Source organism: Streptomyces sp. NPDC052396, assembly GCF_044593195.1.
GTDB lineage: Bacteria > Actinomycetota > Actinomycetes > Streptomycetales > Streptomycetaceae > Streptomyces.
Window position 1 is genome coordinate 1 of record NZ_JBIUAW010000005.1, and the last position, 225,208, is coordinate 225,208.

Genomic DNA, 225,208 nt, shown 5'->3' on the forward strand with positions numbered 1-225,208 from the left:
AACGTGCCTTAACACCCCCCAGATATCGTGCAGGCAAGTAGAGATCCACCCTACTTGCCTCACATACCTGAAGGGAATCACTCACCCTAGATAACCACCGTTCCGACCGCGTACTCGGCCGTCGACATGCCCCGCTGTCCGGCGCACCGCAGCGCGACCAGGCGCCGCCCCCACCACCGCATGACCATTTCCGTCTCCCTTCCGGATGTCCCGGCTTCCCGGGTTCTCTTGATGTCGTTCTCGTGATCTCGCGTCATGGCATCCGCCCCGCGACCGCGCCTCGGCCACCGGGCGGAACCGCTTCTCGGGCTTCACAGGCTTCACGGACGCAGCCCGCCGGCCAGCCCGATCACCATGGGCACCACCCCGACCGTCAGGAAGGCCGGGAGGAAGCACAGCCCCAGCGGGGCCGTGGCCAGCACGCCGGCTCGCCGGGCCCGTATGCCCGCCGCCCGGGCCTGTGCGGACCGCAGGCGTCCGGCCAGCCGGGACATGGGCTCCACCGCGGGAACCCCGGTCTCATGTGCCCGTTCCAGGCACAGGGCCAGCCCCCGCGCGCCGGGCAGCTCCGCCAGCCGCCCCCAGGCGGTGGCGGGCTCGCCGCCCAGACGCAGCTCCGCCGCGGCCTGAGCCAGTCGCTCCCCCACCGGGCCGCCCAGCGATCCCCCGGCCTCCTCAGCGGCCGCGCAGGGCGCGGCTCCGGCGGCCAGACAGGCCGCCAGGAGGTCGGCGGCCAGCGGAAGCTGGTCCAGGACCCGCCGTGCGTCCCTCGCTGCCACACGGGCAGCCGGGCGTGCCCGGCGCCGGCGCCACACGGCCCATCCGGCGGCAGCCGCCGCCACAGCCCCCAGAGCACCGCCGAGGACGGCGAAGACGAGGACTCCCGTGCCGGCCGCTTCCACAGCGCCCGGTGCGGCGGCACCCCGCCGGGCCCACTCGCCCAGCCGGCCTGCCGGTGTGGCCGCCGTAGGGCGCCCGAACAGCCGCATCGCCCGGCGGCCGGCCGATCCACGCAGGCGGGCCCCGTGCAATCCGGCCACCGCGCAGGCAGCCGCGACCGTCAGCCCAACGGCGAGGGCCAGGTCCGAGGCGTACTTCCCGCTCATCTCGTGCGCCTCTCTCCGGACGTGCCCGCCGCCTGGACGATCCGCCGTGTCCAGAGGACGCCGGCGCACTCCAGCAGCCCGCCGAGAGCCAGGCAGCCGAGCCCAGCGGGGGTGTGCAGCAGCACCCGCAGCGGATCCGCCCCCAGCGCGCTGCCCATGAGGAGGGCCAGAGCGGGCAGCAGGGCCAGCATCACCGCGGTGGATCTGGTTCCGGCCAACTGGGCGGCCAGCTCCTCCCGTTGATCGCGCTCGGCGCTGAGGGCCGCACCGACGCGCTCCAGCCCGGCTGCCAGCCCCGCACCTCCCTCGACCGCCACCTGCCAGCAGGCGGCCATGGCGTTCAGTCCTTCGGCACCCGGCTCTCCGGCCGCCCTCCGCAGGGCCGCCGGCACCTCGCCGCCAAACCTGGCCGCCGCCGACACCGCGGGCCAGGCCGGGCCGAGCTCCACCGGGCAGACCGCGGCCATCACCTCGCCGGGCTGCCGCCCCGCCCGCAGATCGCCCGCCAGCGTTCCGCACAGCTCGATCACGGCGGCCTCCCGGCCCTCCCGCTCCCGCTGCCGCCGCCGGGCGGCCAGCCACCGGCGCACCAGCGGCAAGGCCGCCAGCGCGCCGAGAAGCGGCAGAGGAGACTCACCCAGCAGAGAGAAGGCGCCACCCACCGGCAGACAGAGCAACTCCCGCCGTTGAGCGGCGATTTGCCACAGCCGGTCCAGCGTTTCCTCGCCCCTCCGCCATGGGGAGGTGCCGGCCATGGGCAGGGATCCGCCCCCGGCGAGGAGCATCCGCAACCGTCGCAACTCCTGCCCCTGGCGGGCCGAGAGCCACACCGCCATGGCCGCACACAGCAGTGCCCCGCACACCAGAAGCGCCTGCGATACATCGGCCGCCGCTCTCATCGCGCACCCCCGGCCCGCCCGCACAGCGCCGCCAGCCGGGCCCAACCTGCCGCCCTGTCAAAGCCCTTGGGGCCCCGGACGGCGGCGGGCACGGTGGTGACCAGGCCGGTCCGGTCGCGCGCCAGCACATGCACCTCTGCGATGCGCCGCCGGCCGCTGCGGTCCCGCACCAGATGGATCACCACGGACAACGCGGCCGCCAACTGGCTGTGCAGCGCCGCCCGGTCTAGCCCGGCGGTGGACCCCAGGGCCTCCAGCCGCGCCGGCACATCCGCCGCGGCATTCGCATGGACCGTCCCACAGCCGCCCTCATGGCCAGTATTGAGCGCTGCCAGCAGGTCCGTGACCTCGGGGCCGCGCACCTCCCCGACGACCAGCCGGTCCGGCCGCATCCGCAGCGCCTGACGCACCAGGTCCCGCAGAGTCACCAGGCCGGTGCCCTCCTGATTGGCCGGCCTGGTCTCCAGCCGCACCACATGGGGGTGGTCCGGGCGCAGTTCGGCCGAATCCTCGGCAAGCACGATCCGCTCGTCCGGCGCCACCAGCCCCAACAGGCTCGACAACAGCGTGGTCTTGCCCGAGCCGGTCCCACCACTGATCACAAAGGAGAGCCGGGCGTCCAGCACCGCACGCAGCAGCCACTGGCCGCCGGGCGGCACCGTGCCCGCCGCGACGAGTTCGTCCAGGGAGAACGCCCTGGGCCGCACCACCCGCAGTGACAGACAGGCCGAGCCGACCGCCACCGGGGGAAGCACCGCGTGCAGCCGGGTGCCGTCGGGCAGCCGGGCGTCCACCCAGGGCCGGGCATCGTCCAGCCGGCGTCCGGCGATCGCCGCCAGCCGCTGGGCGAGCCGGCGGACCGCCGCGGCGTCGGCGAACCGCACCTCCGAACGCTCCAGCCCCGTGCCGCGGTCCACCCATACCTGGTCGGGCGCGGTGACCAGGACGTCGGTCACCTCCGGTTCGGCGAGCAGCGGCTCCAGCGGCCCGGCCCCGACCAGCTCGGACCTCAACCGGGCCACGATGCCCAGCACTTCGGCGTCTCCGAGCAGCCGCCCCTCGCCACGCAGGGCCTCGGCCACCCGGGCGGGCGTCGGCTCCGCGCCGCTCTCCGCCAGCCGCAACCGCACGGCGTCCAACAGGGAGGCATCCAGCAGGGCGGCGCTCATACCGGCACACCCCCCTCGTCCACCAGGGCCTGCTCCCAGAACCCGGCGCAGAACCGGGCGAGCGGACCCTTCTCGTCCGCACCCGGCGGACGTCCGGCGATCAAGGTCTGCGACAGCCCCGGCTCCAGGGGCAGTTCACCGGCGAGGGGCAGCCCCAGCAGCCGGGCCACCTCGCCGCCGTCCAGCCCCGGCCCGCAGGGCCCGCGCACCACCAGCCGCAGATCGCCCAGCATCATCCCGACCACGGCCGCGACCCGGTGTGCGGCCACCACGGCGCGCAGCTCCGAAGGCACCAACAGCAGCCCCAGGTCGAGCTGTTCCAGCGCTTCCGCAGCGGCCCCGTCCAGCCTGCGCGGCAGGTCGACCACCACGATCCCCCCGCGCCTGCGGGCGGCGGCGAGCACCGCCCGCATGGCCTCCGGCGGGACGGCCGCGCAGTCGCCGCGGTCCCAGCTCAGCAGGCGCAGTGCGTGCAGTTCGGGCAGCGACTCCTCCAGGGCGCGGCCGGCCACCCGCCCGCGCGATCCGGCGAACGCCGGCCAGCGCAGCCCCTCCGCCCGTTCGCCGCCGAGCAGCACATCCAGGCCGCCGCCCAGCGGATCGCCGTCGATCAGCATGGTGCGGTGCCCCGCCCGGGCCGCGCAGACGGCCAGTGCGCAGGCCAGGGTGCTGGCGCCGGCGCCGCCCCGGCCGCCGATGACCCCGACGGTGAGTGCCGGGCGTCCGGCGCCCTCCACCGCGTCGGCGATCCGGTCGACCAGCCAGCTCTCTCCGTCGGGCAGCACCACCACCTGTCGGGCGCCGATCTCCACGGCCCGCTGCCAGATGCCGGAGTCATCCGGATCGGTACCGACCAGCACCACGCCCTCGCGGTGTGCCGCGCCGCCCATCCGGGCCGCGCAGTCGTCACCCACCAGGACCAGTGGCGCCGTGGCCCAGCCCCCGCCGCGCCCGGGCGGCCGCTGGGTGACCTCCGGCATGGCGCCGGCCGCGGCGCACAATCGCAGCAGATCGTCCAGAAGCGCTTCGTCCTCGGTGACAATCAACGGTCTTCCCTGCCGCTCCTCGGCGGCGGCAGGCCAATCGGATGTGATGGATCCCGTCACGGCTCTCCCCTCCTCCACGTCTCACGCCGCGCTCGCGCCTCTGCGAACGTCGCGGAACTCGTGCGGAATCACCGTGCAACGAACCGGGAAATCGTGTGGATCTTGGTGAAAAACTGTGGACAACTCGGCGGTTGTGAATATCCCACTCACCTATACCGGTGACTTCCACAGAGCAGCCCGCCGATTACGCTCCGTCACGTGTATCAAGGAGGCAGCGCTGGCGCCGACTGGGTCCAGCGAGGCGAAGGGAGGGCGAGCGAGGTGCTCGAAACGCATCCGGACATGCGACGACCCCCGCCGGGGGGGAGAGCGGGGGTCGTCCCCACGGCCGACTCGGGGGGGGAGGAGTCGGGCCGGGTTAGACACGGTCGCGAACGATCCGTGACTTCCATGGTGTACCCGAGAGCCTTCTCAGGCAAACCCACACGCCTCAGCTTACGCCGAATGGAGGGCCTCTATGCTCGGCGGCGTGGAAAACCACTCCCTGCCTCGAACGGCAGCGTTCTTTGATCTGGACAAGACGGTCATTGCGAAGTCGAGCACGCTCACCTTCAGCAAGTCCTTCTACCAAGGCGGTTTGATCAACAAGCGCGCCGTACTGCGCACCGCGTATGCACAGTTCGTCTTCCTTGCGGGCCGTGCGGACCACGAACAGATGGAGCGGATGCGGGAGTATCTCTCCGAACTCTGCCGGGGCTGGAATGTCCAACAGGTCCGCGAGATCGTCGCCGAGACGCTGCACGAGCTGATCGACCCGATCATCTACGACGAGGCGGCCTCATTGATCGAGGAGCACCACGCCGCCGGCCGCGATGTGGTGATCGTCAGCACCTCCGGCGCCGAAGTCGTCGAACCCATCGGCAGGCTGCTGGGAGCCGACCGGGTGGTGGCCACCAGGATGGCCGTGGAGGACGGCGCCTTCACCGGCGAGGTCGAGTACTACGCCTATGGCCCCACCAAGGCCGAGGCGGTGCGGGAGCTGGCCGAGTCGGAGGGGTACGACCTGGCCGGCTGCTACGCCTACAGCGACTCGGTGACGGACATACCGATGCTGGAGTCCGTGGGCCATCCACACGCCGTCAATCCCGACCGTGCATTGCGCCGGGAGGCCCTGACCCGCGACTGGCCGGTTCTCACCTTCAGCCGCCCGGTCCGGCTCAAGCGCCGGCTGTCGTCCTTGCCCAGGCCGTCCACCTCCACCCTGGTGACGGTCGCGGTCGGCACCGCGGCAGCCACCGCGGGCCTGCTCTGGCTGGCCGGCCGCCGCCGGGGCAACACCCAGAGCCCTGCCCGTATTGCCCGACTTTAAAGACAAAAGTAAAGAACTGGGGCCTAGCCTTCCGCTTGCCTGACGGCGGTAGTAGAAAGGAGTCAACGGCCCGCGAGACCAGGGACATCCGGGAGGACGCCCTCTACGCACCACGGCCCACGGACCGCGCATGAACGTCGGGCACCCACGCGACGCCGACCCGTCGATTACGGGCCAGTCGCACCAGGCAGCGGGCAAAGTACCCGGCCTGATGGGCGAATTTCGTGCACGCTTGGTAACCCGATGGACATGCCAGCGGCGGTGCCAGGACTTGTCCGGCACCGCCGCATTGTGTGTCAGCACACCTCAACACGCCATCGGCGCCGAGGAGTTGACGGCATCGGCCTCATCACTCTTGGAGCCGCTCAGGCCGCGCCCCGCTGGAGCGCCTCACAGACGGCCGCGGTCTCCCGCGCGCCCAGTTCCACCGCCCGGGCGCAGTGGGCGATCCAGGCCGCCACTCCCTCCGGAGTTCCGGAGGCGTAGGCGTCCAGAGCCTCCAGATAGGCGTCCCGCCCCAGTTCCGCATGCCCGACCTCGGCAGGGCAGATCGACTTGGGGTCCAGACCGCTGCCGATCAGCACGATCCGCTGGGCCGCCCTGGCGACCAGCCCGTTGTGGGAGCCGAAGGGGCGCAGGGCCAGCAGTTCACCGTGCACCACAGCCGCCGTCACCAGGGCGGGCGCCTGGCTTCCGGCAATCAACAACTCGGCCAGACCCTCGAGTCGGCCCGACATCTCACCGGCCTCCGGCAGCGCCAGCGCGACCAGCGGCTCATCCACCGGCTCGCCGGGCAACCGGGGCCGCCCGATCCGGTCCTGTACCTCCGTCCCGCCGGCCGCCACCAGGTGCAGCCTGGCGAGCACCCGAAGCGGCGACTGCCGCCACACACTCAGCAGTTGACCCGCCTCGGCGGTCAGCCGCAACGCCCCGCCCACCGTGCGGGGTTCGCCTTCGCCGCTGAAGTCGGTGCGGCGGCGCACTTCTTCCAGGGCCCAGTCGGCACCGGACAGCGCGGCCGAACCCCGCGCCCCGCGCAACGCGGCCTCGGCGGTGACCTCATTGCCGCGGCGGCGCATCACCCGGTGCCCGTACACCCGGTCCACGGCCTTGCGTACGGAGTCCACGGAATCGGCGACGCCTGGGAGCGCCCCCAGGGCGGCCAGCGGATCGGCAGTCGTACTCATGGGTAAGACAGTACGCACTCCAGTCCAACACCCCCCGAAGGAGTGGTCTTATTCACCCACCACTCTCACATGGCGCACCCGTACGCCTACGCTTGGTGAACATGAAGATCGCTTTCGTGGGGAAGGGCGGCAGCGGCAAGACCACGCTGTCCTCGCTCTTCATCCGTCACCTCGCCGGGGACCGCGCGCCCGTCATCGCGGTGGACGCCGACATCAACCAGCACCTGGCCGCCGCGCTCGGGCTGGATGAGGCGGAGGCCGCCGAGCTGCCCGCGATGGGTGCCCAACTGCCCTTGATCAAGGACTATCTGCGAGGCACGAACCCGCGCATCCCCTCCGCCGAGACCATGATCAAGACCACTCCGCCCGGCGAGGGCTCCCGGCTGCTGCGCGTCGACGAGGACAATCCGGTGTACCGGGCCTGCGCCCGCACCGTACGGCTGGACCGGGGCGCCCCGGTCCGGCTGATGGCGACCGGGCCCTTCACCGAGGCCGACCTCGGGGTCGCCTGCTACCACTCCAAGGTGGGTGCGGTCGAGCTGTGCCTGAACCACCTCGTCGACGGCCCCGGGGAGTATGTGGTCGTCGATATGACGGCGGGCAGCGACTCCTTCGCCTCCGGGATGTTCACCCGCTTCGACATGACCTTCCTGGTGGCCGAGCCCACCCGCAAGGGCATCGCCGTCTACCGCCAGTACAAGGCGTACGCAAGGGACTTCGGGATCAGCCTGCGGGTGATCGGCAACAAGGTGCAGGGGCAGGACGACCTGGACTTCCTGCGCGAGGAGGCCGGTGACGACCTGCTCACCACCTTCGGCCACTCCGACTGGGTGCGCGCCATGGAGAAGGGCCGCCCGCCCCTCTTCGAGCTGCTCGAGGAGCCCAACCGGAAGGCGCTGCGCACCCTGCGGGAGACGGCGGACGGCACCTATGAGCGGCGCGACTGGGAGCGGTACACGCGCCAGATGGTGCACTTCCACCTGCGGAACGCGGAGAGTTGGGGCAATGCGAAGACGGGGGCCGACCTGGCGGCTCAGGTCGACCCCGCCTTTGTGCTCGACGAGCGGCTGGCGGCTACTCCCCAGCCCGTCTGACCTTGGGCGGCCTGTTGTCGTCCCCGTCGTCGTCATCGTCCTCGCCGTTGTCCTCCGGCTCCTGCGAGGCGGGCGCGTGCATCGACGGCGCATGGTGCGTCGGCGGGGTGAGCGGCGGATAGGACTGGGTCTCGGCCAGCCGGGCCCAGCCGTTCCTCGGCACCTCGCCTACGTCCAACTTGCGTAGCTTCGCCAGCACTTCGGGGTCCTGGGCATCCAGCCAGTCGGCCAGCTGCTTGAAGGACACACAGCGCACGCCCTCCTTGGTACAGACAGTCTCGATCACGCTCTCCACGGCGCGCATATAGGTACCGCCGTTCCAGGACTCGAAGTGGTCGCCGATGAAGAACGGTGCTCGGTTGCCGTGGTAGGCGCGCTCGAAACCGGCGAGCAGCCCGTCCCTCATCTGCTCGCCCCAGGCCTCCCGCTTGTCGGGATCGCCCTTGGTGGTCCCGGACTGGTTGGCAAGGAAGTTGTAGTCCATGGACAGCGTCTCGAAATGGCGGCCGGGCACCGGCACGTCCTGCAGTGGGAAGTCCCAGATGCCCTTGATCTTGTCCGGCCAGATCTGGCGGCCGCCTGAGGAACTCGCGTCGTAGCGGAAGCCCATGGACTTGGCCGCGGGAATGAGGTTGTGCTGGCCTTCCAGACAGGGCGCCCGGCCGCCGACCAGCTCCTTGTCGTAGTCGAAGGGCAGCGGCGGCAGGTCCTTGAGTCCGGTGTGCGTCTTCCAGCTGCCGACGAACTTCTTGGCCTGCCGGATCTCGCTTCGCCACTCCCCCGGCGACCAGGTTCCCACGCCGTTCTTGGGGCCGCAGAAATGGCCGTTGAAGTGAGTGCCGATCTCATTGCCGTCCAGCCAGGCGCCGCGGAGCTGGGTCACGGTGTCACGGACGCCCTGGACGTCGTTGAAGCCGATGTCCGACGATCCGGGCGAGTGGCGCGGCGGGTCGTATGCCTCTTTCTTCTCCTCGGGGAGCATGTAAACGCCGCTGAGGAAGTACGTCATGGTCGCGTTGTACTTCTTGCCCACTTCCCTGAAGTGGGAGAACAGTCGTTGACTGTCCTCCCCGGCGCCGTCCCAGGAGAAGACGACGAACTGCGGTGGCTTTTCACCGGGTGCCATCCGGCGAGGCTTGGGCTGGTGGGGCTGGGGGCCGGTGTAGGCGGTGGAGCCGTCTCCGAGCAGGAGGGCCGGCCGCTGAAGCGCGTTGGGCGCATCGGCTCCTTGCGGCTGCCCATTGCCCTCACCGTCCCCGGACTTTCCGGAACAGCCCGAGGCGCCTGTCACCAGCGCCAATGCCGCAATTCCCCCCAGCGTCACCCGCCATGTAACCGCCATCAGCCACCTCGTCCTTCGATCGCTCCACCGATCAAGCACTCAAGCTCGGTCAACCTCGCACGGAATAGGAAGGAAGGAAGGTAGGACAAGCTGATAAACATACAAATTCACCCTATAGGCGGAAGCTCGATTTTGCCGCCCTTTGGGACTTCCCTCCGGTCTTTACTCTCCATTACGATCCATTTACTGAGAGTTGAGAAAGCCGCCTAGCAGTCCTCCCGCCGCGGCACGCCGTGACCGCGATCGCGCTTTGCCGGCGATCGCGCCGCCCCGACGAAGACGGGAACGCCCATGCAAGCCGAACCGAACCCAACGCCCCTCTCCCGCCGCCCAGTTGATCCATCCCCTGACCATCCGCGCCGGCGGTGGGAGCTGCCCTTCGCCATCGCCGTCTCCCTGAGCGCCATCGCCCTGTCCCTCGCCGTCGGACTGGCCGTTGCCGCACCTGCGCGGGCCGGTCTGATCGCCGCAATGGCCGGCGGCCTCGCGGCGGCAGCCTTCGGCAGCTCTCCGCTGCGGGCCGGCTGGCCGGCCGTCGCCGGCCTGGTCGTGGTGCTGGCGGAGCTGGTGCTGCACCACGGCTGGCGGGTCGCCTGCGCTGTGACCGCCCTCGCCGGCCTGCTCCAACTGGCCATCGGCGTACGGCGGGTAGGGCAAGCCGCCCTCACCCTCGGCGGATCGGTGGGACCTGGGATACTCGCGGGTCTCGGGCTGACCATCGCGCTGGGGCAACTGCCCGCACTGCTGGGCGGGACGGGCCCCATGGCTCGCCACGAGCAGTGGGAGCGACCGCATATCGCGGCGCTCATGGTCGCTCTGGTCGCCATCGCGGCATGGGTGTCCTGGCCCAAACTTCCCGGACGGTGGGGCCGTTGGGCGCGCATGGTTCCGGCGCCGGTCGCCGCGGTGGCCATCGGCACCGCCGTCGGCGGATGGCTGGAGCTGCCCCGGGAGCCCTGGCCAACGGCCCACTTGACCACGCCGCCGGCCCTTCCTGGCATACCGGTGCTGGGCTCCTTCGCCGCCACCCTGGCCCTCGTCTTGGCCGCGAGCGGACAAACCTTCCTGGCGGCACGGGAGTTGGCTCGGGAGCAGGAGCCGGAACAGGAGCCGGCCGCGGCCGTCGCCGCGCGTCCCGGCCGGCCGTCCTCGCACCGAGTGCTTGGGGGCCTGCTGAGCGTGGGGCTGCTGACCGGCCTGTCCGGGCTGGTTCCGCTGGCCGCGGCGGCCGCGGCGGCCATGATGGCCGGCCTGCGAATGGGGCGGCTCTGGCGGTCCGGGCGCAAGGGGCACATGAGCGAGCTCACGCTGTACGCAACTGCCCTGGCCTCAGTGCTGACGCTCGGAGTTCTGCCGGGAGTCGCGGTGGGCCTGGCCTTGGCCGTGCTCTGCTCACTGGGCTGGCATATCCGCGCAAAGGCCGGCACCGGCCGAGGACGGGCCGGGCGGTCTGCGCGCCAGTCCGCCGGCACCCACGCCCACCGGCCATGGACACCCTGGCGCCACCACCACTTCACCCGGCCCGGCACCTCGGACAGCGAGGACGCACCGAATGGTGGACGCCAACTCCTCGGCGGCGTCAGCACTTTCCAGCGCGACACGGCCCCCCTGGTCCGTGATGAGCTGGCCCGGCTGGCCCGGGAGGGGCAGCGGCCCAGTCAGCTCTTTCTGACCTGTGCCGATTCCCGGCTGGTGACCAGCATGATCACCTCCAGTGGGCCGGGTGACCTGTTTACGGTGCGCAATGTCGGCAACCTGATGCCGCCCCCCGGCCTGGACAGCTCCTGCGACTCGGTCGGAGCGGCCGTGGAGTACGCGGTGGAGGTGCTGAAGGTCGGCAGCATCACGGTCTGCGGGCATTCCGGATGCGGGGCGATGCAGGCACTGCTGGACACCAGCGCACGGCATGACTCGGGACGGCCGGACCAGGACCTTCCGCTCAATGACCCGACTCCCCTGGGCCGTTGGCTGCGGCACGGCCGGCCGAGCCTGGCCCGGATGCAACGGATCGGACGGCTGGGCCGTGGTGAGGTCGCACTGGCCGAGCGGCCCGTGGCGGACGATGTGGAGCGGCTCGCGCTGGTCAATGTGATGCAGCAGCTCGACCATCTGATGGCGTACGGCTGTGTGGCCCGGCGGGTGGCGGAAGGATCGCTCCACCTCCAGGGGATGTACTTCCATGTGGCCGAGGCACAGGCCTATGTGCTTGACCGGAGGTCGTGCACCTTCGCGGCCGTCCGCCCGGGGGTGTTGGACGCCGTGTAGACCGATATCCCCGCGCGGGTCCGGCGCCGGCGGAGCCAGGGGGCGAATCCCGGCCATCCACCCCGTTGACCTCGCACAACCCTTCGCCCACAGGTCTAAACCAATAGTTCTCCATAGCCCTTGTCAGGGTGTGCCCCGGACTGGTGAGCTATGCCCGGGACGTAACGGGCCCCCTGGGAAAGGGAGATGTTGTGAGCAACGAAAGCCTGGCCAACCTTCTGAAGGAGGAGCGCCGCTTTGCACCGCCTGCCGCCCTGGCCGCACAGGCCAATGTCACCGCGGAGGCGTATGAGCAGGCCAAGGCTGACCGGTTGGGCTTCTGGGCCGAGCAGGCCCGGCGCCTGAGCTGGGAGACCGAGCCGACTCAGACGCTGGACTGGTCGAACCCCCCGTTCGCCAAGTGGTTCGCCGATGGGCGGCTCAACGTCGCCTACAACTGTGTGGACCGCCATGTGGAGAACGGGCTGGGCGACCGGGTGGCCCTGCACTTCGAGGGCGAGCCCGGCGATACCCGTTCTCTCACCTACGCCGAGCTCCAGCACGAGGTGTGCAAGACGGCCAACGCCCTGACAGAGCTCGGGGTGCAGGCCGGTGACCGGGTCGCGATCTACCTGCCGATGATCCCCGAGGCAGTGGTGTCGATGCTCGCCTGTGCCCGCATCGGCGCCCCGCACTCGGTGGTCTTCGGCGGCTTCTCGGCGGATGCCCTGGCGACGCGCATCATTGACGCCGACGCCCGTGTGGTCATCACCGCCGACGGCGGTTTCCGGCGCGGCAAGCCTTCCGCGCTCAAGCCGGCCGTGGACGAGGCCCTGACCCGGCCGGGCACCGAGAAGGTGCGCAGCGTTCTGGTGGTCCGCCGCACCGGCCAGGAGGACCTCGCCTGGCAGGAGGGCCGCGACCTGTGGTGGCACGAGCTGGTCGGCCGGCAGTCCGAGCAGCACACGCCGCAGGCATTCGACGCGGAGCACCCACTGTTCATCCTGTACACCTCGGGCACCACCGGGAAGCCCAAGGGCATCCTGCACACCACCGGCGGCTACCTCACCCAGATCTCCTACACCCACCACGCGGTCTTCGACCTCAAGCCCGAGTCGGATGTCTTCTGGTGCACCGCCGACGTCGGCTGGGTGACCGGGCACTCGTACATCGTCTACGGCCCGCTGAGCAACGGCGCCACCGAGGTGCTCTACGAGGGCACCCCGGACACCCCGCACCAGGGCCGCTGGTGGGAGATCGTCCAGAAGTACGGCGTCACCGTGCTCTACACCGCGCCGACCGCCATCCGGGCCGCCATGAAGTGGGGCGACGACATCCCGGCCAAGTTCGACCTCAGCAGCCTGCGGCTGCTGGGCTCGGTCGGCGAGCCCATCAACCCCGAGGCCTGGATCTGGTACCGCAAGCACATCGGCGCCGACCGCACCCCGGTTGTGGACACCTGGTGGCAGACGGAGACCGGCGGCATCATGATCAGCCCGCTGCCCGGCGTCACGTCCGCCAAGCCCGGCTCCGCCCAGGTCCCGCTGCCCGGGGTCGCCGCCACCGTGGTGGATGACGAGGCTCATGAGGTCCCCAACGGCTCCGGCGGCTATCTGGTCCTCACCGAGCCCTGGCCGTCCATGCTGCGCACCATCTGGGGCGACGACCAGCGCTATCTCGACACCTACTGGTCCCGGTTCGAGGGGCGCTACTTCGCCGGCGACGGCGCCAAGAAGGACGAGGACGGCGACATCTGGCTGCTCGGCCGGGTGGACGACGTGATGCTGGTGTCCGGCCACAACATCTCCACCACCGAGGTGGAGTCCGCCCTGGTCTCCCACCCCAAGGTGGCCGAGGCGGCGGTGGTCGGCGCCACGGATCCGCAGACCACGCAGGCCATCTGTGCCTTTGTCATCCTGCGCAAGGACGCTGCGGAAGATGAGGGCCTGGTGGAGGAGCTGCGGGCCCATGTCGCCAAGCAGCTGGGGCCGATCGCCAAGCCCAAGCGCATCCTGCCGGTGGCCGAGCTGCCCAAGACGCGCTCCGGAAAGATCATGCGGCGTCTGCTGCGCGATGTGGCCGAGAACCGGGCCTTGGGCGATGTCACCACCCTGACCGACTCCTCGGTGATGGAGCTGATCCAGTCCAAGCTGCCGACGGCATCCAGCGAGGACTGACCTGGCCTTATCCACAAGGGCGTCCGGTCTCAACCGGGCGCCCTTCACTCGTTCGGGCTAAAGTACATACCCAAAGCGTAGGAATCTCGACAAAAATCAGAGGCGCGCCGGGAAGTCTGGTCGGCAATTCACACACGTGTGCCCACGTGTTCCAGTCGACTTCAGGAGGTCCCTCACCGTGGCCGCGCACAAGAACCGCCGTTCCGTTTTCCTCGGCCGGTTGCCGCTGCCCGAACGCACCTTTATCACCAATGCCCTGCGCACCGAGACGGTCGGCGGCGTCCTCCTCCTGGCGGCCGCGGTGGCGGCGCTGATCTGGGCGAACACCCCGCTGCGCGACAGCTACACCCGGATCCGCGATTTCCACCTGGGCCCCGGCTCGCTGGGCCTGCACCTGTCGGTGCAGCACTGGGCGGCCGAGGGGCTGCTGGCGGTCTTCTTCTTCGTCGCCGGCATCGAGCTCAAGCGCGAGCTGGTAGCGGGCGAACTGCGCGACCCCAAAGCGGCCATCCTGCCGGTGGTCGCCGCGGTCTGCGGCATGGCTACTCCCGCCCTGGTCTACTTCTCCGTCGTCTCCTCCGGCGGCGGCTCACTGCGCGGCTGGGCCGTACCCACTGCTACCGACATCGCCTTCGCCCTGGCCGTGCTGGCGGTCATCGGCACCGCCCTGCCCTCGGCGCTACGGGCCTTCCTGCTGACGCTCGCGGTGGTGGACGACCTCTTCGCGATCCTGATCATCGCCATCTTCTTCACCTCCGGACTCAACTTCGCCGCGCTGGGTTTCGCCGTACTGGGCTTGGGCGTTTTCTGGCTGCTGCTGCGCAAGGGGGTGCGCGGCTGGTACGTCTACGTACCGCTGGCCGTGGTGATCTGGGCGCTGATGTACAACAGCGGCGTCCACTCCACCATCGCGGGTGTGGCTATGGGTCTGATGCTGCGCTGTGTCCGGCGCACCGACGAACGGCGATCCCCCGGCGAGCACATCGAGCACCTGGTGCGCCCGCTGTCCGCGGGCCTGGCGGTGCCGCTGTTCGCCCTGTTCTCCGCGGGCGTCACCATCTCGGGAGGGGCGCTCTCCGACATCTTCCGCAAGCCGGAGACGCTGGGCGTGGTGCTCGGCCTGGTGCTGGGCAAGACGATCGGGGTGTTCGGCGGGACCTGGCTGGCGGCCCGCTTCACCAGGGCCGAGCTAAATCCGGACCTCAAGTGGCCGGATGTGTTCGCGGTCGCCTCGCTGTCCGGCATCGGGTTCACCGTGTCCCTGCTGATCGGTGAACTCGCCTTCGGCGACAACCCCTTGCTCGGTGACGAAATCAAGGCCGCGGTGCTGGTGGGCTCGCTGATCGCCGCGGTCTGCGCGGCCATCCTGCTCAAGCTGCGGGACAACAAGTACAAGAAGCTCTGTGCGGACGAGGACCGGGACGACGACCAGGACGGTATCCCGGACGTCTATGCGCAGAGCGATCCGGAGTACCACCTGCGGATGGCCGCGATCCTGGAGGCGAAGGCGGCCGAGCACCGGCGACTGGCGGAAGTCGCCTCCGGCCGCACCACCGGCGACGATGGTCCGGCATGATCTGAGGGTCGGCCACGGGCCCAGTCCCGGGCCGCGGGCCCGCAGATGAGGAAGCAGATGACAAAGAGGGAGCAGCCGATGAGCGCAGCCGACGACGGCACCGAACGCAGCCTCGGCCAGCTGGTGGCTAAGGCCACCACCGAGATGTCCGCACTGGTGCACGACGAGATCGCGCTGGCCAAGGCCGAACTGCGGGAAGATGCCCGCCGGATCGGCGTGGGCGGTGGCGCCATCGCCGCGGCCGGCACGCTGGCCCTCTTCTCGCTGCCGGTGCTGAGCTTTGCGGCGGCCTACGGCATCCACAACCTCGGCCTGGGCCTGGCCTGGTCCTTCCTGATCACCGGTGGTGCGTTCCTGGCGATCGCGGCGCTGCTGGTCTGGCTGGCCGTGCGCAAGTTCAAGAAGATCAGCAAGCCTGAGAAGAGCATCGCCTCGGCCCGGGAGACGGCCTCGGTGCTGGGCACGGTCAAGCCCCACCCCCGTCCTTCGGCGGAGGCGAGCCAGACGGACGCATCTGTGACACGCTCGTCCGTATGACGGTGCCCGATACTTCCGCAGCGCCCGCGTCCCCCGACCCGGTCCGGTCCGCCACGGCGGCCGTGGCACCGGGGGCCAGCGCGTCGCCGGCCACGGTGGTACGGCCCGAGGGGTCCTGGACCCACCGGGAGGTCGCGGCGAACGGAGCCCGGTTCCATATCGCCGAGATGGGCGAGGGGCCGCTGGTGCTGCTGTTGCACGGCTTTCCGCAGTTCTGGTGGACCTGGCGCCACCAGCTGCCCGCTCTGGCGGACGCGGGGTTCCGGGCGGTGGCCATGGATCTGCGCGGGGTGGGCGGCAGCGACCGTACGCCCCGGGGCTATGATCCGGCCAACCTCGCCCTGGACATCACCGGAGTGGTCCGCTCGCTGGGCGAGCCGGACGCGGCGCTGGTCGGCCATGACCTGGGCGGCTATCTGGCCTGGACGGCCGCGGTGATGCGGCCCAAGCTGGTGCGCCGGCTGGCGGTGTCCTCGATGCCGCATCCGCGCCGCTGGCGGTCGGCGATGCTCACCGATCCGCACCAGTCCACGGCGGCCTCGTACGTCTGGGGCTTCCAGCGGCCATGGCTGCCCGAGCGCAAGCTGGTCGCCGATGACGCGGCACTGGTCGGAAGGCTGCTGCGGGACTGGTCCGGCCCCCGGCTGCCCGACGACGAGGCGGTGGAGACCTACCGGGTGGCGATGTCCATCCCGTCCACCGCGCACTGTTCGATCGAGCCCTACCGGTGGATGGTGCGGTCCATGGCCCGGCCGGACGGCATCCAGTTCAACCGCCGGATGAAGCGTCCGGTGCGGGTGCCCACCCTGCACCTGCACGGTTCGCTCGATCCGGTGATACGGACGCGCAGCGCGGCGGGCTCCGGCGAATATGTGGAGGCACCCTACCGCTGGCGGCTCTTCGACGGACTGGGGCACTTTCCGCATGAGGAGGACCCGGTGGCGTTCTCCAACGAGCTGATCAGCTGGCTGAAGGACCCGGAACCGGACCGGTAGCGGCCCGTCGGCGGTTCACCGGCCGCTCTGTCCGTCGGTTCGTCCGTCGGTTCGTCCGCCAAACGGCCAATTGCCCGGTGCATAAGCCAATTGCCCACCCCCTGGGCGATTACCGACCTTGGCCCCCGGGCACAGACCTCGGTATGGGCTGGACGCACGACCATCGCGACCTGGCTCAGCACCGCGGCGCCGAGGACGACGCCGCGATGGCTGTGGCCGAAGTACCCGCAAGGGCCGGAAGCAACGCCTTCCGGTCGACGGCGGCGGCCGATCCACAGATCGGCATCCCCCGCATCATCCGGCGCCGTGCCCGCTGGGTATCGGCGCGGCTGCGCCACCCGCGCAGCCGCTGAACGCCGGCCCTGCCGCCGCCCACCCGGTTCGTCCGGGTCAGAGTGCGCAGCCCTGGGTCATCACCCGCTCGGTGTCCATGGGGCCGTCCTCGGCGTCCTGGCGGACCTCCTGGGCGGTGAGGGCGTAGCCGGTGTCGGCGTCGTCCAGGGATTTGGCGAAGACCACTCCATAGACCTGGCCGTCCGGGGAGAGCAGCGGGCCGCCGGAATTGCCCTGGCGGACGGTCGCGTACAGCGAGTAGACGTCCCGCCGGACGATGCCGCGGTGGTAGATGTCCGGGCCGTTGGCCTGGACCCGGCTGCGGATGCGGGCCGCGCGCACGTCATAGGCGCCGTTCTCCGGGAAGCCGGCGACGATGGCGTTGTCGCCGCTGCCCGCCTCCTTCCCGGCGAAGGCCAGGGCGGGAGCCCTGAGCGCGGGCACATCCAGCACGGCGATGTCCCGCTTCCAGTCGTAGCGGACCACCTTGGCGTCGTACACCCGCCCCCGGCCGCCGACCTGCACGGTCGGCTCCGAGACTCCGCCGACCACATGGGCGTTGGTCATCACCCGGTGCGGTCCGAAGACAAAGCCGCTGCCCTCCAGCACCTTGCCGCAGCCGGCGGCGTTGCCCACCACCTTGACGATGCTGCGCTCCGCCACCGCGGCCACCCGGCTGCCCGCCAGCGCGGGGTCGGGGGCGGGCACCGAGGTGATGGGCTCATTGGAGAAGGGCGCGAAGACCTGCGGGAGTCCGTTCTGCGCCAGGGCGGTGCTGAAGTCGGCGAACCAGGTGTCGGCTTGCGCCGGAACCACCCGGGCGACGCCCAGCAGCACCTTGGAGCCGCGTACCTGTTTGCCGAGGGTGGGCAGCGAGGTGCCGGCCAGGGCGGAGCCGATCAGCCAGGCGACCAGCAGCATGGCCCCCACGTTGACCAGGGCGCCGCCGGTGGCGTCCAGCGCGCGGGCCGGGGACCAGGTGATGTGGCGGCGCAGCTTGTTGCCCAGGTGGGTGGTGGCGGCCTGGCCCACCGAGGCGCAGACGATGACGATCACCACGGCGCTGATCGCGGCCAGGGTGCCCGGCGCGGCGTCCGTGGTGCGGTACCAGAGGGCGGGCAGTGCGTAGACCGCGGCCAGCCCGCCGCCGAGGAAGCCGGTGACCGAGAGCACCCCGACCACAAAGCCCTGGCGATAGCCGATGACCGCGAACCACACGGCGGCGGTCAACAGCAGGATGTCCAGCACGTTCACCGGGGGTTGCCTCGCATTGCGGTCGTCGGCGGGGGTGGCGCGGGCCTGGGGCGGACCGGTGTCCGTCCTGCGACGGACCGGTGCCCGTCAGACGTGCGGCTCCAGCGAGAGCTGCCGCTGGGTGTCCCAGGGCCGCTCCCAGCCGGCGTGGTGCAGGATGCGGTCGATCACTCCGGCGGTGAAACCCCAGATCAGGCCAGTGCCCAGGGTGAAGGCCGGACCGCGGTGTCCGCTCGGGTGGACGGCCATGGCGCGGTGCGCCGGGTCGGCCAGCTCGGCGATGGGTGCCATGAACACCCGGGCCGTCTCAGCCGGGTCCACCGGGCGCACCTCGCTGGGGCTGTGCCACCAGCCGAGCACCGGCGTGACCACGAAACCGCTCACCGGGATGTAGAGCTGTGGCAGCACCCCGAAGACCTGGACCCCGGACGGATCCAGCCCGGTCTCCTCCTCGGCCTCGCGCAGCGCGGCCCGCACCAGGCCGCCGTCGGCCGGATCACCGTCCTCGGGGTCGAGCGCGCCGCCCGGGAAGGACGCCTGTCCGGCGTGCGAGCGCAGCGTCCCGGCCCGCTCCATGAGCAGCAGTTCGGGGCCCCGGTCCCCTTCGCCGAAGAGCACCAGCACGGCGGACTGGCGGCCGCCGGTCTCCGGTGGCAGAAAGCGGCTCAGCTGCTCGGGTCTGACGACCTCAAGGCCCCGGGCCACCGGTTGAAGCCAGCCGGGCAGTCCTTCGGTGGTCACCGAGATCTCGCGGCCGTAGGTACTCGTCATCCCTCTTCCTCGACTTCCCCGGTTGTCCTCGGGCGGCGCCGGCTCGGTCACCCGGCCTCCAGCGGACCGGCCGGACGGCCCGGATAGTCCGCCGGCGGCTTCAGGCGCTGGCCCGGCAGGCCGCCCTTCTCGTACTTCAGCAGCTTCTTGGCCTTCTCCGGGTCCGTCTCGCCCTCGCCGTAGGACGGGCACAGCGGAGCGATCGGGCAGGCGCCACAGGCCGGTTTGCGGGAGTGGCAGATGCGGCGGCCGTGGAAGATGATCCGGTGCGAGAGCATGGTCCACTCGCTCTTGGGGAAGAGCGCGCCGACCGCGGCCTCGATCCGGTCCGGATCCTTCTCCTCGGTCCACTTCCAGCGGCGGACCAGGCGCTGGAAGTGGGTGTCCACGGTCAGGCCGGGGACGCCGAAGGCGTTGCCGAGCACCACATTGGCGGTCTTGCGGCCCACACCCGGAAGGCTGACCAGGTCCGCTATGCGGCCAGGCACCTCGCCGTCGAAGCGGTCGCGCAGCGCGACGGACAGCCCGATCAGCGATCTGGCCTTGGCCCGGAAGAATCCGGTCGGCCGGATCAGCTGCTCCAGCGTCTCGGGGTCGGCCGCGGCCATGTCCTCCGGCGTGGGGTACGCGGCGAACAGCGCCGGGGTCGTCTGGTTCACCCGCAGGTCCGTGGTCTGCGCGGACAGCACGGTGGCGACCAGCAGTTGGAAGGGGTTCTCGAAGTCGAGCTCCGGGTGGGCATAGGGATATGTCTCGGCCAGCTCCCGGTTGATCCGCCGGGCCCGGCGCACCAAGGCGGTACGGGACTCCGCGGGAGCGGCGGCCGCCTTGGCGGCCCCGGCCTTCTTGGCAACGGCCTTCTTGGCGGTGGTCTTCGTCGCAGTGGCCTTCGTCGCGGCGGCCTTCTTGGCCGTGCTGGTCCGCTTGGCGGCGCTCGTCCCCTTGGCGGCGGCCGCCGTGCCGGCCGTGGTCTTACGGACCTTCTGCGGCACCGCCCCGGCGTCCTCTCTGGAGAGCACACCGCTCGGCGAAGCATCACCATTCGCCGCATTCGCCCGCTTCACCGCGTCGCGTTCGCCCACAGCGGAATCCCGGTTCGTGGTCACCCTCCCGGCCCCCTTGCCCCGTGCTCTCACCGGCCTATTGGACACTCGGCCAGACTAAAGCCCAGCACTGACATCCGCCCCGAGCGCAGGAAAACCGCAGCCCAATCGGACCCCTGCCGTAGGGCTCCGGGCGACGATGCGCCACACTTGTGTTTGATCACACAGTTTTACCGACGGGCATCATGGGGACCACGGTCCCCTGTGCATGTCGACAAGGAGAGAACTCGTGGACGACGTTCTGCGGCGCGCCCCGCTGTTCGCGGCGCTCGATGACGAGCAGGCCGCTGAGCTGCGCGCCTCCATGGGCGAGGTCACGCTCGCGAGGGGCGACGCCCTGTTCCACGAAGGCGACCCGGGCGACCGGCTCTACGTGGTGACCGAGGGCAAGGTCAAGCTGCACCGCACCTCGCCCGACGGCCGCGAGAACATGCTCGCCGTGCTGGGCCCCGGCGAGCTGATCGGTGAGCTGTCCCTGTTCGACCCGGGACCGCGCACCGCCACCGCCACCGCCCTCACCGAGGTCAAGCTGCTCGGTCTGGGCCACGGCGACCTCCAGCCCTGGCTCAACGCCCGCCCCGAGGTGGCCACCGCGCTGCTGCGCGCCGTCGCCCGGCGGCTGCGCCGCACCAACGACTCGATGTCGGACCTGGTCTTCTCGGATGTCCCGGGCCGGGTCGCCAAGGCCCTGCTGGACCTGTCCCGCCGCTTCGGCGTGCAGTCCGAAGAGGGCATCCATGTGGTGCACGACCTCACCCAGGAGGAGCTCGCCCAGCTGGTCGGCGCCTCCCGGGAGACCGTCAACAAGGCCCTGGCGGACTTCGCCGGCCGCGGCTGGCTCCGGCTGGAGGCTCGCGCCGTGATCCTGCTGGACGTCGAGCGGCTCGCCAAGCGCTCGCGCTGACGCCCGGCCCGCCCCAGGCACCTCGAAGGCCCCCGCGACGCGGGGGCCTTCGGCCGTGGCGGACGTTCGCGGACCGTTCGCGGGCCCTGGCGTGCCCTTGGCGAGGCCCCTCAGATCAGCCCGTGCTCGGCCAGGTAGTCCAGCTGTGCCCGTACCGACAGCTCGGCCGCCGGCCACAGCGAGCGGTCCACATCCGCGTAGACACGGGCGACCACCTCGGCCGGGGACCGGTGGCCCTGCTCGACCGCCGTCTCCACCTGGGCCAGCCGGCTGGCCCGGTGCGCCAGGTAGAACTCCACGGCCCCCCGCGCGTCCCGCAGCACCGGCCCATGCGCCGGGAGCACCGTCTCCACCCCGGCGTCCACCGTGAGCGAGCGCAGTCGCCGCAGGGAGTCCAGGTAGTCGCCCAGCCGCCCGTCCGGATGGGCCACCACCGTGGTGCCCCGGCCCAGCACCGTGTCACCGGTGAGCACCGCCCGGTCGGCGGGCAGGTGGAAGCAGACCGAGTCGGCGGTGTGCCCGGGCGTGCGGAGCACCCGCAGCTCCAGTCCGCCCACGGTGATCACCTCGCCCGCCGCCAGACCACGGTCGCCGGTGCGCAGGGCCGGGTCGACGGCCCGTACCTCGGTCCCGGTCAGCTCGGCGAAGCGGGCCGCGCCCGCCGAGTGATCGGGGTGGCCATGGGTGAGCAGGGTGAGGGCGATCCGCTTGCCGGCGGCCTCGGCGGTGGCGATCACGGACCGCAGATGGCCCTCGTCCAGCGGCCCCGGGTCCACCACCACGGCCGCTTCGGAGTCCGGCTCCGCCAGCAGCCAGGTGTTGGTGCCGTCCAGCGTCATCGCGGATGGATTGGGCGCCAGCACACAGGTCGCGCGGGCGGTGGCGACGCCGCCGACCGCGCCCTCGCGCGGGCGGCCGGGCAGCTCGGCTGGGTGGGTCATGCGTCAGCTCCTGAGGCTTCTGAAGCTTCTGAGGCTCCCGGGGTTTCTGCGGTTCCGGCGGGACCGGCGGGGCTGGCGGGACTGGCGGGACTGGCGGGACTGGCGGATTCAGTGGTCCCACCACCCGCGCCCGAGGACACATGCTTGGTGAACTCCTCGTGCCCCGGCCAGCTCAGCACAATCTCGTCCCCCACCAGTCGCGGCCGGGCCAGCACCGGGGCCAGATCCTGCTCCACCGCCGCGGCCAGCACCTCGGGCACCGTCCGGTGCGGGCACAGCGAACGCAGCGTGGCCAGGGTGGGCGGCATCATCAGCAGCTCGCCGCGCTGGTATCCGGCCACCGCCTCGGCCGGGTCCAGCCACACCGAGCGGTCCGCCTCCGTGGAGCCCTCCTGGGCGCGCTGGCCCTCCGGCAGGGCGGCCACAAAGAACCAGGTGTCATAGCGGCGCGGTTCGAACTCGGGGGTGATCCAGCGTGCCCAGGCACCCAGCAGGTCGCTGCGCAGCACCAGCCGGCGGCGGCGCAGGAAGTCGGCGAAGGCCAGCTCATGGCCGACCAGCGCGGCCCGGTCGGCCGCCCACACCGGGCCGGTGGTGTCGGCCACCACGGAGTCCGGGGACGGGCCCGCCAGCAGCACGCCGGTCTCCTCGAAGGTCTCCCGGACGGCGGCGCAGACGATGGCCCGCGCCTCGGCCGGGCCGGTGCCCAGCCGGTCCGCCCACTCCTGGGCGGATGGGCCCGCCCAGGGCACATCGTGCTCGTCCCGGGGGTCCACCGAGCCGCCCGGATATGCGTACGCGCCTCCGGCGAAGGCCATGGAGGCGCGTCTGCGCAGCATGTGCACGGCAAGGCCGGCGGCGCCCGGGCGCAGCAGCAGCACGGTCGCGGCGCGACGGGGCGCCACCGGGGTGAGCTCCCCGCGCGTCAGGGCCCTGATCCGGTCCGGCCACTCCGGTGGATACCACTGGCCGTTGGTCGTCGACATGGCCGGATGCTATGCGCTCACGCGCGATTGTTCGAGAGCACTTCCGGCGCCCCGGACCCCTGACGAGCCGCGTCAGCGGTCAGTCCGCGACCTCGACCTGGATCTCGACCTCGACCGGCGCGTCCAGCGGCAGCACCGCCACACCCACCGCGGAGCGGGCGTGCACGCCCTTGTCGCCGAGGATCTCGCCCAGCAGCTCACTGGTGCCGTTGATCACGCCCGGCTGTCCGGTGAAGTCCGGCGCGGAGGCCACGAAGCCGACCACCTTCACCACCCGGACGATCTTGTCCAGGTCGCCGATCACCGACTTCACGGCGGCCAGCGCATTGAGCGCGCAGATGCCGGCCAGCTCCTTGGCCTGCTCGGCGCTCACCTCGGCGCCGACCTTGCCGGTGGCCGGAACGGCCCCTTCCACCATGGGCAGTTGGCCCGAGGTAAAGACATAGGCACCGCTGCGCACGGCCGGCTGGTAGGCGGCCAGCGGCGGCACCACACCCGGCAGTTTCAGGCCGAGTTCGGCGATCCTGGCCTCGACGGCGCTCATCCCGTCTTCTCCCTCTTGAGGTACGCGACCAGCTGCTCGGGGTTGGGCCCGGGCACCACCTGGACGAGCTCCCAGCCGTCCTCGCCCCAGGTGTCCAGAATCTGCTTGGTCGCGTGTACCAGAAGCGGCACGGTGGAGTATTCCCACTTGGTCATGGGCCCGACTGTAATGCCTCCCACCGACAGCCCCGTGCCTGGACCGCGCGGCGGCCGCTCGTACGACGCCATCCGGCTCCCCGAGGGGCCCTGGCGGGACCGGGAGCCCCTCACCCGGGACGCGGACCGGCCACACCCGGCCGCCGGACACGGCCGCCCCCGCCACCCCGGACGGGAACTGGTCCTCGCCGGCCCGCTGTTGACCCACGGCCCGCTCCCCGCCGAGCGGGCAGACCCGGCGCACGGGACGGTCGAGCGCCCCCCGGCACCACCCGCCGCCCCGTGCCCCGCGCCCACGAATTAGGCTCCGCACCATGAGCAGGCTCCATGTCGTCAGCGGCAAGGGCGGTACCGGCAAGACCACGGTCGCCGCGGCCCTCGCGCTCGCTCTCGCGGCCGAGGGGAAGCGGACGCTGCTGGTCGAGGTCGAGGGCAGACAGGGCATCGCCCAGCTCTTCGAAACCGAACCGCTGCCCTACGAGGAGCGGAAGATCGCCGTGGCCCCGGGCGGCGGCGAGGTGTTCGCGCTGGCCATCGACGCCGAACGCGCCCTGCTGGACTACCTCCAGATGTTCTACAAGCTGGGCACCGCCGGCCGGGCGCTGAAGAAGCTGGGCGCCATCGACTTCGCCACCACCATCGCCCCGGGCCTGCGCGATGTGCTGCTCACCGGCAAGACCTGCGAGGCGGTGCGCCGCAAGGACCGCGGCGGCCGCTTCGTCTACGACCATGTGGTGATGGACGCCCCGCCCACCGGCCGCATCACCCGTTTCCTCAACGTCAACGACGAGGTGGCCGGGCTGGCCCGGATCGGCCCGGTGCACCACCAGGCCCAGGCCGTGATGCAGGTGCTCAAGTCCCCCCAGACGGCAGTGCACTTGGTGACCCTGCTGGAGGAGATGCCGGTCCAGGAGACCCTGGACGGCATCGCCGAGCTGCGCGCGGCCGGGCTGCCGGTGGGCGGTGTGGTCATCAATATGGTGCGACCCGCCGTCCTGGACGCCGCCGCGGTGGAGGCGGCGGCCGGCGAGCGGCGCGAGGCCGTCGCCGAGACCCTGGCGCACGCGCTGGAGCGCACGGCGCCCTCCGGTGTGCGGCGCGCCGGTTCGACCGCGCAACTGGTCGGCCCGCTGCTGGACGAGGCCCGCGAGCACACCGGACGCCTCGGCCTGGAACGCCGGGGCCGCTCCGCGCTCGCCGAGCCGGGCCTGCCCACCAGCGAACTCCAACTCCTGGGTGAGGGCGTGGACTTGGCGGGGCTCTACCGAATGGCACGGGAACTGCGAAGGCAAGGGTGGTCTGAGTGAGTCTGGACCCGGCGGCCCCACTGGACATCGACCCCGTTCTGGACGACCCGCGGACCCGGATCGTGGTGTGCTGCGGTTCGGGCGGCGTCGGCAAGACCACCACCGCGGCGGCACTGGGCCTGCGGGCGGCGGAGCGCGGCCGGCGCGTGGTGGTGCTCACCATCGACCCGGCCCGCCGGCTGGCCCAGTCGATGGGCATCGGCGAACTCGACAACACCCCGCGCCGGGTGCCCGGCGTCGACGGTGCGGCCGGTGGCGAACTGCACGCCATGATGCTGGACATGAAGCGCACCTTCGACGAGATCGTCGAGGCGCACGCCGACCCGGAACGGGCCCGGGCGATCCTGGAGAACCCCTTCTACCAGTCGCTCTCCGCCGGTTTCGCGGGCACCCAGGAGTACATGGCCATGGAGAAACTGGGCCAGCTCCGCTCCCGCGACGAGTGGGACCTGATCGTGGTGGACACCCCGCCCAGCCGCTCCGCGCTGGACTTCCTGGACGCCCCCGGGCGGCTGGGATCCTTCCTGGACGGCAAGCTGATCAAGGTGCTGATGGCCCCGGCGAAGATCGGCGGCCGGGCCGGGATGAAGTTCCTGGGCGTCGGCATGTCGGTGATGAGCGGACCCCTCAACAAACTGATGGGCACCCAACTCCTGCGTGACGTACAGACCTTCGTGGCCGCGATGGACACCATGTTCGGCGGCTTCCGTACCCGGGCCGATGCCACCTACCGGCTGCTGCAGGCGCCGGGCACGGCCTTCCTGGTGGTGGCCGCGCCGGAGCGGGACGCGCTGCGGGAGGCCGCGTACTTCGTGGAACGACTGGCCGCCGAGCGGATGCCGCTGGCCGGGCTGGTGCTCAACCGGGTGCACGGCAGCGGGGCCGCCGGGCTGAGCGCGGAGCGCGCGCTGGCCGCGGCGGAGGCTCTGGCCGGGGAATCGGATGGTGCCGCGCCGGAGGCTCCGGCGTATTACGCAGAAAATCTTGACGGCGTCGGCATTGTCGATCGTGGCAGCGGGCAGGCTGGGTCACGTACCGCTGATGACCCTGGCACCGTCACTCCCGCCGACACATCCCCTCCCGAGAACGGCTTCCCCCAGCCCACGTCCTCAGGAGTCACGGCCTCGGCAGCCACGACGGAACAGGCAGGTTCCACGGCACCGGGTTCCACCACACCCCGGCCTCCGCTCGTAGCGGACCCCACCGTCTCCACCGAGCGGCTGGCCGCGGGGCTGCTGCGGCTGCACGCCGAGCGCATGCGGGTGCTGGCGCGTGAGCGGCGCACCCGCGACCGCTTCACCGCGCTGCACCCCGAAGTGCCGGTGGCCCAGGTGGCCGCGCTGCCCGGCGATGTGCATGATCTGGCGGGGCTGCGCGCCATCGGCGAGGACCTCGCCAACCAGTCGGCGGAGCGGGCGAGTTGCGTTCCCCCGGCCCGGACCGCTGCCGCGGACCGGAGGGGCTAGCCCACCGCCGCGTAGGTGTCGTACTCGTCCTCGTCCAGCGGCAGCAGCCCGGCGCCGCGCTCGTACTCCGTACGCGCGGTCTCCAGCAGCCGTCGCCAGGAGGTGACCGTCGGCCGGCGCCGCAGCAGGGCCCGCCGCTCGCGCTCGGTCATCCCGCCCCACACGCCGAACTCGACGCGGTTGTCCAGCGCGTCGGCCAGGCACTCGGTGCGCACCGGACAGCCGGTGCAGACCGCCTTGGCCCTGTTCTGCGCTGCGCCCTGAACGAATAGTTCATCCGGATCGGTTGTGCGGCAGGCGGCCTGCGCACTCCAGTCGGTTACCCAGCCCATGCTGGCGCCGTCCTCTCCCGAATCGAGGCTCCCCCACGGCGGCAGCGGCATATTCACCGTTGCCAGTTGAGGACGTTACGGAAGGCAGACAGGGGGCAACACCCCCTTCGGGCCCAATCTTGAATGGCCCGAACGGACTATGCGTACGCGGCAGATCACCCAACGGAGTGAGCTGGCGACATCAGCGACTTACCCCTGCAAATAAGGGCAGTTCACCCCTATCGCATCAGGCAGCCACTGACACAAGCGGCAATGTGGACACACCTCATCACCCACAAGAGTGAGGGCGAGGATGAGACTGCGCGATACCGCAGTGACGGGCGTAAAACAGCGTAGGCGAACACACGGGCGTCTGTCCGCAGAATGAGAACGTAGGCTTTCCTTCATGGCTATGAAGCGCTCGGGCGGGGGCTCCTCCAGGGGTCGGCAAGCCGCCAAGTTCCTCGGCGTCAGCGTGCTCTCGGGAGTGGTGCTGGCAGGTCTGGCCCTCCCGGGCGTCGGCGCTTTCGGCCTGGCGGCCAAGGGCACGGTGGAGGAGTTCGACGACCTCCCGGCCAATATGAAGACACCGCCGCTCAGCCAGCGCACGGTGATCCTGGACAACCAGGGCGGTCAGATAGCCACCGTCTACTCGCGGGACCGCACGGTGGTGCCGCTCAGCCAGATCTCCCCCTTTATGCAGAAGGCGCTCGTCTCCATCGAGGACGCCCGGTTCTACGAGCACGGGGCGGTCGACCTCAAGGGCGTGCTGCGCGCGCTCAACCGCAACGCCCAGTCGGGCGGCGTCTCCGAGGGTGCCTCCACCCTCACCCAGCAGTATGTGAAGAACGTCTTCATCGAGGAGGCGGGCGACGACCCGGAGAAGGTCGCCGTCGCCACCCAGCAGACCATGGGTCGCAAGATCAAGGAACTGAAGTACGCGATCAAGGTGGAGAAGGAGCTGGGCAAGGACCGCATCCTGGCCAACTACCTCAACATCACCTTCTTCGGCGAGCAGGCCTATGGCGTGGAGGCCGCCTCCCAGCGCTACTTCAGCAAGCACGCCAAGGACCTCGGCCTGGGCGAGGCCGCCCTGCTGGCCGGCATAGTCCAGTCGCCCACCCGCTTCGACCCGGTGAACTTCCCCAAGGAGGCCACCAAGCGCCGCAACATTGTGCTGCAGCGGATGGCCGAGCTGAAGAACATCACCCCCGCCGAGGCCAAGGCCGAGCAGGCCAAGCCGATCAAGCTCAACGTCAGCCGCCCCAGGAGCGGTTGCATCACCGCGGTGGACGGCGCCGGCTTCTTCTGCGACTACGTCCGCCAGGTCTTCCTGACCGACCCGGCCTTCGGCAAGACCAAGGAGGCCCGGGCCAAGCGGTGGAACGAGGGCGGGATGACCATCCGCACCACCCTGGACCCGCAGACCCAGAAGTCCGTCCAGAAGTCCATCAGCGACCACGTCTACCAGAGCGACAAGGTGGCCACCGCGATCAGCATGGTGGAGCCCGGCACCGGAAAGGTGCTGGGCATGGGGCAGTCCAAGCCCTATGGCTTCGGCCAGAACCAGACGCAGATCAACCTCTCCGCCAACTTCGCCCAGGGCAGCTCCAAGGGCTTCCAGCCCGGCTCCACCTTCAAGCCGATCATCGCGGCGGCAGCGCTGGAGGAGGGCAAGTCGGCCGACCAGTCCTACTCCTCGCCGTACGGCATGCCCTACCCGGACGAGGTGGAGACCTGCGGCAAGCCCTGGAAGAACTACGGGGAGTCGCTGACCAACGAGAACACCAGCGAGTCCGGCCCGTACCGGATGGCGGAGGCCACCGCGAAGTCGGTCAACACCTACTTCGTCCAGCTGATCGGTGACATCGGCCTCTGCCCGGTGGCCAAGATGGCGGACAAGCTGGGCCTCAAGCGGGCCGACGGCAAGGACGTCGAGCAGGTGCCGTCGATCGCCCTCGGCACCCAGAACATGTCCCCGCTGAGCATGGCCGCCGCCTATGCCGCCTTCGCCAACCATGGCGTCTACTGCACCCCGGTGGTCGTCACCTCCGCCACCGGCCCCAACGGCAAGCACATCGGCGTACCCAAGTCACAGTGCTCCCGGGCGATGTCCGAGGACACCGCCAACACCATCAACACCCTGCTCAGGGGCGTGGTGGAGGACGGTACCGGCAAGCAGGCCGGACTGGACGGCCGGGACAGCGCGGGCAAGACCGGCACCACCGACAGCCGCTACGCCGCCTGGTTCGTCGGCTACACCCCCACCCTGGCGGGTGCGGTCTGGGTCGGCGGCGCCACGGAGAACGTCTCCATGCAGGACATCACCATCGGCGGCGTCTACCACGACAAGGTCTACGGCGGTGACACCCCGGGCCCGATCTGGCGCGACGCCATGAACGGAGCCCTGGACGGCAAGCCCGCCTACGGCTTCGACACCGTCCCCGGCATCGACACCGGCAACCCGAGCCCTGGCAACCAGAGCCCTGGCGGCCCGGCCAAGGGCCACCACCGCCCCAAGCACTGACGGCCTGCTCACGGCATGACAAAGGGGCCACCCATCACCGGGCGGCCCCTTTGTCATGCCTGGCAGGCCGAATGCCCTGATACGGCTAACCCGCCAGCTGCCGCTTGACCTCGGCGGCGACCTTGCCGCCCTCGGCCCGGCCAGCCACCTTGGGGTTCACGACCTTCATCACGGCGCCCATGGCCTTCGGCCCCTCGGCACCGCCGGCCCTGGCCTCGGCGACCGCCTCCGCGACCACCGCGGCCAGCTCCTCATCGGTCAGCTGCTGGGGCAGGTAGTCCGCCAGCACCTGGCCCTCGGCACGCTCCCGCTCCGCGGACTCGGCCCGGCCGCCCTTCTCAAAGGCATCCGCGGCCTCCCGGCGCTTCTTCGCCTCGCGGGTGATCACCTTCAGCACCTCGTCGTCGGAGAGCTCACGGGCGGTCTTGCCCGCGGTCTCCTCGTAGGCGATGGCGGAGAGAGTGAGCCGGAGCGTGGCGGAGCGCAGCTCGTCGCGCGCCTTGATGGCGGCGGTGAGGTCGTCATGGAGCTTTGCCTTGAGCGTGGTCATGCCGCAATCTTCGCATCCCGCCTCGATTCCCGCCCCGCATTAACCACCCCGCATGCCCCGCGCGGCCACAACTCCCGCCCGGCACCCGGCCCGTTGAGGCCGCCCCGCGCTGGTCTGCGACCATGGCGGTATGCGCGCGCGTTATGGGATTCCCCTGTCCATCACGGCGGTCACCGCAGCCGGCATCGCCTATGCCGCCGGTTACGAGGTCCGCTCCTTCCGGCTGCGCCGGGTCACCGTCCCCGTCCTGCCGGCCGGCATGCGGCCCCTGCGGGTGCTCCAGGTCTCCGACATCCATATGGTCGGCGGACAGCGCAAGAAGCAGCGCTGGCTGCGCTCGCTGGCCGGCCTCCGCCCCGACCTGGTGATCAACACCGGTGACAACCTCTCCGACCCGGAGGGCATCCCGGAGACGCTGGACGCGCTGGGCCCGCTGATGGAGTTCCCCGGCGCCTATGTCTTCGGCTCCAACGACTACTACGCGCCCAAGCTGCGCAACCCCGGCCGCTATCTGCTGGAGAAGGCCACCGGCCGCCATGGCCTCAACGGCAACGCACCGGTGACCGGCGTGGTCCGCAACCCCTGGGAGGATCTGCGCGACGGCTTCGACAAGGCGGGCTGGCTCAACCTCACCAACACCCGGGGCGCGCTGAAGATCGACGGCCGGGAGATCGCCTTCACCGGCCTGGACGACCCGCACATCAAGCGGGACCGGTACGCCGAGGTGGCCGGCGGCCCGGCGCCGGACGCCGACTTCTCGATGGCCGTGGTCCACGCCCCCTACCTGCGGGTCCTGGATGCCTTCACCGCCGACCGCTACCCGCTGATCCTGGCCGGCCACACCCACGGCGGCCAGCTCTGCATCCCCTTCTACGGGGCCCTGGTCACCAACTGCGACATCGACACCCGCCGGGTGAAGGGCCTGTCCACCCACCTCGCGGGCGGCCACCGGTCCTACCTCCATGTCTCCGCAGGCTGCGGCACCAACCGCTACACCCCGGTCCGCTTCGCCTGCCCCCCCGAGGCCACCCTGCTGACTCTGGTCCCCCGCGACTGACCGGCCGGCTTTCCGCGCCCCGCCCGTACGGTGGGGGGATGCTCGACCCGAATTCCTCCACCGCCACCCGGCCCGGCGCGGCGGGCGTGCCCGCCTCCGCGGTCGTCCCGACAAGCCGCCGCCCCTTCGCGGCGGCTTTCCGCGCGCTGGTCGCGCTGGCCGCGCTCACCGGCATCGTCCTGGACACCGCCGACTCCCATGACCTGGGCCGGCTCTTCAGCTACTTCACCATCCAGTCCAACATCATGGTGGCGGCCGTCTTCGCCTGGTCCGCCCACCGAGCCTGGACCGCCCGCCCCGCCCTCTCCCCGCGGATCACCGGCGGGGCGCTGCTCTATATCTGCATCACCGGCCTGGTCTTCCACTTTGTGCTGTCGAACAGCTCCAGCGGCTTCTCCATGAGCGGCGAGCGCACCCCCCTGGAATCGGCCGCCAGCCAGCTCCTTCACACCGTGACCCCGCTCGCCGCCGCCCTCGACTGGCTGCTGCTCACCGCACCCGCCGGCTTCCTGCTGCGCCACGCCTGGCAGTGGCTGGTCTACCCCCTCCTCTACTTCCCCTTCGCCCTGACCCGCGGCGCCCTCCTCGCCCCCGGCACCGACGGCCGCTACCCCTACCCCTTCCTGGACGTCGATCTCCACGGCTACGCCGGCGTCCTGGGCAACGCCGTCGTCTTCGGCCTGGCCTTCTATGTCCTGGCCCTCGCCCTGTTCCTGCTGGACCGCATACGCCCCCGCCCGGACGGCCTCCGAAACCGGATTTCGCCTACGGTCTCCGGTCCGCTAAAGTAGAGCTCGTTGCGCCGGGAACCTGCGAAAGCGGGTGCACGGGGCACATCGGGGTGTAGCGCAGCTTGGCAGCGCGCTTCGTTCGGGACGAAGAGGTCGTGGGTTCAAATCCCGCCACCCCGACAGCTGTAACACCAGGTCAGGCCCGGTCTCCTTGAAAAAGGAGCCGGGCCTGACCTGTATTTGTGAGTGCCTGGAACCCCTCCGGGGAGTGAGCGGGGAGTGGATCAAGGAATCCGGCTCCCGGCGGCTGTCACCGGTAGGGCTTCAGCAGAGCATCCAGAACCGCCACCGGTGACCTGGGACACATTGCGGCCCGCGCTTCCAGGGACGCCTCCCATAGCTCGGTGAGACCGCGCATCAGCCGCTCCCTCATGCCGCGTGTCACATGCGAGTAGCGGGCCTGCACCGAACCGTCCTCGTGCCCCAGCCGTTCGTCCATGAGCTTGGGCGGTGTCCCCAGCTCCTCCATCATCGCCTTGTGAGAGTGGCGAAGACCGTGGGGAGTCAGCCCTCGAACGACCGGCACCCAGCATGCCTCTGCCCGCTCTGAGGCGTTGCGGCCCCGCGCTGGAATACCGGGCCATGGGGTGGCAAGCAAGGGCACAGGGTGTGCGTCCTGTGGCGCCTTCTTCGGATACCAGCCCGTCGTGGCCGGCTGGAACAGCCAGGTAGCGAACCCGGACCGGCGCCAGTGGGCAGCGGTTTCGCCCGATACCCCGCCTCGGACATAGCCGAGCTCCGCAATGGCGATCTCGACCTTGACCCGAGTCTCTTCCCTCACGGCTTCCGGACGGTTGAGGACGTTGGACACCGTGCCGGTGGAGACTTCCGCGCGGCGAGCGACGTCGGCCAATTTCACTCCCTGATGACGAACAGTCCCGTTCGCTGCCCCGTAGCCGCGGTAGACGTACGTGAGTCCGTGGCACGGGCAGGGCTTGGGCTTGGTCCGAGCGATGTGCTCCGCGACCAATGCCGACAGGAACGCCGGGGAGTCAACTGTCCTGAAGGAGTCGTCCTTGGGCGGACAGCGATGCAGTTCGCCCGTGTCCAGCTCGTAGAGCTGCCACTCCACCCTGAAGGACGTAGGTCGGCAGAACTGCGTTTCCAGGCCGACGAGTTCGCCCCACCGTTTGCCCGTGTAGCCCTTGTGGACAACCGCCACGAACTCGTCGTCACGGCCGGAGAGCAACGCCGCGCGCTCGGCGACCAGCAGCACGCCCAGCGGATCGGTAATCGCCTTCTCAGGACCACGGTTTCGAGAGCGTCCAGCGCGCTTTCCCCGGCCCCGCCGCCTGGCCGCCGGATTGCTGTTGAGGACACCCTCATCGACGGCATCCGCGAAAACGAGGTGCATGGTGCTGCGCCACGTCTTCACGCTGGAAGCCGCGTAGAGGGTCCTCTCCTTCTTCACCCAAGCCTCGATGTCCGCCCGGTCGATCTCCTCCATGACTCGGTGCTCGAACTCGGGAAGCAAGTGCTCCTCGATGTGCCGTTTGTAGTTCTGCATGGTGGAAGCTGCGAGGTCCTGTCCCGCGTACCACCGGTTCACGAAGTCACCGAACGTGACCTGGGCCTTGGCAGGCTTCTTCGCGGGCGTCTCAACCGGCACACCCTGGCGGACCTGTGCCTCACGGTCGTTCGCAGCCTTGGCGGCCTCGCGCTTCGTAGCGAAGCGCACGGTCTTGCCGCTGGCATCAACTACCGTGCGGAGCACACCCGGGCCGATCCAGTACCGGCCTCGGTAATACCCGAGGCGCTTTTCTCCGTATCCCACAGCTCATTCGCCTCCGAGATCACGCCGCAGACAAGACCTGCTCATGCCGAGTCGCCCGGGGTGGACGCTTGGCGCGCAAACGGCCCGTCGCAGCCGCAGCCGGGTTAGGACGGGCAGGGCGCCGACCAGTCGACTGCGGGAGTGCCAGCTCCTGGCCAGCCAGCTGCGGCCGCTCCTCGAAGACGCGGACGATCTCGGCGAAGTGGTCGGCCGTGAACCGGTAGGCACCACCGACCCGCGTGAAGGGGACTCGGCGCTTTCTGGCCTGTTCCTTGACCCACCACTCCGAGCAGCCAAGGGCTTCGGCGATCTCTACGGGGCGGTAGAGACGCGGCAAGGTGACGTCTGTGATGCTGTGACGGCTCATACGGCGGCCTCCTGTCGGTGTTGCGCGGCGGCGAGGTCGGCGCGGGAGGGGTGCGGGGTGATGCGACGAGCGTTGCTGCGGGCGACACCATCCGGTCCAGTGCGGCGGCTGCGGCAGGGTTGGCCCTTGGGCGCCTGACACCAGTCGCACCGGACACTGAGTGGGTCGGGCTGGCCGGCTGCCAGGGCAGCCTCGCGAGCGACGCGGCCAGGCCGGTAGCTGGCGAGTTCGCCGCGGACATGTGGAGGGATGCAAGATCCGATCTCGCTCAGCCGGGCCTCGACGTCGGGGTGGGGATCGCTGGTCAACGCCTTGTGTTCGCTGGGGGGTTGCTGACCATGAGCCACGGCGTACCGGGTGCCGAGCAGCTCGGCGCGCCACGCGGTGACGTCGTCGGGATCGACGGCGGGCAACGGGTCGGTGTGGCGGTTCATGAGCTCGGCGCGGAACGGCGCCCACGCGGCAAGCAGGTCGGCCGGCTCGATCGGCCGGAACTGCGCCGAGCGGTCGCCGTTCGCCTGCTCGTAGTAGCGGCGGGCGGCACGCGAGGCGTCCCAGTCGACGGCCTCGGCCACGGCGGGGATGTGGGCGAGGGCCTCGGCCCACGAACGGATGGTCGCGGCGGCCTGCTCCTGGGTGGCCATGAGGCGCCGGACACGACTGTCGACCGTCGCGGCGTAGTTGAGCAGGGCAGCGACATGCTGGCGGTCCATCAGGCAAGTCCTTCCTGCTCCAGCAGAGCGAGCCCTGCGGCGAGGGTGTCGGTGTGGGTCGGGGACGTGGGAGCGGCGGCGCGGAAGGGAACGACGTTCGAGCCGCAGGCCGGTGTGGTGCGATCGAGGTCGGACCAGACTTTGAGCCAGTAGCGCGCCGGTTTGGGCGGGTCACCGGGAGCGGTGCGGTGGGTGGCGAGCTGGACGAGGGCGGGCACACCATGGCGCTGGACGAGTTGCCAGGCGTCGCGCTGTTCGCCGAGTCCGAGGCTCCAGCGCACGCCGACGCCGGCGGCGTCCAGTGCGGCAGCAAGCGGGCGAAGAGCCTCGGCGACCACGGAGGCGGCCGGGGCATTCGCGCGCGGCTGCTGTTCCTTGCGTTCTCTCTGGTTACTTGCGTTCTGGGGGTCAGAACCCGTACCCCCGGGGGCGGGAATCTGGCCCCCTACCGGGTCGGAATCCGTACCCCCCAGGGTCGGAATCCGACCCGGGTCGGAATCCGTACCGGACCGGGATCCGGCCCCCTCATACCCGGACTCATCGGACGTGGCCCGGGAGTGGCCGACGGCGTGCGGGAGGCGGTATACGGTCTCGCCGCGCGGGCCCCGCGCACCCTCGACAACGGAGAGTTCACCGGACGCGATCAGCCTGTCTACCGCGTCTTTCACCGCGGTACGGGATGCGCGCGTGCGCTGCACAAGCATGGCCGTGCCGGCGTAGGCCGTCGCGTCGGGACGGCACTTGTCAGCGATCACCAGCAGCACCAGCCGCGAGGTGCCTTTGGAGTTGGACTGGGTCCACACCCAGTCCATGACTTCGAGGCTCATCGGCAACACGTCCGTTGCTCGATCGCCGCGAGCACTGCCCGGGGCAGCGGGCGGGGGTGGGTTTGGTGCATGCTGATAGCACCTCCTGTTTCCTGGATGGGATGGGAGAGCCGGGGCAGCGGGCGTCCTTGACCCGTCGGCCGCTGCCCCGGGCGAAATCAGAGGCTCTGCACGCGGCTCCACGCGCGGTACTCATGGCGGACGTACTCGCGGTGGTCATTGCCGTCGATCAACTCCGACCCCTTGAGGCTCAACCTGCCGTGGTCGGCGTCGAACTGGACGAGCTGTTGCGCAGCACCCTCGGCCGTCGTGACCGAATCCTGAGCCAAGTCCGGGGCGTCCACGGCCGATTGCTGAAGTGCAATGCGATCGAAGACGGCCGCCTTGCGGAGCCAGAACTCGCGATTCTGCGAGCCCGAGGGGCGGGTGTGCCGTAGCACCCAGCCAACTTCCTGCAGGATGGACGGCGCCCCGTCGTAGACGGCCCCGGGGTCAACGAACGTCGGCTCGGTCATCACTGCTCCCCCTGTCCTGACTGGGTGAGCAGGTGGTGGAGAGCGGATTCGACCTGTTCGCCGTAGGAGTAGGAACTGTCCGCCAGTCCGGCGGCCAGGCTGCGGAGATCGGCCAGCGCTTCCGCATCGGCCACAGTGAGAGCCTCACACGCAGCCCTGTCACTGATGAGGGCGGCGGCATGTTCGCGAATGAGCACGTCTCCGCGGAGAACCGTCAGGTGCTCGGCTCCGGACCATCCAGCCGTGACTTCCCGGAGATCAGGAAGACTGCCACCGGGGATGACGTATTCGTCACCATCCCAAGGCAGTTCGACGAGTGCCGGCTGTTCTCCTCCGGCCACGGCCAGGACGGCCGCAGTGGTGCCGTAGGCGTAGGCCCTGGCGGTGTTCTCGTAGAGCGCCGCAGTGCGGGCCTCGTAGTCCCGGCATACCTCCCAGATGCTGTACAGGGCGACGTCATGCGGACGGACCTTGTGTTCACCGGCGAACCTGAGATAGCCGTCCAACCGATTCAGACGTCCCGGATGGGCATTCCACTCGGCAGCCTGGGCCGCCCGCTTGGCCATCCGGGTTTCCCGCGCTGCGGCACCGAGGTCGGCAACGCTCGCCGTAAGGCTGTCGTCCCACGCCAGAGAGATAGGCATGTGCCTCCTCCAATGGATGGAGTACGGACCGGACTGTCCGGCCCTCGGCACGGCCCCACTCACAAAGGCGAGTTGGGGCCGCACCGGGGGCCGTCAGGCGACCGCAGGCGCCACGGCGTCGGCTTCTCCGGCCACCTTCAAAAGGAGTGTCCGGAGGTCACTTCCGACCAAGGCAACGAGTCGTTCTTCGATCGCCTGCCAGGAAGCGGAGTCAATGGCCATGAGCGCGGCAATGGCGTCCGGCCCTTTCCCTTCCTGGATGGCAGTGAGGGCATCCCGGAGTTCACCGGAAGCCATGAGGGAAATGCGGTGTGTGGCAGGCGCTTTGGGCTTGGACATGGGTTATGCCTTCCGGGTCACTTGAAGGTGGGAATGTCCTTGCTGAGAGTCGTCATGAACTGATCGATGGGGGCGGAGAAGCCGGTCCGGCTGAGGTAGTAGCCGAAGAGGACGGCCACGAGGGCGCCACCGCCCTTGACGGACCCGGAGCGGACAAGCAGGGCCAGGAGGAGGCCGAAGAGGACGAGCGCGGAGACGGAGAACGACATGGGTACGGCTCCTTCGCGGGGTCAGTTGGCACCTTCGCGGTGCAGGCGAGCGACTGCGTTGTAGAAGCGACGGCCGAGGCGGAGGCGCATGCCGTTTCCACCGCAACGGCGACAGACGCGACCGCGCTTGAGGCGCCCGGTGCGGGTCTGGTGGACCTTGGCGCCCCAGCCGTTGCACTTGCGGCAGGCGCCGAACGGGCTCGCGGCACACACAGCGACGTAACCGAGAGCGATGAGCATGAGACCGGGTATAGCGGCGAGCAAGGAAGACATGAGATCCCCTCTCAGGGGCGGATCAGGGCCTCCCGAGGGAGGGGCCGCTAGGGGCTAGATAGCAGGTCAGAGGCGCATTGAGGTGCTAGCAGGGGTGCTAGACCTAGCGGGGAGCCCCGCTAGGTCTAGCGGCACGATCGGCTATGCGGCGTCGGCTTGGCCGTCACGATCCGCAACTGCTTTGAGGACTGCGTCGCGCTTGATTCCGCGCCGGTTGGCGCCCTTGCCGTCCTCGGTGGTGCCCCAGATCTGGACGGGGCGGATACCGAACGGCCTCAGCGCCACGGCGAGCTGCTCGGCTGTCCACTCGCCGTAGACTTCGGGTCGCAGCTCGGCGAGTCGAGCCACAATGGCCTCGCTCCAGAGCTTGTCCGTGCCGGCGGGGACCACGGCGAGCAGGTCGGCCAGGAGGTCGTAGGACGGGGCAGTCTGAACATCCGGTTGCTCGCCCAGCGCATGGCCGGCCAGCATTCCGAGGCGCTTCCGCGCGGCCCGGGCCCGCAGGGCGATGACTTCCGCATCAACGGCGTTGATCTCAACCGCACGGACGATCCGAGCATCAGCTCCTTCGCCCATGTAGTAGCAGATGCCCTTGTCCTCCCAAGCGAACATCGTCGCCCTGATACCGCGCTTGAAGGCACCGGTGCCGAGTACGAGGTTGTTCTCGATATGACTCATGACCTTCAGGCACCAACGAGCCGAAGCGTTGGCCGAGATGCCCTTGGGCAAGCTGGAATCGTCCGGCCGCTGCGTGGCCAACAGCAGCACAATTCCAGTGGCGGGACCGCGCTTTACGAGGTCCGTGCAAATCGCCTCAAGTTCCTTGCCGTGCTTGGGGTGTTCAAACCATTTCTGGCACTCGTCCACCCCGATCACAATCGGATGCAGCCGCAGGGAACGCTTGGACGCCAGCTCGGTCGTGACCTTTGACTCCGGACAGATGTCGCGCGGCAGTTCGCGGATCACCTTCGTCCTACGCCTCAGCTCCTGCAGCAACTCCCGCATGGAGACGACGGCGTATTCGATGTCTTCTTCTTCGTCGCCCGCTCGGTGTCGGTAGCCGACGGCATTTCCCACGGGATCGAGATCGCCGGTGCCCTTCAGGTCGTAGCTGTGCACCTCGGCGCGAGGGTCGAGAGCGGCCACCAGGAGCAGGAGCCTCAGCAGGTAGGTCTTGCCCATCCGGGGAATGGCGCCAATGACACCCGCGATGTACATGAGAGTGACCTCGACCCAGCGCCCGCGCTGGTCAGTCCCCCAAGCAACGGGCTTGAAGAGATCAACCGTTCCGCACTTCGCGAGCGGCCAATCCGGCTGCTTGCTCTGGGACATGTCCCGATCCCCGACCCACAACCTCAACCGGGCGGTGTGCATGTCGGGGACCGCTTCGGGCCAGACGGTTCCAAGCGGCCGCCGAAGACCGGACGCCAGCCTGTCGCGACGGTCGAGAATGTCCGTAACCGTGACGCCGAAAGGCAGGTCCCCCTCGGCGAGCCAACCGGGACCGTCGCGGGTGATGGGGCTGGTGAAGTCGAAGCCATCACCACCCTTGGCTTGCGCCTGGTTGATCCCCTGAATACCCAAGGAGCCCAACGCGCGGAGCACGATATCGCTGGTGAGCTTGGTGGCCTTGGGGATCTCAACAGCCCTGTGGATGACCGGAGCGTCGGCCGGCTGGCCCAGCCAGCCCAGACCCATGGTCACCATGGCCCCGCAGAATGCCAGGAGCCACGTCGGAGCCAGGACGTACAGCACCAGCGCCGTGGTGAAGCCCGTCACGACCGCAACGGCGGCCACGATCGTCCGCCACCTCACCCGGCGGTCCCGCTGGCGCGAAAGCTTGAGGTACCTATCGATGTCCGCGCGATCCGCGGTCTCCTTGCGGAACGGCTCGCCCTCAGCATCCCTGACCCACCGCATACTGCCGTCGACGAACCGGGCCCCGCCCTGGGGAGCCTGCAGGCCAAGCCGGAGGCAGTACCAAGGGGTGCGCACCGCGTGATACGAGGCGATGTGCCAGGCGTAGGCGCCGAGACCACGGCCAGTTGCCTTGAACTCTCGCCATGACTTGACCCATGGCGGGATGACCGGACGCCTCTTTGCCCCCAGCACTCGATCGAGCAGCCCGGGGCCGGTCGGCCCACCGGGGCGATCAACGTTGATGACCTTCTCGGGATCTGTCTCCCCTTGCTGGATGACGGCAGCCGATTCAGGTGAAGGGCCGTCGCCATGACGATGCTTGCCCATGTCGATCCACGAGCCCTCAGAAGCAGGCTCGTTGCTGTCGGCAGCGGGCCCGCCACCGGCTTCGTGGTTCACTGGCACTTCCTTCCGAGTACTGGAGGGAGCCGGGCCCGGCCCTACCCGCCAAAGCAGCGGCCGGGCCCGGTGTGTGATGGACGCAGTACGGTTTCGAGCGATCAGGGCTTCCCCGAGCCGGCTGCTTCCGGCTCCGGCTCGCCATGGCCGTTGACCAAAGTGAGCTGCCCGGGCGTGGGCCGGGGACCGCGGTCCCTGTCGAGCTTCACGAACAGCCCATGCACATAGCTGGGAGCACGCGTTGCCCGCCGTGCGGTGTCACGGACAGTGAGCCCGTCAGCCCACCCCTTCTCAATGACGGCCTGCGCCTCGGCGGCGGACAGCTTCTCCGCTTCATTGGCCGACTGGCCGTTCACTGCAGGACGTTCAGGTGAACGGTGGTCCTCGTTCACCCCCTGATCAGGGCGGACATCGGCGAAGAGCACCTTGGGATAGCCGCGTTGACGGATGTTGGTAGTCGCATGGCGCATCTGCTCGCGCGCCTGGGAAGTCAGCGCGGACACCACTGGATCCGGACCCGCGGCTCCCCACGGTGCAGGCAGTTCGACCGTGGCCAGCCCCGCGGCATGGCGCCGTGCCGCGAGCTGCTGAAGCAGCCTGTGGCGCTGTCCATGGTCGGTGCCTACCGAAGCTCGGGCCACCGCCGCCGACAGTCGATGGCTGACCCTCCGCCCCTTCCGCTTCTCACGCTGCTCGGCCGTCATATCAGCGAGCCGAGCAGCCAAGGCGACCGCGCGGTCCGTTGCCCGGTCACGCGTGATCTGCGCGGCGTCGCGGTCGCGCTCGGCGATGCCGAGACGCGAGAGGAGACGCTCCCGCAGTTCTCGCCCCAGGACAGCGGCCAGACCGTGGGACTCCGCATCCGGCTTGCGGTGCCGCAGCTCGATGCCCATGGCGAGGTGCCACAGCATGGCGGCCATGACCGGCCCCACCAGAGCGCGAACCGTGCCCCCGACCGGCCCTGACTCGGCATACGCCGGGATGACCTGCACTCCTGTGATGACCCAAACCAGCATCCCCGGCACGCCGGGAGCCCCGCTCGGACCATTGAGGTTCTGCCGGGCCATGAGCGCGGTGGCGAAGAGCGCCAGCTCAGCGGCCGCGAACATCGCCGAACGCTCGGTGGTGCTGTTCATGTGCAAGTAGTCGGCAGCGAAGCGCCAAGACGTATCACCGCTGTACGCGGTGCAGCCGACCGCGGCGAGCGCCGCAACCCGGACCGCCGGGGTTGAAAGGGCCGTACTGCTGCAGAGCTTTCGCATGCCGCGCCAGAGGCACCACACACTCAGCACCGCGGCTGGGATGACGTACGCCGGCTGGGCGAAGCCGTCGGGGATCGCGGGGGCGATCACGCCGCCTTCCCCGCCCAGCACCTCAGCGGAGACGCAGCCTCACTCCTGATCACCACGGCGTTATTGCTGAGTTGCGCCGCATACAGCGCGTTCAGGAACGCGATCTCGTCGGCGTCGCTGTGCTCCTGCAGCTCGGCCAGAATGTCGCGTGCGGCCGCCTTGCGGGCCGCTCGCTCCTCGGCCGACTCGTCCGGCCGGCCAGCGAAGAGTTCCTCGAAGTCCTCGCCGAATCCGAGGGTAAGTTCCTGGCCCTCCGCAGGAGTTGCGGCTTCTCGGGCACCGACATAAGTGCGCATGGATCTCTCCAAGTCCTGGATGGGATGAGAGAGTCCGCGGCGGCAGGCTCCTTTGACCCGTCGGCTGCCACCACTGGACTGACGAACTTTCAGACGCGCACGCGCCGCGATCCCGTGAGACGGATCCACCACCGGTACGCGACCGCGATGACGGTGTAGCCACCGAGGCCGGACAGGAAGGCGAGAGCCCAGTCCGCGCCGAGTTCCCGAGCAGACCGGACCGCGACATACGTCATCAGCAGCGCGATAGCGAAGGCGAAGCCGCCAACGATGCGGCGCCCCCGAGTCATGGGCTGCAGGTGGCGAGCCACAAGGGCAAGCTGCCCCGCTCGCGCGTAACGCAGCATTCCGCCGGCGTCGGTCACGACAACGAAACGGTTGCTGCCGTCACCCGAGAACCCGGTGACGGTACCCAGAGCCATGTCGTCCAACAGCCGAACAACATCGCCTATTGCGAGCTTCATAGGTCCCCCCCAGTGGGATCAGAGGCAGGAGGTGGCGGCGGGGCAGACCCGCCACCGTCACGTCGGGGAGACCACTCAGTCGGAGACGAGTGGTCATCACCTCCGGTGACGCCCGTTCACACGGGCCTCACCGGAGATCAAAAGCACTCGTTCATCCAGGCACTCTGTGCAGTTCTCAAACGACGGACGCTCCCCTCGGCCGGCCCTTAAGCAGGCACTCCAGGCGCGCACCCTCCTAAAGAGGTCTTGTCCTCAAGTCCTCTTTAGGAGTTGCAGAGACTATGGCGTGGATCTCGTCGAGTCGTCAAGTCCTCTTTAGGAGTCGTATGCTGAGGGTCGTCAGTTCAACGGGACGGTGAGCACCCATGGCGAAGGTCTACGAGCGGATCGCTGATGAGATCCGACAGTCCATCCGCGCAGGTCAGCTAGGGCCTGGCGAGCGCCTTCCCGCGGAGACCGTGCTCGCCGAGCGCTACGGCCGGAGCGTCCCGACCGTCCGCGAGGCATTGCGCCTTCTGCGTGACGAAGGGCTAATCGAAAAGCAGCACGGCCGCGGTACGTTCGTCCGCCAGCCCCGTACGCGAGTGGTGCGGACCAACCTCAGGCACCAATGGGAGAAGAGCCGAGCTCGCGAGCCGGAGGAGCAGCGGGCCCGCACCGGTGCGACGGAGCACGACACCGGCCTCCAGGTGAACGACCTGTCCTTCCACGCTGACTACCGCGAGATCGAAGCGAGCGGGGACCTGGCGAAAGCCTTCGGCGTTGCCGAAGGTGAACCCCTCCTCGAGCGGACGTACCGCACCCGTTACACGGCCGAGCGCGCCCCCTTTGCCCTGGTGACCTCGTACCTGGTCCGCAGCACGGTCGCCAAGAACCCGGACCTCCTGGACGAGACGCGGGAGCCATGGCCGGGAGGGACTCAGAACCAGCTCTTCACCATTGGCATCGAGCTGGACCGCATAGAGGAGCACGTGACCGCCCGTCCGCCTACACCGGAAGAGGCGGAGGAGCTGGAGCTGCCACCGGGGACGGCCGTCCTCGTGATTCGCAAGACCTCGTACGACACCAATGACCGCGTTGTTGAGCTGTCCGACATCACGCTGCCTGGCGACCGCACGGAACTGCTCTTCACCACTCCCCTGGAAAGGTGGTGAGTGCCGTGCGCCGGCGCATCATCATCGTCACCGCGGTGCACGCACCGTCCGCTCACTACCTGCAGGATGCCTACAAGTCGATCCGTGAACAGGAGCTCCCGGACGGCTGGGAGTGGCACTGGGTCATACAGGAGGACGGCAAGAGCGAAGACGTCGCTCCGCATGTGCCTCAGGACCCGCAGGTGACCTTCCGCCAGGGGCGGCGCGGCGGCCCCGGCGTCGCCCGGACGATGGCCCTGGCCGTTGCCGATGGCGAGTACGTCAAGATCCTCGACGCGGACGACCAGCTTGCCCCCGGCGCACTGGCACGGGACCTGGCGGTCCTTGAAGGTGACCCGAGCATCGGCTGGACCACCTCTCGGGTCCTGGACCTGCTCCCTGACGGCTCCACCCTCGGCTTCGACCAGGACCCGGAGGACGGACCGATCGAGCGCGGGGCCGTGCTGGAGCACTGGAGGGCGCACAACTACAGGGCCCAGGTGCACCCGGCAACCCTCTGCATCCGGCGAGAACTGCTGCTGGCCCTCGGCGGCTGGATGGCTCTGCCGGCCAGCGAGGACACCGGGCTCCTGCTCGCCCTGGATGCTGTCAGCCGCGGCTGGTTCAGCCGCGAGGTGGGGCTCCTCTACCGCAAGCACCCCGGCCAGGCGACCGCCCAGGGTGCCCACACGGACGCCATGGAACGGGAAACTCGCATGGCGGTCATCGAAGCGCGCGCACGAGCGCTGGCGTTCCACCGCTGGCGCTACCCAGCTACGGCTTGATCGGCACCTCGTACACAACCTCGGTGTGTGCGGTCGGTACGACGATGTCAGCCGTCTCGACCGGCCGCCCGTCATCGCTGAAGTAGGTGCGCCGAATCCGCATGACCAAGGCGCCCCGCTGAATGCCGAGGAGGTTCGCCTCCTCGGCATCGGCATGTCCAGCCTCAGGCCGCTCCTCGGCCCGACTGACCGTGATGCCGATCTCTGCCATACGGCGGACCACGCCCTTGCCCGCCAACGGGCCGCCTTCAGGCAGCACGACAAGTGAGCCGGCCGTGATGCTGTACGGCTCCCAACTCACCATGAGCTGCACCGGCTTGCCGTCCGCCAGGAACTCATACGTGGTGCGTACGCAGTAGTCCCCCTCTGAAATGTCGAGACGCGCGGCGACATCCGGCGGCGCGGGGACCATCCCGTCCGTCCGCGTCTCCGAAGTCGCCCGCTTGCCCAACGCCGCCATGTCAACGTGGAACGGCGATTCCCCCGCCCGCTCACGATCCGGCGAACGCACCAGCCGAACGCGCTGGCGGTATTCCGCAACATAGGTTCCCGAGCCTGCGCGCCCGGTCAGGACGCCCTGCTCGATGAGCGCCTCCTGAGCACGGCGAACGACACCCTCGCTCACGCCGCACTCTTGAGCCAACTGCGCGCGGGACGGCAGGCGTTCACCCGGCATCCACTCCTGGCCCTCAACGCGCTTCCGGAGCACGTCAGCGAATCGAAGGTATGGCGGCTGCTCACGCATATGGAAAATCTAGGCCCCTAGCTCTAGTCTGGGCGCCTAGGTTGCATCTGGGCGCCCAGCTTTTGATCTAGGTGGCCGATGCGTGGCGGTGATCCCGGCGACGGAGGAACGCGTTGTGCCCTCGCCCGCAGAACGAGTCCAGGACATCGCCGCTCGTCTCTCCGCCGCCGGCTTCGCTCCCCAGGTGACCGACCTCGATGACCACACTCGCATCGAGACGGAGGTGCCGGACCAGGTCCCTGCCGAGCCATGGCGCCAGTTCTTAGCGGCACTCGCCCTGGCCGACTGGTGGGGGTTCGCCATTGGCAGCAAGAGCGGCTGCTTCGCATGGGCCGCCGTCAACAAGAACACCCCCGCGGCAGCCAGAACTGCCCGGGGGCACGACCGTCAGCTATGAGGAGCTGATCAGTGTGTTCGACGTTATCCGTCGAGCCGCCGCCTGGGCTAGGCGGCACTTCGCTCATTCCCCGGGGCGTCACCGTTGGTGCACGCCCACAAAGCGCCTGGTTTCCGGGCCAGTTGCCCGGACGGCTTCCCTCCCCCGAAGGCCGTCACAACGAGACCGGCACAGGCCCCTGCCGCCTGAGGGAACGTCGCGCTCGTTGGGTCGCGCGTGCTGGACGACCGGCGGCCGCTTCTCCCACCCCCGCTCATGCCGGCACATCGAGCAGCTGCGGAGGTGCGCTCATGTCGAAACGTGCTGATGCCGCCCTGCCCAGCAGGTCCTTCCCGTGCACGTTAGGGAACCACGCCACGTGCGAGGCGGCGAAGGCTGAGTTCGCCGGCGAATTCCAGCTACTGGGCTGCACCCCGTGCCAGTGCCCCTGCCACCGAAGCAACGGCCAGCACCACGGCCAGGAGGGCTGACCAGCCACCATGCCTAGCTACCACACCATCGCCGACGATCTACGCCGACGTATCACTGAGGGCGAGTGGAGCGTTGGAGACCGACTGACCGCCGAAGCAAGCCTCGCGGCTCATTATCAGGTGAGTACGCCCACGTTGAGGCAGGCATTGCTGGTGCTCCAGTCCGAGGGGCTGATCGAAAAGCTCCACGGCAGTGGAAACTACGTCCGCCAGCCCCGGGAGCGCCTGACATACGACGGCAACCGCTACCTGCTCCGTCAACAGGGCCCTCTGCACCCCAAGTTGAAAGTCGCGGCATACGGCTCAACAACTGAGGCGTCTGACGCCATTGCCTCGCTCCTGCAGATCGACCTGGGCAGTGCGGTATCGGAGTACGTGTTCACCAGTTCAGATGAACGATCGGTGGCGAGCGTGGCCCATGTCTACGTACCCCACCAGGTGGCCCGGTTCGGTCTCCCCTCCGCAGCTCTGCCGTTGCAGGGCCAGGATGCTCCCCAACCGGCGCTGTCTCCCTGGGGTGATGACATTCGACAGATGCTCTCCGACGCCGGAGTGCACGTGGTGTCGACCATAGATCGCATCACCGCCAGGCTGCCCACCACCGAAGAAGCGAAGGCCATGCGCACGACCGCGCCGGTGCTCGCCGTAGAGCGCACTTCCTACGACGACGCCGGCCACATCGTGGAGGGCTCGGTTCTCGTGATGCCCAGCTCTCGTGCGGAGGCCGTCTTCTGCACCCGCGCCCGCACCATGGAGCTGGAGTCTGCCGGATGACCAACTCACCGAACAACAAACGCCGCTTGGCCAGCCGTGAGCTCGACCAATCCGAACTGCGGCTCCTCCCATGGTCGAAGCCTGACGGCGAGCCGTGTTACCTGAGCCAGAGCAACTTCAGCAGCCCGTTGGTCCGCATCGCGGACGAGGTGGAAGCGGCACAGACACGCTGCGGCGCTGATGTGCTCGCAGGCGCGAAAGCCGTACTCGAAGATCCGAACGCCGGCAGTGCACAACTCCGGTACGCCCTTGTGCGGGCCGTCGAATCACTCGGTGAGGTCCTGCGCGTCGCTAAAAGCCGCGGCGCGCGGCTGCGCTCACGGCCTCGGGACGAGGCGAATCCCGATGCTCACGACTCCGCCGGTGATCAACCGCCAGCAGAAGACCCCGGTAACCACTACGGCCAAATCCTCGAAGACATGCCAGGAAATCCAAGCTCCCGCCCGGCGGGGAACACGGAGACCGCAGACATGGCAGATACGCCGCCCATGTACGCCACAGGCGCCCTGGTCGTCGACAAACGAGACGGAAGGGTTGGCAAGGTCATGGACACCTTGGACGGTGTCGTACACCTCCGTCCCCTCAACGGAGGCAGGGAATGGCCCTGCTTGCCGAACGACATCCGGATTGCAACCGACGACGAAGTCCGACGGGCTCGGCCCTGCGGCGAATGCCGCCGCATCAAGGCTGAGCGCTTGGAAGCACTGGAGCAAGGGGACCACAGCGCGGCGGAAGCGCTCACCACGCTCATGGGCAGGCATCTGCGGGAAGTCCACCCGTAGCCGTTACGTAGCCAGGACGACAGGCCCGGGCAGCATCTGATCAGAAACGGTGAGGCCCCGCACCAGCGCTCCTGCGCTGGCGCGGGGCCTCATAAATTCATCGTTGATCACCAGGCTGTACGCCTTGACGACAGACCGGCGCACGAGAAGAACAGGACGCCGATGCGGAGGGTCAGCCGAAAGAGGGGACCAGGGTGTGCTCCGTGCCGAGGTATTCGGCACCGGTGTCCTCGTAGAGGGAGGTTTCGCCGTCGGACCAGCGGATGACGAGGTCGTCGGTGCGGCCGTTGCCGGTGAAGTTACCGGTGGTCATGACGGTGCTGTGGGTCCAGGTGCTGAAGTTGCCCCCATGGACGGTGTGCGTGGCGCCCAGGCCGTTGACGGTGGTGCCCACGTAGCTGTTGATCGAGCCGTCCTTCCAGCGCACCAGCAGGTCCCACTTGCTGTTTCCGCTGTACTCGCCCGCGGTCAGCAAGGTCGCGTCCTCCCAGGCCTTGTTGGAGTCCTTGAGCTTGTGCTCCTCCGCGAACTTCTTCTCAGCCCCGACGTTGGTGTAGAGCGTCAGCTCGCCGTCGGACCAGCGCACCATCAGGTCGGTGACGTACTTGTCGGCGTTGAAGCGGCCCGCGGTGATCTGGGTGGCATGCTTCCAGGTCTCGGCCGCGGCCTTGTCCGTTTTCGGGTTGACCATCGAGGTGCCGTCCCAGTTCAGGCCCCTGGAGCCGACATCACCGTAGAGCGAGACCTCGCCATCGGACCAGCGCACGATCAGGTCGAACTGGGAGGAGCCGGTGAAGTCACCGGCGGTGATTCCTTCGGCGTGTGTCCAGATGCTGTCCTTGGCCACGAGCTGCCGCTCGCCGTTGAAACCGCCGTGGCCGTCGCTGTTGTAGAGGGTGACTTCACCGTCGGTCCACACCACGATCATGTCACTGCGCCCGCGGCCATTGAAGTCGCCGGAGGCCATCAGCTTGGCGTGCTTCCAGGTGCTGGCGACGCCCATGGTGTAGGGGACGCTGGGCTGTTGGTAGTTGCCGTAGTTGGGGTGGCGGCCGTGCTGGGCGTCGTCGTAGAGGCGGAAGAAGTAGTCCTGGTGCATCGGGCTGTAGGTGATGCGGTCATACATCGGGCTTTTTTTGTCCAGGATGCCGCCCCCGTTGAAGCCGCCGACGTTCCCGATGATCACACCGGTCCCGTCGTCGTGGATCTCGGAGAACCAGGGCCCTCCCGACACGCCGCCCCACATGCCAGCGCAGTCGATCAGCATTTGGTTGTACCCGGATAGCGGCCATGTCTTGGTGTTGCACTTGACCGGCATGTCGTTCGGGTTGTGACGGCCAGCATCGGGATAGCCAACGATCGTGACGTTATTTTTGAAACTATTGGTCCGCGCGAGGGTATTACCACCCACCACGTCCTGCACGTTCTTGCCTTTGACCGACTTCAGGCTTGCGAACGAAAAATCCAGGTCAGAGACGACGGTTTGATCGTTATGCTTGTATTGCCGATAGATGAACCAGTCTTTCACCGGCCAGATTCCGTACGGCAGGGAATGGACGTCCACACCATTATAGTTGGGCACGAAACCCACTTTTCCACTCAGTTTGCAGTGGCCTGCGGTCAGGATGAGGTTGCGTCCTGGGCTTTTCACCACGCTGGCCGAGCAGTAATGTTCCTTTTTCTTCTCATCAAGGCCGAAGAGCGTGCCGACGGACTTCATGCCGCCGAAGTGATCAGCCTTGTCGCCTGCAGCCACGCCCGGACCCGTAGGGCCCGGGGTCGATTCCTCGGTCGGCGGCACGGGTGGCCGTCCGGAGGGGTCGGTGGCGGAGGCGATGCGCTCCGGTGTCCAGAACCGGCTCAGATCCTCCGCCTCCGCGTCACCGTCCGTGCCGTCCTGCGCAGGATCCGTCGGGGCAGCAGAAGCGTCCTGCGTAGGGGACGCCGATGACGCGGAGTTCGGGGCAGAGGATGCGGCAGCCCTGGTGGCGTCACCCGGAAGCGGGGCAGCCTTGGACGACGGCGGGCTCGATATCTCGCGCGGGGATGACGTGGGTGTGCCTGCGGCTGCTGCCGGGCCGGCGGCCAGGACAAGGAGACCTGTTGCGGCCATGACGGCACGCCGGAGGCGCGCTCCGTGCAATGACATAGGTTTCACTCTTCGTTGGAATTACGCCTTCTCTGTTTTCAGGGAAGGCTCAGAAAGCGAGCACCTACAAGGAATTCGGGCTCGTCAAAAATGGCTTGCGGGCCGGGAGCTTCCGGTCCGCAAGGCACGGGGAAAGAGGGTTCAGGCCGCAGGGCCCCTGCGCCGACGGGCGCGGGCCGCGCGGATGGCGGCTGCCACCAAGCCAGCGGAGACGACGGCGAGGCCAGTCCATAGCCAGGGGACATACCAGCTGGACGCCGATGGCTCGGACGAGCCGGAAGACGAAGGCGGCGGATCTTCGGCTTTCGCAGAGACGATCAGGTTCTGCGTCACGCTCTGCCGTCCTCCGTGCGAGGACACCGTCACCGGATAGACACCCTCGGGAAGGTTCTGTCGCAACTGGATATGCCCCGCATACACGTGGGGCCCATTCTCCGCGTCCTCCCGGAGATCTGGGTCATCACTGGTGTGCATGCGCAGGGCCAGCGGGTGCTCGAAAGCCGGCGACCGTGCCTGCAGGGTTCCGGCCTCGTCGTTGCGGACGGCAAGGGAGACGGCTGCCTGTGCACCTGGACGCACCCAATGCGCTTTTTCCACTGAGTCGACGGGGTCACGCGTATAGCGGGGGTAGATGTCGAAGCGACGGACGTAGCTGGAATACGGTCTGCCTTTTACCGTCACCTCAGTGCTGGCGATGTCCCGTCCGTGATAGATCGCGACAACCACATATCGGCCCGGATAATCGGTCGTATAGTGACCGTAGTCGTTTGCGCTCTCCGTCGTTTGGCTATCGCGCGGCACAACTTCATAGTTGGGAAAGAAATATGACAGGTGATCGTTGGGGTCGGCGGGCCGGGCTTCAATGGTGGCTTTGTCCCAGCCGGGGGGCATTCCACTGAGGTGGACGGCGGCGATACCGCCGGCCTGCACCGGCGTGTGCCCGTGAGGTCCCAGGCCGAACACTTCAAGCCGTGGCCGCGAAGGAGCGGTCGGCGAAGCGGGAGCTGAGGGTGTGGGCGTCTCCGCATGGGCCGGCGTCAGGGAGAGGAGCAGCGCGGATGCCACAGCAGTAGCGGACGCGGGCAGACGGCCGGGACGGTACATCAGAGCCTCCCGGCCCGGGGAAGGGCAAAGAGATTGCCCACTTCGATTTCCTGACGGTCCCCGAAACGAGAAGGACGAGGGGCTCCCTTGGCTGTTCCGGCAGCGGCCGGCGCCGATCGGTCCGCCACCTGCGTCGCCTGGCCCCTGGCGGATAACCCACGTGCGATAGCGGAATCCCCAGCGGTCTGAAGACCGGCTGACACCGCCACCAAGCAAATTCCGGTTGCAGGGCGCTGGTTAGATGCCTTGCAAGGCACATCCCGGCGTTTCCTACTGGTGCTCACAGTCGTTCCCCCCGACTCCCCAGCCCCCGTGCCGAATTGCGCTACCTCAGACCATGCTGAAGCCGCGACGAGTCGAAATGATCATGCCATGTCCGCGCCTGGCCGTACAGACCTTTCACGGATCCAGCCCGCCCTGAGTTACTTGAACTTTGCACTGCCCAAATACCGCTGATGTCCCGCCCTGGCCGCCTCCACGTGCCTGACCGACACAGGCGGCTGAAGACATCAGGACAACGGCGATGTCAATCCAGCCGATCTTGGCTGGCACGCCCCGCGAGGGTTCCAAGCCCGCTGCCCTCTCTCGCATGATCACTACCGTCCAACGGCGTCCCACTCGACCAGCGTGACGTCGCACAGAGCCCGGGTTCACCAGCCAGGGCTACAGCAGCGGGAGAAGATCGTGAGAATCGCCAGACTGACCACGGTGACGGCTGCCATAGCCACGGCGGCAATCTTCAGCACCGGACTCTCCTCTGCCGCCACGGCGGCCGAACACAACACCCGAGAACGGTCGGTGGCTGCTGCCCCCGCCGACCCGGCCGCAGCCATGGCGGCCCAGGACGAACTCGACTCGGCTGACGGGCAACGATTCGTGGCCGCGCTGGACGTGATCAACGAGATGCCCGACAGCGTCGCGGAACAGGGAGAGGCGGCAGTCCAGGCCTACCTGGCCGAACACCTCCCTGCCGACAAGGACGGCTCGGTGGCCTCCGGCTGGTGGCAGACCACCAAGTGCGTGGCCGCCATCACCGCCGCCGTCGCCGGCGGCTCGGTTCCCGTCGTCAAGGTCCTCAAGCTCAAGAAGTTCATCAGCAAGGCCGGAGGCGTGAAGAAGGCTGCCTACCTGCTGATCCGCGTCGCCAGGGGCGAGGAGAAGATCAGCGAACTGGGCTCTACCCTTGGCGGTTTGGCATCGGCCGTGCTCGGTGTTGACTCGATAAGGAAGCAGTGCCGCTGACCGGGAGCCCCCATCTCATGACGAGTACCAAGACACGCACGACAGCTCTGATCACACCGGTCGCACAGGAAGCACAGGACGAGGCGAAGGCTCTAGCGGGTCAAGGCCGCACGGCCCAGGCTGTCCGCCGACTGCGCAAGGAGTCCAGCCTCGGCCTCCATGTGGCTCCCGTCGCTGTGGACTTGCTCGTCAAGGGCCACAGGCTGCCCACCAACTACCAGCAGGCAGTTGATGCACTGCGCCAGTGCGACGCCCGCCTGATCGGCGAGATGACGAACCTGCTGCACAACAAAGACCAGGACTCGGCCATCAAACTGCTCCGAGAGCGGACCGACATCGACCTGGCCGGGGGATACCACCTCGTCATGGCATTGGCAGCGGAATCCGACGCGCGCTGAACACAGTGGCCAGCGCTTCGGCACAAAGGGAGGGTCCACGTAGCAGACAACGGGTTCAGGCCCTCCCTTCACCTGCCCCGGACCGGATGTTGGTCACGCCATGGCCGTCCCCTGCTCGGCTACTGAGTCAACACGGTGTGCCGTATCGGCACCGCTACGACAGCCGATCGGCATCAATGCGGGAGAACAGCACCTCAGTCTCGGCCGTGATCGGCCCGCGCAGTCGCTCCGGCCACGGTAGTGGGCAACGCAGTGCGACCGGGTAGCTGGCCGGAGAGTAATCATTGACGAGTCGGTAGGGGTGGAAACCGTATTCGCTGAATGTGCTCAGCAACTCATCGACTGAGTCCCCCAACTTGGCCATGCGCTGTGGATCCACCTCAACGGCGATCTCCGCATCGTCCCGCAGCTCGCCAATCATCGACGACATACCTCGAACGACCGCTCCCTCTGCACCCTCGACATCGATCTTGATCAGGCGAGCAGTTACGATCTCGGCCAGCGTCAGAACATCAGGCAGTGGACTGGCGTCAATGGAGAAGCTGGACTCAATCGCCCCGTCGTACGGCACGATGCTGTTTGCGCCAAGGTTGTGGGAGCTGGCAAGAGTGAAGGTCAGCTCCTTCTGAACGTCGGCCACTGCGGCGTTCACGGCCCGGACATTTCTGAAACCGTTGAGCTCCAGCTGCTCAAGCATCCGCCTGTGGAATAACGGTGAAGCCTCGACGGCCGCTATCTGCCCGTCCGCCCCTACGAGTCGTGCGGCGAGCAGGCTGAAGTACCCGACGTTGGCGCCAACGTCAACGAAAGTGTCGCCGGGCTGCAGCCTGCGCCGAAGCCAGCAGGTCAAGTGGGGTTCCCACACGCCGAACATGTAGATATAGCGCTGGATGAGATCTCGGGTGTCAACGAGGTATTTGACTCCGTCGGCGGACCGGACGATCTCTTGACGAGGAAAATCCCTCAGTAACGGGTTCAGGATTCGGGCAGCCAGTGGCGCCTTCGCCAACGAGCCGGGAGCGTAGCGGATATACCGTCGACCGGCAGATATCAGAGCCTCCACCACGAGGTTGCTCATATACGGCTACCTTTCGCGATCAACGTCGGGGCGCCCCGGGAGACCACGCCGGACGACACGCTACTCAGCCAATGCTTTGCGGCACAGGGGTGACAGATCAGGACATTCCCCCGATTGGCGAGCACAGCAGGGGAACTCGATCTAGCCTCGTTGGCTCGCAATCACTGGGGGTAATACATGCTGGATGAAGAGCAAAGACTGGCATTAACGATCGCAGGACTACTGCTCGTCGGCGGTGTGCTGTTGGGCCAAGCACTGATCGGCACATGGGTCACATTCGCCCTCTCGGCAGGAACCATTGTCGGCTACTACCTCACGCCCTGGATCTGCGAAGAGGTGACCGTGCGGCGGTTCACCCGGCAGCTACGGCGGTGGCCAACGCCTCCGCAGGCTCCGTGAATCCGTCCGAAAGTGACCGGTCCACCCGCCCTGATCGACTCGTAGGATCCTCTGGTCATCTTTAGGACTTCGTCCGTTGGGGGACCGGGGTGGGGGCCGCCGAACAACTCGTAACGATCTCTGCGGTGTTACTCGGCGGTCTTACGACGCACCTGACCAACGCCCTGTCGGAGCGGAGCCGCAAGCGGCACGAGCTCCTGACGCGGTGGGACGAGAAGAAGCTCGACGCCTACGCGAACTACGTCGACCGCATGCGAGCCAGCATTTTCCTCGCCGTGGAGCTGTACGAGCACCGCGAAGGGCTCCGGCAGAGCCGACGCGGCGAGCCGGAGATCAGGGCCGACATGGCGGAAGCCGGCCACGTCCGCGGACGCGCTTTCGAACGGGTGATGCTGCTGGGCGGCGACGGCGTGGTTGAGGCCGCTCACGAGCTGAATGCGGCCGCACTGGACGTCGACTGGCAGGCGATGGGCAAGACCACGGGGACCTTGGAGGAGTGGCGCCAACGGAATCGCGCAACGTTCCGCGCCATCAACACCTTCCACGACGCGGCCCGGGCAGACCTCGGAGTCCACGGCAACGTCACGGGCGAGCACCATCCCGAGAGGGACCTTCTGCTTCCCCCCACCCAGACCGGCGCCGGCGGCGCGGCGGCGAGCGGCTGAAGCATGGGGGCGTCACCGCAGTCACTCCGTCGCAGCCACCGCTCCCCCGATGCTTCACCCGCTCGCCGCTCTGCAGAATCAGGCCCCCGTAATAGAACACAACTAGGTGTCGGCCGCGTTGGGCCCGTGCGCGCCTGGGTGGCCCGGTCCACCGTCCGGCCCGGTACGCCTGCAACCCGTCCGGCCCAGGCACGCCTGAACGGTCCGTGGTGTTTTCGACAGGTAGAGCCACTGCGGCAGCTCGAACCGGAGCCACTGGTGAACTTGTGAAAGCTGTCGTGGATTCAGTTGAATTCACTCGAACGTGCGTGAGGTACGGCTCGGTCGATGGGCAGGCGGCAATAGCGCATGGCGAGTCTACGTAGCAGCATCAGCGCCCAGCCGCGGCCCTGTCGCTCGGTCAGCGATACCGCCGACCGGCTACTGCGGAAGAGATTCAAGCCAGGCAGCCACTCTCAACGAGCGTTGTAGGGAGGCTTTGAACAGTTCGGGATATTTCGTCTCAGTGAGTGCGCGGCGGATGCGCACGGCTTCCTGGACCGCGGCCAGGCCCTCCTCTCGCCGCCCCACCTCACCCAACCGGACGGAGAGGTTGTTCAAGGCACCGGCGAGGTCGGGCAGGTAAGCGTCCGGGTTCGCCTCGGCCAGCGCGCGGCGCATGCGCACGGCTTCCCGGATCGCGGCCAGGCCCTCCTCCCGCCGCCCCACCTCACCCAGATCGACGGAGAGGTTGTTCAAGGACATGGCGAGGTCGGGCAGGTAGGCCTCCGGGTTCGCCTCGGCCAGCGCGCGGTAGTGGTCGGCGGCTTCCCGGATCGCGGCCAGGCCCTCCTCCCGCCGCCCCACCTCACCCAACCGGACGGAGAGGTTGTTCAAGGACATGGCGAGGTCGGGCAGGTAGGCCTCCGGGTTCGCCTCGGCCAGCACGCGGTAGTGGTTGGTGATGGTCTGGGTGAGGCAAGCGGCCGAGTTGGCAAGGCGCCGACTGGACTGCGGGAAACTGCCGTCCAGGGTGGTGAGATCGTCGAGGGCGACGGTGGAGTCGGTAGCGATGGCGTCGAGGGCGGTGATGAGAGGAGCTGGGTGGTCGGTCTGGACGGCCGTGGTGATGATCTGGCCGGCGAGTTGGCGGCGGTGGCGTTTGCACAGGCCGGTCAGGTGTGCAGCGAGGCGCCCTTGGAAGACGGGGTGGGCGGCGGCGCGGCTGTAGGTGGTCAGCAGCTGGGCTGTCTGGGCGTGGTCGGCGTCGTTGAGGAGGCGCCCGGCGAGGGCGGGGTCGGTGTCGAGGATGCGTCCGATGTGGCGTTCGGCGAGGCGGTCGGGCTGGAGGATCCCCCAGAGCTGGCCTTGGATGGTTGCGGGGTAGAGGGCGGCGATCCAGGCGGTGACCGCGTCGCGGCGGTCCCGGCTCTGGTCGGCCAGCGCCGGGAGCCTGCGCCAGGTCTGGTCGGCTTGTTCGCGGTCGGCTGCGCCGACCAGGTGGGCCGCGGCCAGCGCCGCCTTGAGCGTGTCGAGGGTGAGTGCGGGCAGAAGGCCGCGGAGGGTGGCGGTCTGCTCCCAGTAGCGGTGCTCGTGGCCGAGCAGCCTGTCCTCGACCCCCTGCGCCGCTTGCCGCACCGCATCATCCGCGGCCGCCACGGCCGGCTCGGTGGTGTCGAGGAGGTCGGCGAGGGCGGTCATGTGGAGGGTGAGCGCGTTGCCGTACGCCTCCTGGTCGAGCCGGGGTACGGGCAGGGTGCAAGCCGCGGCCGGCCAGTCGTGCCCGGCGTATCCGTGGACGCGGGGCAGGACGGTGGCGAGGGCACGGACGGCCCGGCGGTAGGCCTCAGGCCGGTGGGCTGGGTTGCCCTCCAGCGGGGGCAGGGGGTGGACGGGGGCGGTGTCGAGGTAGTCCTGGGTGAGGCGTGTGCTGTTCTTCGCGCGGGTCCACCAGTCGCCGTCGGTGCGGGCCAGCAGCAGGAGCTTGAGCGGCGTCGTGCCAGGGTGCTCGACGGCCGCCTCAATCAAGGCGGTGAGCTGCCCGGTGCGGGTCTCGGCGTAGTCCAGGACGACCAGCAGCGGTTTGGCCGCATGCCGGATCTCCCGCAGCTGGTCGGCGGTGGCGTCCGGGCGCGGCCACAGCACGGCCCACCGGTCGGCGGCCAGCAGGTCGGCGAGGTGGTGGGCGAGGCGGGTCTTGCCCTGCCCACCAGGCCCGTGCAACAGCCACGCCCCGAACCCGCCCAGCGCACACCACGCCCGCAGCCGCTCGATCAGGTCTTCGCGGCCGTGGAAGGGAACGGCCTGCCGTCCGGCCTGCAGCAGCGCCGCGGCCGAGCGCAGTGCGCCCCCGGGCGTGGGGGGAGCTGGGTCGGCGAGGTGCTGGAACTCCACCGCCTCCAGGCCGCTGGCGGCGCCGGCGTGCTCGGCGAGGGCAGTGCGGAAGTCCGGGTTGTGGTGGAGGACGTAGGCGGGCACAACGTTGAGCTGCCCGTGGCCAAAGTAGGCACGGTCGGAGGCGACGACACCGGTGAGCAGGCGATCGCAGAACACCGCGGCCCCCGACAGGCCACCCCACGGAGAGGAGCCAGCCTGCGGCCACTGCGGGGGGTGCTGGAGCAGATCCATCACATACTGGTTGCCGACGAACCCGCTGCCGGGGTTCACCCGCCCCTTCAACTGGACGGCCTCCACTGCGGCCCCGGACCGCTGGGCCACCTCCGGCACACCCCAGCCCTCGCATGAGGTGCCGGGCCGGTCCGTCACCATGCGCCCCCAGCGCACCGCCCCCGCGGCCGGCTGCCACCACTGGTCTGCGTCGACGACAACCAGCGCGGCGTCATCCCGACCGCCCGGCGTGCCACACCACACCGCCACCCCGCTCACCGCGTGCTCCCCGCCGGGGCGGAATACCTCCACCCGCTCACCCGCCTGGGCAACGACGTGCGCGCAGGTCAGCACCAGCCGCCCGCCCACCGCATACCCCGACCCGGGACCACCGGGCCCGGTTACTCCCGTCAGACGCGCCCGCTCCACCTCAACCCCCGAGACATGCCGGAAACCGCCCGTCCCGACCCGGGGACGGCCTGTCAGGGATGCCCAGTTTTAGTCCGGGATGCGGCTCGAATTGTCCCCGGGGCCGGACGGCCGGTCGGGCGCTCCGCTGACCAGCAGGTCACCGCCGTGGACGTTTTTCGGCGTGAGCGTGAACGACACCCGGTGCGTGCGGCCGCGCGAGGCCCCGGCCTCCGTCTCCGCGCCCACCGCCCACAACCTGAACCCGGCCTTCGCCTTCGCGTCTGCCCGCACCTCGACCTCGAACTCCATCTCCACCGGTCCCACCGCGAACACCACATCCAGATGGTCCCCGCCCACTGCTGCCGCCGCGATCAACTCATCCCGCACCGCTGCCACCGCATCCACCAGTGGAATATCCACCATGCCCACCCCACTTCGACGCATAGTCACATCAACACGGCCACCGTAGGACGACCACCCCGCCACCCGCAGCCAAACCCGCCAACCCCTGCCCCAGGTCCGCACCCCGCCCCCGGACACTCGGCCAGCAGCACCTCGTGCAGCCGCTGCTGGAAGCGGTCCCGCCCATCCGCGGCAAACGCGGCCGGCCCCGCAAGCGACCGAAGGAGGTCTACGCCGACCGCGGCTACGACCACGACTGCTACCGCCGCCAGGTCTGGGCGAAGGGCATCAAGCCGGTCATCGCCCGGCGCGGCACCGGCCACGGCTCAGGGCTGGGAACCAAGCGGTGGGTCGTGGAACAGACGATCGCGCTGCTGCACTGGTTCGGCCGCCTGCGCATCCGCTGGGAAACCCGGGATGACATCCACGAAGCCTTCCTCAAACTCGTCTGCTCGCTGATCTGCTGGCGACGCCTGCGAACGGCGTTGCGTTAGGAGCTCTTAGCGGCAGCGAGCCACTGGCCAATTCTGCGTACCGTTTCTTCCTCGACCGTTTCGGCAAGCTGCTCCATAGCCCGCAGGTCGGCGTCACCAAGCCCGGTGCGCATGGTTTGAGCGAGCGCCGATGCCAGTAACTGATATCGGCGATCCCTCAACCGCTCGGCCTGTGCACTCGTTCTTCTCGATTGCTGTGCTAGCTCCGTGGACTCCTGAGTGGCGACCGCACCCGAGGGTGCCGTGATGCCCTGAAGCCGCTCCCAGCCCTGGCCGGCTTCATCCGGCCCCCATAGCTCCATCACCGGCGCCTCGCCATGGAACTGCATGGTCTGAATCATCAACGCCACTGCGTAGTCGACAGGTTCACGGTACGGAGACTCGGCTACCGCCTTCCAGCCGCTGACGGATCTATAGACAAACGCAACGAAACGTGGTTTTCCCGGAGGGGGTTGAGGCACTGGAGCTGCGACCATGACAGCACTCCTGTTCTCAGGGAAGTACCTCCAGACTAGCCGTCCTCCTGACGCATAGTCAGATGTTGTTACGGACTCATCAGGGCAGGGCCCGGCGGGGAGTGCGCAGGGAGTGGATCAAGGGCACCTATCCACTCCACGCCAAGCAGAACCAACGCATACCAACACCCCGACCTGCATCGACGCCAAACCAACCAGCTCAGCCCCTTGCCCGAACTTCGTTCGGGACGAAGAGGTCGTGGGTTCAAATCCCGCCACCCCGACAGCTGTAACAGCAGGTCAGGGCCACCTACTAGGTAACTAGTAGGTGGCCCTGACTCGTTTCCGGAGGCTTCTGGGAGAAGATCTTGGAACCCCGCTCCCTGGCGCCGTCTACCGTGCCCTCAGCCGCTCCTGCAGGAGCTGGTTGAGGACGGCCACCGGCGATGCCGGGCACCTCGCCAACCGGGCGGCGATCGCCGCCCACCACACCGCGCACGGCCTCCCGACCGTGCCCGGCCAGGTGCTGGTGACCACCGGCGCCACCCAGGCCGTCGCCCTGAGCGCCCGGCTGTACCTCGGACGCGGGTCGACCACGGTCGTGAAACCCCCCGGGTGGCCGGGCTGCCTGGATGTCCTCAGAGCGGCCGGCTCACGGCCGGCCGGCGTCGAACTCGACTCCGACGGCACCAGGATCGACCGGCTCGCCACCGCGCTCGCCGAACACCGGCCCACGCTGCTCTGCCTCATGCCGGCCCACCACAAGCCCACCGGCACCCTGATGTCCGCCGGACGCCGTCGACTGGGGGCCGAGATCGCCGCCGAACACGGCGTCACCATCCTTGAGGACAGCGCGCATGCGGCGGCCCTCGCCCCCGAGCGGAACCGCATCCTCCGCGAACGGCCCCACCATGACCCGGCTGCCGGCCGAGCGGCTTCCGGGCCGGCGCCGGCAGGCACCGTACGGAGGCTCCGTTCTATGGGTCCGGTTGCCTCGGGGCACGGACGCCCGGATCCACGCACAGGTAGCGCTGCGCCATGGCGCGGAGGTCATCCCGGGCGCCACAACGGATGCGACCGGAGCCCATGACAACTACCTCCGCCTCCCCTACTCCTTCGCCTGGAGCAGCGGCCGCTGAAGCGGCTGGTTCAGGGCGTCTGTGGAGGCAGCCGGCTTCCCGGTCGTCATCGGGTGCAGGAGGACTCGGACACCGCCGGCTTCGTCCTCTTCGCACCGAGCCAGACCACATCCTTTACGGTAAAGGTGCTGGCACTGGTCTTGGTGAATGTGACGCGAGAGGGAATGGAACTGCCATCCGGCTGGGACAGCGTTCCCTTTATGACGAACGAGTTCCCGGACCAGGCGGGCGCCGTTTGCACGGCATGGTGCCCAAAGCTGTCAATTGAATCCACCGTAAATCTGTGATGCCGGGCGTCCCAGCCCCAGGTGTACTCGGCCGTGCCGACCGGGGTGCCGGCAATGGAGCTCACCTCCTGCCAGCGCTGGAAATTTCCGCCGTAGATGAAATCGACAGTCACCGAAGTCTTGAACTCGGTTCTGGAACCATCCGGACCGGTTGCGGCCCCGGAACAGTTCCAGGCGCCGGAGAACATGCTCAGCGGCTTGAGCGCGGGGGCGGGCGGCACATCCGCGGCGTGCGCGGCCGGGGTGCCCAGCGCCGCCCCGGCGAGCATCGCGGCACCCATGACGGCCAGCCTCATCAACTTGCCTTTTATCGGCATTGAATGTTCCTCCTCAGCGCTCCGCATTGAGCGGTCGCTTTCCGGTCAGGCATATTCAAGACATCGACGCGCACCGGACGGTAACACGTCGTGCCTCTCATGGATATACGGGTGGACGCCATTTCGTTGTCCCGGCCGGCCGGGCGGGAATTACTGCCAGGACTTTCCGGTGTCCTGTCGACCGGACATCACTGTTGTGCGGAGAGCGTCCGGCGATATATTCGGCGGCCGGTCACCCCGTCGGCCCCGGATGGCGTTCCCGCCAGCGGGCATAGGGCCCGGTGACCGCGCCCAGGTAGCCCTGTGCCACCTCCCGCAGAATGGTCTCGCCGTGCGGGGCCAGCGGGCCGTCCTGGGGCCAGGCCAGGAGGTGGCGGTACCAGAGGGGGTTGCCGGCCAGCGGACGGACGGTGGTGCCGGGGGCTTCGATAAAGGTGGCCTGGCAAAGGGTGACGGCCAGGCCGGCCCGGATCAGCTCGATCAGCTGGCGGCCCCCGGCCTCATAGGGGGTGTGCGGCTGACGCCCCATCAACGCGAACACGGTGGACCAGTACTCGCGGGTGCGGTCGCTGTCGGGACGGGGTACCGCCCAGTCCTCGTCGATGAGTGCGCTCAGCCGAACGCTCTCCCGGGCCGCCAGCGGGTGCCCGGCGGGGAGCAGGGCGAAGACCGGCTCGGTGACCAGGGGGCATAGCAACACTCCGGGCGGCGCGGTCAGTTCATGGCCGGGATGGTCGCCGACCACGGCCGCCTCCAGTCGGCCCGCGGCCAGGTCGGCCAGCAACGGCGCGGGAGCGTACCGGCAGCGGGCCGTCACCTGGGCGCCGGGCAGGATCCGGCGGACGGCCAGGACCAGGTCGGCCAGCAGGGGCGCGCCCACCGAGCCGATGCGGATGCGTTCGGGGGTGGAGCGGCGGGTGAGGCGGGCGGTGTCGGCCAGCAGGGCGTCCACACCGGGCAGGATGGCGCGGGCCCGGGCGAGCACCAGCTCGCCGAAGGCGGTGGGTACGGCGCCGGTGTGGCACCGGTCGAAGATGAGGCCGCCCAACCGGCGCTCAATGCGCCGGAGTTGGGCGCTGAGCCCCGGCTGGGTCATCCGCAGCGAGGCCGCGGCCCGGGTGATGCTCCCGGCCTCCGCTATCGCGCAGATCACCCTCAGATGCCGTACCTCCAGATCCATGCGCGGATGTTATGGAGCACCGGGGGCTTCCTGACAGGCTCAGAACACGCCGATCCTATGTGAAATGTCACACGTGATTCATGGGAGGGTGTATGAGACCACGACCGATGGCTCCGGCGGTACGGCGCATGGTCGTCCTGCTGGCGGCCGCCCTGGCCCTGCTGCTGCCCGGCGCGCCCACCGCCGGCGCCCGCCCCCGGGCCGAGGACGCCTCGGCCTGCGCCCTGGCCGGCACCACCGGCTGGACGGACGAGGGGCATGACACCGACTACTCCGTCTTCCAGCGCCCCACCGGCACCAAGAAGATCGCCATGATCTTCGTGGACTTCCCGGACGCCCCGGCCACCGAGTCCCCCTCCGAGGACGCCGCCCAGCTGACGCCCGGCGCCGACTGGGTGTGGCAGGCCTCCTACGGCCGGACCTGGCTGGACATCACCCCGTACCAGCGCTGGGTGCGCATGCCCAGGAACTCCACCGACTATGGATACGCCCGCGGTCTGAGCCATGAGCAGCACGAGGCCTATGTGGCGGACGCGGTCCGGGCCGCCGATCCCTATGTGGACTTCTCCGGCTATGACATGGTCTATGTGGTGGCCACCAGGAACGCCCCGGCCATCTCCTTCACCCCCACCTATGTCTATGACCCCGGCACCCCTGGGGTGGTGGCCGACGGCACCCGGATCCGGTACGCGGTCACCTTCGGCCAGGACATGTGGCACTGGGGCCCCAAGCTGCTCGGCCATGAGACCGCGCATACCTTCGGGCTGCCGGACCTCTATGCCTTCGACACCCGCGACGACGGCCACCGTTTCACCGGCGGCTGGGATGTGATGGGCCTGATCAGCGGGGCCGCCCCGCAGTACTTCGGCTGGCAGTCCTGGAAGCTGGGCTGGACCGATGACGACCAGGTCGTCTGCCGGACCACCGCCGGCAGCGACACCGTGGAGCTCAGCGCCGTGGAGTACCAGGGCGGCACCAAGCTCGCCGTGGTGCGCACCGGCCCCACCAGTGCCTATGTGGTGGAGTCACGGCGGGCGGTACGCAATGACCAAGACGCCTGCGCCACCGGGGCGTTGATCTACAAGGTGGACTCCTCGGTGAAGACCGGCGAGGGTCCCATCCGGGTGGTGAACGCCCAGCCGGGCGCGGCCCCGGAGGGCAACTGCCGCACCCTGGACCACGCGCCCTGGACCGCCGGCCAGTCGTTCTCCGATGACGAGGCCGGGGTGCGCATCGAGGTGCTGGACGATGGCGGCTATGGGGACACCGTGCGGGTCACCAAGGTCTGACCGTCCTCCACTTCGGGGAAGTGGCAGGCGACCTGCCGCCCGTCGGCGCCGGTCCGCAGGGCCGGCGCCTCGGCGCGGCAGCGCTGCTGTGCCTTGGCACAGCGGGGGTGGAAGGTGCAGCCGGGCGGGGGCGCCGCCGGGCTGGGCGGATCACCGAGCAGGGTGATCCGCTCCCGGGCCCGCTCGGCGGCCGGGTCGGGCAGCGGCACCGCGGACAGCAGGGCCCTGGTGTAGGGGTGGGCCGGGGCCGCGTACACCCGCTCCTTGGGGCCGGTCTCCACGATCCGTCCCAGGTACATCACCGCCACCCGGTCGCAGACCCGCTTGACCACCGAGAGGTCATGGGCGATGAAGAGGTAGGCCAGTCCCAGCTCCCGCTGCAGCCGCTCCATCAGGTTGACGATCTGGGCCTGCACCGAGACATCCAGCGCGGAGACCGGCTCGTCGGCGATCACCAGGCGGGGGCCGGTGGCCAGGGCGCGGGCGATGCCGATGCGCTGGGCCTGGCCGCCGGAGAACTCATGCGGATAGCGGTCGAGGTGTTCGGGGATCAGCCCCACCAACTCCATCAGCTCGGCCGCCCGTTGGCGCGCCCCGGCCGCCGAACCGCCCTGGACCAGCAGCGGATCGGAGATGATGCGGGCCACCGTCTGGCGGGGGTTGAGCGAGGAGTGCGGATCCTGGAAGACCATCTGCAACTGGCGGCGCAGCGGCTTGAGTTCGCGCTGTGACAGATGGCCGATCTCCCGGCCGTCATAGCGGATGGAACCGCCGGTGGGTTCCAGCAGCCGGACGATCATCCGGCCGGTGGTGGACTTGCCGCAGCCCGACTCCCCGACCAGGCCCAGGGTTTCGCCCTCGGCCAGGTCGAAGCCGATCCCGTCCACGGCCCGTACCGTGCCGCGCCGGGTCCGGAAGGTCATGCTCAGATCGCGTACGGACAGCAGGGGTGCGGCGGTCATCGGACGCCTCCGGTGGTGTGGTGCAGGGAGAGGTGGCAGGCGACCAGGTGCCGCTGGGACCGTTCGAGCCGCGGCCGGTCCTCGCCGCACCGGGCCCGCTGCGGCTCCGGGGCGGCGGCGGCCACCGCGCAGCGGGGGGCGAAGGCGCAGCCGGCGATGGGGGTGAGCAGTGAGGGCGGGCTGCCCGGGATGGCGGGCAGCGGCTGGTCGTCGGTTGCGTCCAGCCGGGGCAGGGAGTCCAGCAGGCCGCGGGTGTAGGGGTGGGCGGGGGCGGCGAACAGGTCGTCCACCGGGGCCTGTTCGGCGGCCCGGCCGCCGTACATCACCAGTACCTCATGGGCCACCCTGGCCACCACGCCCAGGTCATGGGTGATCAGCAGCACGGCCAGGCCGCGGTCCTGCTGGAGGCGGGCGATCAGTTCCAGGATCTGGGCCTGCACGGTGACATCGAGGGCGGTGGTGGGTTCATCGGCGATCAGCAGCTCGGGTTCGCAGGCCAGCGCCATGGCGATCATCACTCGTTGCCGCATGCCGCCGGAGAACTGGTGCGGGTACTCGCGTACCCGGCGGGCGGGTTCGGGAATGCCGACCTCGCCGAGCATCTCCACCGCCCGCCTGCGGGCGGCCGCCCGGCCGGACTTGAAGTGCACCCGGTGATGTTCGGCGATCTGCTCGCCGACCGTGTAATAGGGGTGCAGGCTGGACAGCGGGTCCTGGAAGATCATCGCCATCCGGCGGCCGCGCAGCCGGCCCAGCTCGGCCTCGGACAGACCGACCAGCTCCCGGCCGTCCAGCCGGATGGAGCCGGTCACCCGGGCCGAGGTGTGCAGGCCCATCACCGCCATCGAGGTCACGGTCTTGCCGGAGCCGGATTCGCCCACGATGCCCAGGGTCCGTCCGCGTTCCACCGAGAAGCCGAGCGAGTCCACGGCCCGTACCTCGCCGCCCCGGGTGGTGAAGTCGACGCTCAGGTCACTGACCGACAGTAGGGGTTGGGACATCAGTACCTCACTCGCGGGTCGATGACCGCATAGAGCAGGTCGACGACCAGGTTGGCGATGACGATAAAGGCGGCGGCGAGCAGGGTGACGCCCATGATGACCGGCTGGTCGCCGCCGGCCAGGGCCCCGTAGAACAACCGCCCGATGCCGGGGAGTCCAAAGATGGACTCGGTGATCACCGCGCCGGCCAGCAGGCCGCCCAGGTCCATGCCGAAGATGGTGAGGATGGGCGTCATCCCGGCACGCAGCCCGTGTTTGACCACCACGGTGCGGCGCGGCAGTCCCTTGGCGCGGGCGGTGCGGATATACGGCTCCGCCATCGCCTCGATCATCGAACTGCGGCTCTGCCGGGCGTACATGGCCGCATAGAGGATGGCCAGCGCGATCCAGGGCAGCAGCAGATTGGACGCCCAGTGCAGCGGATCATGGCCGAAGGGGACGTACTCGGGGTAGGGCAGCAGCCCGGCCGTCCGGATCAGTCCATAGATCAGCATCATCGAGGTGAAGTAGACCGGCAGCGAGGCGGCGGCCACCGCGCCGACCATCAGCACCCGGTCGGTGAGGGTGTCCTTGCGCAGCGCGGCGGCCACCCCGGCGCTCAGTCCCAGCAGCAGCCAGAGCACCGCGGCGCCCAGCGCGAGCGAGGCGGACACCGGGAGGCGGTCCATCAGCAGGTTCCACACCGACTCGCTGTTCTCATAGGAGTAGCCGAGGCAGGGGAAGTGGCAGTGCAGGGTGTACTGGCCGCTGCCCATGGTGCGGCCGGTGAAGATGCCGGTGACGAAATCGCCGAACTGCCGCCACAACGGCTGGTCCAGACCCATGTGTTCACGGATCGCCGCCAGCCGTTCGGCGCTGCAGGACTTGCCGCAGGCGGCGGCCGCCGGATCGGAGGGCAGCACATAGAAGATGGTGAAGGTGACGGCGGCGATGGCGATCAGCACCCCGATCACCCCCAGCAGCCGGCGCCCGATGTAGAGGATCACTGGCGGCCGCTCCTCGGGTCGAGTACGTCCCGCAGCGCGTCTCCGAGCAGGGTGAAGGCGAGCACGGTGAGGAAGAGGCAACTGCTGGGGATGATGAAGTACATGGGGTCGGTGTCATAGAAGGCCACGCTCTCGGCGATCATCTGGCCCCAGGAGGGGGTGGGCGGACGTACGCCCACGCCCAGGTAGCTCAGGGCGGCCTCGGTGGCGATCATGCCGGGGATGATCAGCGTGGTGTAGGCGATGACGGGGCCCGAGACCCCGGGGAGGATGTCCCGGGTGAGGATCCGCCAGGGGCCGGAGCCGCCGACCCGGGCGGCGTCCACATACTCGCGGTGTTTCAGGGAGAGGGTCTGGCCGCGCACGATCCGGGCCACTCCGGGCCAGCCGAACAGCCCGATGACGGCGGTCATCAGCAGGATCCGGTTGACGTCCTTGGCCACCGACATCATCGCGATCATAAAGATCAGCGAGGGGAAGGACATGGTGAGGTCCATCAGCCGGGAGAGCACGGCGTCGACGCGCCCGCCGAAGTATCCGGCGGCGATGCCGGCCGCGGTGCCGGCGATCACCACGATGGCGGTGGCGGTCAGAGCGATCAGCAGCGAGACCTGTGCGCCGTGCACCGTGCGCGCGAACAGGTCGCGTCCGGTGACCGGTTCCACGCCCAGCCAGTGCTCAGCGGAGATCCCGCCGAGCGGGCCGATGGGCTGGCCGCCGAGATAGGGGTCCACCGCGGACTTGTCGAACTCTCCGGGCGACCAGCCGCTCAGCCGGGTGAGCAGCGGGGCGCCCAGGGCCATGACGGCGAACAGCGCGATGACGATCAGGGAGAGCCGGACGGCCAGGCGGCCGCGCAGTTCGCGGAAGGCCGCCCGGGCGGGCGAGACGGCGATGGTACCGACGAGGGCCATGGCGCTCAGCCCCGCGCCTTGGACGGGTCCTTGAGCCCCACCGAGGCATAGTCCAGCTGGCCGCCGAACGAGGTCTGACCGTACGCTCCGGCGATATTGGTGCCCAGCACCAGCGGCCAGCGGCGCACCAGCACCGGAACGGCCGGGGCCTTGGCCAGGATCCTGCCGTCCAGCTCCTGCCAGGCGGCGTTGGCCTGTTTGGCATCGGTCATGGCGGCGATCTCGTCCATCCGCTTCATGGTGTCCTGGTCACGGAAGAGCGAGTGGTTGCCGGAGTTGCCCTTCTCCTTGATGTAGCGCCCGTCGAACACAAAGGGCAGGAAGGTCGATCCGGACGGGTAGTCGGGGCACCAGCCCGTGTAGACCAGGTCGGTGCGGTTCTTGGTGTCACCGATGGTGGCGTAGAAGGCCGAGGGGTCGACGGTCTCGATGGTGACCTTGATCCCCGCCTTGCCCAGCGACTCCTGGATGGCCTCGGCGCGGCCCTTGTCCCCCATCGACACCGTCATCTTGGTGCTGAAGCCGTCCGGCTTGCCGGCCTCCTTGAGCAGTTCCCTGGCCTTGGCCACATCGCCGGCCGCCGGGATCCGCAGGGTGTCCGGCTGTTTGCCGCCGAAGAGGGAGGCCGGCATATAGGCGGTGGACAGGTCGTTGAAGGCGGGGCCGCCGGAGGCGGTGAGCATGGTGTCCCGGTCCAGCGCGTACTGCACCGCCTGGCGCACCTTGACCTGGTCGAAGGGGGCGCGCCCGGTGTGCATCTGCAGCATGTCGGTGCAGTTGGTGGACTCGGACAGCATCCGCTTCCGTACCTCGGGCCTGGGCAGCACCTTGGCGGCGCTCTCCGGGCGCAGGGCGTACCAGGGGACGGCGGAGGCGTCCGCGCCCTGACTGGCGATCATCCGGTCGTCGATCTCATTGGGCTTCAGGCCCATCACCATCACCAGCTTGTCCGGGTATGCCTTGCGGACCTGATCGGTCTTGCGGTCCCAGTGCTCATTGCGGACCAGCACCAGCTTCTTGCCCCGGGCGTACGACTCGATCTTGTACGGGCCGGAGGAGAACGGCCGGTTGTCGTACTGCGGGCCCTTGTCCTGGGACTTGGGCACCGGGGCGAAGGTGGGCATCACGGTGGCATTGGCAAACTCCGCGAAGGGCTTGCGGAGTTGGAAGACGATGGTGTGGTCGTCCGGGGTCCTGATGGAGTCCAGGTGCTTGCCCTGGGCGGGCCCCTGGTAGCCCTCGGCGCCGGCCAGATAGCGGGCCGCGTAGTCGGCACCGCCGGGCAGGTCCGGGGAGAAGGACCGTTCCACGTTGTACTTGACGTCCTGCGCGGTGACTTCCGAGCCGTCCTCGTACTTCACCCCCGGTTTGAGGTGGAAGGTCCAGGTCTTGGTGCCGTCGGAGGGAGTGCCCAGATCGGTGGCCAGGTCGGGGACCAGCTTGCCGCCCTCGGCCCCCGGACCGGCCTGGTAGGTCACCAGGGTGCGGTAGAGCAGCCGGGTGCCGAAGTCCATGTCGTTCATCACCCAGTTGCGGGCCGGGTCGAGATGGGTGAAGTCCTGGTTGGACAGCACGGTGAGGGTGCCGCCCTGCTGCGGCGTACCGCCGATCACCGCGCCCGCGTTGGCGTTGGCACCGGCCGAACCATGGTGAGCGCTCCGGGACTTGTCCGCCGAGCAGCCGGCCGTACCGAGGGCGAGGGTGGCCACCATGGCGGCGGCCAGGGCGGTACAGGTGCGCTTGTTCATCAGTGGTCACTCCGTGAACAGTCGGGCAGCAGCCTGTGAAGCATGGCTGGAATGTGACCTGTAAAATAGTAATGTGAAATTTCACTGACAAGATGTCGGTCGCTCCGTTACCCACCTGTGTCCCAGGAGGCGTTCCATGGCAGAGCCCGCAACTCACCGGCAGAGCAGCGCGATTACCCGGTCGAGCAGCACGACTCCCCAGCTGAACAGCTCGGCTTCCCAGCTGAACACCGGAAGTCATGACCTTCCGGTCACCGGGGAACTGGCCGCCTTTATGGCGTCCGGCTGGGCCGCGACCCCGCTGCCCCAGGACATCCGGCTCCCCGCCGCCGACTTCACCACCGCCCGCCGGGCCAGGCTCTCCGCCCGCTTCCCCGGCGAGCGACTGATCGTCCCCGCCGGGGAGTTGCGGGTCCGCTCCAATGACTGCGACCACCGCTTCCGCCCGCACAGCGCCTACGCCTGGCTGACCGGTCTGACCGGCGAGGACCAGGCGGGCCATGTGCTGGTGCTGGAGCCGGACGGCCCGCATCACCACCAGCCGGTGCTCTACCTCCGGCCCCGTTCCCCGCGCCGGGGCGAGGGGTTCTACCGCGACCGGCGCTATGGCGAGTTCTGGGTGGGCCGCCGGCCCGACCTGGCCGAGGCCGCCCGGATGACCGGCCTGAGCTGTGTACACCTCGACGGACTCGACCGGCTGCCGCCGGGCCGGAACGCCGCCGGGGACACCGCCGAAGACGCCGAACTTCGCTCGGTGCTCAGCGAGTTGCGCCTGGTCAAGGACGCCTGGGAGGTCGGCCAGCTCCAGCTGGCGGTGGACCACACCACCGCCGGATTCCAGGATGTGGTGCGGGCGCTGCCGCAAGCCCTGGCCCATCCGCGTGGCGAGCGCTGGATCGAGGGCGTCTTCGGGCTGCGCGCCCGCGCCGAGGGCAATGGCACCGGCTACGAGACCATCGCCGCCTCCGGCGCCCACGCCTGCGTACTGCACTGGATACGCAATGACGGACGGCTCGACCCCAACCAACTGCTGTTGCTGGACGCGGGCGTGGAGACCGACACCCTCTACACCGCCGACATCACCCGCACCCTGCCGCTGTCCGGACGCTTCTCCCCCGTCCAGCGGCAGGTCTATGAACTGGTGCTGGCCGCCCAGGAGGCGGGGATGGCCGCGCTCAAACCGGGGGCGAGCTTCCGGGACTTCCACCGGGCCGGAATGCGGGTGATCGCCGAGGGGCTGACCGAGTGGGGCGTTCTGCAGAGCCCGGAGGGCGATCTGCACCGCCGCTACACCCTGTGCAGCAGCGGGCACATGCTCGGCCTGGACGTCCATGACTGCGCCCAGGCCCGCGCGGACACCTATCTGGACGGGGTACTGGAGGAGGGCCAGGTGCTGACCGTGGAGCCCGGGCTCTATCTCCAGCCGGACGACCGGACGCTGCCCGCCCAACTGCGCGGCATCGGGGTCCGGATCGAGGACGACCTGGTGATCACCGCGGACGGGGCACGGCTGCTGTCCGGGGCGCTGCCGCGCACCCCGGACGCCATCGAGGAGTGGATGGGAGAGCTCTTGGCAGGCTGAGTGCCATGTGAAATATTACTGAGGTGTCCACCAGAGACTCCTCGGATGTCATCGTCATCGGGGCGGGAGTGGTCGGCGCGGCCTGCGCCTACTACGCCACCCGCCATGGCCTGACCGTCACCGTGCTCGACCGCGGCCCCGTGGCCGGCGGCACCACCGGGGCGGGCGAGGGCAACCTGCTGGTCTCCGACAAGGAACCGGGCCCGGAGCTGGAACTCGCCCTGTGCTCCGTCGGGTTGTGGCGGGAGCTGAGCGCCGCGCTCCCGCCGGGAATCGAGTACGAGCCCAAGGGCGGCCTGGTGGTTGCCTCCGGCGACAAGGAACTGACCGCCCTGCGCGAGCTGGCCGCCGTACAGCGGGCGGCGGGCGTCAAGGCGGAGGAGATTCCGGCCGGCCGGCTGCCCGAACTGGAGCCGCACCTGGCCCCCGGGCTGGCCGGCGGCGTCCATTACCCCCAGGACGCCCAGGTCCAGCCCGCCCTGGCCGCCGCCCACCTGCTGCGCGCCAGTGGCGCCCGGCTGTGTCTGGGCGAGGAGGTCACCGGCTTCCTCAAGGGCGCGGACGGCGCGCTCCAGGGCGTACGGACCACCCGGGGCGCCGTGCACGCCCCCCGGGTGGTGAACGCGGCCGGCACCTGGGGCGGCGACCTGGCCCGCCTGGCGGGCGCCACCCTGCCGCTGCTGCCCCGCCGTGGCTTTGTCCTGGTGACCGAGCCGCTGCCCCAACTGGTGCGGCACAAGGTCTACTCGGCTGACTATGTGGCGGACGTGGCCAGCGGTTCGGCCGCCCTGCAGACCTCCGCCGTGATCGAGGGCACCCCGGCCGGCCCGGTACTGATCGGCGCCAGCCGGGAACGGGTGGGCTTCGACCGCTCCCTGTCCACCGCGGCACTGCACCGGCTGAGCGTGCAGGCCGTGGCGCTCTTCCCGGTGCTGGCACAGGTGCGGGCGATGCGGACCTATGCCGGGTTCCGCCCCTATCTGCCCGACCATCTGCCCGCCATCGGACACGACCCGGCCGTCCCGGGCCTGCTGCACGCCTGCGGCCACGAGGGCGCGGGGATAGGACTGGCCCCGGCCACCGGCCTGGTCATTGCCCGGCTGCTGAGCGGGGGGCAACTACCGCTGGATGTCGGGGGATTCGACCCGGGGCGGTTCCGCTTGACCGGCCAGGGCCTGTTGACCGGCTAGGACATGGGTGATGGGTCTGGGGGCCACTTGGCGGGGCACGTGGCGGAGGCACGTACCGGAGGCCACGAGGCATGTGCACCTGGGTGGTGGAGCGGGCCCTGTGGCCCCCCGGGCCACCCGGCAATGCTTCAGGATCCTCCCGAAGTTCGGGGACTCTGCCGGCGTCCGGGGCCCGCCGGTGTCGGGAGGTTCCCGGTGTCGGGCCAGCCGGTGTCGGAGCCTTCCAACACCGAGTTCCTGCCGCTTCCAGCCCCTTCCGACACCGAGTTCCTGCCGCTTCCAGCCCCTTCCGACACCGAGCCCCGACGCCCAAAGCCTGCCGAACACCAAGCCCCCGGCACCCAACCCCGCCCAACGTCCAAGCTCCACTCAACGACCCGAGAGGAGGCCGCAGTGGCCCGTAATCCCGCCAAGTCCGCCAGGCCCACCAAACCCGTCACCCCTGTCAGTCCTGTCAGCCCCGTCCAGCCCGTCAATCCCATTGAGCTGGCCGGGGCCCAGCCCGGTCCGCCGTTCGAGATCAGCGTCGACGGTCGTACCGTCATCGCCCTGCCCGGCCAGTCGGTGGCCGCCGCCCTCTGGGGTGCGGGCATCCTCGCCTGGCGGACCACCCGCCGGGGCGGGCGGCCGCGCGGGGCCTTCTGTGGCATCGGGCAGTGCTACGACTGCCTGGCCACAGTCAATGGCCGGCCCAACAGGCGGGCCTGCCTGGTACCGGCCCAGCCCGGCGATGCCATCACCACCCAGCGGGGAGACGGCCATGAGCGCTGAACCCTATGACCTGGCGGTCATCGGCGCGGGGTCGGCCGGTCTCGCGGGGGCCGTCCACGCGGCCCGGCGGGGACTCAGGGTGGCTCTGCTGGATGACGCCGCCCAGGCCGGCGGCCAGTTCTTCCGGCACCCCGCACCGGCCCTGAAGGCCACCCGCCCCCAGGCGCTGCACCATCACTGGTCCGCCTTCCGGAAGTTGCGCACCGAGCTGGCGGCCGGTGCGGTCGACCATCTGACCGGCCACCACGTCTGGACGGTGACCCGGGAGGGCGACCAGCCCTGGGCGGTACGGGCCCTCACCGGCGCCGACGGCGACGAGCAGCAGCCGGTGTGCGTACGCGCCCATGCCCTGCTGCTGGCCACCGGTGCCTATGAGCGCCAACTCCCCTTCCCCGGCTGGACACTGCCGGGCGTGGTCAGCGCCGGCGGTGTCCAGGCGATGCTCAAGTCCGGCCTGGTGCTGCCCGGCCGGCGGATCGTGGTCGCGGGCAGCGGGCCGCTGCTGCTGGCCGTGGCCTCCTCACTGGCCACGGCCGGGGCAGACGTGCCCCTGGTGGCGGAGGCCGCCGGCTACCTGGGCTACGCCCGGCATCCGCGCGCGCTGGCCGCCAATCCGGGCAAGGCGCTGGAAGCCGCTTCCCACGGACGGGTGTTGGCCCGCCACCGCGTGCGGCTGAGCACCCGCAGCGCGGTCACCGAGGTGCACGGCACCGACCGGGTGGAGGCGGTCACGGTCCAGCGGCTGGACCGTGACTGGCGCCCCCTGCCGGGCACCGGCCGCAGGATCGACTGCGACGCCCTGGCCACCGGTCATGGGCTGGTCCCGCGCATCGAACTGGCCACCTCGCTGGGCTGCGCGACCCGGCGCGCACCGGACGGCACCCTTGCCCTGATGCTGGACGACCGGCAGCGGACCTCCGTCCCCGGCCTCTGGGCCGCGGGTGAGACCGGCGGCATCGGCGGCTGGCAACTGGCCGCCGTGGAAGGGGAACTGGCAGCTCTGGCGATCGTCCACCAGTTGCGCGAGCGAGCGGCGCCCGCCCGGCTTCGGGACCTGCGCCGCCGCCGGGACCGGATGCGCTCCTTCGCCGACGCCATGAGCGCCACCCACTGCCCCGGCCCCGGCTGGCAGCACTGGCTGGCCGAGGACACCGAGGTCTGCCGCTGCGAGGAGGTGACCGCCGGCAGCATCCGCGAGGCGGTCGCCGAACTGGGGGCCAGGGACGCCCGTTCGGTCAAGCTGCTCACCCGGGCCGGGATGGGCTGGTGCCAAGGCCGGATGTGCGGTCCGGCGGTGGCCTGCCTGGCGGCGGGCGGCGGCCCAGCGGCCTCCGAGGAACGGCGGCCCTTCGCGGCACCGGTCCCTCTGGGTGCCCTCGCCGCCCTGGACGACACCAACTGACCTCTGTTACACGCCTCTTGTGGCCACCGGCCCCCTTGTCGGGCCCTACGCCCATCAATAAAATGTCACACGATATAGAAGGGTCAATGGCATGCCCGAGATCACCTGGACCGCCGACCGCCCCTGGCGCGGCATCATGGTCGCCACCGCGCTCCCGCTGCGCGAGGACCTCTCCATCGACTACGACGCCTATGGTGAACACGTCCGCTGGCTGATCGCCTCCGGCTGCGACGGGGTGGTGCCCAATGGTTCGCTGGGCGAATACCAGACCCTCACCGCCGAGGAACGCGCCCAGGTGGTGCGCACCGCCGTGGAAGCGGCGGGCGACGCGGCCCGGGTGATGCCCGGGGTCGCCGCCTATGGCAGCGCCGAGGCGCGCCACTGGGCGGAACAGGCGGGCGAGTTGGGCTGCGGCTCGGTGCTGCTGCTGCCGCCCAATGCCTACCGCGCCGACCACCGGGCGGTCTTCGCCCACTACGCCGAGGTCGCCAAGGCCGGCCTGCCGGTGGTGGCGTACAACAACCCGATCGACACCAAGACCGACCTCACCCCGGAACTGCTCGCCCGGCTACACGGCGGAGGCACCATCGTCGCCGTCAAGGAATTCAGCGGCGATGTGCGCCGCGCCTACGAACTCGCCGAACTCGCCCCGGATCTCGACCTGTTGATAGGCGCCGACGACGTACTGCTGGAGCTGGCGCTGGCTGGCGCGGTCGGCTGGGTGGCCGGCTACCCCAATGCCTTCCCGGTCAGCTGCGCCGAGCTGTACCGCGCCGCCGTCGCCAAGGACCTGCACACCGCGCTGCCGCTCTACCAGTCGCTCCACCCGCTGCTGCGCTGGGACTCCAAGACCGAGTTTGTGCAGGCCATCAAGGTGTCCATGGACCTCGTCGACCGCCACGGCGGCCCCACCCGGCCGCCGCGCTTCCCGCTCACCGGGGACAGCGAGGCCCAGGTGCGGGCCGCCACCGAGAAGGCCATGGCCGCCGGCCACCGCTGAGCCCCCGAGCCCCCGAGCCTTTCGAAAGGGACACCCGTGCGCACCCGTCATGTCTTCCATGCCGTCGACTCCCACACCGAGGGCATGCCGACCCGCGTGATCACCGGCGGAGTGGGGGTGATTCCCGGCGCCACCATGGCCGAACGCCGGCTGCACTTCATGGAGCACCTGGACCACCTGCGCACCCTGCTGATGTACGAGCCGCGCGGCCACGCCTCGATGAGCGGCGCCATCCTGCAGCCGCCGACCCGGCCGGACGCCGACTACGGCGTGCTCTATATCGAGGTCTCCGGCCTGCTGCCGATGTGCGGGCACGGCACCATCGGGGTGGCCACCGTGCTGGTGGAGACCGGGATGGTGCCGGTGGTGGAGCCGGTCACCACCGTGCGGCTGGACACCCCCGCCGGACTGGTCTCGGTCGAGGTACGCGTGGTGGACGGCGCGGCGAAGGCCGTCACCTTCACCAATGTGCCCGCCTTCAGCATGGGCCTGGACCGCAAGGTGACAGTGCCCGGCCATGGCACGGTCACCTACGACCTGGCCTTCGGCGGCAACTTCTACGCCTTTGTCGAACTCGACGCCCTGGGCCTGCCCTTCGACCGGGCCCGGCGGGACGATCTGCTCACCGCCGGACTGGCCGTCATGGACGCCATCAACGCCTCCCCGGACCGGCCCGTCCACCCCGAACAACCGGAGATCAACGGCCTCAAGCACGTCTACCTCGCCGCCCCCGGCTCCAACGCCCAGCGCTCCCGGCACGCCATGGCCATCCACCCCGGCTGGTTCGACCGCTCGCCCTGCGGCACCGGCACCTCGGCCCGGATGGCCCAGCTGCACGCCCGCGGCGAGCTGCCACTGGACCGGGACTTCGTCAATGAGTCCTTCCTCGGCACCGAGTTCACCGGACGGCTGACCGGACGGACCGAGGTGGGCGGCATCCCCGCCGTGATCCCCACCATCACCGGCCGCGCCTGGATCACCGGCACCGCCCAGTACTTCCTCGACCCGGACGACCCCTTCCCCGGAGGCTTCCTCCTGTGACCGCCACATCCTCCCTGCTCCTTTCGCACAATCCGGCCGATCCCTCCGACGTCCTGCTCCGGCACCCGCTGCCCGGCGCCGCGGCCGCCGCCGAGGCCGTGCACCGCTCATCTGCCGCCCAGCCCGGCTGGCTGGCCGGCGGCGCGACCGCCCGCTCGGCCGCCCTCACCGCCATCGCCACGGCCATCGAGACGGCCGCCGGCGAACTGGCCGCCCTCGCGGTACGCGAAGTCGGCAAACCGGTCACCGAGGCCCGGGCCGAAGTGGCCCGCACCGTGGCCATCTGGCGCTACTACGCCCAGGCGCCCTATGAACCCGCCGGCGCCGTCCATGAACCGGCCGCCGGACCGGGCCTGCTGCTCACCCGCCGCCGCCCGCACGGTGTGGCCGGCCTGATCACCCCCTGGAACTTCCCTTTCGCCATTCCCAGTTGGAAGGCGGCCCCGGCCCTGGCGGCCGGGAACACCGTGGTCCTCAAACCGGCGCCGGAGGCCACCGCCTGCGCCCTGCGCCTGGCCGAGCTGATCCAAACCGCCCTGCCGGACGGTGTGTTCACGGTGGTGCCGGGCGGCCCCGCCGAGGGTGAGGCCATCACCGGGACCGCCGATGTGCTCTCCTTCACCGGCTCCACTGCCGCCGGCCGGTCGGTGGTCCAGGCCGCCACCGCCCGGGGCGTGCCGGTGCAGGCAGAGATGGGCGGACTCAATGCCGCCATCGTCCTGCCCGACGCCGACATCGGCCGGGCCGCCCTGGAGATCGCCTCCGCCATCGCCGGTTACGCGGGCCAGAAGTGCACAGCTACCAGCAGGGTGATCGCCGTCGGCACCGCCCTCGACCCGCTGCGCGAAGCCCTGGCCGAGGCACTGCGCACCCTCCCGGTCGGCGACCCGGCCCAGCCGGCCACCGTCTGCGGACCGCTGATCTCCGAGCAGGCCCGTGACCGGGCCGCCGATGCCGTCGACGGCCTCTCCCTGCTGGCCGGCGGCGACTCCCCCGCCGGACCCGGCTGGTACACCGCCCCGGCCCTGGCCGAGAAGGTGCCCTCGGACCACCCCCTGCTCCACGAGGAAGTGTTCGGCCCCGTGGCCGTGCTACTGCCCGCAAACGACCTGGGGCAGGCGGTACGGCTCACCAACTCCGTGCCCTACGGCCTGGTGACCTCGGTGCACACCGGTGACCTGGACACCGCCCTGTACGGCCTCGACCGGCTGGACACCGGCCTGATCCGCGTCAACGCCCCATCCACCGGGGTCGACTTCCACCTTCCCTTCGGGGGAGCCAAGTCCTCCGGCCACGGCCCCCGCGAACAGGGCCGCGCGGCACTGGAGTTCTACACCGCCGGCCGGACCTATACATTGGTACCGACCAAAGCAACGTGACATTGTACGCTGGGGGTCCGCTCGGCCACTGGAAGGAACGTCATGGGGCACCTGAGTGCGCGGAACCTCATCACCACCAGGGAACGGCTGCGCGACCAGGTCGCCCATGCCCTGCGCGCCGCCCTGATCTCCGGTGAACTCCGCCCGGGCCAGGTCTACTCGGCCCCGGTGCTCGCCGACGACTTCGGTATCTCCGCCACCCCCGTCCGGGAGGCGATGCTCGACCTGGCCCGCGAGGGTCTGGTCGAGCCGGTCCGCAACAAGGGCTTCCGGGTCACCGAGGTCAATGAGCGCGACCTCGACCAGTACACCGAGATCCGCACCCTGATCGAGGTGCCCATGGTCGGCCGGGTCACCAAGACCGCCACCCGCGAGGACCTGGAGGCACTGCGCCCGGTCGCCGAGGAGATCGTGCGCGCCGCACAACAGCATGACCTCATCGGTTACCTGGAGGCCGACCGCCAGTTCCACCTCACCCTGCTGGCGCTCTCCGGCAATGAGCGCCTGGTGGAGACGGTCAGCGACCTGCGCAAGCGCTCCCGGCTCTATGGGCTGACGGCCCTGGACGAGCGCGGCGAACTGATCCCCTCGGCCGAGGAACACCTGGAGCTGCTGGACCTGATGCTGGCCGGCGACGCCAAGGGTGCCGAGAAGTGCATGGCCCGGCACCTCGGCCATGTCCGCTCGCTCTGGGCCAAGGGCGGGGGCAACGCGGAACCGGCTGCTCAGCGCCCCAAGCGGGCCCTGGGCACGGCTCGCTGACCCGCAGCCGCAACGCACCTCATTCCTGCGGCTCTTGACCCAGCACGCCTTGGGTCCAGCGCACCCTAGGCCCGGCGAGCACGGCACCCGCACCCACACCCACGGGTCCGCACCCGGACGCGACTTCCACCCCGCACCACGAGTCCGTACCCACACACGATTGCCAGGTTCAACACCAAGCGCCGCGTCCGGGCTGGGCTCCACGCCCCTACGGCGGACATCGAGCCGTACCCACCGCTGAGCCGCCCACCCAGGCCGAGGCTCCGGTGGGCGAGCCCACCGCGGCGAGCCCAGGAGGCCGCCTCTGGCGTGCTCTCCACCCCGCGCATGCCAACTGATACCGGTATAGGCCGGCTGACCGCGAAAGCGACCCATGAATCCCGCGTATGCGATCACCGATCATGTCTTCACCGTCCCGCTGAACCACTTCTCCCACCTCTCCCACTCCTCTGCTGCCGCCACTCCAGCCGGACCCACCATCCAGGTGTTCGCCCGGGAGGTGGCCGACCCTGCCCGGGCCGGTGAGGAACTGCCCTGGCTGCTGTATCTCCAGGGCGGCCCGGGCGGTAAGTCGCCCCGCCCGACCGCCGATTCACCCGGCTGGCTGGCCCACGCGCTGAAGACCCACCGGGTACTGCTGCTCGACCAGCGCGGCACCGGCCGCTCCACTCCGGTCACCGCCCGCTCCGCCGGGCGCTTTTCCTCTGCCGAGCAACTCGCCAGCTATCTCGGCCACTTCCGCGCCGACTCAATCGTTGCCGACGCCGAACTGATCCGCCGCGAGCTCTGCGGTGATCACCCCTGGGAGACGCTCGGCCAGAGCTATGGCGGCTTCGTCACGCTGACCTATCTCTCCCAGGCGCTGGAAGGACTGCGCGCTTGCTATGTCGCGGGTGGCCTGCCCGGCCTGACGGCCACCGCCGACGCCGTCTACGCCCGCACCTATCCCCGGGTCCGGGACCGGGTCCTGGCGCACTACGACCGATATCCGCAGGACGCGCCCCTGCTGCGCCGGATAGCCGACCTGCTGGCGGCCACCGATGTCCGGCTGCCCAATGGTGACCTGCTGACCCCGCGCCGGCTGCGCACCCTGGGTCTGGCGCTCGGCATGGGCGATGGCTTTGAGCGCATCCACTGGCTGCTTGATGAAGCCCTGGACGCCCAGGGGGAATTGACCGACTCCTTCCTGCACCAGGTGATGGGGCTGACCGGCTTTGTGGACAACCCCCTCTTCGCCGTCCTGCACGAATCCATATACGCCCAGGGAACGGCGCCAACCGGCTGGGCGGCCGACCGGGCCCTGGCCGAACACCCCGCCTTCGCCGAGAACGCCGAACCGCTGCTGCTCACCGGCGAGATGATCTATCCCTGGATGTTCGAGGAGATCAAGGGCCTGCGCCCCTTCGCCGATGCCGCCGAACTGCTGGCCCAACGGGCCGACTGGCAACCGCTGTATGACCCCCAGCGGCTGGCCGCCAACTCGGTGCCGCTGGCGGCAATCGTCTATCACGACGACATGTATGTGGACGCGGGGCTCTCGCTCTCCACCGCCCGGGCGGTCGGCTCCAGCCGGGTCTGGATCACCAATGAGTGGGAGCACGACGGGATCAGCGCATCGGGCGACCGGGTGCTCTCCCGGCTGATGGACCTGGCCGCCGGGCGTGCGTGAGGCCGCCTGATTTCGGGGATATCCCGGTGGTGCCCCAACCGGCTTGCCATTGCCCGGTGATCTGCAGCCGTTCCCCGTCGAAGACGGTGGCACCGGCCACGGGTGCGGCCCGGCTGTGGCATAGCTCTCGTCGAGCAGGTGCTGGAGTGCGTTGATGTCCGCAGGCGTCTCGTACATGTCTCCGAGTGTGCGGACCGGATGCACCAACTCGCCACTGTTCCAAGGGAGATCAGTCGGTCGGGTGAGCAAGTTATCCACAAGCGGTGAACTCTCCACAGAATGGCCACTCCGGGCCGCGTTGTCAGTGGTTCGGCGCAGAATGGGGGCATGACTGAGAGCAACGGATCCCCGCGGGGCGACGCGTCCATGCCCGACTGGGAGAAGCGCTTCCGGGCGCCGCGGGTGGGCCTGCCCGGCTGGGCGGAGTACGCGCCGGACCGGTCGCTGTTCACCTCCAACGCCACCGGCACCTTCGAGATCTACGCCTGGGACCGGTCGAGCGGCCGGCAGCGGCAGGTGACCGACCGTCCCAACGGCACCACGGGCGGGGTGCTGTCCCCGGACGGCAAGTGGATCTGGTGGTTCTCGGACACCGACGGTGACGAGTTCGGCACCTGGATGCGCCAGCCCTTCCACGGCGGCGCGGACGAGCCGGCCACGCCCGGCCTGGAGCCCGCCTACCCGGCCGGTCTGGCCCTGGGCCGGGACGGCACCGCGGTCATCGGCAGCTCCACCGACAAGGGCGGCTCCACGGTCCATGTGCTGCGGCCGGGCACGGTCCCGGTGGAGATCTACCGGCATGAGCAGTCGGCGGGCGTGGGCGACCTCTCGCACGACGGCACACTGATCGCGGTCGAGCACACCGAGCACGGCGACGCCATGCACTCGGCGATCCGCGTGGTGCGCATGGACGGCAGCACCGTCGCGGAGCTGGACGACACCCGGGGCGCCACCGAGGAGCTGGGGCTGTCGGTGATGGGCTTCGCCCCGGTGGACGGCGACAGCCGGCTGCTCGTCGGCCATCAGCGGCGAGGCCGCTGGGAGCCCATGCTGTGGGACGCGCTGACCGGTGAGGAGACCCCGCTGCCCATCGAGCTCCCCGGCGACCTGGACGCCGACTGGTACCCGGACGGCTCGGCACTGCTGATCGAGCACAGCTACCGGGCCCGCAGCGAGCTGTGGCGCTATGAGCTGGCCGGCGGCTCGCTGACCCGGCTGGACACCCCGCCCGGCACCGTCTCCGGAGCGCTGCCGCGGCCCGACGGGACGGTGGAGTTCCTCTGGTCGTCGGCGGCGAAGCCACCGGTCATCCGGTCCACGGCCGGTCATATAGTGCTGGATCCGCCGGCCGGCCCGGACGGCATCGGCCAGGCCCCCGACTCCGTCCCGGTGGAGGACGTCTGGGTGGAGGGCCCGGGCGGCAAGGTGCACGCCCTGGTGCAGAAGCCGGCGGGCGAGGGCCCGTTCCCGGCCGTCTTCGACATCCACGGCGGCCCGACCTGGCACGACAGCGATGCCTTCGCCGCCGGTCCGGCAGCCTGGGTGGATCACGGATTCGCGGTCATCCGGGTCAACTACCGCGGCTCGACCGGCTACGGCCGGGCGTGGACGGACGCTCTCAAGCACCGAGTGGGGCTGATCGAGCTGGAGGACATCGCGGCGGTCCGCGAGTGGGCCATATCCTCCGGGCTCGCCGACCCCGGGCGCCTGGTCCTGGCCGGAGGTTCCTGGGGCGGCTATCTGACGCTGCTGGGCATGGGCACCCAGCCGGGCTCCTGGGCGCTGGGTCTGGCCGCGGTCCCGGTCGCCGACTATGTGACCGCCTATCACGACGAGATGGAGGCGCTGAAGGCCCTGGACCGCACCCTGCTGGGCGGCGCTCCCGAGGAGGTGCCGGAGCGGTTCGCCGCCTCCTCACCGCTGACCTATGTGGACGAGGTCCGGGCGCCGGTCTATATCTCGGCGGGGATGAACGACCCCCGCTGCCCGATCCGACAGATCGAGAACTATGTGCGGCGCCTGGTGGAGCGCGGGCACCCGCATGAGGTCTACCGCTATGACGCCGGTCATGGCTCGCTGGTGGTGGAGGAGCGGATCAAGCAGCTCCGGCTTGAGATCGCGTTTGCCGAGCGTCATCTGGGCCGTCCGGACCATCCGGCCGACCGTCCGGCTCCTGCTGACCGTCCGGCTGATCAGGGGTGATGCCCAGTGCCAGATCGCGGGCGGCCTCGGCCTCCCGGCGGAAGAGGCGGAACCACATAAAGACAACAAACCCCGCGAAGACGAACCACTCTCCGGTGTAGCCGAGGTTCTGGAACGCCTTGAGGTCCAGGCCGGTGTTGGGCGCCGCGGCCGGGGGCACCGGGGTCAGCGCTCCGGTGGCCTTGGGCTCGGTGATCCAGGCGTCATACACCTGGTAGGGCACCAGATTGACCAGCGAAGCGGCGCTGATCACGCCGAGCTGGCCCTTGGGCAGGCCGCCGGAGGCGTCAGCGCCCTTGGATGTCGCGCTCTCGGACGCCTGGAGGGCGCCGGACACGGTGACTCGCCCGGCCGGCGGGGTAGGCACCTTGGCGGTGTCGGTCCTGGAGTTCGCATCGCCGGGCAGCCAGCCGCGCACCACCGGAAGCGCCTTGCCGCCGTCGGTGCGCAGCAGGGTCAGCACATAGAAGCCCTTGCGGTCGTCCAGATCCCGGTTCGGTACCAGCAGTTGGTGCTCGGTGTCATAGCTGCCGGTCGCCGATGCCTGGCGGCCCGAGGTCTCGGTGGTCACCGGCAGCAGGTCGCCCAGCGGCCGGGCGACGGCCGTTCGCGCCGTGGCGGCCTCGGTCTGCTGTTCCCGGTGCGAGTCGACGCGCGTCTCGAAGCGGCCCAGCTGCCAGCTGCCCATGAACAGACAGAAGGGGATGGCCACCAGTGCGAAGACATTGATCCCCCACCAGCGGGGAGTCAGCAGGAACCGATACACACCTCAACGGTACGGGCCCGCCCAGGTGCCATGGCACCGGCCCCCGGCGCGCTAGGTCGCCGGCGGGGGCGCCAGGGGGCCGGTGCGGTAGACCGTCCCGGTGCAGGCGTCGGGGATCTGGGCCTGTGCCGCCACCGGCTCCCCGGCGTCGGGGGTGTGGCTGACCAGCAGGCTCGCCGCCGGACTGGGCGGGCTGCTCTGGGGGGTGTCCGGCCCGGTGCCGGTGGTCGGCTGGACGGCTGCCGGAGAAGCACTGGCCGTGGGGGTGGGACTGGCGCCATCGGTGCCGGCGCAGCTGTGCTGCCCGTTTCCGGGGGCGGCGGGGACCCAGGCGAACTTGACCTCATAGGCCTGGCCCGGCTTCAGCAGCACCTGGGTGTCGCCGCCGGGGTCGGGCAGGCCGGTGGCCGGGTCGCCCGGAGTGTGGTCGACGACGGTGACCCGCGCGTCCTTGGCGGCGGTACGGGCGGAGACCAGTCCAGGGCCGGCCACGGTACAGCTGGCCTGGGAGACATTGACCACCCGGAATGCCCCATAGACCCGGCCGGCCTTGTCGGCGGGGCCTACCGTGCCGGTGCCATTGCCCAGCTGGTCGCGGGCACAGACCGGGGCCACCGCCTCCAGGCTGCTGCGGGGGTCGGCACCAGGGGTGCCGGCCGGGGTGGCCCGGTTGCTGCCGCGGTCCTTGTGCGGGTCGTCCTTGCGCGACTCGTCCCGGGCGCCGTCCCGGCCGGTGGCTCCTGGCACGGGGCCGGTGGCCGGGCCGCTGTTGCCCTGCGGCTGGCCCTGCTCGGCGGCGCCGGACTGCTGACGGGTGGTGGCCGCGCTGGCGGAACGGCTGTCGGCGGTGTGGTCGGCCACGTCCGCGACCCGCATCAGGGTGGGCAGCGCCGCGCCCACCAGCACCGCGGCCGCCACCGCTCCGCCCATGGCCTGGCGGCGGCGGGCCCGGCGGGCGGGTACGGCGCGTCGCAGCCGCTCCAGCGCGTCCTCGGCGGGTTCGATCCCCTCGACCGCGCCCTGCAGCAGCCGACGCAGCGCGCCCTCCCGCGCGTCCGGCATACCACTGTCCATCCCGGCGGTGCCGTGCGCGCCGTCGTGGATGCGCTCCCGCCGGGCGGTCAGGTCGAGGAGGGAGTCCGGGTCAGGGCGGAAGTCCGGGCCGAGGGACCCGGCGGGCCGGTTCGGGTTGTCCGCATCCCGTCGATCAAGACGGCCCAGCTCATCGGGACCCTGTTCATCGGGGCCCAGCTCATCGGGGCCCTGCCGCCCGTACTGATCTGGGTGGTTCATGCCGGGGCCTCCATCGCGATGCGCAGTGCCGCTATGCCCCGCGAGCCATATGCCTTGACCGAGCCGATCGACAGGCCCAGCACCTCCGCCACCTGTGCCTCGGTCATATCGGCGAAGTAGCGCAGGACCAGCACCTCACGCTGGCGGCGCTGCAGCCCGCGCATCGCCTTGATCAATTGGTCGCGCTCCAGCTGTTCATAGGCCCCCTCCTCCGCGCTGGCCATGTCGGGCATCGGCTTGGACAGCAGCTTGAGTCCGAGGATGCGGCGGCGCAGTGCGGAACGGGACAGATTGACCACGGTCTGCCGCAGGTAGGCCAGGGTCTTCTCCGGGTCACGGACCCGGTTCCGCGCGGAGTGCACCCGGATGAAAGCTTCCTGCACCACGTCCTCGCAGGAGGCGGTGTCATCCAGGAGCAGCGCGGCCAGCCCGAGCAGCGACCGGTAGTGGGCTCGGTAGGTCTCGGTGAGGTGGTCGACTGTGGTGCCCGCAGCCATCGCCTGGTCAGCATCCCCCGGCTGCGGGGACGCCTGGGCGGGGATGCGCGGCGAGGCTGGGGCGGACCAGGGAGCGATCACCGGCATGCCGCCCGCCGCACGGGGCCGCCGGGCGTATGGAGGCGCCGCCGCGGCACCACGGCCCGGGGCTGTCGCGATGCTGATGACCTCTGCCACGCCTGTTGGACACCCGTCCCCCCGTCAGGGTTGTACGCGGGCGCCATGGCCGACGTCGCGAGGCGTCGCGGCGCGTCACCTGCCCTCATGCGTACCCGCTCTTCCCTCATGCCCCAACCCCCCGAGTTCACCGCCCCGTTGAGACGGAGAACGGCGGAAACCGCCGTCTCCTCGGCCGGATGCCGTGGGCCGGGAACGCATCCTCGAACAGGCTGTGCGCGCTGCTCAAGAGTTCCGCACCAACGCCTTGATCACAGAACCTTCACACGTGCCCAGTATTGCCGAGGGGCTCGGCCCGGCGCCATGAGTCGGCCGGGCCGAGCGGTGGCCGAGCATGCTGCGGGCCGGGGGCCCGGTGGTGTCAGCGGCCGGTGCCTCCGTAGACGACCGCCTCGTCGTTCTCGCTGTCCAGGCCGAAGGCCGTGTGCACGGCCCGGACCGCCTCATTGACGTCGTCGGCGCGGGTGACCACCGAGATGCGGATCTCCGAGGTGGAGATCAGCTCGATGTTCACGCCCGCGTTGGACAGCGCCTCGAAGAACATGGCGGTGACGCCCGGGTTGGTCTTCATTCCGGCGCCGACCAGCGAGATCTTGGCGATCTGGTCGTCATAGCGCAGGATGTCGAAACCGACCCGGGAGCGCGTCTTCTCCAGTGCCTCAACCGCCTTGCGGCCCTCGGTCTTGGGCAGAGTGAAGGAGATGTCGGTCAGCCCGGTGGACGCGGCGGAGACGTTCTGCACCACCATGTCGATGTTGATCTCGGCGTCCGCGATCGCGCGGAAGATCGTCGCGGCCTCGCCCGGCTTGTCCGGCACCCCGACGACCGTGACCTTCGCCTCGGAGGTGTCGTGCGCGACACCCGAGATGATCGCCTGCTCCATCGGCTCGCTCCCTTGAGGCTCGTTGCTGACCCAGGTGCCCTTGAGCCCCGAGAAGGAGGACCGCACATGGATCGGGATGTTGTAACGGCGTGCGTACTCGACGCAGCGGTGCAGCAGCACCTTGGAGCCGGAGCTGGCCAGCTCCAGCATGTCCTCGAACGAGATCCAGTCGATCTTGCGGGCCTTCTTCACCACCCGGGGGTCGGCGGTGAAGACGCCGTCGACGTCCGTGTAGATCTCACAGACCTCGGCGTCCAGCGCGGCCGCCAGCGCGACGGCGGTGGTGTCACTGCCGCCCCGGCCCAGCGTGGTGATGTCCTTGCTGTCCTGGGACACGCCCTGGAAGCCCGCCACGATCGCGATGTTGCCCGCGTCCACGGACTGCTGGATACGGCCTGGGGTGACGTCGATGATCCGCGCTTTGTTGTGCACCGAGTCGGTGATCACTCCGGCCTGGCTGCCGGTGAATGACTGCGCCTCGTGACCGAGGTTTTTGATCGCCATCGCCAGCAGCGCCATGGAGATCCGCTCTCCGGCGGTCAGCAGCATGTCGAACTCTCGCCCCGCAGGAATCGGCGATACCTGCTCGGCGAGGTCGATCAACTCATCCGTCGTGTCACCCATCGCGGAAACCACCACGACGACCTGATGGCCGTTCTTCTTGGCTTCCACGATTCGCTTGGCGACCCGCTTGATGCCCTCGGCATCGGCAACGGAGGAGCCTCCGTACTTCTGCACGACAAGGCCCACGTGCGCTCCTCGCAGCTTTTGTGTATTGCGGACGATTCAGAGTCTATCGATCGGCGCGAATCGGCCATCGGGGCTCCGCATCCTGAGATACGTCGTCCGGCACCCGGCGAGGCTCCGGGCGGCGGGCGACCAGGCTCGGACCGGACTCAGGCCGGGTTCAGACCGAGCGCAGCCCCGTCTGCCCGCCGATCTCCGCCGCCATCACCTGGCCGGCCTCCTCGGCCAGCTGCTCCTCCGTGCCGATGGCGTCGGTATCCAGTCCGTTCAGTTCGACCAGCGGCTGGTCCAGGCGCACATGGGCGACCAGGGACTGGAGCGCGCGCAGGGCGGCGGAGGCGGTGGGCCCCCAGTTGGACAGGTAGGAGAACTGCCACCACCACAGGGCCTCGCTGACCCGGCCGTCACGGTAGTGGGCCATGCCATGCCGCAGGTCGGTGATGATGTCGGCGAGATCGTCGGAGATCCGGCTGGCGACCGGGGCGGTGCGCGGTACATACGGGTCGAAGACCTCGGAGTAGACGTCGACCGGGTCCAGCAGCCGGGCGAACCGCTCGCGCAGTTCGTCCACGTCCGGCTCCGGGCCGACGTCCGGCTCGTAGCGCTCGTCCGGAACGAAGTCCTCGTGCGCGCCCAGCCGGCCTCCGGTCAGCAGCAGCTGGGAGACCTCCAGCAGCAGGAAGGGCACGGCGCTGTCCGGCTCGTCGCCTCGGGACACCTCGGTGACAGCCACGATAAAGCTCTCGATCGAGTCCGCGATGGAGACGGCGAAATCGCCGGGATCGCGTTTGGCGTCATGGAGCGTTGCGTCAGACATCGAGAAGTCGTCTCCCTTCGAAGGCACGTCCGAGCGTGACCTCGTCGGCGTATTCCAAGTCTCCGCCCACTGGCAGCCCGCTCGCCAGCCTGGTGACCTTCAGCCCCATGGGTTTCACCATGCGTGCCAGGTAGGTGGCCGTGGCCTCGCCCTCCAGATTGGGGTCGGTGGCCAGGATCAGCTCGGTGACCGAACCGTCCGCGAGCCGGGCCAGCAGCTCACGGATCCGCAGGTCGTCCGGGCCGACGCCCTCGATGGGGCTGATCGCCCCGCCGAGCACGTGGTAGCGGCCGCGGAACTCGCGGGTCCGCTCGATCGCCACCACATCCTTGGGCTCCTCGACCACACAGATGACGGTGAGGTCGCGGCGCGGATCCTGGCAGACCCGGCACCGCTCCTCCTGGGCCACATTGCCGCACAGGGCGCAGAACCGGACCTTGGCCTTGACCTCGGTCAGCGCGTGCGCGAGCCGGCGGACGTCGGCCGGCTCGGCCTGCAGGATGTGGAACGCGATCCGCTGGGCGCTCTTGGGACCGACGCCGGGCAGCCTGCCCAGCTCGTCGATCAGATCCTGGACCACGCCTTCATACACGGATCGGGTTCTCCTGGTTCTTCCTGTGTCTTCGGTTGTGCCGCTGCGATGAGGTTGCCCGGTGCCGTGCCTGGACGGCTAGAAGGGCAGACCCGGGAGGCCGCCACCCAGACCCTGGGCGAGTGGGCCGAGCTTCTGCTGCTGAAGCTGCTGAGCGGAGGCGTTGGCGTCCCGTACGGCGGCCAGGATCAGGTCGGCCAGCGTCTCGGTGTCCTCGGGGTCGACCGCCTTGGGGTCGATGACCAGGCCCTGGAGCTCACCGGCACCGCTGACGGTGGCCGTCACCAGGCCGCCGCCGGCCGAACCCTCGACGGGCGTGCGCGCCAGCTCCTCCTGGGCCTCGGCAAGTTGCTGCTGCATCTTCTGGGCCTGCTGAAGCAGCTGCTGCATATTGGGCTGACCACCACCGGGAATCACGGGTTGCTCCTGTGCTGTCGCGACAACGGGTCGGTAGTGCGAGCCTACGTGTTCGCCGGGAACGGTGTGCCATGCCGGGGGAAAGCTTCCCGCCCCTGTTGGTCAGCGATCCCCCGCTATTCGTTGGCGATCTCCTCGACAACGGTGGCGCCCAGCTCGCGGACGATGAGGTCATGGCCGGTCAGGGCGGTGTCGTCGAGGTCCGGGTCGTCCTCGGCGGGCATGTCGTCCTCGGGCGCCACCGGGGGCGGCTCGGGGGCCGCCTGCGGAGCGGGCACCGGCGCGGGCCGCGCCGGGGCGGCGGCGGGGGCCGACGGCTGGGGATGCGGCTGCGGGGGCGCGGCCGGGGCGGGCGCGCTGTACGCACCGGCGGAGGCGCCGGAGGGAGCGCCGGCCGGGGCCCCATACGAACCGGAGGCAACCGCTCCGCCGCCGCTCGGGTCGACGACCAGCTCGATCTTCCACTGCACCCCGAGCGCATCGCCGAGCGCCTGACGGAGCACATCCTCACTGCCGCTGTTGGCGAAGCTGTCACGGGCGCCGGCATTGGAGAAGCCGACCTGGAGCGTGCTGCCGTCGAAGCCGGTGATCTGGGCGTTCTGGCTGAGCAGGATCCAGGTGAAGCGGCGGCGGTTCTTCACGGCCTCCAGGACCTGCGGCCACATCTGACGGATCTGGCCGGCGTCACCACGGGGCTGAACCGGCGGCTGCGCAGACGGCTGCGTCGGCGGCTGGGGCTGCTGAGGCTGCTGGTACGAGGCCGCGGGGGCACTCGGCGCTGCCGGGCCACCTGCCGAAGGCCGGCCGCCGGGCTGCTGCCCCGCCGTACCGCCGCCCTGACCGGGGGCGGCCGCCGTGGGCCAGGCACCCGGACGCTGGGCGGACGTGGGCGAAGGGGCGCCCTGGCCCGGGGCGGCCGCGGCCGGCCAGGCGCCGGGACGGCCACCGCCGCCCTGCGCGGGCTCGGGCTGCGCGGGCGCGGCCGGGGGTGCGGCGGGCGCGGCCGGGGGTGCGGCGGGCGCAACGGCAGCGGCAGGCACCTCGGCAGGCGTATCGGGGGCAGGCGAACTGGGAGCGGGAGTGCCGGCCACGGGCGCACCGGCCACCGACGCGCCGGACGGCTGCCCGCCCTGCGCCCCCTGCGCCACCGCCGCGCGGGCGGCCGCCGGCCCGGACAGCCCGGGAGTGGCCCTCGGATCGTGCCCCTGCGGCCCCGGCACATATCCGATACCGCCGCCCACACCGCCGCCCGCGGCAGCACCCACGGCACCGCCCGCCGACGCGGCCCCGCGCTCCAGCCGGTCCAGCCGGGCCCGTACCGACCGCTCGTCGTCGAACGCGGCGGGCAGCAGCACCCGGGCGCAGATCAGCTCCAGCTGAAGCCGCGGCGAGGTGGCCCCTCGCATCTCGGTCAGCCCTTCGTTGACCAGGTCGGCGGCCCGGCTGAGTTCGCCCGCGCCAAAGACGGAGGCCTGGGCCTGCATCCGCTCCACCACATCGGCCGGGGCGTCGATCAGCCCCTTCTCCGCCGCGTCCGGCACCGCGGCCAGGATCACCAGATCGCGCAGCCGCTCCAGCAGGTCCGCGACAAAGCGGCGCGGATCGTTGCCGCCTTCGATGACCCGGTCGACGACCTCGAACGCGGCGCTGCCGTCGCCCGCCGCGAAGGCGTCCACCACGGAGTCCAGCAGCGAACCGTCGGTGTAGCCGAGCAGGGAGGTGGCCATGGCGTATGTCACACCGGCCTCGTCCGCCCCGGCGAGCAGCTGGTCCATCACGGACATCGAGTCACGCACCGACCCGGCCCCGGCCCGTACCACCAGCGGCAGCACGCCGTCCTCGACCGGGATCGCCTCCCGCTCGCACACCTCGCCCAGGTACTCCCGCAGGGTGCCGGGCGGCACCAGGCGGAACGGGTAGTGGTGGGTACGCGACCGGATGGTGCCGATGACCTTCTCCGGCTCGGTGGTCGCGAAGATGAACTTCAGGTGCTCCGGCGGCTCCTCGACCACCTTCAGCAGGGCGTTGAAGCCCGCCGAGGTGACCATGTGGGCCTCGTCGATGATGTAGATCTTGTACCGGCTGGAGGCGGGCCCGAAGAAGGCCTTCTCCCGCAGCTCACGGGCGTCGTCCACACCACCGTGCGAGGCGGCGTCGATCTCGATCACATCGATCGAACCGCGTCCGTTGCGGGCCAGGTCACGGCAGGACTGACACTCTCCGCAGGGCGTGGGCGTAGGGCCCTGCTCACAGTTCAGACAGCGGGCCAGGATGCGCGCGCTGGTCGTCTTGCCGCAGCCGCGCGGCCCGCTGAACAGGTACGCGTGATTGACCCGGTTGTTCCGCAGCGCCTGCTGCAGCGGGGCGGTTACATGCTCCTGCCCGATGACCTCGGCGAAGGACTCGGGACGGTAGCGGCGATAGAGCGCGAGGGACGACACACCTACGACGATATCGGGCCCCACCGACAAGTGGCCTCGGTCACAATCCCCCGCCCGCCCCATGCAAAGGGCCCCCCACGCACCCGCCAGAGCTCACTTACCCTTGCTGCCTTCCGGCCCTGGGGGAGTTCGGTGAGATAGCGCCACGTGAGGGGCTTGTCTCCCACCCTAGCGGATCCGGGAGGGTGCTCGGCCCCCCATGACCGATGTGATCAAGGCCCTTGGGAACGGGTTCGCGAGCAGTCCCCCGCGTCTTGTATTGTTTGCGGCGGAGGATTCGCCTAGAGGCCTAGGGCGCACGCTTGGAAAGCGTGTTGGGGGCAACCCCTCACGAGTTCGAATCTCGTATCCTCCGCACTGACCGGCCTGACCTGCGACAACGCAGGTTGGGCCGGTTCTCGTTTGGACGGCGACTCTCTATCCAGTCGCCGTTGGGCAAGACGCTTGGGCAACAAGAACTTGTCTAGCGGCTCCACCTAGGGAGCCTCCATGGGCCGCAGCCCACTCCGCTCGCAGCAGCGAGCCAGCAACCACAGCATCACAGCCACAGGCGTAGGCGCCCCGGTACCGACGGTCACGACCGACGAGGGCGGCCGGGAGGCCGTGATCGCGGAGCTTGAGCTGCACCTGTCCACGACCACGAACAAGCACGGTCGGCCCTACCAGCGCCGGACCGTCAACGCCTACAAGTACGCAGCCACCCAGCTCCACCACTGGCTGACTGATCAGCGCGTGCCCGGAGACTTCACCGCAGTGGACACAGCGCTCTTGAACCGGTTCTTCCGCTGGTACTACCGAACCCACGACGTGCCCAAGTCCCAGGACGGCAAGGGGGGTTACACCGGCGGGACCAACACCATCCAACGTAACCTCCGTGCTCTCTTCGGTTACTTGGCGGAGGAGTACGACCACGCCAACCCCTACAACGACCCCAAGCTCCAGCGGTACGCGGCTCCGCAGCAGGGGAAGCCGAAGACGCTTAGCGAGGACTTCATACGGGACATGCTCGGCGTCACCGGGGGCGGTAGCCCCAGAGTGAAGGACTTCCACACAGTTCGGGACCATGCCCTGTTGCGGGTGCTGACTGAGGGGCTGCGCAGTGACGAGATCCTGAACCTTCGCGTACAGGACTTGGATCTTGCCAGCGGGGCGCTTGTCGTCGTCCCGCTCAAGATGGACCGGAACTCTCGGGACGCCCGCGTCATCCCCCTTCAGCCCAAGACGGTCAAGGCTCTGTCGCGCTACCTGCGGGCGCGGGCCACGCACAAGTTGGCCGAGCGTACGGACTGGCTCTGGCTGGGCACACGGAACCGCTCACGACTTCTGTACGCGGGTCTTCACCGGATGGTGAAAGCACGGGCGGAGGAGGCCGGATACGACCCTTCCCTTGTGGCCCCTCACTCGTTTTGCCACACCTGGTGCGATGACCTCAAAGCAGCGGGGGTCCCGGGCGAACACATCATGACCATCCGAGGATGGAAGTCACCGGCCATGCTCCGCCGCTACGGGGCCGACATGGCAACACAGCGAGCCGTCCAGGCCGTTCAACGCCTGGGGGATCGCTACTGACCTGAGCAGCCTTCAGAGGCCCCGGCATCGTCCGGGGCCTCTTGCTGTGTCGGCACAGCGTGCCGTCCCCGCTGGGCACCTACTAGTCACTAGTAGGTGGGCAATCGAACTCTCTTGCGTGACCCGAGCGCGCGTCGTACGGTCGTGATCAACGGCCCCGCCAAGGGGCCTGTGAGGCTCTGGCATGCCAGCCAGTAGCCAACCCTTGCCAGGGGTGCCGAACGTCCCGCATGCGGGCACACAGGCACGCTGTGCCATGGGTGCACACCCAGCCCGTAGAGGCCATTCACGGGCAGCCTTCGGACCTTCAGGTCCCGACACTCTCTGGAGTCGCGTCGGGGCCTTTTTTGATGCCTAAAAGAGGAGAGGACGATTCTTGACCAGAGGGCTTGACTTCCCGGCCGGAACACCGTTTCTCGCTTTGTCGCAGGTGGAATTGAATCGGCTTGCGGCCGAAAACATAACTGCACCTCTATGGCTAAGAGTTTGGCTTCTTGCTCTGGCCGACAGCAATCGAATAGGTCATGCGGAATTTGGGCCTAGTGAGCTGAGGGATCGCCTGGGGGCGAAAGTACATGAAGAGACGGGGGCGATTATGCCGGTAGAGGGTTCAGCGGTAAGCAACGCCATAAGGACCTGCAAACGGCTTGGGCTCATAACTCCGGAGTCAAAGGCAAGGTGTCTGGTACTGTCGCACCATTTGGCTAAGAAGGCTGGCCTAGGGACTGGGTCATGCCGTACTCACAGAGTCAACACCAAGCGTCCTCACGGGCTCAGCGAGCGTTGATTTCACCGAGGTGGACACCTAGTTCACTCCCTCGTTAACCTCGGTGGCTCTATCGCTGGGCTGTCGCGTGTTGCTCTCTCTATCTTTAATGAGCCCCCGCTGGGCGAAAGGAGCCGGGGCAGGAGTCCAGGGCAGGCAGGGGGCCTGCCTAACCTTTGAAGTCGCTTATGGGTGCACCCAAGTGCGCCTGCCTATCCTCTGTCACTGCCCCGGCTCGTCGAAGGCCGGGGCATGTAATCCGCTGGTCGATCGAAGGCCAGCCAAATAGATCAGTAGCGCGCATCCCTGCGCGCAGGATGAGCAATAACTACGCTGGCCACTGGCAGGCCAGCGATACAAGAATGGAATACATAATCCTTAAGAGCATGTGCTGCGGGCAGTCCGATGCCCGCTTCATAACCGGGCCCATAAGGCCCGCAGAACCGCCCGAAAGGGCGGAAGTAAGGAGAAGCCCATCGCTCACGCGTGAGGCTACGGCAGCGCTTATAGGCGCCGCATGGCTGGCCGTTCTAGCGGCTCAGTCCTGATGCTCTATTTGTCGCCATACCGGCGACCCAACGAATCCGCTTACAGCGGATCACATCACATCTCGCCGAAGGGCGGAAGCAACGAGACGATTGATCGGCCCAACGCCACTCAGCAGTGCATAACCTCTGCATATTCATGCCGAATAAATGCAGCATGATTATGCTTCCCTAATGTCCACTTTGGGGTAATAGGGGGTCGAAAAGTATAACGCTTCCTTAGGAACCCCCCCGTTCCTTCCCCCCGTGGCATGCGTGCGGAAAAAAGAAAAATGGGCACGACGGTGCCCTTGGGTAATCTGGCCGCTTTCCCTGCATCTTTATGCGGGCCGCTATACAGTCGCCTTGCATGCTTATTCGCTTCGCGCTTCTGAAGGGATTCAGTTGTCCAGCGCAGTCTAGCGTCTCCGGCGCGGCTGTCAATGATGGGAGGAGAATTGCCTAAAGGCATCATGGATATTTTCGAGTGCCGCATATGCGGCGCACAGTGGTCTCACGTGGTCCGCCGTGGCCGACCGTCGGCCTACTGCGGGGAGGCTTGCCGCCGGGCAGGTCGGACTAAGCAAAGGCGCGTACAGCGCTCCCATAACCCCGAGGAGCGCACAGCTTGTGCCCAACGCCGAATTCCCCACGGGCGCCTTCCTGAGCGCCCTACACGGGCGCATGCAGCCTCAGTTGACGCGCTTATCGAGATGCTTGGAAGTGGCTTCGGGGTGGAGGCGGGGCGGCCAAGCCGTAAGCCTGAGAGCCTGCCTGAGCGGCTGCGCTACCCGGCCCTTAAGGCTGGGCCGTTCGAGGGCCGTACGTCGCGTAGGCACTTGCGCGTCATCGGGTCGGATCGCCCGTGGCACGAGTGCTGAGCGCTGGTCGCCGAAATAGTAAGGAGTGAGGCCGGTTCCCTTCGCTGGCTCAATGAATGACACTCACTCCACATTTAGGGCGGGTTGCCCGGCAAGCGGCCCGCCCTTTCTCATGCCTACTCGCAGAAATGGATTACCAAGATGGATGATCTTACTTACGCTCTTGTCGGCCTGCCCCTGGCTCAGGTCGAGAAGATTCACTATCAGGCCCTCATGAAGTTCAACGAGGTTTGCGACTCTTCCCCTGACTCTCTTGAACACGCCTGGGCGGGCATCTGGGCCGCCCTCGTTCACGTTGCTGATGACGCAAAGAGCTTTAAGGCTCACGCGGCAAGCTAGCTATTGACCGGCATTTATCACCCTCATGCCGGCAGCCGGTTATCCCTTCCTTTTGAATTGAGGTTAAGCATTGAGTTTTATTGATCTGGCTAAGAAGTCCCTTGAGGCGCGGCAGCGCCTCTTTGAGGAGTACAAAAGCGTTGACGCCGATACGTCGCTCAACGCTTCCGAGAAGCGCACCAAGCTTGAGGCCATTAATTCCGCCCTTGACGAGAGGGGCGAAGAAGTCAGGGACTATACGGAAAAGGCCGAACGAGCGGCTGAGGATCGCAAGCTCGGGAACAAGCTTGCGGCGCTCTTCAAGAACGGCACTGAGAGCCCTTACGACGTGGAAGATCGAGGCTGGGCTACCGGTAACGGCTTCATTCTGCCCAGCGAATCCGAGTACCGCAGCATTTCAACGCTTCCCTCTTCCGCCGGGGCCGCTGTCCCACCCGGCGTCTTTCAAGATTTTGTGATCTCGATGAGGCAGCAGGCCACCTTCCTAAAGGGCAAGGTTAATCTGCTGCCCATGAGCGAGGGTTATATGCATGTTCCAGTGGTTGCGGGTGACGGCACCTCGTCTGTAGTACCCGAGGGCGCACAGATTCCTGTATCTGACCTCAGCTTTGGGGATGCGGGTTTCGCCTCGTACAAGGTGGCACAATTGGCCGCCATTACCAGTGAGGTACTTCAGGATGCAGCCGTAGACGTCCGTAAGGCCGTGTCGGACGCAATGATGCGTAACGTTGCTGCGACAGTTGATAGCCTCTTCTACAACGGCACGGGAACCAGTCAGCCCATGGGAATTCTTAACGTACCCGGCTTGACGAGTAGCGCACTCAGTGCGAGTGTGACCCTGGATAATATCGCCGATCAAATGGCGCAGATTGAGGCTTACGGCGGTAAGGTCACAGAAATTCACACGGACCCAGCGACCTACAATCTGATTCGGAAGCTCAAGGCCAACACTGCTGGTCTTTACTTCTCGTCTCCATACTCTGGAACCGACGGTCCCCAGCAAGTCTGGGGCGCTGATTTGATCCCTGCTCCGCACCTTCCAGCAGGTACCGTCATCGTGATGGATGGACGACATGTGTATACCGGTCTTCGCCGGGAAATTGAGCTGCAATTCTCGTGGGAGTTCTTTTTCGATACCGACCGGCTTGGGGCACGTGTCACATCCCGTTGGGCCGGTGTGGGCGTGGCAGATACGCGCGCAGTCAGAATCCTCACTAAGACTCTCGGCACCTAACAGAAGCCCTACACTCTACCCACTTCACTACATTAGTGCATTTTAAATTCACCCAACTGCCGGCAAGCCCCATATCCGAGGAATTGAGATCCAATAGAAAAGCCCCGCTCCCAAGACTACGGGGGCGGGGCCTATTCGCTTATCAGGCTGCTGCCGTTGGCGCCGGGAATGGCGCCCCCGGGTACGTATACGGGTGATCTCTTCCCTCGCACGCCGCTTCAACGGCTTCGCGCCGTTCCAGTACGCGCTCCCAGTAGCGCACGTACTCAGGAACCAGCGGTCGGGGGAACCAGATCACATCATCGGGCGTCTCATCGGCTGCCCCGTCGAGGTCCGGCCGTGCGGCCGGGGTTGGCGCCAACTCCCATACGTTGCCGACCTGTTCGGCACACACGCGCCTGTGGGCCGGTCTCCGGCGCCCGGCGGGGCGCACTGCGGCGTGACGGCCGTGGGCAGGCAACAGAAGGGCCAGTGCCCACATGAGGGCACGCAAGATAGAGTGCATGCGTCGTCAGCTCCTATACAGCTGTCGGCATCGGCCCCGGCAACCGGTGCAACGGTTGCCGGGGCGCTTTCTTTGGTTGTGGTCTCCCCGGAGCTGCCCGTTTCTACGGGCAGGAGGACTACCTAGCCGTCCCCGCGCAGCTTTCGCAGGTATGCGGCTACTGCTTTACGGAACTCTTCGCGTGCTTTCTTGAACTCATACCAGTCCGGGTTCTTGCCGCCATCTTTGTGCATGGCCTGAAGCCGTTCCAGGACTGAGCGGGCTTCTTTGATCGGGCCGACATCTTCAACGTCAATCACGTTGAACTTAGCCCTTGTCTTGGCGTATGCCGCGTCCACTGCTTCAACGGCTGCCGCCTCGTCCTTGTACCGTCCTTCACTCCGGAACCAGGCAACTTGAGATTCTGCGTCGGCAGCGGAAAGGAATTCGGCGTACGCGTCACGGCGGGCGAGATACAGCTCGACGGGGGGTGCATCGGTCATGCTCTTTCTCCATGGTCGCTGTGCTAGACGGGCCCTTGTCTGGCTTGGGCACCGTCACGCTACCGGTGCGCCATCCTTGATCGCCGTGGAATGGGCGGATCTTCCCCCTGCCGCGTTGTACCTCGCTCAGGGGCTCCTAACAGTCGGTCCCGGAGATGGCGGGGTTGGCATAACGCACCGATCGACGGGGCGACATGCGTAGCTGGCTCTTGCTGCCGCTGTTGCTGCTGTCGTCGTCTCCGCCATCACCTGTGGGTCCGCAGGCGGCATCCGGGGCGCAGGCCAGTTGAGGCGAGCACGTCTCGAACGAGGGGCTACAGTCCGGCAGGCAGGACGGGGTGCTACTGACCACCGTGTGTGGGAACGCCTCCTCAAGCTCGCTGCGAACTAGCCTGTTGGGAAGGCCGTAGTAGATCGCTTCTACGCTCTGTTCGTGCACGTTCCCGATGCTCATCCAGCGAGCGAACACGCATGGCCACACATCTCCGTTGGGGCCGATGGCAACTTTTCCCCTGCCGCATCGTCCGCAGAGTCTCTTAATCTGTGGAGGTTTACCGTCTGCTCCCCGTCCGAACGGCCGTAGTGTGTCTGTCCGCACGTCACGTATGCCGAGTTGGAGCAATTGCGTTTCGGCTGGCTGGCTGCGCTGATCCTTCAGGACGCGGATAACGCTGCCCCTCATGGAGATGCCGAGCCGCTTGGCCTTTTCGACGTTGGAGCGCGTCCGCTCGTTGGACCCCTTCGACTGTGTTACGTCGTCGTGATCCTGATCCCAGTCTGAGTAATAGCTGAAGGCGAGCCGCACACCCGGGAGTTGAAGCGCTTCCCACACCTCATCGCGGATATGGGTCATGTTGGAGAAGACTTCGACCCGCATCCCTTGGGAGCAGGCATGCCGGATGTATTCGGGGAGCCCGGGGTGGAGTGTCGGTTCCCCTCCAATGAATTGAATGTCACGGACCCCGGTACCGGCGAGTTCGTCCATGACACGGCGCCAATCGGCGTCATCCATGTTGCCGTGGTCACCTTCCGGTGACGAATTGGCGTAACAGTGCACACACTTCAGATTGCAGAGCCCAGTAATTTCTAACCAGGCGAACGTCAGACGGAGAGGGAGCGCGGGCATAGATCCTCCTCAACGAGAGGTCGTATGTGCTCTGGCTTCCGTGCTTGCGTGATTTGCCATTTTGGCCCGCCCGGCCGTCAACGGCCACGAGGACGACCGGGCGGGGGTCCGGTGCCTGCCTCTCTGCTGGGGAGAAGAGACCCACAGCGCGGGAGGGTGCGCCATGGCGTGGGGCAGAGAGGCAGGGGTCATGTGCGCCGTGACAGTGGGGAGTGGTGACGCATCCAGTGCGCCTTGGCGATTCGGCCGATCTCGTCAGCCTTCGCCGTGTTGCCCCGGAGGGCAGCCGCCATCTTGGATGCCGCCAGCATGGCGCAGGACTCGCAACTCAGCTTGGTGTCACCGGAGTTGGCGCCCTCCGGTTGTTCCTCGGTGGGCGTCAAGAGTGCGCCTCCCGCAGGTGCCGACCCATGAGCACGATGCAATCACTTGCCTTGCTCCGGTCGCCCCGCTCAGCGGCAGCCGCACGCTCAGCCTTGATCCGGGCACACTCCGTGCAGCGCCGGGTCTCAGTGGTCACCCAGGCCCCCAGACAGGGCGGCGAGCGACCGATCCGGCTCGTGGCGCTCCCTGCACCGGGGGCAAATGCAGGGCGGGAAGAGGCTCCGCACAGCCGGTTCCTTGCCGTGCTGTACGTACGTCGTCGGTCCCCACGTGCGCCCACTGTCCAGGGACACCCGCATCGTCATCTTCGCGGCCGATCGGTCGCCGTCACGCTGTCTAGTCACTGTGTTCGAACCTCCGCGTGTCCCGCCCATCCCGGGCGGGCAACTCCCTTGAGTAGGCTCAGAGTTACGTGCTCAGCGCACGGTGACCAGAGCTTTCAGGTTTCCAACCGTCCTTGGAAAGGTGGTGATCGCACGCATGCACGAAGGTCCAGAAGGGGCACAAGACGGCCCGGAGTTCTACGGATCGGAGGTGCGGTTTGCCCGGGAGCACGCAGGCAAGACGCAGCCTCAACTAGCTGAGGCAACGGGGTACAAAGTCCCGTACGTGTCCAAGGTCGAAAACGGTCACACCCTGGGAAGCGAGCACTTCGCTGAAGGGTGTGATCGTTTCTTTGGGACGTCCGGCTATTTTCTGCGACTGCATCGCCGCATCTCAGACGCCGGACATCCCGAATGGTTCGTTCCGTACGTCAAGCTTGAGCGCCAAGCCAGCATCATTGAGGACTACTCGACCACGTTCATCATGGGCATGCTTCAAACCCCCGCCTATGCCGAAGCCACCTTCCGGGCAGCAAACCCGCAGGCAAGCGGGGTGAAGATCAAAGCCTGGGTTGAGTCTCGGCTGGCCCGTCACAGCGTGATAGAGCGCGATGCGCCCCCACGTCTGTGGGTGATCCTTCATGAGGCCACGCTACGTATGATCGTCGGCGACACGGCCACGATGGGGGAGCAACTTGAGTACCTACTGACCGAGGTGCAGCGCCCGAACGTCACGCTTCAGGTGCTCCCCTTTGCAGCCAAGACTCCCGCGTCGCACCTGCCGTTGACGCTGTTGACGTCTGCGGACGGGACGACTGCCCTCTATGAAGAGATCCGCCACCATGCGCGGGTTGACGAGTCAGCGGCGGCCGTTGCTGAGGCTCAGGACGTGTACAACAGGCTTCGCGCGTGTGCCCTGTCTCCTGAGCTTTCCATGGCACTGATCAGCACCACGCTAAAGGAGTTGACCCATGAGCAAGACCCCAGACCTCTCCCACGCGATATGGGAGAAGTCGAGTCACAGCGGCGGCACCGGCGGACAGTGCTTGGAGTTCACCCGCGTGTTCGCGGCTTCCGGCGTCATCCCCGTCCGTGACAGCAAGGCTCCCAACGGCCCCTCCCTGGCCTTTCCTGCGGCTTCCTGGCAGTCGTTCACGACCACTGTGAAGGCTGGCACCTCCCCGGCCGTCTAACGGCCGTCCGAGTGTCCTGGCGCTTGACCGAGGGCCCCGCTACGGCGGGGGCCCTTTGCTCGCCTCACTCGCTCTGAGGCGGGCCGTCGCCGACGCCTCAGCGTCGGTACTGGCCCATGCAGGGGCCAGCTACGCAAGACGCCTGTCTCTCCTTCGCCCCTCTTGACTCGTGCTTCGTCACTGGTCACAGTGTTGGTGTCGCAGTCTTTGGTGGATGCGCTTGGAAAGCGTGTTGGGGGCAACCCCTCACGAGTTCGAATCTCGTATCCTCCGCCACCGCTGAACAGCGGAAACGAAGCCCCCGACCGGGATCCGGTCGGGGGCTTCGTCGTTGCGTGGCTCGCGGCCGACGGTCCCGGGCACACGGCGGCGACGCATCTGAGCGCCGGGCCCGCTCCGGGATGTGGCCCGCAGCACACATGTCAGGTGGCAGCCGGCCGTACGGGGCTGGAGCGATCTGGTCGCTGGTATGTACGGGGGCAGGGGAACCCGGTATGGGTGGCGCAAGAAGGCCCCGGCCGCCTTCATCCACCACGGGCCGGTCGTCGGCCCTGATCACGCGAGCTCTAGTCTCGCCCCCCATGACCGACCTCTCCCCCTCCTCGTACCTCCGCGCCACAGCGGATGCCTACGACGGCATCGCCATCCGCTATGCGAATTTCGTCCGCGATGGACTCGCCCCGCTTCACCTGGACCGATCCATGCTCGCCGCCTTCGCCGAGTTTGTACGGGCCGCCGGGGCCGGAGCCGGGGCCGTCGCCGAGCTGGGATGCGGCCCTGGCCAAGTGACGGCGCACCTGCGGGACCTGGGGCTGGACGCCTTCGGTGTCGACCTGTCGCCGGTGATGATCGACCTGGCTCGCGAGGCCTACCCGGACCTGCGGTTCGAGGTCGGTTCCATGGACGCTCTGGACCTGACCGACGGCGAGCTGAGCGGCATCGTCTCCTGGTATTCGGTCATCCACACCCCGCCGGAGGAACTGCCCGCGTACTTCGCCGAGTTCGGTCGCGTACTGGCTTCGGGCGGGCACCTGCTGCTGGCCTTCTTCGAGTCCGAGGGCGATCCGGTGACGGCCTTCGACCACAAGGTGGCGACGGCCTACCGGTGGCCGATCGACGATCTCGCCACGCTGGCCCGCGAGGCCGGGTTCACCGAAGTCGGCCGGATGCTGCGCGAACCCCGCGAGGAGGAGCGGCACCGACGGGGCCACCTGTTCATGCGACGGCGGTAACCGGCGGGGTGCGCGGCGGCGGAGGGCATGCGAGCGGCCGTGGCCGGGGCTCATCGGCGCCGCCGGCAACGGAGTTCGCCCGTCATCTGCACAAGGACGAACACCGGCAGCCGGGGGCGACAGCACTACGATCGCCCGTCATGGACTGGCTGGAGCGCGCCGCGAAGCTGAGGCAGTGGACCAGAAGCGGGGCACGCGCGCCGCACAAGCCGCTGCTGTTCCTGTACGCCCTGGGCCGGTTCCAGCAGGACGCCGATGACGAACTGCGCTACAGCGCGGTGGAGGAGGACCTGCGGCGACTGCTGGCCGAGTACGGTCCGCCGCACCGGACCACTCCTGCCTACCCGTTTCACCACCTGGTGAGCGACGGGGTGTGGGAGGTGCGCACCGACCACGGACCCGGCAGCCCCGGCACCGGGATACGGGAGTTACGGGCGGCCGGAGCCGCGGGGCGGCTGGCGCCGGAGCTGCGGGCGGCGCTGCGGCGGGAGCCGTCGCTGCTCGGCCGGATGGCACGAATCCTGCTCGACCTGCACTTCCCGCCCTCGCTCCACGGCGAGTTGTGCGACTCCGTCGGCCTGGAACCGGAGCCGGCGGAGGGCGAACGGCTCAGCACCACGCGGCGGCAGCGGGACCGGCGGATGCGCGAGCTGGTACTGACCGCTTATGAGTACCGATGCGCCTTCTGCGGTTACGACGGGAGAATCGGCTCGCTCTCCGTCGGGCTGGAGGCCGCCCATGTGCGCTGGTGGGCCTATGACGGCCCGGACGAGGTCGACAACGGACTGTGCCTGTGCTCGCTGCACCACAAGCTCTTCGACAAGGGCGTCCTGGGCATCGGCGACAGCAATCGCATCCTGGTCTCGCAGCGGTTCACCGGCCATAGTGCCGCCGCCCGCGAGCACGTCACAGCCCTCTCGGGCCGCACGCTCATCGGCCCTCAGCCCGGCGTCCGCCCCGTCGCCGCGGCCCACCGCTCCTGGCACACCAGCCAGGTCTTCCATGGTGCACCGCGCCCGGCCGGGTGAGCGACGGCGCCCGTGGTCATGGGCTCCTCGGAGCAGCGGCAGGCGCTCCTTCGCCACCGCCACCAGGGGGCGGCCCGGACAGCGCGGCGACGGCCGGACAGCCGGGCAACGAGCCGCGCTCACCCCGGGCCCGGCTGGCAGTGCGGGCACCACACCGTGCCCCGGCCCGCCACCCGGGTCCGGCGCAGTGGATAACCGCAGCGTGGGCAGGCCGGGTCGGGGGCGTCGCGGTGGCCGGTGAGCCAGGAGTCACGGGGCGGGACACAGCCGGCGGCCACCGCCGAGCGCAGGGTCCGGCGCAGTTGGGTGTACAGGCGGCGGCGCTCGGCCTCGGTGAGGTCGCCGGTCCGGGCGGTGGGCCGCAGCCCCGCGCGCCACAGGATCTCGTCGGCGAGCAGATTGCCGAGGCCGGCCAGGACGGACTGGTCGGTGAGGGCGGTCTTGACGCCGCCCCGGCGCGAGGCGAGCGCGGCCTCGAACTCCGCGCGGTCCACCGCCAGCGCGTCCGGGCCCTGCCGGTCCAGCAGCCGTGCGACCAGGGCCTCGTCCTGGGCCAGCCAGAGGCCCTGGAGTTTGCGCTGGTCGCGGAAGCGAAGCTGATGGCCGCCGGTCAGGGTGAACAAGACGCGGTCATGGGCCCCGGCCGCCTCCTCGGGCCCGGCGCAGACCACCCGGCCGGTCATACCGAAGTGCAGCAGCAGGGTGGGACCGTCGCCGGTGCGGGCGAGCAGCCACTTTCCGTGCCGCTCCGGGGTGGTGAACCGCCGGCCTTCCAGCGCGCTGCGCAGCCCGCGGGCGCTCACCCCGTGCAGGACGCCCGTGTCGCGCACCTCGATGCGCTGGATGACCCGGCCCTTGGCGCAGGACTCCAGCACCTTCCGGAACCCCTCGACATCCGGCAGCTCTGGCATGGCGGGACGGCCTCCTCGCGGAACCGGCACCGGCACCGGACTCGGACTCGGACGCGCGAGCTCGGAGCTGCATGTCCGTTCCGTATGGATATGCTACTTATGTGATCACGCCTGGCCGCCCGCGGCTCCGCCGGCGTCCCTACGGTCGCTGGTCCCCCGCCCTGCTCTCGCCGGTACTCCTGACCGTGGTGATCGGCAGCCTGGCGTATGCCACGCCCCGGAGCGTCGCCGTCAGCCGTCTGCTGCCCGCGGCGCCGGCCCTGGCCGCCTCCATGTGGCCGGTGCTGCCCACGGTCCTGCTGGGGACGCTCTGTCTGCTGCTGATGATCGGGCTGGGGATGGAGTTCCCCGACCTGGGGACGCCGTACACCTCGGCGGGGATCGTCGCGGTCACCGTGGCGGCGGCCTATGGCAGTCATGTGCGGCTGCAACGGGAGCAGACCCTGTTCCAGGTCCGGCTGGTCGCCGACGCGGCACAGCAGGTGGTGCTGAGCCCGATGCCGCGCAGCTTTGGAGCGGTGGAGATCGAGGCGCTGTATCTGGCGGCCGCGGCGGAAGCCCGGATCGGCGGTGACTTCTACGAGGTGGTCACCACGCCATACGGCATCCGGCTGCTCATCGGCGATGTCCGGGGCAAGGGGCTGCCGGCGGTGGGGGCGGCCGCGGCGGTGGTCAACTCCTTCCGGGAGGCCGCCTATGACGAGCCCGGCCTGGACGGCATCGCGCGCCGTCTGGAGGCCAGCAGCACCCGCTATCGCGCCGCCTTCCGCGCCGATGACGAGATGGAGAGCTTTGTCACCACCCTCCTCGTCGAGATCCCGATCGGAAACGGCCGGCTGAGGGTGCTCAACTGCGGGCATCCCCCGCCGCTGCTGCTGAGCCGCGGGGAACTGCGCACCCTGACCGCCACCGCTCCCTCACCGCTGCTCAACCTCGCGGAGCTGATGGGCGGCCAGTACAGCGTGGACACCTTCGAGGCCGCCCCCGGCGATCTGCTGCTGCTCTTCACCGACGGTGTCACCGAGGCCCGTAACCGCGAGGGCGCGTTCTTCCCGCTGGCGGACTGGATGCGTGGTCAGGCCCCGGGCGGGCCCCGGGACCTGCTCGACGCGCTGCACCGCGACCTGCTCCGCTACAGCGGCGGCCGGCTCGACGACGACATCGCCGCCCTGGCCGTACACCTGGGCTGAGCCGTACGCCTGGGCTGACCGGCCCCGCCCGGCCGCACCGCCGGCCGGGTGAGCGTCCGGAACCTCGCCACCCCGCCCCCGTTACCCAGGTCGTCGCTCCTCGGCGGCGAACCCCTCGCGGACTCACAGTGGAAAGGCACGGGACGTGCTCAAGCAGGTGTGTACGGCGGTCTCACTGACCGCCTCGACGGCCGGGGTGCTGGCCGGACCGGCCATGGCGGATGTGATCAGCGGCCAGGACGCCCGGACCACCTACGGACACACCGAGGTCGGCGGCCAGGGCAGCCCGCAGATCAGCGCGGTGCAGGGCACGCTCAACCGGCTGTGTCTGGGAGTGGGCAAGCTGGGCATCCAGTCGGTGCTGACGCTGATCAACATCGGGGTGCAGGACGTCCCGGTGCTCTCCTCGGAGCAGCAGCAGGAGTGCACCGAGCACTCGGTCCTCGGCAATGGCGACAACCCGCTCTCGCACCTGGTCAGCGACATCCCGGTGGTGGCGGACAACGGCACCGGCAACGAGTGATCCACGGCCGGTCAGGGTGCGGTGGCCTGCCGCCGCACCCGCAGCCGCAGCTGGATGGCGTGCACCACCTCGACCAGGCCCAGGACGATCAGCAGCACTCCGCTCCACAGGGCGAGCAGCGCGAGCGAACCAAAGGGCGTGGTGATCAGCACGATGCCGGCGAGCAGGGTGAGCACCCCGAGGAAGACCTGCCAGCCCCGGGCCGGCAGCTCGGGTGTGGAGAGCGCCACCGCGGTGAGCATCACACCGCGCAGCAGCCAGCCGAAGCCGATCCACAGCGCCAGCAGCAGGAGTGACTCGGTGGGGCCGCGGAAGCACAGCAGCCCCAGCAGTACACACAGGGCGCCGCTGACAAAACCCAGGGCCCGCAGGTGGCCGGGGACATGGTGGCCGAAGGCCCCGGCCAGCTGGAAGGCGCCAAAGGCCAGCAGATAGATGCCGAACAGCACGCCCACCGCGGTCAGCGTGGCCTTGGGCCAGGCCAGCACCACCACGCCCAGCGCCACGGAGGCCACTCCGGCGGCGAGCAGTACCTGCCACCCGGCGTGCGCCAGCAGGCCGACGCGGCCGATGGGGGTCTGGGCGGGGGTGCCGGTGGGGTCGGAGGGGAGAGTCATGGCGTTTGCCTCCTGAGCTCTCGAGGGGAGTACGCCCTTCACTCCTTTCACCCAGGCTTGCATGGATTCCAGGGGCACGCAGCCTGCGCCGTATGCCCCCGGAACCGGTCCTCTCCCCCGCTACTTCCGCAGCGCGCAGGTGGCCGTGGCCACCTTGCCAGGGTCGCTCTCCGAGCGGGCCAGCAGCCTGATGGTGCCGTCCCGGGCGGCGCCCGGGCGGGCGGTGACGGCCAGGTCCACCGTGGTGGTGCCGCCGGGGGCGGCGGTGGCCAGGCGGTTGGGCAGCCAGGCGGACCAGCCATGGCTGGTGGTGGCGGCCGCCAGGCGGTAGATGTCCTGGCCGGCGCCGGAGCTGCGCAGCGGGAAGGTGCAGCGGGCCCGCCCGTCGGCGGGCTTGCCATGGGCGGTGCCGGCGCCGAGGGCGAGGCCGTACGGCCGGGAGCCCGCCCCGTCCAGGGAACGCACGCCTATGTCGTAGGAGAGGACGCCGGCGGCATCGCGGTGCACATTCAGCACATAGAAGTGCAGCCGGTTGGCCTGGTCCACATACTCGTACGCGCTGCCGGAGTCCGCTCCGGCGTGGAACAGCGCATCGCTGAGCTGCCGGTAGTCGCCCATGGTGATCTTCTGCGGGGTGCCGTCGGGGCGGATGAAGTCCACCAGGCCGATGTCCTCGGGGTGGGCATCGATCACCCAGGCGAAGGGGGCGTCGTCGGCGTTCTTGGTCTTGCTGAGCAGCACTCCGCTGTCGGGGGTGAAGGAGTCCATGCCCATCCGGTCGACGACCTCAAGGGTGTAGTTGTCATAACCACCGCCGTCGCACCGGGGGTTGGTGTCACGGTCGCAGGCGGCCGAACGGTCGCCGCTCAGGGTGATGTTGACGCCGGACAGCCCGCCCGTCCCGGGAGGCGCGGCGCGGGCGGTGACCCGGGCGACGACCGGACCGGAGCCGGCGAGGGCGTCCCGGTCCAGGCGCAGCACATTCTTCTCGTCGACGATGCCCAGTTTGAGCTTGTCGCGCAGCACATGCTGGGCGCCCATCGAGCCGCCGGCGGTGGCCGGTATCCGCCACCGGGTGTGCGGGCCGCCGGGGCCGTTGAAGGAGCCCCGGGAGAGCATGCCCCAGATGCCGGTGTAGGAGCGGCTCAGTGGTGTCCCGTAGGGGTTGTTGTAGTTGTCGCCGATGCCCAGGATATGGCTGAACTCATGGGCGTAGGTGGCCATTCCGGAGCTCTCGGCCTGGATGGACGAGCCGTCCGCGGCATTGGGCCAGATCCTGGCCGCCGACCGCCAGGAGGTCCAGGGGACATAGCGGGTACGGGCCGCGTTGCCGCCGCCCGTAAGGGGGGACGGCGGCCCCCAGGCGGCCGGGATGTCCCCGGGGCCGTTGAACCTCATCGGGCCGAACTCCTGCCAGGTGGAGGACTCGTCGACGCCGGCGGTGAGATAGAAGACGAAGTCGAACTGCCCGGTGCGCCCGGCGCCGGCGTCCGCGACCCAGGCGCGTCTGCCATCGGCCCGGATGTCCTTGCCGCAGGTGTCGCCGCTGGGACAGGCCCCCGGGTTCATATCCGGCTCTATCCCGTACTGGTAGGACTTCCAGGGCATCCGGTACACCCCGAAGGCGGTCAGCTCGACGCCCAGCCGGCCGCCGGAGTCCTCCATCCAGTACTCGTTGATGGTGTGGCCATGGTTGAGTACGCCCGGCTTGTTGAGGAAGTCACGGTAGAAGGCGGGCACTTGGCCGCGCGGGATACTGGCCGCGACGGGCTGGGGGTTGCCGAAGCCGGCGGTGCCGGCGGCTCTGGTGACCGAGAACTCCTCATCGGGATAGTCCAGGAGCACCAGCGCGCCCTTGAACATCCGCCGGGTGGGCTTGACTTGGGGATCGGCCCAGTGGGTGCCGGGGACCGGGCGGTACTCGCCCCAGGTCATGTCATCGGGGTTGCGCCAGTGCTGGGGGTCGATCGGCTGGACCAGCGGCGGCGGACGGTGCGTGGCTCCGGCGGGGCCGGCGGGCCCGGTGGTCAGGGCGGCCAGCAGGCCCAGCAGCAGGACGGCGAGACCTGACCCGCGGAGGGGGCCGGGTGCGCGAAGGGCGCGTCTTCGAGGGAAAGCCAAGACTCACTCACCTCTTTCGACGGGAGTGTTCATCCGGGCCAAAGTAGGGCGCGAGGCTGCCCACCACCAGTGCGAAGCAGGTCGGTTGGCGGGGCGCCGGGGGCAGCGGCCAGGAGTGGCGACCCGGCGGCACCTCCCGGCCCCGCGCCCACGGTCACCGACAGCACCGCGCTGCATCTGCCCATCGAGCGCTATCTGCCGACCGCCGACGACCGGGCCCGGATCAGCAAGGCATCCGGCGTGCTCCTCCAGGAGTGCATGCGGCGGCATGGGCACTCCTGGTCCCCGCAGGCCGCCGGCGCCCGCAGCGGCCCGGTGACCATGACGGAGATGCGGTACGGGGTGAACAACCCGCGCCAGGCCCAGCTCACCGGCTACCACTTCGGCCCCGCCAACCCCGGCTACCACGCCCCGTCCCCGGCACCCTCGGCCCCGCCGTCGCCCGAGGCGGAGCCCGACCGCGGCTGTTCCGACGAGGTGCGGCAGAAGCTCTCCGCCGGCGCCCCCTTCCTCGGGGCCGCCCCGCTGGCACAGCGGATCAACACCGACGGCTTCGCCGCCTCGCTGCGGGATCCCTCGGTCCAGGCGGTGTTCCGGCAGTGGGCCGGGTGCATGCGCGGCCAGGGGTTCCGCTACACGACGCCGATGGACGCCGTGAACGACCCTTCCTTCACCGGACCTTCGCCCGCCGCCGAGGAGACCCGCACGGCCACGGCGGACCTGCGGTGCAAGGAGCGGTACAACGTGGTGGGCACCTGGTTCGCCGCGGAGTCCGGCAACGAGCGGTCCGCGATACGGGCCCACGCGTCGGAACTCGCCAACGTCCAGCGCCAGATGCGGGCGCAGCGGAGCACGGCCGACTCAGTGGTGAGCCACTGACGCCCGTCGCGGAGCCCGCCCAGGGTGGCCCGGCGCCCCGTAAGGGGCGCGGGGAACTGCGCAAGTGGCCACAAAACTGAGCAACCAGCCACAAACCATCCACAGCCGGAAATCCCCGCCCCCGGCGAAGCCCCCACCCCGAACGGGCACCCGAACGCGGCCCGCCCGCGAAGCGGTGACCCGGCGCGTTCCGGCGAACCCCCCGCCACCCGATTGGTGATCACGATTGGTATCAACCTATGGTGGGTGCGCACCGGCCTCGCACTCCGGTGAACCCCCCGTCGTGGTAAGGAAGTTGACCCGAAGGGCCGCCGTCCCCGCCGCACAGCGCCCCCTCACCGCGCCCTTACCCGAAAACCGCATACCGTGCGGCCTGCCCCCGCCCCCGACCCCGAGAGGACCATGGACGCTCCCCAGGCCAGCCTGCTGGTCGTCGATGACGAGCCCACCATCAGGGAGCTGCTCGCCGCCTCCCTGCGCTTCGCCGGATTCGAGGTGGACCTGGCCGGCAGCGGGGCGCAGGCACTGGAACGGATCGAACGCAAGCGGCCCGACCTGGTGGTCCTCGATGTGATGCTGCCCGATATCGACGGCTTCACGGTGGTCCGCCGGCTGCGCCGGCAGCGGGAACGGGACCGGCTGCCGGTGCTCTTCCTCACCGCCCGCAACGGGGTCGGGGACAAGGTCGGCGGGCTCAGCGCGGGCGGCGACGACTACCTCACCAAGCCCTTCAGCCTGGAGGAGCTGATCGCCCGGATCGACGCCGTGCTGCGCCGCACCGGCGGATACCCGGACGACGGCCGCCTGGTGGTGGGCGATCTGGAACTGGACCCGGTGGCCCACCGGGTGTGGCGGGACGGACGCCCGGTCGCCCTGTCCCCCACCGAATTCCGGCTGCTGGCCCATCTGATGACCAACGCCGGCCGGGTGCAGCCCAAGGCGCTGATCGCCGAGGAGGTCTGGAACCATGACTTCGGCGGCGATTTCAGCATCGTCGAGTCCTATGTCTCCTATCTGCGCCGCAAGGTGGACCCAGGCCCGCGCAAACTGATCCACACCGTGCGCGGCGTCGGCTACGTACTGCGCCACCCCCAGGGCTGAGGCCATGTCACTGCGCACCCGGCTGGTACTGCTCGCCGCCGCCCTGGTGGCCCTGGGCCTGACCGTCAGCGACACGGTCGTCCTGGGCGTGGTCCGCGGGCAGCTGGTGCAGCGGGTGGACCAGCGGCTGACCCGCCTCGGCGACACCGCGGCCCGCCGGCTGGCCACCGAGGGCGCCCCCCGGACCTCCCACGGCGGCCGCGGCTCCTGGCTGCCCAGCCAGTATGTGGTGGCCTTCGCCGGCCCCGACGGCACCGTCTCGGACAAGTTCCGCCGCCCGATGGCCGACGGCGACCCCCGCCCGCACTGGCCCGCCATGACCGCCGGGCAGCTGCACGCCCGGCTCGGCCGGCCCTTCGAGGCTTTCAGCGACCACGGCCCGGGCCGCTGGCGGGTGCTGATCGTGCCGGTGGACCGGGCCAAGGACCCCTCACTGCCCGCCGGAGTGGTGGTGGCGCTGCCGCTGGAGGAGGTCTCCGCCACCCTGGGCCAGCTGCGCACCGCCTTCCTGGCCATCGGCGGCGGCACCCTGGCGCTGCTCACCCTGGCCGGCTGGTTCGCCATCCGGGCCGGACTGCGCCCGCTGCGCCGCATCGAGGCCACCGCGGCCGAGATCGCCGCCGGCCGCCCGCTCTCCCACCGGATGCCCCAGTCCTCCCCGCGTACCGAGGTCGGCCGGCTGTCCAGCGCCCTCAACGGGATGCTGGCCCAGCTGGAGTCGGCCTTCGCGGCCCGGGCCGAGTCCGAGCGGCGGATGCGCCGCTTTATGTCCGACGCCGGGCATGAACTGCGCACCCCGCTGGCCGGCATCCGCGGCTTCGCCGAACTGCACCGGATGGGCGCGCTGTCCGGCGAGGCGGAGGTGGCCCGCACCATGGACCGGATCGAGAGCGAGGCGATCCGGCTGGGCGGCCTGGTCGAGGACCTGCTCACCCTGGTCCGGCTGAATGAACAACGCCCCCTGGAACCGGCCCCCATGGACCTGCGCACCCTGGCGGTGGACGCCCTGCACGACGCCCGCGCCCTGGACCCCGCCCGCACCGTCACCCTCACCGGCCCCGACGGCGACGGCCCGCCCGGCCCGGCACCGGTGCACGGCGACGAGGCCCGGCTGCGCCAGGTGGTCACCAATCTGGTGGGCAACGCGGTGGCCCACACCCCGCCCGGCACCCCGGTGCGCATCGGCGTAGGCAGCGACGGCGGCGAGGGCCTCCTCGAAGTCGCCGACCAGGGGCCGGGGTTGGCCCCCGAGCAGGCGGCCCGGGTCTTCGAGCGCTTCTACCGGGCCGATGCCTCCCGCTGCCGCGGCCGGGGCGGCGGCAGCGGACTGGGCCTGGCCATCGTCTCCGCCCTGGTGGAGGCGCACCAGGGCCGGGTGGAGCTCAGGACCGCGCCCGGACAAGGGGCGTTGTTCCGAGTGCGGATCCCGCTGGCCCGGGCATCAGGTACTGTTTCCGCGTCCCGCGATCAACGGCCCAGGAGGTGAGACCCATTACCGCAGTTGCAGGCCGGGTGCTCCCGCCCGTGGTCACGCGGTCCCGCCGGGGATGAGGTGACCGCCGGGAGCGCCCTTCGGTTTCCCCCGGAAGGCTTCTGATGTCCCTTTCCTCCATCATCACCCAACTCCGTACCGCCGGCTGTGTCTTCGCCGAGGACGAGGCCGAGCTGCTCGCCTCCGCCGCCGGCTCCCCCGCCGAACTGGCCGCCCTGGCCGACCGCCGGGCCGCCGGGTTCCCACTGGAACAGGTGCTGGGCTGGGCCGAGTTCGGCGGCCGACGGATCGCCGTCGACCCCGGGGTGTTCGTCCCCCGCCGCCGCACCGAGTTCCTCGTCGAACAGGCCGCCGGGCTGCTCGCCCCCGGCGCCGTGCTCCTCGACCTGTGCTGCGGCACCGGCGCCCTGGGCGCCGCGCTGGCCGCCGGCCGGACGGACCTGGAGCTGTACGCCGCCGACATCGACCCGGCGGCGGTGCGCTGCGCCCGGCGCAACCTGGCCCCGCTGGGCGGCCGGGTGTACCAGGGCGACCTCTTCGGCCCGCTGCCCGGCACCCTGCGCGGCCGGGTGGACGTCCTGCTGGCCAATGTCCCCTATGTCCCCACCGCCGACATCGCCTTCCTGCCCGCCGAGGCCCGGGACCACGAGGCCCGGGTGGCCCTGGACGGCGGCGCCGACGGCCTGGATGTGCTGCGCCGGGTGGCCGCCGGGGCCCCGCACTGGCTGGCCCCCGGCGGCCGGCTGCTGTTTGAAACCAGCCGCCGTCAGCGCGAAACAGCCATCACCGTCATCACCTCCGCCGGCCTGACGGCCACCGTCGCCACCTGCGAGGACCGGGACGCCACCGTCGTTCTGGCCCGCTGGGCGCCCGCAAGCTGACCGCCTGCTTACCGGCCCGTCGCATAGGGTGGCCCCCTTCGGAGGATTCGCAAGGATACGAGCTTCAGACGGGCTGAGGAGTGGACATGGGGGACCTGGCGGTCGGCGCACGGCCCGAGCAGGACGGGCCGGACGAACAGCCCGCGAGCCCGGCGAAGGAGAAGAAGAAGCAGCCGCGGCCGTTCTGGAAGGAACTGCCGCTGCTGATCGGTGTGGCCCTGGTGCTGGCCCTGCTGATCAAGACCTTCCTGGTGCAGGCCTTCTCCATCCCCTCGGACTCCATGCAGAACACCCTGCAGCAGGGCGACCGGGTGCTGGTCGACAAGCTCACCCCCTGGTTCGGCTCCAAGCCGGAGCGCGGTGAGGTGGTGGTCTTCCACGACCCGGACAACTGGCTGGCCAACGAGCCCACCGCGCAGCCCAATTCGGTGCAGAAGGTGCTCAGCTTTATCGGCCTGATGCCCTCGGCCAATGAGAAGGACCTCATCAAGCGGGTCATCGGTGTGGCCGGCGACACCATCGAGTGCAAGGGCACCGGCCCGGTGAAGGTCAATGGCAAGGCGCTGAACGAGCCCTATGTCTACCCGGGCAACACCCCCTGCAGCACCGACCCCGAGGGACAGTTCAAGGTCAAGGTGCCCAAGAACCGCATCTGGGTGATGGGCGATCACCGCCAGAACTCGGCCGACTCCCGGTACCACCAGGAGGACAGCAACGGCGGCTTCGTCCCGGTGAACAACGTGGTGGGCCGCGCCGTGGTGGTGGCCTGGCCGGTCAACCGCTGGAACACGCTGCCCATTCCGTCCACCTTCGACCAGTCCGGCATCAACACCACCGCGGCCGCCGCCCCCGGCGCCGTGGCACTGGTCGGCGCGGTGCCGCTGGTGTGGCTGCGCCGCCGCAAGCGCGCCGGCAAGGGTTCCGGGACCATCGGGGCCTGACTGTCGCGCCATGGCTGCGCCGGGAGCCACCGGCCCGGTAGGCTTTCCGTGTGATCTTCAAGCGCATCGGAAACGGTCGGCCGTACCCCGACCACGGCCGGGAAAGCACCCGCCAGTGGGCGGATGTCGCCCCACGCCCGGTACGCCTGGACCAGCTGGTGACCACCAAGCAGCAGCTCGACCTGGAGACGCTGCTCGCCGAGGACTCCACCTTCTACGGCGACCTCTTCGCCCATGTGGTGAAGTGGCAGGGCGACCTCTACCTGGAGGACGGCCTGCACCGCGCCGTGCGCGCCGCGCTCCAGCAGCGCCAGGTGCTGCACGCGCGCGTGCTCGAACTGGACTGAGCCGGCGCACCCCGCCAGGCCATTGGCCCTTTCGGGTTGGGGTGCCCGCAACCCTCTGATCATCTGGTAGGCAGCGCCCGCCGCCCGCACTACGCTGCGCCCATGAGCATGCTCACCCCTCCTGGCATGGGCGGCAAATACCGGATCACGGGCCAACGCTTCCCGCATATGCGGCGTTCCAGGAGCCCCCGCCGGGTCGCGCTCGCCGCGACCGCCGCGGTGGCCGTGCTGGGGCTGGGCGCCTGGGGCACGGCCCAGCTCGTCGAGGTCTTCTCCGGCGGCCCGGGCAGCACCGAGCAGACCGCCCGGCAGGTGGGCGACTGCGCCAGGGCGTCGGCCAACGCCAAGGACACCCGCGCCGGGCACCCCGCTCCTCGTGAGGAACCGCTGCCCAAGCCGGGTGACATCACCGTCAATGTCTACAACGCCACCGCCCGCAGCCGGCTGGCCCAGACCACGGCCGATGAGCTCAAACAGCGCGGCTTCAAGATCGGCAAGGTGGGCAACGCCCCGGAGCAGTACGACAAGAAGGTGCCCGGCACCGCGCTGCTGCTGGGCTCCCCGGACGCCGCCGACGGCCCCATGAAGGTGCTGGGCGAGCAGCTCGGCGGGGCCGAGGTGAAGAGCGATGTGCGCAAGGGCGAGGACATCGACCTGATCATCGGTGATGCCTTCAAGGAACTGCCGGCCAAGCCCGGTGCCGCCACCAGCGCGCCGCCCAGCAGCAGCCCACGGCCGACGCCCTCGCCCTCCGCCTCCAAGTGCTGAATGACCGGGCTCAGCCCGCGGTGCCGTACATCCGGTCGCCCGCGTCGCCCAGGCCGGGGACGATATAGCCGTTCTCGTTGAGCCGCTCGTCCACCGAGGCGGTGACCACGGTCACCGGGGTGCCGGCCAGCTCGCGCTCCATGACCTCGACGCCCTCGGGCGCGGCCAGCAGGCAAATCGCCGTCACATCGTCGGCGCCACGGGCGATCAGCTCCTGGATCGCGGCGACCAGGGTGCCGCCGGTGGCCAGCATCGGGTCCAGGACGTAGACCTGACGGCCGGAGAGGTCGTCCGGCATGCGGGTGGCATAGGTCTCCGCCTTGAGGGTCTCCTCATTGCGGATCATGCCCAGGAAGCCGACCTCGGCGGTGGGCAGCAGCCGGACCATGCCGTCCAGCATGCCCAGTCCGGCCCGCAGGATCGGCACCACCAGCGGGCGCGGGTGGGAGAGCTTGACCCCGGTGGTCGCGGTGACCGGGGTGTCGATGTCGACCTGCTCGGTGCGCACATCGCGCGTGGCCTCATAGGCGAGCAGGGTGACCAGCTCGTCGGCGAGCCGCCGGAAGGTGGGGGAATCGGTGCGCTTGTCGCGCAGCGTGGTGAGTTTGTGCGCCACCAGCGGGTGGTCGACGACATGGATCCGCATGACATCGACATTAACCGAGCTTTCGGGCACCGGCGCCCGCGCCGTCGGCCCGGACCTTCTGCCGCACGCTGGCATCAAACCCCCCGGTGGGGGGAGAGTGGTCAGGGACGCCCGGTGCGTTCCGCCGGGCGAGGACCTCGGCACGAGGTGGTGCTGCCCATGGCCGACCGTGATCGACGACAGCCCGACAGCCGGCCGGACCCGCCGGCCGGCCGGACACAAGCCAGGACCGATCCCGCCCGCGAAGCGCCCGAGACCGACGCCGAGCGCAGACACCGGCGGGCCCAGTTCCTCCGTGAGCTGAACGAGGCGAGGGAGCTGCGGGACCGGGTGCAGCCGCGCCGGGCCCGGGCGGCCCGGATGCGCCAGCAACTGCGGATGCGGACATTCCGCTGGTGAGCCACGGCTGACCGGGAAGGCCCCGCGGCCAACCCGGATGGCGGTGGCCGGGCCGGAAAGTGAGCGGCATCTCTTCGGACTCCTGCACGACGCAGCGCGGAAGACCTCTCGCAACGGCGAGGTTTCTGCCACGATTCCGAGTGGGCGGGGTGCTGTCCCCGTCCGGCCCGGCACCGCCTATGACCAGTGGGAGAGTCACGGTGTACTTCGCCGCACTGCTCGCGCGCACCGAAGACGGGTGGCAAGCGAGCGACACAGACCTCGACAACGTGGAAACCGTGTCCGACTTCGCCGACCTGGCCCGCGAGGCGGCCGTCGACGACGACACGGTCCTGGTGTACATCGAGCAGGAGGACTCCTGGTTCGGCATTGTCCGGGTGGACGGCGAGGAGGATCCCCGTATCTACCTCTCGGACGCCGCCGCCGCCAACCGCAGCTCCTACGGGGCCCTGCTGGTGGACGAGCTCCTCGGCCGGGACGACAGCGAGGACGACGACCTGGACACCCTCGACCTGGACGGCACCGAGGACGGTGAGCCCGAGGCCGGTGAGGACGAGGGCGAGGACGACGGCGCGGCCGCCGCCGAGCGGGTCCCGGCCGGGCCGCTGGGCGACCAGGGCGTGCTGGCCGACCTCGGCATCGCCGAGAAGGAGCTGGGCGCGCTCGGCGAGGACGCGCTTGGGGAGATCGCCGACTGCCTCGGCTGCACGGACGTCCTGGAGGCCGTCCGCTGACCGTCGGCGCCCTCGCTCACACTGGTGCCATGAACCATGCCGTCCCCGACCCGGTCCGCGCCCCCTGGCGCGCCCCCATGCAAGAAGCCCTGGCCGAGGCGGAACGCGCCCCGGCCACCGGTGATGTCCCGGTGGGCGCGGTGGTCCTGGGCCCGGACGGCACGGTGATCGGCCGGGGCCGCAATGAGCGGGAGGCCACCGGCGATCCCACCGGCCATGCCGAGGTGCTCGCGATCCGGGAGGCCGCCCGGGCCGTGGGCGAGTGGCGGCTGACCGGCTGCACCCTGGTGGTGACCCTGGAGCCATGCACCATGTGCGCGGGCGCCATCGTGCTCTCCCGCCTGGACCGGGTGGTCTACGGCGCGGCCGACGAGAAGGCCGGCGCGGCCGGCTCGCTGTGGGACGTGGTACGTGACCGACGTCTCAACCACCGCCCGGAAGTGGTCTCCGGCGTGCTGGCCGACCGGTGTTCGGCCCTGCTGACCGAGTTCTTCCGGGGCCGCTGAGCCAAACCGATTTCGGCGCACGGCCGAACGTCCGCTAAGCTCTCTCTCGGTAGCGTGTCCGAGCGGCCGAAGGAGCTCGCCTCGAAAGCGAGTGTGGGGGCAACTCCACCGAGGGTTCAAATCCCTCCGCTACCGCAGATGAGGAACCGCTCCCGGCAACGGGGGCGGTTCCTTTCTTTGTTCACCCCGAAGTTCACCCCTGGGCTCACCCCGGGGTTCCGGGCGCGTGCCGCAGATAGGCCAGCACCGCGCTCACCCGGCGGTGCAGCTGGGGCTCCTCGGCCAGGCCCAGCTTGGCGAAGGTGGAGTTGACGTGCTTCTCGATGGTGGACTCGGACAGGGCCAGCGACTCGGCGATGGACCGGTTGGTCTTGCCCTGGGCCATATGCCGCAGCACATCCAGCTCCCGGCGGGTCAGCGCGGCCAGCGGGGCGTCGGCGGTGCGGGCGTGGCTGCCCATCAGGACCTCCACGATGCGCGGGTCCACCACCGAGCGGCCGGCCACCACCTCGCGCAACGCCCGTAGCAGTTCGTCGAGTTCACCGATGCGCTCCTTGAGCAGATAGGCCAGCCCGTCGGTGCCCCGCCGGAACAGGTCGAAGGCGTAGTGCTCATTGGCGTGCTGGGAGAGCATCACCACGCCGATGCCGGGGTGGGCGGCCCGGATGGCGTGGGCGGCGGTGATGCCCTCGGTGTGGTGGCCGGGCGGCATCCGGATGTCGGCGATCACCACATCGGGGCGCAGCCTGTCGACCGCGTCCAGGAGTTCCCCGGCGGTGCCGACGGCGGCCAGCACCTGGACATCTCCGGTGTCCTCCAGCAGCCGGCGGGTGCCCTCGCGGACCAGGTAGTGGTCTTCGGCGATCACCACGCGCAGGGGGTCAGGCACTGGCTTCCTCCCGTACCGGGGCCGGCAGCCGGGCGTGCACGGTGGTGCCCGCGCCCGCCCGGCTGATGATCCGCAGGGTGCCGCCGGCGGCCTCGGTGCGGTCCCGCATCCCGGTGAGCCCCAGGCCGCCGGCGGTGGTGTTCCCGGTGGCGAAGCCGACGCCGTCGTCGGCCACCTCCACCGACAGCAGGCCGCCGTCCAGCGCCAGCCGGACGGTCACCCGGCCGGCCGCGGCATGCTTGATGACATTGGTGAGCGCCTCGGAAACCAGGTAGAAGGCGGACTCCTCCACATCCAGCGGCAGCCGCACCCGCTCCAGCGGGGCCGCGCTGTGCACCGTCACCGGGATGGGCATCCGGCGGGCGCAGGAGGCGACCGCGGCCACCAGGCCCTGGTCGGTGAGGACCGGCGGGTGGATGCCGTGCGCCACCTCGCGCAGTTCGTCGATCACCCGGTAGGCGTCGTCCTGTACCTCGGTCAGCTCGGCCAGGACGTCCCCGCCCCGGCCCAACCGGTTGCGGGCCAGCCGGAGTTTGGCCACCAGGGCGACCAGTTCCTGCTGGATGCCGTCGTGCAGCCGACGCTCGATACGGCGCCGCTCGGTGTCCTGGGCGTGCACGATCCGGGCCCGGGAGGCGGCCAGTTGGCGGGCCTGACGCTGTACCTCCTCCACCCGCAGCGCCAGTTCGCCGGCCAGCCGGACGTTGTGCACGGCCAGCGCGGCCTGCCGGGCCAGGGTCTCCACCACATCGTGGTCCTCGGGGGTGAACCGCCGGTCGCCCCGCGGCCCGAACTCGATGACGCCCAGCACCTCGTCCCCGTACCACAGCGGGAACTCACCGCGCGGGCCCGGCACTTGCTCGCCGGCGGTGCCCAGCGCGGCGGGCAGCCCGCGGCCGCCCAGCCGTACCCGCACCCAGCGCAGATTGAGCCCCTCCTGGAGGCTGAGGGCCAGTTGCGGGGCCAGCCGCGGCAGGTCGTAGGCGTGTTCCAGGACGGTGCCGAACTGCACCAGCAGCTCGAAGCTGCTCAGCCGTCTGCCGAACACCCGGCGTTCGGCCAGCCGGTTCAGCCGGGCCCGCAGCGGCTGGAACAGCGCGGTGGCGGTGACCGCGATCAGCACCGCCAGCCCGATCGGCAGATACTGCCCGGCGGTCAGCCCCAGCGTCATCGCCATGCCCAGGTACCAGCTGTTGATGATCAGCCAGAGGGTGCCATGGACCACCGAGGGTCGCAACACGATGTCCACGCCCAGCAGCCGGTAGCGGAACGCGGCATAGACCACACAGAGCGAGATCACCACATAGGGCAGTGCGCCCAACACGGTGCCCAGCAGGTAGAAGAAGCCGTCCTCGCCCTGCCAGGTGCGGAACAGCCGGGCCGAGGCGCGGCCCAGGAACAGCGCGGCCGCCACCGCGGCGACGGGCAGCAGACAGGCGGCGTCCCGCTGCCCGGCGGCCCGGGCGCGCAGCGCGCGGACGGTCAGCAGCAGGGCGCCCAGGCCGGGGAACCAGGCCTCGGGGTAGTAGAAGACCACATAGCCGACGGTCCCGGCCCGCACCCCGCACAGCGGCAGCACCGCCGGCAGCGCCAGCAGGGCCCACATCGAGCGCAGCAGCAGCCGCTCGCCGGGGAAGCGGTAGTGGCCGTCCGGCAGCAGCGCCAGCAGCCGGACCACCAGGATGCTCACCGCGAGATCCATGGTCTCGCCGGCCATCAGCACAAACAGGTCGCCGGCCGGCGGCAGGATGGCCTCCAGATCCTCCCGCTGCCAGCCCACGCCCAGCGACAGCAGCATCGCCGTGTAGCGCAGCGCCATGCTCACCGACAGCCAGCTGCCGATCAGCAGCAGCCGGCGGGCCACCGGGTGCGCCGGGGCGTACCACCAGCCGAACAGGCCCGCGAAGTAGCAGGGCACCACCGCGCCCAGGGTCCACGGCAGGGTGTACCTGCTGTCCAGGTGGATCGAACCGACCAGCCCCGCCCAGGCCAGACACAACCCGCCGGACACCGCGGCGATCCGCATGGGCCAGCCCCTGCTCTCCACCCGGGTCATTATCGAAGCGGCCGGCACCGGGCGTCCAGAAGGGGATCCTCCAGGCGCATATGGCGGAAAACCTCCAGGGCCGGCTGGGGGCGTACCGGGCTCCGCCGCCGCCCTCCGGCGGCCCATACTGGCGGCGTTCGCAACGGGGGGCCGCAGTTTGACGGCAGGCCATGGGCCGGCGCACGGGGGTCGTCGGACTGCGGCGCGAACCGCGCCCGGGCGCCCGCCCGCCGACCAGCCGGAACCCTGTTCCGGTCCATAAGCCGGAACGGCGTTCCGGAGCCGAAACGAAAGCCGGGCCGGATTCCGTGCGAACCGCGGACTCGCGGACTCATAAACCGCGGAATCGCGGAATCACGGCCCGGAGCCGAGGGGATCCATGAGACTTCCAGCCGGCCCCGACGTCGTGGTCTGGGACACCACCTACGCCTGCCCGCTGCGCTGTTCCCACTGCTATTCGGAGTCCGGCCGCCGGCCGGCCCGGCAGCTGGACCCGGCGGACCTGCTGCGGGTCACCGACGGCATCATCGCGCTGCGCCCCCGCCTGGTCGGCCTGTCCGGCGGTGAACCGCTGGCGGTGAAGGGCCTCTTCGAGGCCGGGGAGCGGCTGGCGGCGGCCGGCATCCGCACCGCCGTGTACACCAGCGGCTGGCGCACCGCGCCCTGGATGCCCGGCGAACTGGCCCGGGTCTTCGACGAGGTGCTGGTGAGCGTGGACGGTGCCACGGCCCGGGTGCACGACCGGATCCGGGGCCGCTCCGGCTCCTTCGAGCGCGCCATGGCCACCCTGGCGCTCTTCGACGACCTGGCCCGCCGGCGCCGGGCGGACGGCCGCCGGCCCTTCGCCTTCGGCATCGAGTGCACGGTGATGCACAGCAACGCCGGCCAACTCCACCGGTTCTGCACCGAGATCGCGCCCCGGTTCCCCGAACTGCGTTCGCTGGCCTTCAATATCGCCGTGCCGGCCGGGCTGGCCAGCCGGCCGGAGTTCGAACTGGCGGAGCTGCTGGACGATGCCCGGGTGGCTCAACTGACCCATCCGGCACGGGTGACCCGGCTCGCCGAGCTCGCCCCGCCCTCGGTGCGGGTCTCCTTCACCGACAACCGGGAGCTGATGATGCACCCGGACCGGGCCGCGCCCGCCGTGATCCATGTGGAGCCGGACGGGGCGGTCCGCGCCATGCCGGTCTACGAGGGCACGGTGGGCAATCTGCTCCAGGACCCGCCGCTGGAGCTGTGGGAGCGGGCCCTGGAGCGGCGCCGCGACCCCTTTGTGGTGGAGACGCTGCGGCCGGTGCGCACCATGCGGGACTGGGCCCGGGCCATCCGGCACATCGACCTGCACTTCGGCTCGCCCGAGGTAAGGGCGCGCATCGCCGCCCGGCCCGGCCTGGCCCGTTGAACCCGGCGCCGGGAGCGGCCCGTTGAGCCCCGCGCCCCGGCCGCCGGGAGCGCGGCAGCCACACCGTCCGTCCCGAGGGAGGTGAACACCATGCCGGACATCCTCGAACTGCAGGAGCTGGAGGAGGAGACCACCAGCCTGTGGCCGACGACCAACCTGGACGCCGCGGACTGAGGCCGGGCCACCGGGCCCGCCGGCATCCTCCGGCGGGCTCACCGGGAGACGCCGATGCTCGATGAGAGCCTGCTCGCCGCGGACCCGCTGTTCGCGGACACCCCCGAACGCGTCGCCGACCAGGACACCCGCTTCGCCGCCGCCGGCCGGCCGGCCCCGCCCGGCTGGCGGCGCACCGAGGGCGGCGGCTGGGTCCGGCTGCGGCCGGAGGGGGCCCGGCTGCCCACCCATGGCTGGAAGATCCATGTCTCGGCGGTGGCCGGACAGGCGGCCCGGGCCGTCGACATGGTCTGGGAGCACTGCACCGCGCGGGCCACCGCCTTCAAGTTCCTGCGCAGCCGGACCCTGGCGGCGCTGGCCGGCGCCAAGCGGGCGCCCCGCTCGGCCAGCGGCAAGCTGATCACCATCTACCCGGCGGACGAAGGCCAGTTGAGAGCCGCGCTGACGGAGCTGTCCCGGCGGCTGGCCGGAGTGCCGGGCCCCTACATACTCAGCGATCTGCGCTGGGGGGACGGTCCGCTGTACCTGCGCTACGGGGCCTTCCAGCCGTGCTACTGCTTCGCCCCCGACGGAAGCTATGTCCCCGCGCTGCCCGGCCCGGGCGGCGCGCCGGTCCCCGACCTCAGGGGCACCGTCTTCCGGGTGCCGCCCTGGGCCGAGGTGCCGGACCCGCTGGCCGGGGCGCTGGCGGCCGCCGGGGCCCGCTCCGGTGCCCTGCCCTACCGGGTGCTGGGCGCCCTGCGCTTCTCCAACGCGGGCGGCGTCTACCGGGCGCTGGATCCGGCCACCGGCCGCACTCTGGTGCTGCGCGAGGCCCGCCCGCACGCCGGGACCGACCGGACGGGCCGGGACGCGGTGGCCCGGCTCCGGCACGAGTTCGCCATGCTGCGCCGGCTGGACGGGCTCGACTGTGTGCCCCGGGCCTTCGCCCTCACCCGGCACTGGGAACACCTCTTCCTGGCCGAGGAGTTCATCGAGGGCGAGACCCTGGAGGACGCGGTGCGCCGCCGCCATCCACTGCTGCGGCCGGCGGCCGGCGCCAAGGCACGGGCCGCCTACACCGACTGGGCCCACGCGGTCTTCGGCCGCGTGGCGGCGGCCCTGGACCGGCTGCACGCCCGGGGCGTCTGCTTCGGTGACCTCCAGCCCGGCAATGTCCTGCTGCGCCCGGACGGCAGCGTCTGCCTGGTGGACTTCGAGACCGCCCGCCCCCTGGACCAGGGCGGCCAACCCGCCCTGGGCACCGCCGGTTTCACGGCGCCATGGGCCCGCTCGGGTGCCGACGCCGACCGCTATGCCCTGGCCTGCCTGGGCCTTTCCCTGTTCGTTCCGCTCACCCCGCTGCTCCGGCTGGACCCCGCCAAGCACCGTCACCTGCTGGACTTCGCCACCGGGCGCTTTCCGCTGCCGCCGGAGTTCAGCGGGCGGCTGAGCACCGCGCTGCGGCCGCCCGGGGGCGTCCGGCGCGCCGCCGGGCATGGGCCCGCGCCGGGCTGGCCGGTGGGCGGGGACTGGGAGCGGACCATGGACGCGCTCCGGGACACCCTGCTGCTGAGCGCCACTCCGGAGCGCCGGGACCGGCTCTTCCCGGGCGATCCCCGGCAGTTCGAGCACCAGTCGGCCGGCCTGGCCCATGGCGCCGCCGGGGTGCTGTACGCCCTGTGGGCGACCGGACGCCATGACCATCCCGCCTGGTCCGCCCAGCTGGACTGGCTGGAACGGGCCGCCGGGCGTACCGCCTGGCCCCGGCCGGGCCTCTATGACGGACTCGCCGGGACCGCCTGGGCTCTGGACCTGCTGGGCCGCCCGGCGGCGGCCCGGGCCGCGCTGGACCGGCTGGCCGCCTTCGACCTGCGCGGCTGCGGTCCGGGGCTGTTCGGCGGGCTGGCCGGGATCGGCCTGGTCCAGCTGCACTTCGGCGAGGTGGAACGGGCGATGGCCACGGCGGAGCGGCTGGCCGGGGCGGGGGACGGTGCGGGGTCCGGGCTGATGTACGGCTGGTCCGGGGCGGCCTTGCTGTTCACCCGGCTCTACGCATGCACCGGCGATTTCCGTCAACTGGACCGCGCGCTCGGGGCGTTGCGCCGGGATCTGGCGCGACTCCCCGACACCACATCCCTGGCCCGGGGCACGGCGGGCATCGCCCTGGCCCTGCACGACTGCCTGCGGCACCGGGAGGATGCGGGGCTGTCCCGGGCACTGACCGGGCTCCGGCGCGGACTGACGACCGAACTGACGCTGTCCAGCGGACTGTTGGACGGGCGGGCCGGGCTGCTGTACGCCGCCTCCCGGCTGGGCGGGCCCGCACGGACGGTGGCGCTGCATCGCCGTCGGCTGGCCCTGCACGCCGTTCCGTACCGGGGGCGGCCGGCCTTTCCGCTGCCGGGGCTGCAGCGGCTGTCGATGGACCTCGCCACGGGTACGGCCGGGGTATTGCTGGCGCTGCACGGCGAGGCACAGCTGCCACTGCCGGGCACACCCCGAACGGGTATGCCACCGACCGTTTCCGGTCGTCATGACGGACCGTCCGGACCACCCACCAGCAACACCCCAAATGGTTAACCCAGTTCCGGACATTTACGCAACCTGCCATCTTGTGAAGCGCAGTTGGCCAACCGGACGATCGGTCCGCCCTGATCAGCGGCCCACCGACCGGGAGGACCTCATGTCCGATCGCCTCAGTCTCACCACCGACGCCGCCCGGCAACTCGCGACCACCACCAAGACCACCCCGCAGATGCGCGGCATCACCCCCCGCTATCTGCTGCGCGCCCTGCCCTGGGTGGATGTCGACTCCGGCGTCTACCGCGTCAACCGGCGGCGTACCTTCATCCTGGGCGACGACCGGATCAGCACCTTCGAGGAGGAGGGCACGGCCCGTGTCATCCCGGAGGACCTGCGTGAGATCCCCTTCCTGCGCGAGGCGGACCCGGCCCTGCTGAAGCGGCTGGCCGGCTCGTTCACCCAGACCTCCTTCGAGGCCGGGGAGTTGCTGGCCGACGAGGACGAGCCCGCCGGCCGGCTGTGGGTCCTGGTGGTGGGCCGCGCCGAGAAGCGGACCACCGGCCGGTACGGCGCGGACGCCCTGCTGGAGGTGCTGGGCGACGGCCAGTTCTTCGACCTCGCCGCCTGGACCCGTGGCGAGCGGATGCCCTACCGGGTCACCGCCGTCACCCCGGGCACCGCGCTCACCCTGGAGCGCTCCGCGCTCGCCGGGCTCTGCTCCCAGGACCAGGGCCTGGCCGCGGCCGTGGCGGAGTACCTCGCCGGGCACTCCCCGGTCCCGGGCTCCGAGGTGCCGGTCGACCTGGCCGCCGGCCACACCGGTGAGCCCGAACTCCCGGGCACCTATGTGGAGTACGAGGACGCGCCGCGCGAGTACCACATGAGCCTGGCCCAGACCGTGCTGCGGGTGCACACCCGGGTCTCCGACCTCTACAACGGGCCCATCGACCAGACCAGGGCCCAGGCCGGCCTGACCATCCAGGCGCTGCGCGAGCGCCAGGAGGCCATGATGCTCAACCACCCGGAGTTCGGGCTGCTGAACAACATCGCCCCGGGCCAGCGGGTGGAGACCCGCACCGGCGCCCCCACCCCCGACGACATGGACGAGCTGCTGTCCAGGGTCTGGAAGCAGCCGGGCTACTTTGTGGCCCACCCCAGGGCCATCGCCGCCTTCGGCCGGGAATGTACCCGCCGGGGTGTGCCCCCGGTGATCGACACCAGCTTCGGCAGCCCGCTGCTCACCTGGCGGGGCGTGCCGCTGCTGCCCTCCGACAAGGTGCGCTTCACCGGCGGCGTCACCGAGATCCTGCTGATGCGGGTCGGCGAGGCGGACCAGGGCGTGGTCGGGCTGCGCCCGTCCAAAGTCCCGGACGAGGTGGAACCCGGCCTGGCCATGCGGAACATGGGCACCGACCAGAAGGCCATCACCTCCTATCTGATGACGGCCTACTTCAACACCGCGATCCTGGTGGAGGACGCCGCCGCCGTCCTGCGGAACGTCGAGGTGTCCAAGTACCATGACTACAGCTGACCTTGACGCACGGCCCCGGACCGCCGGCGCCTTCTCCCCGGAGGACGCGCGCCGGGACGTACCGGTACTGCACCGCACCGTCAACGGCCGTCCGCTGGTCTGGCTGGACAACGGGGCCACCACCCAGAAGCCGCGCCAGGTGATCGAGGCGCTGGCCGCCTACTACGCCGGCGCCAACTCCAATATCCACCGCGGCGCCCACACCATGGCCCGGGAGGCCACCGAGGCGTACGAGGCCGGACGGGCGGCGGTGGCCCGCTTTCTGGGCGCCCCCTCCCCGGAGACCGTCTGCTTTGTCCGCGGCACCACCGAGGCGATCAACCTGGTCGCCCAGAGCTGGGGCCGGGCCAATCTGGGGCCCGGGGACGAGATCCTGGTGGGCGCCCTGGAGCACCACTCCAATATCGTCCCCTGGCAGCTGGTGGCCAGGGAGACCCGGGCCCGTCTGGTGCCCGTCCCGCTCCTGGCCGACGGCAGCATCGACCGGCGCGCCTTCGAGGGCCTGCTCTCCTACCGCACCCGGCTGGTCGCCATCAGCCATGCCTCCAACACCCTGGGCACCGTGCCACCGGTGCGGGAGATGACCGCGCTGGCCCATCGCTACGGGGCCCGGGTGCTGGTGGACGGCGCCCAGGCGGTGGCCCACTTCCCGGTGGACGTCGGCGAGTTGGACGCCGACTTCTACGCGTTCTCCGGCCACAAGCTCTACGGGCCCACCGGCATCGGCGCGCTCTACGGCAAGCCGGAGGTGCTGGCGGCCATGCCGCCCTGGCAGGGCGGCGGCAACATGATCGAGCAGGTGGACTTCACCGGCAGCAGCTACGCCCCGGTACCGCACTGCTTCGAGGCGGGTACCGGGAACATCGCCGGAGTGGTCGGCCTGCACGCCGCCATCGACTGGCTGACTTCCTTCGGCCGTGCCGAGGTCGCCGCCTATGAGGAGTCCCTGCTGGAGTACGCCCAGCAGGCCCTGGCCTCGGTACCGGGCCTGGAGGTCCTGGGCTCGGCGCCGGGGAAGATCGCGGTGCTGACCTTCACCCTGGCCGGGTCCGACCCGGGCGAGGTCGCCCAGTGGCTGGACCGGGACGGCATCGCCATCCGGGCCGGCCACCACTGCGCCCAGCCCTCCCTGCGCCACTACGGCCTGGACAGCGCGGCCCGCGCCTCACTGGCCCTCTACAACACCCCTGAGGAGGTGGACCGGTTGACCGACTCCCTGCTGCGGCTGCGGCGGTCGGCCGGCTGAGTCCATGGGCCGTCCGCGGCCGGTGCGCCGCGGGCGGCCTCCTCAGGCGGGCACGCCCCCGTCCTGGAAAGAGCACTCCTGCGCCATGGGCGCCTCAGCCATGGGCGTCCCCTCCAGCCACTCGAAGGCCGTGCGCAGCCCGGCGATCCGGATCACCCTGCTCACCCGGGGGCCACCCGGCACCACCCGCAGCCGGCCGCCCCGGCGGGCCAGCTGGTTGCGCGTCCGCAGCAGCAGCCGCAACCCGCTGGCGTCCAGAAACGTCACCGCACTCAGGTCGACCACCAGGTCCGGGCAGCAGGCCGCCAGCGCCTCCAGCCGGGGTCCCAGCTCCTGGTCGGCCAATATGTCGATCTCTCCCCGCAGTTCCACCATGACCGCTCCCCCCGCCACACGCTCCCGCATGGTGAAGGCGAGCTCGTACCCGCCCATGCGAACCTCACCGTTCTCCTCACCCGGTCCGCCACGGCGCTGGATCACGCCCTCGGACTGCCGTGTGCCTTTCTGGTGCCCCGGCGGTGGGCGGTTCTCACCTCTGTCGCAGGGCCAACTGGCGCCTGTCGACAAGAGGTTGGCTCCCCTTTACCGGGGCGTGGGGAAACGCGGAAGCCCCGGCCGCCGGGCCGGGGCTTCGCGAAGCGGGAGAGGGGAAGCGGCATCGGGGGGACAAGCCGCTTCCCCTCACGAGGAGACGGCCGCCAGGCCCGGGCCGCGCTCGGGGGGAAGCTCGCGGCCGGGCCCCGCAGCGGGGCCGTCATCCCGGCCGCCGGATTCCTGCCAGGTCCGTCGGCCGCTGCTTCCATCCTCCGTCCTTGGACCCCGCCCCCGAGTGGGCGAAGGACCCCGCTTTCCGGGCCTTAAGTCCTTAAAGACGGCGTGAGGGAAGCGACGCACCGCCCCCCAGGGGACCAACTTCGCCCATATGTACGGTTAGACTCTCGCCCACCTTGGGGGACGGACGACAGGCGGCCGGCAGGGAGGCAGGGGAGGCATGGCGACGATGGCGCAAGCGAAGCGGGTCACGCTCTGGGCCGTGGGCATCTTTGTGGCCTACACCATCATCCATTCCCCCGCCCGGGCCGCCGAACTGGTCCAGATAGGGTTCGAGGGGATCTCGGACGCCGCCAAGAGCGTCGGCGAGTTTATGACCCAGCTGATCAAGTGAGCCCGTACCCCCGGAAGGCGGCAGCCCCGTGATTCGTCACCTGGTCCTCTTCAAGCTCAATGAGGGCGTCGAGCGCGACGACCCGCGGGTGGCGGCCGGTGTGCGGGCCTTCGAGAAGCTGGGCGGGGAGATCCCCGAGCTGCGGGTGTGGGAGTGCGGCTGGAACATCTCCGACCGGCCCATCGCCTATGACTTCGCCATCAACTCCGCCGTGGACGACCAGCCGGCCCTCCGGCTCTATCTGGAGCACCCGGCCCATCAGGCGGGCGTGGCGCTGTGGCGGGAGTTCGCCACGTGGGTGATCGCCGACTACCCCTGCTGAGCCCGGCTCCCCGCACCGGCCCCGCACCACCTGGTGAGGGGCCGTCTTTCATGCCCGTTTCCCCGGCCAACACGGAGTGATCCGGTGCTTGCACACAGTGGACATGTCTTGTGATGCTATGACCGCTTTTGACGACCCTTGTTGGTAGATGCTCCTCCTTAGTGGCCCAACTGCCCAAGTGCTGACCGTGAAGGGGTGTTGTGTGACCGTGCCGGCCCGAACAGCGCCCGAAGTCCCGCCACGCCGCCCCGAGCCGACCGGGCCGACGACCGAGCCGGCCGGGCCGGGCGATCCGGCGGCCACCCCCGAGGAGACCGGCGCACCGGAGTACGCCGAGGGCTCCCGGCCCCGGGAGAGCCGGGGAGCGGACGCCAGGGCACTGACCCAGGTGCTCTTCAAGGAGTTCGCCACCCTGGAGCCCGGCACTCCGGAGCACGCCCGCGTGCGCGCCGCGCTGATCGAGGCCAATCTGCCGCTGGTGCGGTACGCGGCGGCGCGCTTTCGCAGCCGCAACGAGCCCATGGAGGACGTGATCCAGGTCGGCACCATCGGCCTGATCAACGCCATCGACCGCTTCGACCCGGACCGGGGGGTGCAGTTCCCCACCTTCGCCATGCCCACCGTGGTCGGTGAGATCAAGCGCTACTTCCGGGACAACGTGCGCACCGTGCATGTCCCGCGCCGACTGCATGAGCTGTGGGTGCAGGTCAACGGCGCCACCGAGGACCTGACCGTGCTGCACGGCCGGTCCCCCACCACGGCGGAGATCGCCGAGCGGCTGAAGATCGGCGAGGACGAGGTGCTGGCCTGCATCGAGGCCGGCCGCTCCTACCACGCCACCTCGCTGGAGGCGGCCCAGGAGGGTGACGGGCTGCCCGGCCTGCTGGACCGGCTCGGCTACGAGGATCCGGCGCTGGCCGGGGTGGAGCACCGGGACCTGGTACGGCATCTGCTGGTCCAACTGCCGGAGCGGGAACAGCGCATTCTGCTGCTGCGCTACTACAGCAATCTGACCCAGTCGCAGATCAGCGCGGAGCTGGGGGTCTCCCAGATGCATGTGTCCCGGCTGCTCTCCCGAAGCTTCGCCAGACTGCGCTCCGCAAATCGAATCGACGCCTAACCCTCACGGGGGACCCCCACTGCGATGTCATGCGGCAGATATGTCGACTTGACGCTACAGCGTGTTGCCGACATGTGACATTCTGCAGGAACTGCGTTTGCCACAGCGCAGCCTCCGGTATTCAGGTGGAGGCTGAACCCCTCTCGCCGGAGGGGGTTGCTGTGATCCGTCCGCGACCTCAAGGGGGTGGCATGTCCGTAGACCTGGGCAGCGCTAAGGTGCTCGCCAATGACGCACCGCCAGCCGTGCTCGACGACTGCGAAGCCATCGACACCCGCACCCTCTCCCGCACCCTCTTCCTGCGTCTGGCGACGCTGGAACGGGACAGCGCCGAGCGCACATATGTCCGCGACACCCTCATCGAGCTCAACCTCCCCCTTGTGCGCTATGCCGCGGCCCGGTTCCGCAGCCGCAACGAACCGATGGAGGACATCGTCCAGGTCGGCACCATCGGCCTGATCAAGGCGATCGACCGGTTCGACTGCGAACGGGGCGTGGAATTCCCGACGTTCGCCATGCCCACCGTGGTGGGTGAGATCAAACGCTTTTTCCGGGACACCAGTTGGTCGGTGCGGGTGCCGCGCCGGCTGCAGGAGCTGCGGCTGGCGCTGACCAAGGCCAGCGATGAACTGGCCCAGAAGCTGGACCGCTCGCCCACCGTCCCGGAACTGGCCCTGTGTCTGGGGGTCTCCGAGGAGGATGTGGTCGACGGGCTCGCGGTGGGCAACGCCTACACGGCCAGTTCGCTGGACTCCCCCTCCCCGGAGGACGACGGCGGCGAGGGCTCGCTGGCCGACCGGCTGGGCTATGAGGACTCGGCGCTGGAGGGCGTGGAGTACCGGGAGTCGCTCAAGCCGCTGCTGGCCAAACTGCCGCCCCGGGAGCGGCAGATCATCATGCTGAGGTTCTTCGCCAATATGACGCAGTCGCAGATCGGCGAGGAGGTGGGCATCTCCCAGATGCATGTCTCCCGGCTGCTGACCCGGACACTGTCCCAGCTCCGGGAGGGGCTGATCGCCGACTGAGCCACTCGGCAGACCCCTAGGCCGCTGACGGTCCGTCAGCCACACTGGGGTGATGCGACCGAGGACGCATCACCGGATACCGGCACTGGTGTCAACTGCCGCGCTCTGTCTGGGCCTTGTCGCCACGGGGTGCGGCAGTGGCGAGCCGGAGAGCCGGGTGCTGCTGGGGGATGCCGGGCCCACCGGGCCGGTACCGCCCACCGGCGGGGTAAGGCTCTTCCCGCTGCCTGCCCCGGACACCGCAGCCACGCCCCCGCCGACCGCCCGCCCCACCGGGCGTGGTGGCGGCCGGATTCATCTTTCGCTGCCCGGCCCAGGCGCCGCACCGGGCCCGAGCGCGGCGGTTCGCACCGCACCCACGGCCCCCCGCCGGCCGTCTCCCCGCCCGCCGTCCTCCCCGTCGGCCGCGCCCCGGCCGGCCGCGAGCGCGGCCCTGACCGTCACCGAGCCGCGCCGGGCGCCGGGCGGGCCGCGATGGTGCGAGCAGGTGTCACTGGTGTTCGCCAACGCCGGACCCGCGCCGGTGGCCCAGGGCACCGTGATCTTCGGCGCCCATGTGATCGCGGCGGGCGGCGCGGAGCTGGCGGCCCTGCCGGCCACCCGGCCGCTGCCGGTGCCGATCGGCCCGGGGCGGGTCAGGAAACAGGGCTGGCGGGTGTGTGTGGACGCCCGGCGAGTGCCGCCGGACGCCCATCTGGAGACCCGGGACGTATGGGTCCAGTGGAACTGAAGTCCATAGAACGGGTGGAACCGAAGTCCGGGGAGCCGGATCAGCCCAGCGCCAGCCAGGCCACCGCAGCGACCGCCACCAGCGCGACGATCACGCCGACGATCACTCCGGTCTTCGGGCCGCCGGAGCGGGCCGGGGCGGCCGGCGCGGAGGCCCGGCTGCCGGGTGCGCCCTCGTCGACGAAGGCGCGGAACATCTGGGTGCTGCCCGCCGGGTCGTAGTTGCCCTCGGGGCTCTGCTGATGGGGGTTGGCCATGGGTCAGGACCCTAGCGAAGAGCGGCGGCGGCCCGCGCGGCCGGGCCCGGCTTGACCCCACCCGAGTGAATCCTTGGCCATCCCTTTACTGCCCGTGGCGCCATTTCACTTGCCTTCAGCAACCAAACTTTCCTATGGTTGCCCTAAGCAACCTATCTGGAGGATCCATGGCCGCCTTCGAGCAGTACCAGGAGCTCTCCCGGCAGCTCGGCGCCATCGGCGTGATCAAGCGCGGCCTCAGCCGGACCCTCCCCCCGGAGTGCTCGCCCACCTCCGCCATCGTGCTGTCGCTGCTCAAGCAGTACGGCGAGCTGCGGATGAGCAAGCTCGCCGAGCTGATGGTGATCGATATGTCGGTGACCAGCCGCCATGTCGCCCATGCCGCCGAGCGCGGCTGGCTGGAGCGCAATTGCGACCCGCTGGACAAGCGGTCCCGGCTGCTGCGCATCACCCCCAGCGGAGAGGCGCTGCTGGACCAGGTCTCGGCCCGCTATGCCGAGGCGCTGGCCGGCTGTCTGCACGACTGGTCGAACGACGATGTGGCCCGTGTCATCGGGCTGCTCGCCCGGCTCCGCGAGGGCTTCGGCGAATGCCGGCCGCGCGGGCCACAGCCCTGGGCGGCCGATCCCACCCTCACCCGTACACCCGCGTAACCACCCTCACCAGGAGAGGAAACCCATGGCCAAGACCACACCGCCAGGTGTGCGGGACAGCCACACCGAACCCCAGGGCGCCGCCGCCCCGATGACCCACGCCCAGATCATGCGCGCCCTGTCCGGGCTGCTGCTGGGCATGTTTGTGGCGATCCTGTCGTCCACCATCGTCTCCAACGCGCTGCCGAAGATCATGCACGATCTGCATGGCAGCCAGTCCGCCTACACCTGGACGGTCACCGCGGCCCTGCTGTCAATGACCGCGACCACCCCGCTGTGGGGCAAGCTCTCCGACCTGTTCAGCAAGAAGCTGCTGGTCCAGGCGTCGCTGGTGATCTATGTCAGCGGTTCGGTGGTGGCCGGCCTGTCGCAGAACACCGGCATGCTGATCGCCTGCCGGGTGGTACAGGGCATCGGCGTGGGCGGTCTGTCGGCGCTGGCCCAGATCGTGATGGCCGCGATGATCACGCCGCGGGAGCGTGGCCGCTACAGCGGCTATCTCGGCGCCACCTACGCCGTGGCGACCGTGGGCGGTCCGCTGCTCGGCGGCGTCATCACCGACACCAGCTGGCTGGGCTGGCGCTGGTGCTTCTACGTCGGTGTGCCCTTCGCGGTGATCGCGCTGATCGTGCTGCAGCGCACCCTGCACCTGCCGACCGTCAAGCGGGACGTCAAGGTCGACTGGCTGGGCGCCTTCTTCATCTCCGCCGCCGCGACCCTGCTGCTGATCTGGGTCACCCTGGCGGGCAAGAACTACGACTGGCTCTCCTGGCAGACCGCGGTGATGGTGAGCGGCTCGGTGGTGCTGGGCGCCATCTTCGTCCTGGTCGAGTCCAAGGCCGCCGAACCGATCATTCCGCTGCGGCTGTTCCGCAACAAGACCATCGCGCTGTCCTCCGCCGCCAGCCTCTTCGTCGGCGTCGCCATGTTCTCCGGCACGGTCTTCTTCTCCCAGTACTTCCAGCTGGCGCGGGGCAAGACCCCCACCATGTCGGGCGTGATGACCATCCCGATGATCACCGGGCTGTTCCTCTCCTCCACCGTCTCCGGCCAGATCATCACCAAGACCGGCCGCTGGAAGGGCTGGCTGGTCGCCGGTGGCGTGCTGCTCACCGGCGGCCTGGGCCTGCTCGGCACCATGCGGGCGGACACCCCGTACTGGCAGCTGGCCTGCTATATGGCGCTGATGGGCATGGGCATGGGCATGATGATGCAGAACCTGGTGCTGGCCGCCCAGAACCAGGTGGCCCCCCAGGACCTGGGCGCGGCCAGCTCGGTGGTCACCTTCTTCCGCACCCTGGGCGGTGCGGTGGGCGTCTCGGCGCTGGGCGCGGTGCTGGGCACCAAGGTCAAGGACTATGTGGTGGACGGCCTGACCGCGCTGGGCCCGCAGGGCGCGGCGCTGGCCAGGCACGGTGCCGGCGGCGGTGACATCCCCGACCCGTCGCAGCTGCCCGCCCCGCTGCGGACGATCATGGAGTCCTCCTACGGCCATGGCATCGGCGATGTCTTCGCCTATGCCGCGCCCTGTGCCCTGGCCGCCCTCCTGCTGACGCTGTTCATCAAGGAGGTCGCCCTGAAGTCCCGGCACCACGGTTCCCCGGCGTCCACCGAGGCCGAACCGGCCACCGAGCCCGCCGCCCAGGCGGGCTGACCGACCCCGTCGGCGGGGCGTTTTCGAGCGGACCTCCGCCCCGCCGGCGGCCCGGGAACCCGAACGGCATGGATACGGTTCCCGGCACCGCGGCCCCGGCGATTCGCACACCGGCAAGGGACGGCCGGCACGATCGCCGGGGCCGGCTGCTTTTCCGGCCGGGCCGGTTCTACTCCGCTTTCCGGCCGGGCCGGTCCTGCTCCGCCGGCTCCGGCGCCCGGTCGCGCAGCGCCTCGATACCGGCGATGACCGTCTCCATGGCGACCGAGAAGTCCCTGCGGCGCATCTCCTCGACGGACACCCCGTCCTGCTGGTCCACCGCCCGGGCCACCTCGTCATAGGCGTCCGGGCCCTGCAACTGGCGGGAGAAGACCTCCACCACACTGGCGAAGTACTCGTCCTGGCTCATCCCCGCCGCCCGGCACTTCTCGTGGTAGACGGACTCGATGGCGGCATAGCCGTAGACGAACTGGAACAGCGCCGCCAGGGCGCCGTTGCGCTTCTCCTCCGGAATGCCGCTGCGCCGCATCACCAGCAGGGCGGCGTTGGAGAGCGCCAGCGCGGACGGCCCGAGGTTGAGATACCGGGCCACCAGCTGGGTCACCCAGGGATGGGCGACCAGCGAGTCCCGGTACTCGGTGGCCAGCTGGCGCAGCTGCTCGCGCCAGTCCGCGCTCTCGTCCGAGGCGTCCGGCAGCCGCATCCCGCCGCTGACCGCGTCCAGCGCCAGTTCCAGCAGGTGGTCCTTGGTGTCCACGTACCAGTAGACGGACATGGCGGTCACCTTGAGCTCGGCCGCCAGCCGGCGCATGGAGAACTTGGCCAGCCCCTCGGCGTCCAGCAGCCGGATGGTGGCCTCGACGATGCGGTCGAGGTCCAGGGCTCCGGTGGCCCCCGACGCCTGACGGGGCTTCTTCTCGGAGAGCCAGACGCTGGTCTGTGGGAGGCGTCCTCCGGTGGCCATATGCGGCTTTCCTCTCGGCTGCGCCGGTGGTGGTACGAGTCGAATGCTAGGGCCTGCCCGCCGGCCCCGGCCCTGCCGCCCGGCCGGCTGCCTCCGGCACCGAAGTGACGGCCGGCCCGCGAGCGGCGGCTCTCACGCGGGCAGCCGCACCCATGCGACCCGCGCCAGGAGCCGCCGGCCCTCGCTAGGCGGCCTGCTTGGCGTCGGTCCGCTCGGCCCGGCGCAGCAGCACCGCCGCCAGCAGGCCGCCGGCCAGCACCGCCGCCGCGCCCACCAGTTGTGCGGTGTGCACCCCGGAGGCGAAGGCATGGGACACCTCGGCGCGTTGGGCGCCACCGTGGGCCCGGCCCAGCGCATCGGGCAGCGAGGCCGCACCGGCCGCCACGGCCGGGAGCAGCGCGGCGAAGCGGGAGTTGAGCACCGCGCCCAGCACGGCCACGCCCAGGCCGTTGCCGAACTCCGCCAGGGTGCCGTTGACTCCGGCCCCCACGCCCGCCTTCTCCGGCGGGATCGCGGACATGATGGCGGTGGCCATGGCGGGGGAGGCGAGGGCCAGGCCGGTGCCCATCAGGACCAGGCCGAAGCACATCCCCGGGTAGTGGTGCGCTCCCAGCACCGCCACCGCGGCCAGGCCGGCGGCCAGCAGCCCCATGCCCAGGGCGATGCTCACCGGGGTGCCGACCTTGCCCAGCAGCCGGGCGCCGACACCGGTGAGGTTGAGCACCACCACCATCAGCGCCAGCGGCGTCATCCGCAGACCGGTGGCCAACGGCCCGTAGCCGAGCACCAGTTGCAGATGCTGGGTGAGCAGGAAGATGGAGCCGCCCAGCCCGAAGGCCACCAGGATGCCCCCGGTCACCGCGCCCACAAAGCGCCGGTCACCGAAGAAGTGCATATCCAGCATGGGATACGGAACGCGGCGCTCCCACAGGGCGAACAGCGCCAGCACCACCAGGCCGATGGGCGCCGAGACCAGCACCCAGCCCGAGGTCCAGCCGTGCTGGGGGCCGTTGATGATGGCGAAGACCACACCGGTCATGCCGATGGTGGAGAGCACCGCGCCCACCACATCGGGCCGTTCCCCGGCCGGGTTCTTGGACTCCGGCACCAGCCGGACCACCGCCACCAGGGCCAGCGCCGCCACCGGCAGGTTGACCAGGAAGATCGAGCCCCACCAGAAGCGGGCCAGCAGCGCACCGCCGATCAGCGGCCCGGCCGCGAAGCCCAGCGAGGCCACCGCACCCCAGATGCCAATGGCCTTGGTGCGCTCCTCGGCGTCGAAGACCTGCATCACCACGGCGAGGGTGGTGGTCATCAGCAGCGCGCCGCCGACGCCCATCCCGGCCCGGACGGCGATCAGTTCACCGGTGGTCTGCGACAGGGCCGCGGCCAGCGAGCCGAGCCCGAACAGCACCAGCCCGGTGGCCAGCATCTTCTTGCGCCCATAACGGTCGGCGGCGTTCCCGGCCGTCAGCAGCAGACCCGACTGCACCAGCGAATAGGCGTTGATCATCCACTGGATGTCGGAGGTCGCGGCGCCCATCTCCCGGGTGAGGGAGGGGATCGCCACAGTGAGCACGGTGTTGTCCAGCAGGACGGTGAGCTGCGCCAGGCAGATCGCACCGAGGATCACCCAGCGCGCGGCATGACGTTGCGGCGGGGCGACGGCAGCGGCGGTGGACGCCGACATGAAAACTCCTTGTACGGTGTACGAGCAGTGGGCGTCGTACACCGTACAAGCCTCGCCATACGGCGTACAAGAGATTTTCGGCGAGCCTCAGGCGGCCGTCAGGCGGGCTTCAGCAGATACCCCACCCCACGCCTGGTGTGGATCATCGGCGGGCGTCCGGCGTCGATCTTCTTCCGCAGATAGGAGATATAGAGCTCGACCACATTGGCCCGGGCTCCCGGGCAGAAGCCGTGGTCCCACACCCGTTCCAGGATCTGCGCCTTGCCGAGCACCCGGCCCGGGTTGCGCATCAGAAAGCGCAGCAGCGCGAACTCGGTACCGGTGAGCCGGACCGGAACACCGCCCCGGGAACACTCGCGGCTCTCCTCGTCGAGCACCAGATCCCCCACGACCAGCACCCGCGCGTCAGTAGCTGTAAGGGTCATGCGCCACAGCCTGGCGGCGGCCGGTGAGAGGGGTCTTTCCGCCGTCTTGGAATCGGCTGAGAAAACGGTGACATCCCGGCGGCGGGCAGGAGCGGCGGGCAGGAAAAACACCCAGGGCCCGGCACTTTGAGTACCGGGCCCTGGGCTTCAGTAGCGGGGACAGGATTTGAACCTGCGACCTCTGGGTTATGAGCCCAGCGAGCTACCGAGCTGCTCCACCCCGCGACGGTCGAGACCACCGAAACCAGTTTCCTGGTCCCAGCCTCTCGGCTGTGCGCTCGGCAGGATTCGAACCTGCAACCTCTTGATCCGTAGTCAAGTGCTCTATCCGTTAAGCTACGAGCGCTTGGCTTCCCGGCCGTTTTCCCGGCCGGTCGGCGTTGCGGGAACAACATTACATGAACCCCGCCGAGAGACGAAATCCGTTAAGCGCACCCCGATTGACCTGCGAAAACGCCATACAGCGCGCTACCGCGACCCCCTGCCGGCCCTACGACAAGAGCCCCGGTCGTCCAGGACGACCGGGGCTCTTCCGGCTGCGGAGGCGGAGGGATTTGAACCCTCGATCAGCTTTAAAGCCGAAACCGCATTAGCAGTGCGGCGCCATAGACCGGACTAGGCGACGCCTCCAGCACACCCGCGCGAGCGCGGGTGTTGCGTTGCAGATGATGACACAGCCTGCTGGCTCGCCACCAATCGCACTCTACGGTACCGGGCGTCGCACCCATGGGGCAAAGCACTTCCGGAGCACGCAACGCGCGCGGGCCCGGCGCGTTAGAGGTGCGAGGCCCGACCCTCGGCCGCCCCCGCACCACTTCTGCCCGTCCCTCGTTCTGGAGCCCCGATGCCCCTGCGCCGTCTGCTGCTCGGCACCCTCGCCCTGGCCCCCGCCCTGCTGGCCCCCGCGGTACTGCCGGCCGCGGCCACCGCCGCCCCGGTCCCGCTGCCGGCGCCCGAGGCGATGGACCACCTCACGGTCACCCTCAAGGACACCAGCCACGACGGCAGCTACGACCTCTACTGCCACCCCGCCGGCGGCACCCTGCCCGATCCCGCCGCGGCCTGCCGCCAGCTGGACCAGCAGACCCGGTGGGGCACCGACCCGTTCGCCCCGGTGCCGGCCGGCAGCGACTGCACGATGATCTACGGCGGGCCGCAGCGCGCCCATGTCACCGGCGTCTGGGCCGGGCGCCGGGTCAACGCCGATTTCAACCGGCTCAACGGCTGCGAGATCGCCCGCTGGAACAAGTTCTCGCACCTGCTGGGCAGTTCGCGCTGACCGGCCCGGACAGCCGGTGACCGCGACCCGGCCGACACGCGGCAGGTCCCGCACACCCCTCATCCGCCGTCGCACCGGACTCCGCAGCCCGTAGACTTCCCTCCGACAACACGCCGCGGGACGGCGGCAGTCCCCCAGCCGGTCGCTGGGGCACCGGCCCGGCGGTGGCACGTGCGGTAACCAGGGAGGATGCGTCGCAGTGAGCAGCAGGCCATCCCGAGGCGCTGCTCGCCTCGCAGCCATACTCGACGCCCTTCCGGACGCGCTGTTGCTGGTCAACTGCAACGGCACGGTCGTCAACGCCAACCACATCGCGCTGGGAACCTTCGAGGTGCCGGGCACCGGCCTGGTCGGGCGCGGACTGCTGGACCTGCTGCCCTCCTTCGACTCCCGCCGCATCCCCGGTTCCATGCGGCTGCCGGAGGAGGAGAAGAACGCCGGGCGCACCAGGCCCACCCGGATGATCGCCCGCCGCACCGACGGCACCGAGTTCCCGGTCGAGGTGACCAGCGCCAACCTGGAGGACGGCCGCACCCCCTACGCCGACGCGCACTCCGGGTACACCGGCGACGAGCTGCTGATGATCGTCGTACGGGACCTCACCGGCACCCTGGACACCGAGGCCGAACTCGCCCGCCAGCAGCGGCAGACGGAGATGATCCTGCGCGCCGCGGCCGAGGGCGTGGTGGGCGTGGACACCGCCGGCAAGGTGGTGCTGGTCAACCCCTCCGCCGCGCAGATCCTCGGCTACCGCGCCAGCGACCTGGGCGGCCGCGAGCTGCATCCGCTGATCCACCACTCCCGCGCGGACGGCTCGCCCTTCCCGTACGAGGAGTCGCCGATCGCCGACACCCTGCGCTCCGGGCGCAAGCACCGGGTGCGCGGGCAGGTGCTGTGGGCCAAGGACGGCCGCTCGGTGCCGGTCGACCTGACCACCGCCCCGGTGCGCGACGGCGACCAGCTGGTCGGCGCGGTGATGACCTTCACCGACCGCCGCCCCTATGACGCGCTGGCCGCCCGTCACCAGCAGCTGGTGGACCTGCTGGACGGCTCGGTGCGCGGCCCGCTCAAGGAGCTGCGGGCCGAGCTGGGCTCGCTGGCCGACGATCCGGCCGGCCAGCTGTGGCCGGAGGCCAACCAGATCCTGCACCACCTGGCCGCCGGGTACGGGCGGATGGCCAAGCTGGTCGACAACGTCCTGGCCCACCAGCAGCTGGAGACCGGCGAAAGCAAGCTGGTGCGCCGGCCGGCCGCGCTGGACGAGGTGGTGGCGGCCGGTGTGGAGGGCGCCGTCGAGCTGATCGGGCCGGGCCGCGCCCAGTTCGCGGTGCACGCGCCTGAACTCGAGGTCGAGGTGGACCCCGAGTGGTTCGCCCGGGCCCTCGCCCATCTGATCGCGGATGTGGCCGGGGTGGACGCCACCGGCAACGCCCCCGCCGGGGGCACCCCGTCCGACTCCACCATCGTGGTGGCCGCCGCCAAGCGGGACGCGGTGGTGCGCATCGAGGTCCGCGGCCCGTACGCCGGGGGGGACCCGGTGCACCAGCCGATTGTGCGCGGGGTGGTCCGCCGGCACGGCGGAGTGCTGCAGACCCATGAGGTGCCGGGGGCCGCGGGCGGTCAGGCGTACGTCCTGGAGGTGCCGCTGAGCTCGGCGGCCGGGCCGGTGGCCGCCGCGCCGGACCGCCCCGAGTCGCCCCCCAGCATCGGCAGCGGCACGACGATAATGCCGATGCCCGCGCCCCGGGCCCCCGAGGCCCCGGCCGTCGAGCCGGGCAGCGGACGGCGCGCCAAGCGCCCCGTGGAGCCGGCCGAAGGTGAGGCGGAACGGCCGGAGGCGGCCACCGCCCAGCCGACCGGGCGGCGCCGCGCACCGGCCGCCGAGGAGTCGTCCACGGGTGCCGGCCGGGTGCCCGCGCAGCCGGGTGGCGGCCGCCGGGCCCGCCGCGAGAACAGCGAACCCGAGGCGCCCCGGGCCGCGTTCGCGCTGCCGCCGGCGGCGGCCGACCGCGCCCCGGGTGACGGCGGCGCCGCGGAGCCGGTCGCCGCGCCCTCCGGCCGGCGCGCCCGGCGCGCGGTCGCCGAGGCCCCCGAACTCCCGATCCCGGTCCAGGCGGACGCCGAACGGCCCGCCGCCGCCCGGCCGGGGCCCGGACCGGAGGCCGGGCGACCGGCCTTCGCCCTGCCTCCCGCACCCGACCCGGCGGTCCCCGCCCAGCCGGCCCGCGCCGGCAACGGCGGTCCCGCCCCGGACGGGGCCGAGGGGAGCGGTGGCAGGCCGGGCGCTCCCGGGGACGGCGCCGCGCCCACGGCGGGTGGCCCGGCTGCCCCCGCCGGCCAGGCCGTACCCATCGACGGGGCCGCGCCGGCCGGCCCGGCCGCACCCAACGCCCCTGCCGCAGGCGGCGGTTCGGCCGCCCACGACCGGCCGTCCGCTCAGGGGGATCCGGCCGTCCATGAAGGGCCGGCGGCGTACGCGGACCCCTTGGCCACCGGCCCCGCCAAGCACCATGGCCCGGCCGCGCACAACGCTCCTGCCGCGCACCATGGTTCGGCCGCGTCCGGAAGTCCGGCCGCTCATGAGGGACCGGCGGCATACGCCGGCCCCGACGGCCCCGCCCGAGCCGGTGATGCCAAGCCGCTCGCCGGAACCCGGACGCTCAACGCCCCTGCCGCGCAGGACGGTCCAAAGCCCCCGGCGGCTCCCGGTGACTCCGCCGCGCCGGGCGGGTACCCCGGCGCCGCCGAGCACGGCGCTCCGGCCGTGTCCGCGGGTCCCGACGCGCCCGAGAACGGCAAGGCGTCCGGCGCCCATCGCGGGCGGAGCGATGACGGTGGTTCGGGGGCGGCGGGCCACCCGGTCCCGGCGAGCCACCCGGTCCCGGCGGGCCCTCCCGCCACCGACGGCGCCCCGGCCGTACCCGGCACCGCCGCCGACTCCGCGCCCTCCGGCCGTCGCCGGGCGCGCCGGCCGCTGGCCGAGGAGCCGGGCGGCGGCCAGCAGGCCAAGCCCGAGGCCACCGCACGGCCGATCAGTGTGCGCACCCTGGGGCAGGGCGCCCCGTTCGCCATGGCCGCCGATGCCACCCCGCCCGGCGGCACCGGCGTCGGCTCGGGCCGGCGGCGCAAGCTCGCCAATCCGGCGGAGGGCGAACGCGAGGCCAAGACCGCCCCGCGCCCGGCCCCGGCCCCGGCACCCGCACCCGCACCCGAAGGCCGTGCCTTCGCCATCGGCGCGCCCGACGAGGGCGCCGAGGGCCCGGAACCGCTGGACGGGCCGAACGGCGCGGTGGAGATCCTGGGCGGCACCGAGCCCGGCACCGTCACCAGGCCGGCGGCCCCCCGCCCGCCGGTGGACGACGAGCTGCCGCCCGAGCCGCTGGACAACCCGCGCCGGCTGCTGGTGTGGCCCGCGCCGGACGCCTCCACCGAGCAGGCGCTCACCACCCGCGGCTACCGCCCGGTGATCGTGCACTCCCGTGAGGAGGTGGACGCGCAGATCTCGGCCTACCCGGCGGCGTTGTTCGTCGACCCGCTGACCGGCCCGATCACCCGTACCGCGCTCCAGTCGCTGCGTCAGGCGGCGGTGGCCAATGAGGTGCCGGTGCTGGTGACGGCGGGCCTGGGCCAGGCCACCCGGGAGGCCGCCTATGGCGCCGACCCGGCCGTGCTGCTCAAGGCGCTGGCCCCCCGGGACAGCGAGATGCACCCTGCCCGGGTGCTGCTGATCGAGGAGCATGAGCCGATCGCCAACGCGCTGACCGCCACCCTGGAGCGGCGCGGGATCCAGGTTGCCTGTGCCGCCACCGACAGCGAGGCGGTCACCCTGGCCGGGCAGATCCGCCCCAACCTGGTGGTGATGGACCTGATGCAGGTGCGCCGCCGGCGGGCCGGGATCATCGACTGGCTGCGCGGCAACGGCATGCTCAGCCGGACACCGCTGGTCGTCTACACCTCGGCCGGTATCGACCCGGCCCAGCTGCCGGGGCTGGCTTCCGGGGAGACGGTGCTGTTCCTGGCCGAGCGGTCCACCAGCGCCGAGGTTCAGGGCCGGATCGTGGACCTGCTGGGCAAGATCGGCGCCGACGCCGGCTGATCCAGGGCTGCTCCAGGGCTGACCCGGAAGCGGGTCGGCGCCTGGTCACGGGTCAGCGCCTGGTCATCCGGTGCGCGGCCATCCGCACCGAGGAGCGCAGCCGTTCGCGGTCCTCCTCGGTGTCTCCGGTCACCACCCGCCGCATATGCGGCTGCACGGTCGGCCAGGAGACCAGGGCGAGCAGCATAAAGAGCAGGTCGGCCGGGGGAATGTCGGAGCTGATGGCGCCCTTCTGCTGCGCCTCGGCGAAGGCCGCCACCTTCCGGTCGTAGTGCTTTCTGCGCTCCTCCTCGTGCGGGAAGGCGCCGGCGCCGTACTCCAGGCCCTCCCAGTACATCAGCCGGATCAGCTCGGGGTTGGCCCGGTGGTAGTCCATCAGCCGGTCGAGCCAGCCGTCCAGGTCGTCCGCGTCGACCGGGATGTCCACCGCCAGCTGGGTCAGCCGCTTCTCCAGGACCTGGGAGAACAGCTCCGCCTTGTTCCCGAAGTAGGCGTAGATCAGCTGCTTGTTGGCCTTGGCCTCGCGTGCGATGCGGTCGATACGGGCGCCGGCGATGCCGTGCGCGGCGAACTCTGCGGTGGCCGCGGCGAAGATGCGGGCCTTGGTCGCTTCGGGATCCCGGGGTGCTGCCATGGCGGCATGGTAGCCAACCAACTATTTGGTTGACAGCAGGGGCGGAAAGATCACAAGATCTCAACCAACCAGTTGGTTAGGAGCCGCCTTCCATGACTTCCCCGTCCGCGACGCGTGTGCCGCGCAGCACCACGCCCTCGTCCGCAGCCGAGCGGCCGGAGCCGTCCGCCGGTGTGCCGCTGGGCATCATCGCCCTGTGCACGGCGGTCACCGCCGCCAATATCTATCTGGCCATCCCGCTGCTCACCCTGATCGCCCGCGGCTTCGGCATACCCGCCTCCGGCGCGGGCTGGGTGGCCTCGGTGGCGCAGCTCGGCTATGCGCTGGGGCTGCTGTTCTTCGCCCCGCTGGGCGACACCGCCAACCGGCGGCGACTGGTGGCCGTGCTCTCGGTGGTGACCGGGGTGGCGCTGGTGGCGGCCGCGCTGGCACCCGGGCTGCCGGCGCTGGCGGCGGCCGTTCTGGTGGCCTGTGCCGCCACCGTGGTGCCCCAGCTGCTGGTGCCGCTGGTCGCCGAGCGCGCCCCGGCCGAGCGGCGGGCGCGCCATGTCTCCGCGGTGGTGGCCGGGCTGTTCACCGGCGGGGTGGCGGCCCGGGTGCTGGGCGGGCTGGCCGGCCAGGCCTTCGGCTGGCGCGCGGTCTTCTGGGGCGCGGCCGTGCTGACGGTCGGGGTGGGCCTGCTGACCACCGCGCTGCTGCCGCCGGAGACCCGGCCGCGCCGCGCCTCCCACCCGCTGCGGGCGGTCGCCGCGCTGCCCGGTCTGCTGCTCTCCTCACCCGTGCTGCGCGCCGCCTGCCTACGGCAGGGCGGGCTGTTCGGCGCCTGGAGCGCGCTGTGGACGGCGGTGACGCTGCTGCTGACCGCGCCGTCCGGCCCGTACCACCTGTCCACCGGCACCGCCGGGCTGTTCGGCCTGTTCGGGCTGGCCTCCACGGTGGCGGCGCCGGTCTGCGGGGTGTTCATCGACCGCTTCGGGACGGGGCGGGTGCTGGCCGCGGGGTATGTGCTGGTGATGGTGTCGGTGCCGCTGTTCTGGCTGGGCGGGCGGCAGTTGTGGGCGCTGTGCGTGGCCGCGGTGCTCATCCACGCCGGCTTCGTGGCCGGTCAAGTGGCCAATCAGACGCGGGCGTTGGCGGCGACGGACACCCCGTCCACGGCCAACACGGCCTATGTGGGCTCGGCCTTTGTGTTCGGGGCCGGCGCCTCGGCGCTGGCCGGGCCGGCGTTCGCCGCCTGGGGCTGGGACGGGGTGTGTGCCATCGCGTGCGTATGTGTGGGGGTCGGGCTGCTGGGGTGGCTGCGGCCGGTCGCGGGCGCGCGGGGCTGAGCGCGGCCGGGTGCGGCGCCGTTGCCGCCCGTCCGCGTCCACGGACGGACGGACGCCAACGGCGCCGCACCCGGCAACTCAACGAGCGAGCACCACAACCTCCAACTCGCCCTCGGCGTACCGCCTCCGCAGTACCTTCTTATCGAACTTCCCCACCGACGTCTTCGGTACCACCGGCATCCGCACCCACCGCTCCGGCAGCTGCCAGCGCGCCACCCGCGAGCCCAGGAAGGCGTGCAGCTCCTGGCAGGTCAGCTCGGAGCCGTCCCGCAACACCACGGCGGCCAGCGGGCGTTCGCCCCACTTCTCGTCGGGGACAGCCACCACCGCCGCCTCCGCCACCTCGGGGTGGGCCATCAGATGGTTCTCCAGCTCCACCGAGGAGATCCACTCACCACCGGACTTGATGACGTCCTTGGCCCGGTCGGTGATGGTCAGATAGCCGTCGGGGCTGATGGTGCCCACATCGCCGGTGCGCAGCCAGCCATCGGGGCTGAACTTGTCCTCGGGGCGGACCGGTTCATGGTCCGCGCCACCGTAATACGCGGCGGCGATCCAGGGGCCGCGCACCTCCAGCTCGCCCGCCGACTTCCCGTCCCAGGGCAGGAGTTGGCCGTCCGGGCCGGACAGCCGGGCCTCCACCGAGGCCGGCAGGCGGCCCTGGCTGACCCGGTACGGCCAGGCCTCCGCCGCGTCCAGCCCGGGCGGCGGGAAGGCCAGTGCGCCCAGCGGGGAGGTCTCGGTCATCCCCCAGGCCTGCACCACCCGCAGCCCGTGCCGGTCCTCGAAGTCCTTCATCAGCGAGGGCGGGCAGGCGGAGCCCCCGCTGACCACCACCTGGAGCGAGGAGACATCCCGGGGCCGGGCGTCCAGCTCGGCCAGCAGCCCCTGCCAGATGGTCGGCACCCCGGCCGTGAAGGTGGGGCGCTCCTGTTCGATCATGTCGGCCAGCGGCGCCGGCTGCAGAAAGCGGTCCGGCATCAGCAGCGAGGCGCCGGACATAAAGGCCGCGTGCGGCAGCCCCCAGGCGTTGACATGGAACATCGGCACCACGGGCATACAGATCTCGCCCGGCTTCAGGCCGAAGGAGGTCGCCGAGTTGACCTCCATGGAGTGCAGATAGATCGAACGGTGGCTGTAGACCACGCCCTTGGGGTCACCCGTGGTCCCGGAGGTGTAGCAGAGGGCGGCCGCCTGCCGCTCGTCCACCTCCGGCCAGGGGTAGCGCTCGGCGGTCTGGGCCGCCAGCAGCTCCTCGTACTCGTGCACCTCGGGACGGCAGCCGGCCAGCAGCGAGCGGTCGCCCGGGCCGGAGACGATCACATGCCGCACCGGGTCCAGGTGCGGCAGCAGCGGTGCCAGCAGCGGCAGCAGCGAGCCATTGACCACGATCACCCGGTCCCCGGCGTGCCCGATGATCCAGGCCAGCTGCTCCGGGGGCAGCCGGAGGTTGAGGGTGTGCAGCACGGCGCCCATCGCCGGGATGGCGAAGTACGCCTCCAGGTGCTCGGCGTTGTTCCACATCAGGGTGCCGACCGGCTCCCCCTCGCCGACTCCCAGCCCGCGCAGCGCGTGCGCCAGCCGGACGGCGCGCGCCCCGGCCTCGGCGAAGGAGCGCCGCTGCGGGGCACCCTCGCCGGTCCAGGTGACGATCTGCGAACGCCCGTGCACCACCGCCCCATGGGCCAGCAGACGGGTAACCGTCAGCGGTACGTCCTGCATCGTGCTCTGCACCAGGGGCCTCCCCATCCGGCATTCATTACGCGAAGGTCGCTCGTTGCGCGAGGTCGCTCCCAGGTGATTCTGGTGCCGTTTCCGCTGGTAAGTCACTACCTCTACCGCGATGGAGGTGGCGAACCGGCCGTGAGCGCAGGCCATTTCACAATGACTCGCAAGCATGTACGATCATGAACGTTTCTTGATCAACTTTTTCTGATCGTTTTCTTCCCAGGGGGGAACACCCATGCGCAAGCGCACCCTCGGCACGGCCGTGGCCTCCGGCGCCCTGGCCCTCGCCGGCGTCCTCGGCACCGGCGGCCAGGCCTTCGCCGGCAACAACGGCCAGCAGATCTTCATCGAGGACTTCACCGGCAAGGTCAACTCGGTGAAGATCATCGGCCAGGACCAGAAGGGCGCGCCCGCGACCTACTGCCTGGCCACTCCCCACCGGGTGACCTACCTCAACGGCTGGTGGTGGCGGGACTACACCCGCCTCGCCAAGTGGGCCGACTCCAACTGCGGCGCCTCCGGCGGCAAGTTCCTCGGCAGCCAGGACGAGTGGGTGAACTCCATCCAGAACGGCGACTGGACGGGCCTCAACATCTACTCGAACACCTACTGATCCCATGGGTGCGGGCGGCCCCCGCCGCCGTCCGCACTCCGCCGGTCAGGCCGCCGGAGCCAGCTCCGGGTCCTCGCGCAGCTTGCCGAGCGCCCGGGAGACCGCGCTCTTGACGGTGCCGATGGACACCCCCATCAGCTCCGCGGTCTGCGCCTCGGAGAGGTCCTCGTAATACCTGAGGACGACCATGGCCCGCTGCCGGTCCGGCAGCCGGTGGACCGCGCGCCACATGGCGTCCCGCAGCGCCTGGGTCTCCGCCGGGTCCGCGACCGGGCTGTCCTCCCGCTCCGGCAACTCCTCGTAGGGGTACTCCTCGACCCGGCGCTTGCGCCACTGCGAGGTCCGGGTGTTGACCAGCGCCCGGCGGACATAGCCGTCCAGGGCCCGGTGGTCCTCGATCCGCTCCCAGGCCAGGTAGGTCTTGGTGAGCGCGGTCTGCAGCAGGTCCTCGGCATCACACGGGTTGGCGGTGAGCGAGCGGGCGGTGCGCTGCAGCACCGGGCCCCGTGCCCGTACATAGCTGGCGAACGACGGGTACACGGCAGTGGATGCGCTGGGGCACACGGTCGTGGTCATGCCTTCAACGCTAGGAGCGGCCCGGTGCCCCGCGGATCGGCCGGAGGTGCCGAAGAGCGGTCCCCCTCAGGTCGTAGTGGTCGGGCTGTCCCCACCTCCTGGAGGGGTAGCCCCTCTCATCCGCCGGGCGCGAAGGCCCGCCCGGTCACCATGGCTCACTCGATCACGGCGACCGGGGCGTCGATCAGATTGCGGTCAATGGTCAGCTTCCGCCCGCCATGGGTCTCGCTGACGTCCCCCGCGTACTGGTGGATCCGGCGGTGCGGCTGCCAGGCGCCGGTGGACAGGCTGCGCTCCTTGTCCGTGGAGGGGCTCACCTTCCAGCGGGCGAACCACATGATCTCCGGCAGCGAGTCCGCGCCGGCCCGGCGGGCCAGCTCCATATGCCGTACGCCGGACTCGGCGCTGCTGTAGAAGCCGGGGACATAGCCGCGCCGGTAGACCGTGTCGCTCCAGGACTGGACGAAGGCCAGGGTGGTGCCGGCGCAGTTGTCGTCCTTGATGTCGTACGCCTCCATGTCCAGGTAGATCGCGCTGCCCTGGGCGATGCCCAGCGCACTCGCCTTGCGCACCGCTTCGTCCCCCTCGTCCTCACCCTGGTCCTCGGGAAAGGAACCGATGGTGAAGCCCCGCTTGTTGGCCGCCTTCACACAGGGCGACTGGGAGCCGACGAACAGTGGCAGCACCTTCCAGCCCAGGTCGCGGGCGCCGGTCAGCCAGTCGTAGCTCAGATAGCGCTGACGGGTGCAGGCGCGGGCGCGGCCGCCGAAGTAGACGCCGACGGCCCGGTACTGCGAGCTGCCCCAGGCGCGCAGGGTGGTCAGCGGCGGCGCCTCACAGGTGTCGAATCCCCGGCCCTTGAAGACGGTGGCCCGCACCGCCCGCGGCCCGGGCGCGGCCGCCGTGGCCGGTGCGTATGCCGCGGGGAGCTGGGCCAGGGCCGCCATCAGGGCGACGAGATATCCGATGATCTTTCTCCGTCGGTCCATACCGCGAAGTCAAGGGGGCCCGGGCCGCTTTCCCGCCGATGACACGCCCTCGGTTCATCCGTCTGCGCCGAGAAGCAGCCCGGACGTGGGAACTCCGGTTCCTGCGGTGACCAGCACATTCGCCGCTCCAGCAACTTGGTTCACCGCAGTACCGCGCAACTGCCGTACCGCTTCGGCGATCCCGTTCATCCCATGCAGATATGCCTCGCCCAGCTGACCGCCATGGGTGTTCAGCGGCAGGGCGTCCGCGGCCATGAACTCCGGGCCCTCGCCCGGCCCGCAGAAGCCCAGCTCCTCCAACTGCATCAGAACAAATGGTGTGAAGTGGTCATAAAGGATGGCGACCTGGATATCCTGTGGCCCCAGTCCGGCGCCCCGCCACAACTGCCTCCCCACCACCCCCAGTTCGGGCAGCGAGGCGATGTCCTCCCGGTAGAAGCCGGTCATCATCTCCTGGGCCCGCCCGGCGCCTTGGGCCGCGGCCCGGATCACCGCCGGGGGATGCGGCAGGTCACGGGCCCGCTCCGGCGAGGTGACCACCAACGCCAGCCCGCCGTCGGTCTCCTGGCAGCAGTCCAGCAGCCGCAGCGGCTCGGCGATCCACCGGGAGGCGGCGTGCTCGGCCAGGGTGAGCGGCCGGCCGTGGAAGTACGCGGCCGGATTGGTGGCCGCGTACCGGCGGCAGCCGACCGCGACCTGCCCGAAGACCTCCGGCCCCAGGCCGTGGACATGCAGATAGCGACGGGCGGTCATGGCCACCCAGGAGGCCGGGGTGAGCAGCCCGAAGGGCAGCACCCAGCCCAGCGCCACCCCCTCCGCCGAGGGCTGGTGCCGCTGGGCGCCCGCGCCGAAGCGGCGGCCGGAGCGCTCATTGAAGGCCCGGTAGCAGACCACCACCTCGGCGATCCCGGTGGCCACCGCCAGCGCGGCCTGCTGGACCACCGCGCAGGCGGCCCCACCGCCGTAGTGCACCCGGGAGAAGAAGGACAGCTCACCGATGCCCACGGCCTGGGCCAGGGTGATCTCCGGGCTGGTGTCCATGGTGAAGGTGACCAGGCCGTCCACGTCCCCGGGCGCCAGCCCGGCGTCCGCCAGCGCGGCCCGTACCGCCTCGGCCGCCAGGGCCAGTTCGCTGCGCCCCGAGTCCTTGGAGAACTCGGTGGCGCCGATCCCGGCGATGGCCGCCCGCCCGCCCAGCCGGTCGCGCCCATGGATGCTCATCGGCCGGCCTCCCGGAGGGTGACCGTCCCCATGACATGGCGGCCCAGCGCATTGACCCCGGTGACGGCCACCTCGCTCAGCTCCCCCCGGTCCGCCACCGAGCCGGTCAACGTCAGGACATCACCGGGGTAGTTGGGCACGCCCAGCCGGATCGCCATCCTCTCGATGACCGCCCCGGGCCCGAAGTTCTCCGCCACATAGCGGCCCACCAGGCCATAGGTGGTCAGGATGTTCATAAAGATGTCGGGGGCGCCCTTGGCCCGGGCGGCCTCCGGGTCATGGTGGACGTCCTGGTAGTCCCGGCAGGCCAGCGCGCCCGCGATGATCAAGGTGCGGGTGACGGGCACCACCAGCGGCGGCAGCAGCCGGCGGCCCGGCTCCACCGCCCGGAACACCGGCAGCAGTTGGCCCTCTCCGGCATCGAGGAATTCCAGCCGCACCGGCATGCCCACGGTGATCCGGCCGGGTTCCACCCCCACCACATTGCTGATCATCCGCACCCCTTCGGCGAGTTCGATCAGCCCCACCGCATAGGGCGGATCAAAGGCCGGGAAAGGCGGGTGGTGCATCACCACAAAGGAGTGGACGGTGCCGGTGCCGGCCGAGTCCACCGTGGTCCACCGCGGCGAACCGCAGCCGGCGCAGCCCGGCAGCCAGGGAAAGCGCAGCCGCTCGCAGTCCGTACAGCGCTGGATCAGCAGCCGCCGCTCGGCGACGCCGTCCCAGAACCCGGCGTTGTCCCGGTTGACCACCGGGCGCGGCCGCTCCGGCCGGGGCGCGGCCGGCTTCGCGGGCGGGGCCCCGGGCGTGTACCGCAGCACCCGGAAGCGGTGCCGCCCGGCCGGCACACCGTCCGCCCGGATCTCCATCACGGTGGTGACAAAGTGACCGGCGCCCAGCCTGGTCCGCTTGCGCGGCGAGACCGACTCGATCACCGACTCAAAGGTGATCACCTCACCGGGGCGCAGCGGCCGCAGATACTCCTGCTCGCAGTCGGTGGCCACCACGGCCGTACAGCCCGACTCGGCCAGCAGCGCGGTCAGTTCCGCATAGGCGCCGGTGCCGCCCGGGCCGCCGGACAGCCCGGCCATCGTCCACACCTGGAGCATGGCGGGCGGGGCGAGCGGCTCCTTGCCCGCGCAGACGGGGTTGCGGTCGCCGATGACCTCGCACCAGTGCCTGATCATGGGCGCGTTGACCGGGTCCTTGCCGGTGCCACCGCCGGCCGCCCTGCCCTGGTAGGCCCTGAGCCGCCGGTCGAGGTCGCTGCTCGCGGTTTCCGACACGGTTTCTGACTGTGCGTCAACTCCGAGGTCGCGTCAAGGGAAACGACCGCGCGACGGCACCGGGGTGCCGCCGCGCGGTCGTTCTTCAGACCCTGTCCATCACCGAATCGGTGTCACCGTCCCCCCGGCCGCCACAGACCCCCCGGGCGGCCGCCGCGCTCAGCGGTAGTCGTGCGCGTTGTAGAAGCGGTTGTCGTGCTCGTCGTGGATGCTGGTGAAGACGATCTTCACATTCTCCTGGTAGATCGCCGTGCGGCCGTACCCGTAGGGGTCGTTGACGTTGGCGGTGTTGGCCTGGTTGGTGGCGCTGCTGCCGGTGGCCACCTGCTCCGTGGTGCTGGCGTTGCCGTGGTTGCTGCCGCCGACGCCGCTCCCCACGACCTCCGCGACGGCCGCGTTGGAGCCGTGGGACGCCCGCTGGCCGTGGTGGCCGTCGTCGGCCTGGGCCACACCCGTGAGGAGCACGGCCGCCACCGGGACGGCGGCTGCGGCGGCGAGTACACGGGCGGCAGTGCGGGTGCTTGCCATGTCTTTCCTCCAGGAACGTGAACTACTCGTCTGTGCCGGGTGGTTGGCCGACCGACCGGCGTTGGATCGACGTCGCGAGTCCAGATTTGCCCACCGAATCTCCACCGAACCCCCAGCTACTCCCCATTCGCTCGCAAGCATGACCATCACTGGATAAACCTTGATATACCCCCATCACTCACTGAGCACCGCCACCGGGCCCCCCACACCACCCCCGAACCCCATGCGCCCCGCCTCATGAATCGTTTCAGCATGAACTCCCGGCACCAGCCGTCCCATTGGCGAGCACAACCGGCCGGCCACCGCCGATGCCATGGGATTTCCCACGCCCCACCACCGCTGACCTGGCGGTGATTCGGGGGACCTCCTGCATTGACCGCCCGGATTCCGGGCCCGGTCGCGCGGCCGAACACCCCTGCGGCACGCGAGAACACGACCGGCCGCCGCGGTACGGGCCGCGACCCACCCCTGCACGGCGATCGCACAGGAAGGTCCCGATGAACCTCATACTCCAGGCTCTGCCCATCGCCGCTCCGACCGTCGGCTGGGCCACCCACGCCCTCGTCCTGGCCCGCCGGCTGCGTGCCGCCCGCACCGACCCGCTGACCGGGCTGATGGGCCGCGAGGAGTTCACCACCCGGGCGCTGCGCGGCATCCGGCATCCGCATGCGGCGGTGCTGCTCCTGGACCTCAATGGCTTCAAGCAGATCAATGACACCCATGGCCATGCGGCCGGGGACCGGGTACTGGCCGCCGTCGGCCGCCGGCTGGCCGCCTGGTGCGGGACGCACGGCGGTTTCGCCGCCCGGCTGGGCGGCGACGAGTTCTCCGCCCTGGTGCGGCTGGCCCCGGACACCGATCTGGACGCCGAACTGACCTATGGGCTCTCCGCCTTCCTCTCCGCCCCGCTGGACGCCGGGGGCGTGACCCTGGCGCCCCGCGCCTCCATCGGCCTGTGCCGCTCGGCGCAGCGGCCCGGGGCGAGCCTGTCCGACCTGCTGCGCGGGGCGGACGAGGCCATGTACGCCGCCAAGCGGCACGGCCACCACTGGCGGCCCGCCGACCCGGAGCTGGCCCAGGGCGCGGCCGCCGTCCGGCGGGCGCATCTGACCCTGCTGCCGTCGGTGCGGCGGAGCGCGTCATAGGTGCCGGGCACGGCCGGACCGCCGGCGGGCCGGAGCCACCACCGCTCGCGGTTCCGGCCCGCCGCGCCTACGCTCACCGCTGTGGACCCGTCACCCGTCAATCCCCTGATCCGGTACGCCACTTCGGCGGACGCGCCCGTGCTGGCCCGCATCCATCTGGCCTCCCGCCGGGCGGCCATGCCCTATCTGCCGCCGCAGACCCGGCCGTTGGAGCAGGTGATCCGCTGGTTCCGCACCATAGTGCTGCGGGAGTGCCGGACCTGGGTGGTGGAGTGCGGCGGCGAGATCGCCGGCTATGCGGCCCTGGCCGGCGACGTCCTCGAACAGCTCTATCTCGGCCCCGAGTTCCGCCGCCGCGGCCTGGGCACGCTGCTCCTGGACGAGGCCAAGCGGGCCAGTCCGGACGGGCTCACGCTCCATGTCTTCGCCCGGAACACGGAGGCGCGGGCGTTCTACGCCCACCATGGATTCATGGTGCTCGACATGGATGACGGCAGCCGCAACATGGAGAGGCTGCCGGATCTCCGGCTGGGGTGGACGCCCCGTCAGGGGCGCTGAACCACCGGCCGGCGCGACATCAGCGTTTGGCGTGGAGGACCTCGCGGGCCTGGTCCGCGGCGCGGGTGATGCTCTCGGTGACGAAGTCCAGGAAGCGGGCGACATTCTCCAGGCGGACGGCGGCCGGGGTGTCGGGGCCGAGGACGCCGACGCCCTGGCGTGCGGTTTCGGCGAGGTGGGCGGTGCCGCGGGCGCTGGCGATCATGGACTGGTACCAGACGTCGTCGTCGATGACATAGCGCTCGCGGCGGCGTTCGTCGCGTTCCCGGCGGACCAGGCCCTGACTCTCCAGGAACGCGACCGCCTTGGAAATGGACGCCGGGCTGACCTGGAGACGCTGGACGAGTTCGGACGCGGTGAGACTGCCGGTATCACTGATCATGAGGCAAGCCATCACCCGGGACATCATCTTGGGCGTACCCGTCTGCATCAGGACGGTGGTGAACGTCTCCTCGTACTCCTGCACCGCCGCGGCATCGCGGCCGTGCAGCTGCGAGGGCGCCGTCGGGTCCTGGGGCGCGGCCTGCTTGCGGCGGTGGGCGCGGCGTTCGGTGGCGCGGTGGGCGAGGTCGGCGCGGTAGGCGGTGGGGCCGCCGTTGCGCATCACCTCGCGGGTGATGGTCGAGGTCGGGCGGTCGAGGCGCCTGGCGATCTCGGCGTAGGCAAGGCCGTCGGCCAGCCCCAGCGCGATCTGCTGGCGTTCCTGCTGGGTGAGTCTGCCTCCCGGCATTGCGGTCTCCTTTGCGGTCCTTCGCGGCTCCCGATGTCTCCAGAATAGCGTTCACCGCCAGTCCATTGCAACGATGCCCGGGACCCTTGTTGCATTACCTTCCAATCCGTTGCAACGATTTCCTTGCTTTGACCTGCGTAAACAGCAATTCCACGCAACGAACTTGTTGCCGGATCCCTGAACGCAACGTAGCTTTTCCTTCATCGGAAACGACGAGCCCAAGGAGCCCGCGATGCAGAAGACCCAGAACACCGCGCAGAAGTTCGACACCACCGCCCCGATCTCCGTGGTCCTGGACATCCCCGCCGGACGCATCCAGCTGATCGCCGCCGACCGCGCCGACACCACCGTCGAGGTCCTGCCGGCCAACGCCGGCAAGCGCCGCGATGTCCAGGCCGCTGAGCAGACCACCGTCTCCTACGCCGACGGCGTCCTGCGGATCCACAACCCCGAGCCCAAGAACCAGCTCTTCGGCTCCTCCGGCTCCCTGGAGATCACCGTCCAGCTGCCCGCCGGCTCCCGCCTCGACGCCAGGACCGCCTGCTGCGAGCTCCGCGGCGTCGGCCGCCTCGGCGACATCACCTTCGAAGGCGCCTACCGCCAGATCAAGATCGACGAGGCCGAGAGCGTCCGCCTCACCGCGATCGACGGCGCCGTCGAGATCGGCCGGCTCAACGGCCCCGCGGAGATCAGCACCGCACGGGGCGACATCCGGATCACCGAGGCCGTGCGCGGCGCGGTCGTGCTCAGCACCCACTCCGGCGACATCGAGATCGGTGCCGCCGCCGGCGCCTCGGCCACCCTGGACGCCGGCACCGCCTGCGGCCGCATCAGCAACGCCCTCAAGAACGACGGCACCGCCGGACTCAACATCCGCGCCACCACCCCCAACGGCGACATCACCGCCCGCAGCCTGTAACCCGCAGCCGGCAGAAGAAGGAGTACCTCTCATGACCAACCTGGCCATCGCGGCGGACGGGCTGCGCAAGTCCTACGGCGACAAGACCGTCCTCGACGGCGTCGACCTGGCCGTGCCGGAAGGGACGATCTTCTCCCTGCTCGGCCCGAACGGCGCCGGCAAGACCACCGCCGTGAAGATCCTCTCCACCCTTGTCTCCCCCGACCCCGCCAGCGGCCGGATCCACATCGGCGGCCATGACCTCGCCACCGACCCACAGGCCGTGCGCGCCGCGATTGGCGTCACCGGGCAGTTCTCCGCCGTCGACGGCCTGATCACCGGCGAGGAGAACATGCTCCTCATGGCCGACCTGCACCACCTCGCCAAGCGCGAGCGGCGGCAGGTCACCGCCGAACTGCTGGAGCGCTTCGACCTCACCGAGGCCGCGAAGAAGCCCGCCTCCACCTACTCCGGCGGTATGAAGCGCCGCCTGGACATCGCCATGACCCTGGTCGGCAACCCACGGATCATCTTCCTCGACGAGCCGACCACCGGCCTCGACCCGCGCTCCCGCCACAACATGTGGCAGATCATCCGCGAGCTGGTCTCCGACGGTGTCACCGTCTTCCTCACCACCCAGTACCTGGAGGAAGCCGACCAACTGGCCGACCGCATCGCCGTGCTCAATGACGGCAAGATCGCCGCGGAAGGAAGCGCCGAGGAACTCAAGCGGCTCATCCCCGGCGGACACATCCGGCTCCGCTTCACCGACCCGGCCGCCTACCGGAACGCCGCCGCCGCGCTGCGCGAGGTCACCCGGGACGACGAGGCGCTGGCGCTGCAGATCCCCAGCGACGGCAGCCAGCGCGAGCTGCGCTCCATCCTCGACTGGCTGGACTCGGCCGGCATCGAGGCCGACGAGCTGACCGTGCACACCCCCGACCTCGACGACGTCTTCTTCGCCCTGACCGGCGGCGCCGGCGTCCCCAACCAGCCCAAGGAGACCGTCCGATGAGCTCCCTCGCCCTCGCCGTCCGCGACTCCCGCACCATGCTGCGCCGCAACCTCCTGCACGCCCGGCGCTACCCGTCGATGACGCTGAACCTGCTGCTCACGCCGATCATGATGTTGCTGCTCTTCGTCTATGTCTTCGGCGACACCATGAGCGCGGGCATCGGCGGCGGCCACCCGGACCGCGCCAAGTACATCGCCTATATCGTCCCGGGACTCCTGCTGATGACCATCGGCAGCACGGTGGTCGGCACCGCGGTCTCCGTCTGCAATGACATGACCGAGGGCATCATGGCCCGCTTCCGCACCCTGGCGATCCACCGTGGCTCGGTGCTCATCGGACATGTCATCAGCAGCGTGCTGCAGTCGATCGCCAGCGTGGTCCTGGTCGGCGCCGTCGGCGTGGCCATCGGCTTCCGGTCCCACAACGCCACGGCCCTGGACTGGCTGGCGGCATTCGGACTGCTGGTGCTCTTCGCCCTGGCGCTCACCTGGATCGCGGTCGGCATGGGCCTGGTCAGCCCGAACGCCGAGGCCGCCGGCAACAACGCCATGCCCCTGATCCTGCTGCCGCTGCTCTCCAGCGCCTTCGTCCCCCTCGACGCGATGCCGGGCTGGTTCCGGCCGATCGCCGAGTACCAGCCGTTCACCCCGGCCATCGAGACCCTGCGCGGCCTGCTGCTCGGCACCCACATCGGCAACAACGGCTGGCTCGCGGTCGCCTGGTGCGTCGGCCTCGCGGTGCTCGGCTACTTCTGGACGACCTCGAAGTTCAGCAACGACCCGAAGTGAGGGCCGTGACAGCGCGGGCTGCCTCCCGCAACTCGTCCCGCTTCAGGGCGGCGTACCCCGGTACGCCGCCCTGCCGGCGCTCTCGGGACCCGGGCCGCAGGCGGAAACGACGCCGCATCCCCAGGGCACCGCCGGCGCCAAGGGCGATCAGCCGACGCGCTTGTCATACGCGGGGCTCAGATCGCGCACCTCCACCGACACGTGCACCACCGCACCGTCCGCCGCCGCAGCATGCTTGTGCGTCAACTCAACTACCGCGGCCGCCACTTGCGCCTTCAGCTCCGCGCTGCGCCCGGCCAGGATGGCCACCTCGACATGTATCAGCTCGTTCCCGGGCGCGCCGTCGGCGATCACCGCCTCCTCCACCCGCCGGAAGCGCGTCTTGCAGGAACTGGCGGACGTGCTGATCAGCTCGGCGAGCAGCGGATGCAGCTCCTGGGCGAAGGCCCGGCGATCGAGGGTGCCGGCGACGGCGTCGGAGTAGTCCACGGTGATGTGCGGCATCAAAGCCTCCGGTTGCGGATTACGGACTGCGGATTGCGGTTCGTTTTCGCCGCCATCCTTCCTCCCCCGCCCCACATGTGTCACCGCTGTCACGACGGTCACGATCGGGCCGCAAGGCCACAGGAGGCCGGGACAGGCACCCCGGACACCCGGACACTCCTGCAATGATCATGACACTCAACGATCACGGCTGATCGTTGCGCACCACCAACGGGAGAACCCTCGTGTCACTTCGCAAGACCCCGGTCATCGCCCTGATGGCCTGCGCCGCCGCGCTTTCCCTCACCGCCTGCGGACCTGACAAATCCTCCGCCGACACGGACCACGCCACCAAGTCCGCCGCACCCGCGCGGACCGGCTCGGCCCAGGACTGCCCCACCGCGCGGCCGGGCCACAAGCTGGTCATCGTGGATTCCCGGAGTGCCGAGAGCGGTGAGATCGAGTACCACGGGGCGAAGCCGGTCTGCGGCGCCAACGGGATCACGTGGCAGGGCACCTCCGAGAAGGGCCGCTCCCATCTGGCGCACGAGGGCTCGCCCAGGATCCGGCTGCTCAACAACCAGGGTGACCTCACCGAGTCCGATGTGAACTCCGGGAACGCCAAGCTGTCCGAGTGCTGGCACCACGCCAAGACCACGCCGCACGGCCCCTGTTACGCCAACGCCTATGACATCGTCGACAAGGGCTGGAACACCGGCATCACCGAGATGACCCAGCTGCCGGGCAACTGACCTGGTCTCACGCGTCGTCGGACGCGTCCGGCGAGGACTCGTCGGCGTCCCGGCGACGCAGGCCCGTCTCCACCGCGCCGACCACCACCCGGGCGGCCACCCCGAGGAACAGAAGGTCGGCCACCATCTGCACCATGGTGGCGATCCGGGCGGTGTCCGAGTGCGGAACGATGTCGCCGAAGCCGACCGTGCTGAACACGGTGAGGGTGAAGTACAGCGCGGAGGTACGGCTGAGCGCGCTGTTGAAGCTGCCGGGCTCATTGCGGTCCAGCAGGAAGTAGACGGCGCCGAACAGCAGCAGGAACAGCGGCACCACGGTGGCGAGCGCCTCCACCGCCCGCAGCCGGGGCGTCTCGGAGTAGCCGATCGAATGGCACTGCCGGAGGAAGAGCAGCAGCACCCCGAGGAGCCCGAGGACCAGGCTGACGGCCGTACCGCCCCGGAACCGCTCGTCGAGGGGCAGCAGATAGTAGGCCAGCACCAGTCCGGTCACGGTGAACAGCGGGCGCAGCGCCGCCCGTAGCCCCGTACCGCGCCGCCCGGCTTCGGCCGCCCACCGCCGCCGCTCCCGTTGCCACCGCTCCCGTGCCCGCCGCTCCCGTGCCCGCCGCTCCCGTGCCCGCTGCCGTCTCACGGCGGCTCCCGGCCGGCCATGGGGTGCCGGCGTTCCAGATAGCGGCAGCCGACGACCGAGCCCAGGTGGATGACCACCCCCACCGCCACCACCCAGGACAGGATGACCATGACCACGCCGATGGGGCCGTACCGCCGTTCATTGGTCACGATCGCCGCGGAGAAGTAGAGCGCGGAGAAGACGCCCAGCCCCATCCAGCACACCGCCGTGACCAGCGCCGCCGGGAAGAGCCGCCGCCCGGGCACCGTCCCCGCCAGCAGCACCGTCATGCTCCACCACCAGAACAGCGTGGCCAGCACCAGACCGGCGAGGAACTGGAGCACCGGGCCACCGGCCTTGCTCAGCGCCCGGCCGGCGACGGCGTGCGCGACGCTGTAGGCGAGGAGCGAGGCCAGCCAGACCAGCCGTACCGCCAGCAGCCGCCAGCCGTGCACCGAGACCGCGAACACCTTCTGGTACCAGCCCTGCAGGGTCCCGGCGACGGTCATGGCCGCGAACACCAGCATCACCACGCTCACCGCCGTGAGCCCACTGGAGTTGTGGCCCGAGTTGAAGAGGGTCGCCACGGCCTTGGCCGCCTGGTGGTCCAGGCCCAGCCAGCCGGCGATCACGGTGGCGGTGCTGCGGTCCGCGGCGGTGCTGATCACGATGAGCAACGGGAAGAAGCAGAGGATCGCCAGGGCCGCCAGCTGGAAGGAGTTGCCGAAGAAGTCGACCGCGGTGAGCCGGGTCCACAGGGTGTTGGCCTCGCCCGCCCGGAAGTGTTCGACGGCCGTGCGCCGCTTGTGGTCCAGGGCGGTCAGCCGGGGGTGCTCACGCTGCCGCCAGCGGTGGGCGGGGTGCGGACGGTGCCCGGGGCGCTGGAAGCGCCGGGGGCCGTGGTCTGTCATGGCACCTGCTCCGTGGTGCCGCGTGCCGCCGTCATGGGCCGTGACCCGGCGCGGCTCCGCCACCCGCTCCCGCTCCCCGTTCCGGGCCCGGGGCGAGGAACTCGCGGATGCCGAACGCCCCCAGCACGACCACCACGAACCAGAACACCACCATCGCGGTCGGGTGCGCCCAGAACGCGAACACCAACGCGGCGACCAGCAGGATCGCCACCCCGATCGGGCGCCGGAACCGCCGGGTGAACCGCTCGGCCGGGCCGGCCCGGAAACCGGCCGACTCCGCGACACCCCGCACCGCGACGATCCCGCTGCGGCACGCGGTGCGCAGTGTCACCGCCACCCGCGAGGGCCCGATGAGGAAGGCCCCGATCGCCACCGCCGCCGCCAGCACCCCCACCGCCCGTACCGCCTCCCGCAGAAAGCGCACCAGTGCGTCATAGACCGCGGCGGCCGCCCCGGACGAGACACCGGTCGGGAGATGGTCCAGGTAGAAGGTGCGGAAGACGGCCAGCGCGACCCCGAGCACCAGCATGGCCGCCACCACGCCCAGCGCCGCCCCGATCAGCGCCCTGCGCCGGCCGGTGGACAGCAGCACGCCGATCGCGGCGATCACCACCGTGATCAGCGGCAGCCAGTCACCGGCCAGCCCCAGCAGCCGGAACCACGTCTTGTATTTGGCCAGGTCCGGGGAGTCGAAGACGACGAAGTCCGTGTGCACCTGGGGGATGCGGCCCGCGACGTCCAGCCCGGCGTCCACCAGCCGTTGCTTGACCTTCTCCACCGCCGGCGCCAGGTCCACGGTCACCTGGTCGCCATGGATCGCCAAGGGACCGCCGCCCCGGCCGCTCAGCGCCTTCTCGAAGGCGTTGTGGGCGGCGCGGTTGACCGCGACCCAGATGGTGGCGAACTGCTTGCCGGCCACCACCCGGTGCGCCGCCTCACGCACCAGGCTGGTCAGGCCCTTCTCGATCGGCCCGCCGAGCCGGTGGATCAGGTCGGCGGCCCGGGGCGGCACCCCCTGTTCGGAGGCCGCCTTGGACAGCTGGCCCACCAGCGCCGGAACGTCGGCCTTGGCCACCACGGTGCCGGCGATCCGGTTGGCCGCGGCGTCCTGTACGGCGGGGTTGCCGGCCAGCGGCGCCACCGTGGCCACATAGCGGTCGGTGTTCGCCACCTGGTCATGCGCCCACACCGCCAGCACGGCGGGCATGGCCAGCACCGAGGCGATGACGATCAGCACCACCGCGGCGGCGTTGCGCAGCGCCCGGTGGTGGGCGCCCGGTGCCGCACCAGCCGTGCCGGACGTACCGACTCCACCGCCCGGACCGCCCGAAGCGGCCTCCAGCCGGGCCAACCGCTCGCTCAGCCTTCGCAGTTCATCGGGGGTCCCGCCTTCGGGGGGCCCGCCTTCGGGGGTCCCGCCTTCGGGGGGCCCGCCTCCCTTGTCTCCCTCGTCACTGGACGACATGTCGTCCTCTCCGCGTCGTCCCGTCCGCGCCTCGCCATCACAGGGTGAGGTGGCTCGACTGTCCGTCAGCCGTCAGTCAAACCCGCGCGCCGCCCGAAGGCGAGCTGGGCTGCGCCGACCGGGCGGTGGCGGGACACCGCGCCGCACGCCATGCCGCGGCGCGCCGAGCCTCAACGGGGTTACGCGCGAGGGACGTTGGCACCCTCGCCCGGGCGTCAGCCGCCGACCGGCACGGCCACCGCGCCGGAACCCCGGGCGGTGTCGGCGAGCAGGCCGGCCGAGACGGTCTCGATGGCCTCCTCCAGCACCACCCGGGACCGCACCAGGTCGGCGATCAACGCGTTGATGCGGTCCCGTTCCGAGACCAGCTCATCGACCAGCCGGAAGGTGGTGGCCGCATTGGGCCCGCCGTCCTCGTCCCGCATACAGGGCAGCAGCTCGGCGATCTTCTTGCTGTTCAGCCCGGCCGCGTAGAGCGCCTGGACCCGGATGACCCGGTCCACCGCCCACTCCTCATAGGTACGGTGGCCACCGGACGTGCGCTCGGAACGCAGCAGCCCCTGCTGTTCGTAGTAGCGCAGCGAACGCTCGCTCACTCCACTGCGCTGCGCCAGTTCACCGATCCGCATCCCCCACCCCGCCTCTGCCGTACGGCACTTGAATCTGACATCGGTGTCAACTTCTACCGTACCGGCATGACGAACGCATCCAAGGAATCCCGCCTCCTCCACCCCGCCCGCCTCGGCCCGCTCTCCCTGCCCAATGGGCTGGTGATGGCCCCGCTGACCCGCAACCGCGCCGGGGCCGACGGCGTCCCCGGACCGATGATGGCCACCTACTACGCCCAGCGGGCCTCCGCGGGCCTGATCATCGCCGAGGGCACCACACCGAACGCCGTGGGGCAGACCTACCCCAACATCCCCGGTGTCCATAACCCGGCCCAGGTGGCCGGCTGGCGCCGGGTAACCGACGCGGTACGCGCGGCCGGTGGCCGGATGTTCCTCCAGCTGCAGCACGGAGGCCGGGTCGGGCACCCGGACAACAGCGGGCTGGTGCCCGTCGCCCCGTCGGCCATCCCGCTGCCGGAGACGATCCACACCCCCAGCGGGCGCCAAGCCTCCGTGGTACCACGGGAGATGACGCCCGACGACATCCACACCACGGTGGCCGACTTCGCCACGGCCGCCCGCAACGCGGTGGCGGCGGGCTTCGAGGGCGTGGAGGTGCATTCGGCCAATGGGCATCTGCTCCACCAGTTCCTCGCCCCGAACACCAACCACCGCACCGACGCCTATGGCGGCCCCGTCGCCCACCGCATCCGCTTTGTGGTCGAGGTGGTCCGGGCGGTGGCGGAGGCCATCGGCCCGGAGCGGGTCGGACTGCGGATATCCCCCGGAAACACCGTCAACGGCATCCAGGAGGGCGACGACACCGCGCGCATCTACCCCGCCCTCATCGAGGCCCTGGCCGACACCGGCCTGGCCTACCTCCACCTGGTGTTCGCCGACCCGGACCAGCCCCTCTTCCAGGAGCTCCGCAAAAGCTGGCCGGGCACCCTGATCGCCAACCCGGCACTGGGCCAGGACGGCCCGCTGCCCGCCGACGGCGGCCGCGGGGCGGGCGAACGCCTGCTGACCGCCGGCGCCGACCTGATCGCGCTCGGCCGCGCCTTTATCGCCAACCCCGACCTGGTGGAACGGCTGCGGATCGGGGCCCCGCTCAACCCGGTGCGGAACAAGTACGCCATGTACGTCGGCGGCGCGACCGGCTACACCGACTACCCCACCCTGGACGCGGCATAGCCCGTCTCACCGAGTCACTCAGGGGGCCCGCCAGATGTTGTCGAACGCCTCCCGCTCAATGGTCCGCCGCTGCCGTACGCCCTCCAGCTCCACCAGCGCGCCATTGACCGCCGCCAGCACCGCCTCCACCGCGTCATCACCCACACCCGGAGCATCTCCCGCCCCTTGGGCCCGGACCCCGACGGCCGTCGCCAGGGCGACCAGGACGGGCTCCTCCGCCGCCCACCGGTCCGCCGCCCTGCGCCGGCCCGGCGAATCGGCCGGCTCCGCCGGTCCGTCCCGGAACGGCATCCACCCATGCCCCTGCCGGGTCAGCTGCCCGTCCTCCGCCAAGGCGGCCAGATAGGCGGCGGCCAGATCGTGGCCCCGGCGCCAGAGCCAGTCCTCGACCGACTCATACGGCTCCTCCCGGACGAGCGAGGCCGCGGCCTGAGCCAGCAGCCGATCCTCGGGTGCAGCCCCATGGCCGGGCACGATCCGATCCTCGTCCAGCGTGACGGCCTCGGCGGCCAGCAGGTCGATCAGCTCCGCACCGGCCAGCGCGAGCGAGATCTCGCCCCGCTCCAGGGGGCGGCTGGGCGTCACATCCAAGGTGGTGATCAACAGGTCCCGGGGTGTGGTCATGGCGGGCTCGCTCCACGTCGGGGACGGCCGGGGACGGCCGGAAGAGGACTCCTCTCGTACCCGAGCCTAAGGAGCGAGCAGGTCCGCTGCACCCTGTACGGGCACATTGTGGCCACGCTGATCGAAAAGTTGACGGGCAACCCATATCCCAAGGCGATCGGCCGGCGAACGCTACGGCTACAACTCGGCCGTGGTCGCAACGCGCGACCTCCGGCGCAAGGCGGTCTGCTCATGGACACCCACACCAAGCCGGCACCCGGCTTCGGCTCGGGGCACCGACTCATTTCAGCCAGCTCCGCCAAGCCTTTTCCTCGAACGCCCGGCCCGAGGAAGGCCCGCCAAAACCCGCTGAACCATCCTCCCCGGCAGCCCACCCCAACCACCCACAACGGCCACACACACTCACCCCAACCACCCAACCACCACATACCCCCTGGTCAGCCACCATCCATCCACCGCGCAGCGACAGCCACCAGGCAGCAGGGAGCACGACCCCTGCCTCACCGAGGTGATCTCCACCACAGAGGAAAGCGAAGACCACTAAGAGGTCGCTTTTGCGCCATCCATCCCCCCATCAACTCCCGGTACTGTCCCCAGGCAATTCAACGATCAACAGCAACGGGGACAGCACACAATGAACGCCATCAGCACGGCCAAGACCGTCCGGAGACTGAGCGGGCTGGTGGCCGTCGGCGCCCTCGCCCTCACCGGCTGCGGCCCCGAGGACAAGCCGGCCCAGCCCGCTTCGTCCTCCTCCGCCTCCACCAACGCGAGTGCACCCACCGGCGCGAACGCCAACCCGTCGAGCGCCGCCGGCGCCAACACGGGCACCACCGGCGGCGAAGCGCAGCCCGGGCAGACCTTCAAGCTCGGGCAGGCGGCCAACGTCCCGTTCACCTACGGCAAGTCGAAGGGCACCATCGACCTGACCGTCACCTCGATCGACCAGGGCGACCCGGCTGACCTGGCTTCGCTGAACCTCGGCGACCAGGTGAAGGGCAAGGTTCCCTTCTACATCCGCTACTCGGTCAAGAACACCGGTTCCTCCGACCTGTCCTTCACCACCGTGGACCACATCAAGGGCCAGCTGCCGGACGGCACCGGCGCCCAGGACCTCCTGGTGATCGGCGACTTCGCCAAGTGCAAGACCGCCGAGCTCCCGAGCGGCTTCACCACGGGCAAGGTCGCCCAGGGCTGCGCGGTGTCCCTGGCCCCGTCGGCCTCGGTGAAGGTCACATCGGCCGAGTACTGGGGGGACCCCTTCACCCTGGACAAGGGCCTGATCTGGAAGTGATCCGCGCATAGGCGCGAATGCCGCGGCCCCCGACCAAGTTGCCCGGTCGGGGGCCGTTTCAGTGCGGAGGCTGTGGGATTTGAACCCACGGTGACATCGCTGCCACGACGGTTTTCAAGAGGGTTGTGGGGGCAGCGTGCTACAGCCGTTTTACCTGCGGATACGGCCGTCACGACGACCTACCGCCGGAACGGTGGTCCACACCTGGTCCACTGGCTCCGGGGCGCCCCTCCTGTGCCACGGAGGAACCCCCGAGTCCGTCATCACACCGGCCAAGGGAGCCTAGTCCTCATGGTGCTCGTAGTGCCCGCCTTCGTGGTGCTCCCCTCGGAACTCCGACTCGCCGAACTCATCGTGTCGGGCGTTGCCCCGCTCCCTTTCCTTTCGAGCGAAGAACTTACCGTGGGTTTCCGTTGCCGTGGAGGACATGCCAGCTGGCAGGTTGATGTTGATGGTGCAGTTCGTGGTGATGGGGCCGGTGGCATTCCCGATACCACCGGCTCCCGTGCCACCCGCTCCGCCGTTGCCGATGTTCGCCGGTGGGCATGTGGTCGCGGGCAGGGGCACGACAGCGAGGGGGGTAGGAATACTTGCTTGGTCGTACTTCTCTCCCTCTACGTGACGAATCTTTTCAAAGTGCCGGGCTGCCCCGGCATGGGCCCTACCCTCCCCGGAATCGCCACCTACGGCATGAGCGCTACCTGCGCCGGAGATAGCCAGTGCGCTGATCGCCGCGCTGAGCAGAGTAGCCTTCGCACCAAGATGCATGGAATCCTCCAGCGTAATCACGTATGCCCAAGGCATATCCTTGGACGCTGGGATCAACGAAGCATTGGCCATGGGGTTCCGGTCGCTCACCCATTCAAACCATTCGAGCGTCTTCCTGATCGTCGGATCCCACCTGTGCGAAGAGCGCCTTCTCAAAGCCAAGCAGGCCGACCATCCGCACCCGCCACGGCACTGCAACTCTGCGCACACTGTCGCTGAACTACAAAATGATCTACACCCCGCCTCTACCGGCCGCCCCCTGGTAGCGGGCGCCGGTTCTGAGCGCCACGCCATGCCGTCAAACAACCACAACCTCACGCGAGAGACCCCGCCCGCACATCGCGGTGGGGCGAGGTTTCTCCGGTCTCGGGCCACTACGGAGAATCGGTGTCCCGTACGAGGTGGTCCGGAGTGTCCAGCCACGGCCATTCGCCGTCCTGGTACACGGTCAGTCCGAAGCGGTGGAACCCCGGTCGTCCCTGATCGACCCACCAACGGTGTGCCGCTTCGGCCTCATTCCAGAGGCGCCGGGGGCCGGACTGGTAGACCTTGGCCTGCTCCTGGTCGTCCCGGAAGACGGCCACCGCCCAGGACTTGTCGGAGAGCCCGTAGAACCACACAGCCCTCTTGCCGTCCCGCTTGCGGTCGGCAGTCTGAGCCACGTCCGGCACTCGAAGGCCCAGCGCGAACGGGACGACATCGAACCCGCCTGCCCCACCGCACAGCTCTTCCTCGGTCAAGGAGGTGTACGAGATGTCGGCGGCATCCATGGCGCCCGCCGGCACGTACTCGTCGTGCCGGGGCCACACGGACCGCTGCGACCGCATTCGCATGAACGCCACGGGTCGTGTGAACGGCCCCGACGCGCTGTGGCGGTCCTCGTCGACCACCAGCCGAGCCGTGGCTTCGCCGGGCCCGTAGTACGTGCCCCAAGGGACCAGGATCACCGCTCCGGGGGCGGACTGCTCCACCCATGCAAACGGCACCTTCCGCAGTCCGCACGTGGCGATGATGCGGTCATAGGGGGCCCGCTTCGCGTACCCGAGAAAGCCGTCACCGTGCACCACCTCGACGGGGAGGCCGAAGCGGTCCAGGGACTTCTGTGCCTGGGCGGCAACCGTGCCGTCCACCTCCACGGTGACCACGTTCGCGGCCCCGAGACGGTGAGCGAGGAGTGCGGCGTTCCACCCCGTGCCGCTGCCGATCTCCAACACCCGCTGGCCGGACTGCACGCCGAGATCGGCCAGCATGGAGAAGACCAGACTCGTCATGGACGACGAGGAGCTGAACGACTTCCCCGGCTCGGGGCCGTCGTGCCGACCGTCGTCCCACTGGGTGACGATCGGGTCGTTGGAGTCGGCGTACTCCTGCCACCTCTCGGGGTCCTGTCGTTTGTCCACCGCCACGTTGCGGCCGGTGGCCATGGAGTGCGGCCACATGAGATCGGGCAGGAAGGCGGCTCGGGGTACGGCGTCGAAGGCCGGCGCCCAGTCGGGTGTCATGGAACCGTCTTCGAGGAGGAGACGGCCCAGCTCCTCACGGCTGGGCCGTCCCGCCTGCTCAGGAGAGCGAGTCACTTCTTGTGCGTCCCGTCGCCGGGAGGCGTGGAGCCGTCCGGGTGGGGCTCGTCGGTCGGCTGCCAGGGCTGGCCGGGGTGGCCGTCGCCCTCGCCCTGGTCCTGGCCGTGTCCGCCGCCCTGGGCGAACTGGGTGCTCCATCGGATGGTCACTGCATCTCCTCCTTAAGAGAGGCTGAGCCTTCATCGTGGTGTCAGGCGTGCTCCTGCGGAACACGGCCTCTACCGGGTGACTCGAACGTGGGACCTCCCCACGCGGTGTTGCGCTTGCTGACCCGACCGGCTGCCGACCGTCACGCAGACAGCCGGTCGGGGGCTCGATGGGCCCGCCCCGGCCACAGGTTGGAGAGCAGCCCACCCGCCTTGCGACGGGGCTTCCTGTGGCTGTTGTGGCCGGGGCGGGAGTTTGCGGCTGGGCACCAAGGGCGTGTCTCCCGGGATACGGGCACGTTCACGGGCCAGACGGTCAGGATGTACCGGCCGGTGTGGTCGGCCGTGGTGAGGCTGAACGGGTCCCCAGCTCGCAGCGCCTCGTAGGCCACCTGACGGGCTTCGTCGCTCTCGGCCCACTGCCGTAACGCCGTGGGGGCGTCACCGAGGGCGTTTAGGGTCGCGCACTCCACTTCCCGTAATGCGCCGCGCCACGGGGTCTCGGGGTCGGGGTCGAGTCCGTCAGCAACGCGTATGGCTTGCTGTCGAACCCATCGGATCGCCCGTCCGAGATGGGGCGTCGCCAGGGTGCCGAGGACGCTGCGCACGTTCGTGTCCGTCCCGTATACCGGGCCTTCTGCGGCCACCTCGGCCCAGTAGGCACGGGTCGTTGTGAGCCGGGTGGTCATAGGAACTCCCCGGGGCGCATCATCCACGGCCGGCACATGACCTGTTCGTAACTGGTGTGCTCAGGCTGGTCCTTGAGGTGCCCGAACGTCCAGCCGCGGGCGTCCTCGAAGGCGGCGTACTCCTGGGACTCGGCGCCGCACGGCTTGCCGTCGTCGTCCTCGCCCAAGCAGCGGAACTTGTGCTTGGTGGGCGGTGCGTCGGGCTCAAGGTCGGGGCTGATCGTCCAGTTGCGGTAGGCGAACCGCGAGCGGGTCACTTCGTCGCTCCCGTGCTCTGCGAAGTAGGCGGCAAGCTCGGCGGTGAACTTGGCCACGGTTTCCGGGTGGATGGAGCCTGGCGGCTGGGGAAAACTGGCCTCTTGCTCGGTGGCGGCTTTCGGACGGCGTGGCTTGGGGGTGAGCCACCATGTGAGCTGAGGGAACCGCTTGCGTAGGCGGACTTCGATGGCGCCGAGGGTGAGGGCCAGGCGCAGCGTGAGCCGGGGCCGGTTCATGTGGCGGCTCCGTGCTGAGCATGCTGGTGGCGACGGAGCAAGACGGCCATGTCGGATGCCTTGCTGTAGTCACCGACCTTCCGGGCGTCCGCCCCCTCTTCGGCGAGGCGGGCGCACTGGCTGCACTGCTGCATTTTCCTGGGAGTCGTCACGGCAGCCTCCGCCTGCGTGCGTTGAGCTTCGCCGCCTCGGCTCGCATGTGTTCGTAAGTGCCTGCTGGCTCGATGCTCTCGGGCTCGGCCTGCCACTCCCCGCCGTTCCCCGGCGCGCGGAGAGTCCATCGCCCGGCCGTCGCGCCCCGGAATTCGCCAACGCGGTCCGTGGTGGTGTCGTGCAGCAGTTCGCCGATCTTGGGCAGGTTCTCGCGCGCCGTCGCGTTCACACCGCATCACCGCCGGGCGGCTGGTTCAGCAGCTCGTCCCACGCGATGGGCGCACCGAATTCCGCCAGCGCGACGGCGAGCGCAAGATCATCAAGCGGCGATATGACACCGGCCGTGGTGTCGTACAGTTCCCGGCGGCGCTGCCGCTCGGCCTCGCTGCGCTTGTTGGTCATCGTGACCCCGCGTTTCATAGCGTGCTCGGGACTCGATGACCGTAGGACTGCCGGGAAATGGCAGCCACGCACGGAGCGTGGGAGTTCGTAGCTCTGTGGAAGGGGGCTCCCACGCTCCGTGGGACCTACTCGACAACGCCCAGGTAGCTCTTCATCTCGCGCATGTCCTGGGTGAGGGTGCGCTTGCGCGACTTCAGGATGTCCGCCATCACACGGCGGGCCATGGGCTGATGCTTGATCCACTCGCCTCGCTCGGACCTGATGCACATCAGTTCGTCGGTGGCGTCCTGGTGTGCGCCGAGGATGGTGTGGGCGCGGGCCACGTCCAGCCGGTGCCGTGCCCAGTTGGCGCCCTGCGGCTTTCCAAGCTTCTTCAGTGCCCCCGAGGACAACACGCCTTCATCGGCTCGTGCGAGGACGGCGCGGGCGTCACTGGGGCTACTGCCGCTGACCAGGCAGTCCTCGACGGCCTTAATGGCTGCGGTGACCGGCCCAAAACCTCCCCATGTCGCGGGGAAAGCCTGGTCCTCCCGGTCCATGCCGGCGGCGGCTCGGGCGACCATCCGGCGAGCGGCCTTGGTGTCGTCGGGCCGGTTGTCCCGGATCGAAGCGGCTGCGGCGCGCATCCATAGTTCGCCCCATAGGCCGACCCGGGAACTGTCGGCGTCGGTCATCCGGGGCTCTACCAACTCGGCTGTGGTGGCTGCGAGGTGGTAGCACTCGGCGAAGCGGTCTTGCCGCAGCAACAGCCAGCACATGCCAACAACTCCCGTCGCCGCGAGCTGGCGCTTTTCTGCTTCGCGCGCGAGCCGGATTCCCTCGGCGAGGGCATGATAGGCCATGTCGTACTGGCGGACCTGGGTTAGGTACTTGCCTGCCACCAACAGGGTCAGCGAGTGAGTAATGGTTGCCTGGTGCCGCTCGTCGCCCTCGGCTGCACTGACTGCTGCGTCCGTCTTCCTCAGCAGAGCGGGAAGCTTCTTCGCCACCGAGTCGAACTCGTCTGCCCGGTACAGCGCATGCGTGTCCATGATTTCTCGCCGCATGTCCGCCAACTGCTCGGCACCGACCGGGCTTTGGACGAGGGCGCCATCAATGCCCATCGGCGGCATCAGCGCCGTCCGGAGCGGTACGAGGCTCTGCCGGGTTGCCTCGTCGCCGACTACCGGCGCCGGGGACCCTGCTGCGAACAGCTCGGACGTTGGCACCCCAAGGCCGCGAGCGATGGCATGGAGCGTTTCCGTGAGGACGTGACCGCCCTGCTCCACCTTCTGAACGGTCTTGACCGACAGCCCCGAAGCGTCGGCCAAGCCCTCCTGGCTCATACCCGCCGCACGCCTGAACTTCTTGACGTTCCAACGGACTTCAGCCGTCTCGGATGTCATGCGACTACCTCCCGCTCTCACGGTACGCCTCGGAGCCGCAGGCGCACGTTGCCCAAGGTGTACCCCTACCAGCTGGCATGAGTGCACGGCTTCCCGAAGCCTGACGACTGGCCGGTTGGCCGTGCTGGTGGCTATGGGGTTTGGACCTCAGCCAACGAAAGTCAGCTACGACGCGCCCGCGCTGTGACGATCACCCGCCACGTGTGTCTCCAGCAACCACCCACCGGCATCAGCCACGCTATCCGTTCCCGTCACGGCGGTTGCCCCGGCCGGCCGTTGCGCTGGGTGGCTGCCTTGGCCTCGTTGCTGGCGCTTGTGGCCGTGTCCGGCGGTGGCCTGGTTGTTGGTGTGGCGTGTCCCGCCCGGCGCCCCATGGGCAGTGGTCGGGGACGGTGATCGGTCTGTCAGCCCTGAGCGTCTGTGTTGGCTTCCCGGCCGCGTTGGCGCTCGGGGTTGTCGGCTGCTTGGCGGGGGAACCGCGGAATTGGTCGGGGCTGGCTGCTGGCCGCGTGCGCATGGTCGTGGTGCCTGCGCGGCCGCCTCCGCCTGCGCCTGCCTTGGGGTGCTGCTGCGGGCTGGTGGGGTTGCTTCGCGGGCCTGGTCGTCGCGGTTGCTGGTATGCGCGCTGAGTGGACGGGGGCCGCCGTGAGCGGGGCGGTAGACAGGAGCGGCGGCGGCCACGGGCCGCCAGCGCGCGGCGGCACGCGTGAGCGGGCCGCCCTTGATCCAGTAAAGAAACTCGTAACAGCTCGTCTGCCGCTCCGCGTTGGCCGTGTCCGGCGGATCATTCCTGCGCTGGCTCCTCGCCCGTTGCGCTCGCGCTCCGGCTCGCCCCGCTCCGCACCGACTTTCGCACGTTGCGTGCAACTAGGCGCCGGTTTGCCATGGTTCGTCCGCTCGGTCGTTGAAAAATATCCACAGGGTCCTTATTGGAACCTACTTCCATGAAGCAAATTCCACCTTCCGACGTTGTCCGCCGTTTTCAGGTAGGACTGTTTACGGGGCCTCAAATCCCAAGCATTGCAAGGGGTGTATGGAATGCCCTCTATTTCGCGCTGCCTGCATTCGGGGGTCCGCTCGCGACTCGGAGAGTTGTCCACAGGAGTGTTTGCCGTGCGCCCTCGGGCGGTTTCGACGCCATGTCGGCACTCTGGATTTCGCCTTGGGTGTTGTGATGTGCCTCACGAAGTGTCACACCGCCGAGATCACCGGCACCTGTAGCAATTGCCCGGTGCGGTTCAGGGGTGCGGGGGTGTCCGCTTTCGCTGACCTGCTTCCGGTCGTGCCGGAGAGTCCCGGCGTTCCTGACGGAGTGGAGGGCAAGTGACGGACGTCACATTCGCGGGGGGTCACACGAGCCTGATCAACGAGACCTCTATGGGTGAGGCACAGAGATGGGCTGCGGAACATAGCCGACGATCGCCGGTTACCCAAACCGGCGTTTCTCCGGAGCCTTGTGGGTGTGCCGTTGATGAGCGAGAGGAGGTGGCGCGGGCCGTGGGCGGGGTGTGCCGTCTATCAGGAAAGTCCAGCCGGGCCAAACCGGCGAATGCGTGGATTGTGGGCGTCGGCCGTGGGGCGTGTGTCCCGGCTGATCGGGTGAAGGGAGCGGCTGTGATGGCTGCGCGTGGTCTGCGCTCGTGCCTGTTGGGGCCCCGGCGGACGGCGGAACATAGCACGGCTTTGGCGGTTGGCCAAAAGCACGTTTCTCCGGACTCTGGGTGCACCCGGAGCGAAGGAGTGAGGTGCGTGGCAAGCGGTCTGATGGCCAGTCGAGTGCGGAGAACGGCCGTGATGACGGTGCGGGTCCTGGGCTGTGCTGCCGGGATCGGCCGGCGGGGCTGCTGCGGGCGGGGAACGGGGGCGTCCGCGTGGCCGTGGTGCTTGCCCATCTGCTTGCCCTCGCGGGCAGGGCGGGGGTTACCCGGTGTGGGGCAAGCCTTTGGGCAAACCCTGGCCGGTGGGATGGAGCGCGAGGACACGGCACGGAAGTAAGGCGGGGAACAGGAAATGACCGAGCACGAAACGGCAAGCGAGGCAAGCAAGTTGATGGCCGGTAGCAGTGATGTGGCCGAGGTATATGCGGTGGTGCGCGACCTGGCGGCGATGGCCGGTCGCCTGGCTGGGGAAGTGCAGGCGATACGTCAGGATGTCGCCGTGCTCAGGCAGTGCCGTCCTGCTGGTGGCGCTGAGCTTTCAGCTCATCGACTTCCCGCCTGATCTCCTGAATTTCCGCGCTGATAGTGCGGAAGTCGTCGCGGAGGGAACGCAGCGCTTCGAGGAGGGGGGCGACCTGGACGGTTTCCGGGCCCCCTTCGGTCTCGCTGGCCTGACCGGATGCGGTGTGTACTGGCGAGGCGTGCTCTACAGCGTCGGCGACGTAGCTGCCGCGCCCCTGGACGGTGTAGATCAGGCCCTCGTCCCGTAGGACGCGCAGCGCGCTGCGGGCGGTCATGTTCGCGATGTTGAAGCGTTCTTGCAGCTCGCGGTGTGAGGGGAGCTGCTGCCCCGGCTTGAGCCTGCCGGTTTGGATCTCGCGGCGGATGGCGTCGGCGGCCTGCTGGTACGGCGGCCGGTGGTCGTGCTTGGGGGTTGGCATGCCTTCAGGGTAGCCCGCGTTAGCCCACCTATCACAGGTCCCCCGCACCGCCGCACATGGCTAGCCAACGCATCGCGAGAGATCCCACTTGACTTAGCTAGCCTGGGCTAGGTACTACTTGTGTCACGCCGCACCGAGCGGCACCGAACGAAAGGAAGTTCCCTCATGGCGCGTTTCCGCGTTGGCTCCACCGACTCCACCCGGCACATGGTCGGCACGGGGCCGGTGCCGAAGTACACCGACCAGGAGAAGACGACCCTGGCCACCGACCGCGAGACCGGACAGACCCTGTACACACTGACGGTCTTCCTGATGGAGGAGGAGCGGGCGGAGGCTCTGAAGATCACCGTTCCGAAGGACGGCCTGCCCAACGGCCTCATGCCGGGCATGCAGGTGCGGCCGGTGGACCTGTTCGCCACCCCGTGGGCGAACATCTTCAACGGCCAGCTTCAGCAGGGCGTCGCCTACCGCGCGGCCGCGCTGGAACTGGTCACCGCCCCGCCGGTGGCAGTCGAGTCCGGCGACTTGGCCGCATGAGACCCACCCCTGCTTCCCGCACCGCCCGCGCGACCAAGCTCCGTGCTGTTGCGGCGGTGTGGGAACGCGAGGGCCTCGACCCGTCGGAGGCGCTACGCCGCGCAGAGGTCTGCCTGATCATCACCGGACCCGAGGTCTCCTGGAGCGCTCGCGCCGCAGCGATCCGGGCGCGAAGGACGGATGCCCGGTGAGTGAGACCGAAGAGCGTTTGTGTCTGGCGCCCTCGCTGTGCCACTGCTGCCGGGCCTACCCACTGGATCACTCCGGCCCGGATGAGCGGTTCTCGGAGTCTTTGATCCATTCCGTCATTGGCGTTCTCGTCGGCCACGGCTACCCCCGTGTGGAGAACGTCTACGACTGGGCGGAACTGGAAGCGGCCCTTGTGCACTTCCTCTACCGCCCCGACAAGAAAGACCACACCACGTGACACCGAATGAAGTGATGGGCTACGCCCCGGCTGCGGCCGGGGCCGCCCTGGCCCTGATAGCCCTGTGGGCGGTGCTTTGGGTCGTCCGCTACATCCGCGCCGATGCGGACACCCGCGTCAGTATCCGGCAGGCCGTGCGGGTCCGCCGGGGCTGGAAGCGACTCGCGCAGATGGCGGGGCTGTCGGTCACCGACAAGATGCCCACCGCCCTTGCCTCGCTGGCCAACACCGACGGCAAGTCCCCCAAGCCGCGCGTCCTGACCCCTGTGTTGAAGGTGAAGCCGGACCGGTACGGGATCGTCGCGCGGGCGAACTGCCTGCCGAAGGTCAGCCTGGCGGAGTTCCAGAACGCCGCCCCCTACCTGGCGGACGCCTGGGGCTGTGAGCGGGTCTCCGTCACCCCGGACGGTCCGGGCAAGGTCATCATCCGTGGCGTGCGCACGGACCCCCTGCGCCACAAGACGCAGCACGTCCCCACGGGAGAGGCGCCGGTCGATGTGCCGACCTGGCATGTCGGGGTGGACGAGTACGCCCAGCCGGTGACCGTGGACCTGTCGAACGTCCCCGGAATCACGGTGGCCGGCCTTCCCGGCTACGGGAAAACCTCGGTGATCAACCGCCTGGTTTGTGACTGGGCGCCCTCACCCGCGATTCAGTTCGTCACGGTGGACGGCAAGGTGTCCACCGCCCGTGAGGGCGACTACGCCCATCTGTCCAAGCGCATGTTCGCCTTCGCCGGTGACGACCTGGCGGAAGCCAACGCGATCTTCAAGCGGCTGGTGAACCTGCGCAGCGCGCGGTCCACCTCGATTGAGTCCGTACTCGGCGTGACCAACTTCTGGGACGTCGGCCCCACCGAGGAATACCCGCTCGTCGTCGCCATCATCGACGAGGCACACACCTACTTCGCCGATCACAAGGGACCGGACAAGAAGACCAAGGAACTCGCGGCGCTGGCGGCGGAGAACGCCCGCCTGGTGGGTGACCTGGTGAAGAAGGGCCGCTCAGTTGGCATCGTCGTGATCCTGGCCACGCAGAAGGCCACCGGTGACGCCCTGCCCACGGCCATCCGGGACGTATGCCCGGTGGGCCTGTCCTTCGCCCAGAAGACCGCAGAAGCCGCCGTTGCCGCCCTCGGCGACGACATCCGCAACTGGCCTGACGCCAACCCCACCGACCTCCAGAACCCGGCCTACGTCGGTGTTGCCGCCATGAAGCACAACGAACGCCCCGGCTTCCTGCGCGTACGCACCCCCTATGTGTCCGCCGCTGACGCCCGCCGGATCGCCGAGGAAACCGCCCACTTGACCCGGGACCCTGCCGACCTGCTCATGTGCCAGCTCCCCGGCGGAGACGTGCGCCGCGCCCTGCTCATCAAGCCCGACCCCGCCGACGACATCCCCGAAGCGGCCTGACCTCAACGCCCGGAAAACACCAGTCACTTGGAGGGAGGTGAACACTTCATGAGTGAGGACCGGATCACTCAGCGGACCGTGACCGTGGTCATGGGCGTGATCGCCGCGCTCGCGTTCGTCTTCTCCTTCGGCAACGTCTGGGCCCTGGCCCTGCGTCTGGGCGTTCCCGCTCCGATCGCCCCGCTGATAGCCCCCATGGTCGATCTGTCGGTAGTCGGGCTCCTGGTCGCCCTGCGCTACCTCTCCCTGCGCGGCGTCCGGCCGGAACACATGAAGGCGGCCACCCGGCTCATGCACGTCTCCGGCCTGCTGACCCTGGCCCTCAACATCGCCGAACCGATCACCGCCCACCACTACGGCCGCGCCGCCGTAGACGCCGTGGCGCCCCTGCTCCTGCTCGGATGGGGCGCGGTCGGCCCCCAGCTCCTTCGGGCCTTTCACACCGTCACCACCCCCGACACGGCACCCGCCCCGGCCGATGACCTGGCCCCGGCCCTGGCCGACGAGCCCGAACCGGCCCCGTCGCCGACCGCCGAACCGGCCTCGGCTGCGGCCGTGGTCGCCTCGATCCCGAGACAGGACCCGGCTCCCTTCGTTCCGGTCGCCGTACCGGCGCCCACCGTGGCCCCGGTTGAACCGGCCCCGGCTCCGGTGGCTCCCCGACCGGCCGTACCCGATTCCGCGGTTGCCTCCGCGCCTGCGGTCAAGGTCCCTGAGCCCCTGCTCAACGAGGCCCGAGCCATCGCGGACGCCCATCGCGCTGAACACGGCGAGCCCATCACCGTCGCCCAGCTCAAGCGGCGACTCGGCGTCGGCCTTCCCATGGCCACCGCCCTCCACACGGCCCTCACGGCCTGACCCCCGCCGGCCTTTTCCGGCGCCTCCCCTCACCACTGCCCGCGCCTGGGCTCGGTCCGCCATGCCTCCGGGCAGCACCACCCCCTCCTTGGGTGCTGCCCGGAGCCCCACCCCCTTCGAGCGGAAAGGATCACCCCTCTCATGACGCGCCCCCTGAACCTGCGCCACGTGATCAGCCCCGCTCTGCGGGACCTGGTTGAACTGGCCAACCTCCACGACTTCGACCGCGTGGTCGAGCAGATCCGCAACGTGCGCGGCTGCTCCCGCCCGGTCAACCTCACCGGCCACACCGCCACCCTCGACGCCGCCACGAACACCGTGCTGCGCGCCTACACCACCGCCGACGAACCCACCGGCCGCCTGCTGACCACCTGCGGCAACCGCCGCTCCTCGCGCTGTCCGGCCTGCTCCCGCGTCTACGCCGCTGACACCTATCACCTGATCAAGGCCGGACTCTCCGGCGGCAAGAACGTCGCCGAGACCGTCCGCACCCACCCGCGCGCCTTCGTCACCCTCACCGCCCCCTCTTTCGGCCCCGTCCACAACCGCCCCACCACCGACGCGGGCAAGGTCCTCAAATGCCGCTGCGGCACCCAACACCCTGATGGCGATACGGAGTTGGGGACGCCACTGGACCCGAAGACCTACGACTACACCGGCGCCGTGCTGTGGAACGCCCACGCCGGGGACCTGTGGCGGCGCTTCACCATCTACCTCCGCCGCACGCTGGCCGCGCGCTTCGGCATGACACAGAAGGCCCTGAACGCCGCCCTGCGCGTCTCCTTCGCCAAGGTCGCCGAGTACCAAAGGCGCGGCCTGGTCCACTTCCACGCCGTCATCCGCTTCGACGGCCCTGACGGCCACACCACCCCTCCCCCCACCTGGGCCACCCTCGACGCCCTCACCCACGCAGCGAAGGAAGCCGCCCAGCGCGCCCGGGTCACCGTGGAATCCGACGCCATCGGCGAACGCGAACTCACCTGGGGCGACCGCATCGACGTACGGGAGATCACCGCCCTCGGAGACGGTGAACTCACCGACCGGGCCGTTGCCGGATACGTCGCCAAGTACGCCACCAAGAGCGCCGAAGGCACCGGCACCGTGGACCGATCCTTGATCTGCCGACCCTGCGGCGGACGCGGATACGTCCGTGGACCGGACGGCTACCGCGACCTGTGCGCCGACTGCGAAGGCACCGGGCAAGCGGAACTTATTGCAGATCTCAAGGTAGCCCGGCACGTACGCCAGATGATCCGCACCGCCTGGGACCTCGGCCACCTGCCGGAGTTCGCTGACCTCAAGCTCTGGAAGTGGGCCCACATGCTCGGCTTCCGAGGCCACTTCTCCACCAAATCCCGCCGCTACTCCACCACCCTCGGCGCCCTCCGCGGCATACGCCGCACCTGGCGCATCGAACAGGCCCGCGCCCATGCCGGCACCCCGGCTCCCGAGGAAAACACCACCCTCATCTTCGCCCACTGGACCTACCTCGCATCTGGCTACCGCCCCGGCGAAGAACTCATCGCCGCCCAAGTACGCCACGAGATCGCCGAAGCCGAACGCACCAAAACCGAAGGGGAGCCCTGGCAGTGAGCCGCACCCGACCCGACACCCTCACCCTGCCCGAGGTGCTGGCCGAGATACGGATGTCCCGCGCCGCCTTCTACCGCATGCGGGCACGCGGCAAGGCTCCCAAGTGCCTCAAGCTCCCCAACGGACAGATCCGGGTACGCCGTTCCGATCTCGACGCGTGGTTCGACGGCTGCGAGGTCCCCACGTGCTGACCTATGACGTCCAGATATGGGGCATCCGTAAGCGAGCCAATCGCCCCAAGCCGTACATGCTCCGCTGGCGCGTGGGGGCACAGGCGCACTCGAAGAGCTATGCGCTCAAGGCCCAAGCGGACGGCCGACGAGCTGAGTTGCTGGCTGCCCTGCGTAATCGCGAGCAGTTCGACACCACAACCGGCTTGCCGAGTTCAGAACTTCACGAACTCAAGTCCCCCACTTGGTACGAGCACGCTCGTGCCTACGTCGCCATGAAGTGGCCGACTGCATCGGCAAAGCACCGAGCGAGCATCGCCGATGCTTTGGCCACCGTCACGCCCGCCCTGGTGACCGACATGCGTGGTGCCCCAAAGCCCCGTGTTCTCCGGACAGCCTTGTACGCCTGGGCCTTCCGTCTCTGCCTCGATGCCGAGGGCCAGTGGCAGCCGCGCACCCAGGTGGAAGCGGTTCCGGAACACATCGGTGCCGCACTGGACTGGATCGCCCGGAAGTCCACCAAGGTGACCGACCTCAACACACCCTCGGTGGTCCGCTCGGCCCTGCAAGCGCTGTCGTTGAAGATCGACGGCAAAGCCGCCGCCGCGAATACCGTCAACCGGAAAGTGCCCGTATTCAGCAACGCTCTCCGGTACGCGGTCGAGCGCGAACTGTTGGTGAAGGTGCCCCTGGACAAGGTGGATTGGAAGGCCCCGGAAGTGGATGACGAGATCGATTTCCGGTACGTCCCTGGCGCGGGCCTGGCGAAGCGGCTCGTCCTCGGGGTCGCCAAGCAGGGCAACCGGGGCCGCCACCTGAAAGCGTTCTTCGGCTGCCTCTACTACGCCGCCGCGCGCCCGGCCGAGGCAACCGCCCTGGCACTGCCTGATTGCAAGCTCCCCGAAAGCGGCTGGGGAGAACTCGTCCTCGCTAGGAGTACCCCCCGGGTTGGCTCGGCGTGGACCGACACCGGCGAGTCCTTCGACTCGCGGGGCCTGAAACGCCGGGCCCGGAACGCCACTCGCTCCGTGCCCATCCCGCCCGTCCTGGTCAGCATGCTCCGCGAGCACATCGAAGAGTTCGGCGTCGCTGAGGACGGCCGACTGTTCCGTGCCGCCCAGGGCGGACACCTGCTGTCGAAGGAGTACGGAGACGTCTGGAGGGCTGCCCGCCTCGCCGTGGTAACGGAGGCTGAAGCGGCAACGCCTCTCGCCGAGAAGCCCTATTCCCTTCGGCACGCAGGCGTCTCCCTGTGGCTGATGTCCGGCGTCGCCCCCGCCGAGGTCGCCCGCCGCGCGGGCCACAGCATCGCAGTCCTGTTCCGCTTCTACGCCAAGGTGATCCACGGCCTCCAACAACAAGCGAACGAGAAGATCGAGCGGGCCCTGATGGAAGACCGCGAAGACCGGACCGACTAGCGTCGTCCCGGCAAGTCATGACACGGGTGTGGTCCGTAGCCAGCGCTACGGACCACACCCTTATTGCTGCCCATCAGCGGATTGCCCCTGGTCAGGCTCCGAATCCTGGTCCACGCCTGGTCCACACGCGCTGATCAACAGCGGGAAACAGGCGGTACGAGGTGAGACAGGCCCCCATGCGAAAGGGGCGCCCCCGAACCAGGGACACCCCTTCTGACCAGCGCCTACGCTGACCTGGGCGGAGGCTGTGGGATTTGAACCCACGGTGACATCGCTGCCACGACGGTTTTCAAGACCGTTCCCTTCGGCCGCTCGGGCAAGCCTCCCCGCGCCCGGCTGCCCGCCGCTGCGCGGGGACAGCCTACCGGGTCGGGGTCAGAGATGGCTCAGGGGTTGCCACGCCTCGGGGACCAGGGCGAAGACGGCGGTGGGGAGAAAGAGGACAAGCGTGCTGACCGTCCAGTAGCGGCGGGTGGGCAGTCCGGACAGTCTGCGGACCATCAGATTGATGCCGGCCCAGCCGGCCAGGAAGCCGCCGAGTACGCCGGTGAGAAGGACCAGCCAGAGCAGCAGGCCGCCGAAGTCGCCGGGATCGCGTTCGGTCCAACCCAGGGCGGCCAGCGGGTAGTTGCCGAGAAAGGACCAGGCGTAGCCGAAGGGGACCGTACCGAAGTAGCCGAGCACAAGGTTCACGGCGAGGGGCAGGATCCAGCGACGGCGGTCGGCCCGGCGGGCAGGACGGCGTTTACCGGCGGACGCGGGGCGGCGTTTGGCACCCGCTACGGGGCGGCGCTTCCCGCCGGCGCCGGGGCGGCTTCGGCCGTTCGGCGCCGAACGACTCTTGGCGTTCGGCCCGGGGCGCTTCTTGCCGCTCGGTGCCGGACGACCCGTACTGCCCGGCGCGGGACGGCTGTTACCGCTCGCCACAGGGCGGCCACTGCCACCGGCCGCTGGACGGCCCTTCCCGCCCGAGGCAGGACGGCCCTTCCCGCCCGACGCAGGACGACCGTTCCCACTCGGTACGGAACGACCCGTTACCCCCGACACGGGACGTCCCTTGCCACTCGGTACGGGACGACCATTTCCGCTTGATGCGGGACGACTCTTGCCACTCAACACAGCACGACCACTACCACCCGCCACAGGGCGACCACTGCCGCCCGCCCCGGAACGGCCCTTGCCGCCCGATGCCGGACGACCTCTTCCGCTGGGCGCAGGACGGCCCTTGCCGCTCGACACAGCACGACCACCACCACCCGCCACGGGGCGGCCGTTCCCACCCACCCCAGAACGGCCTTTCCCATTCGGCGCGGGGCGCCCCTTAGCGCCCGGCATGGCACTCACCTTTACCGCCCAGCACCGGAAGCCCCCTGCTCCCCCACACAACATCGCTCTTATCGCCAGGCAGGGAACGCCTCTGGCCACCCGGCACGGCGCCCGCACCCGGCGCCGCGCGCCAAGCATGAACTCCCGGCACACGACCGGGAGTTCAGAGCCAACCCGCCCTACTTGTCACCCTTGCGCTCGCCCAGCGTGATCTCCGTCGTCGACTGCTTGCCGTCGCGGACATAGGTCACCGTGACCTTGGTGCCGGGCTGGTGGGTCCAGATCTCACTGATCAGCGTGGGGCCGCTGTCGATCTTTGTGTCGTCGAGCCGGGTGATCACATCGCCGGGCTTGAGGCCCGCCTTGTCGGCCGGGCCGCCGCGGGTGACCGCGGAGTCGCCGTTGCTGCCGCTGGAGGCGATCTTGGCGCCGCCGCCGGCGTCCTTCATATTCACCGTGGCCTCGATGACCGGGTAGACCGGCTGGCCCGTCCTGATCAGCTGGTCGGCGACGTTCTTCGCCTGGTTGATCGGGATGGCGAAGCCCAGGCCGATGCTGCCGGACTGGCCCTGGCTGCCGCCGAGTCCGCCGCCATTGCCCGCGGACTGGATGGCGGAGTTGATGCCGATGACCGCACCCTGCGAATTGAGCAGCGGGCCACCGGAGTTGCCGGGGTTGATCGAGGCATCCGTCTGGAGGGCGCTCATATACGAGGCGTTGCCGCTGCCGCCGCCGTCGGTGGAGGCCACCGGCCGCTTCTTGGCGCTGACGATGCCGGTGGTGACCGTGCCGGAGAGCCCGAAGGGGGCGCCGATGGCGACCGTGGCGTCGCCCACCGCGGCCTTGTCGGAGTCGCCCAGCGGCAGCGGGTTGAGGCTGGCGCCGGAAGGGTTCTTCAGCTTGATGACGGCGACGTCATAGCCCTGGGCCCGGCCGACGACCTCGGCGTCGTACTGCTTGCCGTTGGAGAAGGTCACCGAGAGCTTGCCGCCGTCGGCGGCCGAGGCGACCACATGGTTGTTGGTGAGGATGTGGCCCTGCTTGTCGTAGACGAAGCCGGTGCCGGTGCCACCGTCGCCGCTGTTGCTCTGCGCCTCGATGGTCACCACGCTGGGCAGCGCCTTGCTGGCGATGTCGGCCACCGAACCCGGCGTACGGCTCTGCACCTTGGGATCGCTCGCGGCGGAGACAGTGGTCGAGTTGCCGTCGTCATGGGTGGCGGCCCAGTAGCCGATGCCGCCACCGATGCCGCCCGCGACCAGCGCGGCCGCCACCACGGCGGCGATCAGCCCGCCCACGCCCTTGCGGCGGGGCGCGGGCGCCGGGGCGGGCATGCCCCAGGGAGCGGCCGGACCGCCGGGCGGCGGACCGTACGGCATGGGGGCGCCGGCCGCGTTGTACCAGGTGCCGGTGGGGGCGGCGGGCGCCTCCGGGTGGGCGACGGGCGCGCCGGCCGCCTCCGGGGAGACGGCGGGCTGCTGGGCGGTGGCCTCGACGGGCGGAGCGGCCGGCGGCGCGGCCGGCGCGGCTTGTGTGGCATGCGCTGCGGCCGGTGCGCCCTGCGCCGGGCCGTCCGCGGCATGCTGCGCGGGCGTGTCCTGCGGCGCGGCGTCGGCGCGCGGAGCCTCCGGCACCCCCATGGCCGGAGACTCCGCCTGCGGCCCGGCCGCTGACGTAGCGGCGGCGCCCTCGTTCTCGGTGCTCACGGCTTCTCCTTATCAGGTACACGTCAGTCGGTTCACGCCTATGGGCCACGCCTGCCCCAGCATCTCCCATGGCGCATCAGAGCGTCGTAAACGGAGTCTGTGCGCCTTCGGCGGAAACCGCGCGGGGCTCCGCACGACCGGCCGGATGACCAGCCGGCCGACCGGCCGGACAAAGGGCCCATGCGCGATTGTGCCAGGCGGTGGCACCATAACGCGGTGACCTATGCGCACCCTGCCCGGGACGGACTGCGGCCCGGGCGCCACTCGCTGGCCGTCGTCGCCCACCGCGGAGCCTCCGAGGACGCGCCGGAACACACCCTGGCCGCGTACCGCAAGGCGATCGAGGACGGCGCGGACGCGCTGGAGTGCGATGTCCGGCTGACCGCCGACGGGCATCTGGTCTGTGTGCACGACCGCCGGGTCAACCGCACCTCCAACGGCCGGGGCGCCGTCTCCGCCCTGGAACTGGCCGACCTGGCGACCCTGGACTTCGGCTCCTGGAAGGGCCAGGCCGCCGACCCGGAGGAGCCCGACCAGCAGACCCCCGACCCGGACAGCACCGCGGTGCTCACCCTGGAACGGCTGCTGGAGCTGGTCGCCGACTCGGGACGGCGGATCGAACTGGCCATCGAGACCAAGCACCCCACCCGCTGGGCCGGTCAGGTCGAGGAACGGCTGCTGGCGCTGCTCGGCCGGTTCGGCCTGGCCGAGCCGCCGCCCGGCGAGCCCTCCCCGGTACGGGTGATGAGCTTCTCGGCCCGTTCCCTGCAACGGGTCCGGGCCGCGGCACCGGGCCTGCCGACCGTCTACCTGATGCAGTTCGTCTCGCCGAGACTGCGCGACGGACGGCTGCCGCCGGGCGTGCGGATCGCCGGGCCGAGCATCCGGATCGTCCGCAGCCATCCCGGCTATGTGGCCCGACTGCACCGCGCGGGACACCGGGTGCACGTATGGACCGTCAACGAACCCGAGGACGTCGAACTCTGCCTGCGGCTGGGCGTGGACGCGATCATCACCAACCGGCCCCGGGCGGTGCTCACCCAACTCGGCCGCCGCTAGGGCGGTTTGGCGGGTGTGAGCAGTTCCGCGCGGCCGACGCCCGCCAACGCCCGTACGCGCGTGCCCCATTACCCGGAGTGCACCGGCGCGTTCGGTATGTGTCCGGCACCGGTGAGTGCCCCCGGTGGTTCGCCGTTGGCCGGTTTCCGGTCCAGGCCATTGGGGCATCCATCCCCTGACGTGGGGCAAAGGAGGTCTCGGGGGTGGCGTTGGTGGTGGCACAGGAGGTGCCCACGTCGTCGATCATGGCCGTACCCCATGGTCCCGCCGGTGTGGGTGAAGCAAGACACCGGATGCGCGAGGAGCTGCGCAACAGCGGGGTACCGGATCCGGTCATCGACGACGCCGTACTGATCCTTTCCGAACTGCTCAGCAACGCGTACCGGCATGGGCGCCCGCTGAGCCGGGAGAACGGCACAAGAGCGGGCCAGGGCAGCGGCGGTGTGCTCGCCGCCTGGCGGGTGGACGATCGCGGCCGGCTGACCGTGGAGGTCACCGACGGCGGCGGTCCGACCCGTCCGTTTCCGGCCACTCCCTCGGTCACGGCCCGCGGCGGCCGCGGCCTGAACATCATCAGCGCCCTCTCCCAGAGCTGGGGCGTACGTGACTGCGCGGGCGAGGTGACCGTGTGGGCGGCGCTGTCGGCGCGCGCCGGTTTCGCTACGCGCGTTGAGCTCGACGCCACACTGGACCCCGCGCTGGATCCCGAGCTGGACCCCGAGCTGCGATTCGCCGATCTTGACGAGCTGGCCTGACCACGCGCGTAGATCACATCCGGCCCGGGGCCGGATCGCGCGCGGCGTGCGGGCGGGTCACCGCGGACAACGATGTCCGAGCGTGCCGGGCCGGGCCCCGGCCGAGCGCTAGGCTCGCGCCCGTCAACGCGTGTGCCATCCGGCACACGAGCCGGACGCACGATCGGGAGACCCGCACGCATGGCCAAGAAGCGCCGCCCCCAGACCAAGGCCGCCACCCCTCTGCCCGGCGACGGTGCGATCCCCGTCGTCGGCGCCCGTGAGCCCTGCCCCTGTGGTTCGGGGCGGCGCTACAAGGCCTGCCACGGCCGCCAGGGTTCCCACGCCGTCGCCGAGTTGGTGCAGCGGCCTTTCGAGTCGCTGCCCGGCGAGGCCGACTGGGTGGCCCTGCGCGAGCTGGTGCCCGCCGCCACGGTGGAGCTCACCCTCAAGGGCGGCCTGCCCGAGGGCGTGCCCTCGGTCACCCTGGCCACCGTGCTGCCGATGGCCTGGCCCGCGCTGCGCCGGGACAACGGCGCCGTGCTGCTGGGCCTGCAGAACGACATCGCCTCCGGCGACATCAGCCGCGACCTGGCCGACACCCTCCAGCGGGCGCTGGTCGCCGAGCCCGGCACCCCGGTCGGCTCCGCCCGCCCGGACCTGGACGGGCCCCGGCTGCAGGACCTGCTGGACCCGGACGCGCCCTTCGAGCCGGTGGTGCACACCGGTTTCGAGTTCTGGATCGAGAACGCCGAGAACGCCACCGGCGAGGTGGCCGCCTCCCTGGAGCGGGCCAACGCGGCCGCCATCCCCACCGCCAAGCTGGCCTCCGTCGCGGGCGCGTACTGGTGCCACACGCCGGAGAAGAACCACCTGCGCTGGGTGATGACCCACCCCGAGGAGCAGCTGCTGGACGCGCTGGCCCGGCTGCACGCGGCCGGCGCCTCCTCGCTCGGCGAGGGCACCCGCCTGGTGGGCTCGTTCCGGGCGCACGGCCTGACCGTGCCGGTGTGGGACCTGCCGGTCGACACCGACGCGGCGGAGGTGGAGAAGCCCGCCGCCGCCTTCGCGGAGCGGCTCGCCACCGCGCTCGCCGACTCCTCGCCGCTGACCGCCGAGGAGCGGCGGGCGCGCAGCGGTCTTACGAGCCGTCAGGTCACCCTGAACTAGCGGCAGTAGAGCGGAAGCGGCGGACGGCGGCCGCGGAAGCGGACCCGGAATGCGCGGAACAAAGCATTCCGGGGCGCCAAGAGGCGTCACTTACGTGACTCCTGTCACAACTCCCGCTTTCAGTCCGGAAATCGGCGTCCGGAAATCCACGATCGAATTTGCGAACGGCCGATCTCTTGTTACGGTTTTAAAAGCCCGGTCGCTGGTGCATCCCCCGTCGCCAGCGACCGGGCGCTTCCATGTCCGGGTCCGGCCCGCGCGCTCCCGCCGCCGCCACCCTCACCAGCCCCTTGGCATCCTGGCCGCCTTCGCCCGGCGGCCGCGTCCACGCCCCGCGCCCCCCGCGCCGCTAATCCTCGGCAGGCTCCGGCGAGTTGCTGCCGGAGCGGAGCAACAGCTTCCCCCGAGCGTCGGCGATCTCCGCGACCGCCGTATACGAGCCATGTCCGCGTGGCGTCGCCGAGGGCGGCGTCTCACAGACGTCCGGAGTCTGCGCGGCGGGCATCGGACAGCGCACCTGGAGCGTCTGCCCGCCGGGCGCCATCAGACTCAGCACGGCCGACAGCGGGCCGCCGGTGCCATTGCGGTAGTAGGTGCGCGCCCAGGTGTCCGGGCCGTCCGCCAGCACACAGGTCTGCGCCTGCAGACCCTCGCCGGCGTCGAGTTCGGGGCCGCACTGGGCGCCGTCCCGGGGCGCCGGGGATTCCTCCTGCCCGGAGTCGCCGAGCTGGGTGCGCGGGGCGCTGCCGGAGGCGGACGGGGCGATGGCCGCGCGCTGCCGGGCGCGGGCCGGGTCCTGGCGTTTGCCGGGGCCGGTTTTGACCCGGCCGGACAGGCCGGCCGGGCCGGCGGTGGCGGCCGCCAGCGGCAGCACCACGGCCAGCGTCACCACGCCGGCCAGCACAATCATCCGGACATTCACCGCACGCCGTCGGCATTCGCCGTCGGCGCGGGCGAGCACACGCTCCATGGGACCACCTGCTGCAACTAGCCGCGGACTGGTTCGATTCGATCGCGGGCCTCGGGCGCGTCCCGCCCGACGGCGGTTCCCTGCGCGGCATCCGATGCGGGCCCTCGCCCGAACATAGCGGTCGTTACCCCCCGCGACCGACCGTGATACGCCCGATTCCCGCAGTTCTCGGCGCGGCTTACACCCGTACGAGTGAGAGCGCGTGCGTCTCCCGTCCGTACGCGCTCCCACCCTCGCTCGCGGCGGGTGTCCCGCACGCGCCGCCGGCCGCGGTCGGCCGGCTCAGTGGGCGAGGCGGCTGCCGCCGTCCGGCATGCCGGTGGCCGCGCTCTGCTCGACCAGGACATCCACCACGCTCGCCACATCCGGCAGCCACGGCCGGGCCGGGCCGGACGGGCGGGACGAACGGACCGGCACCGCCGGCAGCTTGGGCGCCACCTCCCAGCGGGCCCGGCCGGAACCGGTCACCGAGGGCGGCAGCACCACATAGCCGCCCTCCCCGTGGAAGCGCAGCGAGCCCGGCACCCACTCCTGGCGGTGCAGCAGCTCGCCCAGCACCTCCAGCGAGTAGGGGGCCACCAGCAGCGTCCACCGGGTGGGGGTGGCCACCACCGGGCCCAGCCGCACCCCGGCCCGGGCGAAGGCGGCCAGCGAGCGCGCCCCGGCCACCGCCGGCAGGCTCACCGCGCAGGCCGCCCGCTCACCGGTGGCCAGCACAATGGGCGCCTCCGGCCGGTTGGTCCACCACCAGCGCACCATGGCGGCGTCGGTGGTGGCCGCCAGCAGTCCAGGGTCGAAGGGGTGGGCACCCGGAGCCGCACAGTCCGGATGTGCGCAGCCGCATTCGCGCACCCGGCCGATGCCGGGCCGCAGTCCCACCCCGGGGAGTACCGGCCAGCGCCACTCGGTGGCGTAGGTCAGGGCCGCGGTGAGCACCGCGGAACGGCCGGTCCGCCGGAGCGAAAGCTTGCGTCGCCTGCCGAGGATCTCGCGCATGAGCGCTCGTTCCTTTCCGTGAACGTCCGTGAACGCCGAAGGCGGTCCCGGTCCGCTGACCAGGGCCGTCCTGCACTGCTTGCTTGCACTGCTCGGAACTGCTGGTGGAGCTGGGGTGGAACTCGCCCGCACCGGTGTCGAACCGCGGGACACCTCGCGCGGACCGCGGGAACTACATGGCACTACGGGCATTGCGGGCGCGGCGCTCAACGCGCCGTGGCCCTCGGGGACCGGCGCACCACATGGATCACGAGCCACTGCGCGTACAACGCAGCGCATCACGCCGGGGGCCGAGCGTGAAACCTGGCGGAGGGTGGCGCGGGTATGGCGCTTTGTGCTGGACCGGTGCGCCCCTCGCCGACGGCATGGGTCGCCCCACACCGCCCGGGGACGGGCGCGGCCGTCGCCGGGTAAGACGCCCGGCACCCGCTACCGGGTTCCGGAGCCCGTCAACTCCCCTTGCCCGTCCTCGAGTACGTACCCACCGCGGTAACGGTGACGCGCTGTCGAACGACGTCAGTCGACAGCAATCGGGCGGCCACAGCACTATTTTCCGGCCAACTTCAAAACCCCTCAGACACCATCATTCCCACTGGTCCAATGCTGGACATCCGCTCACCAGGGCGTGTACATGTGGAGCCACCTATAGCGCGCACCACGACAGGGGGTTTGCGGTGCTATTCCATGAAACACGCAGGTCGGCGAGGAGCCGCAAAGGCCCCGGCGAGCTGCGGCACGTACCGTCCGAAACCCGCCGCACGGCCGGTCCACCCCCGCCCCGCCGGGGCAGACGGCCATGACCGCGCCCCAGCTCCCGAAAGTGGCCGGAATCGATCCTCCGGTCCCCGCTCCCGCTCCCTCTTCTGCTTCCCCGGCCGCCGGTTCCCCTTCCTCCGCGGCCACTTCCGAGGACCATTCCGAGGCCGGTTCCACGGCCGCCTCGCCCACCGCGGGCGCCCTGGTCCAGGACCATCTCGCACGCTGGGTCTCCGATCTCACCACGCTCCAGGAACTGATCGAGCGACTGCTGCGCACCACCACCCTTGACGACGCCCTGCAGGAACTGCTGCGCGCCGGAGCGTCCCTGGTCGGCGCCGGACGCGGCCTGGTCACCCTGCACCCCGAGGGCGGCCCCCCGGTCACCGTGGGCCTCGGCCTGGGCCGGGCGGACCTCGGCCATCTGGAGACCATCCCGCACGAGCACACGGCGCCCCGCACCGGTTCCCCCTATGTGCGCCTGCTGGAGGACCTGCCTCCGGTGGGCACCCGGGACGGCGTCTGCCACCCGGACATCACCGGCGAGGACGGGCTGGACCCCCGCCACCGCGAGGTGGCCGCCCGGCTCGGCTACGCCGCCAGCTATGCCGTCCCCCTGGACGTGGCCACTCCGGTTCCGCACCGGCTCGGCGCGGCCGTCTGGCTCTACCCGGAGCCGGCCGAACCCGCCGAGCGGCGACGGCATCTGGCCGGCCTCTACTGCGGCTATGCCACCGAGCACCTGGCCCGGCTGCTGGAGCTGGACCGGGTCCGGGAGACCCTGACCGTCCTCCACTCCGAACTGCTGCCCAGCCGGCTGCCCCGGGTGCCCGGCATCCGGCTGGCCGTCCGGCACCGCCCCGGCGCGCAGGGCGGCGGCAGCTGGTACGACGCCCTGCCGCTGCCCGAGGGCGCGCTGGGCCTGGCGGTGGGCACGATCACCGGATCCGGGCCCACCGCGATCGCCGCCATGGGCCGGCTGCGGGCCTCGCTGCGCGCCTATGCCGTGATGGAGGGCGAGGATCCGGTCGCCGTCCTCTCCGACCTGGAGCTGCTGCTGCGGCTGACCGAGCCCGCCCGGGCGGCCACCGCCCTGTTCGCCTACTGCGAGCCGGCCCTGCGCAAGGTGGTGGTGGCCGGGGCCGGCCACTGCTCGCCGCTGGTCCTCGGCGACCACCGCACCGAGTATGTGGAGACCAGCCTGTCCGCACCGCTGGGCATGCTGGCCTGCTGGGAGGCGCCCAGCGTGGAGATCGAGCCGGCCCCCGGCGAGACGCTGCTGTTCTACAGCGACGGGCTGCTGCGCGGCACCGGCGCCGCCATGGACCGGGCCTTCGCCCGGCTGCACCTGGCCGCGGCGACCGTGCCCCGGAACTCCCGGCATGACCCGGACGCCATCGCCGACCATGTGCTGCGCACGGTGCTGCCGGACGAGACGGCCGAGATCACCGATGATGTGGTGCTGCTGGTCGCCCATTTCGAATAGTTGCGTTTTGCCGGGATACATCCGATATCGGGCATTTAATCGATGGCTTCCGGCCCTCTCCCCCTCTTTCGGCCACACCTACGATGGATGACGGCCCCGTTCGAGGAGGAGAGCATGACCGAGCAGCCCGCGCCCGAGAACCCCGAAGGCGACGAGCCCATCAAGCAGCGGAAGAACGGCCTCTACCCGGCCGTCTCCGATGAGCTTGCGGAAAACATGAAGAGCGGCTGGGCCGACACCGAGCAGCGCGACCTGCGGCCGATACCCCAGGCCGGGCAGACCGCGCGGCGCCGCGCCGAGCTCTCCGCCCGGTTCCCCGGCGAGCGCCTGGTGATCCCCGCGGGCAACCTCAGGACGCGCTCCAATGACACCGAATACGCCTTCCGCGCCTCGACCGAGTACGCCTACCTCACCGGCGACCAGACCCAGGACGGCGTGCTGGTGCTGGAGCCGGCCGCGGACGGCCACGACGCCACCCTCTACCTGCTGCCCCGCTCCAGCCGCGAGAACGGCGAGTTCTGGCTGGACGGCATGGGCGAGCTGTGGGTCGGCCGCCGCAACAGCCTGGCCGAGGCCGAGCAGCGCTACGGCCTGCCCTGCGCCGATGTGCGCAAGCTGGCCGAGGCGCTGACCGAGGCCACCGGTCCGGTGCGCGCGGTGCGCGGCCATGACGCGGGCATCGAGGCCGCCCTCACCGACAAGGTCACCGCCGAGCGGGACGAGGAGCTGCGGGTCTTCATCAGCGAGCAGCGGCTGGTGAAGGATGAGTTCGAGGTCGGCGAGCTGCAGAAGGCCGTGGACTCCACGGTGCGCGGCTTCGAGGACGTGGTGAAGGTCCTCGACAAGGCCGAGGCCACCTCGGAGCGCTATATCGAGGGCACCTTCTTCCTGCGCGCCCGGGTGGAGGGCAACGACATCGGCTACGGCTCCATCTGCGCCGCCGGCCCGCACGCCACCACCCTGCACTGGGTGCGCAACGACGGCCCGGTCCGCTCCGGCGACCTGCTGCTGCTGGACGCGGGCGTGGAGACGCACACCCTCTACACCGCGGATGTCACCCGCACCCTGCCCGTCAACGGCCGCTACACCGAGCTCCAGCGCAAGATCTACGACGCGGTGTACGAGGCCCAGGAAGCCGGCATCGCGGCCGTCAAGCCGGGCGCCAAGTACAGCGAGTTCCATGACGCCGCCCAGCGGGTGCTGGCCGAGAAGCTGGTCGAGTGGGGCCTGGTGGAGGGCCCGGTGGAGCGGGTGCTGGAGCTGGGCCTGCAGCGCCGCTGGACGCTGCACGGCACCGGCCACATGCTGGGCATGGATGTGCACGACTGCGCGGTCGCCCGCCGGGAGAGCTATGTCGAGGGCGTGCTGGAGCCCGGCATGGTGCTCACCGTGGAGCCCGGCCTGTACTTCCAGGCCGACGACCTGAGCGTGCCGGAGGAGTACCGGGGCATCGGCGTCCGCATCGAGGACGACATCCTGGTCACCGAGGAGGGCAGCCGCAATCTGTCCGCCGCGCTGCCGCGCACCTCCGCCGAGGTGGAGGCGTGGATGGCGGACCTCAAGGGCACCCGGGGCTGAGCCGGCCGGCCGCGCATCCGCGGATGATCGCGGATGCGCGGCCGGGCGGGGGCGGCGGTGAGTTCACGGCACCGTTGGGGTGTGGCCGGCGGCATGCGCTGGAAGGCTGGAGTGACAGCCGTCCCGCCGACCCGCCCGAGGAGCCTTGAACCCTGATGACGAGTTCGCCCGCTACTACCGGCAACGCACCCTGGAGCTCTGGCCCGCCGAGGGCGACCCGCTGGACCGGCTGGCCCGTCACGCCCTGCTGCCCCAGGGCAAGTTGCTGCGCCCCCGGCTGTTCCTGCTGTGCGTGGCGGCGCTCGGCGGCGACCCCGGGCAGGCGGCGGGACTGGCGGTGGCCCTTGAGGGACACCACACCGCCAGCCTGGTCCATGACGACCTGATCGACGGGGACGCCGAGCGCCGGGGCCGCCCCTCGGTACCGGCCGGATTCGGCCCCACCCAGGCGCTGCTGGGCGGGGATGCCATGCTCTGCCGGTACTTCGCGGACCTGGCCGAGCACCGGCTGGAAGGCGTCGGACCACGCCGCCAGCTGGACTTCATCGCCCTGGTGGGCGGCACCGGGGTCGAGGTCTGCCGGGGCCAGCTGCTGGAGGAACGGCTGCGCGGCGACCTGGACTGCGGCACCGACGCCTATCTGGCCATGGTGACCATGAAGACCGCCGCCCTGCTGCGCGGCACCTGCCTGGCCGCCGCCCTGCTCACCGGGGCCGGCCCCACGGCCGGCGAGGCGCTGGCCGGCTATGGCGAGGCGCTGGGCATCGCCTTCCAGATCCGTGACGACCTGCTGCCCTACCAGAACGAGGGCGTCCGGCGGGCCGCGGGCAAGCCGGCCCGCAGCGATCTGCGCAACCACCGGCCCACATTGCCGGTGCTGCTGGCCATGGAGCGGGCGGCACCGCGGCAGGCGCGCCGGCTGCGGCGGCTGGTCCCCCGGGCCGGCCGCGGTCCACGTGCCCTGGGCCGGCTGACCGTACTGCTGCGGGAGCTGGGGGCACTGGACGGGGCCGCGGAGATGCTGCACGGCTATGCGGAGCGGGCCCGCGGCCACCTGGCCGCGCTGCCGGCCGGTGAACACCGGGAGCGGCTGGCGGAGCTGGCGGGGGCGGTGGAGACCGTCTGAAGGCTTCGCTCCGTCTGAGGGCTTCGCTCCGTCTGAGGGCTTCGCTCCTTGTGACGGCCGGGGTTCAGGACGCCCGCAGCAGCGCCGCCGGCGGCGGGCCGCCCTCTCTCCACTTGAGGATCTTGTCAAAGCTGACCACCGCACCTCGGTGGCCGGGGCGGTTGCGGACGCGAACGTTGTCCGTCAGGGACTCGATCAAAAAGAGACCCCGGCCGTGCTCGTCATGGACGGCAGCCGGGGTTCGCTTTCGCCGGTGGGCGGGGCGACGTTCGCAGGGGCGAGGCCGTTTGGTGAAGCCCGGACCGGAGTCGATGACCTCGATCCGGCAGGTGTCTCCTTCGATGCGGGCGGTGACGCGATAGCCGGTGGAGGAGTCACCCCCGTGCTCCACCGCATTGGCACACGCTTCACTGAGGGCCACCGCCAGGTCGTAGGCGGTCTCCGGATCGACTCCCGCCGTCTCCATCGCACCGACCAGCAATCGCCTGGCGAGCGGAACGCTCGCAGCCTCGCGCCGCAAGTGGAGTGACCACCAAATGCTCATGCTCAGCCTCCTGGCTGCGGCTCGACATATCGATACCTATAGCCGCGCGCGACGGGTGGTAAGCCTGCCGGGTGCCTGACACCGCTCATTCGGCGGATGCGACGGGACGGCGCATTGAGGTATGCCGCCCCACCCTGCCGTAAGGAATGGGTGGGTCCGGTGGGATGATGGCGCGGTCATGCCTCACCCCGTCGCGCGCGCCGGCGCCGATCTGCGACTGATCCGGGCCGCGGTGTTCACCGCGGTCTGTGTTCTGCTGTCCGCGGGCGGGCATGCGCTGGCCTCCGGGATGAGCGTGCCGCTGTGGACGCTGGCCGCCGGCGGTCTGGCCGTCTTCGCGCCGGCCGCTTCGCTGGCCGGGCGGGAGCGCTCGCTGCCGGGCATCGCGGCCGCCCTGGCCCTGGGGCAGCTCGCGCTGCACGCGCTGTTCGGCCTGGGGCAGCGGGGCATGGCCCCGCCCGCCCCGCGACCGGACGGCGGCGGTGCCCATGGCCCGCTGGCCGGCTTCGCCGGAAGGCTGCTGTGCAACCAGCACCCACCGCTCTCCCCCGACCAGGCCCGCCGGGTGATCAGCAACGCCGGGCTGGACCCGATGGCCCACCAGGCCGGGACCGCCATGCCCGCACCGGCCGGCCCCTCGGCCGGCCATGACGCGCTGGCCCATCTGCTGCCGCTGTCCCCGCAGATGCTGCTCGGCCACCTGCTCGCCGCGCTCACCCTGGGCTGGCTGCTGCGCCGTGGCGAAGCGGCCCTGTGGCGCCTGGTCCGGCTGTCGGCGCGCGGCATCGCCGAGTTCGCGCCGGTGCGCGCGCTGCGCGCCGCGCTGACCCTGATACGCGCCCTGCTCGGCCGGAGCGCCGAGGAGCCGGCCGCGCCGGTGCGGCGTGGCGAGCGCCGGGAGCGGCGTCCGGCGCGGGAGCCGGAACTCCAGCACTTTGTGATCAGGCGGGGACCGCCGGGCTTCGCCCTCGCGGCCTGATCACGCGACGCGCTCCGGTTCTCCGACGGAGGGCGGTCGCGGTGTGGCCGCATGCGCGCTCACCCTCAACCGCCTCCACAGTCCCTGGAGTGTTTCGTCATGAACGCCTCGATGACCGCCTCGCGTACCCGCTCGTCCCTGCTGCGCCGTCTCCCGGTGGCCGGATCGCTCGCCGCCGCCGGTGTGCTGCTGCTGGCCGGACCCGCCTTCGCGCATGTCAGCGTGCAGCCCGGCACCGCCCAGAAGGGCGGCTACGGCACCATCGCCATCAAGGTCCCCAACGAGAAGGACAACGCCTCCACGGTCAAGCTGGAGCTGGACCTCGACCCCAAGCACCCGCTGGCCTCGGTGATGCCGCAGCCGGTGCCGGGCTGGGACGTCAAGGTCGAGAAGAGCAAGCTGGACCAGCCGGTCAAGACCGACGACGGCACCGTCACCGAGGCGGTCACCAAGGTCACCTGGACCGGCGGCAAGATCGAGCCCGGCCAGTTCCAGCAGTTCCCGCTGTCGGTCGGCCAGTTGCCCACCGACGCCGACCAGCTGGTGTTCAAGGCGCTGCAGACCTACTCGGACAATGACGTGGTGCGCTGGATCGACCCGTCCATGCCGGGCGGCAAGGAGCCCGAGCACCCGGCGCCCGTCCTCAAGCTGGTCGACGCCAAGGCCGCGGACGACGCCAAGCCGGCCGCTCCGGCCAAGGACGGCGGCTCCGGCGGCTCGTCCTCCGACACCACCGCCCGGGTGCTGGGCGTCGCCGGCATCGTGGCCGGCGCGGCCGGCGTCGGCTACGGCGTGTTCGCCGGGCGCCGCCGCAACGCCGCCTGATCAGCGCCTGATCCCGCCTCACCACCGCACGGAACGGGCCGGGTCCGGCGGAGCCGTACCTCCGCCGGACCCGCGCCGCCCAACCCACCCCCTGGAGAAGAAGCTCCATGCGCACCAAGCTCCTGGGCGCGGCCCTGGTCACCGCCGCCGCGCTCGCCCTGACGGCCTGCGGCGGCTCCGGCAGCGGCTCCGACGCCGACAAGCCCGCCGCCGAGGTCTCCGGCCAGTCCGCCAAGCAGATCGCCATCCCCCTGGACACTCCCAAGCCCAAGCCGGACCTGGTGCTGACCGACACCTCCGGCAAGAAGTACGAGCTGGTCAAGGAGACCCAGGGCCATCCGGTCCTGCTCTACTTCGGCTACACCTACTGCCCGGACGTCTGCTCCACCGTGGTCTCCGACATGGCCGCCGCGGCCAAGCAGCTGCCCAAGGACGAGCAGCGGAACCTGCGGATCGTCTTTGTCACCACCGACCCCGACCGGGACACCCCCGAGCGGATGCGCAAGTGGCTGGACGCCCAGGGCGGGCAGGACATCGTCGGTCTGACCGGCGACTTCGACAGCATCCAGGCGGCCGCCAAGGCGCAGGGGATCCTGGTGGAGAAGGCCAAGAAGGAGAAGGACGGCTCGGTGACCGTCAGCCATGGCGCCCAGGTCGTCGGGATCTCCCCCAAGGACGACAAGGCCCACTGGATCTTCACCGCCGACACCACCGCGGACCAGTACGCCAAGGCTCTCCCGAAGATCGTCAAGGGGGAGAACCCGTGATGCGCAGGACCACCGTGGCCGCCGTCGCGGCCCTTCCGCTGCTGCTGGCCGGCGGCCTGGTGCTGGTCACCGGCTGCGGCGCGGACGGCTCGTCCGCCGGCAAGCACGCCGAGCTCTCGGTGAGCGGCGCCTATATGCCCCAGCCGGCCATGGACGACATGGCGGCCGCGTACTTCACGGTGAAGAACGACGGCGGCAAGGCCGACCAGCTCACCGAGGTCACCAGCCCGCTCTCCGGCGACATCACCATGCACACCACCGAGGGCTCCCGGATGCGGCAGGCCGAGCAGCTCCAGGTGCCCGCCAAGGGCGAGCTGACGCTGGCCAAGGGCGGCACCCATCTGATGCTGGGCAAGCTCTCGCACAAGCCCGGGCTGGGCGAGAAGGTGGAGTTCACCCTGCACTTCGCCGACTCGGCCCCGGTGAAGGTCCAGGTTCCGGTGAAGAGCGCGACCTACCGTCCCGAAGGCTGACGGCGCGATGAGGACACCGGCCGCCGGACGGATAGCGGCGCTGCTGGGCACCCTGCTGGCCGCGCTGCTGTGCACCCTGACCGTGGGCGCGGGCACCGCCTCGGCGCACGCCGCGCTCACCGCCACCGATCCCAGGAGCGGATCGGTGCTGCCCAGCGCCCCGAAGCAGGTGCGGCTCACCTTCTCCGAAGGGGTGCTGCTGTCCGCCGACTCGGTGCGGGTGCTGGACCCCCAGGGCAAGCGGGTGGACAACAGCCGGCCCGCCCACCAGGACGGCCGGGCCGACACGGCCGCGGTCACCCTGAACTCCGTTCTGGGCAACGGCACCTACACCGTCGCCTGGCAGGCGGTCTCCGCCGACAGCCACCCGGTGGCCGGTGCCTTCACCTTCTCCATCGGCGCCCCCTCCAGCACCGTGGTGAAGTCCGCGGTCGCCACCACCGACCCGGTGGTGGGAAGCCTGTACGGCATCGGCCGCTACACCGCCTACGGCGGCTTCGCGCTGCTGGCCGGCGCCTGTGTCTTCGCGGGTGTGTGCCGGTCCTCGCGACCGGTGCAGCGGGTGGCGGTCGGCGGCTGGGTGGCGCTGTTCGCCGCCACCGGCGTCCTGTTGCTGCTGCGCGGCGCCTACACCGCGGGCAAGGGCCTGGGCTCGGTGGCCGATCCCGCCCTGCTCTCCGAGGCACTGTCCACCAAGCCAGGCGCGGCCATGCTCTGCCGGCTGGTGCTGCTGAGCGCCGCGGCGGTGTTCCTGGCCGTGCTCTTCGGCGGCCAGGCCCGCGAGGACGCCCCGGTGCCCATGGAGCGCCGGGCCGTGGTCTGGAGCCTGGGCGCCGGCGGCGCGCTGGTGGCGGGCGGGCTGGCGGCCACCTGGTCGCTGGCCGAGCACGCCTCGGTGGGGATCCAGTCGTACCTGGCCATGCCGGTGGACATCCTGCACCTGCTGGCGGTCGCCGTCTGGCTGGGCGGGCTGGTCGCACTGCTGGCCGTGCTCAAGGCGGGCGAACCGATCCCGCGGGCCGCCGTACGGCGCTTCTCCGCCCTGGCCTTCACCTCGGTCTGCGTCCTGGTGGCCACCGGCCTCTACCAGAGCTGGCGCCAGGTCGGCACCCTGGACGCGCTGACCGGCACCGCCTACGGGCGCTGGCTGCTGGTCAAGGTGGGCCTGGTGACCGTGCTGGTCGGCCTGGGCTACTGGTCCCGGCGCTGGACCGCCCGGATCACCGACCGGGCCCCGCTCGGCCGCCCCAGGCCGGCCGGGCCCGCCAAGGCGCCCCGGGCGACCGGCGAACGGGCCGCCCAACTGGCCCGGCAGCAGGCCGCGTTGGCCAAGGCCGCCGGCCGGCGGCAGCGGGACGCCGACGCCGGCCGCAGCGCCCTGCGGCGCTCGGTGCTCGCCGAGACCGCCGTCGCCGTGGTCCTGCTGGCGGTCACCACCGTGCTCACCGGCACCCAGCCCGGCCGCGCCGTCACCGAGCAGCGCCAGGCCGTCGCCGCCCAGGCGCCCACCGGACCGGCCGAGGTGCGCATCGGGTACGACACCGGTGGCACCAACGGCAAGGGCACCGCCCGGATCACCGTGGACCCCGCCCGTACCGGCGGCAACACCGTGGACGTCCGGCTGACCGACCCGGCCGGCCGGCCCATGGACGTCCCCGAGCTGGACGTCTCGTTCACCCAGCAGGACAAACACATCGGACCGCTGCGCGCCCCCCTTGGACACCAGTCCGCCGGGCGCTGGCGGACCACCGGCTTCCAGCTGCCCATGAGCGGGCAGTGGCAGCTCACCCTGACCGTACGGACCTCCGAGATCGACCAGGTCACCGAGATCGAGAACGTGAAGATCGACTAATGGCTGACAAGACCGAACAAGCCGCGCAGCGGCCCCTGCTGACCAGGCGCCGGCTGCTGGGCACCGCCTCCGCCGCGGGCGCGGCCGGACTGGTGGCGGGCGGCGCCGCGGGCGCCCTCGGGGACCGGGCGGTCCGCGACGAGCCCACGGCGCTGACCACGGTGGGCTCCGCCGCGCTGCCCTTCCACGGCAGCCACCAGGCCGGCATCGCGGAACCGGCCCAGGCCCATGGCCATCTGATGGCCTTCGACCTGGCCCCGGGCGCCGACCGCAAGGCCGCCGCCGCCCTGCTGCGCCGCTGGTCGGCCACGGCCGCCGCGCTGATGGCCGGCGAGGTGCCGCAGGATGACCGCACCGGCGTCGCCCTGGACGCCGGCCCGTCCTCGCTGACCGTCACCTTCGGCTTCGGCCGCGGCTTCTTCGACCGCACCGGCCTGGCCGCCAAGCGCCCCGCCGCGCTGGAGCCACTGCCCGCCTTCACCCAGGACGCGCTGGACTCCCGGCGCAGCGATGGCGACCTATGGGTGCAGATCGGCGCCGACGACGCCCTGGTCGCCTTCCACGCCCTGCGCCTGCTCCAGCGGCAGGCCGACGGCGCCGCCCGGCTGCGCTGGCAGATGAACGGCTTCAACCGCACCCCCGGCGCCACCGACCGGCCCAGAACCGCGCGCAATCTGATGGGCCAGGTCGACGGCACCAACAACCCCAAGCCCTCGGACGCCGGCTTCGCCGCCAAGATCTTCGTCCCCGGTGACCACTCCGGCCCGGACGGCTGGATGGCGGGCGGCTCCTACGCGGTGGTGCGCCGCATCCGGATGCTGCTGGACAGCTGGGACGGTCTCTCCCTGGAGCGCCAGGAGAAGGTGATAGGCCGCCGCAAGTCCGACGGCGCCCCGCTGTCCGGCGGCACCGAGACCACCCCGGCCGACCTGGAGAAGGTCCTGCCGGACGGCTCGCTGGCCATCGCCGGGGACGCCCATATCCGGGTGGCGGCCCCGGCCTCCAACCAGGGCGCGGCCATGCTGCGCCGGGCCTTCTCGTACCACGACGGCTTCCGGGAGGACGGCGCGCCCGACGCGGGGCTGCTGTTCGTCGCCTGGCAGGCGGACCCCATGAAGGGCTTTGTCCCGGTGCAGCGCAAGCTGGACCGCGGCGACGGACTGTCCCGCTTCCTGCGGCATGAGGCCAGCGGTCTGTTCGCGGTGCCGGGCGGGTGTGCCAAGGGCGAGTACGTGGGGCAGCGGTTGCTGGAGGGGTGACGGATCCCTTCCGGGGCACCGCTATCGTGACCAGCCTGCCCTCGGATCCCCAGGACGCCCCCACGACCGCAAGGAGACCGCGTGATGTCAGCGACCCGGTACACCTACCTCGGCCCCGAGGGGACCTTCACCGAGGCCGCACTGCGCACCCTGCCGGAGGCGGCCACCAGGGAACTGGTGCCCATGGTCTCGGTGCCGGCGGCGCTGGACGCCGTACGGCAGGGCGAGGCGGCGGCCGCGCTGGTGCCGATCGAGAACTCGGTGGAGGGCGGCGTCACCGCCACCCTGGACGAGCTGGCCACCGGCGCCCCGCTGACCATCTACCGCGAGGTGCTGCTGCCGATCCGCTTCGCACTGCTGGTACGGCCCGGCACCCGGCTGTCCGACATCAAGACGGTCACCGGCCACCCGGTCGCCCAGCCACAGGTGCGCAACTGGCTGGCGGCCCAACTGCCGGACGCGCACTGGGAGTCGGCGGCCTCCAACGCGGACGGCGCGCGGCTGGTGCGGGACGGGCGGTATGACGCGGCCTTCGCCGGGGAGTTCGCGGCGGCCACCTATCAACTGGAGCCGCTGGTCACGGAGATCCACGATGTGCCCAACGCGCAGACCCGCTTCGTCCTGGCCGGCCTGCCCGCCCGGCCCGCCGCGCGCACCGGAGCGGACCGCACCTCGATGGTGGTCTGGCTGCGCGATGACCACCCGGGTGCGCTGATGGAGCTGCTCCAGGAGTTCGCCGCGCGCGGGGTGAACCTGATGCGCATCGAGTCCCGGCCCACCGGCGAGGGCATGGGCCGCTACTGCTTCTCCCTCGACTGCGAGGGACACATCATGGACCGGCGGGTGGCCGAGACCCTGACGGGGCTGAAGCGGATCTGCCCCAAGGTGCGCTTTCTGGGCTCCTATCCCCGGGCGGGCGAGGAGCCGCCGGGCCGGGCGGGAGCGGGTCTGCGGCCGGGCACCTCGGACGAGGACTTCGTGGCGGCGGCAGAGTGGCTGGCCCGCTGCCAGGACGGCCGGATCTGACCGACCCTGTGGAAAACTCGGAAAGTTTTCCACAGGGGGTACCCGGTCTGGGGATAAGTCGATAGAGCGAGACGCTCTACGAGGGTGCAAAACGGTCAACGTCGACAAATCGCTGTAGCCACCCCATCGGACTATCCACAGATCCGGCGCTCGTCAACAGCGGCCATCCATGAGCCGCCCGTCAGCCGAAAAGCCTCGAACAATCCCTTGGGGTGAGTAATCGCCACTCGAAAGAGTGCTGTCGCGAGGTTTACCCCGCCGGAGCCTCGTAAAGAGAGCGGGGCGAATAAATAGAAACGGAAGAACCGCTTCCGAGATCCACAGATTTCACGCACAGCCTGTGGACAGAGAAGCGGAAGAGCCTGATCCTGTGGACAACATCGCCTGCCAAGCCGCCGACCGGGCCGTTGTACGCACCGTTTAGGCACCGTTTGGCCATTTTCCGGCCGCCCTTCCCAAGCTTTCCGGCAACCTGCCCGGCGCTTTCCGGTAAGCGGCCCGGGGGTGAATGACGGAATTTCCCGGTTATCCGGAACACCGATACCCTCTGGATCTTTCCGCCTTTTCCGCAATCCCAGAATGGGACAAACCGCGACGAAAGGGAATATCGCGTCGAGCGATCACAGCACTCGACGGTAGCCTTGAGGGGTGATTGACCTTCGCCTGCTTCGTGAGGACCCCGACCGTGTTCGCGCCTCCCAGCGCGCCCGTGGAGAGGACGTCGAGCTCGTCGACGCGCTGCTCTCCGCCGACGAGCGGCGCAGGTCGTCCAGCGCTCGCTTCGACGAGCTTCGCGCCGAGCAGAAGGCGCTCGGCAAGCTCATCCCCAAGGCCGCCGGCGAGGAGAAGGCCGAGCTGCTGAAGAAGGCCGGCGAGCTGGCCGCCGCGGTCAAGGCGGCCGACGCCGAGCAGGACGAGGCCGCGGCCGAGACGCAGCGCCTGCTGCTCCGGATCGGCAACCTCGTCCACCCGGATGTGCCGCGCGGTGGCGAGGACGACTTTGTCGTCCTGGAGACCGTCGGAGCCCCGCGTGACTTCGCCGCCGAGGGCTTCGAGCCCAAGGACCACCTGGAGCTCGGCCAGGCGCTGGGCGCGATCGACGTCGAGCGCGGCGCCAAGGTGTCCGGCTCGCGCTTCTACTACCTGACGGGCGTCGGCGCCCTGCTGGAGCTGGCCCTGGTCAACGCCGCCATCGCGCAGGCCACCGCGGCCGGCTTCACGCCGATGCTCACCCCCGCCCTGGTCAAGCCGCGCGCCATGGAGGGCACCGGCTTCCTCGGCCAGGCCGCGCAGGACGTCTACCACCTGGAGAAGGACGACTTCTACCTGGTCGGCACGTCCGAGGTGCCCCTCGCGGCGTACCACATGGACGAGATCATCGAGGCGGACAAGCTGCCGCTGCGCTACGCGGGCTTCTCCCCCTGCTTCCGCCGTGAGGCCGGCACCTATGGCAAGGACACCCGGGGCATCTTCCGCGTCCACCAGTTCGACAAGGTCGAGATGTTCTCGTACATCGCGCCGGAGGACGCCGAGGCGGAGCACGCGCGCCTGCTGGAGTGGGAGAAGCAGTGGCTGACCAGCCTTGAGCTGCCCTTCCAGGTGATCGACGTGGCCACCGGCGACCTCGGTGCCTCCGCTTCCCGCAAGTTCGACTGCGAGGCGTGGATCCCCACCCAGGGCAAGTACCGCGAGCTGACGTCCACCTCCAACTGCGACGAGTTCCAGGCCCGCCGCCTGTCGGTGCGCATGCGCGACGGCAAGAACGTCAAGCCGCTGGCCACGCTGAACGGCACGCTGTGCGCCATCCCGCGCACCATCGTGGCCCTGCTGGAGAACCACCAGCAGGCCGACGGCTCGGTCCGGGTGCCCGAGGTGCTGCGGCCCTACCTGGGCGGGCGCGAGGTGCTGGAGCCGGTCGCCAAGTGAGCGTCGCCCGCGTGGCCGCCGGGCCGCGGTTCACCACGATGCCCGCACCTCTGCGCCACGCGGGCGGAGCGGCGAACCGGAGGGCACGGTGAGTCCCGAGCTGCCGTTCCGCCTGGTCGCCACGGATCTCGACGGGACGCTGCTGCGCTCCGACGAGACCGTCTCCGAGCGCACCCGTGCCGCCCTGGCCCTGGCCACGGCGGCGGGGGCCGCGCACATCGTGGTCACCGGACGGTCGGTGGCCTGGTGCCGGCACATCCTGGACGCCCTGGACTACCGGGGTCTGGCGGTGTGCGGGCAGGGAGCGCAGGTCTACCACGCGGGTGAGCACCGGCTGCTCACCGAGGTGACGCTGGACCGGCAGCTGGCCGGGCTGGCGGTCGCCAAGATCGAGGCGGAGACCGGGCCGCTGCACCTGGCCGCCAGCCGGGACGGGCTGGACGGCGAGGTGCTCACCGGCCCCGGCTACCGGGTCAAGGAGGGCCCGGTGGCGGCCGTCCCCATCACCGAGGCGGCCGAGCTGTGGGCGGCCCCGATCACCAAGCTCTACCTCCAGCACCCCACGCTGGACGACGACGCCCTGGTGGCGGTGGCGCGCTCGGTGGCGGGCGGCCTGGTGGGCGTGACCATGGCGGGCGCCGGGATCGTGGAACTGCTGCCGCTGGGCCTGAGCAAGGCCACCGGACTCTCGCTGGCGGCCCGCCGGCTGGGGATGCGGGCGGCGGACACCATCGCCTTCGGTGATATGCCCAATGACATCCCGATGTTCGGCTGGGCGGCCCATGGCGTGGCCATGGCCAACGCCCATCCGGAGCTGCGCGCGGTGGCCGACGAGGTCACCGGCTCCCACGACGAGGACGGCATCGCGACGGTGCTGGAGCGGCTCTTCGGCCGGCGGCACTCCGGCTGAGACCGCCCAGCCGGCGCCGGACGGCGGCGAAGTCCCAGGGCGGCCGGCCACGGGCGAACGGCCGGCAGGCCAGCCCGATCGCCGCCGCGATGGCATGGCCGACATCGGTGAAGGTGGCGCCGGTCAGCAGCGGCACCGCGAAGAACAACACCACCCCGGCCAGGGCGAGCCGGCGCCAGGGCCGGGGGAAGCGGTGGACCAGCAGGCCGGCCGCGGCGGCCAGGCCGTAGGACACCCCGATGTCCACCACATGCCGCATGGCGCGCGGGGCCCGGTGGTCCTCTATCGCCAGCAGTAGCAGCTTCTGGCTGGTCAGGGTGGCGGCGATATGGGCCACGCCCACCGTCCACAGCCAGCGCAGGGTGCCCACCCAGCGCTCCACATTGGCGTGGATCAGCTCGAACAGCACCGCGTAGAGCAGGAACGAGGACGGGTTCTGGATCCAGAACCCGCTGATCAGCAGGGACTGCAGCGGGTGCTGGTTGAGCTCGTGGATGTTGCTGCTGGTGCGGTGCAGCAGAAAGGCCTCCAGACCCTCGCTGGCCGAGGCGATCACCAGGCTGGTGATCCCGATGATCAGCAGCCAGATATGGGTGCCGGGGGAGGAACGCACCCAGGAGGCCAGCCGGGAGCGGAGGTCGTCCACCATTCGACGGTAGCCGAGGGGGCCCGGCTTCGCAGTTGTAGGATGACTGGGCAACCGGGCGAATCAAACGAGGGGTTATGGGCATGGCAGCACTGCGGGCGGCGGGGCGGCAGTCGCTGGTGGACACCGTGGTGGAGCAGCTGCGCACCCAGGTGACCGCCGGTGAGTGGCAGGTGGGCGAGCGCATTCCCACCGAGCACACGCTGGCCGAGCAACTGGGCGTCGGCCGCAACACCGTCCGGGAGGCGGTACGGGTCCTGGTGCACGCCGGAATGCTGCGCTCCAGGCAGGGCGAGGGCACCTTTGTGGTCTCCTCCGCCGACCCCGCCGAGATCATGCGCGGGCTGCGCCGGGCCGGCGTACGGGACGTCCTGGAGCTGCGCATCGCGCTGGAGACCGAGGCCGCCCGGCTGGCCGCCCTGCGTCATGAACCGGCCGACCTGGAGCGGATGCGGGCCGCCCTCGGCGCCCAGACCGCCTTCGAGGACACCGAGGGCCAGCCGGACTCCGGCAGCCTGGAGCTCTACGCCGACCACGATGTGGAGTTCCACCGGGCCGTGGTCGAGGCCGCGCACAACGCCGCGCTCAGCGCCACCTACGCCTGGTTCAGCAGCTCGGTGCGGGAGGCGCTGATCACCGCACTGGGCGACCGGGACATGCCGCGCATTGTGCACGGCGACCACCACGCCCTGATGGAGGCCATCGCCTCCGGCGACCCGGAGGCGGCCGAGCGGGCCGCCCGGGAGCTGCTGGACCGCCCCAAGCAGGCGGTCGAGGCACTGCTCGCCGACCACGACTGAACGCTCGCCGAGTACGGCCGAGCCGGGCAACACCCTGTTCCTGAAAGGTACTTCATGTCGGAGACGAGGACCCGGACACCTCTGACCACCACGGACACCACCGCCACGGACACCACCACCGCGGACGCCACCCCCGCGGCCCCGGCCGTGGCCCGCGCCCACCCCGCCCTGGTGATGCTGGGCGTGGTGCTGGCCTCGCTCAATATGCGGGCCGCGCTGGCCGGGGTCTCGCCGCTGATGGGCGAGATAAGTGACCACTTCCACCTGGCGGCGGCCGTCGGCAGCCTGGTGACCACCATCCCGCTGCTGTTCATGGGTCTGGGCTCGATCGCCGCGCCCCGGCTGGCCCGCCGCTTCGGCACCGAGAGCGTGCTGTGCGGCGCCCTGCTGCTGCTGTGCGGCGGGATCCTGCTGCGGGTGGCTCCGCCGGTGGTGGCACTGTTCGCCGGCTGCGCCCTGGTCGGCACCGCCATCGCCCTGCTCAATGTGCTGATGCCGGGCCTGGTCAAGCGGGACTTCCCGGACCGGGCGGCCGCCATGACCGCCCTGTACTCCACCACCCTGATCCTGGGCGCCACCGGCTCGGCCGCCCTGGCGGTCCCGCTGGAGAACGCGCTGGGCGGCTGGCGGGGCTCGCTGGCCTTCTGGGCGCTGCTGGCCGCGGTGGCTGTGCTGGTCTGGATCCCGCAGGCGGCCATCGCCCGCCGGGCCCGGGCCCAGGGCGCCGGCCCGTCCCCCCGCGCCGCCGCCGGCGAGGAGACCAGTCTGCTGCGCTCCCCGCTGGCCTGGCAGGTCACCCTGCTGATGGGCACCCAGTCGCTGATCGCCTATGTCTGCATCGCCTGGATGCCCACCGTCTTCACCGACCATGGGATGAGCAAGGGCGAGGCCGGTGTGGTCTATGCCTTCTACACCCTGATCCAGATGGTCGGCTCCTTCTGTGTGCCGGTGATCGCGGGCCGGCTGCGTGACCAGCGGCCGCTGGCGGTCGCCGTGGTGACGCTGATGTCCGGCGGCGTGGAGGAGACGCCGCCGTGCCCGCTGCATCATCGCTCACCGTTCCCGCCGAGCTGGCCGCCTTCCATGAACGCTTCAACGCCGCCTCGGGGCGGGAGTGGGTGGCCGCGCTGCCGGGCCTGGCGGCGGAGTTCCTGGACCGCTGGAACCTGCGGCCGGACGGCGCACCCGCCCATGGCATGGTCGCGTTGATCCTGCCGGTGGTCTGCGAGGACGGCACCAGGGCCGCGTTGAAGCTCCAGCCGGTGGACGAGGAGAGCGTGGGTGAGCCGCTGGCCCTGCGCGCCTGGGGCGGCCATGGCGCGGTCCAACTCCTGGGCCATGACCCGGACTCGGGGACCATGCTGCTGGAACGGCTGGACGGTGCACGGTCCCTGGCCACGGTGCCGGACGACCTGGCGGCGCTGCGGCACCTCGCCGAACTGCTGGACCGGCTGCACTCCGCCCCCGCCCCGGCCGGACTGCGGCAACTCTCCGATATCGCCCGAGGGTTGCTGGAGCAGCAGCCGCAGGCCGCCCCGGCGCTGGCGGACCCCGCCGAGCGCCGGCTGCTGGCCGACTGCGCGGCGGCGGTACGGGAGGTGATCGACGAGCCCGGCCGCCGGCTGCTGCACTGGGACCTGCACTATGAGAATGTGCTGGCCACGCTGCCCGGTGCGCGGCGCGAGCCATGGCTGGCCATCGACCCCAAGCCGCTGGTCGGCGACCCGGGGTTCGACCTGCTTCCGGCCCTGGACAACCGCTGGGCGGACATCGCCGCCACCGGCGATCCGGCGCGGGCGGTGCTGCGCCGCTTCGACCTGCTCACCGAGGTGCTGGAGCTGGACCGGCACCGGGCGGTGTGCTGGACGCTGGGCCGGGTGCTGCAGAACGCGCTGTGGGACATCGAGGACGGGGAGACCTCCCTGATCCCCGAGCAGGTCACCATTGTGCGCGCCCTGCTCTCCCGCCCCGGCCGCTGATCGTCCGTAACCGCTACTCCTCGCCGGCCAGCGTCAGCCGGCGCAGCTTCTGCCCGGCGTACCAGGTGGCGGCCACCGTCACCGCGGCCAGCAGCACCAAGGCGGTGGGCAGGGCGACATCGGAGCTGATGGCCCCCGGTGCGCCGATCTTCTCGGCCAGGGCCAGTGCCCACTGCTGGACGCTGAGGGTGCGGGCGCCGGGGACCAGGTTGCCGAAGAGCGATTCCCAGACCAGGGCGTAGACCAGGCCGGCCACCACCGCATGCCGGGTGAGCGTGGCCAGCAGCAGGAACAGGGCGCTGTAGGCGATGGAGGCGACGGCCGCGGCGGCCGCGTAGGCGACCGCGATCTGCTCGCTGTTGCCGTTGAGGACAAAGCCCGCGATCAGGATGGGTATCACTGAGAAGGCCATGGTGACCCCAATGGCCACCACCAGCTTGGTGAGGATGATCGTCGGCCGTTTGACCGGCTTGGCCAGCAGATAGACCACCGAGCCGTCGTCGATCTCCGGGCCGATGGCCCCGGTGCCGGCGATCACTCCGATCAGCGGCACCATGGTGGCCAGCGCGAAGCCGCCCAGCACATCGATGGCGGTCTGGTCGTCGGCGCCGGTCAGGGCGCGGATGGCGATCGAGACAAGCAGCAGCAGGGCGGGCAGGGACACCAGAATGGCGATCCTGCGGCGGCCCAGCAGCCCGCGGTAGGTGAGCCGGGCGACTGTGGGGTGGAACATCATGGCGTCTGGGGCTCCCTTCAGGCCGCGACGAGGTAGGAGAAGACCGATTCCAGGGACTCGTCGGAGGGCGAGACCGCCAGCAGACGGATGCCCTGGGCCCGGGCGACGGCGGGCAGCAGGGTGGTGAAGCGGCCGAAGTCGGCGGCCTGGATGCGCAACGCGCCTTCCTGGAGGTCGACTTCGATGCCCGCCGTGGATGGATCGGCGATCAGCGCGGCGGCCAGCGCCCGGTCGTCACTGGAGCGCACCAGATAGCGGTGCGGGCGGTTGGTCATCAGCCGGCGGATCTTGCGGAAGTCACCGGAGGCGGCATGCCGCCCGGCCACCACCACCTCGATATGGGCGGCGAGTTGCTCCACCTCCTCCAGGATGTGCGAGGAGAACAGCACGGTGCGGCCCTCGGCCCCCATCCGCCGCAGCAGCTCCATCAGTTGCATGCGCTGGCGGGGGTCCATGCCATTGAACGGCTCGTCCAGCAGCAGCACCGAGGGGTCATGGACCAGGGCGGAGGCCATCTTCACCCGCTGCCGCATGCCCTTGCTGTAGGTGGCGATACGCCGGTCCTGGGCGTACTCCATCTCCACGGTGGCCAGGGCCCGTTGGGCCGCGTCGGCGCCCAGGCCGTGCAGCTCGGCGTTGGCGGTCACAAACTCCAGGCCGGTGAGGAAGTCGTACATGGCCTCCCGCTCGGGGACCAGGCCGATGTGCCGGTAGATCTGCTCATGGCCCCAGATGGTGGTCCCGTCCAGGGTGACGGTGCCGCTGGAGGGGGCCAGGAAGCCGGCCATCATATGGATCAGGGTGGACTTTCCGGCGCCATTGGGGCCGAGCAGTCCGGTGACACCCGGGCCCACCCGCATGGTCACGTCATTGACGGCGACCACATTGCCGAACCAGCGGGAGACCTTCTCGATCTCGACGGTTGTCACAGCCCGGCCTTTCGGTAGCGGCGCATCAGCAGCGCATAGGAGCCGGCGATCAGGCCGAGGACGACCAGCAGGTAGACCGCGCCCGCCGCGGCGTCCGGGCCATGGCCGCCGGGGAAGTTGGAGGTGGCCTGGAGGAAGGCGGTCTGTACGCCGTCGATCAGGGTGAGCGGGGAGAACAAACCCAGCCAGCTGATGGCCTGGGTGGTATCCCGGGCCAGGGCGATGGCCTGGATGGTGCTGACCGCGCCATAGGAGATGGTGAGCACCGCGATGATGGCGGCGACACCGAACCCGCGCCGGGGGGTAAGCGCGGCGATCACCAGGCCGATACCGGCGAAGAGCAGCGACAGCAGGGCCACGGAGACCAGTCCTTCGGCAAAGCCCCGGGTCTGACCGGCGACACCCAACTTGGCCAGCAGGGCGCCGAGATAGAGGATCAGCAGGGGCGCGGCGGTGAGGATGAACAGGGCGGAGGCCAGCGCGGCGAACTTGGCCACCACATAGTCGACCCGTTCGATCGGGCGGGAGAAGTACAGCGGCACGGTCTTGAACCGCAGGTCCCGGGAGACCGACTGGGGCGCCTGGGCGGCCAGGAAGAGGCCGATGACCGCCTGCAGATAGGGGGCGTAGGCGGTGTACGCCACCAGGAGTTTGTTCGCCTTGGTGGCCACCGTCACCGCCACGATGATGGCGGCGGGCAGGCACATCACGGCGAACAGGATCATCGGCAGCACCTTGGACTTGGCCGAGCGGCCCAGGCCATAGGTGCCGCGCAGGCTCTGGACGTAGAGCGAGCGCCGGATGTAGCGGCGGCCGAGGCGGGCGCCGGCGTAGTTGCGGTAGCCGATGTTGTGGATGACGTCCTGGGCGGGGGCCAGGGTGGACTCAGGCGGCATCGGGACTGCCCCATTTCTGCGCGGGCTCGGTCGGCGGGACGGCGGTGGCGGTCTGGAAGACCTCCGCGATGCGGTGCCGGCGCTGTTCCATCCTGACCAGGCCCAGGCCGAGTTGGGCCACCGCGTCGCGCACCGTGTCATAGGTCTCCTCGCCGGCCAGGTCGACCAGCAGCACCCGGCCGGAGCCGGGGGCGCCCTGCTCGTCCGAGGGCTGCACCGTCAGCCCCGCCCCGGTCAGCTCCGAGTGCAGCGCCGCGGTGCCGTCGGGGTGGGTGTCGCTGTCGGTGACCTCGACCGCCAGGGAACCGGTGGCCTGGGTGAAGTCGCTGGTGGCGGAGGAGCGCAGCAGCCTGCCGCCGTCGATGACCACCACCTGGTCGCAGGTGCGCTCCAGCTCGCCCAGCAGGTGTGAGGTGACCAGCACCGAGATGCCGAAGTCGGTGTGCACCCGGCGGATCAGGGCCAGCATCTCGTCCCGGCCGACCGGGTCCAGGCCGTTGGTGGGCTCGTCCAGGAACACCAGGAGCGGGTCATGGACCAGCGCCTGGGCCAGCTTGACCCGCTGCTTCATACCGGTCGAGTAGCCGCCGATGGGGCGGTAGCGCTCCTCGTAGAGCCCCACATGGCGCAGGGTGTCGGCGGTGCGCTCCCGGGCGGCGGCCGGCGGCAGCCCGGACATCCGGGCCATATGGACCACGAACTCGGTCGCCGAGACATCCGGCGGCAGACAGTCGTGCTCGGGCATATAGCCCACCCGCTCACGGATCGCCGCGCCCTGGGTGGCGACGTCCATGCCGAGCACCCGGGCGCTGCCCTCGGTGGCCGGGGAGAGCCCCAGCAGGATCTTGATCAGCGTGGACTTGCCGGCCCCGTTGGCACCCACCAGTCCGGTCACACCGGGGGTGATGTCAACGGAGAGCCGCTCAAGCGCGGTCACCTTGGGGAACCGCTTGCTGAGGCTGTCGATGGCGATCACTGTCACGCCTTCGACGGTAGTGGCGTGGCACACAGCGGTCATCAGCCCAGAGCGTGGCTTGTGCGTAGTCCTCGGGGCTGACCCGCCCGTAGGGGATCGGCCGGAAGAACGGGTGGGTGGCCCTGGCAATCACCGGAGCACCGGACCATGACTCTTGACGCAGCCGCCGAACATTGTCACATTCATTGCTGTCAACTTACCGATTCCGCAACGGGGTTCACCCGGTGCGCTCCGGACGGGCGGGTGGCATGACGGCTGGCGGCGGGAACGGCCTCCCCGGGGAGCCCGGGGAGCTCGATGGCTTCCGGGAGGTGCAGCGCCTGGCCTATGCCTGCGCGGAGGCGGTGGCCGGGCGGCTGCGGCCGGGGGTGACCGAGCGGGAGGCCGCGCGGATGCAGCGGGAGTGGCTGCGCGAGCGCGGGGTGCGGGACTGGTTCCACCTGCCCTTCGCCTGGTTCGGCGACCGGACGGCCTTCGCGGGCTTCCGGCTGCCGCACCAGTTCTTTCCCACCGGGCGCCGGCTGGCGCCGGGCATGCCCTTCATCCTGGACATGGCGCCGGTGTACCGGGGGTTCACCGCCGACATCGGCTACTCGGGCTGCCTGGGCCCCAGTCCGCTGCACCGGCGGCTGACCGGGGACCTGCTGGAGCACCGGGCGCTGATCCTGCGCGAGGTGCGCGAGCGGCGGCCGCTGCGCGAGATCTACCGGCATGTGGACGAGCTGATGGCACGCCAGGGCTATGCCAACCGGCACCGCGCCTATCCCTTCGGGGTCATCGCGCACAAGGTGCACCGGGTGCCCCAGCACCGCTGGTCGCCCAGCCTGTTCGGGTTCGGGGCGCACGCCCTGAAGGGGCTGGCCTCGGACGCGCTGCGCGGGCACCGCGAGGGCTGGTCGCCGCTGTGGAGTCCGTACCGGGTCTCCGACCACCCGCCGCAACCCGGGCTGTGGGCGGTGGAGCCGCACCTGGGCTTCCGGGGCACCGGCGCCAAGTTCGAGGAGCTGCTGGTGGTCACCGACTCCCGGGATCCGGTGGAGAGCGCGTTCTGGCTGGACGAGGACCTGCCGCATCTGCGGCACCGAGCCGAAGGGGTGGCGGCGTGAGCGAGGCGGGGATCGAGGGGGCGCGGGAGCGCCGGGTGGTCTCGGGCGGGGTCGAGCTGTGTGTGGCCGAGCTGGGCGAGGCGGCACAGCCGACCGTGGTGCTGGTGCACGGCTATCCGGACAGCAAGGAGGTGTGGTCCGAGGTCGCCCGGCGGCTGGCGGGCCGCTTCCATGTGGTGCTCTACGACGTCCGGGGCCATGGCCGGTCCACCGCGCCCATGCCGCTGCGCGGCGGCTTCACCCTGGAGAAGCTGACCGAGGACTTCCTGGCGGTGGCGGACGCGGTGAGCCCGGGCGCCCCGGTGCATCTGGTGGGCCATGACTGGGGCTCGGTGCAGGGCTGGGAGTTCGCCACCGCCCGGCGGACCGAGGGCCGGGTCGCCTCCTTCACCAGCATCTCCGGCCCCTCGCTGGACCACCTGGGACTGTGGCTGCGGCGCCGGGCCGCCCGGCCCACCCCGCGAGCCGTGGCCCAGCTGCTGGGCCAGGGCCGCAGATCCTGGTATGTCTCCGCGCTGCACCTGCCGGTGCTGCCGGAGGCGGCCTGGCGGGGCCCGCTGGGCCGGCGCTGGCCCGCCCTGCTGGAGCGCCTGGAGCGGCTGCCGGCGGACGGCTACCCCACCTCCTCGCTGCCCCGGGATGCCGCGCACGGCGCCTGGCTGTACCGGGACAATGTCCGGCCCCGGCTGCGCCGGCCGCGCCGGGACGCCTACGCCCACGCACCGGTGCAGCTGATCACGCCCACCGGGGACCCCTATCTCTCCGAGCACCTCTATGACGGCCTGGAGCAGTGGGCGCCGGGCCTGGTGCGCCGCACCCTGCGCGCCAAGCACTGGGTGCCCCGGCACCGGCCCGATCAACTGGCCGCCTGGATCGGCGAGTTCGTGCTGACCCATCAGGACCGCGGGCCGGGCGCCGCCCGGCCGGCGGCGGTGGCGCGGGAGGCGCAAGGGGCCTACGCCCAGCGGTTCGCCGGACAGCTGGTGCTGGTGACCGGGGCGGCCGGCGGCATCGGGCGGGCCACCGCCTTCGCCTTCGCGGAGGCCGGGGCGCGGGTGATCGTGGTGGACCGGGACGCCGAGGGCGCGGCCCGCACCGCCGAGCTGGCCCGGCTGAGCGGGGCGGCCGGGGCCTGGGCCGAGTGCGCGGACGTCTCCGACGAGCCGGCCATGGAGAAGCTGGCCGCCCGGGTGGCCGCCGAGTACGGCGTGGTGGACATCCTGGTGAACAACGCCGGTATCGGGCTGGGCGGTTCCTTCCTGGACACCTCGCCGGAGGACTGGCGCCGGGTGCTGGATGTCAACCTGTGGGGCGTCATCCATGGCTGCCGGCTCTTCGGCCGGCAGATGGCCGAGCGCGGGCAGGGCGGCCATATCGTCAATATCGCCTCGGCGGCGGCCTTCCAGCCGGTGCGGACGCTGTCCGCCTATGGGGCCTCCAAGGCGGCGGTGCTGATGCTCAGCCAGACGCTGCGGGCGGAGCTGGCCGGGCGGGGCATCGGGGTCTCGGCGATCTGCCCCGGGGTGGTGAACACCGGCATCGCGGGTTCGGCGCGCTATGTGGGAGTGCCCGAGGAGGAGCAACGGCGGCTGCGCAAGCGCGCGGTACGGGCGTACCGGCTGCGCAACTACCCGCCGGAGAAGGTGGCGGACGCCGTGCTGCGGACGGTGCTGCGCGACCGGGCGGTGGTGCCGGTGACGCCGGAGGCCCATGGCGCCCTGCTGCTGTCCCGCTTCGCCCCCCGGCTGCTGCGGGCCCTGTCCCGCATCGAACCCCGGCTGTAGCCATGGCCATTGAGGCCACCGAGACCCCCGAAGACCTTGAGGAGCAAGGATGAACTATCACATATCCCCAAGACGGGTGTCCTTCGACTGGCGCCGGACCCCGCTGCACTGGATACCGGGCGAGCCCACCGCCACCCATGTGATCAATGTGCTGCACCTGCTGCTGCCGGCCGGCGAGCGGTGGTTCATCAAGGTCTTCAAGGAGGCCCTCCCGCTGGTGCGGGATCCCCAACTGCTCAAGGAAGTCAAGGGCTTTATGGGGCAGGAGGCCACCCATAGCGTGCAGCACTCCTATGTGCTGGACCATTTGGCCGAGCAGCGGCTGGACACCACCGAGTACACCCGGCTGGTGGACTTCCTCTTCGATGTGCTGCTGGGCGAGAAGCCGCCGTTCGGCCTGCCGGTCCCGGCCGGTGAGTGGCTGCGCTTCAGGCTGTCGGTGATCGCCGCGGTGGAGCAGTTCACCGCGGTGCTGGGCGACTGGGTGCTGCGCACCGACGCGCTGGACCGGGCCGATCCGGACCCGGTGATGCTGGACCTGCTGCGCTGGCATGGCGCGGAGGAGGTCGAGCACCGCTCGGTGGCCTTCGACATGTACCAGCACTGCGGCGGCGAGGATCCCGGCCGCTATGCCCGCCGGGTGTACGGCATGGCGGTCACCGCGCCCGTGCTGTTCTATCTGTGGGGGTACGGCGCCACCTTCCTCATACGCAACGATCCCCGCCTGGCCGGCCGGGTGCGCTACACCCTGCGTTCCCACAACCGGGCCGTCGGCAAGGGGCTGTTGCCCAGCTGGCGGGAGCTGGGCGCGGCCGTGCCGCGCTATCTGCGGCGTTCCTACCACCCTTCTCAGGAAGGCTCATTGCAGGCGGCGGTGGCCTATCTCGCCTCCTCCCCGGCGGCGGCCCGGGCCGCCTCATGACCAGCGCTGCCTACCGGATCGAGGACCTGGCCCGGCACAGCGGCGCCACGGTCCGCACCATCCGCGCCTACCAGGACCGCGGGCTGCTGCCCAAGCCGGAGCGCAGCGGCCGGGCGAATGTCTACCGCGAGGTCCATCTGGCGCGGCTGCGGCAGATCGCCGGGCTGCTGGAGCGCGGCTACACCCTGGCCAGCATCAAGGAGCTGCTGAACGCCTGGGACACCGGCCAGGACCTGGGCGGGGTGCTCGGTCTGGTCGCCGCGGTGGACGGACCGTGGAGCGATGAGCGGGCCGTCCGGATCACCCGCGCCGAGCTGTCCACCCGCTTCGGCGGCCTCCAGGACGAGTCCGCCCTTGAGGAGGCGGTCGAACTGGGCGTGCTGGAGCGGATCCCCGGCTCCCCCGAGGTGTTCCTGGTGCCCAGCCCCCAGGAACTGGCGGTGGCCGCCGAGCTCCATGCGGCCGGGGTGCCGCTGCCCGCCATCACGGGCCATCTGCGCGAGCTCAGGGTGCGGGTGGAGCACATCGCCGGACGGTTCCTGGACTTCACCACCGAGCATGTCTTCCGCCCCTATCTGGACCATCCCCCCTCCGACGCGGAGGCCGCCGAGGCCGCCCAGCTGGTGCGCCGGCTGCGCCCGCTGGCCCAGCAGACCATGGACGCGGAACTGGCCCGGGCGATGCGGACCTTGGCCACCCGCTTCCTCCGCAACCATCTCAGTGAGTCCGCGCCACCGCCGCCCGGCCCCGCAACATGCCCTGTCCACATGGTCGTTGCCGAGCCGTCCACCCCGGTCCCGGCCCCGGCCGGCGAGGCCATGGACGCCGGCCATGCCGGCCCGCCCCTGGACCGCCCCGACGGCGAACCGGTCACCCTGCCCATGGAGACCGTGCGGGCGGTGCGGGAGCTGGTCGGGCAGGCCCGGGCCGGGGAGTTCATCGCCGCGGCCGCGGAACGGGAGGTGCGGGCCCGGGTGATGGACGAGCTCGCCGCCGGGGGTCAGCGGTCCGCCATCCAGTTGCCATGAAAGCCGTAGGGCACCCGCTGCGGCAGGTGGACCATAGCCACCGGCGGCGCGGAGAGCTCCTGGGCGTCCAGGATGACCAGGTCGCTGGTGCCGGTGGCGGCGTCATAAACATAGGCGAGCAGCCAGCCGGGGCCGCCCGGCCGGTCATCGGCCGGGGCGAAGGCCGCCTCGGCCGGTATCCGGCCCGGCCCGAAGTCATGCCGGGCCACCGAGCCGGTGCTCAGGTCATAGCGGAGCAGCGCACCGGGGACGGGCCCGGCGCCCGGCGGCGGGGCGACCGTGGCATGGCCATAGCGGGCGGGCTTCCCGGCCAGCCGGTCATCGATGCGCGGGAACTCGCAGGGCGTGTCGTCGAGTTGCTCCTCGGTGACGGTGCCCCGGGCCAGGTCGATGGTCCACCGCCAGAGCGCGGGAAGGCCACGGCCGAGGCCGGCGCCGACGGCGTGATCCGGATGGCGCACCACATGGAGAACGATGGTCTCGCCCTGCTCATGGGCGTTGAGCGCATGGAAGACATAGCAGGGCTCCACCGGCAGCCAGCGCACCTCACCGAAGGGGTCATCGCGCCGTAGCACGCCCAGCCGGGCCCCGTACCCGGGATCCCAGACGTAGGGCATCCCACCGCCCGGCCTGCGCACCCGGTCCGGGTCGAAGACGACGGGCAGGTCCATGAACACCACATGGCGGGCGGTGAGATGGAAGTCGTGCATCATCGTGTGGGCCGGTACATCGATGACTCTGCTGAGGACCAACTCGCCCCCGGCGTCGGCCCGGTGATAGGTGAGGTAGGGCGGTGTGAGCCCGCCGTAGCCGAAGAAGTGCAGCTCTCCGGTGTCGGGGCAGGTCTTGGGGTGAGCGGTCATCGGTGTGGTCAGGCGCCCGGCGAAGTCATGGACGCCCACCGTCTCCAGCTCATGGCCCGGACGGCAGTCGATCTCATAGGGGAACGCGGATTCCACCAGGGCCAGGGTGCGCCCGGCATGCCGCACCACATGGGTATTGGCATGCCCGGCGGTGAGGTCCACCCCGCCCCTCCCGTCGTAGAGCCGGGCGCCATGGGTGAACTTGCTGGTGCGCACCCAGCGGTTGCGGTAAGCGGTGGCCCGGCCGGCCGTCAGGCGCACGCCATGGATCATGCCGTCGCCGAGGAACCAGTGGCCGGAGGCCGCGTCCCGCGGGTTGGGTCCGTTGCGGAGGTACCAGCCGTTGAGTCCGGGCGGGATCGCTCCGGTGACCGGAAGGTCATGGGAGGTCAACTCCTGTTGGACCGGTGCGTAGTTGCCGGTGAGGTGGGCGGGTGTGGCGGTCATGGGATGTATCTCCCTGGGGTGACTCAGCGGCTCAGGCGGGCGGCGCGCTCCAGCATGCGGCCGCGGTAGCGGTTGGTGAACAGCACCGGCAGGCCGAACCCGGCGATCTGGACGGCGACGGAGGCCCCAGTGCCCAGACCGGCGGCGTAGATCACGGTCATGGCAACGGCGCTCAGGGTGAAGGCGGTCGCCCAGGCGGCGGTGATGACCACATTGGCCCGCCGGAACAGCGGGTGCTGCCACACCTGCGGCGGGGTCTGGCGCTTGGCTATGCCTTCGGTGAAGGGGCGGCCGAGGGCCAGCGTGGCCCAGGCGGTGACCGCCAGCCAGGCCCAGGACAGCGCGCCGGTCCAGGAGCTCAGCGAGCTGTGCGGAAAGGCGAAGGTCCAGGCGGCGAGGGCCGCGAAGTAGGCCACCGAACTGCATTCCAGGATCAGTGAGTCGGCGGGGGTGCCGGTGGCGCGATCCCTGCCGAGCAGCACCAGCCCGACGAGCAGCGCGGCCAGCGCGCCCCACTGACAGCCGGCCGGAGCGACGATCGCGAAGGCGATCCAGGCGATAAATCCGCGCAGGTAGTTCATGGCAGGTCCCCCCTGTTGTCCCGGTTGCCGGCGCCGCGCCGACATTCCAACTTTGACACGTCGAAAGTAGAACCTCAACCCTTGACATGTCAATAGTGGAATGTCAGGCTGTGCTCATGAGTCTGAGACACGCGATGCTGGGCCTGCTGGCCAACCGTCCGGCCAGCGGCTACGACCTGATGAAGGCATTTGAGTCCTCGCTGGCCAACGTCTGGCCGGCCACCCAGAGCCAGGTCTACGGCGAGCTGGGCAAGCTGGCCAAGGCGGGCCTGCTCAAGGTGTCCACCGAGGGCGCCCGGGGCCGCAAGGAGTACGCGATCACCGAGGAGGGGCGTGCGGAGCTGCACCACTGGCTCACCGGGACCGAGCCGGAGCGCAAGATGCGCAGCGAGGCGATGCTGCGGGTCTTCTTCCTCAACGCCCTCACCCGGCTGGAAGCGGTGACCTACCTGGAGTCCGAGGCGCAGCATGCCGCCGGCCGGCACGCGGCCATGCGGGAGCTGGAGTCCAAGGTCGACTGGGATGACGGCCCGCTGTCGGTCAACGGCCGGATAGCCCTGGAGTACGGCCTGCGGCTGACCGCCATGCAGGAGGAGTGGGCCCGGTGGGCGGCCGAGCAGTACGCCGGGCACAAGCCGGACTGAGGCCGGCCCCAACTGCTCATATGGCCAACGCGGTTCCTGGCCAACGCGGTTCCTGGCCAACGCGGTTCCTGGCCAGGAGGTTCACAGACCGGGCGCGCCCCAGACCGGGAACCAGCGGGCCAGGTCGGGCTCGATCCGCAGGTCGCCGCCCAGCAGGGCCCGTACCTGGAGCTCCAGCCCGTTGTCCCGCCTGTCACGCCTGTCCGGCCCGTCCGGCAGCGGCGCGAACGGGTAGAAAGTGCCCCGCTTGTAGAGGTAGACCAGCGCCAGCGGCCGCCCTCCGGCATCGCGGAAGCCCATCAGTGAGCAGAGCAGTTGCGGTCCGAACCCGCCTTCCTGGAGCAGGGTGTTGACCGCGTGCAGGTCGTTGACCAAGCCCGCGGTGTCCTCCGCCGGGTGCCGGGAGAGCAGCCAGGTGTAGCCGTAGTCGTCCCTGCTGAACTCCACCGGCGCACCGGCGTGTTGGGGGTCCTGGCGGAGTCCCGCGTCCAGCAGTTCCCCGACCTCCTGCCGCAGGCCCTCGAAGGCCCCGCCCTCCACGCTGGCGAAGCACACCGAGCCCAGCCCGGTGGGGCGGAACCCGGCTCCCGCCTCCAGGGTGAGCGCGGCGGAGGGCAGGGCGAAGAGCCGGTCGAGGTCCGGGCGGACGGGTTTGCTGCGTCCCAGGATGACGTCGAGGAGACCCACGGGCCCCAGGCTCCCTTCCGGCTTCCGGGCCGGCCGGGCTTCACCAGCGGCCGGACTTCAAGGTATTCGGGCTTCACAGTGTTCGGGCTTCACGGTGTTCGGGCTTCACGGTGTTCGGGCTTCACGGTGTTCGGACTTCACGGTGTTCGGACTTCACGGTGTTCGGACTTCACGGTGTTCGGGCTTCACGGGCGGCCGAGCTGGGCTGCGATCCGGCCGAGCTGGTCCAGCCGCTGCTCCAGCGTCGGGTGCGAGGACAGCAGCCGGTTGACGCTGTCCCCGGAGAAGGCCGGCGCGAAGAAGAAGGCGTTGAAGGGCTCGGCCTGGCGCAGGTCCCGGGTGGGGATCCGGGCCATCTCGCCGGTGACCTTGGTGAGCGCGGCGGCCAGCGCCGAGGGCCGCCCGGTCAGCAGTGCGGCAGCCCGGTCCGCGGACAGTTCCCGGTACCGGGACAGCAGCCGGGTCAGCAGGAAGCTGATGGCATAGACCACCGCGCTGATCAGCGGAATCAGCACCACCAGGATGGCGGTGTTGCTGTCCCGGCCGCCCACCCGCCGGAAGCCGCCCCACAGTCCGACCCGGGTGACGACCCCGGCCAGTACGCCCAGGAAGGAGGCGATGGTCATCACCGCCACATCACGGTGCGCCACATGCGACAGCTCATGCGCCAGCACCCCCTCCAGCTCCTCCGGCTCCAGCCTGCGCAGCAGTCCGGTGGTCGCGCACACCACCGCGTTGTTCCGGTTGCGCCCGGTGGCAAAGGCATTGGGCACATCGGTGTCCGCGATGGCCACCCGCGGCTTGGGCATATCCGCCAGCGCACACAGCCGGTCCACAGCACCGTGCAGCTCCGGGGCCTGCTCGGGGGTGACCTCCCGGGCGCCCATGCCAAAGGCGGCGATCCGGTCGCTGAACCAGAACTGGGCGACAAACAGGCCGCCCGCCAGCACCAGCACCAGCGGCCAGGCCCCGCGCAGGACGACCATCAGCACGCCGACGAAGACCACATAGAGCAGCCCGATGAAGAACATCGTGCTCACCATGCGGGTGGTCAGCCCTCGGTCCGGAGCGAAACGGGTGCCTTGCATGGAGACCTCCAAGGCTCTGCACCACGCCCCCGTAGGTGCCTCTGCCCCGATTCTCCCTCGCCACCGCCGGCCCGCGCGGTAAAGGACTGGGTAAGAGCAGCAGGGCCGGCAGAATCAACCGCCGCCTCAAACGTCACAGGGGAAACGTAGGCTTCAGGAACATGACGACCTCCCTGCGCCTGAGCACCGTGATCCTTCCCGTCCGCCGCTGGCACGAGGGCGGCGAAGCCGAGTGGCGGCGTGCCGAAGAGCTGGGTTTCCACGCCGCCTACACCTATGACCACCTCTCCTGGCGGAGCTTCCGGGACGGCCCCTGGTTCGGTGCCATGCCGACGCTGACCGCCGCCGCCTGCGCCACCTCCCGAATCCGGCTGGGCACCATGGTCACCTCGCCCAACTTCCGGCACCCGGTCACCCTGGCCAAGGACCTGATCTCGCTGGACGACGCCTCCGGCGGCCGGATCACCCTGGGCATCGGGGCCGGCGGCAATGGCTTCGACGCCACGGCCCTGGGCCAGGAGCCCTGGACGCCCCGGGAGCGCGCCAACCGGTTCGCCGAGTTCGTCCCGCTGCTGGACCGGCTGCTGAGCGAACCGGCCGTCTCGCACCAGGGTGAGTTCTACTCCGCCGAGGAGGCCCGCAACATCCCCGGCTGTGTCCAGCGCCCCCGGATCCCGTTCGCGGTGGCCGCCACCGGACCGCGCGGCATGCGGCTGGCCGCCCGGCACGGCCAGGCCTGGGTGACCACCGGCGACCCCAAGCTGTTCGAGACCGGTACTCCCGAGCAGTCGCTGGCGGCCCTGCGCGGCCAGGTCGAGCGGATCGACGAGAAGTGCGCCGAGATCGGCCGCGACCCCCAGGAGCTGGAGAAGATCCTGCTCACCGGCTTCACCCCGGACCGCCCGCTGGACTCCTTCGACGCCTTTGTGGACTTCGCCGGCCGCCATGCCGAGCTGGGCTTCACCGAGATCGTGATCCACTCGCCCATCCCGGACTCGGACTTCGCCGCGGACCCTGAGGTCTTTGAGCGCATCGCCACCGAGGCCCTGGTCAAGCTGGGCTGAGAGCGGGCCGGGACAGGCCGGGGCCGGGCCAGGGCGCTCCCGGTATGTCCGGCCCCGGCCGTCTCCCCGAGAATGGGAGGGTGACTTCCGCTACCGAGCAGCCCGAGACCCCAGCCGCCCGGCGAAGAGCCCCCCGCCCCCGGCTGATCGCCACCGACCTCGACGGCACCCTGCTGCACGACGACAAGTCGGTCTCCGACCGTACGGTCGCCGCCCTCGCCGCCGCCGAGGCCGCGGGCATCGAGGTCTTCTTCGTCACCGGCCGCCCGGCCCGCTGGATGGACGTGGTCAGTGCCCATGTGCACGGCCATGGCCTGGCCATCTGCGCCAATGGCGCCGCGGTGGTCGACCTGCACGACGGCGGCCGCTTCGTGGAGGTGCGGCCGCTGGAGACCGCCGGCGCGCTGGCCATCGTCGAGACCATACGCACGGCCGTGCCCGGTTCCTCCTTCGCCGTGGAACGCACCACCGGAATCCACTACGAGCCGCAGTACCCGCCCTTCCAGGCCGACCCCGGCGCGGTGATCGCCACCGCCGAGGAGACGCTGTCCCAGCAGGGCGAAGGCACCGGTCCCATCCTCAAGCTGCTCGCCCACCACTCCGACCTGGCCCCGGACGAGTTCCTGTCCATCGCCCGCGCGGTGGCCGGCGAACACGGCTCGTTCACCCGCTCCAGCCCCACCGCCCTGCTGGAGATCAGCGGCCCGGGCGTCAGCAAGGCCAGCACCCTGGCCCGGTGCTGCGCCGAGCGCGGCATCTCCCCCGAGGAGGTCGTTGCCTTCGGCGATATGCCCAATGACCTGGAGATGCTGGGCTGGGCCGGGACCTCCTACGCGATGGCCAACGCCCATCCCGATGTGCTGGCCACCACCACCCACCGCACTTCGGCCAACAACGAGGACGGTGTCGCCAAGGTCATCGAACGACTGCTGGCGGGCTGACCCCCCAACTCCGGTACGGCGCCGGCGCGGCCCCGCTCACAACAGCACCCCCCGCCGGCGCAGCCACTCCACCGGATCGACCGCCGATCCGAACTCCGGCGAGGTACGGACCTCGAAGTGCAGGTGCGGGCCGGTGGAGTTGCCCGTGGTGCCGGACAGCCCGATCCACTCCCCCGCCCGCACCGGCCGCCCCGGCGTGACAAAGGGCGCCGCCAGGTGCGCGTACTGCGAGTACCAGCCGCCGGAGTGCCGGATCACCAGGCTGATGCCGAAGGCTCCGCCACAGCCCACCGCCACCACCGTCCCCGGCCCGATGGCCCGGACCGGGGTGCCCACCGGGACCGCGAAGTCCTGCCCGGTGTGGGTGCTGGCCCAGTTGGCGCCGGTGCCGCCGAAGCCGGCGGACAGCTGGTACTCCAGCACCGGGCGCGTCCAGCCCTGGTGCGCCTCGCCCGCCGGATGCGCGGCATCGCCCGCGTCCAGCGCAGCCCGGTCCACCGGCCGGCACCGGCCGCTGCCCACGGCCGCCTCGGCCAGGCCGTTGAGCACGTCACGGGCCTCCGACAGCTGCTCGTCCAGGGCACCCCTGGCCTGGCGCAGCCGCGTCACCTCCTGCTCCAGCTCCTGCCAGGAGCCGACCGCGGACCGCTCCTCCACGGCCAGGGCCCGGCTGCGCTCCTCGGCCTGGGCCAGCCCGACGGCCAGCAGTTCCCGGCGTTCGGACTCCGCCTTCTGCAGGGCCAGCAGCTCCGCCGGGTCATCGGCGGCCGCCAGGCTGCCCGGCGCGGTGAAGCCACCGGTGCGGTACTGGGCGCGGGCCTCCGCCCCGGCCTGTGCGTGCAGTTCCTGGGCGATCCGGCGCTGGCCGCGCAGCCGTTCGGCCGCGCGCCGGGCCCGCTCCCGGCGCTCCCGTACGCCCGCCAGCCCGCGCTGGTAGCGCTCCTTGGCCCGGCCCGCCTCCTGGGCCAGCCGGTACACCTCCAAACCGACCCGGGCGACCTTGGCCGGTGCCCGTACCGCCGCCGAGGGCTCGACGGTCGGCAGGGGCGCCAGCAGTGTGCACAGGGCGCACAGGGTGACGCCGACGCATCGCCGCCCGGTCCCACGCCCCGGGAGAAACGGGCCAGAAAAGCGACAAAGTGATCGCATGAACGCGATCGTGTCCCGGCCGTCGGCACCCCGCCCGCGCAGAGGACCGTTCGGAGCACACCGGCAGCGCACCCGGGCCGGACACGCCGGCGGGCGGCCACGGCCGGGCGGCTACAGCGGTGCCTCCCACACCACCCGGGTCCCGCCGCCGCCCTCGCCCAGACCGGGCCCATAGGAGCTGGAACCGCCCAGTGACTCGGCCCGTTTGGCCAGATTGCGCAGTCCGCTGCGGCGGCCGCCCGCCGGGATGCCCACCCCGTCGTCGGCCACCGTCAGCCGTACCGCCTCCCGGCCATCCGGCAGCTGGGCCGTGGCGTCCACCACCACCTCGATCCGGGACGCCCGGGCGTGCCGGAAGGCATTGGAGAGCGCCTCGCGCAGCGCCGCGATCAGGTTCTTCCCGGTCCGCTCGCCCACCTTGGCGTCCACCGGGCCGATGAAGTGCGCGGAGGGCTGGAAACCCAGCGGCACCGCCGCGGTGCCGATCTCCCGCAGCACCCGGGTGCGCAGCCCGGCCGGGAGTTCATTGGGCTCCTGCTGGAGCGCGAAGATGGCGGTGCGGATCTCCTGGATGGTCCGGTCCAGCTCGTCCACCGCCCGTCCCACCGTCTGCCGCACCTCCTGGTTCACCGCCCGGCGCTGGGCGCTCTCCAGCACCAGCCCGGTGGCGAACAGCCGCTGAATCACCAGGTCGTGCAGGTCCCGGGCGATGCGGTCGCGGTCCTCGTAGACGGCCAGCCGCTCCCGATCGCGCTGGGCCTCGGCCAGCACCAGGGCCAGCGCGGCCTGGGCGGCGAACTGCCCGGCCAGGGTGCGTTCGGCCGCGGTGTAGGTACGGGCGCCGCGCCGCCGGGGGGTGGCCAGGGCGCCCAGCACCCGGTCCCCGCTCTTCAGCGGCAGCAGCATGCTGGGCCCGAAGCGCCGGGCGGCCGCGCTGTGCATCCGGGGGTCGGTGGCCGCGTCGTCCGCGAACACCGGCTGTCCGGCCAGCAGTTGGGAGACCACCGGGGAGTCGGCGGGCAGCACCGTGCCCAGCAGCCCGCCCTTCTCGACGCCCTCCTCGACGGTCTCCTCGGCGCCCTCCCCGGATGTCTCCTCGCCGTCCGCCACCGCGGCCATCTCCAGGCCGCCCTCCCCGTCCGGCAGCAGCACAATGCCCGCGTCCGCGCCCGCCAGCCGGCGCGCCTGCTCGGCGACCACGGCCAGCGCGTCCTCGGCGTCGCCACCGGAGAGCAGGGCGGTGGTGACGGCCACCGAGCCGTCGATCCAGCGCATCCGCTGCAGGCCCTCCTGGTGCACCCGGGCGTTGCCGATGGCGATGCCCGCCTCGGTGGCCAGGATCCGCACCATATGCAGGTCCGCGACGCCGAACGCGCCGCCGTCCCGCTTCCCGGCGAGATAGAGGTTGCCGAAGGTCTCGCCCGCCACCTGGATGGGCACCGCCAGCAGGTCGCGCCCGGGTGACAGGCCCCGGGAGCGCGGATCGGCGGCCAGCCCGGCCAGCCGGCCCTCCTCCGTGCCGCCCCCGCCGGGGCCGCCATGGGTGATGAAGTCGGCCAGCCCCTCACCGGTTTCGTCCAGTACGCCGATGGCCGCGTAGCCGGCGTGGGCGAGCTCGGCGGCGGTCTCCGCGATACGGTCCAGGGTGGTGTGCAGTTCCAGTCCGGTGCCCACCGACCGCATGGCCTCCAGCAGCTGGGGGATCCGTGCGGTCAGTTCGGTGGACATGCCCTGCAGACTGCGGGTGGCCTCGGTGGCCAGGGCCAGGGAGTCCGCGCGGGAGCGGGGGTCGGGGGGCTGAGCGGTGGCTGCCATACGCCGAGCCTAATAAGCACCTTTTGCCAGGGAAAGCGGTAGATGTTCGCCGGCTGCCTCCCGCGCCAGCATCCGCCGGAACGGGCCGTCCGCCACGGCCAGTTGACCGGGCGCACCGCGCTGCACCACGCGCCCCCCGTCCAGCACGATCACCTCGTCCACCGCCTCCAGGCCGGCCAGCCGGTGGGTGATCAGCACGGTGGTACGGCCCTCGGTGGCCGCCAGCAGATCCGCGGTCAGCGCGTCGGCGGTGGCCAGGTCCAGATGCTCGGCCGGCTCGTCCAGCACCAGCACCGGGAAGCCGGCCAGCAGCGCCCGGGCCAGCGCCAGCCGCTGCCGCTGGCCGCCGGACAGCTGGGCGCCATGCTCGCCGACCATGGTGTCCAGCCCCTGGGGCAGGCCGTCCACCCAGCTCAGCAGCCGGGCCCCGGCCAGCGCCCGGCGCAGCTCGGCCTCCTCGGCGCCGGGGCGGGCCAGCCGCAGGTTCTCCCGCAGCGAGCTGTCGAAGACATGGGCGTCCTGGGCGCACAGCCCCACCAGGCGGCGCACCGCGTCCCCGTCCATGGCGGCCGCCGCCCGGCCCGCCAGGGTGTACGAGCCGGCTTCGGCGTCCAGGAAGCGCAGCAGCACCTGGGCCAGGGTGGTCTTGCCCGCGCCGGAGCGGCCCACCACGGCGATCCGGCGGCCCTCGGTCAGTTCCATGGTGAAGCCGTCCAGGGCGGGGGCCGCGGCGCCCGGGTGGCGGGCGGTCAGCCCGGTCAGCCGCAGCGGGAACGGCGTGGCGGGGGCCGCCCCGGTTCCGTCCCGCACCGGTTCGGGCGCGTCCAGCACCTCGTACACCCGCTGGGCGGAGCGGCGGACACGCTGGCGGTACTGGGCGGCGAGCGGCAGCCCGGCCACCGCCTCGAAGGCGGCCGGCGGGACGAGCACCAGCACCGCCAGCCAGGGCCCGCCCAGCCGGCCCTGGTGCACCGCCGGAACACCCGCCCAGGCCATGGCGGCCATCGTCAGGCCGCAGGCCAGGGCGGTCAGCCCGGCGCCCAGCGCGGTGGCGGCGGACGCCCGGCGCGCGATCCGGGTGAGCGCGCCGTCGGTGTGCCGCAGCCGCGCCAGCCGGCCGGGCAGGGCACCGGCCACCGTCAACTCGGCGGTGCCGGCCAGCAGATCCACCACCTGGTCCGACAACGCGCCGCGCACCGGTGCCAGTTGCCGTTCGGCCCGGCGGGCCACCGCCACCGACAGCACCGGCACCGCGGCTCCGGCCAGCAGCAGGCCGACGGCCAGCGCCACCCCCGCCTCCGGCAGCAGCCAGGCCACCGAGGCCACCGAGGCGGCGCCGACGGCCAGCGCCGCGCCCAGCGGCAGCAGCCAGCGCAGGAAGTAGTCCTGGAGCGCGTCCACATCGGCCACCAGACGGGAGAGCAGGTCCCCGCGGCGGGTGGCGCCCAGCCCGGCCGGGGCCAGGCGCTCCAGCCGCCGGTAGACCGAGACCCGCAGCCCGGCCAGGGCGCGCAGCACGGCGTCATGGGAGACCAGGCGTTCGGCATAGCGGAAGACGGACCGGCTGATGCCAAAGGCACGGGTGGCGGTGACGGCCACCATCAGATAGAGCACCGGGGGCTGCTGGGAGGCCCGGGAGATCAGCCAGCCGGAGGTGGCCATCAGGCCCACCGCACTGCCCAGCGCCAGTGTCCCCAGCAGCAGGGCCAGCGCGAACCGGCCCCGGTAGGGCCTGCCTTGGGCGCGCACCCGGGCCAGCGCGCCGGTGCTCCGCACCCGTGCGCCCGGACCGTGGTGGACCGGCGCCTTGTGGACCGGCGTCTCATCGGCGGACCGGCCCGGCGGCGGGGACGCGTCCACCGGCCGGCTGCCTTCGACGGGCCCGGTCAGGGCCTCCGGACGGCCCAGGTCGATCACCCGGTCCGCCACCGCCAGCAGGGCCGGGCGGTGCACGACCAGCAGCACCGTGCGTCCCTCGGCCAGCCGCCGGACCGCCTCGACGATCTCCGCCTCGGTCTCCCCGTCCAGGTTCGCGGTCGGCTCGTCCAGCAGCAGCACCGGCCGGTCGGCGAGGAACGCCCGGGCCAGGGCGAGGCGTTGGCGCTGTCCGGCGGACAGGCCGGCGCCGTTCTCGCCGAGCCGGGTGTCAGTGCCCTGCGGCAGCATGGAGACAAAGTCCAGCGCCCCGGCCGCCCGCAGCGCCTCGCGCAGCTGTGCGTCGGTGGCGTCCGGCCGGGCCAGCCGTACGTTCTCGGCGACCGTACCGGCGAACAGATACGGCCGTTGCGGCACCCAGGCCACCTGGGACCGCCAGCCATCGGGGGAGAGCGATGCCAGGTCCACACCGTCCACCAGTACCCGTCCGCCGCTCGGCCGGGCCAGGCCCAACAGCACATTCAGCACGGTGGACTTGCCGGTTCCGCTGGCCCCGGTCAGCGCCAGCGTCTCCCCGGGCCGCAGCTCGAAGGAGGTCTCCGGCAGAGACGGTGCGTCCCGTCCGGGGTGGCGCACCACCAGGCGGTCCACCCGCACGGTGGCCCGGCGGGCGTCCGGCGCGGGGCGGTCACCGGACGGCTCCGGCTCCCGCTCCAGCACCGCGAAGACCTGGTCGGCGGCGGCCAGGCCCTCCGCCGCCGCATGGTAACGGGCACCCGCCTCACGCAGCGGAAGGTATGCCTCCGGCGCCAGGACCAGCACCAACAGCCCGGTGTAGAGATCGAGTTCACCGCTCACCAGCCGCATGCCGATGCCCACCGCGACCAGGGCCACCGAGAGGGTGGAGAGCAGTTCCAGGGCGAAGGAGGAGAGGAAGGCGATGCGCAGGGTGCGCAGGGTGGCCCGCCGGTAGTCGGCGGTGATCTGCCGGATGGACTCCGCCTGGGCCTTGGCCCGGCCGAAGACCTTGAGCGTGGGCAGCCCGGCCACCACATCCAGGAAGTGGCCGGACAGCCGGGACAGCAGCCGCCACTGCCGGTCCATCCGGGCCTGCGTGGCCCAGCCGATCAGGGCCATGAACAGCGGGATCAGCGGCAGGGTGAGAACGATGACCAGGGCCGAGAGCCAGTCGGCGGTGACGATACGGGCCAGCACCGCCACCGGCACCACGGCGGCCAGGCCGAGCTGGGGGAGGTAGCGGGCGAAGTAGTCGTCCAGCGCGTCCACACCCCGGGTGGCCAGGGTGGTGAGCTCGCCGGTGTTCACCGCGCCCGGCCCCAGCCGGGTGACCTGCGTCAACAGCCGCATGCGCAGCTGGGACTTGACCGCCGCGCCGGCCCGGTGCGCGGCCAGCTCGGTGAGCCAGGCGACCAGCGCCCGACCCGCCGCCACGGCGGCCAGCAACACCAGCGGGCCGGTGAGTTCGGCGGCGGAGCGGCCGTGCCGGAAGGCGCCGGTGACAATCTCGGCGATCAGCATCGCCTGCGCGATCACCAGTCCGGCCCCGGCCAGCCCCAGCAGCACCGAGGCGGCCAGGAAGA

The 225,208-nt window shown here is 70.5% G+C and carries 208 protein-coding genes, 8 tRNA genes, 1 other RNA gene and 4 pseudogenes (1 of these 221 cut by a window edge); 115 read left to right on the forward strand and 106 right to left on the reverse strand.

Annotated elements, in window-relative coordinates:
- Positions 1-320: 320 nt before the first annotated feature.
- The 4 genes from ACIHFE_RS13830 to ssd are packed head-to-tail and all read right to left on the reverse strand — an operon-like array spanning position 321 to position 4,280.
- Positions 321-1,106 carry a type II secretion system F family protein gene (locus tag ACIHFE_RS13830; protein WP_400106084.1) on the reverse strand — a complete coding sequence of 262 codons (786 nt, stop codon included), beginning with the start codon at positions 1,104-1,106 and terminating at the stop codon, positions 321-323.
- Positions 1,103-2,005: a type II secretion system F family protein gene (locus tag ACIHFE_RS13835; RefSeq protein WP_400106085.1), complete on the reverse strand. Its 903-nt coding sequence runs from the start codon at positions 2,003-2,005 to the stop codon at positions 1,103-1,105. Before ACIHFE_RS13835 ends, ACIHFE_RS13830 begins: the two co-directional genes overlap by 4 nt.
- A complete protein-coding gene (locus ACIHFE_RS13840; protein WP_400106086.1) occupies positions 2,002-3,174 on the reverse strand; it encodes a TadA family conjugal transfer-associated ATPase in 1,173 nt (390 codons plus the stop codon). Before ACIHFE_RS13840 ends, ACIHFE_RS13835 begins: the two co-directional genes overlap by 4 nt.
- Positions 3,171-4,280, reverse strand: coding sequence for a septum site-determining protein Ssd (gene ssd, locus ACIHFE_RS13845; protein WP_400106087.1), 1,110 nt, complete (start codon positions 4,278-4,280; stop codon positions 3,171-3,173). The genes ACIHFE_RS13840 and ssd overlap by 4 nt, the downstream gene beginning before the upstream one ends.
- A 457-nt stretch (positions 4,281-4,737) precedes the next feature.
- Between ssd and ACIHFE_RS13850 the strand changes: the two genes are divergently transcribed.
- Positions 4,738-5,589 carry an HAD family hydrolase gene (locus ACIHFE_RS13850; RefSeq protein ID WP_400106088.1) on the forward strand — a complete coding sequence of 284 codons (852 nt, stop codon included), beginning with the start codon at positions 4,738-4,740 and terminating at the stop codon, positions 5,587-5,589.
- 365 nt (positions 5,590-5,954) lie between these two features.
- Here the strand turns inward: ACIHFE_RS13850 and ACIHFE_RS13855 are convergent, their stop codons facing one another.
- Entirely contained in the window at positions 5,955-6,776 is an 822-nt protein-coding gene (locus tag ACIHFE_RS13855; protein ID WP_400106089.1) for an oxidoreductase, read from the reverse strand.
- A 101-nt stretch (positions 6,777-6,877) separates the two neighbouring features.
- On the opposite strand from ACIHFE_RS13855, the gene ACIHFE_RS13860 reads away from it, so the two are divergent.
- Positions 6,878-7,870 carry an ATP-binding protein gene (locus tag ACIHFE_RS13860; RefSeq protein WP_400106090.1) on the forward strand — a complete coding sequence of 331 codons (993 nt, stop codon included), beginning with the start codon at positions 6,878-6,880 and terminating at the stop codon, positions 7,868-7,870.
- On the opposite strand, the gene ACIHFE_RS13865 is transcribed toward ACIHFE_RS13860, so the two are convergent.
- Positions 7,851-9,212: a hypothetical protein gene (locus ACIHFE_RS13865; protein ID WP_400106091.1), complete on the reverse strand. Its 1,362-nt coding sequence runs from the start codon at positions 9,210-9,212 to the stop codon at positions 7,851-7,853. The two genes, ACIHFE_RS13860 and ACIHFE_RS13865, sit on opposite strands and share 20 nt — an antisense overlap.
- Positions 9,213-9,503: 291 nt before the next feature.
- Between ACIHFE_RS13865 and ACIHFE_RS13870 the strand changes: the two genes are divergently transcribed.
- The 6 genes from ACIHFE_RS13870 to ACIHFE_RS13895 all read left to right on the forward strand — a co-directional run bounded on the left by ACIHFE_RS13870 (position 9,504) and on the right by ACIHFE_RS13895 (position 17,094).
- Positions 9,504-11,477 (forward strand): carbonic anhydrase, encoded by a 1,974-nt coding sequence (locus ACIHFE_RS13870; protein ID WP_400106092.1) that lies wholly within the window; start codon positions 9,504-9,506, stop codon positions 11,475-11,477.
- Between the two features lie 191 nt (positions 11,478-11,668).
- On the forward strand, positions 11,669-13,633 hold the full coding sequence (acs, locus tag ACIHFE_RS13875) for an acetate--CoA ligase (protein ID WP_400106093.1): 1,965 nt from the start codon (positions 11,669-11,671) through the stop codon (positions 13,631-13,633).
- Positions 13,634-13,811: 178 nt separating this feature from the next.
- Positions 13,812-15,209 (forward strand): Na+/H+ antiporter NhaA, encoded by a 1,398-nt coding sequence (nhaA, locus tag ACIHFE_RS13880; protein WP_400106094.1) that lies wholly within the window; start codon positions 13,812-13,814, stop codon positions 15,207-15,209.
- A gap of 78 nt (positions 15,210-15,287) precedes the next feature.
- Positions 15,288-15,746 (forward strand): phage holin family protein, encoded by a 459-nt coding sequence (locus ACIHFE_RS13885; RefSeq protein ID WP_400106095.1) that lies wholly within the window; start codon positions 15,288-15,290, stop codon positions 15,744-15,746.
- Positions 15,743-16,741 carry an alpha/beta fold hydrolase gene (locus ACIHFE_RS13890; protein WP_400106096.1) on the forward strand — a complete coding sequence of 333 codons (999 nt, stop codon included), beginning with the start codon at positions 15,743-15,745 and terminating at the stop codon, positions 16,739-16,741. Before ACIHFE_RS13885 ends, ACIHFE_RS13890 begins: the two co-directional genes overlap by 4 nt.
- 143 nt (positions 16,742-16,884) lie before the next feature.
- Entirely contained in the window at positions 16,885-17,094 is a 210-nt protein-coding gene (locus ACIHFE_RS13895; RefSeq protein WP_400106097.1) for a hypothetical protein, read from the forward strand.
- Between the two features lie 37 nt (positions 17,095-17,131).
- Here ACIHFE_RS13895 and ACIHFE_RS13900 read toward each other — a convergent pair whose 3' ends face one another.
- The 3 genes from ACIHFE_RS13900 to nth form a co-directional block, all read right to left on the reverse strand.
- Positions 17,132-18,328, reverse strand: coding sequence for a MarP family serine protease (locus tag ACIHFE_RS13900; protein ID WP_400106098.1), 1,197 nt, complete (start codon positions 18,326-18,328; stop codon positions 17,132-17,134).
- Positions 18,329-18,415: 87 nt separating this feature from the next.
- Positions 18,416-19,099, reverse strand: coding sequence for an NUDIX hydrolase (locus tag ACIHFE_RS13905; RefSeq protein WP_400106099.1), 684 nt, complete (start codon positions 19,097-19,099; stop codon positions 18,416-18,418).
- 47 nt (positions 19,100-19,146) lie between these two features.
- Positions 19,147-20,118, reverse strand: a complete 972-nt coding sequence (gene nth, locus ACIHFE_RS13910) for an endonuclease III (protein WP_400106100.1) — start codon at positions 20,116-20,118, stop codon at positions 19,147-19,149.
- Positions 20,119-20,431: 313 nt separating this feature from the next.
- On the opposite strand from nth, the gene ACIHFE_RS13915 reads away from it, so the two are divergent.
- Complete coding sequence (locus tag ACIHFE_RS13915; RefSeq protein WP_004939715.1) at positions 20,432-21,106, forward strand: Crp/Fnr family transcriptional regulator; 675 nt, start codon at positions 20,432-20,434, stop codon at positions 21,104-21,106.
- 110 nt (positions 21,107-21,216) lie between these two features.
- Here the strand turns inward: ACIHFE_RS13915 and ACIHFE_RS13920 are convergent, their stop codons facing one another.
- From ACIHFE_RS13920 to ACIHFE_RS13935, 4 genes are all read right to left on the reverse strand, one after another.
- Positions 21,217-22,047: an MBL fold metallo-hydrolase gene (locus ACIHFE_RS13920; RefSeq protein ID WP_400106101.1), complete on the reverse strand. Its 831-nt coding sequence runs from the start codon at positions 22,045-22,047 to the stop codon at positions 21,217-21,219.
- Positions 22,044-23,033 (reverse strand): NUDIX hydrolase, encoded by a 990-nt coding sequence (locus ACIHFE_RS13925; protein ID WP_400106102.1) that lies wholly within the window; start codon positions 23,031-23,033, stop codon positions 22,044-22,046. The genes ACIHFE_RS13920 and ACIHFE_RS13925 overlap by 4 nt, the downstream gene beginning before the upstream one ends.
- Before the next feature lie 79 nt (positions 23,034-23,112).
- The gene (locus ACIHFE_RS13930) at positions 23,113-23,577 is read right to left on the reverse strand and encodes a RidA family protein (RefSeq protein ID WP_400106103.1); all 465 of its coding nucleotides are present in this window, start codon (positions 23,575-23,577) and stop codon (positions 23,113-23,115) included.
- Complete coding sequence (locus tag ACIHFE_RS13935; RefSeq protein ID WP_153068749.1) at positions 23,574-23,732, reverse strand: DUF4177 domain-containing protein; 159 nt, start codon at positions 23,730-23,732, stop codon at positions 23,574-23,576. The genes ACIHFE_RS13930 and ACIHFE_RS13935 overlap by 4 nt, the downstream gene beginning before the upstream one ends.
- A gap of 34 nt (positions 23,733-23,766) precedes the next feature.
- Here ACIHFE_RS13935 and ACIHFE_RS13940 point away from each other — a divergent pair, with 34 nt between their 5' ends.
- The 3 genes from ACIHFE_RS13940 to ACIHFE_RS13950 are packed head-to-tail and all read left to right on the forward strand — an operon-like array spanning position 23,767 to position 26,505.
- Positions 23,767-24,036 carry a hypothetical protein gene (locus ACIHFE_RS13940; RefSeq protein ID WP_400106104.1) on the forward strand — a complete coding sequence of 90 codons (270 nt, stop codon included), beginning with the start codon at positions 23,767-23,769 and terminating at the stop codon, positions 24,034-24,036.
- Between the two features lie 10 nt (positions 24,037-24,046).
- Complete coding sequence (locus tag ACIHFE_RS13945) at positions 24,047-25,039, forward strand: ArsA family ATPase (protein ID WP_400106108.1); 993 nt, start codon at positions 24,047-24,049, stop codon at positions 25,037-25,039.
- Positions 25,036-26,505 (forward strand): ArsA-related P-loop ATPase, encoded by a 1,470-nt coding sequence (locus tag ACIHFE_RS13950; RefSeq protein WP_400106109.1) that lies wholly within the window; start codon positions 25,036-25,038, stop codon positions 26,503-26,505. Before ACIHFE_RS13945 ends, ACIHFE_RS13950 begins: the two co-directional genes overlap by 4 nt.
- On the opposite strand, the gene ACIHFE_RS13955 is transcribed toward ACIHFE_RS13950, so the two are convergent.
- Positions 26,502-26,837, reverse strand: coding sequence for a WhiB family transcriptional regulator (locus ACIHFE_RS13955; protein WP_400106111.1), 336 nt, complete (start codon positions 26,835-26,837; stop codon positions 26,502-26,504). The two genes, ACIHFE_RS13950 and ACIHFE_RS13955, sit on opposite strands and share 4 nt — an antisense overlap.
- Positions 26,838-27,222: 385 nt before the next feature.
- Here ACIHFE_RS13955 and ACIHFE_RS13960 point away from each other — a divergent pair, with 385 nt between their 5' ends.
- Positions 27,223-29,343: a transglycosylase domain-containing protein gene (locus ACIHFE_RS13960; RefSeq protein WP_400106113.1), complete on the forward strand. Its 2,121-nt coding sequence runs from the start codon at positions 27,223-27,225 to the stop codon at positions 29,341-29,343.
- An 85-nt stretch (positions 29,344-29,428) separates the two neighbouring features.
- Here the strand turns inward: ACIHFE_RS13960 and ACIHFE_RS13965 are convergent, their stop codons facing one another.
- A complete protein-coding gene (locus ACIHFE_RS13965) occupies positions 29,429-29,893 on the reverse strand; it encodes a GatB/YqeY domain-containing protein (RefSeq protein ID WP_400106115.1) in 465 nt (154 codons plus the stop codon).
- Between the two features lie 130 nt (positions 29,894-30,023).
- Between ACIHFE_RS13965 and ACIHFE_RS13970 the strand changes: the two genes are divergently transcribed.
- The 3 genes from ACIHFE_RS13970 to ACIHFE_RS13980 all read left to right on the forward strand — a co-directional run bounded on the left by ACIHFE_RS13970 (position 30,024) and on the right by ACIHFE_RS13980 (position 31,861).
- Positions 30,024-30,950, forward strand: coding sequence for a metallophosphoesterase (locus ACIHFE_RS13970; protein WP_400106117.1), 927 nt, complete (start codon positions 30,024-30,026; stop codon positions 30,948-30,950).
- Between the two features lie 38 nt (positions 30,951-30,988).
- On the forward strand, positions 30,989-31,741 hold the full coding sequence (locus ACIHFE_RS13975) for a Pr6Pr family membrane protein (RefSeq protein WP_400106119.1): 753 nt from the start codon (positions 30,989-30,991) through the stop codon (positions 31,739-31,741).
- Between the two features lie 46 nt (positions 31,742-31,787).
- A tRNA-Pro gene (locus tag ACIHFE_RS13980) sits at positions 31,788-31,861 on the forward strand.
- Positions 31,862-31,991: 130 nt separating this feature from the next.
- Here ACIHFE_RS13980 and ACIHFE_RS13985 read toward each other — a convergent pair.
- The 12 genes and pseudogenes from ACIHFE_RS13985 to ACIHFE_RS14040 all read right to left on the reverse strand — a co-directional run bounded on the left by ACIHFE_RS13985 (position 31,992) and on the right by ACIHFE_RS14040 (position 41,833).
- Positions 31,992-33,515, reverse strand: coding sequence for a LacI family DNA-binding transcriptional regulator (locus ACIHFE_RS13985; RefSeq protein ID WP_400106121.1), 1,524 nt, complete (start codon positions 33,513-33,515; stop codon positions 31,992-31,994).
- A gap of 19 nt (positions 33,516-33,534) precedes the next feature.
- The gene (locus ACIHFE_RS13990; protein ID WP_400106123.1) at positions 33,535-33,882 is read right to left on the reverse strand and encodes a DNA-binding protein; all 348 of its coding nucleotides are present in this window, start codon (positions 33,880-33,882) and stop codon (positions 33,535-33,537) included.
- On the reverse strand, positions 33,879-34,595 hold the full coding sequence (locus tag ACIHFE_RS13995) for a hypothetical protein (protein ID WP_400106125.1): 717 nt from the start codon (positions 34,593-34,595) through the stop codon (positions 33,879-33,881). Before ACIHFE_RS13995 ends, ACIHFE_RS13990 begins: the two co-directional genes overlap by 4 nt.
- Positions 34,595-35,422, reverse strand: a complete 828-nt coding sequence (locus ACIHFE_RS14000; RefSeq protein WP_400106126.1) for a hypothetical protein — start codon at positions 35,420-35,422, stop codon at positions 34,595-34,597. The genes ACIHFE_RS13995 and ACIHFE_RS14000 overlap by 1 nt, the downstream gene beginning before the upstream one ends.
- Before the next feature lie 158 nt (positions 35,423-35,580).
- Complete coding sequence (locus ACIHFE_RS14005; protein WP_400106128.1) at positions 35,581-35,937, reverse strand: hypothetical protein; 357 nt, start codon at positions 35,935-35,937, stop codon at positions 35,581-35,583.
- Complete coding sequence (locus ACIHFE_RS14010) at positions 35,937-36,581, reverse strand: hypothetical protein (RefSeq protein WP_400106130.1); 645 nt, start codon at positions 36,579-36,581, stop codon at positions 35,937-35,939. The genes ACIHFE_RS14005 and ACIHFE_RS14010 overlap by 1 nt, the downstream gene beginning before the upstream one ends.
- 93 nt (positions 36,582-36,674) lie before the next feature.
- Positions 36,675-36,920 carry a hypothetical protein gene (locus ACIHFE_RS14015; RefSeq protein ID WP_400106132.1) on the reverse strand — a complete coding sequence of 82 codons (246 nt, stop codon included), beginning with the start codon at positions 36,918-36,920 and terminating at the stop codon, positions 36,675-36,677.
- A 17-nt stretch (positions 36,921-36,937) separates the two neighbouring features.
- Positions 36,938-37,129: a hypothetical protein gene (locus ACIHFE_RS14020; RefSeq protein WP_400106134.1), complete on the reverse strand. Its 192-nt coding sequence runs from the start codon at positions 37,127-37,129 to the stop codon at positions 36,938-36,940.
- Between the two features lie 414 nt (positions 37,130-37,543).
- Positions 37,544-39,649, reverse strand: coding sequence for a cell division protein FtsK (locus tag ACIHFE_RS14025; protein WP_400106992.1), 2,106 nt, complete (start codon positions 39,647-39,649; stop codon positions 37,544-37,546).
- Positions 39,650-40,238: 589 nt separating this feature from the next.
- A pseudogene (locus ACIHFE_RS14030) lies at positions 40,239-41,073 on the reverse strand (hypothetical protein); the annotation flags it as partial.
- Positions 41,070-41,369: a hypothetical protein gene (locus ACIHFE_RS14035; protein WP_400106994.1), complete on the reverse strand. Its 300-nt coding sequence runs from the start codon at positions 41,367-41,369 to the stop codon at positions 41,070-41,072. The pseudogene ACIHFE_RS14030 and the gene ACIHFE_RS14035, both read right to left, overlap by 4 nt.
- Positions 41,370-41,458: 89 nt before the next feature.
- The gene (locus ACIHFE_RS14040; protein ID WP_400106136.1) at positions 41,459-41,833 is read right to left on the reverse strand and encodes a hypothetical protein; all 375 of its coding nucleotides are present in this window, start codon (positions 41,831-41,833) and stop codon (positions 41,459-41,461) included.
- A gap of 365 nt (positions 41,834-42,198) precedes the next feature.
- Between ACIHFE_RS14040 and ACIHFE_RS14045 the strand changes: the two genes are divergently transcribed.
- Positions 42,199-42,987: a GntR family transcriptional regulator gene (locus tag ACIHFE_RS14045; RefSeq protein ID WP_400106138.1), complete on the forward strand. Its 789-nt coding sequence runs from the start codon at positions 42,199-42,201 to the stop codon at positions 42,985-42,987.
- A gap of 5 nt (positions 42,988-42,992) precedes the next feature.
- A complete protein-coding gene (locus tag ACIHFE_RS14050; RefSeq protein ID WP_400106140.1) occupies positions 42,993-43,751 on the forward strand; it encodes a glycosyltransferase family 2 protein in 759 nt (252 codons plus the stop codon).
- Here ACIHFE_RS14050 and ACIHFE_RS14055 read toward each other — a convergent pair.
- Positions 43,741-44,496: a GntR family transcriptional regulator gene (locus ACIHFE_RS14055; RefSeq protein ID WP_400106142.1), complete on the reverse strand. Its 756-nt coding sequence runs from the start codon at positions 44,494-44,496 to the stop codon at positions 43,741-43,743. The two genes, ACIHFE_RS14050 and ACIHFE_RS14055, sit on opposite strands and share 11 nt — an antisense overlap.
- Positions 44,497-44,611: 115 nt before the next feature.
- Between ACIHFE_RS14055 and ACIHFE_RS14060 the strand changes: the two genes are divergently transcribed.
- The 3 genes from ACIHFE_RS14060 to ACIHFE_RS14070 all read left to right on the forward strand — a co-directional run bounded on the left by ACIHFE_RS14060 (position 44,612) and on the right by ACIHFE_RS14070 (position 46,919).
- A complete protein-coding gene (locus tag ACIHFE_RS14060; RefSeq protein WP_400106144.1) occupies positions 44,612-44,893 on the forward strand; it encodes a hypothetical protein in 282 nt (93 codons plus the stop codon).
- A gap of 479 nt (positions 44,894-45,372) precedes the next feature.
- Positions 45,373-46,137 (forward strand): GntR family transcriptional regulator, encoded by a 765-nt coding sequence (locus tag ACIHFE_RS14065; RefSeq protein ID WP_400106146.1) that lies wholly within the window; start codon positions 45,373-45,375, stop codon positions 46,135-46,137.
- Positions 46,134-46,919 carry a hypothetical protein gene (locus ACIHFE_RS14070; RefSeq protein ID WP_400106148.1) on the forward strand — a complete coding sequence of 262 codons (786 nt, stop codon included), beginning with the start codon at positions 46,134-46,136 and terminating at the stop codon, positions 46,917-46,919. Before ACIHFE_RS14065 ends, ACIHFE_RS14070 begins: the two co-directional genes overlap by 4 nt.
- 172 nt (positions 46,920-47,091) lie before the next feature.
- Here the strand turns inward: ACIHFE_RS14070 and ACIHFE_RS14075 are convergent, their stop codons facing one another.
- Both ACIHFE_RS14075 and ACIHFE_RS14080 read right to left on the reverse strand, forming a co-directional pair.
- Positions 47,092-48,675 (reverse strand): trypsin-like serine peptidase, encoded by a 1,584-nt coding sequence (locus ACIHFE_RS14075; RefSeq protein ID WP_400106150.1) that lies wholly within the window; start codon positions 48,673-48,675, stop codon positions 47,092-47,094.
- 534 nt (positions 48,676-49,209) lie between these two features.
- Positions 49,210-50,133: a hypothetical protein gene (locus tag ACIHFE_RS14080; protein ID WP_400106152.1), complete on the reverse strand. Its 924-nt coding sequence runs from the start codon at positions 50,131-50,133 to the stop codon at positions 49,210-49,212.
- 723 nt (positions 50,134-50,856) lie between these two features.
- Between ACIHFE_RS14080 and ACIHFE_RS14085 the strand changes: the two genes are divergently transcribed.
- Positions 50,857-51,414 carry a hypothetical protein gene (locus tag ACIHFE_RS14085; protein ID WP_400106154.1) on the forward strand — a complete coding sequence of 186 codons (558 nt, stop codon included), beginning with the start codon at positions 50,857-50,859 and terminating at the stop codon, positions 51,412-51,414.
- 17 nt (positions 51,415-51,431) lie between these two features.
- A complete protein-coding gene (locus tag ACIHFE_RS14090) occupies positions 51,432-51,812 on the forward strand; it encodes a hypothetical protein (protein ID WP_400106156.1) in 381 nt (126 codons plus the stop codon).
- Between the two features lie 154 nt (positions 51,813-51,966).
- Here ACIHFE_RS14090 and ACIHFE_RS14095 read toward each other — a convergent pair whose 3' ends face one another.
- Positions 51,967-52,890 (reverse strand): FkbM family methyltransferase, encoded by a 924-nt coding sequence (locus ACIHFE_RS14095; protein ID WP_400106158.1) that lies wholly within the window; start codon positions 52,888-52,890, stop codon positions 51,967-51,969.
- Positions 52,891-53,067: 177 nt separating this feature from the next.
- On the opposite strand from ACIHFE_RS14095, the gene ACIHFE_RS14100 reads away from it, so the two are divergent.
- Together ACIHFE_RS14100 and ACIHFE_RS14105 are read left to right on the forward strand one after the other, a co-directional pair.
- Positions 53,068-53,289: a hypothetical protein gene (locus tag ACIHFE_RS14100; RefSeq protein WP_400106160.1), complete on the forward strand. Its 222-nt coding sequence runs from the start codon at positions 53,068-53,070 to the stop codon at positions 53,287-53,289.
- A 125-nt stretch (positions 53,290-53,414) separates the two neighbouring features.
- Positions 53,415-53,954: a hypothetical protein gene (locus tag ACIHFE_RS14105; protein ID WP_400106162.1), complete on the forward strand. Its 540-nt coding sequence runs from the start codon at positions 53,415-53,417 to the stop codon at positions 53,952-53,954.
- Between the two features lie 420 nt (positions 53,955-54,374).
- Here ACIHFE_RS14105 and ACIHFE_RS14110 read toward each other — a convergent pair whose 3' ends face one another.
- Together ACIHFE_RS14110 and ACIHFE_RS14115 are read right to left on the reverse strand one after the other, a co-directional pair.
- Entirely contained in the window at positions 54,375-56,852 is a 2,478-nt protein-coding gene (locus ACIHFE_RS14110) for a tetratricopeptide repeat protein (RefSeq protein WP_400106164.1), read from the reverse strand.
- 186 nt (positions 56,853-57,038) lie between these two features.
- The gene (locus tag ACIHFE_RS14115; RefSeq protein WP_400106996.1) at positions 57,039-57,374 is read right to left on the reverse strand and encodes a trypco2 family protein; all 336 of its coding nucleotides are present in this window, start codon (positions 57,372-57,374) and stop codon (positions 57,039-57,041) included.
- Positions 57,375-57,514: 140 nt separating this feature from the next.
- On the opposite strand from ACIHFE_RS14115, the pseudogene ACIHFE_RS14120 reads away from it, so the two are divergent.
- Positions 57,515-57,847: pseudogene (locus ACIHFE_RS14120) on the forward strand (transposase); the annotation flags it as partial.
- Here the strand turns inward: ACIHFE_RS14120 and ACIHFE_RS14125 are convergent.
- A complete protein-coding gene (locus tag ACIHFE_RS14125; protein WP_400106166.1) occupies positions 57,844-58,188 on the reverse strand; it encodes a hypothetical protein in 345 nt (114 codons plus the stop codon). The pseudogene ACIHFE_RS14120 and the gene ACIHFE_RS14125 overlap by 4 nt on opposite strands.
- Before the next feature lie 243 nt (positions 58,189-58,431).
- On the opposite strand from ACIHFE_RS14125, the gene ACIHFE_RS14130 reads away from it, so the two are divergent.
- Positions 58,432-58,586, forward strand: a tRNA-Pro gene (locus tag ACIHFE_RS14130).
- 143 nt (positions 58,587-58,729) lie between these two features.
- On the forward strand, positions 58,730-59,392 hold the full coding sequence (locus ACIHFE_RS14135) for an aminotransferase class I/II-fold pyridoxal phosphate-dependent enzyme (protein WP_400106168.1): 663 nt from the start codon (positions 58,730-58,732) through the stop codon (positions 59,390-59,392).
- A 95-nt stretch (positions 59,393-59,487) separates the two neighbouring features.
- Here the strand turns inward: ACIHFE_RS14135 and ACIHFE_RS14140 are convergent, their stop codons facing one another.
- Together ACIHFE_RS14140 and ACIHFE_RS14145 are read right to left on the reverse strand one after the other, a co-directional pair.
- Positions 59,488-60,045 carry a DUF1579 family protein gene (locus ACIHFE_RS14140; protein WP_400106170.1) on the reverse strand — a complete coding sequence of 186 codons (558 nt, stop codon included), beginning with the start codon at positions 60,043-60,045 and terminating at the stop codon, positions 59,488-59,490.
- Positions 60,046-60,277: 232 nt separating this feature from the next.
- Positions 60,278-61,225, reverse strand: a complete 948-nt coding sequence (locus tag ACIHFE_RS14145; protein WP_400106172.1) for a LysR substrate-binding domain-containing protein — start codon at positions 61,223-61,225, stop codon at positions 60,278-60,280.
- A 92-nt stretch (positions 61,226-61,317) separates the two neighbouring features.
- Between ACIHFE_RS14145 and ACIHFE_RS14150 the strand changes: the two genes are divergently transcribed.
- The gene (locus tag ACIHFE_RS14150) at positions 61,318-62,514 is read left to right on the forward strand and encodes a M6 family metalloprotease domain-containing protein (RefSeq protein WP_400106174.1); all 1,197 of its coding nucleotides are present in this window, start codon (positions 61,318-61,320) and stop codon (positions 62,512-62,514) included.
- Here ACIHFE_RS14150 and ACIHFE_RS14155 read toward each other — a convergent pair.
- The 5 genes from ACIHFE_RS14155 to ACIHFE_RS14175 are packed head-to-tail and all read right to left on the reverse strand — an operon-like array spanning position 62,481 to position 68,125.
- Positions 62,481-63,476: an ABC transporter ATP-binding protein gene (locus tag ACIHFE_RS14155; protein ID WP_400106176.1), complete on the reverse strand. Its 996-nt coding sequence runs from the start codon at positions 63,474-63,476 to the stop codon at positions 62,481-62,483. The two genes, ACIHFE_RS14150 and ACIHFE_RS14155, sit on opposite strands and share 34 nt — an antisense overlap.
- A complete protein-coding gene (locus ACIHFE_RS14160; protein ID WP_400106178.1) occupies positions 63,473-64,477 on the reverse strand; it encodes an ABC transporter ATP-binding protein in 1,005 nt (334 codons plus the stop codon). Before ACIHFE_RS14160 ends, ACIHFE_RS14155 begins: the two co-directional genes overlap by 4 nt.
- On the reverse strand, positions 64,477-65,463 hold the full coding sequence (locus ACIHFE_RS14165) for an ABC transporter permease (RefSeq protein WP_400106180.1): 987 nt from the start codon (positions 65,461-65,463) through the stop codon (positions 64,477-64,479). The genes ACIHFE_RS14160 and ACIHFE_RS14165 overlap by 1 nt, the downstream gene beginning before the upstream one ends.
- A complete protein-coding gene (locus ACIHFE_RS14170; protein WP_400106182.1) occupies positions 65,460-66,377 on the reverse strand; it encodes an ABC transporter permease in 918 nt (305 codons plus the stop codon). The genes ACIHFE_RS14165 and ACIHFE_RS14170 overlap by 4 nt, the downstream gene beginning before the upstream one ends.
- A 5-nt stretch (positions 66,378-66,382) precedes the next feature.
- Entirely contained in the window at positions 66,383-68,125 is a 1,743-nt protein-coding gene (locus ACIHFE_RS14175) for an ABC transporter substrate-binding protein (protein ID WP_400106184.1), read from the reverse strand.
- Between the two features lie 202 nt (positions 68,126-68,327).
- On the opposite strand from ACIHFE_RS14175, the gene ACIHFE_RS14180 reads away from it, so the two are divergent.
- From ACIHFE_RS14180 to ACIHFE_RS14225, 10 genes are all read left to right on the forward strand, one after another.
- Positions 68,328-69,707: an aminopeptidase P family protein gene (locus tag ACIHFE_RS14180; protein ID WP_400106998.1), complete on the forward strand. Its 1,380-nt coding sequence runs from the start codon at positions 68,328-68,330 to the stop codon at positions 69,705-69,707.
- A 23-nt stretch (positions 69,708-69,730) separates the two neighbouring features.
- A complete protein-coding gene (locus tag ACIHFE_RS14185; protein WP_400106186.1) occupies positions 69,731-70,897 on the forward strand; it encodes an NAD(P)/FAD-dependent oxidoreductase in 1,167 nt (388 codons plus the stop codon).
- A gap of 486 nt (positions 70,898-71,383) precedes the next feature.
- Complete coding sequence (locus ACIHFE_RS14190) at positions 71,384-71,668, forward strand: (2Fe-2S)-binding protein (protein ID WP_400107000.1); 285 nt, start codon at positions 71,384-71,386, stop codon at positions 71,666-71,668.
- Entirely contained in the window at positions 71,658-73,070 is a 1,413-nt protein-coding gene (locus tag ACIHFE_RS14195; RefSeq protein ID WP_400106188.1) for an FAD-dependent oxidoreductase, read from the forward strand. Before ACIHFE_RS14190 ends, ACIHFE_RS14195 begins: the two co-directional genes overlap by 11 nt.
- 91 nt (positions 73,071-73,161) lie before the next feature.
- Entirely contained in the window at positions 73,162-74,070 is a 909-nt protein-coding gene (locus ACIHFE_RS14200; RefSeq protein ID WP_400106189.1) for a dihydrodipicolinate synthase family protein, read from the forward strand.
- A gap of 36 nt (positions 74,071-74,106) precedes the next feature.
- Positions 74,107-75,111: a proline racemase family protein gene (locus tag ACIHFE_RS14205; RefSeq protein WP_400106190.1), complete on the forward strand. Its 1,005-nt coding sequence runs from the start codon at positions 74,107-74,109 to the stop codon at positions 75,109-75,111.
- On the forward strand, positions 75,108-76,490 hold the full coding sequence (locus ACIHFE_RS14210; protein ID WP_400106192.1) for an aldehyde dehydrogenase family protein: 1,383 nt from the start codon (positions 75,108-75,110) through the stop codon (positions 76,488-76,490). The genes ACIHFE_RS14205 and ACIHFE_RS14210 overlap by 4 nt, the downstream gene beginning before the upstream one ends.
- A gap of 42 nt (positions 76,491-76,532) precedes the next feature.
- Positions 76,533-77,252 carry a GntR family transcriptional regulator gene (locus ACIHFE_RS14215; protein ID WP_400106194.1) on the forward strand — a complete coding sequence of 240 codons (720 nt, stop codon included), beginning with the start codon at positions 76,533-76,535 and terminating at the stop codon, positions 77,250-77,252.
- A gap of 373 nt (positions 77,253-77,625) precedes the next feature.
- The gene (locus tag ACIHFE_RS14220; RefSeq protein WP_400106196.1) at positions 77,626-78,921 is read left to right on the forward strand and encodes an alpha/beta fold hydrolase; all 1,296 of its coding nucleotides are present in this window, start codon (positions 77,626-77,628) and stop codon (positions 78,919-78,921) included.
- 366 nt (positions 78,922-79,287) lie between these two features.
- A complete protein-coding gene (locus ACIHFE_RS14225) occupies positions 79,288-81,123 on the forward strand; it encodes a prolyl oligopeptidase family serine peptidase (protein WP_400107002.1) in 1,836 nt (611 codons plus the stop codon).
- On the opposite strand, the gene ACIHFE_RS14230 is transcribed toward ACIHFE_RS14225, so the two are convergent.
- The 9 genes from ACIHFE_RS14230 to ffs all read right to left on the reverse strand — a co-directional run bounded on the left by ACIHFE_RS14230 (position 81,017) and on the right by ffs (position 89,912).
- Positions 81,017-81,889 (reverse strand): SURF1 family protein, encoded by an 873-nt coding sequence (locus ACIHFE_RS14230; protein WP_400106198.1) that lies wholly within the window; start codon positions 81,887-81,889, stop codon positions 81,017-81,019. The genes ACIHFE_RS14225 and ACIHFE_RS14230 overlap by 107 nt on opposite strands.
- A gap of 51 nt (positions 81,890-81,940) precedes the next feature.
- Positions 81,941-83,182, reverse strand: coding sequence for a hypothetical protein (locus ACIHFE_RS14235; protein ID WP_400106200.1), 1,242 nt, complete (start codon positions 83,180-83,182; stop codon positions 81,941-81,943).
- Positions 83,179-83,856, reverse strand: coding sequence for a SigE family RNA polymerase sigma factor (locus ACIHFE_RS14240; RefSeq protein ID WP_400106202.1), 678 nt, complete (start codon positions 83,854-83,856; stop codon positions 83,179-83,181). The genes ACIHFE_RS14235 and ACIHFE_RS14240 overlap by 4 nt, the downstream gene beginning before the upstream one ends.
- Before the next feature lie 361 nt (positions 83,857-84,217).
- Positions 84,218-85,489: an aspartate kinase gene (locus ACIHFE_RS14245; RefSeq protein ID WP_400106203.1), complete on the reverse strand. Its 1,272-nt coding sequence runs from the start codon at positions 85,487-85,489 to the stop codon at positions 84,218-84,220.
- Positions 85,490-85,646: 157 nt separating this feature from the next.
- Complete coding sequence (locus ACIHFE_RS14250; RefSeq protein WP_400106204.1) at positions 85,647-86,303, reverse strand: DUF5063 domain-containing protein; 657 nt, start codon at positions 86,301-86,303, stop codon at positions 85,647-85,649.
- Entirely contained in the window at positions 86,296-86,895 is a 600-nt protein-coding gene (recR, locus tag ACIHFE_RS14255) for a recombination mediator RecR (RefSeq protein ID WP_400106206.1), read from the reverse strand. Before recR ends, ACIHFE_RS14250 begins: the two co-directional genes overlap by 8 nt.
- A 78-nt stretch (positions 86,896-86,973) precedes the next feature.
- Positions 86,974-87,312, reverse strand: coding sequence for a YbaB/EbfC family nucleoid-associated protein (locus tag ACIHFE_RS14260; protein ID WP_400106208.1), 339 nt, complete (start codon positions 87,310-87,312; stop codon positions 86,974-86,976).
- A 116-nt stretch (positions 87,313-87,428) separates the two neighbouring features.
- Positions 87,429-89,753, reverse strand: coding sequence for a DNA polymerase III subunit gamma and tau (locus ACIHFE_RS14265; protein ID WP_400106210.1), 2,325 nt, complete (start codon positions 89,751-89,753; stop codon positions 87,429-87,431).
- 64 nt (positions 89,754-89,817) lie between these two features.
- Positions 89,818-89,912, reverse strand: an RNA gene (gene ffs / locus ACIHFE_RS14270) — signal recognition particle sRNA small type.
- Positions 89,913-90,023: 111 nt separating this feature from the next.
- On the opposite strand from ffs, the gene ACIHFE_RS14275 reads away from it, so the two are divergent.
- The 4 genes from ACIHFE_RS14275 to ACIHFE_RS14290 all read left to right on the forward strand — a co-directional run bounded on the left by ACIHFE_RS14275 (position 90,024) and on the right by ACIHFE_RS14290 (position 95,066).
- Positions 90,024-90,108, forward strand: a tRNA-Ser gene (locus tag ACIHFE_RS14275).
- Positions 90,109-90,242: 134 nt separating this feature from the next.
- Complete coding sequence (locus ACIHFE_RS14280) at positions 90,243-91,322, forward strand: tyrosine-type recombinase/integrase (RefSeq protein WP_400106212.1); 1,080 nt, start codon at positions 90,243-90,245, stop codon at positions 91,320-91,322.
- Positions 91,323-93,634: 2,312 nt separating this feature from the next.
- The gene (locus ACIHFE_RS14285) at positions 93,635-93,832 is read left to right on the forward strand and encodes a hypothetical protein (protein ID WP_400106214.1); all 198 of its coding nucleotides are present in this window, start codon (positions 93,635-93,637) and stop codon (positions 93,830-93,832) included.
- Positions 93,833-93,902: 70 nt separating this feature from the next.
- On the forward strand, positions 93,903-95,066 hold the full coding sequence (locus tag ACIHFE_RS14290) for a phage major capsid protein (protein ID WP_400106216.1): 1,164 nt from the start codon (positions 93,903-93,905) through the stop codon (positions 95,064-95,066).
- A gap of 627 nt (positions 95,067-95,693) precedes the next feature.
- Here the strand turns inward: ACIHFE_RS14290 and ACIHFE_RS14295 are convergent.
- The gene (locus ACIHFE_RS14295) at positions 95,694-96,053 is read right to left on the reverse strand and encodes a hypothetical protein (RefSeq protein ID WP_400106218.1); all 360 of its coding nucleotides are present in this window, start codon (positions 96,051-96,053) and stop codon (positions 95,694-95,696) included.
- Positions 96,054-96,189: 136 nt separating this feature from the next.
- Positions 96,190-97,179, reverse strand: coding sequence for a radical SAM/SPASM domain-containing protein (locus tag ACIHFE_RS14300; RefSeq protein ID WP_400106220.1), 990 nt, complete (start codon positions 97,177-97,179; stop codon positions 96,190-96,192).
- Between the two features lie 864 nt (positions 97,180-98,043).
- Between ACIHFE_RS14300 and ACIHFE_RS14305 the strand changes: the two genes are divergently transcribed.
- From ACIHFE_RS14305 to ACIHFE_RS14320, 4 genes are all read left to right on the forward strand, one after another.
- Entirely contained in the window at positions 98,044-98,982 is a 939-nt protein-coding gene (locus tag ACIHFE_RS14305) for a Scr1 family TA system antitoxin-like transcriptional regulator (RefSeq protein ID WP_400107004.1), read from the forward strand.
- Positions 98,948-99,079, forward strand: a complete 132-nt coding sequence (locus tag ACIHFE_RS14310) for a DUF397 domain-containing protein (RefSeq protein ID WP_400106222.1) — start codon at positions 98,948-98,950, stop codon at positions 99,077-99,079. The genes ACIHFE_RS14305 and ACIHFE_RS14310 overlap by 35 nt, the downstream gene beginning before the upstream one ends.
- A gap of 581 nt (positions 99,080-99,660) precedes the next feature.
- A complete protein-coding gene (locus ACIHFE_RS14315; RefSeq protein ID WP_400106224.1) occupies positions 99,661-100,311 on the forward strand; it encodes a class I SAM-dependent methyltransferase in 651 nt (216 codons plus the stop codon).
- A gap of 140 nt (positions 100,312-100,451) precedes the next feature.
- Positions 100,452-101,339: a phosphorothioated DNA-binding restriction endonuclease gene (locus ACIHFE_RS14320; RefSeq protein WP_400106226.1), complete on the forward strand. Its 888-nt coding sequence runs from the start codon at positions 100,452-100,454 to the stop codon at positions 101,337-101,339.
- Between the two features lie 119 nt (positions 101,340-101,458).
- On the opposite strand, the gene ACIHFE_RS14325 is transcribed toward ACIHFE_RS14320, so the two are convergent.
- Positions 101,459-102,250: an Fpg/Nei family DNA glycosylase gene (locus ACIHFE_RS14325; RefSeq protein WP_400106228.1), complete on the reverse strand. Its 792-nt coding sequence runs from the start codon at positions 102,248-102,250 to the stop codon at positions 101,459-101,461.
- A 101-nt stretch (positions 102,251-102,351) separates the two neighbouring features.
- On the opposite strand from ACIHFE_RS14325, the gene ACIHFE_RS14330 reads away from it, so the two are divergent.
- Both ACIHFE_RS14330 and ACIHFE_RS14335 read left to right on the forward strand, forming a co-directional pair.
- Positions 102,352-103,440, forward strand: a complete 1,089-nt coding sequence (locus tag ACIHFE_RS14330) for a PP2C family protein-serine/threonine phosphatase (protein WP_400106230.1) — start codon at positions 102,352-102,354, stop codon at positions 103,438-103,440.
- Positions 103,441-103,585: 145 nt separating this feature from the next.
- Entirely contained in the window at positions 103,586-103,963 is a 378-nt protein-coding gene (locus tag ACIHFE_RS14335; RefSeq protein WP_400106232.1) for a rodlin, read from the forward strand.
- An 11-nt stretch (positions 103,964-103,974) separates the two neighbouring features.
- Here ACIHFE_RS14335 and ACIHFE_RS14340 read toward each other — a convergent pair whose 3' ends face one another.
- Positions 103,975-104,580, reverse strand: coding sequence for an HdeD family acid-resistance protein (locus ACIHFE_RS14340; protein ID WP_400106234.1), 606 nt, complete (start codon positions 104,578-104,580; stop codon positions 103,975-103,977).
- Positions 104,581-104,700: 120 nt separating this feature from the next.
- Positions 104,701-106,701 (reverse strand): M6 family metalloprotease domain-containing protein, encoded by a 2,001-nt coding sequence (locus ACIHFE_RS14345; RefSeq protein WP_400106236.1) that lies wholly within the window; start codon positions 106,699-106,701, stop codon positions 104,701-104,703.
- A gap of 69 nt (positions 106,702-106,770) precedes the next feature.
- On the opposite strand from ACIHFE_RS14345, the gene ACIHFE_RS14350 reads away from it, so the two are divergent.
- The 7 genes from ACIHFE_RS14350 to ACIHFE_RS14380 all read left to right on the forward strand — a co-directional run bounded on the left by ACIHFE_RS14350 (position 106,771) and on the right by ACIHFE_RS14380 (position 113,110).
- On the forward strand, positions 106,771-107,580 hold the full coding sequence (locus ACIHFE_RS14350) for a hypothetical protein (RefSeq protein WP_400106238.1): 810 nt from the start codon (positions 106,771-106,773) through the stop codon (positions 107,578-107,580).
- Between the two features lie 402 nt (positions 107,581-107,982).
- The gene (locus tag ACIHFE_RS14355; RefSeq protein ID WP_400106240.1) at positions 107,983-108,681 is read left to right on the forward strand and encodes a response regulator transcription factor; all 699 of its coding nucleotides are present in this window, start codon (positions 107,983-107,985) and stop codon (positions 108,679-108,681) included.
- Positions 108,682-108,685: 4 nt separating this feature from the next.
- Positions 108,686-110,167: a sensor histidine kinase gene (locus ACIHFE_RS14360; protein WP_400106242.1), complete on the forward strand. Its 1,482-nt coding sequence runs from the start codon at positions 108,686-108,688 to the stop codon at positions 110,165-110,167.
- Positions 110,168-110,277: 110 nt separating this feature from the next.
- Positions 110,278-111,054 (forward strand): putative protein N(5)-glutamine methyltransferase, encoded by a 777-nt coding sequence (locus tag ACIHFE_RS14365; protein ID WP_400106244.1) that lies wholly within the window; start codon positions 110,278-110,280, stop codon positions 111,052-111,054.
- Positions 111,055-111,140: 86 nt separating this feature from the next.
- Positions 111,141-111,995 carry a signal peptidase I gene (gene lepB / locus ACIHFE_RS14370; protein ID WP_400106246.1) on the forward strand — a complete coding sequence of 285 codons (855 nt, stop codon included), beginning with the start codon at positions 111,141-111,143 and terminating at the stop codon, positions 111,993-111,995.
- Positions 111,996-112,045: 50 nt separating this feature from the next.
- Positions 112,046-112,342, forward strand: coding sequence for a type II toxin-antitoxin system VapB family antitoxin (locus ACIHFE_RS14375; RefSeq protein ID WP_004943146.1), 297 nt, complete (start codon positions 112,046-112,048; stop codon positions 112,340-112,342).
- 102 nt (positions 112,343-112,444) lie between these two features.
- Complete coding sequence (locus ACIHFE_RS14380; protein WP_400106248.1) at positions 112,445-113,110, forward strand: LytR C-terminal domain-containing protein; 666 nt, start codon at positions 112,445-112,447, stop codon at positions 113,108-113,110.
- 10 nt (positions 113,111-113,120) lie between these two features.
- Here the strand turns inward: ACIHFE_RS14380 and upp are convergent, their stop codons facing one another.
- The gene (upp, locus tag ACIHFE_RS14385) at positions 113,121-113,756 is read right to left on the reverse strand and encodes a uracil phosphoribosyltransferase (RefSeq protein ID WP_400106250.1); all 636 of its coding nucleotides are present in this window, start codon (positions 113,754-113,756) and stop codon (positions 113,121-113,123) included.
- A gap of 159 nt (positions 113,757-113,915) precedes the next feature.
- On the opposite strand from upp, the gene ACIHFE_RS14390 reads away from it, so the two are divergent.
- The 4 genes from ACIHFE_RS14390 (at position 113,916) to ACIHFE_RS14405 (ending at position 115,530) form a co-directional block, all read left to right on the forward strand.
- Positions 113,916-114,155 (forward strand): hypothetical protein, encoded by a 240-nt coding sequence (locus ACIHFE_RS14390; protein ID WP_400106252.1) that lies wholly within the window; start codon positions 113,916-113,918, stop codon positions 114,153-114,155.
- Positions 114,156-114,355: 200 nt separating this feature from the next.
- Positions 114,356-114,889, forward strand: a complete 534-nt coding sequence (locus ACIHFE_RS14395) for a hypothetical protein (RefSeq protein WP_400107006.1) — start codon at positions 114,356-114,358, stop codon at positions 114,887-114,889.
- Between the two features lie 29 nt (positions 114,890-114,918).
- Positions 114,919-115,395: a tRNA adenosine(34) deaminase TadA gene (gene tadA / locus ACIHFE_RS14400; protein WP_400106254.1), complete on the forward strand. Its 477-nt coding sequence runs from the start codon at positions 114,919-114,921 to the stop codon at positions 115,393-115,395.
- A gap of 48 nt (positions 115,396-115,443) precedes the next feature.
- Positions 115,444-115,530: transfer RNA gene (locus tag ACIHFE_RS14405), tRNA-Ser, on the forward strand.
- A 70-nt stretch (positions 115,531-115,600) separates the two neighbouring features.
- Here ACIHFE_RS14405 and ACIHFE_RS14410 read toward each other — a convergent pair.
- Together ACIHFE_RS14410 and ACIHFE_RS14415 are read right to left on the reverse strand one after the other, a co-directional pair.
- Positions 115,601-116,284, reverse strand: a complete 684-nt coding sequence (locus tag ACIHFE_RS14410; RefSeq protein WP_400106255.1) for a response regulator — start codon at positions 116,282-116,284, stop codon at positions 115,601-115,603.
- Positions 116,277-118,331 (reverse strand): ATP-binding protein, encoded by a 2,055-nt coding sequence (locus ACIHFE_RS14415; RefSeq protein WP_400106257.1) that lies wholly within the window; start codon positions 118,329-118,331, stop codon positions 116,277-116,279. Before ACIHFE_RS14415 ends, ACIHFE_RS14410 begins: the two co-directional genes overlap by 8 nt.
- Positions 118,332-118,710: 379 nt before the next feature.
- On the opposite strand from ACIHFE_RS14415, the gene ACIHFE_RS14420 reads away from it, so the two are divergent.
- The 4 genes from ACIHFE_RS14420 to ACIHFE_RS14435 all read left to right on the forward strand — a co-directional run bounded on the left by ACIHFE_RS14420 (position 118,711) and on the right by ACIHFE_RS14435 (position 125,189).
- A complete protein-coding gene (locus ACIHFE_RS14420; RefSeq protein WP_400106260.1) occupies positions 118,711-119,733 on the forward strand; it encodes a radical SAM protein in 1,023 nt (340 codons plus the stop codon).
- Positions 119,734-119,961: 228 nt separating this feature from the next.
- Positions 119,962-122,469 (forward strand): class III lanthionine synthetase LanKC, encoded by a 2,508-nt coding sequence (lanKC, locus tag ACIHFE_RS14425; protein ID WP_400106262.1) that lies wholly within the window; start codon positions 119,962-119,964, stop codon positions 122,467-122,469.
- A 103-nt stretch (positions 122,470-122,572) separates the two neighbouring features.
- Positions 122,573-123,943 (forward strand): family 2B encapsulin nanocompartment shell protein, encoded by a 1,371-nt coding sequence (locus ACIHFE_RS14430; RefSeq protein WP_400106264.1) that lies wholly within the window; start codon positions 122,573-122,575, stop codon positions 123,941-123,943.
- Positions 123,930-125,189: a SufS family cysteine desulfurase gene (locus ACIHFE_RS14435; RefSeq protein ID WP_400106266.1), complete on the forward strand. Its 1,260-nt coding sequence runs from the start codon at positions 123,930-123,932 to the stop codon at positions 125,187-125,189. Before ACIHFE_RS14430 ends, ACIHFE_RS14435 begins: the two co-directional genes overlap by 14 nt.
- 42 nt (positions 125,190-125,231) lie before the next feature.
- Here ACIHFE_RS14435 and ACIHFE_RS14440 read toward each other — a convergent pair whose 3' ends face one another.
- Complete coding sequence (locus ACIHFE_RS14440; RefSeq protein ID WP_400106268.1) at positions 125,232-125,621, reverse strand: STAS domain-containing protein; 390 nt, start codon at positions 125,619-125,621, stop codon at positions 125,232-125,234.
- Positions 125,622-126,189: 568 nt separating this feature from the next.
- On the opposite strand from ACIHFE_RS14440, the gene ACIHFE_RS14445 reads away from it, so the two are divergent.
- From ACIHFE_RS14445 to ACIHFE_RS14465, 5 genes are all read left to right on the forward strand, one after another.
- The gene (locus ACIHFE_RS14445; protein WP_400106270.1) at positions 126,190-126,354 is read left to right on the forward strand and encodes a hypothetical protein; all 165 of its coding nucleotides are present in this window, start codon (positions 126,190-126,192) and stop codon (positions 126,352-126,354) included.
- Positions 126,355-126,382: 28 nt separating this feature from the next.
- Positions 126,383-126,676 (forward strand): Dabb family protein, encoded by a 294-nt coding sequence (locus ACIHFE_RS14450; RefSeq protein WP_400106272.1) that lies wholly within the window; start codon positions 126,383-126,385, stop codon positions 126,674-126,676.
- A gap of 202 nt (positions 126,677-126,878) precedes the next feature.
- Positions 126,879-127,796 carry an RNA polymerase sigma factor SigF gene (locus ACIHFE_RS14455; protein WP_400106274.1) on the forward strand — a complete coding sequence of 306 codons (918 nt, stop codon included), beginning with the start codon at positions 126,879-126,881 and terminating at the stop codon, positions 127,794-127,796.
- A gap of 191 nt (positions 127,797-127,987) precedes the next feature.
- Positions 127,988-128,821: an RNA polymerase sigma factor SigF gene (locus ACIHFE_RS14460; protein ID WP_400106276.1), complete on the forward strand. Its 834-nt coding sequence runs from the start codon at positions 127,988-127,990 to the stop codon at positions 128,819-128,821.
- Between the two features lie 52 nt (positions 128,822-128,873).
- Entirely contained in the window at positions 128,874-129,551 is a 678-nt protein-coding gene (locus tag ACIHFE_RS14465) for a hypothetical protein (protein ID WP_400106278.1), read from the forward strand.
- 40 nt (positions 129,552-129,591) lie between these two features.
- Here ACIHFE_RS14465 and ACIHFE_RS14470 read toward each other — a convergent pair whose 3' ends face one another.
- Positions 129,592-129,807 carry a hypothetical protein gene (locus ACIHFE_RS14470; RefSeq protein WP_400106280.1) on the reverse strand — a complete coding sequence of 72 codons (216 nt, stop codon included), beginning with the start codon at positions 129,805-129,807 and terminating at the stop codon, positions 129,592-129,594.
- Between the two features lie 167 nt (positions 129,808-129,974).
- On the opposite strand from ACIHFE_RS14470, the gene ACIHFE_RS14475 reads away from it, so the two are divergent.
- Positions 129,975-130,460 (forward strand): MarR family winged helix-turn-helix transcriptional regulator, encoded by a 486-nt coding sequence (locus ACIHFE_RS14475; protein ID WP_400106282.1) that lies wholly within the window; start codon positions 129,975-129,977, stop codon positions 130,458-130,460.
- A 25-nt stretch (positions 130,461-130,485) separates the two neighbouring features.
- On the forward strand, positions 130,486-132,114 hold the full coding sequence (locus ACIHFE_RS14480; RefSeq protein ID WP_400106284.1) for an MDR family MFS transporter: 1,629 nt from the start codon (positions 130,486-130,488) through the stop codon (positions 132,112-132,114).
- Between the two features lie 169 nt (positions 132,115-132,283).
- Here the strand turns inward: ACIHFE_RS14480 and ACIHFE_RS14485 are convergent, their stop codons facing one another.
- From ACIHFE_RS14485 to ACIHFE_RS14510, 6 genes and pseudogenes are all read right to left on the reverse strand, one after another.
- A complete protein-coding gene (locus ACIHFE_RS14485) occupies positions 132,284-133,078 on the reverse strand; it encodes a TetR/AcrR family transcriptional regulator (RefSeq protein WP_400106286.1) in 795 nt (264 codons plus the stop codon).
- Positions 133,079-133,262: 184 nt separating this feature from the next.
- On the reverse strand, positions 133,263-134,768 hold the full coding sequence (locus tag ACIHFE_RS14490; RefSeq protein WP_400106289.1) for an MFS transporter: 1,506 nt from the start codon (positions 134,766-134,768) through the stop codon (positions 133,263-133,265).
- Positions 134,769-134,866: 98 nt separating this feature from the next.
- Positions 134,867-135,169 (reverse strand): annotated as a pseudogene (locus ACIHFE_RS14495) (winged helix-turn-helix domain-containing protein); the annotation flags it as partial.
- A 175-nt stretch (positions 135,170-135,344) separates the two neighbouring features.
- Positions 135,345-135,418 (reverse strand) — tRNA-Met (locus ACIHFE_RS14500).
- 48 nt (positions 135,419-135,466) lie between these two features.
- Positions 135,467-135,539: transfer RNA gene (locus ACIHFE_RS14505), tRNA-Arg, on the reverse strand.
- Positions 135,540-135,732: 193 nt separating this feature from the next.
- A tRNA-Ser gene (locus tag ACIHFE_RS14510) sits at positions 135,733-135,823 on the reverse strand.
- A 214-nt stretch (positions 135,824-136,037) separates the two neighbouring features.
- Between ACIHFE_RS14510 and ACIHFE_RS14515 the strand changes: the two genes are divergently transcribed.
- Both ACIHFE_RS14515 and ACIHFE_RS14520 read left to right on the forward strand, forming a co-directional pair.
- Entirely contained in the window at positions 136,038-136,472 is a 435-nt protein-coding gene (locus tag ACIHFE_RS14515) for an SSI family serine proteinase inhibitor (protein ID WP_400106291.1), read from the forward strand.
- 199 nt (positions 136,473-136,671) lie between these two features.
- Positions 136,672-140,568, forward strand: coding sequence for a PAS domain-containing protein (locus tag ACIHFE_RS14520; protein WP_400106293.1), 3,897 nt, complete (start codon positions 136,672-136,674; stop codon positions 140,566-140,568).
- Positions 140,569-140,620: 52 nt separating this feature from the next.
- On the opposite strand, the gene ACIHFE_RS14525 is transcribed toward ACIHFE_RS14520, so the two are convergent.
- Positions 140,621-141,202 (reverse strand): TetR family transcriptional regulator, encoded by a 582-nt coding sequence (locus tag ACIHFE_RS14525; protein ID WP_400106295.1) that lies wholly within the window; start codon positions 141,200-141,202, stop codon positions 140,621-140,623.
- Between the two features lie 92 nt (positions 141,203-141,294).
- On the opposite strand from ACIHFE_RS14525, the gene ACIHFE_RS14530 reads away from it, so the two are divergent.
- Entirely contained in the window at positions 141,295-142,530 is a 1,236-nt protein-coding gene (locus ACIHFE_RS14530) for an MFS transporter (protein ID WP_400106297.1), read from the forward strand.
- Between the two features lie 78 nt (positions 142,531-142,608).
- Here ACIHFE_RS14530 and ACIHFE_RS14535 read toward each other — a convergent pair whose 3' ends face one another.
- Positions 142,609-144,264 (reverse strand): long-chain fatty acid--CoA ligase, encoded by a 1,656-nt coding sequence (locus tag ACIHFE_RS14535; protein ID WP_400106299.1) that lies wholly within the window; start codon positions 144,262-144,264, stop codon positions 142,609-142,611.
- 229 nt (positions 144,265-144,493) lie between these two features.
- Here ACIHFE_RS14535 and ACIHFE_RS14540 point away from each other — a divergent pair, with 229 nt between their 5' ends.
- Positions 144,494-144,871, forward strand: coding sequence for a hypothetical protein (locus tag ACIHFE_RS14540; protein ID WP_400106301.1), 378 nt, complete (start codon positions 144,494-144,496; stop codon positions 144,869-144,871).
- A gap of 45 nt (positions 144,872-144,916) precedes the next feature.
- On the opposite strand, the gene ACIHFE_RS14545 is transcribed toward ACIHFE_RS14540, so the two are convergent.
- The 5 genes from ACIHFE_RS14545 to ACIHFE_RS14565 form a co-directional block, all read right to left on the reverse strand.
- On the reverse strand, positions 144,917-145,447 hold the full coding sequence (locus ACIHFE_RS14545; protein ID WP_400106302.1) for a SigE family RNA polymerase sigma factor: 531 nt from the start codon (positions 145,445-145,447) through the stop codon (positions 144,917-144,919).
- A gap of 155 nt (positions 145,448-145,602) precedes the next feature.
- Positions 145,603-146,436, reverse strand: a complete 834-nt coding sequence (locus ACIHFE_RS14550; protein WP_400106304.1) for a glycoside hydrolase domain-containing protein — start codon at positions 146,434-146,436, stop codon at positions 145,603-145,605.
- A gap of 54 nt (positions 146,437-146,490) precedes the next feature.
- Positions 146,491-147,657, reverse strand: a complete 1,167-nt coding sequence (locus tag ACIHFE_RS14555) for a lipid-transfer protein (protein ID WP_400106306.1) — start codon at positions 147,655-147,657, stop codon at positions 146,491-146,493.
- Positions 147,654-148,943, reverse strand: coding sequence for an OB-fold domain-containing protein (locus ACIHFE_RS14560; RefSeq protein WP_400106308.1), 1,290 nt, complete (start codon positions 148,941-148,943; stop codon positions 147,654-147,656). The genes ACIHFE_RS14555 and ACIHFE_RS14560 overlap by 4 nt, the downstream gene beginning before the upstream one ends.
- Positions 148,944-149,102: 159 nt before the next feature.
- A complete protein-coding gene (locus ACIHFE_RS14565; RefSeq protein ID WP_400106310.1) occupies positions 149,103-149,471 on the reverse strand; it encodes a hypothetical protein in 369 nt (122 codons plus the stop codon).
- A 497-nt stretch (positions 149,472-149,968) separates the two neighbouring features.
- On the opposite strand from ACIHFE_RS14565, the gene ACIHFE_RS14570 reads away from it, so the two are divergent.
- Positions 149,969-150,616, forward strand: a complete 648-nt coding sequence (locus tag ACIHFE_RS14570; RefSeq protein ID WP_400106312.1) for a GGDEF domain-containing protein — start codon at positions 149,969-149,971, stop codon at positions 150,614-150,616.
- An 81-nt stretch (positions 150,617-150,697) separates the two neighbouring features.
- On the forward strand, positions 150,698-151,174 hold the full coding sequence (locus ACIHFE_RS14575) for a GNAT family N-acetyltransferase (RefSeq protein WP_400106314.1): 477 nt from the start codon (positions 150,698-150,700) through the stop codon (positions 151,172-151,174).
- Positions 151,175-151,193: 19 nt separating this feature from the next.
- On the opposite strand, the gene ACIHFE_RS14580 is transcribed toward ACIHFE_RS14575, so the two are convergent.
- On the reverse strand, positions 151,194-151,904 hold the full coding sequence (locus ACIHFE_RS14580) for a helix-turn-helix domain-containing protein (protein ID WP_400106316.1): 711 nt from the start codon (positions 151,902-151,904) through the stop codon (positions 151,194-151,196).
- Positions 151,905-152,136: 232 nt separating this feature from the next.
- On the opposite strand from ACIHFE_RS14580, the gene ACIHFE_RS14585 reads away from it, so the two are divergent.
- The 3 genes from ACIHFE_RS14585 to ACIHFE_RS14595 are packed head-to-tail and all read left to right on the forward strand — an operon-like array spanning position 152,137 to position 154,605.
- Positions 152,137-152,823, forward strand: a complete 687-nt coding sequence (locus tag ACIHFE_RS14585) for a DUF4097 family beta strand repeat-containing protein (protein WP_400106318.1) — start codon at positions 152,137-152,139, stop codon at positions 152,821-152,823.
- A gap of 31 nt (positions 152,824-152,854) precedes the next feature.
- A complete protein-coding gene (locus ACIHFE_RS14590) occupies positions 152,855-153,817 on the forward strand; it encodes an ATP-binding cassette domain-containing protein (protein WP_400106320.1) in 963 nt (320 codons plus the stop codon).
- Positions 153,814-154,605, forward strand: a complete 792-nt coding sequence (locus ACIHFE_RS14595) for an ABC transporter permease (RefSeq protein WP_400106322.1) — start codon at positions 153,814-153,816, stop codon at positions 154,603-154,605. The genes ACIHFE_RS14590 and ACIHFE_RS14595 overlap by 4 nt, the downstream gene beginning before the upstream one ends.
- A 147-nt stretch (positions 154,606-154,752) precedes the next feature.
- Here ACIHFE_RS14595 and ACIHFE_RS14600 read toward each other — a convergent pair whose 3' ends face one another.
- The gene (locus ACIHFE_RS14600; protein WP_400106324.1) at positions 154,753-155,109 is read right to left on the reverse strand and encodes a 5-carboxymethyl-2-hydroxymuconate Delta-isomerase; all 357 of its coding nucleotides are present in this window, start codon (positions 155,107-155,109) and stop codon (positions 154,753-154,755) included.
- Between the two features lie 224 nt (positions 155,110-155,333).
- On the opposite strand from ACIHFE_RS14600, the gene ACIHFE_RS14605 reads away from it, so the two are divergent.
- Positions 155,334-155,840, forward strand: coding sequence for a hypothetical protein (locus tag ACIHFE_RS14605; protein ID WP_400106326.1), 507 nt, complete (start codon positions 155,334-155,336; stop codon positions 155,838-155,840).
- 7 nt (positions 155,841-155,847) lie between these two features.
- Here the strand turns inward: ACIHFE_RS14605 and ACIHFE_RS14610 are convergent, their stop codons facing one another.
- The 4 genes from ACIHFE_RS14610 to ACIHFE_RS14625 form a co-directional block, all read right to left on the reverse strand.
- Complete coding sequence (locus ACIHFE_RS14610) at positions 155,848-156,474, reverse strand: potassium channel family protein (protein ID WP_400106328.1); 627 nt, start codon at positions 156,472-156,474, stop codon at positions 155,848-155,850.
- Positions 156,471-157,364 (reverse strand): YhjD/YihY/BrkB family envelope integrity protein, encoded by an 894-nt coding sequence (locus ACIHFE_RS14615; protein ID WP_400106330.1) that lies wholly within the window; start codon positions 157,362-157,364, stop codon positions 156,471-156,473. Before ACIHFE_RS14615 ends, ACIHFE_RS14610 begins: the two co-directional genes overlap by 4 nt.
- Positions 157,365-157,395: 31 nt before the next feature.
- Positions 157,396-158,829, reverse strand: a complete 1,434-nt coding sequence (locus tag ACIHFE_RS14620) for a hypothetical protein (protein WP_400106332.1) — start codon at positions 158,827-158,829, stop codon at positions 157,396-157,398.
- A gap of 215 nt (positions 158,830-159,044) precedes the next feature.
- Positions 159,045-159,458 (reverse strand): MerR family transcriptional regulator, encoded by a 414-nt coding sequence (locus tag ACIHFE_RS14625; protein ID WP_400106334.1) that lies wholly within the window; start codon positions 159,456-159,458, stop codon positions 159,045-159,047.
- A gap of 66 nt (positions 159,459-159,524) precedes the next feature.
- Here ACIHFE_RS14625 and ACIHFE_RS14630 point away from each other — a divergent pair, with 66 nt between their 5' ends.
- Entirely contained in the window at positions 159,525-160,631 is a 1,107-nt protein-coding gene (locus tag ACIHFE_RS14630) for an alkene reductase (RefSeq protein ID WP_400106336.1), read from the forward strand.
- Between the two features lie 18 nt (positions 160,632-160,649).
- Here ACIHFE_RS14630 and ACIHFE_RS14635 read toward each other — a convergent pair whose 3' ends face one another.
- The gene (locus ACIHFE_RS14635; RefSeq protein ID WP_400106338.1) at positions 160,650-161,255 is read right to left on the reverse strand and encodes a GPP34 family phosphoprotein; all 606 of its coding nucleotides are present in this window, start codon (positions 161,253-161,255) and stop codon (positions 160,650-160,652) included.
- Between the two features lie 634 nt (positions 161,256-161,889).
- Here ACIHFE_RS14635 and ACIHFE_RS14640 point away from each other — a divergent pair.
- Positions 161,890-162,549: a hypothetical protein gene (locus tag ACIHFE_RS14640; protein ID WP_400106339.1), complete on the forward strand. Its 660-nt coding sequence runs from the start codon at positions 161,890-161,892 to the stop codon at positions 162,547-162,549.
- 282 nt (positions 162,550-162,831) lie between these two features.
- Here the strand turns inward: ACIHFE_RS14640 and ACIHFE_RS14645 are convergent, their stop codons facing one another.
- The 8 genes from ACIHFE_RS14645 to ACIHFE_RS14680 form a co-directional block, all read right to left on the reverse strand.
- Positions 162,832-163,407, reverse strand: coding sequence for a hypothetical protein (locus tag ACIHFE_RS14645; protein WP_400106341.1), 576 nt, complete (start codon positions 163,405-163,407; stop codon positions 162,832-162,834).
- 284 nt (positions 163,408-163,691) lie between these two features.
- On the reverse strand, positions 163,692-164,819 hold the full coding sequence (locus ACIHFE_RS14650; RefSeq protein WP_400106343.1) for a methyltransferase domain-containing protein: 1,128 nt from the start codon (positions 164,817-164,819) through the stop codon (positions 163,692-163,694).
- 71 nt (positions 164,820-164,890) lie between these two features.
- Positions 164,891-165,046, reverse strand: a complete 156-nt coding sequence (locus tag ACIHFE_RS14655; protein WP_400106345.1) for a hypothetical protein — start codon at positions 165,044-165,046, stop codon at positions 164,891-164,893.
- A gap of 682 nt (positions 165,047-165,728) precedes the next feature.
- A complete protein-coding gene (locus tag ACIHFE_RS14660) occupies positions 165,729-166,226 on the reverse strand; it encodes a hypothetical protein (protein ID WP_400106347.1) in 498 nt (165 codons plus the stop codon).
- 148 nt (positions 166,227-166,374) lie between these two features.
- Positions 166,375-166,608, reverse strand: a complete 234-nt coding sequence (locus ACIHFE_RS14665; protein WP_400106349.1) for a hypothetical protein — start codon at positions 166,606-166,608, stop codon at positions 166,375-166,377.
- A complete protein-coding gene (locus ACIHFE_RS14670; protein ID WP_400106351.1) occupies positions 166,605-166,781 on the reverse strand; it encodes a hypothetical protein in 177 nt (58 codons plus the stop codon). Before ACIHFE_RS14670 ends, ACIHFE_RS14665 begins: the two co-directional genes overlap by 4 nt.
- 125 nt (positions 166,782-166,906) lie before the next feature.
- Positions 166,907-168,166 (reverse strand): helix-turn-helix domain-containing protein, encoded by a 1,260-nt coding sequence (locus tag ACIHFE_RS14675; RefSeq protein ID WP_400106353.1) that lies wholly within the window; start codon positions 168,164-168,166, stop codon positions 166,907-166,909.
- Positions 168,167-170,327: 2,161 nt separating this feature from the next.
- Positions 170,328-170,765 (reverse strand): GntR family transcriptional regulator, encoded by a 438-nt coding sequence (locus ACIHFE_RS14680; protein ID WP_400106354.1) that lies wholly within the window; start codon positions 170,763-170,765, stop codon positions 170,328-170,330.
- A 165-nt stretch (positions 170,766-170,930) separates the two neighbouring features.
- Here ACIHFE_RS14680 and ACIHFE_RS14685 point away from each other — a divergent pair, with 165 nt between their 5' ends.
- The 7 genes from ACIHFE_RS14685 to ACIHFE_RS14715 all read left to right on the forward strand — a co-directional run bounded on the left by ACIHFE_RS14685 (position 170,931) and on the right by ACIHFE_RS14715 (position 177,183).
- Positions 170,931-171,302 (forward strand): hypothetical protein, encoded by a 372-nt coding sequence (locus tag ACIHFE_RS14685; protein WP_400106357.1) that lies wholly within the window; start codon positions 170,931-170,933, stop codon positions 171,300-171,302.
- Positions 171,303-171,489: 187 nt separating this feature from the next.
- A complete protein-coding gene (locus ACIHFE_RS14690) occupies positions 171,490-171,729 on the forward strand; it encodes a hypothetical protein (RefSeq protein ID WP_400106359.1) in 240 nt (79 codons plus the stop codon).
- Positions 171,726-173,144 (forward strand): cell division protein FtsK, encoded by a 1,419-nt coding sequence (locus tag ACIHFE_RS14695; RefSeq protein ID WP_400106361.1) that lies wholly within the window; start codon positions 171,726-171,728, stop codon positions 173,142-173,144. The genes ACIHFE_RS14690 and ACIHFE_RS14695 overlap by 4 nt, the downstream gene beginning before the upstream one ends.
- A 48-nt stretch (positions 173,145-173,192) precedes the next feature.
- Complete coding sequence (locus ACIHFE_RS14700) at positions 173,193-174,002, forward strand: DUF2637 domain-containing protein (RefSeq protein WP_400106362.1); 810 nt, start codon at positions 173,193-173,195, stop codon at positions 174,000-174,002.
- Positions 174,003-174,143: 141 nt separating this feature from the next.
- The gene (locus ACIHFE_RS14705; protein ID WP_400106364.1) at positions 174,144-175,595 is read left to right on the forward strand and encodes a replication initiator; all 1,452 of its coding nucleotides are present in this window, start codon (positions 174,144-174,146) and stop codon (positions 175,593-175,595) included.
- Positions 175,592-175,786: a helix-turn-helix transcriptional regulator gene (locus tag ACIHFE_RS14710; RefSeq protein WP_400106366.1), complete on the forward strand. Its 195-nt coding sequence runs from the start codon at positions 175,592-175,594 to the stop codon at positions 175,784-175,786. Before ACIHFE_RS14705 ends, ACIHFE_RS14710 begins: the two co-directional genes overlap by 4 nt.
- Complete coding sequence (locus ACIHFE_RS14715; RefSeq protein ID WP_400106368.1) at positions 175,780-177,183, forward strand: site-specific integrase; 1,404 nt, start codon at positions 175,780-175,782, stop codon at positions 177,181-177,183. Before ACIHFE_RS14710 ends, ACIHFE_RS14715 begins: the two co-directional genes overlap by 7 nt.
- A 239-nt stretch (positions 177,184-177,422) precedes the next feature.
- Here the strand turns inward: ACIHFE_RS14715 and ACIHFE_RS14720 are convergent.
- The 3 genes from ACIHFE_RS14720 to ACIHFE_RS14730 form a co-directional block, all read right to left on the reverse strand.
- A tRNA-Ser gene (locus ACIHFE_RS14720) sits at positions 177,423-177,509 on the reverse strand.
- A 49-nt stretch (positions 177,510-177,558) separates the two neighbouring features.
- Positions 177,559-177,876 carry a hypothetical protein gene (locus ACIHFE_RS14725; RefSeq protein WP_400106370.1) on the reverse strand — a complete coding sequence of 106 codons (318 nt, stop codon included), beginning with the start codon at positions 177,874-177,876 and terminating at the stop codon, positions 177,559-177,561.
- A gap of 812 nt (positions 177,877-178,688) precedes the next feature.
- Positions 178,689-180,215 (reverse strand): trypsin-like peptidase domain-containing protein, encoded by a 1,527-nt coding sequence (locus ACIHFE_RS14730; protein ID WP_400106372.1) that lies wholly within the window; start codon positions 180,213-180,215, stop codon positions 178,689-178,691.
- A gap of 216 nt (positions 180,216-180,431) precedes the next feature.
- Between ACIHFE_RS14730 and ACIHFE_RS14735 the strand changes: the two genes are divergently transcribed.
- The 3 genes from ACIHFE_RS14735 to ACIHFE_RS14745 all read left to right on the forward strand — a co-directional run bounded on the left by ACIHFE_RS14735 (position 180,432) and on the right by ACIHFE_RS14745 (position 183,178).
- Positions 180,432-181,274 (forward strand): glycerophosphodiester phosphodiesterase, encoded by an 843-nt coding sequence (locus tag ACIHFE_RS14735; protein ID WP_400106373.1) that lies wholly within the window; start codon positions 180,432-180,434, stop codon positions 181,272-181,274.
- A gap of 245 nt (positions 181,275-181,519) precedes the next feature.
- Complete coding sequence (locus tag ACIHFE_RS14740) at positions 181,520-182,029, forward strand: ATP-binding protein (RefSeq protein WP_400107008.1); 510 nt, start codon at positions 181,520-181,522, stop codon at positions 182,027-182,029.
- 180 nt (positions 182,030-182,209) lie between these two features.
- Complete coding sequence (locus ACIHFE_RS14745) at positions 182,210-183,178, forward strand: DUF5926 family protein (RefSeq protein ID WP_400106375.1); 969 nt, start codon at positions 182,210-182,212, stop codon at positions 183,176-183,178.
- Positions 183,179-183,527: 349 nt separating this feature from the next.
- Here ACIHFE_RS14745 and ACIHFE_RS14750 read toward each other — a convergent pair whose 3' ends face one another.
- A complete protein-coding gene (locus ACIHFE_RS14750) occupies positions 183,528-184,148 on the reverse strand; it encodes a hypothetical protein (RefSeq protein WP_400106377.1) in 621 nt (206 codons plus the stop codon).
- A gap of 282 nt (positions 184,149-184,430) precedes the next feature.
- Positions 184,431-185,144, reverse strand: coding sequence for a bifunctional DNA primase/polymerase (locus ACIHFE_RS14755; protein WP_400106379.1), 714 nt, complete (start codon positions 185,142-185,144; stop codon positions 184,431-184,433).
- 796 nt (positions 185,145-185,940) lie between these two features.
- On the opposite strand from ACIHFE_RS14755, the gene ACIHFE_RS14760 reads away from it, so the two are divergent.
- The 3 genes from ACIHFE_RS14760 (at position 185,941) to ACIHFE_RS14770 (ending at position 190,090) form a co-directional block, all read left to right on the forward strand.
- Positions 185,941-187,386: a PP2C family protein-serine/threonine phosphatase gene (locus ACIHFE_RS14760; protein ID WP_400106382.1), complete on the forward strand. Its 1,446-nt coding sequence runs from the start codon at positions 185,941-185,943 to the stop codon at positions 187,384-187,386.
- Positions 187,387-187,500: 114 nt separating this feature from the next.
- A complete protein-coding gene (locus ACIHFE_RS14765; protein WP_400106384.1) occupies positions 187,501-188,964 on the forward strand; it encodes an aminopeptidase P family protein in 1,464 nt (487 codons plus the stop codon).
- Positions 188,965-189,109: 145 nt separating this feature from the next.
- On the forward strand, positions 189,110-190,090 hold the full coding sequence (locus ACIHFE_RS14770; protein ID WP_400106386.1) for a polyprenyl synthetase family protein: 981 nt from the start codon (positions 189,110-189,112) through the stop codon (positions 190,088-190,090).
- A 64-nt stretch (positions 190,091-190,154) separates the two neighbouring features.
- Here ACIHFE_RS14770 and ACIHFE_RS14775 read toward each other — a convergent pair whose 3' ends face one another.
- Positions 190,155-190,634 (reverse strand): ATP-binding protein, encoded by a 480-nt coding sequence (locus tag ACIHFE_RS14775; protein WP_400106387.1) that lies wholly within the window; start codon positions 190,632-190,634, stop codon positions 190,155-190,157.
- Between the two features lie 178 nt (positions 190,635-190,812).
- On the opposite strand from ACIHFE_RS14775, the gene ACIHFE_RS14780 reads away from it, so the two are divergent.
- The 9 genes from ACIHFE_RS14780 to ACIHFE_RS14820 all read left to right on the forward strand — a co-directional run bounded on the left by ACIHFE_RS14780 (position 190,813) and on the right by ACIHFE_RS14820 (position 200,651).
- On the forward strand, positions 190,813-191,613 hold the full coding sequence (locus ACIHFE_RS14780; RefSeq protein ID WP_400106389.1) for a hypothetical protein: 801 nt from the start codon (positions 190,813-190,815) through the stop codon (positions 191,611-191,613).
- Positions 191,614-191,712: 99 nt separating this feature from the next.
- Positions 191,713-192,438 carry a YcnI family protein gene (locus tag ACIHFE_RS14785; protein WP_400106391.1) on the forward strand — a complete coding sequence of 242 codons (726 nt, stop codon included), beginning with the start codon at positions 191,713-191,715 and terminating at the stop codon, positions 192,436-192,438.
- Between the two features lie 107 nt (positions 192,439-192,545).
- Positions 192,546-193,205 (forward strand): SCO family protein, encoded by a 660-nt coding sequence (locus ACIHFE_RS14790; RefSeq protein WP_400106393.1) that lies wholly within the window; start codon positions 192,546-192,548, stop codon positions 193,203-193,205.
- A complete protein-coding gene (locus ACIHFE_RS14795) occupies positions 193,205-193,678 on the forward strand; it encodes a copper chaperone PCu(A)C (protein WP_400106396.1) in 474 nt (157 codons plus the stop codon). Before ACIHFE_RS14790 ends, ACIHFE_RS14795 begins: the two co-directional genes overlap by 1 nt.
- A gap of 7 nt (positions 193,679-193,685) precedes the next feature.
- Complete coding sequence (locus ACIHFE_RS14800; RefSeq protein WP_400106398.1) at positions 193,686-195,530, forward strand: FixH family protein; 1,845 nt, start codon at positions 193,686-193,688, stop codon at positions 195,528-195,530.
- Entirely contained in the window at positions 195,530-196,789 is a 1,260-nt protein-coding gene (gene efeB, locus ACIHFE_RS14805; RefSeq protein WP_400106400.1) for an iron uptake transporter deferrochelatase/peroxidase subunit, read from the forward strand. Before ACIHFE_RS14800 ends, efeB begins: the two co-directional genes overlap by 1 nt.
- An 84-nt stretch (positions 196,790-196,873) precedes the next feature.
- Positions 196,874-197,815: a prephenate dehydratase gene (pheA, locus tag ACIHFE_RS14810; RefSeq protein WP_400106402.1), complete on the forward strand. Its 942-nt coding sequence runs from the start codon at positions 196,874-196,876 to the stop codon at positions 197,813-197,815.
- A 648-nt stretch (positions 197,816-198,463) separates the two neighbouring features.
- Positions 198,464-199,741, forward strand: coding sequence for a serine--tRNA ligase (gene serS, locus ACIHFE_RS14815; RefSeq protein WP_400106404.1), 1,278 nt, complete (start codon positions 198,464-198,466; stop codon positions 199,739-199,741).
- 88 nt (positions 199,742-199,829) lie between these two features.
- Positions 199,830-200,651: an HAD family hydrolase gene (locus ACIHFE_RS14820; protein WP_400106405.1), complete on the forward strand. Its 822-nt coding sequence runs from the start codon at positions 199,830-199,832 to the stop codon at positions 200,649-200,651.
- On the opposite strand, the gene ACIHFE_RS14825 is transcribed toward ACIHFE_RS14820, so the two are convergent.
- Complete coding sequence (locus ACIHFE_RS14825; RefSeq protein ID WP_400106407.1) at positions 200,578-201,300, reverse strand: rhomboid-like protein; 723 nt, start codon at positions 201,298-201,300, stop codon at positions 200,578-200,580. The genes ACIHFE_RS14820 and ACIHFE_RS14825 overlap by 74 nt on opposite strands.
- Positions 201,301-201,380: 80 nt before the next feature.
- On the opposite strand from ACIHFE_RS14825, the gene ACIHFE_RS14830 reads away from it, so the two are divergent.
- The 3 genes and pseudogenes from ACIHFE_RS14830 to ACIHFE_RS14840 all read left to right on the forward strand — a co-directional run bounded on the left by ACIHFE_RS14830 (position 201,381) and on the right by ACIHFE_RS14840 (position 204,076).
- Positions 201,381-202,097 (forward strand): FadR/GntR family transcriptional regulator, encoded by a 717-nt coding sequence (locus tag ACIHFE_RS14830; RefSeq protein ID WP_400106409.1) that lies wholly within the window; start codon positions 201,381-201,383, stop codon positions 202,095-202,097.
- A gap of 54 nt (positions 202,098-202,151) precedes the next feature.
- Positions 202,152-203,117, forward strand: a pseudogene (locus ACIHFE_RS14835) (MFS transporter); the annotation flags it as partial.
- Positions 203,118-203,131: 14 nt separating this feature from the next.
- Positions 203,132-204,076, forward strand: a complete 945-nt coding sequence (locus ACIHFE_RS14840; protein WP_400106411.1) for an aminoglycoside phosphotransferase family protein — start codon at positions 203,132-203,134, stop codon at positions 204,074-204,076.
- A 13-nt stretch (positions 204,077-204,089) separates the two neighbouring features.
- On the opposite strand, the gene ACIHFE_RS14845 is transcribed toward ACIHFE_RS14840, so the two are convergent.
- From ACIHFE_RS14845 to ACIHFE_RS14860, 4 genes are read right to left on the reverse strand one after another with little or no spacing between them, the layout of a single operon-like run.
- On the reverse strand, positions 204,090-204,809 hold the full coding sequence (locus ACIHFE_RS14845; RefSeq protein ID WP_400107009.1) for an ABC transporter permease subunit: 720 nt from the start codon (positions 204,807-204,809) through the stop codon (positions 204,090-204,092).
- 20 nt (positions 204,810-204,829) lie between these two features.
- Entirely contained in the window at positions 204,830-205,741 is a 912-nt protein-coding gene (locus ACIHFE_RS14850; protein ID WP_400106413.1) for an ABC transporter ATP-binding protein, read from the reverse strand.
- A complete protein-coding gene (locus ACIHFE_RS14855) occupies positions 205,738-206,637 on the reverse strand; it encodes an ABC transporter permease subunit (RefSeq protein WP_400106415.1) in 900 nt (299 codons plus the stop codon). Before ACIHFE_RS14855 ends, ACIHFE_RS14850 begins: the two co-directional genes overlap by 4 nt.
- The gene (locus ACIHFE_RS14860; RefSeq protein ID WP_400106417.1) at positions 206,627-207,655 is read right to left on the reverse strand and encodes an ABC transporter ATP-binding protein; all 1,029 of its coding nucleotides are present in this window, start codon (positions 207,653-207,655) and stop codon (positions 206,627-206,629) included. The genes ACIHFE_RS14855 and ACIHFE_RS14860 overlap by 11 nt, the downstream gene beginning before the upstream one ends.
- 206 nt (positions 207,656-207,861) lie before the next feature.
- On the opposite strand from ACIHFE_RS14860, the gene ACIHFE_RS14865 reads away from it, so the two are divergent.
- Genes ACIHFE_RS14865 through ACIHFE_RS14880 form a run of 4 tightly spaced genes read left to right on the forward strand, consistent with a single transcriptional unit; the run spans position 207,862 to position 212,453 of the window.
- Complete coding sequence (locus ACIHFE_RS14865; protein ID WP_400106419.1) at positions 207,862-208,719, forward strand: M24 family metallopeptidase; 858 nt, start codon at positions 207,862-207,864, stop codon at positions 208,717-208,719.
- Positions 208,716-210,503 carry an SDR family oxidoreductase gene (locus tag ACIHFE_RS14870; RefSeq protein ID WP_400106421.1) on the forward strand — a complete coding sequence of 596 codons (1,788 nt, stop codon included), beginning with the start codon at positions 208,716-208,718 and terminating at the stop codon, positions 210,501-210,503. The genes ACIHFE_RS14865 and ACIHFE_RS14870 overlap by 4 nt, the downstream gene beginning before the upstream one ends.
- Positions 210,504-210,552: 49 nt before the next feature.
- Entirely contained in the window at positions 210,553-211,425 is an 873-nt protein-coding gene (locus tag ACIHFE_RS14875) for a metal-dependent hydrolase (protein WP_400106423.1), read from the forward strand.
- On the forward strand, positions 211,422-212,453 hold the full coding sequence (locus ACIHFE_RS14880; protein ID WP_400106425.1) for a MerR family transcriptional regulator: 1,032 nt from the start codon (positions 211,422-211,424) through the stop codon (positions 212,451-212,453). The genes ACIHFE_RS14875 and ACIHFE_RS14880 overlap by 4 nt, the downstream gene beginning before the upstream one ends.
- On the opposite strand, the gene ACIHFE_RS14885 is transcribed toward ACIHFE_RS14880, so the two are convergent.
- Together ACIHFE_RS14885 and ACIHFE_RS14890 are read right to left on the reverse strand one after the other, a co-directional pair.
- Entirely contained in the window at positions 212,426-213,763 is a 1,338-nt protein-coding gene (locus ACIHFE_RS14885; protein WP_400106427.1) for a carotenoid oxygenase family protein, read from the reverse strand. The two genes, ACIHFE_RS14880 and ACIHFE_RS14885, sit on opposite strands and share 28 nt — an antisense overlap.
- A gap of 23 nt (positions 213,764-213,786) precedes the next feature.
- Complete coding sequence (locus ACIHFE_RS14890) at positions 213,787-214,344, reverse strand: hypothetical protein (protein ID WP_400106429.1); 558 nt, start codon at positions 214,342-214,344, stop codon at positions 213,787-213,789.
- Positions 214,345-214,460: 116 nt separating this feature from the next.
- Here ACIHFE_RS14890 and ACIHFE_RS14895 point away from each other — a divergent pair, with 116 nt between their 5' ends.
- Positions 214,461-214,988 carry a PadR family transcriptional regulator gene (locus ACIHFE_RS14895; protein ID WP_400106430.1) on the forward strand — a complete coding sequence of 176 codons (528 nt, stop codon included), beginning with the start codon at positions 214,461-214,463 and terminating at the stop codon, positions 214,986-214,988.
- 81 nt (positions 214,989-215,069) lie between these two features.
- Here the strand turns inward: ACIHFE_RS14895 and ACIHFE_RS14900 are convergent, their stop codons facing one another.
- Positions 215,070-215,675, reverse strand: a complete 606-nt coding sequence (locus tag ACIHFE_RS14900) for a hypothetical protein (RefSeq protein WP_400106432.1) — start codon at positions 215,673-215,675, stop codon at positions 215,070-215,072.
- Positions 215,676-215,860: 185 nt separating this feature from the next.
- The gene (gene htpX / locus ACIHFE_RS14905) at positions 215,861-216,763 is read right to left on the reverse strand and encodes a zinc metalloprotease HtpX (protein ID WP_400106434.1); all 903 of its coding nucleotides are present in this window, start codon (positions 216,761-216,763) and stop codon (positions 215,861-215,863) included.
- A 161-nt stretch (positions 216,764-216,924) separates the two neighbouring features.
- Between htpX and ACIHFE_RS14910 the strand changes: the two genes are divergently transcribed.
- Together ACIHFE_RS14910 and ACIHFE_RS14915 are read left to right on the forward strand one after the other, a co-directional pair.
- A complete protein-coding gene (locus ACIHFE_RS14910) occupies positions 216,925-217,827 on the forward strand; it encodes an LLM class flavin-dependent oxidoreductase (protein ID WP_400106436.1) in 903 nt (300 codons plus the stop codon).
- Between the two features lie 80 nt (positions 217,828-217,907).
- Complete coding sequence (locus ACIHFE_RS14915; RefSeq protein ID WP_400106438.1) at positions 217,908-218,768, forward strand: Cof-type HAD-IIB family hydrolase; 861 nt, start codon at positions 217,908-217,910, stop codon at positions 218,766-218,768.
- A gap of 36 nt (positions 218,769-218,804) precedes the next feature.
- Here ACIHFE_RS14915 and ACIHFE_RS14920 read toward each other — a convergent pair whose 3' ends face one another.
- From ACIHFE_RS14920 to cydD, 3 genes are all read right to left on the reverse strand, one after another.
- On the reverse strand, positions 218,805-219,917 hold the full coding sequence (locus tag ACIHFE_RS14920; protein ID WP_400106440.1) for a peptidoglycan DD-metalloendopeptidase family protein: 1,113 nt from the start codon (positions 219,915-219,917) through the stop codon (positions 218,805-218,807).
- A gap of 111 nt (positions 219,918-220,028) precedes the next feature.
- The gene (locus tag ACIHFE_RS14925) at positions 220,029-221,732 is read right to left on the reverse strand and encodes a GAF domain-containing protein (protein ID WP_400106442.1); all 1,704 of its coding nucleotides are present in this window, start codon (positions 221,730-221,732) and stop codon (positions 220,029-220,031) included.
- 9 nt (positions 221,733-221,741) lie between these two features.
- Positions 221,742-225,208 carry the 3' portion of a thiol reductant ABC exporter subunit CydD gene (gene cydD / locus ACIHFE_RS14930; protein WP_400106444.1) on the reverse strand. Its footprint extends 49 nt past the window's final position, so only the last 3,467 of its 3,516 coding nucleotides appear in the window; its start codon lies off the right edge, out of view; the stop codon is at positions 221,742-221,744.

Bases quoted from the DNA above. Each gene is read 5' to 3' on its own strand.
- ACIHFE_RS13830 (WP_400106084.1), bottom strand. From the start codon at position 1,106: ATGAGCGGGAAGTACGCCTCGGACCTGGCCCTCGCCGTTGGGCTGACG.
- ACIHFE_RS13835 (WP_400106085.1), bottom strand. From the start codon at position 2,005: ATGAGAGCGGCGGCCGATGTATCGCAGGCGCTTCTGGTGTGCGGGGCA.
- ACIHFE_RS13840 (WP_400106086.1), bottom strand. From the start codon at position 3,174: ATGAGCGCCGCCCTGCTGGATGCCTCCCTGTTGGACGCCGTGCGGTTG.
- ACIHFE_RS13850 (WP_400106088.1), top strand. From the start codon at position 4,738: ATGCTCGGCGGCGTGGAAAACCACTCCCTGCCTCGAACGGCAGCGTTC.
- ACIHFE_RS13855 (WP_400106089.1), bottom strand. From the start codon at position 6,776: ATGAGTACGACTGCCGATCCGCTGGCCGCCCTGGGGGCGCTCCCAGGC.
- ACIHFE_RS13860 (WP_400106090.1), top strand. From the start codon at position 6,878: ATGAAGATCGCTTTCGTGGGGAAGGGCGGCAGCGGCAAGACCACGCTG.
- ACIHFE_RS13865 (WP_400106091.1), bottom strand. From the start codon at position 9,212: ATGGCGGTTACATGGCGGGTGACGCTGGGGGGAATTGCGGCATTGGCG.
- ACIHFE_RS13870 (WP_400106092.1), top strand. From the start codon at position 9,504: ATGCAAGCCGAACCGAACCCAACGCCCCTCTCCCGCCGCCCAGTTGAT.
- ACIHFE_RS13885 (WP_400106095.1), top strand. From the start codon at position 15,288: ATGAGCGCAGCCGACGACGGCACCGAACGCAGCCTCGGCCAGCTGGTG.
- ACIHFE_RS13890 (WP_400106096.1), top strand. From the start codon at position 15,743: ATGACGGTGCCCGATACTTCCGCAGCGCCCGCGTCCCCCGACCCGGTC.
- ACIHFE_RS13895 (WP_400106097.1), top strand. From the start codon at position 16,885: ATGGGCTGGACGCACGACCATCGCGACCTGGCTCAGCACCGCGGCGCC.
- ACIHFE_RS13905 (WP_400106099.1), bottom strand. From the start codon at position 19,099: ATGACGAGTACCTACGGCCGCGAGATCTCGGTGACCACCGAAGGACTG.
- ACIHFE_RS13920 (WP_400106101.1), bottom strand. From the start codon at position 22,047: ATGACCCACCCAGCCGAGCTGCCCGGCCGCCCGCGCGAGGGCGCGGTC.
- ACIHFE_RS13925 (WP_400106102.1), bottom strand. From the start codon at position 23,033: ATGTCGACGACCAACGGCCAGTGGTATCCACCGGAGTGGCCGGACCGG.
- ACIHFE_RS13930 (WP_400106103.1), bottom strand. From the start codon at position 23,577: ATGAGCGCCGTCGAGGCCAGGATCGCCGAACTCGGCCTGAAACTGCCG.
- ACIHFE_RS13935 (WP_153068749.1), bottom strand. From the start codon at position 23,732: ATGACCAAGTGGGAATACTCCACCGTGCCGCTTCTGGTACACGCGACC.
- ACIHFE_RS13945 (WP_400106108.1), top strand. From the start codon at position 24,047: ATGAGCAGGCTCCATGTCGTCAGCGGCAAGGGCGGTACCGGCAAGACC.
- ACIHFE_RS13955 (WP_400106111.1), bottom strand. From the start codon at position 26,837: ATGGGCTGGGTAACCGACTGGAGTGCGCAGGCCGCCTGCCGCACAACC.
- ACIHFE_RS13960 (WP_400106113.1), top strand. From the start codon at position 27,223: ATGGCTATGAAGCGCTCGGGCGGGGGCTCCTCCAGGGGTCGGCAAGCC.
- ACIHFE_RS13965 (WP_400106115.1), bottom strand. From the start codon at position 29,893: ATGACCACGCTCAAGGCAAAGCTCCATGACGACCTCACCGCCGCCATC.
- ACIHFE_RS13970 (WP_400106117.1), top strand. From the start codon at position 30,024: ATGCGCGCGCGTTATGGGATTCCCCTGTCCATCACGGCGGTCACCGCA.
- ACIHFE_RS13975 (WP_400106119.1), top strand. From the start codon at position 30,989: ATGCTCGACCCGAATTCCTCCACCGCCACCCGGCCCGGCGCGGCGGGC.
- ACIHFE_RS13990 (WP_400106123.1), bottom strand. From the start codon at position 33,882: ATGAGCCGTCACAGCATCACAGACGTCACCTTGCCGCGTCTCTACCGC.
- ACIHFE_RS13995 (WP_400106125.1), bottom strand. From the start codon at position 34,595: ATGGACCGCCAGCATGTCGCTGCCCTGCTCAACTACGCCGCGACGGTC.
- ACIHFE_RS14000 (WP_400106126.1), bottom strand. From the start codon at position 35,422: ATGAGCCTCGAAGTCATGGACTGGGTGTGGACCCAGTCCAACTCCAAA.
- ACIHFE_RS14005 (WP_400106128.1), bottom strand. From the start codon at position 35,937: ATGACCGAGCCGACGTTCGTTGACCCCGGGGCCGTCTACGACGGGGCG.
- ACIHFE_RS14010 (WP_400106130.1), bottom strand. From the start codon at position 36,581: ATGCCTATCTCTCTGGCGTGGGACGACAGCCTTACGGCGAGCGTTGCC.
- ACIHFE_RS14015 (WP_400106132.1), bottom strand. From the start codon at position 36,920: ATGTCCAAGCCCAAAGCGCCTGCCACACACCGCATTTCCCTCATGGCT.
- ACIHFE_RS14020 (WP_400106134.1), bottom strand. From the start codon at position 37,129: ATGTCGTTCTCCGTCTCCGCGCTCGTCCTCTTCGGCCTCCTCCTGGCC.
- ACIHFE_RS14025 (WP_400106992.1), bottom strand. From the start codon at position 39,649: ATGGGCAAGCATCGTCATGGCGACGGCCCTTCACCTGAATCGGCTGCC.
- ACIHFE_RS14035 (WP_400106994.1), bottom strand. From the start codon at position 41,369: ATGCGCACTTATGTCGGTGCCCGAGAAGCCGCAACTCCTGCGGAGGGC.
- ACIHFE_RS14040 (WP_400106136.1), bottom strand. From the start codon at position 41,833: ATGAAGCTCGCAATAGGCGATGTTGTTCGGCTGTTGGACGACATGGCT.
- ACIHFE_RS14045 (WP_400106138.1), top strand. From the start codon at position 42,199: ATGGCGAAGGTCTACGAGCGGATCGCTGATGAGATCCGACAGTCCATC.
- ACIHFE_RS14055 (WP_400106142.1), bottom strand. From the start codon at position 44,496: ATGCGTGAGCAGCCGCCATACCTTCGATTCGCTGACGTGCTCCGGAAG.
- ACIHFE_RS14065 (WP_400106146.1), top strand. From the start codon at position 45,373: ATGCCTAGCTACCACACCATCGCCGACGATCTACGCCGACGTATCACT.
- ACIHFE_RS14070 (WP_400106148.1), top strand. From the start codon at position 46,134: ATGACCAACTCACCGAACAACAAACGCCGCTTGGCCAGCCGTGAGCTC.
- ACIHFE_RS14090 (WP_400106156.1), top strand. From the start codon at position 51,432: ATGACGAGTACCAAGACACGCACGACAGCTCTGATCACACCGGTCGCA.
- ACIHFE_RS14095 (WP_400106158.1), bottom strand. From the start codon at position 52,890: ATGAGCAACCTCGTGGTGGAGGCTCTGATATCTGCCGGTCGACGGTAT.
- ACIHFE_RS14100 (WP_400106160.1), top strand. From the start codon at position 53,068: ATGCTGGATGAAGAGCAAAGACTGGCATTAACGATCGCAGGACTACTG.
- ACIHFE_RS14115 (WP_400106996.1), bottom strand. From the start codon at position 57,374: ATGGTGGATATTCCACTGGTGGATGCGGTGGCAGCGGTGCGGGATGAG.
- ACIHFE_RS14125 (WP_400106166.1), bottom strand. From the start codon at position 58,188: ATGATTCAGACCATGCAGTTCCATGGCGAGGCGCCGGTGATGGAGCTA.
- ACIHFE_RS14140 (WP_400106170.1), bottom strand. From the start codon at position 60,045: ATGCCGATAAAAGGCAAGTTGATGAGGCTGGCCGTCATGGGTGCCGCG.
- ACIHFE_RS14145 (WP_400106172.1), bottom strand. From the start codon at position 61,225: ATGGATCTGGAGGTACGGCATCTGAGGGTGATCTGCGCGATAGCGGAG.
- ACIHFE_RS14150 (WP_400106174.1), top strand. From the start codon at position 61,318: ATGAGACCACGACCGATGGCTCCGGCGGTACGGCGCATGGTCGTCCTG.
- ACIHFE_RS14155 (WP_400106176.1), bottom strand. From the start codon at position 63,476: ATGACCGCCGCACCCCTGCTGTCCGTACGCGATCTGAGCATGACCTTC.
- ACIHFE_RS14160 (WP_400106178.1), bottom strand. From the start codon at position 64,477: ATGTCCCAACCCCTACTGTCGGTCAGTGACCTGAGCGTCGACTTCACC.
- ACIHFE_RS14170 (WP_400106182.1), bottom strand. From the start codon at position 66,377: ATGGCCCTCGTCGGTACCATCGCCGTCTCGCCCGCCCGGGCGGCCTTC.
- ACIHFE_RS14175 (WP_400106184.1), bottom strand. From the start codon at position 68,125: ATGAACAAGCGCACCTGTACCGCCCTGGCCGCCGCCATGGTGGCCACC.
- ACIHFE_RS14195 (WP_400106188.1), top strand. From the start codon at position 71,658: ATGAGCGCTGAACCCTATGACCTGGCGGTCATCGGCGCGGGGTCGGCC.
- ACIHFE_RS14200 (WP_400106189.1), top strand. From the start codon at position 73,162: ATGCCCGAGATCACCTGGACCGCCGACCGCCCCTGGCGCGGCATCATG.
- ACIHFE_RS14215 (WP_400106194.1), top strand. From the start codon at position 76,533: ATGGGGCACCTGAGTGCGCGGAACCTCATCACCACCAGGGAACGGCTG.
- ACIHFE_RS14220 (WP_400106196.1), top strand. From the start codon at position 77,626: ATGAATCCCGCGTATGCGATCACCGATCATGTCTTCACCGTCCCGCTG.
- ACIHFE_RS14225 (WP_400107002.1), top strand. From the start codon at position 79,288: ATGCCCGACTGGGAGAAGCGCTTCCGGGCGCCGCGGGTGGGCCTGCCC.
- ACIHFE_RS14235 (WP_400106200.1), bottom strand. From the start codon at position 83,182: ATGAACCACCCAGATCAGTACGGGCGGCAGGGCCCCGATGAGCTGGGC.
- ACIHFE_RS14250 (WP_400106204.1), bottom strand. From the start codon at position 86,303: ATGTCTGACGCAACGCTCCATGACGCCAAACGCGATCCCGGCGATTTC.
- ACIHFE_RS14280 (WP_400106212.1), top strand. From the start codon at position 90,243: ATGGGCCGCAGCCCACTCCGCTCGCAGCAGCGAGCCAGCAACCACAGC.
- ACIHFE_RS14285 (WP_400106214.1), top strand. From the start codon at position 93,635: ATGGATGATCTTACTTACGCTCTTGTCGGCCTGCCCCTGGCTCAGGTC.
- ACIHFE_RS14295 (WP_400106218.1), bottom strand. From the start codon at position 96,053: ATGACCGATGCACCCCCCGTCGAGCTGTATCTCGCCCGCCGTGACGCG.
- ACIHFE_RS14300 (WP_400106220.1), bottom strand. From the start codon at position 97,179: ATGCCCGCGCTCCCTCTCCGTCTGACGTTCGCCTGGTTAGAAATTACT.
- ACIHFE_RS14305 (WP_400107004.1), top strand. From the start codon at position 98,044: ATGCACGAAGGTCCAGAAGGGGCACAAGACGGCCCGGAGTTCTACGGA.
- ACIHFE_RS14315 (WP_400106224.1), top strand. From the start codon at position 99,661: ATGACCGACCTCTCCCCCTCCTCGTACCTCCGCGCCACAGCGGATGCC.
- ACIHFE_RS14320 (WP_400106226.1), top strand. From the start codon at position 100,452: ATGGACTGGCTGGAGCGCGCCGCGAAGCTGAGGCAGTGGACCAGAAGC.
- ACIHFE_RS14325 (WP_400106228.1), bottom strand. From the start codon at position 102,250: ATGCCAGAGCTGCCGGATGTCGAGGGGTTCCGGAAGGTGCTGGAGTCC.
- ACIHFE_RS14340 (WP_400106234.1), bottom strand. From the start codon at position 104,580: ATGACTCTCCCCTCCGACCCCACCGGCACCCCCGCCCAGACCCCCATC.
- ACIHFE_RS14355 (WP_400106240.1), top strand. From the start codon at position 107,983: ATGGACGCTCCCCAGGCCAGCCTGCTGGTCGTCGATGACGAGCCCACC.
- ACIHFE_RS14360 (WP_400106242.1), top strand. From the start codon at position 108,686: ATGTCACTGCGCACCCGGCTGGTACTGCTCGCCGCCGCCCTGGTGGCC.
- ACIHFE_RS14365 (WP_400106244.1), top strand. From the start codon at position 110,278: ATGTCCCTTTCCTCCATCATCACCCAACTCCGTACCGCCGGCTGTGTC.
- lepB (WP_400106246.1), top strand. From the start codon at position 111,141: ATGGGGGACCTGGCGGTCGGCGCACGGCCCGAGCAGGACGGGCCGGAC.
- ACIHFE_RS14380 (WP_400106248.1), top strand. From the start codon at position 112,445: ATGAGCATGCTCACCCCTCCTGGCATGGGCGGCAAATACCGGATCACG.
- upp (WP_400106250.1), bottom strand. From the start codon at position 113,756: ATGCGGATCCATGTCGTCGACCACCCGCTGGTGGCGCACAAACTCACC.
- ACIHFE_RS14390 (WP_400106252.1), top strand. From the start codon at position 113,916: ATGGCCGACCGTGATCGACGACAGCCCGACAGCCGGCCGGACCCGCCG.
- tadA (WP_400106254.1), top strand. From the start codon at position 114,919: ATGAACCATGCCGTCCCCGACCCGGTCCGCGCCCCCTGGCGCGCCCCC.
- ACIHFE_RS14420 (WP_400106260.1), top strand. From the start codon at position 118,711: ATGAGACTTCCAGCCGGCCCCGACGTCGTGGTCTGGGACACCACCTAC.
- lanKC (WP_400106262.1), top strand. From the start codon at position 119,962: ATGCTCGATGAGAGCCTGCTCGCCGCGGACCCGCTGTTCGCGGACACC.
- ACIHFE_RS14430 (WP_400106264.1), top strand. From the start codon at position 122,573: ATGTCCGATCGCCTCAGTCTCACCACCGACGCCGCCCGGCAACTCGCG.
- ACIHFE_RS14435 (WP_400106266.1), top strand. From the start codon at position 123,930: ATGACTACAGCTGACCTTGACGCACGGCCCCGGACCGCCGGCGCCTTC.
- ACIHFE_RS14440 (WP_400106268.1), bottom strand. From the start codon at position 125,621: ATGGGCGGGTACGAGCTCGCCTTCACCATGCGGGAGCGTGTGGCGGGG.
- ACIHFE_RS14445 (WP_400106270.1), top strand. From the start codon at position 126,190: ATGGCGCAAGCGAAGCGGGTCACGCTCTGGGCCGTGGGCATCTTTGTG.
- ACIHFE_RS14460 (WP_400106276.1), top strand. From the start codon at position 127,988: ATGTCCGTAGACCTGGGCAGCGCTAAGGTGCTCGCCAATGACGCACCG.
- ACIHFE_RS14465 (WP_400106278.1), top strand. From the start codon at position 128,874: ATGCGACCGAGGACGCATCACCGGATACCGGCACTGGTGTCAACTGCC.
- ACIHFE_RS14470 (WP_400106280.1), bottom strand. From the start codon at position 129,807: ATGGCCAACCCCCATCAGCAGAGCCCCGAGGGCAACTACGACCCGGCG.
- ACIHFE_RS14475 (WP_400106282.1), top strand. From the start codon at position 129,975: ATGGCCGCCTTCGAGCAGTACCAGGAGCTCTCCCGGCAGCTCGGCGCC.
- ACIHFE_RS14480 (WP_400106284.1), top strand. From the start codon at position 130,486: ATGGCCAAGACCACACCGCCAGGTGTGCGGGACAGCCACACCGAACCC.
- ACIHFE_RS14485 (WP_400106286.1), bottom strand. From the start codon at position 133,078: ATGGCCACCGGAGGACGCCTCCCACAGACCAGCGTCTGGCTCTCCGAG.
- ACIHFE_RS14490 (WP_400106289.1), bottom strand. From the start codon at position 134,768: ATGTCGGCGTCCACCGCCGCTGCCGTCGCCCCGCCGCAACGTCATGCC.
- ACIHFE_RS14515 (WP_400106291.1), top strand. From the start codon at position 136,038: ATGCCCCTGCGCCGTCTGCTGCTCGGCACCCTCGCCCTGGCCCCCGCC.
- ACIHFE_RS14525 (WP_400106295.1), bottom strand. From the start codon at position 141,202: ATGGCAGCACCCCGGGATCCCGAAGCGACCAAGGCCCGCATCTTCGCC.
- ACIHFE_RS14530 (WP_400106297.1), top strand. From the start codon at position 141,295: ATGACTTCCCCGTCCGCGACGCGTGTGCCGCGCAGCACCACGCCCTCG.
- ACIHFE_RS14540 (WP_400106301.1), top strand. From the start codon at position 144,494: ATGCGCAAGCGCACCCTCGGCACGGCCGTGGCCTCCGGCGCCCTGGCC.
- ACIHFE_RS14545 (WP_400106302.1), bottom strand. From the start codon at position 145,447: ATGACCACGACCGTGTGCCCCAGCGCATCCACTGCCGTGTACCCGTCG.
- ACIHFE_RS14550 (WP_400106304.1), bottom strand. From the start codon at position 146,436: ATGGACCGACGGAGAAAGATCATCGGATATCTCGTCGCCCTGATGGCG.
- ACIHFE_RS14555 (WP_400106306.1), bottom strand. From the start codon at position 147,657: ATGAGCATCCATGGGCGCGACCGGCTGGGCGGGCGGGCGGCCATCGCC.
- ACIHFE_RS14565 (WP_400106310.1), bottom strand. From the start codon at position 149,471: ATGGCAAGCACCCGCACTGCCGCCCGTGTACTCGCCGCCGCAGCCGCC.
- ACIHFE_RS14570 (WP_400106312.1), top strand. From the start codon at position 149,969: ATGAACCTCATACTCCAGGCTCTGCCCATCGCCGCTCCGACCGTCGGC.
- ACIHFE_RS14580 (WP_400106316.1), bottom strand. From the start codon at position 151,904: ATGCCGGGAGGCAGACTCACCCAGCAGGAACGCCAGCAGATCGCGCTG.
- ACIHFE_RS14585 (WP_400106318.1), top strand. From the start codon at position 152,137: ATGCAGAAGACCCAGAACACCGCGCAGAAGTTCGACACCACCGCCCCG.
- ACIHFE_RS14590 (WP_400106320.1), top strand. From the start codon at position 152,855: ATGACCAACCTGGCCATCGCGGCGGACGGGCTGCGCAAGTCCTACGGC.
- ACIHFE_RS14595 (WP_400106322.1), top strand. From the start codon at position 153,814: ATGAGCTCCCTCGCCCTCGCCGTCCGCGACTCCCGCACCATGCTGCGC.
- ACIHFE_RS14600 (WP_400106324.1), bottom strand. From the start codon at position 155,109: ATGCCGCACATCACCGTGGACTACTCCGACGCCGTCGCCGGCACCCTC.
- ACIHFE_RS14615 (WP_400106330.1), bottom strand. From the start codon at position 157,364: ATGACAGACCACGGCCCCCGGCGCTTCCAGCGCCCCGGGCACCGTCCG.
- ACIHFE_RS14620 (WP_400106332.1), bottom strand. From the start codon at position 158,829: ATGTCGTCCAGTGACGAGGGAGACAAGGGAGGCGGGCCCCCCGAAGGC.
- ACIHFE_RS14625 (WP_400106334.1), bottom strand. From the start codon at position 159,458: ATGCGGATCGGTGAACTGGCGCAGCGCAGTGGAGTGAGCGAGCGTTCG.
- ACIHFE_RS14630 (WP_400106336.1), top strand. From the start codon at position 159,525: ATGACGAACGCATCCAAGGAATCCCGCCTCCTCCACCCCGCCCGCCTC.
- ACIHFE_RS14635 (WP_400106338.1), bottom strand. From the start codon at position 161,255: ATGACCACACCCCGGGACCTGTTGATCACCACCTTGGATGTGACGCCC.
- ACIHFE_RS14640 (WP_400106339.1), top strand. From the start codon at position 161,890: ATGAACGCCATCAGCACGGCCAAGACCGTCCGGAGACTGAGCGGGCTG.
- ACIHFE_RS14650 (WP_400106343.1), bottom strand. From the start codon at position 164,819: ATGACACCCGACTGGGCGCCGGCCTTCGACGCCGTACCCCGAGCCGCC.
- ACIHFE_RS14660 (WP_400106347.1), bottom strand. From the start codon at position 166,226: ATGAACCGGCCCCGGCTCACGCTGCGCCTGGCCCTCACCCTCGGCGCC.
- ACIHFE_RS14670 (WP_400106351.1), bottom strand. From the start codon at position 166,781: ATGACCAACAAGCGCAGCGAGGCCGAGCGGCAGCGCCGCCGGGAACTG.
- ACIHFE_RS14675 (WP_400106353.1), bottom strand. From the start codon at position 168,166: ATGACATCCGAGACGGCTGAAGTCCGTTGGAACGTCAAGAAGTTCAGG.
- ACIHFE_RS14680 (WP_400106354.1), bottom strand. From the start codon at position 170,765: ATGCCAACCCCCAAGCACGACCACCGGCCGCCGTACCAGCAGGCCGCC.
- ACIHFE_RS14685 (WP_400106357.1), top strand. From the start codon at position 170,931: ATGGCGCGTTTCCGCGTTGGCTCCACCGACTCCACCCGGCACATGGTC.
- ACIHFE_RS14700 (WP_400106362.1), top strand. From the start codon at position 173,193: ATGAGTGAGGACCGGATCACTCAGCGGACCGTGACCGTGGTCATGGGC.
- ACIHFE_RS14705 (WP_400106364.1), top strand. From the start codon at position 174,144: ATGACGCGCCCCCTGAACCTGCGCCACGTGATCAGCCCCGCTCTGCGG.
- ACIHFE_RS14740 (WP_400107008.1), top strand. From the start codon at position 181,520: ATGGCCGTACCCCATGGTCCCGCCGGTGTGGGTGAAGCAAGACACCGG.
- ACIHFE_RS14745 (WP_400106375.1), top strand. From the start codon at position 182,210: ATGGCCAAGAAGCGCCGCCCCCAGACCAAGGCCGCCACCCCTCTGCCC.
- ACIHFE_RS14750 (WP_400106377.1), bottom strand. From the start codon at position 184,148: ATGGAGCGTGTGCTCGCCCGCGCCGACGGCGAATGCCGACGGCGTGCG.
- ACIHFE_RS14755 (WP_400106379.1), bottom strand. From the start codon at position 185,144: ATGCGCGAGATCCTCGGCAGGCGACGCAAGCTTTCGCTCCGGCGGACC.
- ACIHFE_RS14760 (WP_400106382.1), top strand. From the start codon at position 185,941: ATGACCGCGCCCCAGCTCCCGAAAGTGGCCGGAATCGATCCTCCGGTC.
- ACIHFE_RS14765 (WP_400106384.1), top strand. From the start codon at position 187,501: ATGACCGAGCAGCCCGCGCCCGAGAACCCCGAAGGCGACGAGCCCATC.
- ACIHFE_RS14775 (WP_400106387.1), bottom strand. From the start codon at position 190,634: ATGAGCATTTGGTGGTCACTCCACTTGCGGCGCGAGGCTGCGAGCGTT.
- ACIHFE_RS14780 (WP_400106389.1), top strand. From the start codon at position 190,813: ATGCCTCACCCCGTCGCGCGCGCCGGCGCCGATCTGCGACTGATCCGG.
- ACIHFE_RS14785 (WP_400106391.1), top strand. From the start codon at position 191,713: ATGAACGCCTCGATGACCGCCTCGCGTACCCGCTCGTCCCTGCTGCGC.
- ACIHFE_RS14790 (WP_400106393.1), top strand. From the start codon at position 192,546: ATGCGCACCAAGCTCCTGGGCGCGGCCCTGGTCACCGCCGCCGCGCTC.
- ACIHFE_RS14795 (WP_400106396.1), top strand. From the start codon at position 193,205: ATGCGCAGGACCACCGTGGCCGCCGTCGCGGCCCTTCCGCTGCTGCTG.
- ACIHFE_RS14800 (WP_400106398.1), top strand. From the start codon at position 193,686: ATGAGGACACCGGCCGCCGGACGGATAGCGGCGCTGCTGGGCACCCTG.
- efeB (WP_400106400.1), top strand. From the start codon at position 195,530: ATGGCTGACAAGACCGAACAAGCCGCGCAGCGGCCCCTGCTGACCAGG.
- pheA (WP_400106402.1), top strand. From the start codon at position 196,874: ATGTCAGCGACCCGGTACACCTACCTCGGCCCCGAGGGGACCTTCACC.
- ACIHFE_RS14825 (WP_400106407.1), bottom strand. From the start codon at position 201,300: ATGGTGGACGACCTCCGCTCCCGGCTGGCCTCCTGGGTGCGTTCCTCC.
- ACIHFE_RS14830 (WP_400106409.1), top strand. From the start codon at position 201,381: ATGGCAGCACTGCGGGCGGCGGGGCGGCAGTCGCTGGTGGACACCGTG.
- ACIHFE_RS14845 (WP_400107009.1), bottom strand. From the start codon at position 204,809: ATGTTCCACCCCACAGTCGCCCGGCTCACCTACCGCGGGCTGCTGGGC.
- ACIHFE_RS14855 (WP_400106415.1), bottom strand. From the start codon at position 206,637: ATGCCGCCTGAGTCCACCCTGGCCCCCGCCCAGGACGTCATCCACAAC.
- ACIHFE_RS14860 (WP_400106417.1), bottom strand. From the start codon at position 207,655: ATGACCGCTGTGTGCCACGCCACTACCGTCGAAGGCGTGACAGTGATC.
- ACIHFE_RS14865 (WP_400106419.1), top strand. From the start codon at position 207,862: ATGACGGCTGGCGGCGGGAACGGCCTCCCCGGGGAGCCCGGGGAGCTC.
- ACIHFE_RS14875 (WP_400106423.1), top strand. From the start codon at position 210,553: ATGAACTATCACATATCCCCAAGACGGGTGTCCTTCGACTGGCGCCGG.
- ACIHFE_RS14880 (WP_400106425.1), top strand. From the start codon at position 211,422: ATGACCAGCGCTGCCTACCGGATCGAGGACCTGGCCCGGCACAGCGGC.
- ACIHFE_RS14885 (WP_400106427.1), bottom strand. From the start codon at position 213,763: ATGACCGCCACACCCGCCCACCTCACCGGCAACTACGCACCGGTCCAA.
- ACIHFE_RS14890 (WP_400106429.1), bottom strand. From the start codon at position 214,344: ATGAACTACCTGCGCGGATTTATCGCCTGGATCGCCTTCGCGATCGTC.
- ACIHFE_RS14895 (WP_400106430.1), top strand. From the start codon at position 214,461: ATGAGTCTGAGACACGCGATGCTGGGCCTGCTGGCCAACCGTCCGGCC.
- htpX (WP_400106434.1), bottom strand. From the start codon at position 216,763: ATGCAAGGCACCCGTTTCGCTCCGGACCGAGGGCTGACCACCCGCATG.
- ACIHFE_RS14910 (WP_400106436.1), top strand. From the start codon at position 216,925: ATGACGACCTCCCTGCGCCTGAGCACCGTGATCCTTCCCGTCCGCCGC.
- ACIHFE_RS14920 (WP_400106440.1), bottom strand. From the start codon at position 219,917: ATGCGATCACTTTGTCGCTTTTCTGGCCCGTTTCTCCCGGGGCGTGGG.
- ACIHFE_RS14925 (WP_400106442.1), bottom strand. From the start codon at position 221,732: ATGGCAGCCACCGCTCAGCCCCCCGACCCCCGCTCCCGCGCGGACTCC.